General features: G+C 70.8%; 235 protein-coding genes, 1 tRNA gene and 2 pseudogenes. 166 read left to right on the forward strand and 72 right to left on the reverse strand.

Features of this window, described 5'->3' with window-relative positions; genetic code table 11:
• On the forward strand, positions 1 to 100 hold a 100-nt coding region (locus tag ACFZBT_RS04425; protein WP_391098879.1), incomplete at its 5' end, for a hypothetical protein.
• A gap of 69 nt (positions 101 to 169) precedes the next feature.
• Here ACFZBT_RS04425 and ACFZBT_RS04430 read toward each other — a convergent pair.
• The 3 genes from ACFZBT_RS04430 to ACFZBT_RS04440 form a co-directional block, all read right to left on the reverse strand.
• Positions 170 to 1,528: a tyrosine-type recombinase/integrase gene (locus tag ACFZBT_RS04430; RefSeq protein ID WP_391098130.1), complete on the reverse strand. Its 1,359-nt coding sequence runs from the start codon at positions 1,526 to 1,528 to the stop codon at positions 170 to 172.
• 14 nt (positions 1,529 to 1,542) lie between these two features.
• On the reverse strand, positions 1,543 to 1,986 hold the full coding sequence (locus ACFZBT_RS04435; RefSeq protein ID WP_391098131.1) for a hypothetical protein: 444 nt from the start codon (positions 1,984 to 1,986) through the stop codon (positions 1,543 to 1,545).
• A gap of 156 nt (positions 1,987 to 2,142) precedes the next feature.
• Entirely contained in the window at positions 2,143 to 2,577 is a 435-nt protein-coding gene (locus tag ACFZBT_RS04440; protein WP_391098133.1) for a hypothetical protein, read from the reverse strand.
• Positions 2,578 to 2,874: 297 nt separating this feature from the next.
• Between ACFZBT_RS04440 and ACFZBT_RS04445 the strand changes: the two genes are divergently transcribed.
• The 28 genes from ACFZBT_RS04445 (at position 2,875) to ACFZBT_RS04580 (ending at position 18,776) form a co-directional block, all read left to right on the forward strand.
• Positions 2,875 to 3,102 (forward strand): helix-turn-helix domain-containing protein, encoded by a 228-nt coding sequence (locus ACFZBT_RS04445; protein WP_391098882.1) that lies wholly within the window; start codon positions 2,875 to 2,877, stop codon positions 3,100 to 3,102.
• 12 nt (positions 3,103 to 3,114) lie between these two features.
• Positions 3,115 to 3,399 carry a helix-turn-helix domain-containing protein gene (locus ACFZBT_RS04450; RefSeq protein ID WP_391098135.1) on the forward strand — a complete coding sequence of 95 codons (285 nt, stop codon included), beginning with the start codon at positions 3,115 to 3,117 and terminating at the stop codon, positions 3,397 to 3,399.
• Between the two features lie 82 nt (positions 3,400 to 3,481).
• Positions 3,482 to 3,904 carry a hypothetical protein gene (locus ACFZBT_RS04455; protein WP_391098137.1) on the forward strand — a complete coding sequence of 141 codons (423 nt, stop codon included), beginning with the start codon at positions 3,482 to 3,484 and terminating at the stop codon, positions 3,902 to 3,904.
• Positions 3,901 to 4,200, forward strand: coding sequence for a hypothetical protein (locus ACFZBT_RS04460; protein ID WP_391098139.1), 300 nt, complete (start codon positions 3,901 to 3,903; stop codon positions 4,198 to 4,200). The genes ACFZBT_RS04455 and ACFZBT_RS04460 overlap by 4 nt, the downstream gene beginning before the upstream one ends.
• Positions 4,197 to 4,442: a hypothetical protein gene (locus tag ACFZBT_RS04465; protein WP_391098142.1), complete on the forward strand. Its 246-nt coding sequence runs from the start codon at positions 4,197 to 4,199 to the stop codon at positions 4,440 to 4,442. The genes ACFZBT_RS04460 and ACFZBT_RS04465 overlap by 4 nt, the downstream gene beginning before the upstream one ends.
• A complete protein-coding gene (locus ACFZBT_RS04470; protein WP_391098144.1) occupies positions 4,439 to 5,338 on the forward strand; it encodes a hypothetical protein in 900 nt (299 codons plus the stop codon). The genes ACFZBT_RS04465 and ACFZBT_RS04470 overlap by 4 nt, the downstream gene beginning before the upstream one ends.
• Positions 5,335 to 5,526 carry a hypothetical protein gene (locus ACFZBT_RS04475; RefSeq protein ID WP_391098146.1) on the forward strand — a complete coding sequence of 64 codons (192 nt, stop codon included), beginning with the start codon at positions 5,335 to 5,337 and terminating at the stop codon, positions 5,524 to 5,526. The genes ACFZBT_RS04470 and ACFZBT_RS04475 overlap by 4 nt, the downstream gene beginning before the upstream one ends.
• Positions 5,523 to 5,765 carry a phiSA1p31-related protein gene (locus ACFZBT_RS04480; RefSeq protein ID WP_391098149.1) on the forward strand — a complete coding sequence of 81 codons (243 nt, stop codon included), beginning with the start codon at positions 5,523 to 5,525 and terminating at the stop codon, positions 5,763 to 5,765. The genes ACFZBT_RS04475 and ACFZBT_RS04480 overlap by 4 nt, the downstream gene beginning before the upstream one ends.
• A 97-nt stretch (positions 5,766 to 5,862) precedes the next feature.
• A complete protein-coding gene (locus tag ACFZBT_RS04485; protein ID WP_391098151.1) occupies positions 5,863 to 6,219 on the forward strand; it encodes a hypothetical protein in 357 nt (118 codons plus the stop codon).
• A complete protein-coding gene (locus tag ACFZBT_RS04490) occupies positions 6,219 to 6,524 on the forward strand; it encodes a hypothetical protein (protein WP_391098153.1) in 306 nt (101 codons plus the stop codon). The genes ACFZBT_RS04485 and ACFZBT_RS04490 overlap by 1 nt, the downstream gene beginning before the upstream one ends.
• Positions 6,525 to 6,642: 118 nt before the next feature.
• Positions 6,643 to 6,987, forward strand: coding sequence for a hypothetical protein (locus ACFZBT_RS04495; RefSeq protein ID WP_391098155.1), 345 nt, complete (start codon positions 6,643 to 6,645; stop codon positions 6,985 to 6,987).
• A complete protein-coding gene (locus tag ACFZBT_RS04500) occupies positions 6,984 to 7,829 on the forward strand; it encodes a hypothetical protein (RefSeq protein WP_391098157.1) in 846 nt (281 codons plus the stop codon). Before ACFZBT_RS04495 ends, ACFZBT_RS04500 begins: the two co-directional genes overlap by 4 nt.
• A gap of 2 nt (positions 7,830 to 7,831) precedes the next feature.
• The gene (locus ACFZBT_RS04505) at positions 7,832 to 8,767 is read left to right on the forward strand and encodes a hypothetical protein (RefSeq protein WP_391098160.1); all 936 of its coding nucleotides are present in this window, start codon (positions 7,832 to 7,834) and stop codon (positions 8,765 to 8,767) included.
• Between the two features lie 65 nt (positions 8,768 to 8,832).
• The gene (locus ACFZBT_RS04510) at positions 8,833 to 9,204 is read left to right on the forward strand and encodes a hypothetical protein (RefSeq protein WP_391098163.1); all 372 of its coding nucleotides are present in this window, start codon (positions 8,833 to 8,835) and stop codon (positions 9,202 to 9,204) included.
• On the forward strand, positions 9,204 to 9,473 hold the full coding sequence (locus ACFZBT_RS04515) for a hypothetical protein (protein WP_391098165.1): 270 nt from the start codon (positions 9,204 to 9,206) through the stop codon (positions 9,471 to 9,473). Before ACFZBT_RS04510 ends, ACFZBT_RS04515 begins: the two co-directional genes overlap by 1 nt.
• Positions 9,473 to 9,697, forward strand: coding sequence for a hypothetical protein (locus ACFZBT_RS04520; protein ID WP_391098167.1), 225 nt, complete (start codon positions 9,473 to 9,475; stop codon positions 9,695 to 9,697). The genes ACFZBT_RS04515 and ACFZBT_RS04520 overlap by 1 nt, the downstream gene beginning before the upstream one ends.
• On the forward strand, positions 9,694 to 10,518 hold the full coding sequence (locus ACFZBT_RS04525) for a hypothetical protein (RefSeq protein WP_391098169.1): 825 nt from the start codon (positions 9,694 to 9,696) through the stop codon (positions 10,516 to 10,518). Before ACFZBT_RS04520 ends, ACFZBT_RS04525 begins: the two co-directional genes overlap by 4 nt.
• Complete coding sequence (locus ACFZBT_RS04530) at positions 10,515 to 10,874, forward strand: hypothetical protein (protein WP_391098171.1); 360 nt, start codon at positions 10,515 to 10,517, stop codon at positions 10,872 to 10,874. The genes ACFZBT_RS04525 and ACFZBT_RS04530 overlap by 4 nt, the downstream gene beginning before the upstream one ends.
• Positions 10,875 to 10,971: 97 nt before the next feature.
• Entirely contained in the window at positions 10,972 to 12,144 is a 1,173-nt protein-coding gene (locus tag ACFZBT_RS04535) for a hypothetical protein (protein WP_391098173.1), read from the forward strand.
• 54 nt (positions 12,145 to 12,198) lie between these two features.
• The gene (locus ACFZBT_RS04540; protein WP_391098175.1) at positions 12,199 to 13,272 is read left to right on the forward strand and encodes a hypothetical protein; all 1,074 of its coding nucleotides are present in this window, start codon (positions 12,199 to 12,201) and stop codon (positions 13,270 to 13,272) included.
• Positions 13,269 to 13,850, forward strand: a complete 582-nt coding sequence (locus tag ACFZBT_RS04545) for an ATP-binding protein (protein WP_391098178.1) — start codon at positions 13,269 to 13,271, stop codon at positions 13,848 to 13,850. The genes ACFZBT_RS04540 and ACFZBT_RS04545 overlap by 4 nt, the downstream gene beginning before the upstream one ends.
• Positions 13,847 to 15,208 (forward strand): replicative DNA helicase, encoded by a 1,362-nt coding sequence (gene dnaB, locus ACFZBT_RS04550; RefSeq protein WP_391098181.1) that lies wholly within the window; start codon positions 13,847 to 13,849, stop codon positions 15,206 to 15,208. Before ACFZBT_RS04545 ends, dnaB begins: the two co-directional genes overlap by 4 nt.
• Before the next feature lie 207 nt (positions 15,209 to 15,415).
• A complete protein-coding gene (locus ACFZBT_RS04555; protein WP_391098184.1) occupies positions 15,416 to 15,940 on the forward strand; it encodes a hypothetical protein in 525 nt (174 codons plus the stop codon).
• Between the two features lie 122 nt (positions 15,941 to 16,062).
• Positions 16,063 to 17,055 carry a hypothetical protein gene (locus ACFZBT_RS04560; protein ID WP_391098187.1) on the forward strand — a complete coding sequence of 331 codons (993 nt, stop codon included), beginning with the start codon at positions 16,063 to 16,065 and terminating at the stop codon, positions 17,053 to 17,055.
• Positions 17,052 to 17,258, forward strand: coding sequence for a hypothetical protein (locus ACFZBT_RS04565; RefSeq protein WP_391098190.1), 207 nt, complete (start codon positions 17,052 to 17,054; stop codon positions 17,256 to 17,258). Before ACFZBT_RS04560 ends, ACFZBT_RS04565 begins: the two co-directional genes overlap by 4 nt.
• Entirely contained in the window at positions 17,255 to 17,497 is a 243-nt protein-coding gene (locus ACFZBT_RS04570; RefSeq protein ID WP_391098193.1) for a LuxR C-terminal-related transcriptional regulator, read from the forward strand. The genes ACFZBT_RS04565 and ACFZBT_RS04570 overlap by 4 nt, the downstream gene beginning before the upstream one ends.
• Entirely contained in the window at positions 17,494 to 18,114 is a 621-nt protein-coding gene (locus tag ACFZBT_RS04575) for a hypothetical protein (protein WP_391098196.1), read from the forward strand. The genes ACFZBT_RS04570 and ACFZBT_RS04575 overlap by 4 nt, the downstream gene beginning before the upstream one ends.
• A 53-nt stretch (positions 18,115 to 18,167) precedes the next feature.
• Complete coding sequence (locus tag ACFZBT_RS04580; RefSeq protein ID WP_391098198.1) at positions 18,168 to 18,776, forward strand: hypothetical protein; 609 nt, start codon at positions 18,168 to 18,170, stop codon at positions 18,774 to 18,776.
• Between the two features lie 147 nt (positions 18,777 to 18,923).
• Here ACFZBT_RS04580 and ACFZBT_RS04585 read toward each other — a convergent pair whose 3' ends face one another.
• The 3 genes from ACFZBT_RS04585 to ACFZBT_RS04595 form a co-directional block, all read right to left on the reverse strand.
• A complete protein-coding gene (locus ACFZBT_RS04585) occupies positions 18,924 to 19,157 on the reverse strand; it encodes a hypothetical protein (RefSeq protein ID WP_391098200.1) in 234 nt (77 codons plus the stop codon).
• 461 nt (positions 19,158 to 19,618) lie between these two features.
• A complete protein-coding gene (locus ACFZBT_RS04590) occupies positions 19,619 to 21,157 on the reverse strand; it encodes an RNA-guided endonuclease TnpB family protein (protein ID WP_391098203.1) in 1,539 nt (512 codons plus the stop codon).
• Between the two features lie 55 nt (positions 21,158 to 21,212).
• Positions 21,213 to 21,623 carry a DUF6907 domain-containing protein gene (locus tag ACFZBT_RS04595; RefSeq protein ID WP_391098206.1) on the reverse strand — a complete coding sequence of 137 codons (411 nt, stop codon included), beginning with the start codon at positions 21,621 to 21,623 and terminating at the stop codon, positions 21,213 to 21,215.
• A 210-nt stretch (positions 21,624 to 21,833) separates the two neighbouring features.
• Between ACFZBT_RS04595 and ACFZBT_RS04600 the strand changes: the two genes are divergently transcribed.
• From ACFZBT_RS04600 to ACFZBT_RS04800, 41 genes are all read left to right on the forward strand, one after another.
• Complete coding sequence (locus ACFZBT_RS04600) at positions 21,834 to 22,253, forward strand: TIGR03668 family PPOX class F420-dependent oxidoreductase (RefSeq protein WP_391098209.1); 420 nt, start codon at positions 21,834 to 21,836, stop codon at positions 22,251 to 22,253.
• A 57-nt stretch (positions 22,254 to 22,310) separates the two neighbouring features.
• Positions 22,311 to 23,087: a GntR family transcriptional regulator gene (locus ACFZBT_RS04605; RefSeq protein ID WP_391098211.1), complete on the forward strand. Its 777-nt coding sequence runs from the start codon at positions 22,311 to 22,313 to the stop codon at positions 23,085 to 23,087.
• Between the two features lie 179 nt (positions 23,088 to 23,266).
• On the forward strand, positions 23,267 to 23,518 hold the full coding sequence (locus ACFZBT_RS04610) for a helix-turn-helix domain-containing protein (RefSeq protein ID WP_391098214.1): 252 nt from the start codon (positions 23,267 to 23,269) through the stop codon (positions 23,516 to 23,518).
• Positions 23,518 to 23,778, forward strand: a complete 261-nt coding sequence (locus ACFZBT_RS04615; protein ID WP_391098216.1) for a hypothetical protein — start codon at positions 23,518 to 23,520, stop codon at positions 23,776 to 23,778. Before ACFZBT_RS04610 ends, ACFZBT_RS04615 begins: the two co-directional genes overlap by 1 nt.
• A complete protein-coding gene (locus tag ACFZBT_RS04620) occupies positions 23,775 to 24,011 on the forward strand; it encodes a hypothetical protein (RefSeq protein ID WP_391098218.1) in 237 nt (78 codons plus the stop codon). Before ACFZBT_RS04615 ends, ACFZBT_RS04620 begins: the two co-directional genes overlap by 4 nt.
• Entirely contained in the window at positions 24,008 to 24,193 is a 186-nt protein-coding gene (locus ACFZBT_RS04625) for a hypothetical protein (protein ID WP_391098221.1), read from the forward strand. Before ACFZBT_RS04620 ends, ACFZBT_RS04625 begins: the two co-directional genes overlap by 4 nt.
• On the forward strand, positions 24,190 to 24,357 hold the full coding sequence (locus ACFZBT_RS04630) for a hypothetical protein (RefSeq protein WP_391098223.1): 168 nt from the start codon (positions 24,190 to 24,192) through the stop codon (positions 24,355 to 24,357). Before ACFZBT_RS04625 ends, ACFZBT_RS04630 begins: the two co-directional genes overlap by 4 nt.
• Before the next feature lie 172 nt (positions 24,358 to 24,529).
• On the forward strand, positions 24,530 to 24,850 hold the full coding sequence (locus ACFZBT_RS04635; RefSeq protein ID WP_391098226.1) for a hypothetical protein: 321 nt from the start codon (positions 24,530 to 24,532) through the stop codon (positions 24,848 to 24,850).
• A gap of 44 nt (positions 24,851 to 24,894) precedes the next feature.
• Positions 24,895 to 25,131 (forward strand): hypothetical protein, encoded by a 237-nt coding sequence (locus ACFZBT_RS04640; RefSeq protein WP_391098229.1) that lies wholly within the window; start codon positions 24,895 to 24,897, stop codon positions 25,129 to 25,131.
• Entirely contained in the window at positions 25,131 to 25,280 is a 150-nt protein-coding gene (locus ACFZBT_RS04645) for a pRL2-8 (RefSeq protein ID WP_391098231.1), read from the forward strand. The genes ACFZBT_RS04640 and ACFZBT_RS04645 overlap by 1 nt, the downstream gene beginning before the upstream one ends.
• Before the next feature lie 150 nt (positions 25,281 to 25,430).
• A complete protein-coding gene (locus tag ACFZBT_RS04650; protein WP_391098233.1) occupies positions 25,431 to 25,628 on the forward strand; it encodes a hypothetical protein in 198 nt (65 codons plus the stop codon).
• 11 nt (positions 25,629 to 25,639) lie between these two features.
• Positions 25,640 to 25,831, forward strand: a complete 192-nt coding sequence (locus tag ACFZBT_RS04655) for a hypothetical protein (protein ID WP_391098236.1) — start codon at positions 25,640 to 25,642, stop codon at positions 25,829 to 25,831.
• A 113-nt stretch (positions 25,832 to 25,944) separates the two neighbouring features.
• Entirely contained in the window at positions 25,945 to 27,285 is a 1,341-nt protein-coding gene (locus ACFZBT_RS04660; protein WP_391098239.1) for a hypothetical protein, read from the forward strand.
• Positions 27,286 to 27,308: 23 nt separating this feature from the next.
• Positions 27,309 to 27,782, forward strand: coding sequence for a hypothetical protein (locus ACFZBT_RS04665; RefSeq protein WP_391098241.1), 474 nt, complete (start codon positions 27,309 to 27,311; stop codon positions 27,780 to 27,782).
• A 61-nt stretch (positions 27,783 to 27,843) separates the two neighbouring features.
• Positions 27,844 to 30,099, forward strand: a complete 2,256-nt coding sequence (locus ACFZBT_RS04670; RefSeq protein WP_391098243.1) for a hypothetical protein — start codon at positions 27,844 to 27,846, stop codon at positions 30,097 to 30,099.
• Positions 30,100 to 30,322: 223 nt separating this feature from the next.
• A complete protein-coding gene (locus tag ACFZBT_RS04675; protein WP_391098245.1) occupies positions 30,323 to 30,709 on the forward strand; it encodes a hypothetical protein in 387 nt (128 codons plus the stop codon).
• 91 nt (positions 30,710 to 30,800) lie between these two features.
• Positions 30,801 to 30,974 carry a hypothetical protein gene (locus ACFZBT_RS04680; protein ID WP_391098248.1) on the forward strand — a complete coding sequence of 58 codons (174 nt, stop codon included), beginning with the start codon at positions 30,801 to 30,803 and terminating at the stop codon, positions 30,972 to 30,974.
• The gene (locus tag ACFZBT_RS04685; protein ID WP_391098251.1) at positions 30,971 to 31,471 is read left to right on the forward strand and encodes a hypothetical protein; all 501 of its coding nucleotides are present in this window, start codon (positions 30,971 to 30,973) and stop codon (positions 31,469 to 31,471) included. Before ACFZBT_RS04680 ends, ACFZBT_RS04685 begins: the two co-directional genes overlap by 4 nt.
• A gap of 9 nt (positions 31,472 to 31,480) precedes the next feature.
• Positions 31,481 to 31,687 (forward strand): hypothetical protein, encoded by a 207-nt coding sequence (locus ACFZBT_RS04690; protein ID WP_391098253.1) that lies wholly within the window; start codon positions 31,481 to 31,483, stop codon positions 31,685 to 31,687.
• Positions 31,688 to 31,692: 5 nt separating this feature from the next.
• Entirely contained in the window at positions 31,693 to 31,908 is a 216-nt protein-coding gene (locus ACFZBT_RS04695; RefSeq protein WP_391098255.1) for a hypothetical protein, read from the forward strand.
• On the forward strand, positions 31,905 to 32,153 hold the full coding sequence (locus tag ACFZBT_RS04700) for a hypothetical protein (protein WP_391098257.1): 249 nt from the start codon (positions 31,905 to 31,907) through the stop codon (positions 32,151 to 32,153). Before ACFZBT_RS04695 ends, ACFZBT_RS04700 begins: the two co-directional genes overlap by 4 nt.
• A 41-nt stretch (positions 32,154 to 32,194) precedes the next feature.
• A complete protein-coding gene (locus tag ACFZBT_RS04705; protein WP_391098260.1) occupies positions 32,195 to 32,845 on the forward strand; it encodes a hypothetical protein in 651 nt (216 codons plus the stop codon).
• A 101-nt stretch (positions 32,846 to 32,946) separates the two neighbouring features.
• The gene (locus tag ACFZBT_RS04710; RefSeq protein WP_391098262.1) at positions 32,947 to 33,174 is read left to right on the forward strand and encodes a DNA-binding protein; all 228 of its coding nucleotides are present in this window, start codon (positions 32,947 to 32,949) and stop codon (positions 33,172 to 33,174) included.
• 16 nt (positions 33,175 to 33,190) lie between these two features.
• On the forward strand, positions 33,191 to 33,430 hold the full coding sequence (locus ACFZBT_RS04715; RefSeq protein WP_391098265.1) for a hypothetical protein: 240 nt from the start codon (positions 33,191 to 33,193) through the stop codon (positions 33,428 to 33,430).
• 92 nt (positions 33,431 to 33,522) lie between these two features.
• Positions 33,523 to 33,909, forward strand: coding sequence for a hypothetical protein (locus ACFZBT_RS04720; RefSeq protein WP_391098268.1), 387 nt, complete (start codon positions 33,523 to 33,525; stop codon positions 33,907 to 33,909).
• A 9-nt stretch (positions 33,910 to 33,918) separates the two neighbouring features.
• Positions 33,919 to 35,034, forward strand: coding sequence for a hypothetical protein (locus ACFZBT_RS04725; protein ID WP_391098270.1), 1,116 nt, complete (start codon positions 33,919 to 33,921; stop codon positions 35,032 to 35,034).
• On the forward strand, positions 35,031 to 35,807 hold the full coding sequence (locus ACFZBT_RS04730; RefSeq protein ID WP_391098273.1) for a hypothetical protein: 777 nt from the start codon (positions 35,031 to 35,033) through the stop codon (positions 35,805 to 35,807). Before ACFZBT_RS04725 ends, ACFZBT_RS04730 begins: the two co-directional genes overlap by 4 nt.
• Positions 35,807 to 37,351, forward strand: coding sequence for a hypothetical protein (locus tag ACFZBT_RS04735; protein ID WP_391098275.1), 1,545 nt, complete (start codon positions 35,807 to 35,809; stop codon positions 37,349 to 37,351). Before ACFZBT_RS04730 ends, ACFZBT_RS04735 begins: the two co-directional genes overlap by 1 nt.
• Before the next feature lie 9 nt (positions 37,352 to 37,360).
• Complete coding sequence (locus ACFZBT_RS04740) at positions 37,361 to 37,906, forward strand: class I SAM-dependent methyltransferase (RefSeq protein WP_391098278.1); 546 nt, start codon at positions 37,361 to 37,363, stop codon at positions 37,904 to 37,906.
• Positions 37,903 to 38,196, forward strand: coding sequence for an HNH endonuclease signature motif containing protein (locus ACFZBT_RS04745; protein WP_391098281.1), 294 nt, complete (start codon positions 37,903 to 37,905; stop codon positions 38,194 to 38,196). The genes ACFZBT_RS04740 and ACFZBT_RS04745 overlap by 4 nt, the downstream gene beginning before the upstream one ends.
• Before the next feature lie 4 nt (positions 38,197 to 38,200).
• Positions 38,201 to 38,401 carry a hypothetical protein gene (locus ACFZBT_RS04750; RefSeq protein WP_391098283.1) on the forward strand — a complete coding sequence of 67 codons (201 nt, stop codon included), beginning with the start codon at positions 38,201 to 38,203 and terminating at the stop codon, positions 38,399 to 38,401.
• Between the two features lie 290 nt (positions 38,402 to 38,691).
• Positions 38,692 to 38,856: a hypothetical protein gene (locus tag ACFZBT_RS04755; protein ID WP_391098285.1), complete on the forward strand. Its 165-nt coding sequence runs from the start codon at positions 38,692 to 38,694 to the stop codon at positions 38,854 to 38,856.
• 193 nt (positions 38,857 to 39,049) lie between these two features.
• Positions 39,050 to 39,487, forward strand: a complete 438-nt coding sequence (locus ACFZBT_RS04760; RefSeq protein WP_391098287.1) for a hypothetical protein — start codon at positions 39,050 to 39,052, stop codon at positions 39,485 to 39,487.
• Entirely contained in the window at positions 39,480 to 41,207 is a 1,728-nt protein-coding gene (locus ACFZBT_RS04765) for a terminase (RefSeq protein WP_391098289.1), read from the forward strand. The genes ACFZBT_RS04760 and ACFZBT_RS04765 overlap by 8 nt, the downstream gene beginning before the upstream one ends.
• Positions 41,204 to 42,634 carry a phage portal protein gene (locus ACFZBT_RS04770; RefSeq protein WP_391098291.1) on the forward strand — a complete coding sequence of 477 codons (1,431 nt, stop codon included), beginning with the start codon at positions 41,204 to 41,206 and terminating at the stop codon, positions 42,632 to 42,634. Before ACFZBT_RS04765 ends, ACFZBT_RS04770 begins: the two co-directional genes overlap by 4 nt.
• Positions 42,612 to 43,385: a hypothetical protein gene (locus tag ACFZBT_RS04775; RefSeq protein ID WP_391098293.1), complete on the forward strand. Its 774-nt coding sequence runs from the start codon at positions 42,612 to 42,614 to the stop codon at positions 43,383 to 43,385. Before ACFZBT_RS04770 ends, ACFZBT_RS04775 begins: the two co-directional genes overlap by 23 nt.
• A 58-nt stretch (positions 43,386 to 43,443) precedes the next feature.
• Positions 43,444 to 44,040, forward strand: coding sequence for a hypothetical protein (locus ACFZBT_RS04780; protein WP_391098295.1), 597 nt, complete (start codon positions 43,444 to 43,446; stop codon positions 44,038 to 44,040).
• Positions 44,041 to 44,055: 15 nt separating this feature from the next.
• Positions 44,056 to 45,018 (forward strand): phage major capsid protein, encoded by a 963-nt coding sequence (locus tag ACFZBT_RS04785; protein ID WP_391098299.1) that lies wholly within the window; start codon positions 44,056 to 44,058, stop codon positions 45,016 to 45,018.
• Between the two features lie 50 nt (positions 45,019 to 45,068).
• A complete protein-coding gene (locus tag ACFZBT_RS04790) occupies positions 45,069 to 46,043 on the forward strand; it encodes a glycosyltransferase (protein ID WP_391098302.1) in 975 nt (324 codons plus the stop codon).
• A gap of 9 nt (positions 46,044 to 46,052) precedes the next feature.
• Complete coding sequence (locus ACFZBT_RS04795) at positions 46,053 to 46,469, forward strand: hypothetical protein (protein WP_391098305.1); 417 nt, start codon at positions 46,053 to 46,055, stop codon at positions 46,467 to 46,469.
• Positions 46,470 to 46,832 carry a hypothetical protein gene (locus tag ACFZBT_RS04800; RefSeq protein ID WP_391098307.1) on the forward strand — a complete coding sequence of 121 codons (363 nt, stop codon included), beginning with the start codon at positions 46,470 to 46,472 and terminating at the stop codon, positions 46,830 to 46,832. It abuts the gene before it with no gap.
• On the opposite strand, the gene ACFZBT_RS04805 is transcribed toward ACFZBT_RS04800, so the two are convergent.
• The gene (locus ACFZBT_RS04805) at positions 46,829 to 47,152 is read right to left on the reverse strand and encodes a DUF4429 domain-containing protein (protein ID WP_391098309.1); all 324 of its coding nucleotides are present in this window, start codon (positions 47,150 to 47,152) and stop codon (positions 46,829 to 46,831) included. The genes ACFZBT_RS04800 and ACFZBT_RS04805 overlap by 4 nt on opposite strands.
• A gap of 33 nt (positions 47,153 to 47,185) precedes the next feature.
• Between ACFZBT_RS04805 and ACFZBT_RS04810 the strand changes: the two genes are divergently transcribed.
• The 18 genes from ACFZBT_RS04810 (at position 47,186) to ACFZBT_RS04895 (ending at position 61,608) form a co-directional block, all read left to right on the forward strand.
• The gene (locus ACFZBT_RS04810) at positions 47,186 to 47,512 is read left to right on the forward strand and encodes an HK97 gp10 family phage protein (protein WP_391098311.1); all 327 of its coding nucleotides are present in this window, start codon (positions 47,186 to 47,188) and stop codon (positions 47,510 to 47,512) included.
• Positions 47,512 to 47,913 (forward strand): hypothetical protein, encoded by a 402-nt coding sequence (locus tag ACFZBT_RS04815; RefSeq protein WP_391098313.1) that lies wholly within the window; start codon positions 47,512 to 47,514, stop codon positions 47,911 to 47,913. The genes ACFZBT_RS04810 and ACFZBT_RS04815 overlap by 1 nt, the downstream gene beginning before the upstream one ends.
• 74 nt (positions 47,914 to 47,987) lie before the next feature.
• On the forward strand, positions 47,988 to 48,575 hold the full coding sequence (locus ACFZBT_RS04820) for a phage tail protein (protein WP_391098315.1): 588 nt from the start codon (positions 47,988 to 47,990) through the stop codon (positions 48,573 to 48,575).
• A 91-nt stretch (positions 48,576 to 48,666) separates the two neighbouring features.
• Positions 48,667 to 49,017 carry a hypothetical protein gene (locus ACFZBT_RS04825; protein ID WP_391098318.1) on the forward strand — a complete coding sequence of 117 codons (351 nt, stop codon included), beginning with the start codon at positions 48,667 to 48,669 and terminating at the stop codon, positions 49,015 to 49,017.
• 8 nt (positions 49,018 to 49,025) lie between these two features.
• Positions 49,026 to 49,421, forward strand: coding sequence for a hypothetical protein (locus ACFZBT_RS04830; protein ID WP_391098321.1), 396 nt, complete (start codon positions 49,026 to 49,028; stop codon positions 49,419 to 49,421).
• 18 nt (positions 49,422 to 49,439) lie between these two features.
• Positions 49,440 to 53,942 carry a hypothetical protein gene (locus ACFZBT_RS04835; protein ID WP_391098324.1) on the forward strand — a complete coding sequence of 1,501 codons (4,503 nt, stop codon included), beginning with the start codon at positions 49,440 to 49,442 and terminating at the stop codon, positions 53,940 to 53,942.
• 10 nt (positions 53,943 to 53,952) lie between these two features.
• Positions 53,953 to 56,181: a hypothetical protein gene (locus ACFZBT_RS04840; RefSeq protein ID WP_391098326.1), complete on the forward strand. Its 2,229-nt coding sequence runs from the start codon at positions 53,953 to 53,955 to the stop codon at positions 56,179 to 56,181.
• Between the two features lie 13 nt (positions 56,182 to 56,194).
• Positions 56,195 to 57,277 (forward strand): DUF5047 domain-containing protein, encoded by a 1,083-nt coding sequence (locus ACFZBT_RS04845; protein ID WP_391098328.1) that lies wholly within the window; start codon positions 56,195 to 56,197, stop codon positions 57,275 to 57,277.
• Positions 57,274 to 57,546 (forward strand): hypothetical protein, encoded by a 273-nt coding sequence (locus ACFZBT_RS04850; protein ID WP_391098331.1) that lies wholly within the window; start codon positions 57,274 to 57,276, stop codon positions 57,544 to 57,546. Before ACFZBT_RS04845 ends, ACFZBT_RS04850 begins: the two co-directional genes overlap by 4 nt.
• An 11-nt stretch (positions 57,547 to 57,557) precedes the next feature.
• Positions 57,558 to 58,148: a hypothetical protein gene (locus ACFZBT_RS04855; protein ID WP_391098334.1), complete on the forward strand. Its 591-nt coding sequence runs from the start codon at positions 57,558 to 57,560 to the stop codon at positions 58,146 to 58,148.
• Between the two features lie 22 nt (positions 58,149 to 58,170).
• A complete protein-coding gene (locus ACFZBT_RS04860) occupies positions 58,171 to 59,010 on the forward strand; it encodes an N-acetylmuramoyl-L-alanine amidase (RefSeq protein ID WP_391098337.1) in 840 nt (279 codons plus the stop codon).
• A 2-nt stretch (positions 59,011 to 59,012) separates the two neighbouring features.
• Positions 59,013 to 59,375, forward strand: a complete 363-nt coding sequence (locus tag ACFZBT_RS04865; RefSeq protein ID WP_391098339.1) for a hypothetical protein — start codon at positions 59,013 to 59,015, stop codon at positions 59,373 to 59,375.
• A gap of 36 nt (positions 59,376 to 59,411) precedes the next feature.
• Positions 59,412 to 59,732, forward strand: a complete 321-nt coding sequence (locus ACFZBT_RS04870) for a hypothetical protein (RefSeq protein WP_366628121.1) — start codon at positions 59,412 to 59,414, stop codon at positions 59,730 to 59,732.
• A complete protein-coding gene (locus ACFZBT_RS04875) occupies positions 59,695 to 59,916 on the forward strand; it encodes a hypothetical protein (RefSeq protein ID WP_391098342.1) in 222 nt (73 codons plus the stop codon). The genes ACFZBT_RS04870 and ACFZBT_RS04875 overlap by 38 nt, the downstream gene beginning before the upstream one ends.
• Positions 59,913 to 60,242, forward strand: a complete 330-nt coding sequence (locus ACFZBT_RS04880) for a hypothetical protein (RefSeq protein ID WP_391098344.1) — start codon at positions 59,913 to 59,915, stop codon at positions 60,240 to 60,242. Before ACFZBT_RS04875 ends, ACFZBT_RS04880 begins: the two co-directional genes overlap by 4 nt.
• Positions 60,243 to 60,245: 3 nt before the next feature.
• Positions 60,246 to 60,404, forward strand: a complete 159-nt coding sequence (locus ACFZBT_RS04885) for a hypothetical protein (protein ID WP_391098347.1) — start codon at positions 60,246 to 60,248, stop codon at positions 60,402 to 60,404.
• A 212-nt stretch (positions 60,405 to 60,616) separates the two neighbouring features.
• Positions 60,617 to 61,276: a recombinase family protein gene (locus ACFZBT_RS04890; RefSeq protein WP_391098350.1), complete on the forward strand. Its 660-nt coding sequence runs from the start codon at positions 60,617 to 60,619 to the stop codon at positions 61,274 to 61,276.
• A complete protein-coding gene (locus ACFZBT_RS04895) occupies positions 61,273 to 61,608 on the forward strand; it encodes a hypothetical protein (protein ID WP_391098352.1) in 336 nt (111 codons plus the stop codon). The genes ACFZBT_RS04890 and ACFZBT_RS04895 overlap by 4 nt, the downstream gene beginning before the upstream one ends.
• A gap of 62 nt (positions 61,609 to 61,670) precedes the next feature.
• Here ACFZBT_RS04895 and ACFZBT_RS04900 read toward each other — a convergent pair whose 3' ends face one another.
• Positions 61,671 to 62,009: a DUF6233 domain-containing protein gene (locus ACFZBT_RS04900; protein WP_391098354.1), complete on the reverse strand. Its 339-nt coding sequence runs from the start codon at positions 62,007 to 62,009 to the stop codon at positions 61,671 to 61,673.
• 24 nt (positions 62,010 to 62,033) lie between these two features.
• Between ACFZBT_RS04900 and ACFZBT_RS04905 the strand changes: the two genes are divergently transcribed.
• The 3 genes from ACFZBT_RS04905 to ACFZBT_RS04915 all read left to right on the forward strand — a co-directional run bounded on the left by ACFZBT_RS04905 (position 62,034) and on the right by ACFZBT_RS04915 (position 62,720).
• Complete coding sequence (locus ACFZBT_RS04905; RefSeq protein WP_391098357.1) at positions 62,034 to 62,243, forward strand: hypothetical protein; 210 nt, start codon at positions 62,034 to 62,036, stop codon at positions 62,241 to 62,243.
• Between the two features lie 21 nt (positions 62,244 to 62,264).
• A complete protein-coding gene (locus ACFZBT_RS04910) occupies positions 62,265 to 62,435 on the forward strand; it encodes a hypothetical protein (RefSeq protein WP_391098359.1) in 171 nt (56 codons plus the stop codon).
• 93 nt (positions 62,436 to 62,528) lie between these two features.
• Positions 62,529 to 62,720 (forward strand): hypothetical protein, encoded by a 192-nt coding sequence (locus ACFZBT_RS04915; protein WP_391098362.1) that lies wholly within the window; start codon positions 62,529 to 62,531, stop codon positions 62,718 to 62,720.
• Here the strand turns inward: ACFZBT_RS04915 and ACFZBT_RS04920 are convergent.
• The 4 genes from ACFZBT_RS04920 to ACFZBT_RS04935 form a co-directional block, all read right to left on the reverse strand.
• Entirely contained in the window at positions 62,717 to 62,914 is a 198-nt protein-coding gene (locus ACFZBT_RS04920; RefSeq protein ID WP_391098364.1) for a hypothetical protein, read from the reverse strand. The two genes, ACFZBT_RS04915 and ACFZBT_RS04920, sit on opposite strands and share 4 nt — an antisense overlap.
• A 33-nt stretch (positions 62,915 to 62,947) precedes the next feature.
• Positions 62,948 to 63,118 (reverse strand): hypothetical protein, encoded by a 171-nt coding sequence (locus ACFZBT_RS04925; protein ID WP_391098367.1) that lies wholly within the window; start codon positions 63,116 to 63,118, stop codon positions 62,948 to 62,950.
• Between the two features lie 34 nt (positions 63,119 to 63,152).
• Positions 63,153 to 63,398, reverse strand: a complete 246-nt coding sequence (locus ACFZBT_RS04930) for a GntR family transcriptional regulator (protein WP_391098370.1) — start codon at positions 63,396 to 63,398, stop codon at positions 63,153 to 63,155.
• Between the two features lie 368 nt (positions 63,399 to 63,766).
• Entirely contained in the window at positions 63,767 to 64,033 is a 267-nt protein-coding gene (locus tag ACFZBT_RS04935; RefSeq protein ID WP_391098373.1) for a helix-turn-helix domain-containing protein, read from the reverse strand.
• A 245-nt stretch (positions 64,034 to 64,278) separates the two neighbouring features.
• On the opposite strand from ACFZBT_RS04935, the gene ACFZBT_RS04940 reads away from it, so the two are divergent.
• Positions 64,279 to 64,518 (forward strand): hypothetical protein, encoded by a 240-nt coding sequence (locus tag ACFZBT_RS04940; RefSeq protein ID WP_391098375.1) that lies wholly within the window; start codon positions 64,279 to 64,281, stop codon positions 64,516 to 64,518.
• A gap of 184 nt (positions 64,519 to 64,702) precedes the next feature.
• Positions 64,703 to 64,816 (forward strand): annotated as a pseudogene (locus tag ACFZBT_RS04945) (hypothetical protein); the annotation flags it as partial.
• A gap of 44 nt (positions 64,817 to 64,860) precedes the next feature.
• Here the strand turns inward: ACFZBT_RS04945 and ACFZBT_RS04950 are convergent.
• A complete protein-coding gene (locus tag ACFZBT_RS04950) occupies positions 64,861 to 67,518 on the reverse strand; it encodes a cellulose binding domain-containing protein (protein ID WP_391098377.1) in 2,658 nt (885 codons plus the stop codon).
• A 211-nt stretch (positions 67,519 to 67,729) separates the two neighbouring features.
• Positions 67,730 to 70,648, reverse strand: a complete 2,919-nt coding sequence (locus tag ACFZBT_RS04955) for a glycoside hydrolase family 48 protein (RefSeq protein WP_391098379.1) — start codon at positions 70,646 to 70,648, stop codon at positions 67,730 to 67,732.
• A 415-nt stretch (positions 70,649 to 71,063) separates the two neighbouring features.
• On the opposite strand from ACFZBT_RS04955, the gene ACFZBT_RS04960 reads away from it, so the two are divergent.
• Together ACFZBT_RS04960 and ACFZBT_RS04965 are read left to right on the forward strand one after the other, a co-directional pair.
• Entirely contained in the window at positions 71,064 to 72,785 is a 1,722-nt protein-coding gene (locus ACFZBT_RS04960) for a glycoside hydrolase family 6 protein (RefSeq protein WP_391098381.1), read from the forward strand.
• Between the two features lie 149 nt (positions 72,786 to 72,934).
• Positions 72,935 to 73,846, forward strand: a complete 912-nt coding sequence (locus ACFZBT_RS04965) for a methyltransferase (protein WP_391098384.1) — start codon at positions 72,935 to 72,937, stop codon at positions 73,844 to 73,846.
• 89 nt (positions 73,847 to 73,935) lie between these two features.
• Here ACFZBT_RS04965 and ACFZBT_RS04970 read toward each other — a convergent pair whose 3' ends face one another.
• From ACFZBT_RS04970 to ACFZBT_RS04980, 3 genes are all read right to left on the reverse strand, one after another.
• Positions 73,936 to 74,727, reverse strand: a complete 792-nt coding sequence (locus ACFZBT_RS04970) for an aldo/keto reductase (protein WP_391098885.1) — start codon at positions 74,725 to 74,727, stop codon at positions 73,936 to 73,938.
• A 160-nt stretch (positions 74,728 to 74,887) separates the two neighbouring features.
• Entirely contained in the window at positions 74,888 to 76,714 is a 1,827-nt protein-coding gene (locus ACFZBT_RS04975; protein ID WP_391098386.1) for an AMP-binding protein, read from the reverse strand.
• A 244-nt stretch (positions 76,715 to 76,958) separates the two neighbouring features.
• On the reverse strand, positions 76,959 to 77,837 hold the full coding sequence (locus ACFZBT_RS04980; RefSeq protein WP_391098388.1) for a LysR substrate-binding domain-containing protein: 879 nt from the start codon (positions 77,835 to 77,837) through the stop codon (positions 76,959 to 76,961).
• Between the two features lie 199 nt (positions 77,838 to 78,036).
• Between ACFZBT_RS04980 and ACFZBT_RS04985 the strand changes: the two genes are divergently transcribed.
• The gene (locus ACFZBT_RS04985) at positions 78,037 to 79,050 is read left to right on the forward strand and encodes a bile acid:sodium symporter (protein ID WP_391098888.1); all 1,014 of its coding nucleotides are present in this window, start codon (positions 78,037 to 78,039) and stop codon (positions 79,048 to 79,050) included.
• On the opposite strand, the gene ACFZBT_RS04990 is transcribed toward ACFZBT_RS04985, so the two are convergent.
• From ACFZBT_RS04990 to ACFZBT_RS05000, 3 genes are all read right to left on the reverse strand, one after another.
• Positions 78,986 to 80,224: a DUF4185 domain-containing protein gene (locus ACFZBT_RS04990; RefSeq protein WP_391098390.1), complete on the reverse strand. Its 1,239-nt coding sequence runs from the start codon at positions 80,222 to 80,224 to the stop codon at positions 78,986 to 78,988. The genes ACFZBT_RS04985 and ACFZBT_RS04990 overlap by 65 nt on opposite strands.
• Before the next feature lie 11 nt (positions 80,225 to 80,235).
• Positions 80,236 to 82,107 carry an exo-alpha-sialidase gene (locus ACFZBT_RS04995; RefSeq protein WP_391098392.1) on the reverse strand — a complete coding sequence of 624 codons (1,872 nt, stop codon included), beginning with the start codon at positions 82,105 to 82,107 and terminating at the stop codon, positions 80,236 to 80,238.
• 154 nt (positions 82,108 to 82,261) lie between these two features.
• Positions 82,262 to 83,179 (reverse strand): zinc-binding dehydrogenase, encoded by a 918-nt coding sequence (locus tag ACFZBT_RS05000; protein ID WP_391098394.1) that lies wholly within the window; start codon positions 83,177 to 83,179, stop codon positions 82,262 to 82,264.
• Positions 83,180 to 83,283: 104 nt separating this feature from the next.
• Here ACFZBT_RS05000 and ACFZBT_RS05005 point away from each other — a divergent pair, with 104 nt between their 5' ends.
• The gene (locus ACFZBT_RS05005) at positions 83,284 to 83,721 is read left to right on the forward strand and encodes a MarR family transcriptional regulator (RefSeq protein WP_391098397.1); all 438 of its coding nucleotides are present in this window, start codon (positions 83,284 to 83,286) and stop codon (positions 83,719 to 83,721) included.
• A 93-nt stretch (positions 83,722 to 83,814) separates the two neighbouring features.
• Here the strand turns inward: ACFZBT_RS05005 and fdhD are convergent, their stop codons facing one another.
• The 5 genes from fdhD to ACFZBT_RS05030 are packed head-to-tail and all read right to left on the reverse strand — an operon-like array spanning position 83,815 to position 90,245.
• Complete coding sequence (gene fdhD / locus ACFZBT_RS05010; RefSeq protein WP_391098399.1) at positions 83,815 to 84,663, reverse strand: formate dehydrogenase accessory sulfurtransferase FdhD; 849 nt, start codon at positions 84,661 to 84,663, stop codon at positions 83,815 to 83,817.
• A 7-nt stretch (positions 84,664 to 84,670) separates the two neighbouring features.
• On the reverse strand, positions 84,671 to 85,531 hold the full coding sequence (locus tag ACFZBT_RS05015; RefSeq protein ID WP_391098402.1) for a 2Fe-2S iron-sulfur cluster-binding protein: 861 nt from the start codon (positions 85,529 to 85,531) through the stop codon (positions 84,671 to 84,673).
• Positions 85,528 to 87,351: an NADH-ubiquinone oxidoreductase-F iron-sulfur binding region domain-containing protein gene (locus ACFZBT_RS05020; protein ID WP_391098404.1), complete on the reverse strand. Its 1,824-nt coding sequence runs from the start codon at positions 87,349 to 87,351 to the stop codon at positions 85,528 to 85,530. The genes ACFZBT_RS05015 and ACFZBT_RS05020 overlap by 4 nt, the downstream gene beginning before the upstream one ends.
• Before the next feature lie 6 nt (positions 87,352 to 87,357).
• Positions 87,358 to 89,277: a molybdopterin-dependent oxidoreductase gene (locus ACFZBT_RS05025; protein ID WP_391098407.1), complete on the reverse strand. Its 1,920-nt coding sequence runs from the start codon at positions 89,275 to 89,277 to the stop codon at positions 87,358 to 87,360.
• Entirely contained in the window at positions 89,274 to 90,245 is a 972-nt protein-coding gene (locus ACFZBT_RS05030; protein ID WP_391098410.1) for a 2-dehydropantoate 2-reductase, read from the reverse strand. Before ACFZBT_RS05030 ends, ACFZBT_RS05025 begins: the two co-directional genes overlap by 4 nt.
• A 227-nt stretch (positions 90,246 to 90,472) precedes the next feature.
• On the opposite strand from ACFZBT_RS05030, the gene ACFZBT_RS05035 reads away from it, so the two are divergent.
• The 4 genes from ACFZBT_RS05035 to ACFZBT_RS05050 all read left to right on the forward strand — a co-directional run bounded on the left by ACFZBT_RS05035 (position 90,473) and on the right by ACFZBT_RS05050 (position 93,885).
• A complete protein-coding gene (locus tag ACFZBT_RS05035) occupies positions 90,473 to 91,810 on the forward strand; it encodes an MFS transporter (RefSeq protein ID WP_391098413.1) in 1,338 nt (445 codons plus the stop codon).
• Complete coding sequence (locus ACFZBT_RS05040; protein ID WP_215117504.1) at positions 91,776 to 91,913, forward strand: hypothetical protein; 138 nt, start codon at positions 91,776 to 91,778, stop codon at positions 91,911 to 91,913. Before ACFZBT_RS05035 ends, ACFZBT_RS05040 begins: the two co-directional genes overlap by 35 nt.
• Before the next feature lie 176 nt (positions 91,914 to 92,089).
• Complete coding sequence (locus tag ACFZBT_RS05045) at positions 92,090 to 93,028, forward strand: beta-ketoacyl-ACP synthase 3 (protein ID WP_391098415.1); 939 nt, start codon at positions 92,090 to 92,092, stop codon at positions 93,026 to 93,028.
• A gap of 179 nt (positions 93,029 to 93,207) precedes the next feature.
• Entirely contained in the window at positions 93,208 to 93,885 is a 678-nt protein-coding gene (locus tag ACFZBT_RS05050; RefSeq protein WP_391098417.1) for an FCD domain-containing protein, read from the forward strand.
• Between the two features lie 5 nt (positions 93,886 to 93,890).
• Here ACFZBT_RS05050 and ACFZBT_RS05055 read toward each other — a convergent pair whose 3' ends face one another.
• Positions 93,891 to 94,298 (reverse strand): hotdog fold thioesterase, encoded by a 408-nt coding sequence (locus ACFZBT_RS05055; RefSeq protein ID WP_391098420.1) that lies wholly within the window; start codon positions 94,296 to 94,298, stop codon positions 93,891 to 93,893.
• A 254-nt stretch (positions 94,299 to 94,552) separates the two neighbouring features.
• Here ACFZBT_RS05055 and ACFZBT_RS05060 point away from each other — a divergent pair, with 254 nt between their 5' ends.
• From ACFZBT_RS05060 to ACFZBT_RS05130, 15 genes are all read left to right on the forward strand, one after another.
• Positions 94,553 to 95,734, forward strand: a complete 1,182-nt coding sequence (locus ACFZBT_RS05060) for an ROK family protein (protein WP_391098423.1) — start codon at positions 94,553 to 94,555, stop codon at positions 95,732 to 95,734.
• A 110-nt stretch (positions 95,735 to 95,844) separates the two neighbouring features.
• On the forward strand, positions 95,845 to 97,362 hold the full coding sequence (locus ACFZBT_RS05065; protein WP_391098426.1) for an ATP-binding cassette domain-containing protein: 1,518 nt from the start codon (positions 95,845 to 95,847) through the stop codon (positions 97,360 to 97,362).
• Positions 97,359 to 98,375, forward strand: a complete 1,017-nt coding sequence (locus tag ACFZBT_RS05070) for an ABC transporter permease (protein WP_391098428.1) — start codon at positions 97,359 to 97,361, stop codon at positions 98,373 to 98,375. Before ACFZBT_RS05065 ends, ACFZBT_RS05070 begins: the two co-directional genes overlap by 4 nt.
• A gap of 14 nt (positions 98,376 to 98,389) precedes the next feature.
• Positions 98,390 to 99,436 carry a substrate-binding domain-containing protein gene (locus ACFZBT_RS05075; RefSeq protein ID WP_391098430.1) on the forward strand — a complete coding sequence of 349 codons (1,047 nt, stop codon included), beginning with the start codon at positions 98,390 to 98,392 and terminating at the stop codon, positions 99,434 to 99,436.
• A 61-nt stretch (positions 99,437 to 99,497) separates the two neighbouring features.
• Positions 99,498 to 100,712 carry a Gfo/Idh/MocA family oxidoreductase gene (locus ACFZBT_RS05080; protein WP_391098432.1) on the forward strand — a complete coding sequence of 405 codons (1,215 nt, stop codon included), beginning with the start codon at positions 99,498 to 99,500 and terminating at the stop codon, positions 100,710 to 100,712.
• 15 nt (positions 100,713 to 100,727) lie between these two features.
• Positions 100,728 to 101,726: a TIM barrel protein gene (locus ACFZBT_RS05085; protein ID WP_391098435.1), complete on the forward strand. Its 999-nt coding sequence runs from the start codon at positions 100,728 to 100,730 to the stop codon at positions 101,724 to 101,726.
• 101 nt (positions 101,727 to 101,827) lie between these two features.
• A complete protein-coding gene (locus tag ACFZBT_RS05090) occupies positions 101,828 to 105,550 on the forward strand; it encodes a ThuA domain-containing protein (RefSeq protein WP_391098437.1) in 3,723 nt (1,240 codons plus the stop codon).
• A gap of 84 nt (positions 105,551 to 105,634) precedes the next feature.
• On the forward strand, positions 105,635 to 106,828 hold the full coding sequence (locus tag ACFZBT_RS05095; RefSeq protein ID WP_391098439.1) for an inositol-3-phosphate synthase: 1,194 nt from the start codon (positions 105,635 to 105,637) through the stop codon (positions 106,826 to 106,828).
• Positions 106,825 to 107,865, forward strand: a complete 1,041-nt coding sequence (locus ACFZBT_RS05100) for an SCO3242 family prenyltransferase (RefSeq protein ID WP_391098441.1) — start codon at positions 106,825 to 106,827, stop codon at positions 107,863 to 107,865. The genes ACFZBT_RS05095 and ACFZBT_RS05100 overlap by 4 nt, the downstream gene beginning before the upstream one ends.
• Positions 107,862 to 108,830 carry a TIM barrel protein gene (locus ACFZBT_RS05105; protein ID WP_391098443.1) on the forward strand — a complete coding sequence of 323 codons (969 nt, stop codon included), beginning with the start codon at positions 107,862 to 107,864 and terminating at the stop codon, positions 108,828 to 108,830. Before ACFZBT_RS05100 ends, ACFZBT_RS05105 begins: the two co-directional genes overlap by 4 nt.
• Entirely contained in the window at positions 108,827 to 109,561 is a 735-nt protein-coding gene (locus ACFZBT_RS05110; protein ID WP_391098445.1) for an EboA domain-containing protein, read from the forward strand. Before ACFZBT_RS05105 ends, ACFZBT_RS05110 begins: the two co-directional genes overlap by 4 nt.
• Entirely contained in the window at positions 109,561 to 110,481 is a 921-nt protein-coding gene (locus ACFZBT_RS05115; RefSeq protein ID WP_391098448.1) for a TatD family hydrolase, read from the forward strand. The genes ACFZBT_RS05110 and ACFZBT_RS05115 overlap by 1 nt, the downstream gene beginning before the upstream one ends.
• Positions 110,482 to 110,484: 3 nt before the next feature.
• On the forward strand, positions 110,485 to 111,654 hold the full coding sequence (gene eboE / locus ACFZBT_RS05120; protein WP_391098451.1) for a metabolite traffic protein EboE: 1,170 nt from the start codon (positions 110,485 to 110,487) through the stop codon (positions 111,652 to 111,654).
• Positions 111,651 to 113,063, forward strand: a complete 1,413-nt coding sequence (locus ACFZBT_RS05125) for an alkaline phosphatase family protein (protein ID WP_391098453.1) — start codon at positions 111,651 to 111,653, stop codon at positions 113,061 to 113,063. The genes eboE and ACFZBT_RS05125 overlap by 4 nt, the downstream gene beginning before the upstream one ends.
• A gap of 92 nt (positions 113,064 to 113,155) precedes the next feature.
• Positions 113,156 to 114,199: a TIM barrel protein gene (locus ACFZBT_RS05130; protein WP_391098455.1), complete on the forward strand. Its 1,044-nt coding sequence runs from the start codon at positions 113,156 to 113,158 to the stop codon at positions 114,197 to 114,199.
• 85 nt (positions 114,200 to 114,284) lie between these two features.
• On the opposite strand, the gene ACFZBT_RS05135 is transcribed toward ACFZBT_RS05130, so the two are convergent.
• The 4 genes from ACFZBT_RS05135 to ACFZBT_RS05150 form a co-directional block, all read right to left on the reverse strand.
• Positions 114,285 to 115,673 (reverse strand): MFS transporter, encoded by a 1,389-nt coding sequence (locus ACFZBT_RS05135; RefSeq protein ID WP_391098458.1) that lies wholly within the window; start codon positions 115,671 to 115,673, stop codon positions 114,285 to 114,287.
• A gap of 119 nt (positions 115,674 to 115,792) precedes the next feature.
• Complete coding sequence (locus ACFZBT_RS05140) at positions 115,793 to 117,937, reverse strand: acetate--CoA ligase family protein (RefSeq protein ID WP_391098461.1); 2,145 nt, start codon at positions 117,935 to 117,937, stop codon at positions 115,793 to 115,795.
• Between the two features lie 4 nt (positions 117,938 to 117,941).
• Positions 117,942 to 119,183 carry a formyl-CoA transferase gene (frc, locus tag ACFZBT_RS05145; protein WP_391098463.1) on the reverse strand — a complete coding sequence of 414 codons (1,242 nt, stop codon included), beginning with the start codon at positions 119,181 to 119,183 and terminating at the stop codon, positions 117,942 to 117,944.
• Between the two features lie 9 nt (positions 119,184 to 119,192).
• Positions 119,193 to 120,875 carry a thiamine pyrophosphate-binding protein gene (locus tag ACFZBT_RS05150; protein ID WP_391098466.1) on the reverse strand — a complete coding sequence of 561 codons (1,683 nt, stop codon included), beginning with the start codon at positions 120,873 to 120,875 and terminating at the stop codon, positions 119,193 to 119,195.
• A 143-nt stretch (positions 120,876 to 121,018) separates the two neighbouring features.
• Here ACFZBT_RS05150 and sucC point away from each other — a divergent pair, with 143 nt between their 5' ends.
• From sucC to ACFZBT_RS05165, 3 genes are read left to right on the forward strand one after another with little or no spacing between them, the layout of a single operon-like run.
• Complete coding sequence (gene sucC / locus ACFZBT_RS05155) at positions 121,019 to 122,149, forward strand: ADP-forming succinate--CoA ligase subunit beta (protein WP_391098469.1); 1,131 nt, start codon at positions 121,019 to 121,021, stop codon at positions 122,147 to 122,149.
• 14 nt (positions 122,150 to 122,163) lie between these two features.
• On the forward strand, positions 122,164 to 123,108 hold the full coding sequence (gene sucD / locus ACFZBT_RS05160; RefSeq protein ID WP_391098471.1) for a succinate--CoA ligase subunit alpha: 945 nt from the start codon (positions 122,164 to 122,166) through the stop codon (positions 123,106 to 123,108).
• Between the two features lie 43 nt (positions 123,109 to 123,151).
• Positions 123,152 to 124,693: an aldehyde dehydrogenase family protein gene (locus tag ACFZBT_RS05165; protein ID WP_391098473.1), complete on the forward strand. Its 1,542-nt coding sequence runs from the start codon at positions 123,152 to 123,154 to the stop codon at positions 124,691 to 124,693.
• A 128-nt stretch (positions 124,694 to 124,821) separates the two neighbouring features.
• Here ACFZBT_RS05165 and ACFZBT_RS05170 read toward each other — a convergent pair whose 3' ends face one another.
• A complete protein-coding gene (locus tag ACFZBT_RS05170; RefSeq protein ID WP_391098476.1) occupies positions 124,822 to 126,162 on the reverse strand; it encodes a DUF2254 family protein in 1,341 nt (446 codons plus the stop codon).
• Between the two features lie 142 nt (positions 126,163 to 126,304).
• On the opposite strand from ACFZBT_RS05170, the gene ACFZBT_RS05175 reads away from it, so the two are divergent.
• A tRNA-Leu gene (locus tag ACFZBT_RS05175) sits at positions 126,305 to 126,389 on the forward strand.
• Positions 126,390 to 126,482: 93 nt separating this feature from the next.
• Here the strand turns inward: ACFZBT_RS05175 and ACFZBT_RS05180 are convergent.
• The gene (locus tag ACFZBT_RS05180; RefSeq protein ID WP_391098479.1) at positions 126,483 to 128,261 is read right to left on the reverse strand and encodes a helix-turn-helix domain-containing protein; all 1,779 of its coding nucleotides are present in this window, start codon (positions 128,259 to 128,261) and stop codon (positions 126,483 to 126,485) included.
• A 117-nt stretch (positions 128,262 to 128,378) separates the two neighbouring features.
• Between ACFZBT_RS05180 and ACFZBT_RS05185 the strand changes: the two genes are divergently transcribed.
• The 7 genes from ACFZBT_RS05185 (at position 128,379) to fusA (ending at position 137,532) form a co-directional block, all read left to right on the forward strand.
• Positions 128,379 to 130,169 carry an FAD-dependent monooxygenase gene (locus ACFZBT_RS05185; RefSeq protein ID WP_391098482.1) on the forward strand — a complete coding sequence of 597 codons (1,791 nt, stop codon included), beginning with the start codon at positions 128,379 to 128,381 and terminating at the stop codon, positions 130,167 to 130,169.
• Positions 130,170 to 130,252: 83 nt separating this feature from the next.
• Entirely contained in the window at positions 130,253 to 131,122 is an 870-nt protein-coding gene (locus ACFZBT_RS05190; RefSeq protein WP_391098484.1) for a dioxygenase, read from the forward strand.
• Positions 131,119 to 132,192, forward strand: a complete 1,074-nt coding sequence (locus tag ACFZBT_RS05195) for an iron-containing alcohol dehydrogenase (protein ID WP_391098486.1) — start codon at positions 131,119 to 131,121, stop codon at positions 132,190 to 132,192. The genes ACFZBT_RS05190 and ACFZBT_RS05195 overlap by 4 nt, the downstream gene beginning before the upstream one ends.
• A gap of 53 nt (positions 132,193 to 132,245) precedes the next feature.
• A complete protein-coding gene (locus tag ACFZBT_RS05200; protein ID WP_391098488.1) occupies positions 132,246 to 133,145 on the forward strand; it encodes a GNAT family N-acetyltransferase in 900 nt (299 codons plus the stop codon).
• A gap of 80 nt (positions 133,146 to 133,225) precedes the next feature.
• Entirely contained in the window at positions 133,226 to 134,068 is an 843-nt protein-coding gene (locus tag ACFZBT_RS05205) for an NAD(P)H-binding protein (RefSeq protein ID WP_391098491.1), read from the forward strand.
• Between the two features lie 168 nt (positions 134,069 to 134,236).
• Complete coding sequence (locus ACFZBT_RS05210) at positions 134,237 to 135,148, forward strand: YceI family protein (protein ID WP_391098494.1); 912 nt, start codon at positions 134,237 to 134,239, stop codon at positions 135,146 to 135,148.
• Positions 135,149 to 135,492: 344 nt separating this feature from the next.
• Complete coding sequence (gene fusA, locus ACFZBT_RS05215) at positions 135,493 to 137,532, forward strand: elongation factor G (protein ID WP_391098497.1); 2,040 nt, start codon at positions 135,493 to 135,495, stop codon at positions 137,530 to 137,532.
• A 67-nt stretch (positions 137,533 to 137,599) separates the two neighbouring features.
• Here fusA and ACFZBT_RS05220 read toward each other — a convergent pair whose 3' ends face one another.
• Positions 137,600 to 138,223: an HD domain-containing protein gene (locus ACFZBT_RS05220; RefSeq protein WP_391098500.1), complete on the reverse strand. Its 624-nt coding sequence runs from the start codon at positions 138,221 to 138,223 to the stop codon at positions 137,600 to 137,602.
• A 171-nt stretch (positions 138,224 to 138,394) separates the two neighbouring features.
• Here ACFZBT_RS05220 and ACFZBT_RS05225 point away from each other — a divergent pair, with 171 nt between their 5' ends.
• Positions 138,395 to 138,937 carry a hypothetical protein gene (locus ACFZBT_RS05225; RefSeq protein ID WP_391098502.1) on the forward strand — a complete coding sequence of 181 codons (543 nt, stop codon included), beginning with the start codon at positions 138,395 to 138,397 and terminating at the stop codon, positions 138,935 to 138,937.
• A 13-nt stretch (positions 138,938 to 138,950) separates the two neighbouring features.
• On the opposite strand, the gene ACFZBT_RS05230 is transcribed toward ACFZBT_RS05225, so the two are convergent.
• On the reverse strand, positions 138,951 to 139,910 hold the full coding sequence (locus ACFZBT_RS05230) for an ATP-binding protein (protein ID WP_391098504.1): 960 nt from the start codon (positions 139,908 to 139,910) through the stop codon (positions 138,951 to 138,953).
• Positions 139,911 to 140,017: 107 nt separating this feature from the next.
• On the opposite strand from ACFZBT_RS05230, the gene ACFZBT_RS05235 reads away from it, so the two are divergent.
• Positions 140,018 to 141,532, forward strand: coding sequence for an ABC transporter substrate-binding protein (locus ACFZBT_RS05235; RefSeq protein WP_391098506.1), 1,515 nt, complete (start codon positions 140,018 to 140,020; stop codon positions 141,530 to 141,532).
• 6 nt (positions 141,533 to 141,538) lie between these two features.
• Here ACFZBT_RS05235 and ACFZBT_RS05240 read toward each other — a convergent pair whose 3' ends face one another.
• Positions 141,539 to 141,940: a Rid family hydrolase gene (locus ACFZBT_RS05240; protein WP_391098509.1), complete on the reverse strand. Its 402-nt coding sequence runs from the start codon at positions 141,938 to 141,940 to the stop codon at positions 141,539 to 141,541.
• A 124-nt stretch (positions 141,941 to 142,064) separates the two neighbouring features.
• Between ACFZBT_RS05240 and ACFZBT_RS05245 the strand changes: the two genes are divergently transcribed.
• Positions 142,065 to 142,448: a winged helix-turn-helix transcriptional regulator gene (locus ACFZBT_RS05245; RefSeq protein ID WP_391098512.1), complete on the forward strand. Its 384-nt coding sequence runs from the start codon at positions 142,065 to 142,067 to the stop codon at positions 142,446 to 142,448.
• A gap of 24 nt (positions 142,449 to 142,472) precedes the next feature.
• On the opposite strand, the gene ACFZBT_RS05250 is transcribed toward ACFZBT_RS05245, so the two are convergent.
• Entirely contained in the window at positions 142,473 to 143,234 is a 762-nt protein-coding gene (locus tag ACFZBT_RS05250) for a CDP-alcohol phosphatidyltransferase family protein (RefSeq protein ID WP_391098515.1), read from the reverse strand.
• A 108-nt stretch (positions 143,235 to 143,342) separates the two neighbouring features.
• Here ACFZBT_RS05250 and ACFZBT_RS05255 point away from each other — a divergent pair, with 108 nt between their 5' ends.
• The 5 genes and pseudogenes from ACFZBT_RS05255 to ACFZBT_RS05275 all read left to right on the forward strand — a co-directional run.
• Positions 143,343 to 144,323, forward strand: coding sequence for a zinc-binding alcohol dehydrogenase (locus ACFZBT_RS05255; RefSeq protein ID WP_391098517.1), 981 nt, complete (start codon positions 143,343 to 143,345; stop codon positions 144,321 to 144,323).
• 194 nt (positions 144,324 to 144,517) lie between these two features.
• The gene (locus ACFZBT_RS05260) at positions 144,518 to 144,916 is read left to right on the forward strand and encodes a 6-carboxytetrahydropterin synthase (RefSeq protein WP_184588322.1); all 399 of its coding nucleotides are present in this window, start codon (positions 144,518 to 144,520) and stop codon (positions 144,914 to 144,916) included.
• Positions 144,913 to 146,112 carry a glycosyltransferase gene (locus ACFZBT_RS05265; protein WP_391098519.1) on the forward strand — a complete coding sequence of 400 codons (1,200 nt, stop codon included), beginning with the start codon at positions 144,913 to 144,915 and terminating at the stop codon, positions 146,110 to 146,112. Before ACFZBT_RS05260 ends, ACFZBT_RS05265 begins: the two co-directional genes overlap by 4 nt.
• Positions 146,109 to 147,188 (forward strand): methyltransferase domain-containing protein, encoded by a 1,080-nt coding sequence (locus ACFZBT_RS05270; protein WP_391098521.1) that lies wholly within the window; start codon positions 146,109 to 146,111, stop codon positions 147,186 to 147,188. The genes ACFZBT_RS05265 and ACFZBT_RS05270 overlap by 4 nt, the downstream gene beginning before the upstream one ends.
• Positions 147,189 to 147,220: 32 nt before the next feature.
• Positions 147,221 to 148,228, forward strand: a pseudogene (locus tag ACFZBT_RS05275) (lysylphosphatidylglycerol synthase transmembrane domain-containing protein); the annotation flags it as partial.
• A gap of 77 nt (positions 148,229 to 148,305) precedes the next feature.
• Here the strand turns inward: ACFZBT_RS05275 and ACFZBT_RS05280 are convergent.
• Positions 148,306 to 149,052: a creatininase family protein gene (locus tag ACFZBT_RS05280; protein WP_391098523.1), complete on the reverse strand. Its 747-nt coding sequence runs from the start codon at positions 149,050 to 149,052 to the stop codon at positions 148,306 to 148,308.
• Between the two features lie 41 nt (positions 149,053 to 149,093).
• Here ACFZBT_RS05280 and ribA point away from each other — a divergent pair, with 41 nt between their 5' ends.
• The 3 genes from ribA to ACFZBT_RS05295 all read left to right on the forward strand — a co-directional run bounded on the left by ribA (position 149,094) and on the right by ACFZBT_RS05295 (position 152,120).
• Positions 149,094 to 149,753 carry a GTP cyclohydrolase II gene (ribA, locus tag ACFZBT_RS05285; RefSeq protein ID WP_391098525.1) on the forward strand — a complete coding sequence of 220 codons (660 nt, stop codon included), beginning with the start codon at positions 149,094 to 149,096 and terminating at the stop codon, positions 149,751 to 149,753.
• A 158-nt stretch (positions 149,754 to 149,911) separates the two neighbouring features.
• Positions 149,912 to 150,973, forward strand: a complete 1,062-nt coding sequence (locus ACFZBT_RS05290; RefSeq protein ID WP_391098527.1) for a saccharopine dehydrogenase — start codon at positions 149,912 to 149,914, stop codon at positions 150,971 to 150,973.
• A complete protein-coding gene (locus ACFZBT_RS05295; RefSeq protein ID WP_391098529.1) occupies positions 150,963 to 152,120 on the forward strand; it encodes a saccharopine dehydrogenase C-terminal domain-containing protein in 1,158 nt (385 codons plus the stop codon). Before ACFZBT_RS05290 ends, ACFZBT_RS05295 begins: the two co-directional genes overlap by 11 nt.
• Before the next feature lie 5 nt (positions 152,121 to 152,125).
• Here the strand turns inward: ACFZBT_RS05295 and ACFZBT_RS05300 are convergent, their stop codons facing one another.
• Entirely contained in the window at positions 152,126 to 153,355 is a 1,230-nt protein-coding gene (locus ACFZBT_RS05300; protein WP_391098532.1) for a serine hydrolase, read from the reverse strand.
• Between the two features lie 320 nt (positions 153,356 to 153,675).
• Here ACFZBT_RS05300 and ACFZBT_RS05305 point away from each other — a divergent pair, with 320 nt between their 5' ends.
• The 5 genes from ACFZBT_RS05305 to ACFZBT_RS05325 all read left to right on the forward strand — a co-directional run bounded on the left by ACFZBT_RS05305 (position 153,676) and on the right by ACFZBT_RS05325 (position 156,723).
• Positions 153,676 to 153,966, forward strand: coding sequence for a hypothetical protein (locus ACFZBT_RS05305; protein WP_391098534.1), 291 nt, complete (start codon positions 153,676 to 153,678; stop codon positions 153,964 to 153,966).
• Positions 153,967 to 154,255: 289 nt separating this feature from the next.
• On the forward strand, positions 154,256 to 155,215 hold the full coding sequence (locus tag ACFZBT_RS05310) for a hypothetical protein (protein ID WP_391098536.1): 960 nt from the start codon (positions 154,256 to 154,258) through the stop codon (positions 155,213 to 155,215).
• A 309-nt stretch (positions 155,216 to 155,524) separates the two neighbouring features.
• The gene (locus ACFZBT_RS05315; protein ID WP_391098539.1) at positions 155,525 to 155,818 is read left to right on the forward strand and encodes a metalloregulator ArsR/SmtB family transcription factor; all 294 of its coding nucleotides are present in this window, start codon (positions 155,525 to 155,527) and stop codon (positions 155,816 to 155,818) included.
• Positions 155,815 to 156,204, forward strand: coding sequence for a VOC family protein (locus ACFZBT_RS05320; RefSeq protein WP_391098542.1), 390 nt, complete (start codon positions 155,815 to 155,817; stop codon positions 156,202 to 156,204). Before ACFZBT_RS05315 ends, ACFZBT_RS05320 begins: the two co-directional genes overlap by 4 nt.
• A gap of 108 nt (positions 156,205 to 156,312) precedes the next feature.
• Entirely contained in the window at positions 156,313 to 156,723 is a 411-nt protein-coding gene (locus ACFZBT_RS05325) for a VOC family protein (RefSeq protein WP_391098544.1), read from the forward strand.
• Positions 156,724 to 156,817: 94 nt separating this feature from the next.
• Here ACFZBT_RS05325 and ACFZBT_RS05330 read toward each other — a convergent pair whose 3' ends face one another.
• Both ACFZBT_RS05330 and ACFZBT_RS05335 read right to left on the reverse strand, forming a co-directional pair.
• Entirely contained in the window at positions 156,818 to 158,176 is a 1,359-nt protein-coding gene (locus ACFZBT_RS05330; RefSeq protein WP_391098547.1) for an MFS transporter, read from the reverse strand.
• A gap of 174 nt (positions 158,177 to 158,350) precedes the next feature.
• Complete coding sequence (locus ACFZBT_RS05335; protein ID WP_391098550.1) at positions 158,351 to 159,022, reverse strand: TetR family transcriptional regulator; 672 nt, start codon at positions 159,020 to 159,022, stop codon at positions 158,351 to 158,353.
• 143 nt (positions 159,023 to 159,165) lie between these two features.
• Between ACFZBT_RS05335 and ACFZBT_RS05340 the strand changes: the two genes are divergently transcribed.
• The gene (locus tag ACFZBT_RS05340) at positions 159,166 to 160,053 is read left to right on the forward strand and encodes a shikimate dehydrogenase (protein ID WP_391098552.1); all 888 of its coding nucleotides are present in this window, start codon (positions 159,166 to 159,168) and stop codon (positions 160,051 to 160,053) included.
• Positions 160,054 to 160,142: 89 nt separating this feature from the next.
• Positions 160,143 to 161,939, forward strand: coding sequence for a TIM barrel protein (locus ACFZBT_RS05345; RefSeq protein ID WP_391098554.1), 1,797 nt, complete (start codon positions 160,143 to 160,145; stop codon positions 161,937 to 161,939).
• On the opposite strand, the gene ACFZBT_RS05350 is transcribed toward ACFZBT_RS05345, so the two are convergent.
• The 8 genes from ACFZBT_RS05350 to tkt all read right to left on the reverse strand — a co-directional run bounded on the left by ACFZBT_RS05350 (position 161,926) and on the right by tkt (position 172,493).
• Complete coding sequence (locus tag ACFZBT_RS05350; protein WP_391098556.1) at positions 161,926 to 163,392, reverse strand: membrane-associated oxidoreductase; 1,467 nt, start codon at positions 163,390 to 163,392, stop codon at positions 161,926 to 161,928. The genes ACFZBT_RS05345 and ACFZBT_RS05350 overlap by 14 nt on opposite strands.
• Before the next feature lie 69 nt (positions 163,393 to 163,461).
• The gene (locus tag ACFZBT_RS05355) at positions 163,462 to 164,049 is read right to left on the reverse strand and encodes a histidine phosphatase family protein (protein ID WP_391098558.1); all 588 of its coding nucleotides are present in this window, start codon (positions 164,047 to 164,049) and stop codon (positions 163,462 to 163,464) included.
• Positions 164,050 to 164,053: 4 nt separating this feature from the next.
• A complete protein-coding gene (gene gnd, locus ACFZBT_RS05360) occupies positions 164,054 to 164,938 on the reverse strand; it encodes a phosphogluconate dehydrogenase (NAD(+)-dependent, decarboxylating) (protein ID WP_391098560.1) in 885 nt (294 codons plus the stop codon).
• A 1-nt stretch (position 164,939) separates the two neighbouring features.
• Positions 164,940 to 166,604, reverse strand: a complete 1,665-nt coding sequence (gene pgi / locus ACFZBT_RS05365) for a glucose-6-phosphate isomerase (RefSeq protein WP_391098562.1) — start codon at positions 166,602 to 166,604, stop codon at positions 164,940 to 164,942.
• Entirely contained in the window at positions 166,597 to 167,532 is a 936-nt protein-coding gene (gene opcA / locus ACFZBT_RS05370; protein WP_391098564.1) for a glucose-6-phosphate dehydrogenase assembly protein OpcA, read from the reverse strand. Before opcA ends, pgi begins: the two co-directional genes overlap by 8 nt.
• On the reverse strand, positions 167,529 to 169,247 hold the full coding sequence (gene zwf, locus ACFZBT_RS05375; RefSeq protein ID WP_391098567.1) for a glucose-6-phosphate dehydrogenase: 1,719 nt from the start codon (positions 169,245 to 169,247) through the stop codon (positions 167,529 to 167,531). Before zwf ends, opcA begins: the two co-directional genes overlap by 4 nt.
• Positions 169,244 to 170,389, reverse strand: a complete 1,146-nt coding sequence (gene tal / locus ACFZBT_RS05380) for a transaldolase (RefSeq protein ID WP_391098569.1) — start codon at positions 170,387 to 170,389, stop codon at positions 169,244 to 169,246. Before tal ends, zwf begins: the two co-directional genes overlap by 4 nt.
• 19 nt (positions 170,390 to 170,408) lie before the next feature.
• On the reverse strand, positions 170,409 to 172,493 hold the full coding sequence (gene tkt / locus ACFZBT_RS05385) for a transketolase (protein ID WP_391098572.1): 2,085 nt from the start codon (positions 172,491 to 172,493) through the stop codon (positions 170,409 to 170,411).
• A gap of 166 nt (positions 172,494 to 172,659) precedes the next feature.
• On the opposite strand from tkt, the gene ACFZBT_RS05390 reads away from it, so the two are divergent.
• On the forward strand, positions 172,660 to 173,556 hold the full coding sequence (locus ACFZBT_RS05390) for a helix-turn-helix domain-containing protein (RefSeq protein ID WP_391098891.1): 897 nt from the start codon (positions 172,660 to 172,662) through the stop codon (positions 173,554 to 173,556).
• A gap of 51 nt (positions 173,557 to 173,607) precedes the next feature.
• Here ACFZBT_RS05390 and ACFZBT_RS05395 read toward each other — a convergent pair whose 3' ends face one another.
• From ACFZBT_RS05395 to ACFZBT_RS05415, 5 genes are all read right to left on the reverse strand, one after another.
• Positions 173,608 to 175,002 (reverse strand): carbohydrate-binding protein, encoded by a 1,395-nt coding sequence (locus tag ACFZBT_RS05395; RefSeq protein WP_391098575.1) that lies wholly within the window; start codon positions 175,000 to 175,002, stop codon positions 173,608 to 173,610.
• A 218-nt stretch (positions 175,003 to 175,220) separates the two neighbouring features.
• Positions 175,221 to 176,012: an IclR family transcriptional regulator C-terminal domain-containing protein gene (locus tag ACFZBT_RS05400; RefSeq protein ID WP_391098577.1), complete on the reverse strand. Its 792-nt coding sequence runs from the start codon at positions 176,010 to 176,012 to the stop codon at positions 175,221 to 175,223.
• The gene (locus ACFZBT_RS05405) at positions 176,009 to 177,379 is read right to left on the reverse strand and encodes an alpha/beta fold hydrolase (RefSeq protein ID WP_391098579.1); all 1,371 of its coding nucleotides are present in this window, start codon (positions 177,377 to 177,379) and stop codon (positions 176,009 to 176,011) included. Before ACFZBT_RS05405 ends, ACFZBT_RS05400 begins: the two co-directional genes overlap by 4 nt.
• Positions 177,376 to 178,722, reverse strand: coding sequence for an MFS transporter (locus ACFZBT_RS05410; protein WP_391098582.1), 1,347 nt, complete (start codon positions 178,720 to 178,722; stop codon positions 177,376 to 177,378). The genes ACFZBT_RS05405 and ACFZBT_RS05410 overlap by 4 nt, the downstream gene beginning before the upstream one ends.
• An 80-nt stretch (positions 178,723 to 178,802) precedes the next feature.
• Positions 178,803 to 179,228, reverse strand: coding sequence for a MarR family transcriptional regulator (locus ACFZBT_RS05415; RefSeq protein ID WP_391098585.1), 426 nt, complete (start codon positions 179,226 to 179,228; stop codon positions 178,803 to 178,805).
• A gap of 219 nt (positions 179,229 to 179,447) precedes the next feature.
• Here ACFZBT_RS05415 and ACFZBT_RS05420 point away from each other — a divergent pair, with 219 nt between their 5' ends.
• Genes ACFZBT_RS05420 through ACFZBT_RS05435 form a run of 4 tightly spaced genes read left to right on the forward strand, consistent with a single transcriptional unit; the run spans position 179,448 to position 183,238 of the window.
• Positions 179,448 to 180,365, forward strand: a complete 918-nt coding sequence (locus ACFZBT_RS05420; protein ID WP_391098587.1) for an SDR family oxidoreductase — start codon at positions 179,448 to 179,450, stop codon at positions 180,363 to 180,365.
• Between the two features lie 11 nt (positions 180,366 to 180,376).
• The gene (locus ACFZBT_RS05425) at positions 180,377 to 181,252 is read left to right on the forward strand and encodes an amidohydrolase family protein (RefSeq protein ID WP_391098894.1); all 876 of its coding nucleotides are present in this window, start codon (positions 180,377 to 180,379) and stop codon (positions 181,250 to 181,252) included.
• Positions 181,253 to 181,262: 10 nt separating this feature from the next.
• The gene (locus ACFZBT_RS05430; RefSeq protein WP_391098590.1) at positions 181,263 to 182,768 is read left to right on the forward strand and encodes a long-chain-fatty-acid--CoA ligase; all 1,506 of its coding nucleotides are present in this window, start codon (positions 181,263 to 181,265) and stop codon (positions 182,766 to 182,768) included.
• 14 nt (positions 182,769 to 182,782) lie between these two features.
• Positions 182,783 to 183,238, forward strand: a complete 456-nt coding sequence (locus ACFZBT_RS05435; RefSeq protein WP_391098593.1) for a MaoC/PaaZ C-terminal domain-containing protein — start codon at positions 182,783 to 182,785, stop codon at positions 183,236 to 183,238.
• On the opposite strand, the gene ACFZBT_RS05440 is transcribed toward ACFZBT_RS05435, so the two are convergent.
• The 9 genes from ACFZBT_RS05440 to ACFZBT_RS05480 all read right to left on the reverse strand — a co-directional run bounded on the left by ACFZBT_RS05440 (position 183,229) and on the right by ACFZBT_RS05480 (position 196,186).
• Positions 183,229 to 184,056, reverse strand: coding sequence for a PaaX family transcriptional regulator C-terminal domain-containing protein (locus tag ACFZBT_RS05440; RefSeq protein ID WP_391098595.1), 828 nt, complete (start codon positions 184,054 to 184,056; stop codon positions 183,229 to 183,231). The genes ACFZBT_RS05435 and ACFZBT_RS05440 overlap by 10 nt on opposite strands.
• Positions 184,057 to 184,370: 314 nt before the next feature.
• Positions 184,371 to 186,053 (reverse strand): PHP domain-containing protein, encoded by a 1,683-nt coding sequence (locus tag ACFZBT_RS05445; RefSeq protein WP_391098598.1) that lies wholly within the window; start codon positions 186,051 to 186,053, stop codon positions 184,371 to 184,373.
• A gap of 22 nt (positions 186,054 to 186,075) precedes the next feature.
• Positions 186,076 to 187,902 (reverse strand): LamG-like jellyroll fold domain-containing protein, encoded by a 1,827-nt coding sequence (locus tag ACFZBT_RS05450; RefSeq protein ID WP_391098601.1) that lies wholly within the window; start codon positions 187,900 to 187,902, stop codon positions 186,076 to 186,078.
• Between the two features lie 31 nt (positions 187,903 to 187,933).
• A complete protein-coding gene (locus tag ACFZBT_RS05455) occupies positions 187,934 to 190,909 on the reverse strand; it encodes a glycoside hydrolase family 2 TIM barrel-domain containing protein (protein ID WP_391098604.1) in 2,976 nt (991 codons plus the stop codon).
• Complete coding sequence (locus ACFZBT_RS05460) at positions 190,906 to 191,784, reverse strand: alkaline phosphatase family protein (protein ID WP_391098897.1); 879 nt, start codon at positions 191,782 to 191,784, stop codon at positions 190,906 to 190,908. The genes ACFZBT_RS05455 and ACFZBT_RS05460 overlap by 4 nt, the downstream gene beginning before the upstream one ends.
• Positions 191,785 to 191,953: 169 nt before the next feature.
• A complete protein-coding gene (locus ACFZBT_RS05465) occupies positions 191,954 to 192,802 on the reverse strand; it encodes an ABC transporter permease subunit (protein ID WP_391098607.1) in 849 nt (282 codons plus the stop codon).
• A complete protein-coding gene (locus tag ACFZBT_RS05470) occupies positions 192,799 to 193,683 on the reverse strand; it encodes an ABC transporter permease subunit (RefSeq protein ID WP_391098900.1) in 885 nt (294 codons plus the stop codon). The genes ACFZBT_RS05465 and ACFZBT_RS05470 overlap by 4 nt, the downstream gene beginning before the upstream one ends.
• Positions 193,684 to 193,809: 126 nt before the next feature.
• Positions 193,810 to 195,087 carry an extracellular solute-binding protein gene (locus tag ACFZBT_RS05475; protein WP_391098610.1) on the reverse strand — a complete coding sequence of 426 codons (1,278 nt, stop codon included), beginning with the start codon at positions 195,085 to 195,087 and terminating at the stop codon, positions 193,810 to 193,812.
• A gap of 46 nt (positions 195,088 to 195,133) precedes the next feature.
• Positions 195,134 to 196,186: a PfkB family carbohydrate kinase gene (locus ACFZBT_RS05480; RefSeq protein ID WP_391098612.1), complete on the reverse strand. Its 1,053-nt coding sequence runs from the start codon at positions 196,184 to 196,186 to the stop codon at positions 195,134 to 195,136.
• A gap of 147 nt (positions 196,187 to 196,333) precedes the next feature.
• Here ACFZBT_RS05480 and ACFZBT_RS05485 point away from each other — a divergent pair, with 147 nt between their 5' ends.
• The 5 genes from ACFZBT_RS05485 (at position 196,334) to ACFZBT_RS05505 (ending at position 203,799) form a co-directional block, all read left to right on the forward strand.
• Complete coding sequence (locus tag ACFZBT_RS05485) at positions 196,334 to 197,098, forward strand: DeoR family transcriptional regulator (protein ID WP_391098903.1); 765 nt, start codon at positions 196,334 to 196,336, stop codon at positions 197,096 to 197,098.
• Positions 197,095 to 198,432, forward strand: a complete 1,338-nt coding sequence (locus ACFZBT_RS05490) for a 6-phospho-beta-glucosidase (RefSeq protein ID WP_391098614.1) — start codon at positions 197,095 to 197,097, stop codon at positions 198,430 to 198,432. Before ACFZBT_RS05485 ends, ACFZBT_RS05490 begins: the two co-directional genes overlap by 4 nt.
• A 55-nt stretch (positions 198,433 to 198,487) precedes the next feature.
• Positions 198,488 to 201,529 (forward strand): glycoside hydrolase family 38 C-terminal domain-containing protein, encoded by a 3,042-nt coding sequence (locus tag ACFZBT_RS05495; protein WP_391098617.1) that lies wholly within the window; start codon positions 198,488 to 198,490, stop codon positions 201,527 to 201,529.
• A 3-nt stretch (positions 201,530 to 201,532) separates the two neighbouring features.
• A complete protein-coding gene (locus tag ACFZBT_RS05500; RefSeq protein WP_391098620.1) occupies positions 201,533 to 202,783 on the forward strand; it encodes an alpha-L-fucosidase in 1,251 nt (416 codons plus the stop codon).
• A gap of 140 nt (positions 202,784 to 202,923) precedes the next feature.
• Positions 202,924 to 203,799 carry a sulfotransferase gene (locus ACFZBT_RS05505; RefSeq protein ID WP_391098622.1) on the forward strand — a complete coding sequence of 292 codons (876 nt, stop codon included), beginning with the start codon at positions 202,924 to 202,926 and terminating at the stop codon, positions 203,797 to 203,799.
• 6 nt (positions 203,800 to 203,805) lie between these two features.
• On the opposite strand, the gene ACFZBT_RS05510 is transcribed toward ACFZBT_RS05505, so the two are convergent.
• Positions 203,806 to 204,933, reverse strand: a complete 1,128-nt coding sequence (locus tag ACFZBT_RS05510; protein WP_391098625.1) for an ATP-grasp domain-containing protein — start codon at positions 204,931 to 204,933, stop codon at positions 203,806 to 203,808.
• Positions 204,934 to 205,190: 257 nt separating this feature from the next.
• On the opposite strand from ACFZBT_RS05510, the gene ACFZBT_RS05515 reads away from it, so the two are divergent.
• Both ACFZBT_RS05515 and ACFZBT_RS05520 read left to right on the forward strand, forming a co-directional pair.
• A complete protein-coding gene (locus ACFZBT_RS05515) occupies positions 205,191 to 206,051 on the forward strand; it encodes a metallophosphoesterase (RefSeq protein WP_391098906.1) in 861 nt (286 codons plus the stop codon).
• Positions 206,048 to 206,707 (forward strand): 4'-phosphopantetheinyl transferase superfamily protein, encoded by a 660-nt coding sequence (locus tag ACFZBT_RS05520; RefSeq protein ID WP_391098627.1) that lies wholly within the window; start codon positions 206,048 to 206,050, stop codon positions 206,705 to 206,707. Before ACFZBT_RS05515 ends, ACFZBT_RS05520 begins: the two co-directional genes overlap by 4 nt.
• A 109-nt stretch (positions 206,708 to 206,816) precedes the next feature.
• On the opposite strand, the gene ACFZBT_RS05525 is transcribed toward ACFZBT_RS05520, so the two are convergent.
• The 3 genes from ACFZBT_RS05525 to ACFZBT_RS05535 all read right to left on the reverse strand — a co-directional run bounded on the left by ACFZBT_RS05525 (position 206,817) and on the right by ACFZBT_RS05535 (position 208,418).
• Positions 206,817 to 207,038 (reverse strand): hypothetical protein, encoded by a 222-nt coding sequence (locus ACFZBT_RS05525; protein WP_391098629.1) that lies wholly within the window; start codon positions 207,036 to 207,038, stop codon positions 206,817 to 206,819.
• Between the two features lie 157 nt (positions 207,039 to 207,195).
• Positions 207,196 to 207,726, reverse strand: a complete 531-nt coding sequence (locus ACFZBT_RS05530; protein WP_391098909.1) for a toxin-antitoxin system, toxin component — start codon at positions 207,724 to 207,726, stop codon at positions 207,196 to 207,198.
• Between the two features lie 32 nt (positions 207,727 to 207,758).
• Positions 207,759 to 208,418 carry a helix-turn-helix domain-containing protein gene (locus ACFZBT_RS05535; RefSeq protein WP_391098631.1) on the reverse strand — a complete coding sequence of 220 codons (660 nt, stop codon included), beginning with the start codon at positions 208,416 to 208,418 and terminating at the stop codon, positions 207,759 to 207,761.
• 238 nt (positions 208,419 to 208,656) lie between these two features.
• Between ACFZBT_RS05535 and ACFZBT_RS05540 the strand changes: the two genes are divergently transcribed.
• From ACFZBT_RS05540 to ACFZBT_RS05570, 7 genes are all read left to right on the forward strand, one after another.
• On the forward strand, positions 208,657 to 209,316 hold the full coding sequence (locus tag ACFZBT_RS05540; RefSeq protein WP_391098633.1) for a hypothetical protein: 660 nt from the start codon (positions 208,657 to 208,659) through the stop codon (positions 209,314 to 209,316).
• 70 nt (positions 209,317 to 209,386) lie between these two features.
• The gene (locus ACFZBT_RS05545; protein ID WP_391098635.1) at positions 209,387 to 210,541 is read left to right on the forward strand and encodes an FAD-dependent oxidoreductase; all 1,155 of its coding nucleotides are present in this window, start codon (positions 209,387 to 209,389) and stop codon (positions 210,539 to 210,541) included.
• On the forward strand, positions 210,538 to 210,852 hold the full coding sequence (locus ACFZBT_RS05550) for a 2Fe-2S iron-sulfur cluster-binding protein (RefSeq protein WP_391098637.1): 315 nt from the start codon (positions 210,538 to 210,540) through the stop codon (positions 210,850 to 210,852). Before ACFZBT_RS05545 ends, ACFZBT_RS05550 begins: the two co-directional genes overlap by 4 nt.
• Positions 210,827 to 212,206 (forward strand): FAD-dependent oxidoreductase, encoded by a 1,380-nt coding sequence (locus tag ACFZBT_RS05555; RefSeq protein WP_391098639.1) that lies wholly within the window; start codon positions 210,827 to 210,829, stop codon positions 212,204 to 212,206. Before ACFZBT_RS05550 ends, ACFZBT_RS05555 begins: the two co-directional genes overlap by 26 nt.
• Entirely contained in the window at positions 212,203 to 213,093 is an 891-nt protein-coding gene (locus ACFZBT_RS05560) for a dihydrodipicolinate synthase family protein (RefSeq protein WP_391098641.1), read from the forward strand. Before ACFZBT_RS05555 ends, ACFZBT_RS05560 begins: the two co-directional genes overlap by 4 nt.
• Before the next feature lie 5 nt (positions 213,094 to 213,098).
• Positions 213,099 to 214,100 (forward strand): proline racemase family protein, encoded by a 1,002-nt coding sequence (locus tag ACFZBT_RS05565; protein ID WP_391098643.1) that lies wholly within the window; start codon positions 213,099 to 213,101, stop codon positions 214,098 to 214,100.
• A gap of 43 nt (positions 214,101 to 214,143) precedes the next feature.
• Positions 214,144 to 214,815 (forward strand): FCD domain-containing protein, encoded by a 672-nt coding sequence (locus ACFZBT_RS05570; RefSeq protein WP_391098645.1) that lies wholly within the window; start codon positions 214,144 to 214,146, stop codon positions 214,813 to 214,815.
• A 9-nt stretch (positions 214,816 to 214,824) separates the two neighbouring features.
• Here ACFZBT_RS05570 and ACFZBT_RS05575 read toward each other — a convergent pair whose 3' ends face one another.
• The 4 genes from ACFZBT_RS05575 to ACFZBT_RS05590 all read right to left on the reverse strand — a co-directional run bounded on the left by ACFZBT_RS05575 (position 214,825) and on the right by ACFZBT_RS05590 (position 218,472).
• Positions 214,825 to 215,760: a 2Fe-2S iron-sulfur cluster-binding protein gene (locus tag ACFZBT_RS05575; RefSeq protein ID WP_391098647.1), complete on the reverse strand. Its 936-nt coding sequence runs from the start codon at positions 215,758 to 215,760 to the stop codon at positions 214,825 to 214,827.
• The gene (locus ACFZBT_RS05580) at positions 215,757 to 215,948 is read right to left on the reverse strand and encodes a hypothetical protein (RefSeq protein ID WP_391098649.1); all 192 of its coding nucleotides are present in this window, start codon (positions 215,946 to 215,948) and stop codon (positions 215,757 to 215,759) included. Before ACFZBT_RS05580 ends, ACFZBT_RS05575 begins: the two co-directional genes overlap by 4 nt.
• Complete coding sequence (locus ACFZBT_RS05585; protein ID WP_391098651.1) at positions 215,945 to 217,015, reverse strand: Rieske 2Fe-2S domain-containing protein; 1,071 nt, start codon at positions 217,013 to 217,015, stop codon at positions 215,945 to 215,947. Before ACFZBT_RS05585 ends, ACFZBT_RS05580 begins: the two co-directional genes overlap by 4 nt.
• Before the next feature lie 173 nt (positions 217,016 to 217,188).
• The gene (locus ACFZBT_RS05590; RefSeq protein WP_391098654.1) at positions 217,189 to 218,472 is read right to left on the reverse strand and encodes an MFS transporter; all 1,284 of its coding nucleotides are present in this window, start codon (positions 218,470 to 218,472) and stop codon (positions 217,189 to 217,191) included.
• Positions 218,473 to 218,641: 169 nt separating this feature from the next.
• Here ACFZBT_RS05590 and ACFZBT_RS05595 point away from each other — a divergent pair, with 169 nt between their 5' ends.
• On the forward strand, positions 218,642 to 220,693 hold the full coding sequence (locus tag ACFZBT_RS05595; RefSeq protein ID WP_391098657.1) for a phosphocholine-specific phospholipase C: 2,052 nt from the start codon (positions 218,642 to 218,644) through the stop codon (positions 220,691 to 220,693).
• Here ACFZBT_RS05595 and ACFZBT_RS05600 read toward each other — a convergent pair.
• On the reverse strand, positions 220,683 to 221,630 hold the full coding sequence (locus ACFZBT_RS05600; protein WP_391098660.1) for a hypothetical protein: 948 nt from the start codon (positions 221,628 to 221,630) through the stop codon (positions 220,683 to 220,685). The genes ACFZBT_RS05595 and ACFZBT_RS05600 overlap by 11 nt on opposite strands.
• Positions 221,627 to 222,427, reverse strand: a complete 801-nt coding sequence (locus ACFZBT_RS05605; RefSeq protein ID WP_391098662.1) for a phosphatase PAP2 family protein — start codon at positions 222,425 to 222,427, stop codon at positions 221,627 to 221,629. The genes ACFZBT_RS05600 and ACFZBT_RS05605 overlap by 4 nt, the downstream gene beginning before the upstream one ends.
• A 165-nt stretch (positions 222,428 to 222,592) precedes the next feature.
• On the opposite strand from ACFZBT_RS05605, the gene ACFZBT_RS05610 reads away from it, so the two are divergent.
• Entirely contained in the window at positions 222,593 to 223,204 is a 612-nt protein-coding gene (locus ACFZBT_RS05610; protein ID WP_391098665.1) for a TetR/AcrR family transcriptional regulator C-terminal ligand-binding domain-containing protein, read from the forward strand.
• Positions 223,205 to 223,360 lie beyond the last annotated feature (156 nt).

The raw sequence follows: 223,360 nt of genomic DNA on the forward strand, positions 1-223,360 counted from the left end.
GGCCTGGCAGAACACGGCGTACAACCAGCCCCCGCACCCGAGCTTCTTCCTCGGGAACGGGATGGCGACCGCTCCTCGTCCGACGGTCTACACGCCGTGAGCTGGGAATACATCACTCTCTGACGTTCCCGATCGGTGACCTCCCGGGGCGCTTGGGAGGTCACCGAAATCACGATCCGTCCCCGCTGGGGAGAATCTGGGGAGATCCATTTCCAGGGGGAGCCTCAGGCGCCTCATCAACCTCGGCAAGCTCCCCGGTCATGAACCGGCCGATCGCCGCCCGGCCGCGACGTCCGGACTTCGGCATGAAATGCACGTAAGTCCTCAACGTGAACGCCGGGTCGCTATGCCCCAGCCACGCAGCCAACTGGGTAATCGTCTCACCCTCGGCCAGGACCACGCTTGCGAACGTGTGGCGCAGCACATGGAAGCCGAACTCGCGCGGCATGTCCCACTTTTCCTTGCGCCACGAGTCCCTGCCCTTCTTGGGCTCGACCATCGTCACGATAGGCGGGGGGATCAGGCCGGCGTCGCGCAGGGCGGGCTTCCAGTGCCGGTCGTTGAACGTGTCGCGCGTGACCGCGCCCCCGTTGACGCCGCCGGTGAACTGAGTGGTCACCAGGAGACGTACCGTGCGCCGCGGCCGGGCCTCCCACGCGAGACTCGGCCGGTCCGGGTCCACCCACGGCAGGGTCACCTCGACGGTGGGGAAGCGGTTGGCGTGCTCCTTGACAGCCTCCGCGAGCTCAGGCGCACAGGGGGCGACTCGCTCCTTGTTGCCTTTCGGCGGGGCGAAGGCGAACCGGCCATTCACCTTGATGATCTGGCGGACGACGTTGATGTCCTCGCCGTCGATGTCGTCCGGGGAGAAGCCGAACGTCTCGCCCTGCCGCAGGCCGGCCCCGACGGCGAGGTCCGCCAGGATCCGGTAGCGCTCAGGCAGGGCGAGCCTTACCGACCGGACCGCCTGCTGCTCCCACGCCAGGGCCTTCGACTTGGGCAGTCGCGGCGCCCTCAGGTCGTCGTCGCGCAGCGGGTTCACCGGAATGCGCTTGGCCTTGTGGGCCGCCTGCATGATGGTCGAGAAGTGCGCCCACGTGACGATCAGGGTGCCGACGTCGATGCGTTGCTCCGCCCACGTCTGCCAGGCCCGGATCTCCTCGAAGCCGATTCGGTTCAATGACAGTCGGCCGACATAGGGCAGGATGTGGTTCGAGATCTTCGACCAGACCGACGCCTTGGTGGTGGGCGGGTAGCGCGTCGTCGGCCACCAGTGGGTCATGACGTAGTCGTCGAGCGTGATGGAGCCGTCGCGGGGGTCGTACCAGTCGCCTCGGCCGCTGTCCGTCTGAGCGTCGGCGAGCCACTTCTTCGCGGCGGCCAGTTGCTTGTCCGGGAAGGACCGGGACCGCACGCCGGGGATGCCGGTGACCTTGTACCGCTTACCTTGACCGTAGCGCTCTGTCTGGACGTTGCGCTTGCCGTCAGGACCCTTCTTGTACCAGCGGTCTTCGATGTATCCGGGCAACGTGGCCCCCGTTCTTACACCTGACTCATGGGCTCCGGGCTGTTGTCGATGATCTCACCGGCGTACAGCTGGAACCAACGACCGCCGGCGAGTTGCTCCTTGGTGGCCGGATTCATCGCGGCGGCGAACTGCTCGGTGGTCAGGCCCTGGTTGATGTAGACGCTGACGACGCCTCGGTCCTCCGCTACGGCGGGCTCGCCGAGGGGCCAGTCCTTCAAAACGTAGCGGACGCGGAGTGGGCAGTCGGGGGTTGCGTGGGAAACGATCTCGTCCCCCCATAGCTGGAACCAGCGGGCGGACGACATGAGTTGATCGATCTCTATGTTGAGCTGCCGCACCACAGCGGCGAGGGCTTCGTTCTTGTCGAGGCGGACCCGTATCCGGCCCCTGTCCTCGTCGATCTTTGCCAGTCTTCCCGGCGGCAGATCATCCACTGCTTCGTAGGCGACGTCCAGCATGAAACCTCCCCAGCCAACTGTGCACTCCGAGCCAGAACGGCCGAAAGTGCACGGTTGGTGAAGCCTACGTCTACAGGGAGTGGTCAACAAGCCGTCGTAGAAATATCTACATAGGGACAATCTCGATCGATCTGCGGCACTGGCTCAAGCGTCTAGCTATTCGCCGGCCTCGCGCCGGGCCCGCTCCTCAGCCTCGATCATGTAGCGCCAACGGCGGACGTCCTCCGGTGACTTCCCGGCGAGGTGGGCCACGATGATGCGCACGTCGGCGTCGTAGCCGGCCAATTCTGTTGCCTCGTACTGCAGCCACTGGCGGGCCACGGCCTCTTGCACGTGCCGTAGCGGGCGGCCGATGCCGTTGGCGATGGCGCGCATCTGCTCGATGGAGGGCGGGTTGACCGGAGGAGTTCTGACCAGCTTCTGCAGTGCCTGCTTGGCGAGCTTGGTGCCGCTCTCTGGGTCGATGGCCCGGTTGGCCATGTCCTGGTAGGAGAGGCCCCTAGCGTGGTTGGCTTCCTGGATGAGCTGGGAGAGCGCGCCCATGTGTGCCTCGGCCGCACCAGCTTGGGGGGCGGTGGCCGCAGCGTCCATGTGGTTTTCCTCTTCCTCTCGCGTCACCTTCGCACCGACTGTCTCTATGAGTAGGAGCGTGCGCCGGAAAAATAGCAGGTCAGTCCCTACAACCTTCCGGCATTGGGGACGGATCGTCTACGGGAGCATGCTATCTAGCCACGAACTTTACCGATACTCGTCGGTAGGCCGTCCCGAATCTGTTGACGAACCGTCCCCGCTCTGGTTAAGTCAAGGGAAGTGAAAGGCACCTCCGCAACGGGGAGATCCATGAGCGTGCGCTACACCCTGAGAGACCTGGACACCTTCAGAAAGATAATGAAAAGCCCAGGTCGGGGAGTCCCATACACCGTCCGCTCCCTCGCGGAAGCGAGTGGCGTATCCCGCTCTCAGGTGGGCCACCTCGTCAGCGGCAAACGCCGCTCCCTCGATGTCAACGAAGCTCACGCAGTCGCGGAGGCCCTCGGTGTCGCCGTGCTGGTGCTTTTCATGCCCCCGTCGTCCCCAGAACAGGGACACCCTGACATCGGAACCACCCCTACATAGGAAGGAGCGGACGTGCCCAGGCCCGCCAAGGTCCCCACGCCCCCGCCCGCCGGCTACCTCTGGACCCCCGACGCGGCCCGCCGTATCGGCCGCAGCGTCAAGACCCTCTGGAACTACGCCCACCTCGGCAAGGGACCCAAGCCGGTCCGCATCGGCCGCAAGCTCGCCTACAAGATCACCGAGCTGGACGAGTTCCTGCAGACCGAGATCGACGGCGAGCCCAACGAGGCCCGCGTCCACGAGTCCCGCCCGCCGGAGCCGCGCATGTCGCGCAAGCCGGCCCGCGCCGCCGCCTGAGCGGCAAAGAGGCCGCCCCGCGCCTACGGGACGACCTCGCAGTCCCCATCCAGAGCACGCAACGAAAGGGACCGCCGTGTCCATGATCTCATCTCAGCCCATCGATGGCGACAAGCTGACCCTGGTCGAGCTCGCCGAGATCTCCTACACCGAGTACGCCAACTCCGCCGAGGAGGAGGCCGGTGAGCGGTTCGAGCAGGAGCGCGAGGACTTCCTCGTCATGGCCCGCGCCACCGCCCGGAGCCGCTTCAACGCCGCCGCCGACCAGCTCCAGTGGACGTACACCCCGCACAACGAGCTGCCGGAGGACGTCGAGGAGGCCACCGCGCCGCTCGCCACCGGCCGCCCGGAGTTCTTCCGCGTCCGGTTCAACCACGCCACCGAGGCCACCTCGTTCGAGCTGGTACAGCCGTGCAGCGCCTGCGGCGAGGCCCGCATCACCGAGGTCACCGGCCTGGTCCAGCTCGGCGAGCTCCTCGCGGACGCCAAGGGCGGTGCGGCATGAGCGAACTGACGCTGATGGTGCAGGTCGACGGCGAGATCCGGCCGCTGGCCAACTGCACGTGGATCACGTGGGCGCCGTGCGGCTGCCCCTGCGGAGCACTCACCGCCGCGTTCGGCGACGAGGCGTTCGCCACTGAAGAGCAGGCGTGGCGGGAGCACTACCCGCTGAAGCGCGAGCGCGACAAGTACCAGCGGCAGGGCTACCGCCTGGAGCTCATGAGCTGGGACCGCTACCGCGCCGAGGTCGACCTCGCCGCCCGCTGCCCGCACGTGAAGGTCAAGGGGGCGGCCCGATGAGCGCCCGTATCCCCACCCCTGACGCTGTCCGCCTGTTCTCCGCCCGCAACGCCCCCGCGCACGTGATGCAGGCGGCTGCGGATGCGGACCGTGCGGAGGAGTGGCTGCAGATCCCGTGCTCGCTGTCCCGGCCGGCGCAGTTGGCGACCCGCGAGCGGGTGCTGGCCGACTGGCACCGCGCGGACAAGACCCTCGCCGCGTCCCCGCTGCGGCCCGAGCAGGCCACGGAGGTCCTCTCGTGAGCGACTACGTCGACACGGACCCGTTCTGGGTCGAGAACCGCGCCAAGTTCCTCGCGGAGAAGAGCACGGCCGCTGACCCGTCCGCGTGCGGCACCTGCCGCAGCAACGCCGGAGAGGGCAAGCCAGTCGAGCACGACGAGTGCGCTCAGCGCGCCACGCTCCTCCACGCCCCGGACCACCCGTACTACGAGATCCTCGCCGGGTTCTCGCTGGAGGAGAACGCGAAGCTCCCGGCCCGCTTCCACGTCCCCGTCTTCGACGACTGCGGCGTGCCGAACTCGTGGCTGTGCGCGGTGTGCCAGGACGAGGGAACCGTCACCGGCTGGCCGTGCGCCACCGCCACGAAGTACGGCACGCAGGTCTTCTCTCCGCTGCACGTGGCGGAGACCGCCCAGGAGAAGCAGACCGCTCGGATCGCCGAGCTGGAGGCCGAGATTCAGCGCCTCCGCGAGCAGCAAGCCAAAGACGACGACAAATACGTCCAGGCAACCGCCGAGCGCGACCGCTTCCGCCTCGCATGGAAGTCGGCCCGTGAGAGGGCGCAGGCCTACGGCGAGGGCATCCTCCGCGTCGTCAAGGACCGCGAGTCGTACCAGCAGTGGCTGAAGCAGGCGGAGGCCCGCGTCGCCGAGCTGGAGGCGGAGCGGCACACCACGAACGAGGCCCTCACCGACGCCGCCGAGACACTGCGGGCGAACCGCGACCGCATCGCCGAGCTGGGGAAGCAGGTCGCCACCTCCCGCAATGACGCGCTGAGCGAGGCCGCCGACTGGTTCGACCGGCGGGCCGCCGCCGAGCCCGACCAGGGCTACCGGGCCCGCGTCATGCGCGGCGCCGCCAACGACATCCGACGCCTCGTCGCCCCCACCGCCGACCGCGCCGAGGAGGCGTCGTGAGCGAGCGCCAGTACCCGATCCGGCCGCAACCGGACGACGACCCCCGCTTCACCCTCGGCCTCGCCTTCGACGTCAAGAAGGTGCTCGAGCAGCACGGCTACCCGGAGATCACCAACGGCCTCGACTTCATCGACCTCCAGCAGGCCCTCTACCAGTTCCTCTACACCGGCCCCAAGGAGACGTCGTGACCACGATCCTCGACGGCACGGTCGTAGACCTGGACCGCGTGCAGATCGCTCTGGACGGCACGCGCTGGCTGTGGACCTGCGACATCTCCGACGCTGGCGACCCGCTCATGCAGCGCCTCGACAGCCGCATCACGACCGTGCTGGCGCTGCCGACCGTGCTGAGCGCCCACGGGCCCGTGCTCGCCGAGAACGGGCGACCCACCCCGGCCATGTACCGGCAAGTCCTGGAGGCGGCGTGATCTACCTCGCCCCGTTCATCCTCGTCGCCCCCATCTTCCTGATCCTCGCCGGCGAGAAGGTCTCCGCCCGCATCCGAGCCCGCAAGGAGAACCACCAGTGAGCACCCTGACCGCGCCCGCGGACACCGACATCGCCGCCATCCTTGACCTGGCCGCCGACCACATCGACAAGGTCGGCTACTGCAAGAAGTACCTGTACAACGTCCGCCAGGCCGAGTCCGGCATGCCGCTGGACACGTGCGAGGTCGACGTGATCGGCGCCCTCAATGTCGCCGTGCACGGCACCCCGCGGCACGTCGGCGGCGACCCGCTCACCTGGGCCGCCGAGCAGGCCCTCGCCGCCCGCGTCGACGCCCCCTCGGTGGCCACCTGGTGCGACTACCCGGGCAACGGCAAGCAGGCCGCCCTGACGCTGCTGCGGGACGCCGCGGCCAGGCTCCGAGAGGCCGCCTGATGGGCAGGCGGCGGGCCGGAGAAGACAACGTCCGGCTACGGGCCCGGCTGCAGGTACTCGGCGACGACCTCGCCTGGTACCGGACCCGGCTCAGGGACGTCACCGCCCGCTGCCGGGCCGCCCGAGCCCAGGCCGAGATCGCCGACGGGCAGCGCGTCCTCGCCGAACAGCTCATCCAACGCCAAGTCCAGCAGCTGATGGCCCGCGACTCGGAGATCGAGGAACTACGCCGCCAGCTGAAGGCCGCCAGCGAGGACACCGTCGAGACGCCACTCCCGGCCGGCGACCGGCTCACCGCCGCCTGAACCACAACCGAAGACCGCCGCGTCGAGCGACCCCCCAGCGCTCCGCGGCAGCCGAGGCCCCGCCCTCCCTCCCCCTGGCGGGCGGGGCCCGGCACCACCCATCCCATTTGGAGACCACATGAGCACCAGCAGCTCCACCATTCCCGCCGAAACCGCCCGCCACGTGCTGTGGACGTTCGGTCACCGCGGCGGCTACCAGCCCGGCAACTACCACCAGAAGCTCCTCGACCTGCTCGCCTATGCCCCGCCGGTCGAGTTGGCGAAGTTGGCCCAGATCTACCCGGCCGAGGCGGAGGCCGTCCGCATGGCCAAGTACGACGAGACCGGCATCGACAAGCTCAAGCGCGCCGCCGGGCTGGTCTGCATCCGGTGCGGCGACCAGGACGGTCCGTTCGTCGGGGCGCCCCGCCAGCCGCTGTGCGAGCCGTGCGCCCGCCCCGTGCCGCTGGACGGCGTCGCATGACCGACCCCCGCCACGCTTACGACACCGACCACGGGCGCTACTACCGCGACCCGGCCGGCGGCCCCGACCTCGTCTCCGTGACGAACGTGCTCTCCGCGGGCGTCGCCAAGTTCGCGCTCGTCCCGTGGGCCGTCAAACTCACCGCCGAGTACTGCGTCGACAACCGCATCGACGTCGCCCGTCGCGCCCCGCACGACCGCGAGCAGCTCCTCAAGGACATCAAGGCCGTCCACCGGGACGCCCGCGACCGGGCCGCTGACCTCGGCACCCGCATCCACAAGCGCGCCGAGAAGATGGCCCTCCGCGCCCCGTTCGAGCCCGACCCCGAGGTCGACCCCTACGCCCGCCAGCTCACCCTGTTCTGGGAGCGGTGGGGCGTCGACCTCGAGCAGGACATCGTCGCCGCCGAGATCACCTTCGCTCACCGGCGCCTCGGCTACGCCGGAACCGGCGACCTGATGGCCCTGCTGCGCACCGGCCGGCGCCGCATTCGGGGCCAGCGCACCAAGCAGCTGTGGCTGATCGACTACAAGACGTCCGCCACCCGGCCCGCCTCCTCGGTCTACCCCGAGAACGCCATGCAGCTGGCCGCGCTGCGCTTCGCCGAATGCGTGTGGCTCCCGGACGACACCGACGGCCCGGTCCCGCCCATACAGCGCACCGGCGTCCTCAACCTCCGCCAGCGCTCCCACGCGCTGGTGCCCATGCCCGGCAACCGGCGCACCCACCGCGCCTTCCGCGGCGCGCTGGAGACCACCAAATGGCTGCACGCCGCCCCCACCACCTACCCCGCGCTCCTGCCGCCCGCCGCGGACGCGCAGACGACCCGAAAGGCAGCCTGACGATGGGCTCCCGCCTCCTCAACATCCAGCGCCGCGCCGCCGAGCACGGCCGACTCCGCACCGGCTACACCAACGGCACCCGCCCCATGCGCTCCGCGACGTGGGTCGTCACCTCCCACTCCGAGGAGCACGTCCAGAAGGCCGCCGAGCTGTGGGGTGGCGAGGTCGAGCGGTGGACGCCGCTCAATTCGACGATCGAGCAGTGGCGCGTCATCACCAAGGCCTCCTCGATCGAAGCCCTGATCACGCCCGGCGACCCGCTCAACCAGTACAACGAGCTGTGGACCGGCGGCGGATGTAAGCGCCGCTGCGACGGCGAGATGGAACTCCTGTCCCGCCAGCCCTGCATCTGCGCCCGCCAGTTCGGTGAGGACTGGCACCAGCAGAAGAAGGGCACCGTCTGCTCCGCCACCTCCCGCCTGAACGTCATGCTCCCGGACCTGTCCGGCATGGGCATGTGGCGGGCCGAGACCCACTCGTTCTACGCCGCGTCCGAGTGGGGCGGCATGGTCGACATGGTTCTCGCGGGCACCGACGGCAAGGGCTTCGTCCCGGTGACGCTGCGGATCGAGCCCCGCCAGGTCGTCCGTGAGGGCAAGACGAAGAAGTTCCCGGTCGTCGTGGTTGAGCTGCGCGGCGTGACCCCGCGGCAGGCGCTCACCGGGCCGATGACCGCCGCGACCGCGCTGGACCCGGCCGGCGGCCAGGCCGTCGCCGCGATCGAGGCGCCCCGCCCGGACTATCTCGCCGAGGCCGAGGGCGCCCTCACCTCCGACGACGTGCGGGACGTGTGGCGCCGCGCCAGCGCCAATGGCCACGTCGACCCGAAGGGCCGCGACGACCTGTCCAAGCAGCTCATGGCGATCGCCGAGCGCATGGATGCCGAAGCCAGCAGCACCAACGACGACGAGCCCATCGAGGGCGAGCTCGTCGACTGACCCAACCCGCCGGGGCGCTGGCCGCGCCCGAATCGCGGCCAGCCCCGCTACCCCAAGGACACCAGATGACGAAGCGTTTGTCTGTCGCCGAGCGGCTCGCGTCCACCGAGAAGGACGCCCTCCTCGACGACATCGCCCGCCACTCCGAATGGGACCGGTTCCTCGTCGAGCAGGCCGTCCTCCACTTCGGGGAGCGATACATCACCTTCAGCTGCAACCAGATCCGCGAGCAGCTGCCCGACCTCGGCCCCGGCCTCCTTGGCGCCGTCATCAACTCCCTGCGCACCACCGGGATCATCGCCCACACCGGGCAGATGGTGCCGTCCACGCAGGAGAACACCCACGGGCACCGCATAGCGGTCTGGACCTTGACCGGCAAGGGCCGGCTGATCGCCGCCCGCCGCCACGCCGCCCGCACCCGGAAGGCGGTGGCGTGATGCCGATCAAGACCCACACCTGCATCACCGTCGCCTGCGACGTCTGCAAGTACAAGTTCGACGAGGACGAGTACACCGCTCACTTCGCCGACCTCGACGAAGCCCGCAAGGCGCTGTCCGGCACCGGCTGGACCATCACCGCCGACCGCAAGATCTTCTGCGCCTCCGACGACATCGACCACCAGGCCGCCCTCGACGCCCTCATGCCGCCCGAGCCCGTCACCCAGATCCCCGGGCAGCTCGGCTTCGACGGAACGGAGGCGCCGTGATGGACCCGGACCGCCTCATCGCCGCCGCCCCCGCCCTGCTCTTCGGCGCCGTCCTGGTCATCTCCGGCGTCTGGGCCATCCGTCACGCCGTCCGCGGCGGCGAGAACCGCAGCCGCAGCCGTGTCCCCACCGCCCCCGACAACCTGCCGCCCACCGACATCGACGCCCTCATCACCTGCCGCCGCATCAACGCACTGCCCACCGCCCGGAAGGAGAAGCCGTGACCACCGCCGTCCGCGAAGCCCCCCACCACAACAACACCGTGTGCGTGCAGTGGTACTCCTGCAAACTCCCGGAGTGCCGAGAGCGCTTCTACGCCCGGCGGCGGGCCATCCGCGCCGGTCTCGCCCAGCCCGCCCGCACCCTCGTCGACGCCACGCCCGTCCGACAGCACATCCTCGACCTGCAGGAAGCGGGACTCAGCCTCACCTTCATCGCCCGCCGAGCAGGAGTCGCCCACACCACCATCGGCAACTTCCTCCGCCCGCGCCCTTCCGCCAGGCGGGGCCTCCAGCGGAAGACCACACCCGAAACAGCCGCGAAGATCCTCGCCGTGCGGCCGATCACGACGATCGGCACGCTGCGCCGCATCCAGGCCCTCGTCGCCATGGGGTGGCCCGCCCGCCAGGTCGCCGCACGCGCAGGAGTCTCCAACCGGTGGGTGGTCGACCTCCGGCCCGACACGCTCATCCTGGCCAGCTACGCCGAGAAGATCGCCACGACATACGGCGAACTCCGCAGCCTCACACCGGAGAAGCACGGCGTCCAAGCCGGCCACGCCCGACGCTCCCGAAGCCGCGCCGCAGCCAACCGATGGCCCACCCCGAAGTACTGGGACCAGCACGCCGACGACATCGACGACCCCCACTTCCAGCCCCTGTACGGCGTGACGAAGCGGGAGATCGTCGCCCAGGACGCCAACGAACTCATGCGGTTCAGCGGCCTCGACAAGGCCGCCGCAGCCGAACGCCTCGGCGTCAGCAAGAGCTACATCGAGCACGCCTTCCGCGACCACCCCCAGTACGCGGTCGAGGTGGCGGCGTGAGCGTCGAGATCCGCATCAACTGCGACGGTCAGCCCGGCGGCGAGGGCAGCAAGTGCCTCGCACAGGCGCTCGCCATCTACCGCTGGCACAACACCGCGACGAAGGTCCGTCAGTTCCACAGCAAGCGCGGCTGGCACCGCACTCGGGACGGCCGCGACATCTGCCCCAAGTGCTGGGCCGACGGCGCCCACAAAGGCGGCGTAAGCCCCGAATGGTGCGCCACCTGCGAGGAGCGCAAGCCCTGCGGGTGTGACGGCTGGACGCCGCTCCCGGGCGAGGACCTCGGCGAAGAAGGCGAATGGGGCGGCCCCGACTGGAGCTCCCTGCCGGCAGCAGAACCCGAGCTCGCCGCGTGACCGCGGTCCGCCGGCCGCGCGCCGGACCCTGACCCGCCAGCACCGACAAGACCGGCCAGCCGCCCGACATCCCAGCCCCACCGGAAGGAGCGCGAACGTGTTGAACAACCAGGTCATCGTCACCGACGCCAGCCTCCGCGCCTACGCGCGCCGGAACGACCGGGGCGTCGTCGACGCGGCTGGTCTCACCAGCGGCGAATGGGAAGAGTTGCGAGGTCGCAACGCGAACTCGACCAAGGTCCAGCTGGTCCAGTGCGCCAAGTGCTGGGAACTGTACGTCGACGTCCAGTGGCTGAAGACGTACAACCTCGCTGGCACCCGCGTCGTCAGCCACCAGTCGGGCGAGTCCCGCCCGGACCACGACTACGAACCCGTGGAGACGCCGGAGCACCTGGCCTGGAACGAGCGGGCGTTCATCATCGGCGAGGCGGAGGGCTACAACCCGCGCAAGGAAGCGTGGGCGCCGAACATGAAGACCCGCGCTGACGTCCTGCTGACGGGCACCCTCACGATCGCCTACGAACACCAGCACTCCCCGTTCAGCGCCAGCGGCCGCTACAGCGCTCCCGAACGCACGCGCCTCGCAGCAGCAGTCGGACGCACGGCCATGTGGCACGCCACTACAGACAAGGTTCGCGGCCAGGTCCCCATCCTGCGCACCGACGGCGGCCTGCCGCCGAAGGTCATCCTCAACCCCAACTACCGGCACGAGTTCCGAGGCGGTATCTACCGCATCGAGATCTACACGTGCACCGTGCGCGAGGGCCACGAGTGCCCGAACGGCAAGTTCAGCGGCTGCGGCAAGCCCCACGCCCGCGGCCAGGTCACGGCCGGCCAGCTCGACGACGTCCTCCGTGGAGCCCCGATCGGCGCCTACATGCCGGTCGTCGACGCCAAGGTGCTGCGAGCCCCCCGGTTCTTCTGGACCGACATGGCGTCCTACGGCCAGTACCTCGCGTACATAGCCAGCCCGGCCGTCACGGAGACCAGCACACCCGCCGATACGAAGTGGACCCGAAAGGGCCGCCGAGGCGGGCACTCCCGGGCCAAGGAAGTGCAGCTCGAAGCGATGCGCGCCGAGGCCACCGATCTGTCCATTCCGCGGCAGCGCGGCAGCTCTGCACCCGGGCTGACGGCACCAGCCCTCCCGCCGCCGGCGCCCGGCATCTGCGACACCGGCCGACCGAGGTGCGGCAAGCCGGCCCGCTTCTACCCCGCCGGCTGGCGCTGCGACAACCACCGCCCCAGCAGCTACTGGCGCACCCGGTAACGGCCGCCGCACACGCCCACAACCCTCAAGCACTCTCCAAAAGGACACCCACTCATGGCACGTGGCCACGGCCGGATCCTCACCAGCATCTGGGAGGACGCCGACTTCCTGAAGCTCGACGAGAAGGAGCAGCGCTTCTACCTGTTCCTGATCTCGCAGCCCAACCTGAACCACGCCGGGCTGCTGCCGCTCACCCTCCGACGCTGGTCCCGCAAGGCGAAGGGCCTCACCTCGGCCGACGTCGAGAAGCGCCTGCAGTCCCTCGACGAGGCCCAGTTCATCGTCATGGACGACGACACCGAGGAGCTCCTCATCCGCTCCTTCGTCCGCAACGACGGCGTGTGGCGCATGCCGAAGGTGATGGGCGCCATGGTGTCCGGCGCGCTGGAGATCTCCTCGCGCCGGCTGCAGGTGGCTCTGCTCACCGAGATGGACCGGATCCCGCTCGACGAGCTCAGCGACGAGCCGACCAAGATGCGCGGCGGCGAGGGACCCTCCATCCGCACTCAGGTCGCGGGACACATCGAGGCCCTCCGCAAGGCCTTCGGAAGCCCTACCCCTGACCCTTCCCGAGGGGGTTCCGGAACCCCCTCCGCAACCCCTTCGGGAACCCCCTCCGATACCCCTGCCGAAGGGGGTGACGAGGGGGGTTCGAAACCCTCTACGCGCGGACGCGCGCGCACATCACGCGCGCATTCCCCTGCCCCTACCCCTGCCCCTGCCCCTGCCCCTTCCCCTACCCCTGACCGGGTGGGGGTTGAGGTGGGGGATGAGACCTCAGGTAGTAGCGGGCTGGCCGCCACGCCGCCTGACGGCGACGCCCCCATCGACATCGACGGCTTCGAGCTGAACGACACGATGCGCGCCTGGGCGCTCCGCACTTTCGGCGCCGGCCTCGACCTCGACTACGAGACCGCTCAGTTCATCGACCACTTCCGCGCCCAAGCCGTCCGCCGCCCCAACTGGCCCACGGAGTGGCAGAAGTGGATTCGCCGCTCAGCCAAGTACGCATCCGAGCGCGCCAACCGGCCGCCACTGCGATCCGTCAACGGCACCGGCTCTCGCGCCGAGACGCACACCGCAGACGACTACACCAACTCATCAGTAGAGGACCTGTTCGCATCATGAGCATCACCGACCACGACGTCTGGCGAGCCGAGGCCCAAGCCGAAGCCGTCGCCTTCCGCCTCGAAGCGTTCCTCACCCGACGACCGGAGGCCTTCGCCGACCCGGGTGACCTCCGGGCCGACATCCGCTCCTGGATGGACCGCTACCTCGGCGGCCACCACGGATCGCTCATCCTCACCGGCGAGATCGGCACCACCAAGACGTGGCACCTGTGGAAGCTCAACGAGACCCTCATCCGCCGCGCATGGCGGGGCCAGTTCCGCATCGCCACCACCTACGAGATCAAGCTCGCCACCGACCGGCCGATCGACCACGAGCGGCTCGCGTCCTGGCGCGAGGCGGACCTGTTCGCGATCGACGACCTTGGCGCTCGAGCGGTCAACGACTGGACCGCGGACGCCATCAGCGAGCTGATCGACGCCCGCTGGCAGAACCGCCGCCCGACGCTCATCGCGACGAACCTGACGATCCCCGAGATCCGCAACGTCCTCGGCGACCGGGCCGCATCCCGCATCGGCGACGGAGCCACCGTCGCCCAATTCACTGGCGCTGACCGCAGGAAGGGCAAGAGCAAGTGACCCACGACGAATACGAGCCCGAGCCCCGCCGCGAGTCTGTGCCGCCCCAGGACGCGCCCGCGGAGATGTGCGTCCTCGGTGCGATGCTGCTGTCGCGAGACGCGATCGCCGACGTCACCGAGATCATCAAGAACCCTGCCGACTTCTACCGGCCGGCCCACCAGACGATCTTCACCGCGATCATGGCGCGCTACCTCGACGGCGCCCCCGTCGACCCGATCGTCCTCGCCGACGACCTGGCCAAAAGCGGCGACGTCAGCCGCGTCGGCGGCGCCACCTACCTGCACCACCTCGTCCAGCAGGTGCCCACCGCCGCCAACGGTGCCTTCTACGCGGAGATCGTCCGCGAGAAGGCCGTGCTGCGGAACCTGCAGTCCGCATGCACCCGGACCCTGCACGAGATCGCCGACGGCACCGGCGAGACGGGTGAACTCCTCGACGACCTGCGCGCCGAAGTCGACGGCATCGTCGACGACACCAGCCACGGCGACCAGGACACCCTCATCGGCGCCGACGGCGAGGACTTCCTTGAGGAACTGGAGAACCTGCAGAAGCACGGGCCGGCCCGCGGAGTGAAGACCGGGTTCACCGACTTCGACTCGCTGACCAACGGGCTCCAGCCCGGGCAACTGATCGTGATCGCGGCACGCCCCGCCATCGGCAAGTCCACGCTCGGCACGGACATCGTCCGCCACGCGACGATCGTCGAAGGCCTGCCCGCGGTGTTCTTCAGCCTGGAGATGTCCCGCACCGAGCTGAAGATGAAGATCGCCTCAGCCCAGGCGCGGGTCCCCCTGCACCACCTGCAGAGCCAGAACGGCATGACCGACGATGACTGGGCCCGCCTCGCCAAGGTCTGGCCGATGATCGACGGCGCGCCGCTCGACATCGTCGACGACCCCGGCCTGACGCTTACGAAGATCCGCTCCCACTGCCGGCGCATCGCCCGCAAGCGGGACCTGCGCCTCGTCGTCGTCGACTACCTGCAGCTCATGGAAGGCGAACTGGCCGGCCGCAGCGAGAACCGGCAGCAGGAAGTCGCGAAGATCAGCCGGAGTCTGAAGAAGCTCGCTGCGGAACTCAACGTCCCCGTGATCGCCATGTCGCAGCTGAACCGCGGCGCCGAACAGCGCACCGACAAGAAGCCGCTCCTGTCCGACCTCCGCGAGTCCGGCGCGATTGAGCAGGACGCCAACATGGTGATCCTCCTGCACCGCGAGGACGCCTACGACCGCGAGTCACCCCGGGCCGGTGAGGCCGACCTCATCGTCGCGAAGAACCGCGGCGGCCCCACGGCCACGATCACCACGGCCTTCCAAGGGCACTACTCCCGTTTTGTCGACATGGCCCAGAGCTGATCGCCATGACCGACTCCTGCCCACACTGCTGCCGCCGCGACGTTCCGCCGCGCGCCGAGCGCTCCGACGGCACTCAGATACGCAGCGCCTACCGCTGTCCCGACTGCGGACACGCCTGGATCACCAGCCGGCTCCGCACCGCTTACCCCGCCGCCTGATGCCCGCCGCGCGTTGACGCCCGCCTGACCACCCACACATGGAGACACCGTGAGCACCGACCGCCTGACCGACCAGCAGCTCGACGACATCGAAGCCCGCCACGCAGCCGCCACCGCCGGGCCGTGGGGCGTCTACCAGTTCGGCGGTGACAGCCTCATCGAGGTCGCCGCCGACCTGAAGGACACCGGCACCGGCTACACAGCCCGCCGTACCGTCGCGCGCTTCGACGAGGAGCCCCTCGACAACGACCCGACGCACCGGGAGTGGACGGCGGAGGAGGACTGGGCGCAGGTCCAGGCCGACGCCGAGTTCATCGCCCACGCCCCGGAGGACGTCCGCGCTCTCGTCGCCGAAGTCCGCCGCCTCCAGGCGCAGCGCCGGTTCCTGATGCGGGCGCTCGCCAAGCGGGATGCCGCGTCCGGGAATGCCGACCGGGCGGTCCGGGAGTTCCTCGCCCCGGGCCCGGCCGAGGACCCGGACGACGACGAGACGGACGAGCTGGACGACGAGATTCCGAACCCGCCCTACGACCCGCCGGTCGGGACGACGTGGCGGGAGTGGCACGGCGGATAAGTCTCGCCAGCCCGCCCCGTGACCACGCAGCAGCCCGGGGGCGTCGTTACCGCGCCCCGGGCCTGGCACCCACCGTATCGCCGGCCGTCTCGCCCGCGGCCGGCCCCACCCCTGGAGGACCAGTGACCGACCAGACCGCCCGACTCCTGCGCGACGCTGAGAACTACCTGTCCGCCCTGCACGGCTCCGTCGCCCGCCACGACAACCTCGCCGCGAACCTCGGCTGCGCGGGCTGCGAACTCCGCGACCGGATCGCCGCAGAGCGGGCCGCCACTCCTGCCGTCCAGGCGCCCGCCACCGACCGGGCCGCGCTCCGCGAGATCGCCGCGCAGGCCATCCGGGACGCTGCGTGCAGCGGCGCAGACTGCCCCCTCGCCGAAGACGAGTGCGCAGAGCAGCGCATCCAGCCCGCCGCCTGGGAACGAGGCGTGCTCTCCGAGGTGTACGGCCGCCCCGAGCAGTTCGCCGACGCGGTGTTGGCCGTGCTGCCCGCGCCCACCGACCGGGCCGCCGTGCTCGACCGCATCCGTGAGGTCGTCCGCCGTCTCGCCGCGCACGCCGTCGGCTTTCAGGACGTCCTCGACGAATCGGACCGTGGCCCGTGGGGCAAGACGGTCGCCGCCGACATCGCCGAGCTGCGCCGCATGCTCGACGCGGACGCCCTGCTGTCGCCGTTCTACGAGCACCCGGACTGCGGCTTCCGCTGGCACGGCCGCGACGGCATGGACGTCCCCGTGCGCGACGGCCAGCCCGTGTGCCCGCGCTGCGAACTGGCCAAGGCTGAGAAGAAGCTGGCGGCGCTCCAGCGTCGCCGCGATGAGGTCGGCGCCGAGTGCAAGCGGCGCGGCAAGCGGGTGCTGGAGCAGTCCGAGCAGATCCTCGCGCTGGAACGGCAACTCGACGAGGTGCGCAAGCAGCTCGGCGCGGAGATCCTCCGGACGGGACAGGCGGAGGCCGAGCTGCGCCGCATGGCCGATGAGGCGCAGCCCGCTGCTGGAGCATCCTCCGCCCCCGCGGTTAAGCCGTGCCCGCCCGGCTGCATCGCCTGCGCCACTGACGAATCCCATGACCCGCAGCCCGCCGCCGGGGCTCAGCAGGACGGGGCCCGGTCGTGACCGACCCCCTGCACACCGCCCTCGCCGCCGCCCTCGCCCCGTACGGCATCACCGACCCGGCCGCCATCACCGCCGCCGCAGACGCCGCCGTGGCCGTCCTCGGCCGCGACCGGTGCACCTGCCGGGCCGCCATCCACAACGAGCACCACCACACCGCTGTCGACGGCTGCCCCTGGTGCGCCCGGCGAGGGAGGCGGCCGTGAGATCCCTGACCGCCCGGCAGCGGCAGGTGCTGCTCCTCGCCGCCAACGGCAACACGAACGTCGCGATCGGCAACTGGCTCGGCGTCAGCCCGCACTCGGTCGCCGAGATCCTCACCGCGGCCTACCGCCGGCTCGGCGCCTCCGACCGAGCCCAGGCTGTGGCGATCGCGTTGGCGGTGGGGGAGCTCGGCGTGCACCAGATCCACATCCCCAACGAGCCACGAGAGGCAGCCGCATGACGACCCGACCGAACGCGAACACCCCCGAGGCGCCCCAGGAAGCCACAGAACGCCGCCAGAGCGCCCCTGGGGAGCCGGGTGGGCAGCGAGAGACCCTGAGGGGTCAGAACGGGCCCCAGAAGGGCGCACAGAGCCTCGACGGCGAGCGGCAGCCCCGCAGCCCCATCGACCGGGCCCGCCAACAAGCCGCCGAACACGAGACACAGCTCCCTGCCGGCGACCTCCAGCAGCGCATCACCGCCGCCATCCGCGACACCCCCGCCCGCTACCCCGACGACATCGTCGCCGCCGTCTGGCAGGCCGTCGAAAAGCCCCTCGACGCCCTGCGCGCCGAACTCGACCAAGCCCGCACCGAACTCAACTGGCGGGCCGCCGCCGAATCCGCCGACGCAGCGGCCGGCTCCTACGCAGGCCGCGCCGAGCAGGCCGAGGCCGCCCTCGCCCGCGTCCGCGATCTCGCCGCCGAACTGTCCGTCGCCGGGCGCACCGAAACCGAACGCGCCATCGGCCGCCGGTTCCTCAACGCACTCCAGGGATCCGAGGACGACGGCGGGCCGACCGTTGCCGAGGCGGCTGGCAACGACCGCCGCTGGCCGCTCGAAAAGCACGGCGAATAGCCCACCGCACCCAGCCCCGCCGATAGCCCGCACCGCCGCACCAAGGAGCCGCGATGTACCCCGACGACGCACCCGAGCAGCCCTGCGCCATCTGCGACAAGCCGTCCCGCACCCGTGTCCACGCCGGCTGCCGGGAACGGATCGACGCCAACCTGCGTGAACTCCCGCAGCTGTACCGGCAGCTCGGCGACGCCCTCATGCCCGGTCGGTCCGGCGGCGACGGACGGTCCGCCACCCGCACCGCACCCCTCCCGTGCAGCCTCGACACACTCGACCTGGTCGCCCGCGGCGGCATCGAAGGCGTCGTCGGCGGCTGGGCGCGCGATCTGTGCGAACGGGAGAACTGGACCATTCCGCACTACGGGACCATCGTCGCCGTCGTCGACTGGGCCTGCGGCATCCTCGGCCTCAACCTCGCCATGATCTGCGACGAACACCCCGCGGTCCGGGAACTCGCCGACGAGCTCCGCTCCATCGTCGGCCAGGCCCGCCGCATCATCACCGGTGAGAAGCCGCCCATCCGCATCCCCGTCGCTTGCGGCTGCGGCAACACCCTCCGCGTCAGCCTCGACATGGACGGCATACGGTGCGGCCACTGCCAGACCCAGTACGACCACGCGTCGATGCTCAACCTCACCCCGGCACGCAGGGCGGCAGCGTGACCGACATCGCCATCCTGCTGTGCATCCTCGCCGCCCCAGTCGGCTACGTGATCGGCGTCGCCATCGCCGACTTCCTCTGGTGGCTCACCCACTGAACGCCAAAGGGCCCACTCCCCAGACCGGGGGAGTGGGCCCTTCTTTGCGTGCTCAGGCGGCTTCTTCGAGTGCCGCCTTTCGCGGGTTCTTGATCACGTACCGCACCCACGACTGGGTCAACCCCAGCCGCGACGCCAGCACCTCCACCGGAACACCCCGCCGATGCGCCGCCCGCAACACCTCATTCCGGCGCAGCTTCCAGCCCTTCACCGCGGTCTTGCTCGCCACCCCACGCTCCAGAACCGCGGCCAGCGTGAGGAGTAACCGGCCCAACGTGTCGTCCAACTTGCGTCGCACTCCAGCCCCCTGTCAGTGCACCGACAATCGACCACAACAACGGTCGACGGCGCACGAAGGCGGCACAAGGGCGCTAACGCGGCGCACACGCAGAACGCCCCCAGCCGAGGTGGCGGGGGCGTTCTGCAGCGTCTATCCGATTCAGTCAAACCACGTCACGACGTCCACGATCGCTCCTCGACGCTTGGACCGGACGGTGAGCCGGGCGGTAGCCATGAGGGGACCCGATCACTCCCCGTGTGCTCAGACAATGCATCTACTGGTTTGGACGGGTTCGGAACGATCACTCCCTGAGTGCTCGGGTTGGACCGGTGTACGGCTGGATGTCCACGCCGTAGCCCCGATCACTCCCCGCGCGCCTGAAGTCAGACCGCGATAGCCACCTGAACCACCGCCGCTTCGGCGATCACTCCCCGTGCGCTCGGGTCAAGCCCTCCCGGTCTGCACTGTTAGAACAGTGAGGTCTGGATCCCGGTCACTGTTGCACGGTTTGAGGTGGGGAGCGTCAGCGGATCACTCCGCTGAGGTGGCACTGGCCCAGGGCCGGTGTCTTCCCGCTTCGACGCCTTTCGCCTCCCGCCCCGAGGGGCGGGAGGTCTTACAAGGGCTCCACGGGCGTTTTTGTCGTCGGTCTCCCGTCTATCGCAGGCGACCGGTGAATCAGTCACCACTGCGTGCCGCGCGATGTTCCGGGCTGCATTGAGATCCCGGTCCATTGTTGACTCGCAGTTGGTGCAGTGAAACGTCCTGTCCGATAGCGTCAGGCTTGGGTTTTGCCATCCGCAGTTCGAGCAGGTCTTACTCGATGGGAACCAGCGGTCAACGACCGCCAGCTTTGACCCGTACCAGGCAGTTTTGTAGGCGAGCTGTCGGCGCAACTCACCGGGTGCAGCATCGAGGATCGCCCGGTTCAGGCCGGCCTTCTGCCGCACCCGGCGCCCCGGCGCTTCGATCGTGCCCTTCGCCGACCGGGTCATTCCTGCAACGTTCAGGTCCTCTACGGCAACGACCTCGAACCTCGTCGCAAGCCGCTTCGTCAACTGATGCAGCGCCCCGGCCCGGCGCTGCGTCACCTTATGATGCAGTCGGGCCACACGACGCCGCGCCTTCTCTCGACGTCCTGAACCCTTCTGCTTGCGGGAAAGGGCACGCTGAGCCTTGGACAGCCTGTGCTCCGCTGCCTTCACGTGCCGAGGGTTCGCGACGAACCGCGATGCTTCTTCATCCTCGGACAGAGGCTGCGACAAGGCGGCAAGGTACTTAACGCCTAGGTCGACTCCCACCGTCCCGCGTGCGGCCTGCCGTTTGGTCGGCTTCTCCCGCACATCCAAGACGGTCTTGCAGAGGACTGACGCATACCATCGATGGCCGGCCCGGGAGACAGTCACCGACTGGATCACTGCCCGCTTCCGCTCCACAGCCCGAGCCAACTCCCGGCCCGACCCGTGCAACCGCACCTCACCGATGGTCGGAAATCGAAGCCTCCGATAGCCGACCAGGCGAATACCCGGCCGCTTCACGTCATGGTGAAGGCGGAAGGAATCCCTTGCGCGGCCCTTCTTCTTGAACCGCGGATAGCCAACCCGGCGGCCCGCCCGTTTTCCGGACAGGGAGTCGAGCCAGTTCTGCCACGCCCGGTCTGCGTCAATAAACGCGGACTGAAAGCAGTAGGTGTTCACCTCGTGCCACCACGGACACAGGCCGTCGGTGTTAGTGCGCGAGTCGCCTTTCGCCTGATTCAGAGCCTTCTGAATCGACGGCTTGGAGGGGATCGGCGAGCGTACCTTCTTGCGCGCCTCAGTCTCCAGAACATCCTGATCAACTAGGGCGGCGACCTGCGTCCGCCACGCCTCATGCGCGGCTACCTTCGCCGCGATTGCATGATTGAAAGCCCACCGTGCCGCACCCGCATGCCGAGCCAGCGTCTCCAGTTGTGCCTTGGTCGGATCCAAGGCGAACCGGTATGCGCGCAGGATCTCGGTCTGCACAGCAACTCCCTTCTGGTGGCGGCACGGTGGACTCTACGGCGTGGCACTGACAACGCTAGGTAGCGATGGTGCGCGCGAGCGCACGCAGCTTCTCCAGGTTGGCGATGGCCTTGTCGCAGAACTCTTCAACGTGCGCCGGGTCCATGTAGCGGCCGTCTGCGGTGAAGCCGTCCTCGGCGAAGACGAAGGGGCGGCGCTTGTCCTCGTCGCTGCTGTAGGGGTCGAGGCCGAGGCGGAAGTAGACCAGCAGCTCGGCGCCGTCACGGTGGGGCATGTTCAGGTCGATGAAGTCGCCGGAGTGCCACACGTCCTCAACGGCGACCTGGCGGTCGGTGGCGTGGTCGATCGTGCACCAGTCGGGGCACGGGATCCATGCGTGCTGAGCGTTGTCCGGGCGTCCGATGAGTGCCGGGACCAGTCGGTGGCCGGCGGGGGCGACGGGAGGCGCGGGGGTTGCTACGCTCATGGGCAGAGCTCCAATCTCGACGGATTGAGTTGCTGGTCAGCGGTTGGCGCCGCTGATGTCTTCGACGGCCGGGGTGTTGACGCACCCCGGCCGTTGCCGTTCCCGAACCCGGAATGACTTGGCTAGCCAAGTTCGGCCCCCTGAAAGTAGCGCCACTGTCGCGGAGCGTGCAAGTAGTGCGACGAAACGGATGCTGGGTACCGTCGCGGCATGGGGTTCACAGATGCGGAACTACGGAGTCGATTCACCCAGGCCAAGGTGCTGCGGCTCGGCACCGCGGACGCCGAGGGGAAGCCGCACCTCGTGCCAGCCACGTTCGCTGTAGTCGGTGACGCTGTGGCGATTGCCGTCGATCACAAGCCGAAGCGGCACTCCAATCTCAAGAGGCTGCGCAACATCGAGGAGAACCCTGCCGTCACGCTCCTCGTGGATCACTTCGACGCGGACTGGGATCGCCTGTGGTGGGTCCGTGCGGACGGCGAGGCGTGTGTGATCGACAACGAACTTGCAGGCGAACTTGTAGACGCATTGGTAGACAAGTACGAGCAGTATCGCGAGCAGCGCCCAGCTGGCCCCGTGATCAAGATTCTCGTAAGCCGCTGGTCAGGCTGGTCGGCCGACCGAGGGTAGACGAAATCTCGTGACATCCGGCTACGCTCACTTGTGTAGCCATCCGACAGGAGAGTGATGTCACCGAACCCGGCCCGAGAGCACCCCTATGAGAGGGTCGCCAACGAACTGCGCGCGGAGATCCTCAGGGGAGACCTCGCGCCAGGCGCGAAGCTGCCATCCGAGAACGACCTGAAGGAACGCTTCAAGGTCAGCCGGGACACTGCCCGCAAGGGGATCGCCCAGCTGCGAATGGAAGGCCTGATCACCTCACACCAGGGCAAGGGGGCCTTCGTTCGCGAACGGCCGCGCGTGAGCCTCCGCCAGACCGGCAGCATCTACCGCGCCCGGCGGGCCACGGGGGAGGCCAACTACAACGCCGAGGCGAAAGCTCAGGGCCAGGTGCCCAAGCAGGTCATCCGCGAGGTCGTCGAGACGGGTGCGCCGGAGAAGGTCGCGGACCGGTTCGGCATTGAGGCCGGCGCTCCCGTGGTCGTCCGCCGCCTCCTGTTCCTCGTAGACGGCCAGCCGATGCAGCTATGTGACAGCTACTACGAACGTTCCCTCGCCGAGGGCACTCCGCTCGCAGAGCCAAAGCTCATCAAGGGCGGGGCCAACGGGTTCATTGAGAACCCCGATGGGCCGATCGGCCGTCGCATCGTCCAGTTCATCGAGGACCTCGACATCCGTATGCCGTACCCGCATGAGATCGAGCAGCTCGACATCCCGGCCGGCGTCCCTGTCGCCAAGGTCATGCGCACCGCTTACGACTCCGCAGGGAATGCCCTTGAGGTCCTCGACTCCATCGTGCCGTGCGATCGCCACACCTTCCGGTACGTGATCGATGTGCCGTAGCTCCTGCCCGTCGCCCTGACGCCCCCAGCCGCCCGGCGGCTGGGGGCTTTTTCATGTCAGCATCCACTTGTCGCGGCACTTGCATAGCCAAGCTGCACTCGCTACGGTTGCATCAGTCGAACTTGCATAGCCAAGTTCGGAGTCCTGGACCTGACCTGCCCTAATGCCCGGAGGCCTCTGTGCCCAAGCCCAACGACGAACTCGCTGGAGAGCTCGCCCAGTTGCAGGGCGCGCTCAAGCCGGCAGAGGTCGCCGAGTACCTCGACGTACACCCCGCGACCGTCTACCGCCTGATCGCCAACGGCCAGCTGCGCACCATCCGAGTCGGAAGCGGCACCAAGCGCCGTACCGGCCTCAAGGTCCCGCAGTCCGCCGTCGTCGAGTATCTGCGTGGTTCCAAGGTCGCCCCGACCGCCACGGAGGTGGCCTGATGACCAGCACCACCGATTCCCCGACCCCGACGAGCACCCACCTGTCGTCCCTCGCTGCGGCGATGCATGCGGCGACGGACCGTGAGTCCTTGGCCCGCGTGTTCGCCGAGTTGGCGGACGAGGCGATCGCCCTGTGCGATGAAGCGCCGACTCGTGAGGCGTGGCGGTTCTGGCTGGACCTGCACGAGTCCTGCTACTCCGATGCGCAGCGTCTGCAGCAGCCGGCGCAGCAGCCGAAGAAGCGGCGGTGGTTCCGGTGACGAGCGTTCCCGAGCACCCGGCCGCCCCGCTGCCGCCGGTCGCCGTCGAGGCTCTGCGCTCCCTGGAGCTGCGTGTGGCCGCCACCCGCTACCGGGACGCCGCCGAGCACTGCCAGGCCGCTGCTGCCGCCTCGGACTTCGACGGCTGTCTGGCGGCTCAGGACACGATGCGGATGTGCCGGTGCCAGCTGGAGGCCGCCGGCCGCCTGGACCTCATCGAGGTGTCGGCGTGACCAGCATCGAGTTGGACGAGGCGGACCGCGGCAGTGTTGCCCGGGTGCGTGAGCGGATGTCCCGGGACCAGCAGGTCGACACCGGTACCGCGTCCCGCACCGAGCTGCTGCGCATGCTCGGCGACGCCTGGGGTGCGGTCGACATCCTGCTCCGTGTCATCGACGGCGGTGAGTCCCGGTGAGCGCCCGCGAGATCCTCGCCGACTTCCCGGCATCGCACCCACGTGGTTCGTGGCCGGCGGAGCAGAAGGCCGCCGAGCTGACCGCCTCCGGTACCCCGGCGACCGTCCGCATGGACCTGCAGTCCGACCGGTTCATCGTCGTCCCGGCTGGTGAGCAGCGGTGACTGACGCCGAGCGCGAGGCTTTGCGGCGCAAGGTCGCCGAGGCGAACCGCCAGAGCAAGTCCCGGCCCAAGTAGGGCCCCTGATCCGCCGCGGGTGGCGGTGTCCGCCCCCGTCCCGCCGCCCGCGGCTTCCACCCAGACCATCCCGGCATGACCAACCGAGGAGATCAGCCATGCACTCGTCCACCCAGACCACCGAGTCCGCCGCCTGGCCCGAGGGCGTCATCGCCCGCTACCTCACCGTCGCAGGGTCGTCCCTGGCCCGCGAGGACCTCGCCGTCGACGTCGAGACCCAGACCACCCTCGACTACGGCGACCCGTACTCCACCCGTAGCACCTGCCGCGTCTGCGCTGACGGGCACGAATGGGACTACGGCCTGTACCGCAACTACCGCGACCAGTCCGCTCGGGCGCGCGCCTCCCAGGACGAGGCCCGGGCCTGGGCCCAGGCCCACGCCGAGAGCTGCCGCGCCCTGCCCCGCCCCACCGCCTGACCCCACCCCTTCCCGCCCCACCTGACCAGTGAGGATCCACCGCCATGTCTCCGTTCCTGTTCTCCGCCGACCTCGCCTCCACCGACCTGGGCCAGCACGTCCGGGCAACCACGACGGTCGCCGACGCGATGGCCGAGCTGTTCGGCGACGACTTCTCCCGCGCCCTGTGGCGGGAGACCGCCTACGCGGTGCCGCTGGCCGAGCGGTCGACGTGCCCGATTCACCTGGACTGGGTGACCGGCTGCGCCGAGCTGCACCTCGACTACCCGGCCGCCGCCTGATGGCCGACCGCTGCGCCCAGTGCGAGGAGCACGCCCGGCTGCACTCCGGCAACTGGCTCGGCATCGGCCGGGACAACGAGCCGTGCCCGCCGTGCGAGGACCACGCGATGAACGGCTGTCCGGACCGCCGCAAGATCCGCTGGTGGTGACTGCCGGCCACCACCGCACCCCTGATCCGCCGGGCGGGGTCCATCCCCCTGCCCCGCCCGGCACCCAGCCCCGGCCCCAGCGCGATGCCGCCGGATCGAATCCGGCCCGGGGCGCGCACCACCCACATCAACCGACCTGAAGGGATCTTCATGCGCAGCACGAGCAACAAGCCCGGCTGGACGGACAAGCAGCTCGCCCAGCGGGCCACAGCGATCGGCGTGGTCGCGGTGGGCGAGCCCATCCCGGAGAGCACCGCCGACCGCCTCCTGCACAAGGAGTTCACCCCGGACGAGATGCGTCGGGCCCTGGCCTACATCGAGTCCGGCCAGTCGGTCCACGGCCGCTGAGGAGGCATCGGATGTCTGACCCGCTGAGGGACTACAACGCCCGCCTGGGCGCCGCGCTCGCCCCCGCCTTGCAGGGTGCGGCTGACCGGGCGATGGCCCGAAGGATCCTGTCCGCCGCGAAGACCGGCGGCAAGGAGGCCGCGAAGAGGGTCGCCCAGGAGATGACGCCGGAGCAGGCCGAGCGCGTCCTCCGTCACCTGTAGCCGGTCGGCTGCCCGCCGGGCCCGTCTCGCACGGGCCCGGTCGAGGGGAACCGCTCAGCGTTCCGCCCGCCCACACCGCCCGTTCACCCCCACTGAGTCCTGGAAGGACAGCCATGAGCAGCGAATACCGTTCCTGGAGGGAGCGTGACGCAGACGCCGCACTGACCAAGGCCCAGGCCGACAAGACCCGGGCCGAGACCGAGGCCGTCAAGCAGGCTGCCGTCGCCGGCGAGGCGAAGACCCATACGGTCCTGCTCGCCGAGAAGGTGCAGCAGGCCAAGCTGAACAAGCAGCTCGCGGATGTCGCCGAAAAGGCCAAGGACGACAAGAAGGCCCGCGAGGCGAAGCGGCGTGAGCAGCGCGACGAGGACGGCGCCACCTTCAAGGTCCTCGTCAACGTGGTCATGGCGCTCGGCCTGCTCGCCGCCCTGCCCGCCCAGATTTCCTACTTCCTCGGGCTGCACCGCAAGGACGACAAGGATCCGGGCCTGGCGTGGACGCTCGCGCCGATCCCGTTCTTCCTGGAGCTCCTCGCCTGGGTCGGCGTCATGGGCACCAGGTGGGCGCACCGCAAGGGTCTGCCCCGGTGGCCGTTCTGGATCCTGACCGCGACGCTCGCCTCGCTGGCCGGCTGGATCAACTATGCGCACGGTGTCACCGAGTACGGCCCGGTCGCCGGCTACGCCCTCGCGGCCACGTCGATGATCGGCCCTCTGCTGGCGGAGGTCCGCCAGTTGCTGGAGTCGAAGGCGGCCGAGGACGGGCGCGATCTGAAGCAGCGCGCCAAGGACCGGCGTTCGGCCCGGGAGAAGGCGAAGGCCGACCGCGAGCGCGAGCAGGTCGAGCGCGCCGAGGACGGGCGCCGCAAGAAGCTGTTCCCTGCCGAATTCGAAGAGTACGAGCGGATCATGGCCGCGTACCCGACCGGCGGCATCAGCAGGGCCGCGGCATGGGAGCGGGCGTGGGACACGATGCACGCTCTGCCGCTCGCGGTGACGGCCGGAAGCATGGCCGCCCGCGAGGTGGCCCGGGAGGCCGTTGAGAGCCTCCTCGCGAATGCCGGGCGGAGCCCTGAGAGTGTCGCCGTCGACCTGTTCCTCGCGCACACCTTCAACCCGAACCGCGGCGATGACGGACCGTCCGGGGCGCCCGCAGAAGGGGGCACTGGAGGGCCTGCGGGGGGAGGGTCACGGGCCCGCCGCACGGAGGCCCCGGAGGCGCCTACAGCCCTTGGGCGTAAAGGGAAGCAGGGGTCTGGGCGCACCTCCAGTAAGACCCCCGAGAAGCCCCTCGATCCGGCTCACATCGAGAAGGTCCGCAAGCTCGCCGACGCCCTCGGAGACGTCGACCGGCTCTCCGCCCGAAAGGTCCGCGAAGTGATCGGCGGCGGCAGCAACGAGTACGCCGTCCGGCTCCGCAACCACGTGAAGAACAACTCCGAGTCCACCAACTGAACTGCACCCGTCAGGAGTCCACCATGAACGTCACCCTTCGCCGCATCGCCGTCTCCACCACCGCGACCGTCGCCCTCCTCGGAGGCGCTGCTGCCACCGCGTCCGCCGCCGCCCCGGAGCACGAGGCGACCGTCATCGCCATGGCCAAGGCGGAGACCCCGCCGGGCGGCACCGACGGCATCACCAACGGCCTCACCCCCGACAACTCCGGCATGGGCGCCCAGCTCCAGAACCCCGTCACCGGGCAGGTGCCCGCCGGAACCCAGCAGATCCAGACCAAGGCGGGCGGTGGAGCCATCGGCGCCGGAGTCGTCGCGATCCTCGTCCTCGGGATCGTCGTGTTCGTCCGCGTGAAGCACCGTGACATCAAGCCCGGTGACGCCGTCCTGGTCGGCCTGTTCGGCATCGCCCTGTCCGGCACCGTCATCGGCGCCATGGGCGACCAGATCACCAACTCCGCCATCAGCTCCCTCGGCAACGTCCTCGGCGGCCTGTAAGCCACACACCCGCGGGGCCCGCACCCGGGCCCCGCCCCCACCTCAGGAAGGAAGCAGGCCAGTGGCCACCGAGATCGAGCCCCAGCACACCGAGCAGCAGCCCATCGAGGAGGCCGCCGAGCCGACCCGCGGCCAGCGCATCAAGGCCGCCTTCGCCGAGCAGCGTGGCCACGCCGGCGCGCGTACTCGCGACTGGCTCGCCGGCGGCGACCTCGACCCGGTCACCGTCATCCAGATGGCGACCGAGAAGAAGCAGCGTAAGCACGACGACGCAATCGCCCAGCAAGAACGCCTCGTCGGTGAACTCGTAGGCAAGCTGCACGTGGCCAAGGCCCACGTCGACGCAGAGGACAACCCTCGGCGACACCCGGAGATCGCCTCCCTCGGCGGTCGAGCAGCTCAGGCAGGGGCGAAGCTCGAAAGCCTGCGTGCCACGCCTGTACTGCCGCCCACCGACCGGGAGATCGCCGCCGTCCGCACCGGCAAGAAGGCCGGACGCGCCGCGATCCTCGCAGGCGGCGGGCTAGGCGGGCTGTCCGTTCTCGGCACGGCGATCGAGCAGACCGCCACCGGCCAGCCCATGCTCCTCGCCGTGGTCGCCACCGGCGCGTGCTACGGCTGGTACCTGGTCACCCGCCCCTTCGTCGCCCGCTCCAACGGGCAGGCCGGTGAGGTCCCTTTCGTGCCGACCCCGGCCCTGCCTGCCACGTTCCTGGCGGAGCCGATGCAGGCCGGGGGAGCGACACCGGTCGTCGGTGGGAACGTCGTCATGTCCGTCGAGCAGCTCGACGAAAGCGCCAAGCCGTACCCGCTGCGGAACGCGTCCACGCCTGACCAGCTCGCCCAGTGTGTACTGCTCGCGGCCCGCGCCGAGAACGTGCCGATCGTCGAAGTGTCGGATGTGCAGCGGCAGCCGTGGGGCTGGCAGTGCACCGTCCGCGTCAGCGACGGCACCCCCGAGGCGATCATCGAGAAGAGCGGCGACCTCGAAACCAAGTTCGACCTGCCCACCAACGGCGTCCGGCCGCAGCCCATCCGGGCCCGTCGAGCCTGCGCCATCCTCCGCCTCGTCGACGGTGACCCGTTCGCCACCGCCCCCGGCATGCCGTACCGGGCCCCCAAGTCCCTGTCGATCACCGACCGGTTCCGGGTCGGCACTTCCGTGGGCGGCGACCCGCTCGAAGTGTCCCTCGCCGGCGTGATGGGCTTGTGGGTCGCGGCGTCTGGCGGCGGCAAGACCGGCATCTTGCAGGCGCTCGCCGAGGGCACCACCGCCTGCCGGGACAACATCACCATCGACCTCGACCCCTTCGGTGACGGCCTCGAAGACCTCGGGGACGCCGTGAGGATCACCGCCCGCACCAACGAGCAGATCGAAGCCGTCCTGCTGTTCTTCCTGGTCATGGCGAAAGCGCGGGCTCGGCTGCGGGCGAAGCTCGGCATGGGCAAGAAGTGGAAGGCCAGCCCCGAGCATCCCGCCGTCACGATCTTCTTCGACGAGTTCCCGAAGGCCACGGAGCTGGCGAAGAAGCTGGCGTTCGACCTGCTGCTCGTCGGACGGAAGGAGCTCATCGAGGTCGAGATCGCCTCCCAGGGCGGGCAGAAGGGCTACCTCGGCGAGAACTTCGCGCAGATGGTCGCCCTCAAGGCGGTCGGGCCGTGCAAGGTCGGCGACACCCGGGCCGTGTTCGGCGACGGGGCCGTCAAGGAGGGCTACCTGCCGCACAAGCTGTCCCCCGCCACCGACACCGACCCCAAGGACGCAGGCCACATCTTCATCCAGGGCGTGCCCGGCATGGCCGACGAGCCGATCGAGTACGCCATCCACGAGACACCCTCGGCAGTGCTGCGCCAGCTCGCCGAGGAGCGTCTGGCGGCAGGGCTGCTCGAGCCGGACCAGACCAGCCTCGACGCGATGAAGGGCGTGGACCTGCCCGAGTATGTCGAGCCGGTCTGGGACAACGAGGGCAACCTCAAGAAGCCAGCCCCCGTCGATCTGCTGTCGTGGGACCAGCTGCTGAAGCTGTGCGGCGCCGAGCCGGCCGCCGGAGCGGAGCTGACGGACGGGCCCGAGCGTGCCGCCATCGAGGACTCGGTCGCCGTCATGGAGAAGCACGGCGTCGACCGGATGAAGACCGAGGCGCTCCTCCTGGCGCTGCGCGACTACGACCCGGATGCCTACGGCGAGATGGACGTCGAGGCGTTCAAGGCCCTGATGGCCAAGGCGGGCGCCGGAGGGCCGATCACGCTGGGCCAGATCGGCGAGGAGAAGAATCCGCGCGGCTTCAAGCGTGATCGTCTCCGTCACCTGCTGTGACCGATACGCGAAGTATGTACCCCTGATCAGGTCCTGCTCAGCCCTGCTCAGGCCATAAACCCGCAGGTCACAGCTGCTCAGCCTGCTGCTCAGGGCCTGCTCAACGTCTGCTCTGAGCAGCGCCTGAGCAGGCCACTGAGCAGCCCTGACCTGCACCTTTCCCCGCTGAGCAGCACTGAGCAGGCAGAACAAACCACCACAAACCAGAAACGGAGCCTGACCCATGCCCAAGGAGTGGCAGCCCCACCAGGAACGCAAGTTCGTCCGCGAACTCAAGATCGGCCAGAGCTACTACGTGATCCGCGACCTCGAAACCCGCGGCGCCCGCTTCGAGGACGCCCAGCGCTACGAGGAGCACGTCTTCACCGAGCGGTCCCGCCTCACCGGCACACCGCGGACCGACGGCGGCATGACCGCCACCGAACTCTGCCGCAACTGGGGCCCGGTGTACGACACGCCGCCGCGCAACATGCGGCGCAGCGGCGAGCCCGGCCCGCAGGTCGGCTCCCCCCTTGGCCTCGACTACCGAGCCCACCTCGACGAGGCCGAACTCCGCGGCCTCGACAAGCGACTCCGCGACGCCAGCGACCCCCGCACCCGCCGCATCTAGCTGAGCCGGGGCGCCCCTCGAATGCCTGGAAGCGACCAGGGGCGCCCCGTTCCGCCCCGCCCGATCAAGACCAGACGAGGAGATCACCATCATGACCGATGAGCAGTGGGAAGCCCAGAACGGCACCCTCTCCCCGGACGAAGCCCACGCCTGCGGCCTCTGCTGGTGCTGCACCGGCAACCGCGTCCTCTACACCGCGTTCGGAGGCGTGCAGCGCAAGGTCGACTGCCACGAATGCGGCGGCAGCGGCAAGGCCCAGACGTGACCACCGCCATCGCCACCCGGGTCGTCGACACGACCCTCGACCTCGACGCGCGACTCGCCCTGATCGACGCCGCGATGACCGTCCGCCTCGACGAGGCCGCCGTCGCCTTCGAAGTCCGCACCGCCCACCTGCCAGCCGCCGAGCCGCTCCCTGAGATCACCGCCCCGCTGCCTCTCCCGCTCACCCCGGCGCGCAACCCCTACAGCACCCCGCTCGCCGCCCTGCTCCACCGGGCCCGCGCTCGGCTGGAGACCGACGGCTGGTGCCGCGACGCCCTCCGCGACGAAGGCAGCGCCCGCTGCCCCATCGGTGCCATTCGTCTCGAAGCCACCAGTCGCGACCAAGCCCACGACGCCTGCGTGTTCCTGCTCGGCGTCATCCAGCGCGACCTTGCCGACGCCACCATCCCGTCCTGGAACGCCGCACAAACCAGCCCCACCCCGGTACTGAACCGCCTCGACCAGGCCGCCCAACTCGCCCACGACCGCAACCTCTAGGAGACCCTCATGAGCTTCCGCCGCGAAACCCGCAACGACGATAAGCGCCGCACCCACTCCCTCCTCGACGCCGTCGACCGCGCCTTCGACAACGACGCCGGAACCGCCGCCCTCGAGGACGACCGCTCCTTCGAATCGATCCTGCTCTTCGGCGTCGCCGGAGACCCCGCCCAGCAGTACCCGCCCGCCGGCCACAACTACCCGAAAAGGGGCTGAGTGCCATGCCTAAGGCCTTCGAGACCGCCGTCAACCTTCGCGTCGAATACGACAAGAAGCTCCGCGCCGGCGACGAGACGAACAGCTTCCTCCTCGACCAAGTCCTGCCCGCAGTCGAAGCAGCGGAGCGTGACGGCTGCAACAAGGAGGACATCCACGACGAAGCCGACCGCCGATACGGCCAATGGCTCATCGACGGCGCTGGACGGAAGGCCCGATGACGGCCCCCATCTGGTGGCCGCAGATCCTGGCCGCGACGTCCCTGCGCCGTGTCGCGGCCGGCGACCTCCTCGCCCACGCCACCCCCACCGTCGCCGGAGGCACGCTGCGGCTGCACTTCGACCGGGCCGATGTTGCCGCGGCGTGGGAGGCGAGTGGGGCGCAGGCCGCGCTCGTCGGGGCGCTGGAGTACTGCGGGCAGCCAATGCCGGTGGAGGTCGCCCCGGATCAACCGACCTTTACCTAGAGCAAGATCCAGTGTCAGTGCCGTGCCACAGAATGGCGCCCATGACCCAGTTATCCGTCAAATGCGGATGCGGCCGGACCATGAACCCCGATGGCCGCTCCGGCCGGAACGCCTTCCGATGCGGCTGCGGAGCCCGCATCCAAGTCAGCGAGCACCAAGCGAATGTGCGGCGCTGCACGTTCGGTGAGTGCCGCACTCTCGCCACCACCAAGGAGCCGCTGCGGCTCTGCCAGGACCACGAGACCGAAGCGGCAAAGCTCCTAGGGCATCTCGCTGGAACGCTCACGGTCGAACACTTCTTGGAGCGCAGTGGTCGTACATGGTGGAGGTACTTCGGTAGCTCCCTCACACCCGAGAGGGAAGGGGAGCACCTGTCGGTCGTGTACTTCGCTCGCCGACGCGGTGAGCGACTGATCAAAATCGGCACCAGCATCAACCTTCCAAAACGCATGAGCCAGCTCGGCATGGTCGCGCTTGCCGCTGAGCCGGGAGCGCGGCCGGAAGAGTCTCAACTGCACAGGAGGTTCGCGCCGTTCCATTCGCATCTGGAGTTCTTCGAACCAGCGCCTGAGCTTCTCTCCTATGTGCGGGAGGTGCGCAGGCTGCATGGCCCACCAGAGAACTTCTGCCGCCGAGTGCGGCGAGCGAGGAAGCGCAGCGGGGGCGACTCACCGGAAACGCTCGTCACTTGACAGATCAGCCACACCGAAGCGATCATCTGCTCAGATAGCCTTCGTGCGCTTTGAGGCCCGCCACACTGGTGGGCCTCTCGCCATTTCCGGGGGAGGTGCCCATGCTCCCCGGCTACGTCTCCGCCGCGGACGCCGCCTACTACGCGGGTGTGCCCGTCGGCACGATCTGGCGCTGGGCCTCCGAGGGTCGCATCAGCAAGACCGGCAAGGGCAAGGCCGCGGGCTACCGCGTGTTCGACCTACCGAAGGGTCGCCGCGACGAATACACGCGCGAGCTGATCGAGCCCGGCAAGCCGCCACCCCTGCCGGCCGGAGCGAAAGCCGCCTGATCGTCAAGGAGCCGCCGTGAGTACGACTGCCGACAGCACGCGTCATCTGAGCACCGTTTGGCGCGGCGAGAAGGCGTGGGAATGGAAGGCCCTGTACGTCGGCCACGCCCAGCCGCGCGGATACCGCACCTACTGGCGACACAAGTACTTCTGGCAGCTTCACCTGACGCCGATCCACCTCCACCGCGACGGGCAGAAGTGGGAAGTCGGCGTCTGCTTCGGTAAGCGCACCTTCTACCTCAAGACGCACCGCTAGCACGCCGCCTGATCCTCCCGACGTTCGTGCCGGTTCCGCGGACGGCGGGGCCCCATCCTGCGCCGCGCGGCGCCCACCCTGAAGGAGGCCGCGTGGCCGACAACTTGACCGGCACCGCCGAGAATCTGACGCTCGACTGGGTTCTCGGTGTCGGCACCCCGACCCGGCCCACCACTCCGCTGCAGGTGGCCTTGGTGACCGCGAACGGCAGCGACACGGCGGCGGGCACGGAGGTGACCGGCGGTTCCTACGCCCGGCAGGACCTGGCTGTCGCCGCGGCCGTCTCCGGGGCCACCAGCAACAGCGCCGACCTCGTATGGACGGGCATGCCGGCCGCCACCGTCGTCGGCGTCGAGGTCTGGGACTCGGCGGGCACACCGGTGCGGCTCTGGTACGGCCCGCTCAACGACCCCCGCACCGTCGCCGCCGGCGATGAACTCCGGCTCGTCGCCGGATCCCTGGGCCTGTCGATGGCATAGGAGGCCCGCGTGCCGAGCCTCTCCACCCTCCAGGACAACTTCAACGACAACGTGATCGGGCCGAACTGGGGCGACTCCTACGGCGGGGCCAACGAGGCCGGCGGCCAGGCCCGCGTGCCTTGCGCACCTGAGACCTACGCCGGATATCAGACGGGCCGCGCCTGGACGTTCGCCGGGGCGACCGTCTACCTGAAGCTCGCCACCGTCCCGGCCGCCAGTACCGGCACGAACGTCACCGCCAACTTTCTGATCATCTGCGCCACCCCCGGCACGAGCGTCGGCTTCGAGTACAACGCGGTCACCGGTGTGCTGCGGCTGATGTCGAACGTCGACTACTGGGACGCCGCAGCAGTCGAACTCGCCTACAGTCCGACCGATCATCTGTGGCTGCGGCTGCGCGAGGACGGCACCAACGTCTACTGGGACACGTCCCCCGACGGGACGACCTGGACCAACCGGCGCACCCTCGCCACCCCGGCGTGGATCCCCGCCAGCGTCGACGACACGGCGGTCGACCTGTGGGCCTACCGCGACGCGGGGACCACCGACTACGCGGCCTACGACAACGTCAACACCATGAGCGACGGGGCCGTCCACGACGCGGCGGCCGTGCTCTCGGCGGAGACGAGCCTCGCCGGCACCGCCCAGTTCGCCGCGCACGCCACCAGCAGCATGACCGCCGAGGGCAGCCTCGCCGCGTCGCCCGTCCTGTCCGCGCACGCGGCAGCGTCGCTCACCGCCGAGGCGACGCTCACCGCAGACGCCGCGTCCAGCGAAATCCCGGAGGTGGCTGGCTTGGCCGCAGGCATCTTCGACCTCCGCATCGAGCAGGGCGCCACCTACGTACAGAACTTCCGCGTCGCCGACGTTCCCGGCTTCACATGGGACGGCTGGACCGCACGGGCCCAGATCCGGTCGGCTGCGGCCTCCGACAACGGCGAGCTGCTCCTCGACCTCACCGACTACTTGACGATCATCGGGGACACGGTGCGGCTCGCGCTCCCCGCCGCGGTCACCGAAACCCTCACCCGCAACGGGCTGTGGGACCTGGAGATGGTCAGCGGATCCACCGTCGTGCGGCTCCTGCAGGGCAGGGTGGTCATGTCGCTGGAGGTGACCGCGTGAGGATCGAGGTCACCGGCGAGGCCTTCGACGACGCCATCGAAGTCACCACCGGTCAGCAGGCCCGCACCGTCGAAGTGTCGGCAGGGCTCGTGTCCTCCGTGAATGGGCAGACCGGCGACGTGGCCGGCCTGGCGACAACCGCGGAGGTGTCCACGATCGCCGCGGCGGTCGCGGGACCGGTCGCAGACGAGGCCGCGGCGGACGCGGTCACTGCGCATGTCGAAGCCGTCGACCCGCATGGTGACAGGGCGGCAGCGGCTACGGACGCCACGGCGAAGGTCACGACACACACCAACGCCACGGATCCGCACGGCGACCGCACCTACGCCGACGAGACTTTCCTCCCCAAGGCGGGCGGGACCCTCACCGGCCCGGTCAACGGGCCCGGGACGTTCGCGGTCGACTCCAGCGGCAACGTCACCGCGGAGAGCGTCATCCTCCCGGCCGCGGCGACCACGGTCAGCAAGAGCCTCGTCATCACCGCCCCCGCCGGGGCGGTCTCCTACATGGTGTGGCGGGCGCCGAAAGCCTGCACCGTCGTGGCGGTGCGCGGGTATCGGGTCGGCGGCACCGGGGCGACGATCAACGCGCAGAGGGGCGCCAGCGACCTCCTCGCCACAGACCTGTCCCTGTCCACGGCCGCCACGTGGCTGTCCGGCCCGTCCGTGCAGAACGCCAGCTTCGCCGCCGGAGACAGCCTCACAGTGGCGATCCGCTCCGTCACCGGCAGCCCCACAGCGGTCACCATCCAGGTCGACCTGCAGGGGGTGTGATGGCGGTCCTCACCGTCGACGAGGGCGTCATGCTGTACCAGCCGGCGCCTGCCGTGCTCACGACGCAGACGCTCACCGGCCCCGACCGACTCCAGGTCTCAGACGCTTCCGGCGTGCTGGCCACGCTCACGGTCGGCGCCCGCACCGTGGCGATGCGTGGTCCGCAGCGCACGTTCACCGAGAACAAGCGCCCGTTCGTCGACCAGTTCACCCGCACATCCAGCTCCGGATTCGGCACCAGCCCGGGCGGCGGCAACTGGAGCCAGTCCGGCACCGCCACCCTCTACACCGTCAACGGCAGCGTCGGGCAGATCTCCTGCGACGTCGCCAACTCCAGTCGGCACGCGACGATCGTCGACACGCTGACCGACGTCGACGTCACCGCGAAGGTCACCGTCACCACCGTCCCGGCCGGTGCTACCAGCTCGATCGCCCTCTCCTTCGGCTACACCGACACCAACAACCACAACCGGGCCAGGCTCCTCGTCACCACCGCCGGGGTCGTGCAGCTCGCCCTCGAATCCGAGGTCGGCGGGAGCGTCACCACACACGGCGCCGCAACACAGGTCGGCACCGGCTTCACCGCAGGACAGTGGTGGCGCATCCGCGCCCAGCGCACAGGAACAACCATTCGCTGCCGGGCCTGGCGAGACGGCACCATCGAGCCCTCCACATGGCTGCACACCGCGACCACCACCGCCAACCCGGCGGGGCGTGTCGGCTTCCGGGCGCTCGCCTCCAGCGGCTCCACCGGCCTGCCGAGACTGTTCCACGTCGACGACCTGCAGGTCGTCTCCGGCAGCTGGGACAGCGTCCCGGCCGTCACCCACACCACGTGGGTCCGCGTCCTCGCCGAGCCCTTCACTGGCACCTGGACGCCGGCCCTGGCCAACCAGATCCGCGCCTGGGCCACGGACACCACACCAGACGTGCTCGCCTACGCGATGATGTACGTCACCGGCGCCCCGCCCGTCACCAGCCCCGCACTGGCCGGAGCCCAAGTCGCCGGACAGTGCGCCTACGGGCCGCTCGACAGCGCAGGCGTCCCGATCGAGGGCGCAGACTTCCACGACTACATGGGCCGCGACTGGACGTTCCCCAACGGCGAGACACAGGCCGCGGGCGCCGGGGAAACCGGGTGCATGGACTGCTCCGGCTTCGTCCGCATGATCTACGGCTACCACATGGGCATCCCCATGGTCCGGGTCGAGGACATCGACGGCACCGTCCTGCCGCGCATGACGAAAGACATCGGGCCCTCCGGGCCGGGCGTCATCGTCGCCCAGGCCGCCGGTGCTGCGCCGTCGCTCGCCGCGATCCAGATCGGGGACGTGCCCCACTTCGACGCCGACAGCAGCGACCCCATCGCCGGGCAACTCGACCACAACGGCATCTACCTCGGCGTCGACACCGGCGGCCACCCGCGGTTCGTCAACTCGCGCAAGACGCCCAACGGGCCCACCTTCGGCGACCTCGGCGGTGCCTCCACTCTCGACGGCGCAGGCACCTACGCCACCAGCCTCCGCCTCATCCGACGCTTCTAGGAGACCGCCATGCCCACCAGCATCGCCGAGGGCAAGGACTGGTCCCTCCGCCTCTTCGAGCAGCACAAGCCCGACACCGTCTGCGACGTCGGCCCCGGCGAAGGCACCTACGCCAAGCTGTTCCGGCCCGCACACGAAGGCATCTGGTGGACCGCCATCGAGATCCACAAGCCGTACATCCGGCGCTACGGGCTGAAGAACACGGCCAAGCGCAAGGACATGTACGACGAGATCCACAACCTCGACGCTCGCGTCGCACCCGAGCATCTCTTCCACCGGGACCTCGTCATTTTCGGCGACGTCCTGGAACACATGGCCCGAGGCGACGCCGTCGACCTCCTGCGCAAGGCGGAGTCGGCCGGCGCGTGGAACATCCTCGTCAGCCTGCCCATCGTCGAAGCCCCGCAAGGCGAAGTCGACGGAAACCCGCACGAGGAGCACCTCCACCACTGGGACGCCGCCGACATGGACTCCGTCCTTGCCGAACTCGGCGTGAACGTCCAGTCGATGCGGGGGGAGACGCTCGGCGTGTGGTGGTGGAGTCGGCGCGCATGAGCGGCGGCTGGCAGGGCTCGGACCGTAAGGCCCGGCTGCCGTCCGGCTGGGCGAAGATCCGGGCCCGCATCCTCGAACGCGACCCGATCTGCACGCTGTGCGGCGTGCGGCCCTCGACGCACTGCGACCACATCGTGGCTAAGGCCGACGACCACGGCGAGCAAGGGCTCCAAGGCGTCTGCGGCCCATGCCACGACCGCAAGTCCAGCGCCGAAGGGAACGAAGCCCAGCGCAACAACCCCCGGCCCGGAAGAACACGACCCCCCGAACAACACCCCGGGCTGAGGTGAACCCGTGCCCCGCTACCTCATCGTCCACCCCCGGGACCAGCGCAGGGACGACCTCATCATCGACGACCCCGACCTGACCCTCCGCTTCGACGCCGGCTGGGCGGTACTCGAGGACGCCAATGGTGTCTGCCTCGCCATACCCAGCGGGCAAGGAGCCCACATCGAACGGGTAAACGTACAGGAGTCCGCGCCGCAAGAGGAGTGATCCACTGTGGCAAGCAAGGGGCGAGGCAACGCATCCACACTGCGCAGGTACTGGAGCACAGGACCAGGCGCAGCCAAGATCCGATGGGGCACACCCGGCGACTGGACCAGGTGCACACGCCAACTGCACAAGTACATGGGATCCAGGGCCAAGGGCTACTGCCAGCTCCTACACATCCGCAACACGGGAGTAGGAACAGGCAGCAGGGCCAACGTCGGCAGGCGCAGGCGGTAGGCAGCCGGCCATGGGGCAGCACGGCGCAGGCCACGGCGCGGGGGAGAGTGGTCAGGGTGCTGCACGTCGTGCCCTTGGGCGACGCGGTGGAGCACACGGCCGACGACGACTGCGTGTGTGGACCGACAGCGAAGCCGATCACACGCGATGACGGCTCGATCGGATGGCTCATGATCCATCACAGCCTGGATGGTAGGGAGCTGACCGAAGACGATCAATGACCCATGATCCAAAGAGAAACGGGCATAGGGGGCATACCCCCTCCCCCGTGATCTTTCCGGATCGGGGCCGTATAGCACCTGACATCCCGCCCGGGTTTCCTAGGGCGGCCGGTCGCCCTGGTGGCGCGCCGTTTGACGATCATGGCCGCGCCCTGGAGGCGGGGCCGCCCCCACCGAGACCCTGGAGGTCGACATGGGCGCACGTGGACCTATCGCCAAGCGCTCCGAGGAGCGCATGGGGCACCGCTCCAAGGACGAGAAGGACTCGATCACCAAGGCCCCGTCGGGCCCCCCATCTGATCTGCCGGACCTGCCGGACCCGGACCCGCTGTGGCATCCGATCGCCGCCGACTGGTACCTCTCTCTACAGGACTCGGGGCAGGCGCAGTTCTACCAGCCGTCGGACTGGGCGATGGCCCGCTACGCCGCTGAACTGATGTCGCGCGGCCTCAACTCGGACCGGCCGCCGAACGGCCAGTACGTCTCGGCGCTCGACAGTGTGATGGCGCGTCTCCTCACCACGGAGGGGGATCGACGCCGGGCTCGGATTGAGCTGGAGCGGAAGCCGGCCGGTCCGCAGTTGGCGTCGGTGAAGCCGCTGGACGCGTACCGTGACCTCGCTGGTGGCTGACGAGGCTGTCCCTGAGGTCGTCGAGCCGTTCACGATCGGACCGACGTGGAAGCGCGGCCCAGACGGGCGGTTCATCCTGCCCGAGTACACGCTGGGCTGGCACTGTCTGGCGTGGACCGCGACCTACCTGCAGCACTATGTCGGGGCTCCCTGGCGGTACACCGCCGAGCAGGCCCGGCTGACGCTGTGGTGGTACGCGATGGATCCGGCGACGAACCGGTTTTTGTGGCGGGACGGTGTGATCCAGCGCCTGAAGGGTTGGGGTAAGGATCCGCTGATCGCGACGTGGTCGGCGTTCGAGTTCGTCGGCCCGTGCCGGTTCGGCGGGGTCGCCGAGGAGGGCAACGAGTGGGGCGTGCCGGCCGGGCAGCCGTTGGGTGTGCAGCATCCGGCGGCGTGGGTGCAGATCGCGGCGGTGTCCCAGGACCAGACGAGGAACACGATGACGCTGTTCCCGTCGATCCTGTCGAAGCGGGCGCTGGAGGAGTACCGCATCGACCTCGGCAAGGAGATCATCTACGCCGACAAGGGCCGGGCTCGCATCGAGGCGGTGACGTCGTCGCCGCGCGCCCTGGAGGGCGGCCGGCCGACGTTCGTGTCGTTGGGGGAGACGCACCACTGGGTCGAGTCGAACCAGGGCCACGAGATGGCCGCGGTCATCGAGCGCAACGCGACCAAGTCGGCTGACGGCCAGGCGCGGACGCTGGCGAACACGAACGCCTACGAGCCGGGTGAGGACAGTGTCGCGGAGCGCACCCGGGAGGCGTTCGAGTCGGCGGCGTCGGGCCGTGCGGTCGACACGGGCCTGTTCTACGACTCGCTGGAGGCTCCGGCTGAGGCCAAGCTGACCGAGGCGTGGATCGCCCCGACCCTGCGGGCAGTCCGTGGGGACTCGGTGTGGCTGGACGTGGACCGGCTGAAGGCGTCGATCCTCGACGTCCGTAACCCGCCGAGCAGGTCGAGGCGCTTCTGGTTCAACCAGATCGTGGCCGCGGAGGACGCGTTCCTCGCCCCGTATGAGTGGGACGCCTGCCGCCGCGAAGATGCGGGGCTTCGACCGAACGACGAGATCGTCCTCTTCTTCGACGGCTCCAAGTCGGATGACGCCACGGGCCTGGCGGCCTGTCGCATGTCGGACGGCTTCGTTACGGCGCTGGGCGTGTGGCAGCGGCCGGCGAACTGGCCGTCGGATGTGCCGTGGCGGGTGCCGCGCGAGGAGGTCGACGGGACGGTGGACCAGGTGTTCGCGGACTACCGGCCGATCGCGTTCTTCGCCGACCCGGGCGCCGGCCACGACGACGCAGACGGCGAGCGCTACTGGGACGGCTACATCGACGCCTGGGCGCAGCGGTACGGCAAGAAGCTGAAGCTGAAGGCGGTGACGGGTGGCGCGAACCGGCATGCGGTGCTGTGGGACATGCGTGACCGGCGCCGTCAGCAGGCGTTCACGGAGGCCGTCGACCGCTTCTACCGGGACGTGCTGGAGCGGCAACTCGCTCATGACGGGCACCGGATGCTGCGGCAGCACGTGGCTAACGCGCGGCGGCGCACGAACGCCTGGGGCTACACGATCGGCAAGGAGCACCGTGAGTCCGCTCGAAAGATCGACCTCGCGGTGTGTGCGATCGGGGCGCGGATGCTGCGCCGGATGATGCTGAACTCGACGGCGTGGGCGAAGCGTGGTACGCCCGGTAAGGGACGGGTGGTGGTACTCCGATGACTGCGACCATCCCCGAGCTGCCGCTTCTGTCGCTGTCGGGCGACGAGGCGCAGCTGCTGACGGCGCTGCGCACGGATCTGCTGTCGCAGCGGTTCAAGCTGGAGCTGCTCGACGCCTACTTCAACGGCGAGCAGCTCGTCCGCGACCTCGGGATCTCGATTCCTCCGCAGCTCAAGGGCCTTCACACAGTGATCGGCTGGCCGCGCATCGGGGTCGAGTCGCTGGAGCAGCGCCTCGACCTTGAGGCGTTCCGCTGGGCGGACGGCACGGATCCGTCCGATCTGGAGGAGATCGCCGAGTCGAACGACCTGTACGACGAGGCGAGTCTGGCGCACCTGGATGCGCTGACCTACGGCCGCGAGTACGTGTCGGTCGGCTCGGGTGAGGCGGGCGACCCGCCGCTGATCACGTTCGAGTCGCCGCTGGACATGACGATGTTCTGGGACGCCCGGCTGCGGCTGGCGACGGCCGCGCTGCGGGAGTCCGTCGAGGATGGGGTGCGGATCGCGACCCTGTATCTGCCGGATCAGACGGTGTACGCGGCTGAGGTCGACGGCGGCTGGGAGGTCTTTGACCGGGACGAGCACCGGCTGGGCATGGTGCCGGTGCTGCGGATGGCGAACCGGCAGCGCACTGCGGACCGCATAGGAAAGTCCGAGATTACGCCCGAGGTCATGTCGATCACGGATGCGGCCTGCCGGCGGCTGATGGGTATCGAGGTGGGGGCCGAGTTCTTCCAGGCGCCGCAGCGGTACATCCTGGGGGTGTCGGAGAGCGCCTTCCAGGACGCTGAGGGCAACGCCAAGTCGGCCTGGGAGACGTACATCGGCCGTGTGCTGGCGCTGGAGCGGGACGAGAACGGGGAAGTGCCCATGGTCGGGCAGTTCGCCGCCCACGATCCGTCCGGGCAGACGAAAATCATCGACCTCTACGCCCGCATCATGGCGTCGCAGCTGTCTGTGGCCCCGCACGTGCTCGGCTACACCAGCGACAACCCGGCGAGCGCGGACGCGATCCGCTTTGCCGACAACGGGCAGATCAAGAAGGCGGAGCGGCGCATCCGGCGCTTCTCGGCGACGCACCGGGACGCGATGCGGCTGGCGCTGTGGTTCCGCGACGGGGAGCCGCCGGATAAGTCACGCCGTATCGAGTGTGTCTGGCGTAACCCTGCAACACCGACGGTGGCGGCCCAGGCCGACGCCGCGGTGAAGCTCGTCCAGGCGGGCATCCTGCCGGCTGACGGTGACGTCGTGCTGGAGATGGCGGGCCTGAGTGAGGACCAGCGTCGCCGTGTCGCAGCCGAGCGTCGCCGCAGTGCCAACACGGCCGCCAGTCGTCAGCTCATGGACCGGCTCGCCGCCATGAGCGAGGAGGACGAGCCGCCCGCCGCAGCAGAGGTGTCCGGTGGCGACGACGGTCTCGGATAGCGGCGACGAGGCGAACCGCTACCGGGCAGCGCAGATCGGCCTGACACGATTGCTGGTGCGGGACGTGCGCGGTGTGCGGCGGTTGATTCTGCCGTCCCGGCTGCGTGAGAGCGTCCCGGACTGGCTGACCGCGGTGAACACCATCGTCGCCCAGTACGCCCGAACCTCGGCCGCTCTGGCGGCGGACTTCTACGAGGCGCAGCGAGAAGCGGCCGGAGTGCCCGGCTCGTTCACCGTCCCCGTCGCTGATCCGCCGCCGCCGGATCAGACAGAGGCGTCGCTGCGCTGGGCGACGAAGGATCTGTGGCCGCGGGACCCGGAGGAAGCTACCCCGGCGCAGATGCAGCCGATGGACGTCCGCCTTGCGCAGTCCGGGAAGAAGGCCGAGCAGGTTGTTCAGAAGCTGGTGGCCGATACGGGGCGCGGCACTGTCCGGGAGGCGGTGCGGCAGGACCGGCAGGCCACCGCCTGGGCGCGCTCGGCGGCTCGCGGGGCGTGTGCCTTCTGCAAGATGCTCGCCTCGCGCGGCGCGGTGTACGAGAAGGACACATCGGATTTCCGGGCGCACGACGGCTGTCACTGCGGCGTGGTCCCGGTGTTCAAGGGGCAGCGGTTCGAGCTGTCCCCGCATGCCCGTGAGTGGGAGCGCATCTACCGCGAGTTCGCGCAGGGCCACTCCGGCGATCAGCTGCGCTTGTTCAGGCGGGCGCTCGCCGAGCACGACAGCAACCCGCTGCCGGGCTCGAACTGACCAACCCCGTGGCCGTCCTGGTGGCGGCCTTTCTCAGCCCCTGGAGGGCCAACTAGCCATGCCCGAGAACGAGGAGACGACCGAGCAGGTCGAGGCGGAGCCGCAGCAGTCCGAGGCCGCCCCGGAGGCGGAGCAGGACCCGGCGGACCCGTGGGCGGATCCCGCCAAGGCCCGCAAGGAGATCGAGAAGCTCCGCAAGGAGTCCGCGAGCTGGCGCACGAAGTACCAGGAGACCAAGCCTCTGGCGCAGAAGGCGCAGGAGCTGGAGGACGCGCAGAAGACGGAGCAGGAGCGGCTCACCGAGCAGCTCGCCGCCGTCGAGCAGCGCATGCAGTCCTTCCGGCAGCGGGCTGTCCGCTCCGAGGTGAAGGCCCTGGCGGCGGCCGAGTTCGCCGACCCGGAGGACGCGCACGCGTTCCTCGACCTCCATTCCTACGTGGACGACGACGGCGACGTCGACACGGCGGCGATCCAGCAGGACCTGAAGGACCTGCTGAAGCGCAAGCCGCACCTCGCCAGGCCGGCCGACACCTCGCCGCGGGCGCCGAAGGCGGACCGCACGCAGGGCTCTTCGGGCAACGGCAACCGAACCCCCAACGATCCGGCGGCTGTGTTCGCCGACTTCATGAGCCAGGGCCTCGCACGGGGCCGCTGAGAAAGGTAGCCCCCGATGGCAGCCACGAATCCGATCAAGCTGTCCACCGTCGACCCGATCTTCCTTCCGGAGACGCTGGTCGGCCCGATCTTCGAGAAGTCCGTCGAGGGCTCTGCGGTTATGAGCCTGGCCCGGAGGGTGCCGCTGTCGATGACGGCGAACACCGCGGTGCCGGTGCCGCTCGACGTGCCGACCGCCGACTGGGTGTCTGAGGGTGGCCGCAAGCCGCTGAGCTCGGGCGGTGTCGAGGTCAAGCAGATGAGCGGCAAGAAGATCGCCGTCCTCATCCCGGTGTCGATGGAGGTCGCCCAGTCCAACGCGGCTGGCCTGTGGACGCAGCTGCAGCGCGACCTGCCGACGGCGTTCGCGCGGGCCTTCGACATGGCCACGATCCACGGGAAGAACATGAAGGGTGGCACTGGTCCGTTCGCCGACTACTTCGCCATGACCTCGAAGGCGGTGTCCCTGGGCACGACGGCGCAGAACCAGGGCGGCATCTGGGGCGACTTCGTCTCCGGCATGGAGGAGATCATCGACGACGACTGGGACTACACCGGTACCGTCGCCGACAACCGCCTGAAGCCGAAGCTCCTCGCCGCCACGTCAACCACGGGCGAGCCGCTGTTCGTGGCGACCCGCCAGCCCGGTGCCGGCACCGGTGCCGCTCTGCAGGGTGAGCTGATCGGCGAGCCGATCGCCTACTCCCGCAGCGTCTCGGGCAAGCTGCGCCGCCAGTCCACCTCGGCGGATTCCGGGCTGCGCGCGATCGGCGGTGACTTCTCACAGGCCGCATACGGCGTGGGCATGGACATCTCCGTCAAGCTGTCCCGTGAGGCGACGTACATCGACGAGGACGGCGGCGTGCACAGCGCCTTCCAGGAGAACCTGGTGCTCCTCCTTGCGGAGGCCTACTACGGCTTCGTCTTGGGCGACGCGGAGGCGTTCGTCAAGTTCACCGGCACGCCGAGCGGTTCCTGATGGGGGCGGTCCTGGCTTCCGCGCCGGGCGGGACCGCGCCGCTCAGCATCGTGGCCCGCGTTCATGCGATGCCGCCGGAGCACAACGCGGGCGCCGAGCACATGCTCGTCTCCATGCTGCGGCCTCTGGTGGAACGTGGGCACGACGTATCCGTCTGGCTGTCCCGGTACGGCAAGACCAGCAAGGTCTACGAGTACCGGGGCATCCGCGTGGTGCCGCTGGAGGCCCGCCTCGACTTCCCGACGGCGGTCCGCAAGGCGCACGTGCTCATCTCGCATCTGGAGTGCGTGCCGCATACGGCAGCGCTGGCGCGCGGCTACAGCAAGCCGGTGGTGGCGATCTGCCATAACACGCACCGGCCCACGTTCCGGGATGCCGCTGCGGGCGGTACCGCGCTGGCGGTCTACAACTCGCAGTGGATGGAGCGGGAGGCGGAGTTGTTCTTCGCCGAGTACCCGCAGGCGGTCCGGCCGGCCGCTAGCCTGATCGTGCGCCCGCCGGTGTTCGCCGACGAGTACGCGACGAAGCCGGGCAAGGCCATCACGCTGATCAACTGCAATCCGGAGAAGGGCGGCAGGGTCCTGGAGGCCCTGGCGCACCGCATGCCGGACCAGCAGTTCCTCGCGGTGAAGGGCGCCTACGGGGAGCAGATCCTGCCGGACCTGCCGAACGTCGAGATCGTCGAGCACGTGCGCGGCGAGGACATGCGGACCCGGGTGTACGGCCGCACGAAGGTGCTGCTGATGCCGTCGTCCTACGAGTCCTGGGGCCGGGCCGGCATCGAGGCGCTCGCCTCCGGAATCCCTGTCGTCGCTCACCCCACCCCCGGGCTGTGCGAGTCGCTCGGCGAGGCCGGGGTGTTCGTCGACCGCAACGACGTGGCCGGCTACGAGGCGGTGCTGCGGAAGCTGCTCGCGCCTGCGGAGTACCGGCTGGCATCGAAGCGGGCCAAGGTCCGGTCTGCCGAGCTGGATCCGACCGCTGAACTGGCCGCCTGGTGTGACGCCGTGGAGGCCCTGGCCTAGGAGGTCGGCATGGCGTTCGTGGCACCCACAGCGGAGGAGCTCGGCCTGTACCTCGGGCTCCCTGAGATCGACGGCGCCCGGGCTGATCTGCTCATCCAGGATGCGGTCGCCTTGTGCGAGACGGTGGTGAAGCCGCTCCCCGAACAGGCCACCGCCGTGGTTCTGTCGGCCGCCGGCCGCGCCTACGTCAATCCGCAGCAGGTGTCCTACGAGACGATCGGCCCCATGTCGGTGCAGCGCCCGTCCGGTTCGGGCGGCCTGTATCTGACGCGGGCCGACAAAGCCGCACTGAAGAGCGCGGCCGGACGAGGCGGCGCCTTCACCGTGGACCCGACACCAGCCACAGCGGACCCATCGCCGACGTATCCGGTGGACGAGGACTTCGGGCCGCCCCTGGAGTACGAGCCCGGCTGGGGGTGGGTGTAGATGCCTGCCCCGTATCCGTTCGGGGAGACGGTGCGGATCCTGCGTACCGGCCCCTCGCCCGGGCGGGACCCGCGCGGGCAGCCGCTGCCGGGCCCGGACGAGTCGTTCGACGTGCCGGGCTGCGTGGTCGCTCCGCGGGAGTCGGCGCCCACGGTGGGCGGTTCGGAGCAGCAGGGTCGGGACACGGTCGTCGTCGGCTGGACCGTATACGCACCCGCCGGGACACAGATCCGCACCACCGACAAGGCCCGCATCCGGGGCGTGATCTGCGAGATCACGGGCGAGCCCGGCGACTGGGGCCGCAACCCCTTCACCGGGCTCCCTGGGCCCGTGCAGTTCGCGGCGGACCGGGTGACGGGCTAGCCGCGGGCCTGCTCGACAGCAGCGATCAGCTTCTCGGCGGCATCGTTGCTCTTGCGCGGGATGGACAGGCTGTAGGGGTCCTCATACGGCGGCCTGCCGCCACCGAACGACCCGGTGGGCTTCTCCGGGGCGGGCTGGCTGTCCGGCATGAGGAACTGCACGTAGCCGTGGAACAGCCGGTTGCCGGGCTTGAAGCGGCTGCCGGTCACGTCTGCGGCTCTGATCCGCACTGGCGCCGGCTTCGGTCCGATCGGCGTCTTCGTGATGGTGACCCATTCGCCGTCGAAGCTGATGCGGCCGAGCACGCCTTTGACGTCCATACGCCCCCCCCTTGAGTGTGAGGAGTTGAGGGTATGGCAGCGCGGTTCAAGATGAAGCGGAAAGGCGTGGGCCAGCTGCTCAAGTCGGAGATGATCCGGGCCGACCTTGTGCGCCGAGCCGAGGACATCCGAGCCTCCGCGGTCGCCCTCTCGCCGGTCGGCAGCTCAGGCGACCCGCACCCGGGCCAGTACAAGGGAGCCTGGGAAGTGATCAGTACACGCCGGGGCGGCCGTCGCCGTGACCGGGCCGTCGCCTACGTGCGGAACCCGACGTACTACGCACGGTGGGTGGAGTACGGCACCGAGCGCGTGCCAGCCCACCATGTCCTGCTGCGGGCCGCTGCCGCGGGTGGCGACTGATGGCCGCCGTCGGCTCGGTCGACGTCGAGCTGGAAGTCATCGTGTGGCTGCGCGCCCGCCTCGACCCCGACGTCTTCGTCCGCGACGAGACGGACAACAACCTCCTGGGCGAGCTGCCCACGGTGCAGGTGCAGCGGATTCCGTCGGGCGGCGATGACGGGATCCGGCTCGACCGGGCCTTCATCGACATTGATGTATACGCCGCGACGCGCGCCGAGGCGATCGCCTTGTCGGCGACGATCCGCGGCCTGCTGCTTGATGAACTGCGCGGCTCTTCGACAGAGGCGGCCGTGTTCAGCCGGGTGGGCACGATCAGCGCCCCTGGCGTCCGCCCCTATGAGAACACCGCCCTGCGACGTGTCGGGGCGGTCTACGAGATCTACAGTCACCCGGTCTCCTGACCGGCTGGGCCCGCGCCGGACCCTGTAATCCGACCCCGCCTGCCGCGGGGTCTTCGCATGTCTGGAGACCCTTCATGGTTTCGATCACCCGCGCGGCGGACCTTCTGGAAGTCGGTGCGAATGGCGGCGGCTGGGTCGCCCCTCTCGGTAGCACCTCGCCCGGAGACCCGGCGATTCAGCCGGTGTCGCCGTGGCTGCCGCTCGGCGCCATCTCTGACGACGGCCTGGTGCAGGGCTTCGAGGAGGACACCCAATCCTTCACCCCGTGGGGCTACACCGCCCCGATCCGCACCACAATCACCAGCTCGCTGCGCACGTTCGGGCTGACGGTGTGGGAGACCGGCCGCACCACCGTGCAGTCACTGCAGTACCGCATCGACAGCGCGGACCTGGCCCCGACGTCCGGGCTGACGACGTTCGCGGAGACCGCTTCTCCGGTGCCGGACCGCAGGGCGTTCTGGTTCGTCGTCCTCGACGGCGACAACTTCCAGCGCGGCTTCTACGTGCCGGAGGGCGAGATCACCGAGCGGTCGGACGTCACCCACAAGCAGGACGAGATCGCCGGCTTCGAGTGGACGATCACCGCCTACCCGGACACCGCCGGCAACACCGTCTACCACTTCGACCGCGTCCCGGAGACCGAGGCGTACACCGGGTCCTGAGCCGGTGGACGGGCCGCCACCCTGGCGCGGGCCCGGCCCGTCCACCTTCCCCCTTTCCTGCCCGCGCCCTGCACAGAAGGAGGCCCGCGCCATGCCCGCCACCAAGGACCAGATCGAAGCCGCCCGCGCCCAGGAAGCCGAGGCCAACGAGCAGGAGTACGTCACCGTGCCCCTCGCCGGGCACGACGGCGTCACCAAGGACGTCCGCTGCGTGCCCGCCGGACGCTGGCGCGCCTCGACGATCCGCGCCCTCAACTCCGGCGAGATCGACACCTTCATGGAGATCAACCTCCACCCGGACGACTTCGAGATCTTCGAGGAGCTCGACCCGACCATGGACGGCTTCGGCAAGTTCGTCGCCGACGCCAGCCGGATCAGCGGTGAGTCCCTGGGGAAATCCAGTGGACCTTCGCGGTCCTCACGCAGCACGCGGAAGCGGTAGAAGCCGACTTGCTCGAGCGGGGCATCGATGTCCTCGACGTTCACCGGGGGCGCATGTCGTGGCGGCGGCTCCGGATCCTGATCCAGCACCTGCCGCCCGAATCGGCGACCTGGACTGCGTTGCGCAACGCCACGGACCCGGAAGAACTTGCCGGGCAGGCCGAGGGCGGCGAGCCGGAGAAGGCCCGCTGGTCCCAGCTGGAACAGCTCGTCGCGGTCGTCGCGGACCGGGTGGCACGCCTGGAGTGGGTGCTGCTCTGCGTGAACATCGAGAAGAAGAGCAAGCGCCCGGACCCGCCTGAGCCGATTCGCCGCCCCGGCGCCTCGCCGCGCAAGGCGAAGCCGAAGCTCAACGAGAACAGCGCCAACCGGCTATTCCAGCTCATTCAGGGAGGCGCCGAGTAGCGCCACGGAGGAGGTGCCGTGGCCGCCATCAGCGTGGGCTCCGTCGAAGTCGACGTCGTCCCCAACACACGGGGCATCCGAGCTCAGCTACAGCGCAGCCTCATACCCGCCGCCGACCAGGTCGGGGACGAGGTCGGCCGCATCATCGGCCGGCACATCTCCACTCAGGTCGCGCAGGCCATCCGCAACGGCGTCACCGCTGGCGGGCGTACTGCGCAAGCGCCTGCGGCACGCCAGGGTCAGGCGACGGGCAGCACGTTCGCCCGGTCGCTGCGCACCACCCTCGAAGCGGCCCTGCGTAACCTGCCCGAGGTCCGACTGCACGCCAACAGCACGGACGCCCAGCGGGAGATCTACAACATCCGCCGGCAGCTGCAGACGCTGCAGGATTCGCGGATCGGCATCGACATCAGCTCCGCCGACGCGGTCGCCGCGATCAACCACCTGCAGCAGCGTCTCCAGAGGCTGTCGGCGTCGGATGCCGACGTGGCAATCCGTGTCGACGCCGCGAGCGCGGCCACGACGCTCGCGGCGATCCAGGCTCAGGTGAACCGCCTGGACGGGCAGACCGCCAATGTCGACGTCGACACCCACTCGGCAGCGGCGAACCTGCGAATGCTGACTCAGGCGGCCATCATGTTCGGCCCGGCCATGATCCCGGCCCTGCCGGTGGTGGCCGCCGGACTGGGCGCGATCGCCGCTGCGGCAACTGCCGCCGCCGTCGGAGTCGGCTCCATCGCCCTGGTGGCTGTGCCTGCCTTCCTCCAGATGGGCAAGGTCATGCAGGCGCAGAAGGCCGCTCAGGACGCCGCCACGAACGCGACAATGCGGGGCGGCCAAGCCGCATCTCAGGGCGCTCAGCGGGCGCTGCAGATGGCGTCAGCCCAGCAGTCCCTGGCGTCCGCGCACCGCAACGCCGCCCGGCAGATCCGACAGGCCGAGGAAGGCGTCGCAGACGCGGTGCGCTCCGCGTCGGAGGCCAACAGGCGGGCCAAGCAGCAGCTCGCGGACGCCGTTCAGCAGGCTGCGGAACGGCAGCGGCAGGCCGCCGAGCAGGTGGCCCGGGCAGAGGAATCCCTGGCGGACGCCCAGCGTGACGCGCGGCAGGCGCAGCAGGACCTGAACCAGGCCCGCCGTGACGCAGCGCAGGAGCTCGCCGACCTGGAGACTCGCCTCACCAACGCGCAACTGTCCGAGCGCGACGCGGTCTTGTCGGTGCAAGAAGCCCGGGACCGGCTGCGCGCCGTACAGGCATCCGGGTCGAAGGCATCCTTGCTGGAGCAGCAGCGGGCGCAACTCGCCTACGACCAGGCCGTGCAGCGCCTCAAGGAGCAGCAGGCCGAGACGAAGAGCCTGACCTCGCAGAAGAAGGCCGCCGACAAGGCGGGCGTCGAGGGCTCCAAGACCGTGCAGGACGCGCAGGAGCGCCTCCGGCAGGCCGACGAGGCGGTGGCTGAACAGCAGCGGGAGCTGACCCGGTCCCGTCAGGACGCGGCCCGCCAGCAGGTCGAGGCGCAGCAGGCCGTCGCAGAGGCGCAGCGCAACGTCGCCCGCACCCAGGAGGACGGCGCCCGCTCGGTGGCCCGAGCCCAGCAGCAGTTGGCGGACGCCCAGCAGTCGGCTGCGGACTCGATCGCCTCTGCTCAGCGCCAGATTGCCTCCGCGTCGCTTCAGGCGGCCGGGGGCGTCGATCAGGCTGCCATCGCGCAGGCCAAGTACCAGCAGGAGCTGGCGAAGCTCACCCCGGCAGCGCGTGAGACGTTCAACGCGTTCCTCGGTCTGCGTACCGCGTTCGGCGCGTGGTCGAAGTCCCTACAGCCCGCAGTGATGCCGATCTTCACGCGGGCGCTGAACGGGCTGAAGAACTCCCTCCCCGGCCTGACCCCGTTCGTCCTGGAGGCCGCCGACGCCATCAAGAGGCTCCAGGCCCGGGCCTCGGCCGGGTTCAAGTCGCCCTGGTGGAAGACGTTCAAGCAGGACCTTCAGGGATCCATCAAGCCCGCCATCGAGGGCCTGGGGGTCAGCTTCGGCCGCGTGTTCAAGGGCATGGCCGGCATCCTCCAGGCCTTCTTCCCGCACATGGACTCCATCTCGGAGCGCATGCAGAGGATCACCGGCCGGTTCGCCGCATGGGGCACCAGCCTGAAGGGCTCGCCCGCGTTCGAGCGGTTCCTGGCCTACAGCTCGGAGCACGGCCCGCTCCTCGCCGAAACGCTCGGGAAGATCGCCACCGCGTTCTTCGACATCGGGAAGGCCCTCGAACCGGTCGCCGGGCCACTGCTGCAGCTGATAGGCAAGTTGGCGGAGGGCCTCAGCTCGATCGCCACTCATGCGCCCGAGCTCGTCATCGGCTTGTGGGGCCTGTTCGTGGTGACCCGCCTGTGGGCGGGCGCCATGCTGCTCGTGAACGGCGCCATGGCGGCCTTCAACCTGATCTCCATGGCAGGCCCGTGGGGCTGGATCGCCCTCGCGATCGGCGCCGTCGTCATCGCCGTCATCTACCTCTACCGGCGATTCGCCTGGTTCCGGACCGCCGTACAGGCCGTCTGGTCGGCGATCAAGACGGGCGCTCTGTGGCTGTGGAACAACGCACTCAAGCCCGCGTTCTCCGCGATCTGGGGCGGCCTGCAGACCGTCGGCCGCTGGGCGATGTGGCTGTGGAACAACGCCATCAAACCGGCTTTCAACGGCATCGTCTTCATCGGGAAGATCCTGCTCACCGCCCTGGTGACGATCGTCTTCCTGCCGCTGTATGCGGCGTTCAAGCTGATCGCCTGGGTCGCGATGTGGCTGTGGAAGAACGCGATCAAGCCTGCGTTCGAGGGCATCGCCTGGCTGGCCAAATGGCTCTGGACCAACGTCTTCCGGCCCACGTTCCAGTGGATCGGCGACAAGGCCAAGTGGCTGTGGAACAACGCCATCAAACCGGCCTGGAACGGCATCCAGACCGGCGCCAAGTGGATGTGGGAGAAGGTCCTCCGGCCGGTCTTCCGCTTCATCTGGCAGGGCATGCAGGAGGTCGGCCGCTGGGGCAAGTGGCTGTGGCAGAACGCCATCAAGCCCGCCTGGAACGGCATCGTGACGGCAGGGAAGTGGGCGTGGGAGAAGGGCATCAAGCCCGTCTTCGACCGCTTCAAGGGCATCGTCAAGAGCCTGAGGAGCGCGTTCGACACTGCGGTCAGCGGCATCCGAACGGCCTGGGACAAGATCAAGTCCATTTCGAGGAAGCCCGTCCAGTTCGTCGTCGACACCGTCTACAACAAGGGCATCGTCGCCGTCTGGAACAAGGTCGCCTCAGCGTTCGGGGCGCCCAAGCTGTCGACCTACAAGTTCGCCAGCGGCGGCGTCATGCCCGGCTACACGCCGGGCCGCGATGTCCACAAGTTCCTGTCCCCGACCGGTGGCCAGCTGGAGCTCAGCGGCGGCGAGGCCATCATGCGGCCAGAGTTCACCCGCGCGGTCGGCTCCGGCTTCGTCGGCTACTTCAACCGCATCGCCAAGTCCCAGGGCGCCCAGGGCGTCAAGGCTGCCTTGGCGCCCGTACTGGGCGGCAACCCGGCGATGCCCACGGACCGCTCGCTCCGCTACGCCAATGGCGGCATGGTGCAACGGTTCGCGGACGGCGGCATCTTCGGCTGGATCAAGAAGACCGCGAGCGCTGCGGTCGGCGCCGGCTCCGACGCCTGGAACCTCGTCAAGAAGGGTGCGTCCTGGCTCAGCGACACCCTCGAATCGTCCGCCCGTGCAGGTGTGAAGAACGTAGTGAACCCGCTGCTGAACTCCTTCCCCGGCATGGACACCGGGTTCGGCAAGATGATCCGGCGCATCCCTACGCGCATCATCGACGCCCTGTTCGGCTACAGCAAGGAGGCCGACAAGCGGGGCGGTGGCGGCATCGGCGGCCCCCGCATCCAGGCAGCACTGCGCTGGGCGAAAACCCAGAACGGCAAGCCCTACCAGTGGGCCGGAAACGGCAACCCCTCCTGGGACTGCTCCGGTTTCATGTCGGCGATCGAGTCCGTCATCCGCGGGCAGAAGCCGCACCGCCGCTGGTCGACGCACGCCTTCAAGGGCGGCACGCCGCCCGGCTGGGTCAAGAACGGCCAGTCCGCGTTCCGAGTCGGCATCACGCATGCCGGCGTCGGCCACACCGCGGGCACGCTGGGCAAGACCAAGGTCGAGTCCCGGGGCGGTGACGGCGTGGTCGTGGGCCCCAGGGCGCGCGGCTACAACGACCGCCTGTTCACGTCGTGGTACGGCTTCAAGCCCGGCAGCTACGACAGCGGCGGCTACCTCCAGCCCGGCATGAACCTCGCCTACAACGGCACCGGGCGGCCGGAGCCGGTCTTCACCACGGCACAGGCCAACGCGCTCACCTCGCTGGCGGCACGGTCGGGTCAGCAGCAGCTCGGCGACCTGCAGGTTGCGGTGTTCGTCGGCAACGAGCAGATCACCGACATCGCGCGGGCCGAGGTCCGCACCGCGCAGGGCGAGCTCATCCAGGTACTCAACGCGAGCTGAGGAGGACCTCTTGGCGATCCCCGGGAACCTCCTCAGCTCGACGACGGAGACCATCGACCCGAACACGTCGGGGTGGACGAGCAAGCTCAACTGCACGATCTTGATGGGCACGGGCGGGCGGACGGGCGGGCTGGGCTGCCTGCTGGTGCGCTCGGTCGCTGCGGGGGAGATGCAGGCCCGCACTGTCTCCTCCTATCCGGTCACCGCGGGGACGACCTACTACGCGTTCGCGGACGCCGCGGGCGCGAGCGCGGAGCGGATCGGCATCCGATGGATGGCCGGGGCGACGGAGCTGTCCATCACCTGGTCGCTCACGACGATGACCGCGGCGGCGACCTGGCACCGCGTGTCCGTGGCGGGCCCGGCTCCAGCGGGGGCAACGCAGGCGCAGGTTCTGCTGTCCAGCACGGAAGCGGCGGGGGCCGTCTCCCACTTCTGGGAGAACATCTACCTCGGGGCGCCCGTCCGGACCCTCGGCAACCTGCTGCCCTTCAACACGGAGTCCAGCGAGGTCGACGCATCCGGATGGGCGCCGGTCGTCAACGCCAGCATCTCCCGCCAGGTGCCGGTGATGGGCTGGGCAGTCACCAACTACGTCGCTGGCGGGCAGACGCTGGCGATGACCGCGGTCGCTGCGGGCAACGCCAGCATCCTGTCCGTGGACCGGCCGGCGGTCACCCCGGGCCAGGAGTACCTGGCCTATGCCTACATGCAGCCGCCCACCGTCGCGTCCACCGCGTGGATCGAGCTCAGGTACTACGACGTCAACGACAACCAGATCCAGGCCACCCGCAGCACGCTCGCTCCGCCGACCCCGGCGACGGGCATGTACCGGCAGCGGGTCTCCGCCGTAGCGCCCGCCAACGCGGCGACGTGCTCGCTCGCCGCGGGCCTCGACGGCGCGTCGGCCGGGCAGGTGCTGCGACTGGAGACCATCGTCATCACCGCTGCGCCTGAGTTGCAGGCCGGAACGGTCGTGCCCTATGCGGACGGGAGTTTCGAGCAGGGTGTTGCCGGGTGGACGGTGGCCAACGGTGTGGCCACGATCGCCCGCACCAGCCCGTGGGGCAGCAGCTTCTTCGAGGGCGCCTACTCCCTGGCCATCACCTCCAGCACCGCCAGCGTCTCGACGATCCGCTCCGCCAAGTTCCCGATCACCGAGGACACGAACTGGCGGGCCCAGATCCTCGCGTTCCCGGACGCCGGCACGTGGTCGACGGTGGGCGTGCGGCTCCGCTGGTACGACGAGGACGACAACGACCTCGGCGCCAGCACGGGCGTCAACTACGTTGTGCCGGGCAGCAGCTGGTACGCCATGCCGTCCGATGCGGAGGCGCCTGCCGGGGCGACCCAGGCGGCGATCGAGCTGGTCGTCACCGCGACCGCAGCGGCCAGCGTCCTGCATGTCGACCTCGTCGCCCTGTGGGAGGTACTGCCGCAGACCGCGGTTCAGGCGCACTCCGACGACGGGTACATCACGCTCACCCTGCGCGAACTGCCCGTCGACTACTACCTGTCGGTGTACCGCACGGCCGCGGACGGTTCCCGCAAGCTGGTGCGCGGCACGAGCGGGCTGATCGACATGCAGCCCATCACCTCGGACCTGCTCATCGTCGAAGACCACGAAGCTCCCTTCGGCCTCGCGGTCGCCTACAGCATCGTGATCCGCAACGCGGACGGCACCACCGCATCCACCCGCAGCTCGGGGGCGGTCACTCTCGAGCTGGCCGACATCAACGAGGCCTGGCTGAAGGATCCCGGCAACCCGCAGCGCAACCTGCGGGTGATGGTGAACAAGGCCCCCGACTGGCAGCGGCCCATCGAGCAGTCCGTGCAGCGGGTGCGCGGGCGCCGCAACCCGGTCGTCCTGTCGGGGGTGCGCGGCGGACTCGAGGGCGACCTCGTCATCTGGACGCGCAGCGGAGAGGAGCGGACGGCCCTGCATCTGCTGCTCGACTCCGGCAACACGCTGCTGTGGCAGGCGGCGGCAGGCATGGGCGTGGCCGACATGTACGTGGCCGTCGCCCAAATCGACGAGAGCCGGGTCAGTCCGCTGGCTCAGGAGTCGTGGCGGGCTTGGACGCTACCGCTGACCGAGCAGGACATGCCGGTCACGACTGGCGTCAACGGGTCGGGTGGCCGCACCTGTCAGGACGTGGTCACCGAGTTCGCGACCTGCCAGGACTTGCTCGACGTGTACGGCACTTCCGAGGATCTGCTGCTCGACCGCCGGGGGTGATGCCGTGTACCCGGTGTCGAAACGCTTCCTGGCCCGGCTCGCCGAGTCGCACACCCCGGTCACCAAGGTGGAGCTGTGGCTGACGACCGGCGAGGTCATCGACCTGCCCCACACTGGCGGGTCGGTGACCGTGGACCGCAGCCAGGCGATCCGCCGAACCTGCACGGTCACCTGCCCCGACCCGTCTCTGATCCCGCGCACACCCACCGACCAACTCGCCACCTACGGGGCGCGACTCCGGGTCTCCCGTGGCGTCGAATACGGCGACGGCAGCCAGGAGCTGGTGCCGCTCGGCCTGTTCCGTCTGGACGATGCGGACGGCGACGTCTCCGAAGGGCCGGTGACGCTCCAGGGAAAAGGCCTTGAGACGGTCGTCCAGGACGACAAGTTCACCACCCGCTACAGGGCGTCCGGGACGGTCGTAACCGCCGTCACGAGCCTGATCCGCCGCAGCATCCTCGACGCCGACGTCGTCAGCGAGATCGACGACATCGTGATCGGCCCACGCGACTTCGACGTCGAGGGCGACCCGTGGGCCGGCTGCCAGGAGATCGCCGCCGCCGCGGGCGCCGAGGTCTACGCCAACGCGGACGGCGTGTTCGTCATCCGCGTGCTTCCGGACCTCGCCACCGTCGACCCCGTGTGGGCTGTCGAGGCGACCGAGGGCGGCGTCTACATCTCCGGCAACCGGGCCATGTCCAGCCAGGGAGTCCACAACGGATGGCTCGCCCGCGGCGAGAGCACCTCGGACAGCGTTGCGCCTGTCTCCTACCTGGCCACCGACAGTGACCCCAACTCGCCCACGTACTGGGGCGGGCCCTACGGCCGCCGGCCCGGCTTCCACTCGTCCAGCACACTCACCACGCTCGCCGCCTGCCAGAACGCGGCCCGGCTCAAGCTGGCGGCGGCCCGGGCGCCGAACGCGTCCGGTGACATCTCCTCGCTGCCGAACCCGGCTCTCGAACCCGGCGACATCCTGCGCGTCATGCACGAGGACGGCTCCCGCGAACTCCACCAGGTCGCCAGCTTCTCCGTGCCGCTCGACCTCGGCGGCGACTTCCCGATCTCGACCATCAGCGCTAAGGAGGACGCGTGAAATCCGGGCACTCCATCAACCGGGATCTCGGCGCCGCCCTGAAGCGGTCCGCGCGCCGCACCGGCGAGAACGCGCCGTCAGTCCGCGGGGCCCGGCTCATGCTCGCCACCGTCACCGACGTACTCACCGGCGGCCTCGTCGAAGTCGACGGCGACATGAGCGTGCGCCGCCTCGCCTCCTACACCACCCCCGCCGACGGCGACCTGGTCTGCCTCGCCGACTTCGGCAACGGCAACTGGCTCGTCCTCGGCAAGCTCGCAACGACCTGAGAGGGGGCCCCGTGACCGCGCCCGACCAGTACGGCCAGGACGTTCAGATCTGGCAGATGACGGACCCACCGTCCATCCCCGGCGCCGCCCAGGCACTCGCCGACGGCATCATCCCCCGAACCGTGATGCGGTTCTCCTCCGCCTCCGAACGCGGCGCCACCCTCGACAGCCCCATCGAGGGGATGACGACCTGGCTGGAGGACTCCAACAGCTTCGAGATCTGGAACGGCTCCGCATGGATCACACCCGAGCCGGACCTGGTCAGCGGCACCACTGGGCTCAGCGCGGCGGCCGGATTCACCGTCAACGACTTCTTCGGGTACAGGCAGGGCCGGGTCACGTCCATCGACCTGTACCTGACCCGCACCGGCGGCACCATCGATGCCTCGGGCGGCAACATCACCGACACCGTATGCGCGACCGTCCCCACGAGCTGGCGCCCCACGCACAGCACGATCAACGGCTGCTGGGACAACGGAGCCGCGCACGGCGGCTACGTGATCGGTGTCGACGGCATCGTCACCCTCCGCACCGCCAGCAACGACATCGGCAGCGGCACCAACCTCAGGCTCCACATCACCTTCCTCCGCACCACCTTCTGACCCGCACAGAAAGGGGGACGGCATGACGCTCGTCTCCAGATCTCAGTGGGGTGCCCGCGCCTACCGCCTGCCCAACGGCGCCACCCTGTACAGCGGCACCCGGCGCCGCGGCGTGAAGCTCCACTACCTCGGCACCGCCTACACGGACCGCCCGCACGACAAGTGCGACGACTACGTCCGCCAGATCCAGGCCCAGCACATGGACGGCAACGGCTGGTCCGACATCGGCTACTCGTTCGTCGTCTGCACCCACGGCTCCGTCTACGAGGGCCGCGGCCTGCGACGCCGCAACTCGGCGAACGGCAACACCACCCTCAACGACCAGGACTACGCCGTGCTGCTCATGGTCGGCTCCTCCGGCCTCACCAAGCCGACCGAGACCCAGCTCGACGGGGCGCGCGACGCCATCGACTACTGCCGCAAGGAAGGCCCGGCCGGCACGTGGCTCGGCGGCCACCGTGACGGCTACGCCACCAGCTGTCCCGGCGACCCCATCTACGTCTGGGTCAAGGCCGGCGCACCCCGACCCACCGCAGTACAGGAGGACCCCATGGCGGGCATGACCAAGCAGGACATCTACGACGCCGTCTGGAAGACCGACCAGGTCGCCGCCCCGGACACCGCACCGGACCGCAAGACCAACGTCAACTGGCAGCCGCAGTCCTACATCAAGGACATCGGCAACCGGGTCCGCGCCATGGACGCCCGCCTCACGGCCCAGTCCGCCGCCATCGCCAAGCTGGCGCAGCTCGTCGGCTCCGACGTCGACACCGCCCAGGTCGTCGCCGCTGTGGAGAAGGCCATCGCCGACGCCGTGGTCAAGGTCAGCGTCGACGTCACCACCGAGAACCAGGAGTCCTGACCATGAAGCTGTTCGGCAGAGAGCCGGTCGTCGTACTGAACACCCTGTCGGCGGTGCTCGGCCTCGTCGTCTCCCTCGGCGTGACGAGCCTGACCGCAGAGCAGGCCGGCGTCGTCGTCGCGCTGGTCTCCGCGATCCTCGGCGGTATCGCCGCCGCGATGACCCGGCCGATCGCCCCGCAGGCGTTCACCGCGATCGTCGCCGCTGGCGCCACCGCCGTGGCCGCGTTCGGCTACGAGGTCAGCCAGGGCACCGTCGGCGCCATCAACACCTTCGTGCTGGCCCTGCTCACCCTGCTGGCCCGCGTGCAGGTCTCGCCGGCGAATCCCTCCGCTCCCGCCACCGCCGAGCCGCCGCGCGTCTGACCAGGTGAGACCGTTACCACTACAGGGGAGGGCGCAGTGAGCGAGGTCTTCGGCGTCAACCCGGGCGACGCCGGAGCTGTCACGCTCCTCGTCGTCGTTGTCCTGCTCGTCCTCACCGGGCGCCTCATCCCCAGACGCACCCACGAGGACGCCATCGCCGACCGGGACAACTGGCGGCAGGCGTTCCTCGAGAGCGAGGCGGCCCGCAAGGTCGAGCACGAGCAGGTCGAAGAACTACTCGAACTGGCGAAACTCGGCGGGCACATCCTCACCGCACTGCCCCGCCCGGGGCAGGCGGACGAGGAGGAGGTGACAGCCGATGCTCGGATGGATCCGGCGCCTCGTACACGGCGATGACACCAGCGAGCAGACCCCTTCCGAGGCCGCCCTGGAACGCGCGCGCGACGCCCGGCAGGAAACCGAGGAACGCTGGTCCGCCGTCCGGGACGCCGTCGCCCCCATCCGGCAGGCCCGCATCGAGAACCACTGGGCGGAGAAGGTGGAGGCCGCCTTCGGGGCCCGCAGAGGAGAAGCACGATGACAGACCTGGGGGTCGACGCCTGGATGAACACGGTCATGTCGGCGCTCGGCTTCATCGCCTGCGCGGTCTTCGTGACCCTGTATCACCTGCGGGCACCGTGGTGGCGTAGCTCGGTGGGCCGTAACCAGATGGCGTTCGTGGCGGCCATCGGCCTGCTGTTGCTGTACACGGTGCTGGTCACCGTGCTGCAGGGCAGCGACTGTGCGCTGATCGTGCTGCGCAGCATCCGCACGGTCGCGGTGGCTGCGGTCGTCGTGCTGGTGGTGCAGCGGACCCGGCTGCTGCTGAAAGTTCAGCGGGAAAGCCGCAACCGAACTGGAGTGTGACCTATGCCTGATCCGATCCCGCTCCGGCCGCGCCGGGACGACACGGCCGCCGACATGCGGTCGCTCGTGCAGCTGGGGGAGGCCGAACCCCAGCCGATCCCCGCGCCGGCCACCAACCCGTTCCTGGCACCGGACTGGCCGCCGGACGACGAACCCGCGTGACGACAACGCCCCGCCCTCCTGCTTCGGCAGGGGAGCGGGGCGCTTCGTCGTGTCCGGGCCGTGGGTGGCTGTTCATCAATCGGTCGGCTACTGATCCTGAACGATCTCCCGTGCGGACGCGTCGACATGACGGTCCGTCTGTTCATTTGCCCGTTCATCTGGAATGCTGTTCAGGAATCGTGCACTGTCTACTTCCTGAACCTGGAGGGGTATTGGATCTCATTGGGTACGGCCGCGTTAGCACCGATGAACAGAACACACTGCGCCAGCGCCTGGACCTCGAAGCCGCTGGCTGCATCCGCATCTTCGAAGAGAAGATCAGCGGCAAGATCAGCCACGAGAAGCGACCCGAGCTCGTGAAGGCGTTGGACTTCATGCGCCCCGGGGACATGCTGTGCGTGCAAGAGGTGGACCGCCTTGGCCGCAACCTCCTCGACGGACTCCTCCTCATGGGGCACCTTGGCGAGCAGGGATACCCCCTTCGCGTCCTCAAAGGCATCGGCGCCGGCGACCACTACCCGGAGGACCACCCCAAGCATGACCCACAGGCCGACATGATGCTCAAGCTCGCCATGCTGCTCGCCGAGGAGCGCCGCAAGGACATCAGTCGCAAGACGAAGAACGGGCTTGAAGCCGCCAGAAAGTCCGGCAAACAGTTCGGCCGCCGACCGGTGATGACCGAGCCTCTCGTGATTCAGGCTGTCGCCTTGCGTGCCCAGGGCTTCACGATCCGGCAGATCCAACCGCACCTTCGGATCACCGAAGGCAAGAGCAAGGGCAAGAACCCCAGCGTCGGTGCCATCTCGCAGGCGCTCCAGGAGTACGACAGGAGCAACGCAGCCAGCGACGCGATCACGGAGAAGGCCTCGTGACTCTGGAGATCCGCACCACCGGCGACCCGAACTGCTTCGACTTGTACGACGACGTCACCGACGAGCGGATCGGTGAGATCGTCAACCCGCCCGACGACTGGTCCGATGCCCCAGCGGACAGCCCTCCATACTGGACGGCCGAGATCTGGAGCCAGATGGGCACGGGTAAGACATGGACGGGCGAGTCCGAGAGTTTCGACGAGATCAAGCAGCATGCGCTGGAGATGTATGAGGAGTTCGCGGCAGAGCGACGCGAGTTGAGCAAAGGATCCCGCACCTGGACGACGGGCAGTGTCCCCATGGGCGGCAAGCCCGGATGGCGCCGCCGCTGACCGGGCCCCGTGCCACACTGGCCGCAGCGCCCGCCGAGCATCCCCCGTCTTGGCGGGCGCTTTCACGTCTGCCGCAGGCCGGGCTCCGGATTGCACACCCCGCACATCTCCACGTGGAGGCTCTCGTCCTCCAGCGCCAGGAGGGCCTCGTCGCGGCTGAGGAATCCGTGGTCGCCCTTCCAGATGCCGCAGCCGCCCCGGTGCAGCACGGTCCGGCGGTCGCGCGCCGGCTCCAGCTTCCACCGGGCTTCGTCGCGCGCCCGCTGGGCCTGCCGCCGTCCTCGCTCCAGCTCCGCCTCAAGCGTGCGGATCTTCGCCCGGGTGGTGCGCAGCTGGTAGTCCAGCCACTCCTCCAGCGCGGTCAGCTTCGCGAGGCGCTCCTCGGGCGGCATGTCGTTCATGTGTTCGAGTCTAGGGTGGCCGGTGTGAGCAGCAACCAGAGCCCCGGCCGCTACCACCTCGCCCTCACCTCCGATGGCCGCCCGGTGATGCACGGCTGGTGGGGGAGTGAGCCCGTGGCCCGCGGCAAGTTCACGCGCTGGATCGGCGAGCACGGCATCCTGCCCGGTGCCCAGGTCACCCTCGTCGACGAGGCGACTGGCGCGACGTTGACGACCTGGCCGGACGAGGCGTGATCTCCTGGCATGCTGTCCGCCATGGCCCACCGCCCCTACCCGGTCCCCGAGCGTGCCCTGCGGCAGATCATGCGCCGCCACCGGAACGAACTGCCGCCACACCTGCTGCCCGACGCCCGCACGCCGCAGGGGCGCGTCGGCGCCTACGTGCTGTCGACGCGGCGGCCCAGCGTTGTCAGTGGCGGCGCGTAGGCTGATCGCATCATCCCGACGAACAAGCCGGGTTTGCTCTGGCCCCGCCGCGGCGTGATGCACCGAGGCGGGGCTTGCTGCTAAGGAGAGGCCATGATCCGGCGCCTGCTTCGCCGTCTGCTCCCGCGCCCCGCCACGGGCGGGGAGATGCTCGCCTACCGTCCGCGCCTGGACGAGCAGTGGGTGATGCTCAGCCCCGGCCGCAGGATCGACGACCCGGACGAGGCGGAAGCGCTGGGGCTGACGGCCGACGCCCGCCGTATGCGGCGCCAGCAGGGCCGCTAACCCTCCGCGTGCCGCACGGCCTTCTTGAGCGCCATCTCCACCTCGACCCGCGACATCCCGGCCGCCTCGGCGTGCTGCGTGATGGCGTCCTGGACGGCGTTGGCGGTGGCGACGGTGAGCCGCCCGGCCTGCAGCTCCTCCCAGGCGGCGCGCTCCAGGGCTATCAGGGTGTCGGGGAACTCGATGTCGCTCACGAGCGGATCCTACGGCGGGCGGTCACCAGGCCTTCACGCAGCCTCGACGACGTCCCCGCGCTCCACCCGCCGCAGCTCCGCACACAGCCGGCCGTACTCCTCCCGCTGCTCCGCCGTCAGCGGCACCGCAGGATGCGACCACAGCGCGCGGATAGCCGCGTTCAGCTCGGCCGCAGACCGCGACGGCGGGGGAGGAGTGGGCATGCCGATCAGGGTAGCTGCGGGGTCTGACAGCGGGCTACGACTTCGGCGGCTGCGGCAGTTCCGTGACGAACGTGCCGATCCCGGGCTGCATCTCTGCCAGGCCGGCTTTCCGTAGCTCCGTCAACACGCGCTTGGCGGTCACCTGGCTGATCCCGAACTCGTCGCAGATCCCCATCGCCGAGGGCAGCCGGGTCTCGGGTGGGTAGGTGCCGTCGAGGATGCGCTCGGACATCACGGCGTACACCTGCCGCCACCTCGGAATCTCCGGCTCCCACTTCATGATCGGGACGCTAGGCGGGCCTACCCGGACACGCGAGATCAGACGACCCATACGACCTATACCGCCTATCCCGCAGCGGTACCCTGCAAATGCAGGACCCCCGCGGCCGCGGTCACGGCCCGGGGGCATGGCCGACGAGCACAAGGCGGTGCGTCGACGTGGACGAGGGTAGAGAGCATTCCCCCGCGGCGGGAAGCGGGCCGCCCATAGCTGCCGCATCCCGCCTCAGCCCCGTGCAAGAGGCCTGGGGCGACTACGTCCGCCACGAGCGGCACTGTGATACCTGTCGCGGCCGGGACGGCCGGTGCGCGGAGTCGACACAACTGTGGCAGGCCTGGCGGGAACTGGACGGCGAGGTACGGCGGAAGCTACGAGCCGTCGAGTAGCTCGCCGCCGGGAGGAAGCAGCTCGGCCGGCTCCACCTCGAGCGCCCGGGCGAGGAGCAGGAGGTCCGCGTACCGCGGGTCGGTGACGGCCCGCTCGTATCGCTGGACGGTGCGCCGCTCGACTCCCATCCGGTCGGCGAGCTGGTCTTGTGAGAGGCCGAGGTCGCGCCGGCGGGCGGCGATGCGGTCGCCGAGGGCGAGCTGCTCAGAGCGGACCCAGTCGGGGCGGGGGTTGCGGCGGGCTGGCACTCGACAAACCGTTGAGGCAAGTCGATCATGTGTCAGTGCCTAAACTGTCGCGTTCAGGCAACCCCTTCCTTACGAGCCCTGCGATCTGGCATATGCCGCAGGGTTCGCTGTAGTGTGCACGAATAGAACATGTGTTCACCTGAGTGAGTGAACGTCCTGTGAGCTGGGTGTTCCGTCGGCCTCGACGGGAACCAGGGCCATGCGCCCCCCACGCACCCCCGCACCAGCCCGACCTAGGAGACGCGATGGAGCGCCAGCAGATCCTCGACCTCTACCAATGGGACGACGGTGTCTGCTTCCGGCACCCCGAACAAGGAACCGTCCCCACCGTCTGCCTCAAGACGCTGCGCCCCCTCGGCGCCGGTCAGCACGAGGTACGCGCCTGCGGGGACTGCCTCATCGGAATGGAAGACATAAGGCGTGAGGCCGCCCGACGCTCGGGGAGCGAGTACCAGCCGGGCCACGTCGGCGAGTGCGACGTGTAGGGCATTTACCCAGCTCCAGGCACCTTCGGGGAGCGGATTCTGGGGAGGATCTGGGGAGGATGGCCCGTTGGGGAGTGCCTGGGGAGCGGTAGGACTTCAACTCAAAGGCACTCACGGGAACTCAAGGGCAATGAAAGGCAGCAGGTCAGGGTGGTGCAGCCGGGTTCGGTGGACGCTTCACCCTGACCGCACGGCCCTGGCCTGGCAGAACACGGCGTACAACCAGCCCCCGCACCCGAGCTTCTTCCTCGGGAACGGGATGGCGACCGCTCCTCGTCCGACGGTCTACACGCCATAGCAAGAGGGCGCGTGCCGTTACGGCACGCGCCCTCGATCGCCAGCTCAGGCGACCGTACAGGTCTGGTCACCCAGCTTGAACGACGCCGGTCTCGAGTTGGCCGTCCCCGATGAACTGCCCGTGAACCCGAAGCCCACGGACGCACCGGCCGCCACGTTCGCGTTCCAGCCGACGTTCTTCGCCGACACGGCCGAACCCGCTTGCGAGACCTCGGCGTTCCAGGCCTGGGACACCTTCTGCCCGTCCGCGAACGACCAGCCCAGTGACCAGCCGCTCCAGGCACTCGTACCCGTGTTGGTGAGCTGGACGTCCGCCTGGAAGCCGCCTGACCACTGGTTGGTGACCTTGTACGTCACCTTGCAGGCGCCCGTCGGTGTCGGGTCGGGGCCCGGCCCCGGGTCCGTGGAGCCGCCGTCGGAGCTGTCGCCGTAGATGACGCCACGGCCGTTCGTCGAGACGTAGACACGGCCGTAGATCCTCGGGTCGCCGGTGATGGCGGCGCCGGTCCAGCCCCACTGGTGGGCGTCGTCGTTGACGCGTGTCCAGCTCGCGCCCTTGTCCGTGGAGCGGAAGACGCCGCGTACGCCGCCGATCTTCGCGCTCGTGTAGAGGGTCTGGTAGGAGGCGCCGGGGGCCGCCTTGCCGAAACCGATCGTGTCGGCCTGCTGGACGTTCGAGAGCTTCGTGAAGCTCGCACCGCCGTCCGTGGAGTGCCACAGGCCGTACGCCCCGTCGCTCGCGCCGCCCGCCAGCCACACATCGCCCTTCCCGCCCGGCAGGGCCTTGAAGCGGACGCTGTCACCGCCCGGCAGGCCGGTCGCGGGGGACTCCTTGAAGGTCGCCCCGCCGTCCGTACTGACGTAGAACTTCCCGGACTTGAAGCCGTAGAAGGTCTTGGGGTCGACCCGGTCCGACTCGACGACCGCCCCGGAGGGGATCCCGCCGGAGGCCTGCCAGGACGTGCCGAAGCCCGTCGCGTAGTGCACACCGGCGCCCTGTGGGCTCCACACGAACCGGCTGCCGTCGGCCGCCGCCGCGACCGTGCCGCCGCCGCTGACTCCCGAAGGGTCGGTGCCCGCGAACCAGTTGGCGCCGTTGTCCGTCGAGAACGCGATGTGCGGCCCCGAGTCGAGGTTGCCGACCCGGACGACCGTGTTCGGGTTCGACTCGGCGAAGTCCAGGCTCGTGGTCGTCGTGAAGTTCGGCTGTGTGAACATCATCGACGGGACCTTCGTCAGGTCCGTGTGGCGGAAGCCGCCGACATCGCCGAGCGCGCTGAGCAGCGGAGCCCCGGACGGGGGAGAGGCGAGGTCGTTGACCGCCGTCTCCTCCAGGCCCCGCACCATCGGCTTGACGGTGAACTTCCCGCCGCTGTCCCAGTTCGTGAGGTTCTCGGTGCCGTAGATCGTCGCTCCCGTCCCGTACATCATGCGGGCGGAGTCGAACGGGTCGATCTCCATCGACTCCGTCATCCAGCCCAGCTTCGGGGTCTGTTCCGGAGGGGTCGGGTTCGCGCCCCATGTCAGCCACGGCGACGACGAGACGTCCATGGTGTATCGGTTCTCACGAGTCGGGTACGACGTGTAGTCCCACGCCTTGGTCCAGGTCGCCCCGCTGTCCGTGGAACGGAAGATCTGCGTGTCCGGCCACCAGGCGCTGTACGCCGTGGCCATGACCGTGCCGGGCTTCTGCCGGTCCACCGTCAGCCCGCTGAAGCCGTAGAACGTGTCGGCCTCCGCCACCGGGCTGATGTTCGTCCAGGTCCCCGTCCCGGTCGCGTACCGCCACAGCCGGCCCTTGCCGCCGTCGTACGGGCCGCCCTTGTCGCTGTAGGCGACATAGAGATAGCCGTTCTTCGCGTCCAGGACGCCCTTGTGGGCCAGCTGGCCCGTCGGCTGTCCGGCCAGCCGCTGCCAGGTCGCGCCCGCGTCCGTCGAGCGGTACACCGCGTTCTCCGCGTCGGCGACCCCGACGTAGAGCGTCCTCGTGGCGCTGCCCGAGGCACCCGTCGACTCGTCGAAGGTGACCCAGACGACGCCCTGGTTGTCGGACGCGTAGCCCGACGGGTCGCTCGGGTCCTGCACGTAGTTCCCGACGTTCGGGAAGTTCGCCACCTGCGACCACGTCACGCCCGAGTCGGTCGACCGCCACAGCCCCTTGCCGCTGGGCGCGCCCAGATACAGCACGCTGTTCCGGTTCGGGTCGACCGCCAGCCGCTCGCCCATGCCCCGCCCCGGCATGTTGCCGCCCAGCTTGAACGGCAGATTCGCCTTCTGCCAGCTCGCGCCCCGGTCGGCGGACCGCATGACCGCGCCGTTCTTCGGGTCCCAGTCGTTGGTGTACGTCCCGACCGCCGCGTACACCCGGTCCGGATCGACGGAGTCGGACGCGATGCTGACGACACCCGTGTGCCCCCAGTCGTCCCACCCGACCGAGTCCAGCAACGGCGTCCAGCTCTTCGACGTCTCCTGCCAGCGGTACGCGCCACCGATGTCGGTCCGGGCGTAGGCGAGGTTCTTCTCGGAGCGGTTGAAGACGATCCCGGGGACGAATCCGCCCCCGTCGATCCGGGCGTTCTTCCAGGTGTAGGTATCGGCGGCGAGCTTCGTCGTGGGCGGATCGGCCGCCAGGGCGGAGGGGGCGCCCGACAGCAGCCCGGCCGCCAGCGCGAGTACGGCGGTGAGGATACGGGTTCTTCGCACGGTGGGGGTCCTTCCGTGAGGGGGACGTGCGAGGGCCGGGCGGCTCCCGTGCGGGTGGAGCCGCCCGACCGTGGTGGCCCCGCGTCAGGTGCAGGGCCACGTACGCAGAGCTTCGGACGCACCTCTTGCTTGGGGGCGCGGGGAACTGCGCGACCAGCCACAACGGACCCGCAGTCGACAACGGCCCCACCCGCGGAGCGCCCGGCGGGGGCTATTCGAGAAGCTCCGCGTACGAGCCCATGGCAAGCGCGATATCCGCCTGAGCCCAGAACCGGTGGTACGTGAACGACGGAACCGCACCGCCCGCCAGATAACTCTCGATCTTCGACCAGGCCGGATCGTCCTCGTAGAAGGACCGGATCGAGTCGAACGTCGACGACGAGTTGATCGCGTCACCGTTCGGCATCGTGCCCGTCCAGCCACTGGGGATGTACACCGGATCGTCGAACCGGTTGTAGTCGGCCCGGTTCTCCGGGACGGCGATCCCGAGCGCGTCCTGGTGGTTGTCCCACATCCCGTCCAGCAGCTTCTTCGCGGCCGAGGCGGCCTCCGTGTCACCGGAACGGTCGGCGTAGTACGTCAGCGTCTTGGCGTACGAGGCCGCCACACCGACGTCGTTCGTGTAGTCGGCGACGGTGACCCGCAGTCCGCTGTTGGAACCCGGGCTGGAGGCGTTCCACGTGTCGGGCTGGCCCGACCACTGGAGCGTCGACGGGATCCGGAAGGTGCCGTCCGGGTTGAACGTGGTCTTGGACAGCGCCCAGTCGACCCACTTGTCCAGGACCGTCTTGGCCTGCGCGTTGCCCGTCTGCTGGTACAGCTCGGCGACGCGCTCCATGGACCACGCCTGGAAGCCGAACCACTGGTTGGACGGCGGGTCGTGGTACACGGGCTTCTCGTCGTAGTACATGCCGTAGAACGTCGACTTCCCGGCGGGCGGGGTCGCGTACCGGCCCGCCCAGCTGTTGGTCGCGCCGCCGGCGATGGCACCCTCGCTCGACTGCAGCCAGCGGTAGAACTCCAACTGCCGTTCCATGGACTTGGCCCAGTCGGCAGCGCCCGTCGCCGACTTGGGCTTCAGCGGCGCGTAGTTGCCGAGCGCGTAGGCCGCGAGGGGGTTCTGGTAGCCGCCGTGGGCGTGGCTGGAGCCGATGCGCCAGGCCCAGCCGGCCGAGGTGTCGGTGGCGCCGCCCCAGGCGTAGTACCAGGACATCAGGTAGTGCGAGGCGTCCTTGCCCGTGCCCGCCGGGCAGGCCGAGGGCCCGACACAGTTGCCGATCTTCTTGAAGTACTTGTCGAACATGGAGTAGCGCAGGTAGTCGCCCATCTTGGCGGCCTTGCCGACCGTCGCGGAGACGTCCCCGCCCTTGCCCTGCTCCTTCGCCCACAGGTCCGCCCAGTAGGCGGCCTGCACGGCCCGGGCGTCGGCGTCCGGCGCGTTGGTGAACTTCCACTGCTTGGCATAGGAGGCGTCACCGGTGAACAGGTCCAGGTAGCCGTTCTTGCCGCCGTACTTGAAGGCGTCACAGGTCGGCTGCGGCACCGTCTCCCACACCGACTCCTGCGAGCCGCGCTGGAAGGTGTTGATGTACGACGGGCCGGTGTCCGACGGGCCCGCCTCGCACTTGCCGGGCGAGTTGCCGTAGCCGTAGACGTTGTCGACGTCCTGCAGCCAGTGCATGCCGTAGACGTCGTCCGTGCCGTACGCGCTCTTCAGCTCGGCCGCGATCGGGTCCGAGCCGGCCGCGGCGGACGGGTCGAGCTTGGCCGGGTACTCGTTCGGGGTGTCCAGCTCGGGCGCGTAGGTGGCTGGCTTGGACGCGTTGTAGAAGGAGTTGGTCGGCTGGTCCGCGCGGGTGGGGATCATGTACTTCTCCATGAGGTCCCACGCGCCGTTGAACTTGGACCAGTCGCCGGTCACCTTGCCGTACATGGCCTGGAGCCACAGGAGGTAGCTGTACGCCTCCGAGGTGGTCTCGTGGCCGTGGTCCGGCGCCTCGACGATCAGCGTCTCCACCGAGTGGTAGGGGATGCCCTCGGGGGAGAAGTAGCCGTTCGCCGGGTTGGTGATCTTCCCGTACAGCTCCAGGAAGCGCGCGTCGTAGACCTTCGCCGCCGCCAGCTGGGTCACGGTGACCGAGGCCTTGGCGTGGCCCGTGGCCGTCGACTCGAAGACCGCCGAGCCGGTGCCGGAGCCCGCCGCCGTGACGGTCACCTTCTGTGCCGTGTTCCAGTTCTGCGGGGTGAAGGTGAGCGCCGCGCCGCCCGTGACCGACAGCCCCGAGTTGCCGCTCGCGCGGGACGAGGCCACCGTCACGTTGGACGCCGGCTGCTTGGACAGCTTCACCTCGTACGTGCCCGACTTGCCCGACTGGACACCCAGTTGGAGCGGTGAGGCCACGACGGTGGGGCCGGAGGAGACCGTGATGCCGACCGGGGTGGAGTTCGCGGAGGCTCCCATGCTGTCGTACGCCTTCGCCACCAGGGAGTGACTGCCCACGGTCAAGTCGGAAACGGAGAGCGAGTAGGGTGCGCTCGTGTCCGTGCCCAGCAGCGTGGTGTCGTCGTAGAACTCCACCTTGCTGATCGTGGCGTTGTCCGCCGCGGCCGCCGTGGCCGCCAGCGGGACCGTCTGGCCCTGGGTGTAGACGGCGCCGGCGGAGGGGCTGGTCAGCACGGCGAGCGGTGGCTGGTGCGCGCCGGTGCAGGCCGTGCCGTTGACGGAGAAGGACGTCGGTGCGGCATTGGAGCCGCTGTAGGTGAACTGGGCGCCGGTGGAGACGGCGGCGCCCGCGGCGACCCGCGCGTTGTGGGGGGCGTTCTTGACGGTGACGTTCTGACCGGACTGTGACCAGGTGCCGTTCCAGCCGTTCCCCAGCTTCTGGTTGCCGGAGTAGGCGTAGGTCAGCGTCCAGCCGTCGATGGCGTCCGTGCCGCGGTTGGTGAGGGTCAGATCCGCGGTGAAGCCGGAGCCCCAGTCGTTCGTCTTGTAATCGACACTGCACTGAAGTGCGGCCGCCTGCGCGGGAGTCGACCCTGAGGAGAGCATCGTCAACGGAAGCGCGAGAGCTGCGACGGCGGCGATCCACACGCGCCGCACCGCTCCCCGTCTCCGGGGTGGGGGATGCATGGTGCTGGTTCCTCCTTGCGGCTCGGAGAAGTCAAGGCTTGAACCAGTGGGAGCGCTCCCATCGTGAGGATGGGTGTGGTATCGGTCAAGGGCCTTGAAGAGTCGAAAAGATTCGACGCCGCATGTTGAGTGAAAGTCAGCGACTCCTCTGTTCTTTGCAGACACTTGGCGCTACCTTCCTTGACACCAGTGGGAGCGATTCCATCAGTCGACGCGTCCGTCACGGCGTGCCCGGCCTGCAAGGAGTCGCTCATGCGACACCTCTCGCGTTCAGTACTTTGAGCCGCCCCAGCGCGGTCGTCCCCTGCTGCGCGAGCGCCATGCCGGGTTCCACGGTTCCTCAGTCCCTCATGTCCTTGTCGGAGCGCGCCCTGAACGGCTGACACCCCCACCAGCGAAAGGGAAACCCGCACTCATGAGCCGTACGAGAACAGCGTTACTGGCCGCCATGGCCCTGGTCGCCGGCGCGGCCGGCACGGCGTTCGCCGTCGACCCGGACGGCGCAGGCATCGCCGCCGTCCCCTGCACCGTCGACTACAAGATCCAGAACCAGTGGAGCACCGGCTTCACCGCCGCCGTGACCGTCACGAACAACAGCGCCGCCAAGTCGTCGTGGTCGCTGAAGTGGTCCTACGCCGGCAACCAGCAGGTCACCAGCGGCTGGAACGCGAAGCTGAGCCAGAGCGGCGCGGCCGTCACCGCGGCCAACGAGAGCTACAACGCCCAGCTCGCGACCGGCGCTTCGGTCAGCTTCGGCTTCCAGGGCAGTTACAGCGGCAGCAACGCGATCCCGGCCACCTTCACCCTCGACGGCGTCACCTGCAACGTCGACGACGGCGGCAACCCGGATCCGACCGACCCGCCGGGCCCCGGCGGCCCGTCCAACCGGGTCGACAACCCCTATGCCGGCGCCAAGGTGTACGTGAACCCGGAGTGGTCGGCGAAGGCCGCCGCCGAGCCGGGCGGCAGCCGCGTCTCCAATCAGCCCACGGGTGTCTGGCTGGACCGTATCGCGGCCATCAACGGCGCGGGCGGCAAGATGGGCCTGCGCGCCCACCTCGACGAGGCGCTGCGCCAGAAGGGCTCCGGCGAGCTCGTCGTCCAGCTCGTCATCTACAACCTGCCCGGCCGTGACTGTGCCGCCCTCGCCTCCAACGGCGAGCTCGGACCGACGGAGATCGACCGGTACAAGACGCAGTACATCGACCCGATCAAGGCGATCCTCGCCGACTCGAAGTACGCCTCGCTGCGGATCGTCACCACCGTCGAGATCGACTCGCTGCCGAACCTCGTCACCAACACCGGCAGCCGTCCCACGGCCACCCCGCAGTGCGACGTGATGAAGGCCAACGGCAACTACGTCAAGGGCGTCGGCTACGCGCTGAACAAGCTCGGCGACGTGCCGAACGTCTACAACTACGTCGATGCCGGGCACCACGGCTGGATCGGCTGGGACGACAACTTCGGTGCCTCCGCGACCCTGTTCAAGGAGGCGGCGTCCGCCGAGGGCGCGACCGTGAACGACGTCCACGGCTTCATCACCAACACGGCGAACTACAGCGCCCTGAAGGAGAACAACTTCACCGTCAACGACAACGTGGCCGGCAAGTCCGTCCGCGAGTCGAAGTGGGTCGACTGGAACCGCTACGTCGACGAGCAGTCCTTCGCCCAGGGCTTCCGCAACCAGCTGGTGTCGGCGGGCTTCCCGTCCTCCATCGGCATGCTGATCGACACCTCCCGCAACGGCTGGGGCGGCTCGGCCCGGCCCAGTGGCCCGGGTGCGCAGACCTCCGTCGACACCTACGTCGACGGCGGCCGCTACGACCGCCGCATCCACGTCGGCAACTGGTGCAACCAGTCCGGAGCCGGCCTCGGTGAGCGGCCCCAGGCCAGTCCGGCCTCGGGGATCGACGCCTACGTGTGGATGAAGCCGCCGGGCGAGTCCGACGGGGCGAGCAAGGAGATCGCCAACGACGAGGGCAAGGGCTTCGACCGGATGTGCGACCCGACCTACACGGGCAACCCGCGCAACGGCAACAACCTGTCCGGTTCCCTGCCGGACGCGCCGCTGTCCGGGCACTGGTTCTCCGCCCAGTTCCGGCAGCTGATGCAGAACGCCTACCCGCCGCTGTCCTGACCGGCTGACACCCCGTCCCCACGGGTCCGCCGGGGCTTCGGCCCCGGCGGATCGGTGTGCCCGCATTTTTTGCGGGAGCGGCAACAGTGGTGGCCTTCTCCCGGTGCGTCGGCGCAGTCTGGCCGCATCCGAGGGAGAGGCTGACCACCATGGCGCACGACCACGACCACGACCATGACCACGATCACGACCGTCAGGGCCCCGGCGGTCACGACCACACGCACCTCGACTGGGCCGCGATGGCTCCGAGGCTGGAGTCACAGGCGGAGCTGTTCGCTTCCCTGTACGAGCGGGCCATGGGCTGGCTGGCGCACGAGGTGACCGAGCCGGGCCTGATCGTCGACGCGGGCAGCGGGCCGGGCGTCGTGTCGTGTCTGTTCGCCGAGACGTTCCCGGGCGCGCGGATCGTCGCGGTGGACGGCTCCGAGCCGCTGCTGGAACGGGCCCGGGCACGGGCCGAGCGGCTGGGAGTCGCCGACCGCTTCGGCACGATCGCCGGTGAACTCCCCGATGTGCTGGAGGAGTTGGACTACCCGGCCGACCTGCTCTGGGCGAGCCGCAGTCTGCACCATCTCGGTCACCAGCGGGCCGCGCTGGCCGCGTTCGCGGCGCGGCTGGCGCCCGGCGGCACGCTGGCGCTCATGGAGGGCGGCCTGCCGCCGCGGTACCTGCCGCGCGACATCGGTATCGGCCGCCCCGGGCTCCAGGCGCGGCTCGACGCGCTGGAGGCGGAGTGGTTCACGCGGATGCGGACGGAGCTGCCGGGTTACGTCGCGGAGACGGAGGACTGGCCGGCCCTGCTGGCATCGGCGGGACTGAAGCCCGCCAGGACGCACACCTTCCTGCTGGACCTGCCCGCTCCCGCCTCGGACCGGGCCCGTGAGTATGTCGTCGGGTCCCTGTCGCATCTGCGGGAGCGGATCCCGGAAGGCTTCGACGCGGACGATCTCGCCACCCTCGACCGGCTTCTCGATCCGGACGACGCGGCGAGTCTGTACCGGCGGGCGGATGTGTTCGTGCTGGAGGCGCACACGGTGCACACGGCGGTTCGGGCGGTCTGAGCAGGCGCACCACCGCCCCGAGGAGCACGACTGCCCGCAGCCGGGTGACAGGCTGCGGGCAGTCTTACGGGCGTAGGGCCGGTGAGCGCTCAGGCGCCGTCGAACGTCGCCGGGTCCGGGCCGATGCGGCGGTCCTCGTTGAGGGCGCTGATGGCCGCCAGGTCCTCGGTGTCCAGCTCGAAGTCGAAGACCTCGATGTTCTCCTTGATCCGCGACGGCGTCACGGACTTCGGGATCACCACGTTGCCCAGCTGGAGGTGCCAGCGGAGCACGACCTGGGCCGGCGTGCGGTTGTGCTTCCGGGCGATGGCCACGACCGCCGGAACCTCCAGCAGGCCCTTGCCCTGGCCGAGCGGCGACCAGGCCTCCGTGGCGATGCCCTGCTGCGCGTGGTACTCACGGGAGGCGCTCTGCTGCAGATGGGGGTGCAGCTCGATCTGGTTCACCGCCGGGACGACCGACGTCTCGCCGATCAGCCGCTCCAGGTGCTCGGGCAGGAAGTTGGAGACGCCGATGGCCCGGATCCGGCCATCGGCGTGCAGCTTCTCGAACGCCTTGTACGTGTCGACGTAGGTGTCCCGGGCCGGCAGCGGCCAGTGGATCAGGTACAGGTCGACGAAGTCCAGGCCGAGCTTCTCCAGCGACGTGTCGAAGGCGCGCAGCGTGGAGTCGTATCCCTGGTCGGCGTTCCAGAGCTTGGTGGTGACGAAGAGCTCCTCGCGGGGGAGCCCGGCGGCGGCGATGGCCTTGCCGGTGCCCTCCTCGTTGCCGTAGATCGCCGCCGTGTCGATGCTGCGGTACCCGGCCTCCAGCGCGGTCGAGACGGCCGACTCGGCCTCGTCGTCCGGCACCTGCCAGACGCCGAACCCCAGCTGGGGCATCTCGATGCCGTTGTTCAGGGTGATCTGGGGGACCTTGCTCACGAGCTCTCGATCCTTAGGTATGTGGTCAGTTGTACTCCCATCGTCAACGATCACGAGCCGTGATGCATTCCTGACGGGAGAATTCAGACGGGTGGCACACCATCCGTCAACAGGCGGTTCATGCCCGGTAGAGGGCCTCGACCTCGTTCTCGTACGCCTTTTCGATCGCCTTGCGCTTCAGCTTCAGGGACGGGGTCAGCAGCCCGTGCTCCTCGGTGAAGGGCTGGGCCAGGATGCGGAAGGTGCGGATCGACTCGGCCTGCGAGACCAGGGTGTTGGCCGCGACAACCGCGCGCCGCACCTCCGTCTCCAGGTCCGCGTCACGGACCAGCTCCGCCGCGGACAGCTGCGGCTTGCCCCGCATCGCCAGCCAGTGCTCCACGGCCTCCTGGTCGAGGGTGACGAGGGCCGCGATGTACGGGCGGTCGTTGCCGACGACGATGCACTGGTTGACCAGCGGATGGTCACGGACGCGTTCCTCCAGCACACCGGGCGAAACACTCTTGCCACCCGATGTGACCAGGATCTCCTTCTTGCGGCCGGTGATGGTGAGGTAGCCGTCCTCGTCGAGCGAGCCGAGGTCGCCGGTGGCCAGCCAGCCGTCGTGCAGGGTCTCGTCCGTGGCCTTGGGGTTGTTGAGGTAGCCCTGGAAGACGTTCTGGCCGTGCAGCCAGATCTCGCCGTCGTCCGCGAGGTGCACGGTCATGCCCGGGATGGGCTGGCCGACCGTGCCGAAGCGGGTGCGGCCGGGCGGGTTGGCGGTCGCGGCGGCCGTGGACTCGGTCAGGCCGTAGCCCTCGTAGATGTGGACGCCCGCCCCGGCCCAGAACAGACCGAGCCGGCGGTCCATCGCCGAGCCGCCCGACATGGCGTGCCGGATCCGGCCGCCCATCGCGGCGCGGATCTTGGAGTAGACGAGCTTGTCGAACAGCTGGTGCTGCATGCGCAGCCCCGCCGAGGGGCCGGGACCGATGCCCCAGGCCTTGGCCTCGACGGCGTCCGCGTACTTGATGGCGATGTCCACGGCCTTCTCGAACGGCCCGGAACGGCCCTCCTTCTCGGCCTTGCGGCGGGACGCGTTGAACACCTTCTCGAAGATGTACGGCACGGCCAGGAAGAACGTCGGCTTGAACGCGGCCAGATCGGGCAGCAGGGCCGCCGCGTTCAGCTGGGGCTGATGGCCGAATTTCACCCCGCCGCGGATCGCCGCGACCTGGACCATCCGCCCGAAGACGTGTGCGAGCGGCAGGAAGAGCAGAGTGGCGGCCTCGTCGCCCCGCTTGGAGTGGAACACCGGCTCCCAGCGCTCGATGACGGTGTCCGCCTCGTACGCGAAGTTGCCGTGCGTGATGACACAGCCCTTGGGGCGTCCGGTCGTGCCCGAGGTGTAGATGATCGTGGCGATCGAGTCGGGCGTGACGGCCTGCCGGTGGCGGTGCACCACCTCGTCGTCGAGGTGCGCGCCGGCGTCGTACAGCTCCTGCACGGCACCGGAGTCGAGCTGCCACAGGCGGCGCAGCTGCGGCAGCCGGTCGATGACGGTGGCGATCGTCATCGCGTGGTCCTCGTGCTCCACGATCGCGGCGGTCACCTCGGCGTCGTACAGCATCCAGAAGCACTGCTCGGCCGAGGACGTCGGGTAGACCGGCACCACCTGGGCGCCGATCGTCCACAGCGCGTAGTCGAAGAGCGTCCACTCGTAGCGCGTACGGGACATGATCGCGACCCGGTCGCCGAACCGGATGCCGCTCGCCAGCAGACCCTTGGCCAGGGCGAGCACCTCGTCGCGGAACTCGGCGGCGGTGACATCCCGCCACTGCCCGGCGTCGTCCTTGCGGCCCAGGGCGATGTGCAGCGGGTCTTCCTGGGCGTGCTCGAAGACCACGTCGGCCAGACCGCCCACCGGAGGTGCCAACGCCAACGGAGGGTTGGTGAACTCGCGCAAACCCCGCTCCCCGCTCCTCAGCGCTTCTGTTGAGTGACGCTCCGCACAGCGCCGTGAAAGCTACCCCACCCGGCCAGGGCTGCGGGAGGGGCGCGAGGCCGGGCGACGCTCTGGTTCGCGCTGGTCAACGCGGGAAAATGTGCTCAGAAAGGGAAGGGCCGGACAGATTGCTGACGGTTGAGTAAGTTTCGGTGCCGTAATCTCCACCGAATCTGTACGACGCTGCCACGGCCCGGCACGCGCCTCACAGGCCCTTCGGCGCGCTGCGGTGCAGCCGGTCCCCGCCCGCCAGGAGCGCCGCCGCCAGGGCGTCCGCCGCGCCCTGCGCGGAGGGGCGGCGCCGGCCGTGGACCACCACGAAGTCCACCTGCCCCAGTTCCGGCAGGCCCGCCCGGTCCGGGACCCGGACCAGACCCGGCGGGATGAGGCCGCGCGAGTGGGCCATCACGCCGAGTCCCGCCCGGGCCGCCGCGACGAGGCCGTTGAGACTGCCGCTCGTGCACACCACACGCCACTCGCGGCCCTGCCGCTCCAGCGCCTCCAGGGCGAGGGCGCGGGTGATGCCCGGCGGCGGGTAGACGATCAGCGGCACCGGACGGTCCGGGTCGAGCCGGAGACGGTCCGCGCCGATCCACACCAGCCTGTCGTGCCGGACCAGCTCGCCGCGCGGGTCCTCGGGGCGCCGCTTGGCGAGGACGAGGTCCAGCTTCCCGGCCGCCAGCTGCTCGTGCAGCGTGCCCGAGAGCTCGACCGTCAGCTCCAGGTCGACCTCCGGGTGCTCGTGCCGGAAGCCTTCGAGGATCTCGGGCAGCCGGGTCAGCACGAAATCCTCGGAGGCGCCGAAGCGCAGCCGTCCGCGCAGCCGGGTGCCCGTGAAGAACGCCGCCGCCTGCTCGTGCACCTCCAGGATCCGGCGCGCGAAACCGAGCATGGCCTCGCCGTCCTCCGTCAGCTCCACCGAGTGCGTGTCCCGGGTGAACAGCGTCCGCCCGGTGGCGTCCTCCAGCCGCCGCACATGCTGGCTGACCGTCGACTGCCGCAGCCCGAGCCGACGCGCGGCCTGCGTGAAGCTCAGCGTCTGCGCCACCGACAGGAAGGTGCGCAGATGGGAGGGGTCGTACATGACCCCCAGGCTAGCGCGCTCATCGCAGAACGCGATGACAGTGAGAGCGGTATACGGGATTCCCGATCGCCGGGCCGGGGAGCAGGATGGGAGGGGGCCTCCCCGGCCCCGCACCGCCCGTACGCACCGAGCAACCAGTACCGAGCAACCAGTACCGAGCAAGTGGAGCACCGTGAAACGCCTGCGCCGGCCGCGCCGGATGCCGATCGACCCGTTCATCCTTCTCCTGCTGGCGACCGTGGGAGTCGCCGCGCTGTTCCCGGCCCGCGGGTCGGTCGCCGAGGTGGCGTCCGGGGCCTCCACGGCGGCGATCGCCTTCCTGTTCTTCCTCTACGGTGCCCGGCTCTCCACCCGTGAGGCGCTGGACGGCCTGCGGCACTGGCGGCTCCACCTCACGGTCCTGGCCGCCACCTTCGTCGTCTTCCCGCTACTCGGTCTCGCGGCCCGCGGTCTGGTGCCGGTGATCCTCACGGACCCGCTCTACCAGGGCCTGCTCTTCCTCACGCTCGTCCCGTCGACCGTCCAGTCGTCGATCGCCTTCACCTCGATGGCCCGCGGCAACGTGCCCGCCGCGATCTGCGCGGGCTCCTTCTCCTCCCTCATCGGCATCATCGCCACCCCGCTGCTCGCGGCCTCGCTGCTCGGCGGCAGCGGCGGCGGGTTCTCCGCCGACTCCATGCTGAAGATCGTGCTGCAACTGCTCGTGCCGTTCCTGGCCGGACAGCTGCTGCGGCGCTGGATCGGTGGCTTCGTCACCCGCCACAAGAAGATCCTCGGCCTCGTGGACCGCGGCTCGATCCTGCTCGTCGTCTACACCGCGTTCAGCCAGGGCATGGTGCAGGGCATCTGGCACCAGGTCAGTCCCGCCCGGCTGGGCGCGCTGCTCGGCGTCGAGGCCGTGATCCTCGCCGTGATGCTGCTGCTGACCTGGTACGGCGGCAAGGGGCTGGGCTTCAGCAGGGAGGACCGGATCACCCTGCAGTTCGCCGGCTCGAAGAAGTCCCTGGCATCCGGACTGCCCATGGCGAGCGTCCTGTTCGGCGCGCACGCCTCGCTGGCCGTGCTGCCGCTGATGCTCTTCCACCAGATGCAGCTGATGGTGTGCGCGGTGATCGCCAAGCGCCGCGCGCAAGACCCCCGCGCCCAGGTCACTCAGCCGGAGCCAGCCGCAGCGACACGAACCGCGGTCGGTACAGGGACACGTTCCGGCTGAGCTGTGCGGCGGCGCCGGTCGTCTCCAGCCAGTTGACGTCGTAGCTCAGGACGAGCCGCCCGTCGCCGCTCAGCACCGGATGGACCTGCGGGTTGTAGGCCGCCACCTGGCCCTGCGGCAGCGACGGGCTGAACTCCTTCGCCGGTCCGTGCCACGGCCCGGCCGGGGAGCACGCCCAGTAGGAGGCCACGGTGGTCAGGCCCTTGGTGCCCGTGGCCATCGTGAACAGCACGTAGGTGCCACCGTCCCGGACGACCGAGAACGCGCTGCCGACGCCCTTGCGCTGCCCGTCCCCGAGCACCGGCCGCGGGCGGGCAGCGGCCGTCCACGCCGAGCCGTTCCAGTACCGCCAGGCCGCCGGATCTCCGAGCCCGCCCTCCCGGACGCGTGCCACGTAGGCGTGCGAGGCCGGGCGGGAGGCGGCCTGGCCGTCGTCGCCGCCGAAGACGTACGTCCAGCCGTCCTCCTCGACGAGTGTCGTGCCGAACAGCACCCGCCGGGACGCGTCGGGGACGAGCTGCTGGTCGAGCACCTTGACGATCGACTCCAGGCGCAGAGCGGGCAGCGACAGCGTGGCGACCTCGGTCGCGGTGGGCACGCCGTAGATCCACGGAGCCTGCCCCGCCGTGCGCACCCACAGCAGCACCCGCACGACCTGCTCGGAGGAGCCGGGGGAGCGGGGTTCGACGCGGGCGGCGACGGGCCAGCGCCACTGGTTCGGCGCCGGGTCAGCGAAGAGTGGGGCGGGCAGGGTGGTTTCGAGCCTGCCGTCGCGCATCAGCACGGCCGAGTTGCGCACCAGCGGCTCGGCCGTGTCCCGCCAGGCATACGACTCGCCGGCCGGGTTGGGCGGGCCGTACACCCGGCCCAGGAAGGTGTCCGAGAACAGCCACAGCACCCGGCCGTCCGGCAGTCGCAGCGAGTGGGTGCCGTCGCCGCCGGTCCAGTCGTCACTGCGGCTCGCGTCGTCGCCGTAGCGGGCGAACTCGGCGGTGAGGCCGTCGTCCGCCCGCCAGGAGTCCACCGTCCGGGCCCGGCAGGCACCGTCGTCGTCCGGGCTCTCGTCCTCCGGCAGGGCGAGGAGCAGGGCGGCACCGAGCATCAGGACCAGCAGCAGGCCGATCCCGGTTCCGGTGCGCTGTCGTGCTCGTGCTGCTCTTGAGTCGTCGGGCACGTTCCGTGACGTTAGTTGCTGCCGCTCACCTGGTCCATGGGCAGCCACAGCACGGTGCCCCTGGCGGCCGCCTTCGCGGCGCCGGACGCCAACTCCTCGTCGGACAGGGCCCGGTTCCAGACACGGACGTCGTCGATCGCCCCGCTGAGGAACGCCCTGCTGTCCATGCGCTGGCCGATGTGCACACCGAACGGAGAGTTGCGGCTGACCGAGCCCGGCGCGTCGGCGGTGGTGAGGGGCGCCCCGTCGAGGAAGAGCGTCAGTTGTCCTCCGCCCCGGCGCAGGGCCAGATGGTGCCAGCGTCCGTCGTTGTGGGCTCCGTCGGTCCACACCGAGGCCGATCTGACGGTCGTCGCACCCGACCGGGTGGTGATGAGCCCCCGGACCCGGTTGCTCGCCGGTTCCCCGCGCAGCCAGATCTGCGGCTGCGTGCTGCCGATGCCGCCCATCCACAGGAAGGGCTGTTCGCCGGTCGTGGCCGTGTAGCGGAAGAACAGCGAGGCCGTGAAGTCCCCTTCGCCGAGCGGGAGCCGGGACCGGTACGGCAGCCGTACGGCGTCGTCGGTGCCGTCGAAGGACAGTGCGCCGCCGCGCACACCGGTGGTCCGGCCCGCACCGCCGAGCACGGCCGCGGGCGTCGCGGCCGAAGCGGCGTCGCGGGTGGTCGGGTCGGGGCCCCGGCGAGGCTTCAGCCAGTCCTCGGTGAAGCGGGCGAAGCGGATCTCGTCGCGGGCGTCGACCGCGCCGCCCTCGTACAGCAGGCCCACCGTCGTGCCGTCGATGGCCGCCATGTCGGAGTAGCCGGACCAGTCGGTGGTGACGACCGTGCCCCGGTCCACGCTGTCCCAGGTGCGCCCGCCGTCGTAGGAGGAGCGGACCATCATGGTGCGGCGGCGGTCGGGATCGGCCGGAGCGGACAGCAGGAGCCGGTCGCCGAGGCGTACGGTCGCACCCTGGACCTGCGGGGTGTAGAGGTCCGGGAGGTCGCGGAAGGGCGTGGTGAAGCTGTCGCCGCCGTCCCGGCTCAGGGTCTGGGAGCGGTGGCCCAGGTCGGTGCCGTCCTGTTCCCGGCCGCTGACGAGGACGGCGCCGTCGGTGCGTTCGGTGAGCGTCACCTCGGACGGCTTCTGCCGGAACGTGCCGTCCTGAGCTATCGGCCAGGAGTCCGTGGCGCCGATCCGCCAGTGGTCGCCGCCGTCGTCGCTGACGATGAGCGCGGCGTGGTTCGCGGTGACCCTGCCACCGTCCCAGGTCTCGGTGTTGACGCCGAACACCAGCCGCCCGGCGTGCTTGCCTCGGGTGAGCTGGATGCCGTGCACGGGTCCGGTAGCGTACCAGGAGTTCCAGTGCGCGGGCAGGATCTGGTCGCTCAGGTCGCGCGGCTTCGACCAGGTCCTGCCGTCGTCGTCGCTGTACTGCAGATGGGGGGTGCGGTCGCAGGGGACGGTGCAGTTCCCGGCGTCGGTCCGGCCGGTGTTGTACGTCTCGGCCAGCAGGATCCGGCCGGTCCCGCGGTCCACGAGGGGCGCCGGGTTGCCGTGCGTGTCGCCGGCGCCCTCGGTGACGACCTGGAGCGGACCCCAGGTGCGGCCGCCGTCGGTGGAGCGCTTGAGGACGATGTCGATGTCGGCCGAGTCACCGCAGTTGAGGACGCGGCCCTCGGCGAAGGCGAGCAGTGTGCCGGCCGTGGTCCGCACGATCGCCGGGATACGGAAGCAGGCGTAGCCGGGGTCCTGGGAGGCCTTGAAGAGGACCTGCTGTTCGAACTCCGGTAAGGCCGTGGCCGGCCGGGCCTGGGCGGGGAGGGCCGGCGCGAGCAGCGCGGCGGCGGCGAGAGCGGCTGTCAGGGTGGATCTCAGACGTGCGCGAAGACTTGACGGCATGGTGCGACCTGCCCTTCATGCGTCTGTCGGCTGGACCACCGAGCCATGGGAACGGACATCCGGGCGGCTGATGCGGACAACCGGACATCCCACGTCCCATGTGTGGGGCCACAGACGGTACTTGGACTCACAGACCCCCCACAAGAAGCGTGCGTCAGGGGATCAGGACGACCTTGCCGAGGTTGGCCCGTGCCTCGATCTCCCCGTGCGCCTTCGCCGCGTCCGCGAGGGCGAACTCCCCGTGGACGGCGGGCTGGATCTCTCCCGCCGTGAACAGCCGCCACAGCTCCTCGCGCCACCGCTCGTACAACTCCGGCTTCCCGCGCGCGATACGGGCCATCTGGAACCCGATCACCGACTTGGCGCCCACCAGCAGGTCGTACGCCCGGACGGTGCCGCCGCCCGAGCTGTACGCCACCAGCCGTCCCTCCGGGGCGAGCGCGGCCAGGGCCCGGGGGAGCAGCTCGCCGCCGACCGCGTCCAGGGCGTAGTCGGCGGGCGTGCCCCAGCTGTCGTCGCCGTAGCTGACGACGTGGTCCGCGCCCAGGCCCCGGACGAAGGCGGCCTTCGCCGGGTCGGAGACGGCCCCCACGACCCGGCCCGCGCCCCGCGTCCTGGCCAGTTGCACGGCCAGGTGCCCGACCCCGCTCGCCGCCGCGGTGACGAGGGCCGCCTCGCCGGGCCCGGGCCGGGCCGCCGCCAGGGCGCCGATGGCGACCATGCCGCTGCGGACCAGGGCGACCGCGTCGACGGCGCGGGCACCGGCCGGGACGGGGGAGGCCATGGCCTCGTGCAGGAGGGCGAACTCGGCGTAGCCGTGGCCGAAGCAGAGCCCCGTCACCCGGTCGCCGGTGCCGAAGCGGGTGACGCCCTCGCCGACGGCCGTGACCTCCCCGGCGATCTCACCGCCGAGCGGGACCGGCTCGGCCGCCTCGGTGACCTTGCGTACGACCGGGAGCGTGACGCCGATCGCCTCCGCGCGCACGAGCAGTTCTCCGGGGCCGGGCTCGGGGACCGGAGCCTCCTCCACGAACAGGGGGCCGCCTCGGGATTCGTAGCGGACGCGGCGCATCGCACCTCCGGAAGTCGTTGGGCTCCCCCATGAATTCATTGGGGAACCCAACGGTATAGGAGGATCATAGGAAGAACCAACGATTTCTTGGTTAGGCTGCGGCCATGTCGGAAGCCCCTCTGCCCGCGATCCGCTCCCTGCCCAGCTGGCTGCTCGGCCGCGCCGCCGCCCGCGGCCGGACCCTGGTGGCCGAGGCGCTGGCCGAGGAGGACATGAGGATGTGGCACCACGTGGTGCTGTCGGCCGTCCGTGACCTCGGCCCGGTCGCTCAGGCCGACCTCGGCCGCGGGATCGGACTCGACCCCAAGGACCTGGTCGGCATCCTCGACGACCTCCAGTCGGCGGACCTGGTGCTGCGCGAGCCGGACCCCAGGGACCGCCGCAAGAACGCGGTGTCCCTCACCCCGCGGGGAGCCCGGCTGCTGGGACGCTGTGAGAAGGCGGCCCGCGCCGCCAACGACGAACTGCTCGCGCCGCTGTCGGCGGCCGAACGTGAGCAGTTCACCGACATGCTCCGACGGATATCCGGCACGGCGGGCTGAAGCGGCCGGACCGGGTCCGAGACGGGGCCCCTGCGGCGCAGGGGGCGCTCCCCGCCGGTCGGGGCCCCGCCGCCGTGCCGCGGAGGAACCTGTTCAGCCCCGGGCGGCCGCCGCCCGCAGAGCGATCCGGTCCTCACCCGCGTACACGTTCATGGAGCCGCCCCGCAGGAAGCCCACCAGCGTCAGGCCGGTCTCGGCGGCCAGGTCCACCGCCAGCGACGACGGCGCCGACACCGCCGCCAGCACCGGCATCCCGGCCATGACGGCCTTCTGCGCCAGCTCGAAGGAGGCCCGGCCCGAGACGAGCAGGATCGTCCGCGACAGCGGCAGCTCCCCGTTCTGCAGGGCGCGGCCGACCAGCTTGTCGACCGCGTTGTGCCGGCCCACGTCCTCGCGGACGTCCAGCAGCTCCCCCTCCTCGGAGAAGAGGGCCGCCGCGTGCAGGCCACCGGTCCGGTCGAAGACCCGCTGGGCCGCGCGCAGCCGGTCGGGCAGGGCCGCGAGCAGCTCCGGCGTGACCCGCACCGGGGGAGTGTCGGCGATGGGCCAGCGGGCCGTCGTTCGCACCGCGTCCAGCGAGGCCTTGCCGCACAGCCCGCAGGAGGAGGTGGTGTAGACGTTGCGTTCGAGCGTGATGTCGGGGATCACCACGCCCGGAGCGGTCGCCACGTCGACCACGTTGTACGTGTTCGAGCCCTCGGCCGTCGCCCCGGCGCAGTAGACGATGTTCTGGAGATCGTCCTGCCCGCCCAGCACCCCCTCGCTCACCAGGAAGCCCGCGGCCAGTGCGAAGTCGTCGCCCGGGGTGCGCATGGTGATCGCCAGGGGCTTGCCGTTGAGCCGGATCTCCAGGGGTTCCTCCGCGACGAGCGTGTCCGGGCGGGTGGAGACCGCCCCGTCCCGGATGCGGAGCACCTTGCGTCGTTCCGTGACTCGTCCCATGTCCTGATCAGTCCCGGTTCTGTACGTGCTGGTAGCCGAAGCGGCCCTTGATGCAGAGATTGCCGTGGGTCACCGGGTTGTCGTGCGGCGAGGTGACCTTCACGATCTCATTGTCCTGCACATGGAGCGTCAGGTTGCAGCCCACTCCGCAGTACGCGCACACCGTGGTCGTCTCCGTCTGGCGCGACTCATCCCACGTACCCGCCGCGCGCATGTCGAACTCGGACTTGAAGGACAGCGCGCCCGTCGGGCACACCTCGATGCAGTTCCCGCAGTAGACGCACGCCGAGTCGGTCAGCGGCGCGTCGTGCTCCACGGCGATCCGGGCGTCGAAGCCGCGCCCGGCGACCGAGATCGCGAAGGTGTTCTGCCACTGGTCGCCGCAGGCGTCCACGCACTTGTAGCAGAGGATGCACTTGCCGTAGTCGCGCACATACAGGTCGTTGTCGACCTTCGGTTCCTCGTTGAGCCGGGCCGCGTCGGGGCCGAAGCGGTCGGGCTTCGCCTCGTACTCCTTGAGCCACCCGGCGACCTCCGGGGTCGTCGACACGTCCACGGAGGACGCGAGCAGCTCCAGGACGATCTTCCGGCTGTGCCGGGCCCGTTCGGTGTCCGTGCGCACCTCCATGCCGGGCTCGGCCTTGCGGGAGCAGGCCGGGACGAGGGTCCTGGCCCCCTCGACCTCGACGACGCAGACGCGGCAGGCGTTCTTCGGCCGGAGCGTGTCGCCCTCGCACAAGGTCGGCACGTCCTTCCCGGCGGCCCGGCAGGCGTCGAGGATCGTCGAGCCCTCGGGCGCCCGCACCGGCTCCCCGTCGAGCGTGAACTCCAGCAGCCGGCGCGGGATCCCCAGCGGTGTGACGGTCATTCGTACGCCCCCAGACGGTCGATGGCGGATTCCACGGCGTTCCACGCGGTCTGCCCCAGACCGCAGATCGAGGCGTCCCGCATCGCGCGGCCGACCTCCCGCAGCAGGGCGATGTCCCCGGCGGCGTCGGCGCCGGTGCGCTCCACGATCCGGTGCAGCGCCTCCTCCTGCCGCACGGTCCCCACCCGGCACGGCACGCACTGCCCGCACGACTCGTCCCGGAAGAACTCCGCGATGCGCAGCAGCAGCCGGGGCAGGGGCACGGTGTCGTCGAAGGCCATCACGACCCCCGAGCCGAGTGTCGTGCCCGCCTCCCGCGTTCCCTCGAAGGTGAGCGGGATGCCGAGTTCGTCGGCCCGGACGAAACCGCCCGCCGCCCCGCCGAGCAGCACCGCCCGCAGCCCCTCCCGCACCCCGGCGAGCACGAGCAGATCACCCAGCGTCGCGCCGAACGGCAGCTCGTAGACACCGGGCCGCTCCACGCTCCCCGATACGCAGAACAGCTTCGGACCTGTGGACCTCTCCGTGCCGATCGCGGCGTACGCCGGGGCGCCCATCGTGAGGACCGGCAGGACGTTGACCAGCGTCTCGACGTTGTTCTCCACGGTCGGCTTGCCGAACAGGCCCTTCTCCACGGGGAACGGCGGCTTCGAGCGGGGCTCGCCCCGGTAGCCCTCGATGGAGTTGAACAGAGCCGTCTCCTCACCGCAGATGTAGGCGCCCGCGCCGCGCCGGATCTCGAGGTCGAAGGCGTAGCCCTGGCCGAGGATGTCGTCGCCGAGCAGTCCACGCGCGCGTGCCTGCGCGATCGCGTGCTCCAGTCGGTGCAGGGCGCGCGGGTACTCGCCGCGCAGGTACACGAAGCCCCGGTGGGCGCCGGTCGCGTACGCGGCGATCGTCATCGCCTCGACCAGCGCGTACGGGTCGCCCTCCATGAGCACGCGGTCCTTGAAGGTGCCCGGCTCGGACTCGTCGGCGTTGCAGACGAGGTAGTGCGGATGATCCGGCTGGGACGCCGTGGCCTGCCACTTGCGGCCGGTCGGGAAGGCGGCACCCCCGCGCCCGACCAGGCCCGAGTCGGTGACCTCGCGGATCACCCCGGCCGGGCCCAGCTCGAAGGCCCGGCGCAGGGCGGTGTAGCCGCCGTGGGCGCGGTAGTCGTCGAGGGACGCCGGGTCGACCACGCCGACGCGGTGCAGGAGCATCAGGCCGTCCTGCCCGGCCTGCGGCACCGCCAGAGCGGCGGGCGGCTCCTCCGGCGCCGAGTCGGGCGCACTCGCGGCGAGCACGGCCCGCTCGACGGTCGCCGGCGCCGACACCGCCGTACGCACGGGGTCCCCGGCCCTGATCGCGAGCGCGGCCGGGGCCCGTTCGCACAGCCCCAGACACGGGCCGCGCTCGACCGACACACCGCTGCCGAGGCTCAGCCGCTCCTCGATCCCGGCGCACAGCTCCGGCGCCCCGGCCGCCGCGCACGCCAGGTCCGTGCACACATGGAGCACGGTCGTCGGACGGGGCTTGACCGAGAACATGGCGTAGAAGGTGGCGACTCCGTACGCCTCCGCCGGGGGCACCGTCAGCCGCCGGCACAGGTAGTCGAGGGCGCCGTCGCTGATCCAGCCGATCCGGTCGTTGAGGGCGTGCAGCCCCGGCAACAGCAGGTCGCGGCGGTCCCGGGCCACACGTCCGCCCCGGGCCCACCTCAAGTCGGCGTCGGAACGGTCGGCGCCTTCCCAGGAGGACTCGGGCGGCCCGAGCAGGTCGTCGACGGCCGCCCGTTCCTCGTCCGTCGGTTTGCTGTCACCGAAGTGCAGGTCCACAGTGCGTCACCCCACGATGGTCGCGATGGGCAGCTTCTCGATCCGGATCGCCGACGCCTTGAACTCCGCCGTCCCCGCGATCGGGCAGTTCGCCTCGATCGTCAGCGCGTTGGTGTCCACCTCGTCGGGGAAGTGCATGGTCATGAAGGCGAGCCCGGGCCGCAGCGCAGTGTCCACCCACACCGGCGCGGTCACCGACCCGCGCCGCGAGGTGACCTGCACTCGCTCACCCACCACGACCCCGTAGCGCTCGGCGTCCTCCGGGCACAGCTCGATGAACTCGCCGCGCCGCAGGGGCGAGGCGTAACCACCGCTCTGCACACCGGTGTTGTACGAGTCCAGCCGCCGCCCGGTGGTCAGCCGGATCGGAAACCGCTCGTCGGTGAGGTCCACGGGCGGGTCGTGCTGCACGATCCCGAAGGGCGCGAGCCGACCGCGTGCCGAGGGGTCGGACTCCCACAACCGGCCGTGCAGATAAGTGGGTTCGATCCGGTCCGCACTGGGGCACGGCCACTGGATGCCCTGGTGCTCCTCCAGGCGCTCATAGGTCATGCCGTAGTGGTCGGGCGAGATCGACCTCAGCTCGTTCCACACGGTCTCGGCGTCGGCGTACTTCCAGTCGTGGCCGAGGCGGGCCGCGAGGTCGCAGAGGATGTCGATGTCCTCGCGCGCCTCGCCGGGCGGGGTGACGGCCTTGCGGACGCGCTGCACCCGCCGCTCGCTGTTGGTGGTCGTGCCCTCGGTCTCCGCCCAGCCGGCGGTGGCGGGCAGGACGACGTCCGCGAGTTCGGCCGTCTTCGTGAGGAAGATGTCCTGCACGACGAGGAAGTCCAGCTGACCGAGCCGCCGTACGGCCTGCTCGCTGTCGGCCTCCGACTGGGCCGGGTTCTCGCCGATGCAGTAGACGGCCTTGAGCTCGCCGTCCTCCATCGCCTCGAACATCTCCGTGAGGTTCAGGCCGTAGTGCGGCTGGATGACGGTGTCCCAGGCCGACTCGAACTTCAGCCGGGTGTCCGGGTCGAGGATGTCCTGGAAGCCGGGCAGCCGGTTGGGGATCGCGCCCATGTCGCCGCCGCCCTGGACGTTGTTCTGCCCGCGCAGGGGCTGCAGGCCCGAGCCGTAGCGGCCGACATGGCCGGTGAGCAGGGACAGGTTGATCAGGGCACGGACGTTGTCGGTGCCGTTGTGGTGCTCGGTGATGCCGAGGGTCCAGCACAGCTGGGCGCGCTCGGCACGGGCGTAGGCGTGCGCCAGCTCGCGGATGGCGGCGGCCGGTACGCCCGTCACCTTCTCGGCGAGCGACAGCGTCCACGGCTCGACCAGCGCCCGGTACTCCTCGAAGCCGGTGGTCGCCCGCTCGATGAACGCCTCGTTGGCGAGCCCCGCGTGGATGATCTCGCGGCCGATCGCGTGCGCCATGGGGATGTCGGTGCCGACGTTGAGGCCGAGCCAGCTCTCCGCCCATTCGGCGGTCGAGGTCCGGCGCGGATCGACCGCGTACATCCGGGCCCCGTTCCTGATCCCCTTCAGCACGTGCTGGAAGAAGATCGGGTGCGCGAAGCGGGCGTTGGAGCCCCACATCACGATCAGGTCCGTGTGCTCGATCTCCTCGTACGACGAGGTCCCGCCGCCGGAGCCGAACGCCGCCGACAGACCGGCCACGCTCGGGGCGTGACAGGTGCGGTTGCAGGAGTCGACGTTGTTGGTGCCCATGACGACCCGGGCGAACTTCTGCGCCACGTAGTTCATCTCGTTGGTGGCGCGGGCACAGCTGAACATCCCGAAGGCGCCGCGATTGCGGGCGAGACCCCGGGCGGCCCGGTCGAGGGCCTCGTCCCAGCTCGCCTGCCGGAAGGGTTCGTCGCGGGAGTCCCGGACGAGCGGGTGCGTCAGCCGGGTGTAGGTCCTGGGTTGGCGTTTCCTCATGCGGCGCTCCTCAGCGCGAGCAGGTCCGAGATGGCGTGCACGGTGCGCAGGGTGGGCACCTCCACGCCGGTGATCTCCGCCAGCTCGACGACCGCCGCGAGGAGTACGTCGAGTTCGAGCGGCTTGCCGCGCTCCAGGTCCTGGAGCGTGGAGGTGCGGTGGTCGCCGACCCGCTCGGCGCCCGCGAGCCGGCGCTCGATGGAGACGCCGACCTCGCAGCCGAGGGCCTCGGCGACCGCGAGCGTCTCGGTCATCATGATCTCGATGACCTTGCGGGTGCCGCCGTGCAGGCACATCTGCCGCATGGTCGCGCGGGCCAGCGCGCTGATCGGGTTGAAGGAGATGTTGCCGAGCAGCTTGACCCAGATGTCGTCCCGCAGACCGGACTCCACCGGGCACTTCAGCCCGCCCGCGTGCATCGCCTCGCTGAAGGAGAGACAGCGTGCCGAGAGGCTGCGGTCGGGCTCGCCGATCGAGAACCGCGTGCCCTCCACATGCCGTACGACGCCCGGCCCTTCGAGTTCGGTCGCCGCGTAGACGACGCATCCGACGGCCCGTTCGGGCGCGAGCACCGCACTGACCGCGCCGTCCGGGTCCACGCTCTCGACGCGGTGGCCGTCGTACGGGCCGCCGTGCCGGTGGAAGTACCACCAGGGGATGCCGTTCTGGGCCGCGACGACCGCCGTCGTCCCGTGCAGCAAGGGCGCGATCAGCGGCCCGCACGCCGCGTACGCGTTGGCCTTCAGGCCCAGGAAGACGTAGTCGACCGGGCCCACTTCGGCGGGGTCGTCGGTCGCGTGGGGGTGCGCGGTGAAATCGCCGCGCGGGCTGCGCACCCGGACTCCGTGCTGCCTCATGGCCGCCAGGTGCGGTCCACGGGCGATGAGATGCACCTCGGCACCCGCGCGGTGGAGCGCGGCGCCGACGTAGGCGCCGATGGCACCGGCGCCGAGAACTGCGACTTTCACGGGAACACTCCGTTCGGTTTGAGGGATACCGCGGAGGTGTGACCGCCGTACGACCGCTTGCGAACGCGCCGTGCGGCTTGTGTCGACGAAATATTGTCTACAGTATGGAGGTTGGGGCGGCAAGGGTCCGCGCGGCGACCGTTCGGCGCATGCTGAATACCGCTCACCGCATACGGTCGACGCGCCGCCTTCTCAACTCCCCCGCGACTGCCTACCGTCCGGGATTCATGAGTCCCCCAGTCGCGCCCCCGGGCTGGAGCCGCTGGCTCGTCCCGCCCGCCGCTCTCTCCGTACATCTCTCCATCGGCCAGGCCTACGCCTGGAGCGTGTTCAAACCGCCCCTCGAGTCCGCGCTCGGCCTCAGCGGCACACAGAGCGCGCTGCCTTTTCAGCTCGGCATCGTCATGCTGGGCCTGTCCGCCGCGTTCGGCGGCACACTCGTGGAACGCAACGGCCCCCGCTGGGCGATGACCGTCGCCCTGGTCTGCTTCTCCTCCGGCTTCCTGCTCTCCGCGCTGGGCGCGTCCCTGGAGCAGTACTGGCTGATCGTGTTCGGCTACGGCTTCGTCGGCGGCATCGGCCTCGGCATCGGCTACATCTCGCCCGTATCCACACTGATCAAGTGGTTCCCGGACCGGCCAGGCATGGCCACCGGCATCGCCATCATGGGCTTCGGCGGCGGCGCGCTGATCGCCTCGCCGTGGTCGGCGCAGATGCTGGAGTCGTTCGGCGGCGACAGCTCCGGCATCGCGCTGGCGTTCCTGGTGCACGGCCTGTCGTACGCCGTCTTCATGCTGCTGGGTGTGCTCCTGGTCCGGGTTCCGAGCCGGGCCCCAGGGGCGCGGGGAACTGCGCGACAAGCCCCCACCGGCCCGCAGGTATCCGCGAAACAGGCCATCCGCACCCCCCAGTTCTGGTTCCTGTGGCTCGTGCTCTGCATGAACGTCACCGCCGGCATCGGCATCCTGGAGAAGGCCGCCCCGATGATCACGGACTTCTTCGCAGGCACCTCCACGCCGGTGTCCGTGACGGCCGCCGCCGGCTTCGTCGCCCTGCTGTCGGCGGCGAACATGGCGGGCCGCATCGGCTGGTCGTCGACGTCCGACCTGATCGGCCGGAAGAACATCTACCGCGTCTACCTGGGCGTCGGCGCGCTGATGTACGCGCTCATCGCCCTGTTCGGCGACACCTCCAAGCCGCTGTTCATCCTGTGCGCGCTGGTCATCCTCTCCTTCTACGGCGGCGGCTTCGCGACGATCCCGGCGTACCTGAAGGACCTGTTCGGCACGTACCAGGTCGGCGCCATCCACGGGCGTCTGCTCACCGCCTGGTCCCTGGCCGGTGTGCTCGGGCCGCTCATCGTTAACTGGATCGCCGACCGGCAGGAGGAGGCGGGCCGGCACGGCGCGTCCCTGTACGGGCTGTCCTTCGTCATCATGATCGGCCTGCTCGTCGTCGGCTTCGTCGCCAACGAACTCGTCCGGCCCGTCCACGCCCGCCATCACGTCCCGCAGCCGCAGGAGGCCGATCGTGTCCAGCAGCAGTCAGAGTCCGCCCAGCCCTGACCGGCGGTGGCTGATCGCCTTCGCCTGGGTGTGGGTGGGCGTACCGCTCGCCTACGGGCTGTACGAGCTCGTCCGGAAGGCGACACAGCTGTTCACCGGGTGAGGCCCGTGGCGGGGGCCGGGTCCTGGCGCTCGACAGGTGTCCGGGCGTCCGGGGTCCTGACCGAAGCTGACAAGCCTGGCGCCGGTTTCCTGTTGCCTTGGCTGCCGTCGTACCCGTGAGTCACTGATCAGACTGGTGGGTCCCGCTACCCAAGGCAACGAGGGGGACCCACCCAGATGAACGGCTCGCGCATCGCCGCCGTCGGCCACTACCAGCCTGCCAAGGTGCTCACCAACGAGGACCTGGCGGGCCTGGTCGACACCAGTGACGAGTGGATCAGGAGCCGGGTGGGCATCCGCACCCGCCACATCGCCGGGCCCGACGAGCCGGTCGACGAACTGGCCGCCCACGCCGCCGCCAAGGCCCTCGCCGCGGCCGGCCTCGCCCCCGCCGACATCGACCTGGTGCTGGTCGCCACCTCCACCGCAGTCGACCGCTCGCCCAACATGGCGGCCCGGGTCGCGGCCCGCCTCGGGATGCCGCACCCGGCCACCATGGACCTCAACGTCGTGTGCGCCGGGTTCACCCACGCCCTGGCCACCGCCGACCACGCCGTCCGCGCGGGGGGCGCGAGCCGTGCGCTGGTCATCGGGGCCGACAAGATGTCCGAGGTGACCGACTGGAGCGACCGCACCACCTGCGTGCTCGTCGGGGACGGGGCCGGGGCCGCGGTCGTCGAGGCCGCCGAGGAGTCCGGCATCGGGCCGGTGCTGTGGGGCTCGGTGCCCGAGATGGGACACGCGGTGCGGATCGAGGGCACTCCGCCCCGTTTCGCCCAGGAAGGGCAGAGCGTCTACCGCTGGGCCACCACGCAGCTGCCGCCCATCGCGCGCCGGGCGTGCGAGCGGGCCGGTCTTGAGCCGGCGGACCTCGCCGGGGTCGTCCTGCACCAGGCGAACCTGCGCATCATCGAACCCCTCGCCGTGAAGATCGGCGCCGTGAACGCGGTCGTCGCGCGCGATGTCACCGAGTCCGGCAACACCTCCGCCGCGAGCATCCCGCTCGCCTTCTCCAAGCTCGTCGAACAGGGCGCGGTCTCCACCGGCGACCCGGTCCTGCTGTTCGGCTTCGGCGGCAACCTGTCGTACGCGGGACAGGTCGTGCGCTGCCCCTGAGTCCCGCTCCGGGCTGCCGTGGTGCCACCGTGATGCCGCCCGGGTGTGACGCGGCCAACTGCCCGAATCCCTGGTCTTTGTGCGCCGTAGACTGTAGACGAAAGACAATCGATACTGACTCTGCGGCGACACCGGTGGCCGTCGCGCTGTGCACGGCCCTGCCGAGGAGGGGGACCGCGATGCTGTCGACAAGCCTGCCCCAGGGGGCGGTACCCAAGCTGGAACGCCCGGGGCCGCTGCGTGACCGCGTCTACGAGGCACTCCTCGAACTCATCACCACCCGGGCCCTCCAGCCCGGCCAGCACCTCGTCGAGAGCGAACTCGCCGGGCATCTGGGGGTCTCCCGGCAGCCGGTGCGCGAGGCGCTGCAGCGGCTCAACACCGAGGGGTGGGTCGATCTGCGGCCCGCCCAGGGCGCGTTCGTGCACGAGCCGACGGAGGAGGAGGCCGACCAGCTCCTCACGGTCCGTACGCTCCTGGAGGCCGAGGCGGCCCGCCTGGCGGCGGCCAACGCGAACAGCGCGGGCCTCACCGCCCTGGAATCCCTCTGCGCGGAGGGCGAGAAAGCGGTCGAGGCCGATGACGTGGACGGCGCCGTCGCCATGAACGCCCGCTTCCACGCCAAGATCATGGAACTCGCCGGAAACGCCGTCCTCGCCGAACTCGCCGCCCAGGTCGACCGGCGGGTGCGCTGGTACTACACGCCGGTGGCCCGTCAGCGCGGCCACCAGTCCTGGATCGAACACCGCGAACTGATCGCCGCGATCTCCGACCGCGACGAACAGCGGGCGACGCAGCTGATGCGCGAACACACGGAGCACACGCGGCGGTCGTATCACGCCCGGGCGCGTTCGTAGCGACCTCAGCCGGCTGTCAGCACCGCCTGGGTCTGTGTCGTCTGGCCCACCAGGGTGCCGTCCTCGTCGTACAGGTCCGTCCGGACGGCGATGAGCGAGCGTCCCACGTGTACGGGCCGGGCCTCGGCGCGGACGTGGCCCGACCGCACGGCGCGGAAGAAGTTCGTCTTCGACTCGACCGTCGAGGTGCTCGCGCCCGGCGGCAGGTTGAGGAACGCGCAGACCGCGCCGGCCGTGTCGGCGAGTGTCATCAGGGCTCCGCCGTGCAGGGCACCGCCCACCGTGCACAGCTCAGGGGCCCAGCCGAGCACGGCCCTGACCTGGGCAGGGGTGGCTTCCTCCAGGGTGATGCCCAACGCGTCGGCGAAGGGCACGGCCTTCAACAGCGCTTCGGGGGCGGGGGTGTCGGTCATGCGGGACCTCCTGGTGCCGAGGACGCGTGCTGGTGCCAGCCTGACCTGGGGCGCGTTCGCGGTCGATTACCTGCCGGGTCATACCCACCCCGCTCGCCTTTGTCCTCTGAGTGGAAAAAGTCGTGGGTAATTCCTGCGCGACTTCTTCCCACCTCCGGCAGCCGCTGCTACTTTCCCTTCGAAAGCAAGCCACTGATGTGGCGGAAAACCGGCGCGCACAGGCCGATCGAGGCGGGGAGGGGCTCGTGAGACGTATGACCGCACGACCCGGAAACGCCCACCAGGCCCGACTGCTCACGCTGTTGCGCGACGGCGGACCCAACTCCCGTGCACAGCTGGGCGACCAGGTCGACCTCTCGCGGTCCAAGCTCGCCGTGGAGGTGGACCGGCTGCTGGAGACGGGTCTTGTCGTGGCCGACGGACTCGCCGCCTCGCGCGGTGGCCGCCGCTCCCACAACATCCGGCTCAACCCGGGTCTGCGCTTCCTCGGCGTCGACATCGGCGCGACCTCGGTCGACGTCGCCGTCACCAACGCCGAACTGGAGACCCTCGGCCACATCAACCAGCCCATGGACGTGCGCGAAGGCCCGGTCGTGGTCTTCGAGCAGGTCCTGGCCATGGCCGCGAAACTGAGGGCCTCCGGGCTCGCGGAGGGGTTCGACGGCGCCGGTATCGGCGTCCCGGGCCCGGTCCGCTTCCCCGAGGGCATCCCGGTGGCACCGCCGATCATGCCAGGCTGGGACGGCTTCCCCGTGCGGGAGGCGCTCAGCCAGGAACTCGGCTGCCCGGTCATGGTCGACAACGACGTGAACCTCATGGCGATGGGGGAGCAGCACGCGGGCGTCGCCCGTACCGTCGCCGACTTCCTCTGTGTCAAGATCGGCACCGGCATCGGCTGCGGCATCGTCGTCGGCGGTGAGGTCTACCGCGGCACGACGGGCAGCGCCGGCGACATCGGGCACATCCAGGCCGTGCCCGACGGCCGCCCCTGCGCCTGCGGCAACCGGGGCTGCCTGGAGGCCCACTTCAGCGGGGCGGCGCTCGCCCGCGACGCCACGGAGGCCGCCCAGCAGGGACTCTCGGCCGAACTGGCGTCGCGGCTGGAGGCGAACGGCGGTCTCACGGCCGTCGACGTCGCCGCCGCGGCCGCCGCGGGCGACGCCACCGCACTCGACCTGATCCGCGAGGGCGGCAATCACACCGGCCAGGTCATCGCCGGCCTGGTCAGCTTCTTCAACCCGGGCCTGGTGGTGATCGGCGGCGGGGTGACCGGCCTCGGCCACACCCTGCTCGCCGCGATCCGCACCCAGGTCTACCGCCAGTCGCTGCCGCTGGCGACCGGCAATCTGCCCATCGTCCTGGGCGAGTTGGGACCCGCCGCCGGTGTCATCGGCGCGGCCCGGCTCATCAGCGATCACCTGTTCTCACCTGCGTAAGCGCACGTCAGCTCGTCAGCACGTCGCACCACGCTTCCGTACCGAGCCCTGCACAGTGCCCCGCTCCGCCCTGCCCTGAAACCGGCCCGCACGCCCGCCAAGGGGACCTCATGGCACCAGAACCACCGCTGCTCAGCATGTCCGGCATCACCAAGTCGTTCCCCGGAGTCCGGGCCCTCGACGGCGTCGACCTCGACGTCCAGGCCGGTGAGGTGCACTGCCTGCTCGGCCAGAACGGCGCGGGCAAGTCGACCCTCATCAAGGTCCTGGCCGGTGCCCACCAACCCGACACCGGCACCATCCGCTGGCGCGGCGAGGAGGTCACGCTCCGCTCGCCGATCGCCGCCATGCGCCTCGGCATCGCCACCATCTACCAGGAACTCGACCTGGTGGAGCATCTGTCGGTCGCCGAGAACGTCCACCTCGGTCATGAGCCGACCGCCGCCGGGTTCGTCGTACGCGGGAAGACGGCGCGCGAGTCGACCGCTCGGCTCCTCAAGCGACTCGGGCACCCGGAGGTCGATCCGGCCCGTCTGGTCGGCCAGTTGTCGGCCGCGCAGCAGCAGATCGTGTCCATGGCCCGGGCGCTCTCCCACGACGTGCGGCTCATCGTGATGGACGAGCCCTCCGCCGCCCTCGACCCGGACGAGGTCGACAACCTCTTCCGTATCGTCGGCGATCTCACCGCCGCCGGAGTCGCCGTCGTCTACATCTCGCACCGTCTGGAGGAGATCCGGCGCATCGGCGACCGGGTCACCGTGCTGAAGGACGGGCGGGCCGTCGCGAACGGGCTCCCGGCGAAGTCGACACCGACCCGCGAGGTCGTCGCGCTGATGACGGGCCGCAACGTCGAGTACGTCTTTCCCGACCGGCCGGTCTCCCCGCCGACTGGTGAATCGGTACTCCAGGTGCAAGGGCTGGCCCGCCAAGGGGAGTTCGAGCCCTTCGACCTGGAGGTGCGGCCCGGCGAGATCGTCGGCCTCGCCGGCCTCGTCGGCTCGGGCCGCTCCGAGATACTGGAGACCGTCTACGGGGCCCGCAAACCGACGTCCGGTCAGGTCCTGGTCGACGGGCGGCCCTTGAAGCCGGGCAGCGTACGGGCCGCAGTCCGCGCCGGACTCGGGCTCGCCCCCGAGGAACGCAAGGCCCAGGCCCTGCTGATGCTGGAGTCCGTCACCCGCAATGTGTCGGTCTCCTCCATGTCCCGCTTCTCGCGCGGCGGCTGGATCGACCGGGGTGCCGAACTCGGTGCCGCCCGGGCCGCGACCCGCGAGCTGTCGCTCAGGCCGGACAACCCGTCCGTGCCCGTACGCACCCTGTCCGGCGGCAACCAGCAGAAGGCCGTCCTGGCCCGCTGGCTGCTGCGCGGCTGCAAGGTGCTCCTGCTCGACGAACCCACCCGCGGCGTCGACGTCGGCGCCCGCGCCGAACTGTACGCCGTGGTCCGCCGGCTGGCCGACGAAGGCCTCGCCGTGCTGCTGGTCTCCAGCGAGGTGCCCGAGGTGCTCGGCCTCGCCGATCGCGTCCTGGTGCTGCGCGAGGGCCGTGTCGTCCACACGGCACCCGCGCGCGAACTCGACGAACACCGCGTACTCGACCTGGTCATGGAAGGAAGCCCGGCATCATGACGCAGCCCGTCTCCCCACCGCGGGACAGCACCGACAAGGTGCCCGAGGCTCAGCCCCCGGCCTGGCGCGGTCTGCTGTTCCGCGCCGACGTCCGCACCCTCTCCCTGCTCGGCGTGCTCGCCGCGCTGATCCTCATCGGCGGCATCACCAAGCCCGACGAGTTCCTCGACACCCGCAACCTGCAACTCGTCCTCACCCAGGCCTCCGTGATCGGCGTCGTCACCGTCGGCATGACCTTCGTCATCGTCTCCGGCGGCATCGACCTGTCGGTCGGCGCGATCGTCGCCCTCGCCTCGGTGTGGGCGACGACGGTTGCCACCCAGGAGTACGGCTTCGCCGGCATCCTCTTCACCGCGATGATCGTCGGGGTCGGGTGCGGCCTGGTCAACGGGGTGCTCATCGCCTACGGCGCGATGGTGCCGTTCATCGCCACCCTCGCCATGCTGGCCTCCGCCCGCGGCCTCGCCCTGCAGATCACCGACGGCAAGACCCAGATCGTCACCGTGCCCTCCGTCCTCGACCTGGGCGAGCGTGACGCCTACATCCTCGGCATCCCGCCCCTGGTCCTGGTGTTCGCCCTCGTGACGGTCATCGGCTGGCTGGTGCTCAACCGCACCACCTTCGGCCGCCGCACCGTCGCCGTCGGCGGCAACCCGGAGGCCGCCCGGCTCGCCGGCATCGACGTACGCCGCCAGCGGCTCTACCTCTATCTGCTCTCCGGCCTGTGCTGCGGCATCGCCGCCTTCCTGCTGATCGTCCTGTCCGGCTCCGGCCAGAACACCAACGGCAACCTCTACGAACTCGACGCCATCGCCGCCGCGATCATCGGCGGCACCCTGCTCACCGGCGGCCGCGGCACCATCACCGGCTCCGTGCTGGGCGTCCTGATCTTCACCACGATCACCAACATCTTCGCCCTGAACAACCTGCAGAGCGACGTCCAGCAGATCGCCAAGGGCGCGATCATCGTCGCCGCCGTGCTGGTCCAGCGCCGTACCGCGAGCACGACCTGAGGAAAGGGTTCACCATGCCACAGCTTCCCACTCGCAGAGGACTGCTCTTCGGCTCCGCCGCCGTCGGGGCCGGTGCCCTCCTTGCCGGATGCACCAGCAACGAACCGTCCGGCGCAAAGGACGAGCCGGCCGGGAACGACCAGCCCGCCGCCGACGACAAGCCGGGCAAGAAGGTCACCATCGGCTTCGCCGGACCACAGGCCGACCACGGCTGGCTCAACGCCATCAACGACAACGCCAAGGAGCGCGCCGAGAAGTACTCGGACGTCAAGCTGGAGATCACCGAGGGGTCCAACGACACCGCCCAGCAGATCGGCCAGATCGAGACCCTCATCAACAAGAAGGTCGACGTCCTGGTGGTGCTGCCCGCCGACGGCAAGGCCCTCACCCAGGTCGGACTGAAGGCGATGCGCGCGGGCATCCCGGTCGTCAACCTCGACCGGATCTTCAACACCCCGCAGGCCTACCGCTGCTGGATCGGCGGCGACAACTACGGCATGGGCCTCAACGCCGGGCACTACATAGGCGAGAAGCTCAAGGGCAAGTCGGGTGCCCGCGTCATCGAACTGGCCGGCCTGGACAACCTGGAGCTGACCAAGCAGCGCACCAAGGGCTTCGACGACGCCCTGAAGAACTACCCCAACATCAAGAAGGTCGCCCGCCAGGCCGCCGACTTCACCGTCGAGTCCGGGCAGGCCAAGATGGCCCAGCTGCTCCAGGCACAGTCGAAGTTCGACGCCCTGTGGAACCACGACGACGACCAGGGTGTGGGCGCGCTGCGCGCCATCGAACAGGCCGGGCGTGACGGCTTCCTGATGGTCGGCGGGGCCGGCGCGCTCTCCGCCTTCCAGGCCATCAAGCAGGACGACGGTGTGCTCAAGGCGACGGTGCTCTACCCGCCGACCATGGCCGCCTCCGCGATCGACCTCGCCCGCGCCCTCGGCCAGGGCAAGGGCATCGGCGGCATGGCCGAGTTCGAGATCCCCGCGTCGATCACGCTCTACTCGGCCGTCGTCGACAAGACCAACGTCGACCAGTACATGCCCACCGGCTTCCAGTGACCGGTTCCGCCCCCGCACCCCCCACGTGCGCGACCCCGACCAGGACGAGGAGGACTCCCACATGGGACAGCCGCAGCAGCAGTCAGAAGGGACCGAGGAGGCGGGCAAGCCACCCCTGCGCGTGGGGATGGTGGGCTACGCCTTCATGGGCGCCGCCCACTCCCAGGGCTGGCGCACCGCGGGCCGCGTCTTCGACCTGCCGCTGAACCCGGTGCGGGCCGCGATCTGCGGCCGGGACGCCGCAGCCGCGCGGGCAGCGGCGGACCGGCACGGCTGGGCGTCCGTCGAGACCGACTGGCGTGCCCTCGTCGAACGGGACGACATCGACCTGGTCGACATCTGCACCCCCGGCGACAGCCACGCCGAGATCGCCCTCGCCGCCCTGGCCGCGGGCAAGCACGTCCTGTGCGAGAAGCCCCTCGCCAACACCGTCGAGGAAGCCGCCTCGATGGAACGCGCGGCCGAGGAGGCACAGGCACGCGGCCAGATCGCGATGGTCGGCTTCAACTACCGCCGGGTGCCGGCCACCGCCCTGGCCCGCCGGATGGTCGACGAGGGCCGCCTCGGCAGGCTGCGGCACGTGCGGGTGTCGTACCTCCAGGACTGGCTCGTCGACCCGGACTTCCCGCTGACCTGGCGGCTGCGCAGGGAGCAGGCCGGCTCGGGCTCGCTCGGCGACCTGGGCGCGCACATCGTCGACCTCGCGCAGTATCTGACGGGGGAGCGGCTGGCGGGCGTCTCCGCGCTGACCGAGACCTTCGTACGGGAGCGGCCGCTGCCCACCGGCGCCACGAGGGGCCTGGCCGCGGTCTCCTCGGCCGGCACCGGCCAGGTCACCGTGGACGACGCCGCCCTGTTCACCGCCCGCTTTCCCTCCGGCGCCCTGGCCTCCTTCGAGGCCACCCGCTACGCCACCGGCCGCAAGAACGCCCTGCGCATCGAGCTCAACGGGGAGCGCGGATCGCTCGCCTTCGACCTGGAGCGGCTCAACGAGCTGTCGTTCCACGACGGCACCGAGCCGGGCGCGGAAGCCGGTTTCCGCCGCATCCTCGTCACCGAACCCGACCACCCCTACCTGGACGCCTGGTGGCCGCCGGGCCACGGCCTCGGCTACGAGCACACCTTCGTCCACCAGGCCCGCGACCTGGTCCACGCCGTCGCCGAGGGCCGCCGTCCCGAGCCCTCCTTCGCCGACGGACTGCAGGTGCAGCGCGTGCTCGCGGCGGTCGAGGAGAGCGCCGAGAAGAACTCCGTCTACACCCCGATAGCGGTCTGAGGAGGCTGACGCGCGATGCCGCGTACGTTCACGCTGTTCACCGGCCAGTGGGCCGACCTGCCGCTTGAGGAGGTCTGCCGGCTCGCCCGCGACTTCGGCTACGACGGCCTGGAACTCGCCTGCTGGGGCGACCACTTCGAAGTCGACAAGGCGCTCTCCGACCCCGGGTACCTCGACGGGCGCCGGGCTCTGCTCGACAAGTACGGCCTCAAGTGCTGGGCCATCTCCAACCACCTCGTCGGCCAGGCCGTCTGCGACGCCATCATCGACGAACGCCACCAGGCCATCGTGCCGGACGCCGTGTGGGGCGAGGGAGACCCGGAAGGCGTACGGCAGCGAGCCGCCGAACGGATGAAGGACACCGCGCGCGCCGCGGCCGCCTTCGGCGTCGACACCGTCATCGGCTTCACCGGCTCCGCCATCTGGCACCTGGTCGCCATGTTCCCGCCCGCCCCCGACGCGATGATCGAACGCGGCTACCAGGACTTCGCCGATCGCTGGAACCCGATCCTGGACGTCTACGACGCCGAGGGCGTGCGGTTCGCGCACGAGGTGCACCCCAGCGAGATCGCCTACGACTACTGGACGACGGCCCGCGCCCTGGAGGCGGTCGGCCGGCGCCCCGCCTTCGGCCTCAACTTCGACCCTTCGCACTTCGTGTGGCAGGACCTCGACCCGGTCGGGTTCCTCTGGGACTTCCGCGACCGGATCTACCACGTCGACTGCAAGGAGGCCCGCAAGCGCCTCGACGGTCGCAACGGCCGGCTCGGCTCCCACCTGCCCTGGGGCGACCCGCGGCGCGGCTGGGACTTCGTCTCCGCCGGGCACGGCGACGTCCCGTGGGAGGACGTCTTCCGGATGCTGCGCTCCATCGACTACCAGGGCCCGGTCTCGGTCGAGTGGGAGGACGCCGGCATGGACCGGCTCCAGGGGGCGCCCGAGGCGCTGACCCGCTTGAAGGCCTTCGACTTCGACCCGCCCAGCGCGTCCTTCGACGCCGCCTTCAACAGCTGAACCAGGTCACCGAATCTCCGGGGTGACGGCGCACCCCGGCGCCCGCACCGCACGTCTACGCACCCATCCCGTACGGCCCACCCCGTTCCCGGAGGGACTTCGTGCACAGAACCAGACTCAGAGGCACCCGCAACGCCAGACAGCCCAGGCTCCGCACCACCGTCGCCCTGTTCACCGGCCTGCTCCTGGCCGTGGGCACCCCGGCCACCGTCGCCGGAGCCCACCCCGGCCACCCGGAACACGACGATCCGGCAGCCGCCGAGGGCCAGTTCCAGCAGGTGCCGCTCGCCAAGGGCGAGCCCGAGACGGGCGAGCCGATGTCGCTCGCCGTGCTCCCGGACCGCAGCGTGCTGCACACCTCGCGCGACGGCACGCTGCGCCTCACCGACCAGGGCGGCGTCACCAAGATCGCCGGCAAGCTCGACGTCTACAGCCACGACGAGGAGGGCCTCCAGGGCGTCGGCATCGACCCGGACTTCAAGAACAACCGGGCGATCTACCTCTACTACGCCCCGCCCCTCGACACCCCCGCGGGCGACGCCCCGGAGACCGGCACCGCCGACGACTTCAAGAAGTTCGACGGCGTCAACCGCCTCTCCCGCTTCACCCTCAACGCCAACGGCACGCTGAACAAAGCCAGCGAGAAGAAGGTCATCGACGTCGCGGCCTCCCGCGGCATCTGCTGCCACGTCGGCGGCGACATCGACTTCGACGCGGACGGCAACCTCTACCTGTCGACCGGCGACGACACCAACCCCTTCGCCTCCGACGGCTACACGCCGATCGACGACCGCGAGGGCCGCAACCCCGCCTTCGACGCCCGCCGCAGCTCCGCCAACACCAACGACCTGCGCGGCAAGATCCTGCGGATCAAGGTCGCCGAGGACGGCTCGTACACCGTCCCGGCGGGGAACCTCTTCGCCCCGGGCACGGACAAGACCCGCCCCGAGATCTACGCGATGGGCTTCCGCAACCCCTTCCGGATGAGCGTCGACGACAAGACCGGCATCGTCTACGTCGGCGACTACGGCCCCGACGCGGGCGCCGCGGACCCCAAGCGGGGCCCGGGGGGACAGGTCGAGTTCGCCAAGGTCACCAAGGCCGCCAACTTCGGCTGGCCGTTCTGCACGGGCAACAACGACGCGTACGTCGACTACGACTTCGCCACCAAGGAGTCCGGCGAGAAGTTCGACTGCGCCGCCCCGAAGAACACCTCGCCGTACAACACGGGCCTCACCGACCTGCCGCCCGCGCAGGCCGCCTGGATCCCGTACGACGGCGGCTCGCTGCCCGAGTTCGGCAGCGGCTCCGAGTCCCCGATGGCCGGCCCGGTCTACCGCTACGACCCCGGGCTCGACTCGAAGGTGAAGTTCCCCGAGGCCTACGACGGTGACTTCTTCGCGGGTGAGTTCGGCCGCCGCTGGATCAAGCGGATCGAGCAGAACGCCGACGGAGCCGTCGCGAAGATCAACGACTTCCCGTGGACCGGCACCCAGATCATGGACATGGAGTTCGGCCCCGACGGCGCGCTCTACGTCCTCGACTACGGCGTCTCCTGGTTCCAGGGCGACGAGCACTCCGCGCTGTACCGGATCGAGAACGCCGAGGACGGCTTCTCGCCGATCGCCGAGGTCAGTGCCGACAGGACGTCCGGAGCGGCCGGCCTGAAAGTCAAGTTCACCGGCTCGGCCAAGGACGCGGACTCCCCGGACCTGACCTACAGCTGGGACTTCGGCGACGGCACCAAGGGCGAGGGTCTCAACCCCACCCACAAGTACAAGAAGATCGGCACCTACACCGCGACCTTCACCGCCAAGGACGCCGAGGGCCACACCGGCACCGCCAGCACCCGGATCGTGGTCGGCAACACCGAGCCCAAGGTGCGGATCGACATCCCGGGCAACGGCGCCCTGGCCGAGTTCGGCAAACCCGTCCCCTTCAAGGTGACCGTCACCGACCCCGAGGAGACCGTCGACTGCTCCAAGGTCAAGGTCGCCTACAGCCTCGGCCACGACTCCCACGCCCACGAACTGACCAGCGAGATGGGCTGCGAGGGCACCCTGAAGCCGCCCCCCGGTGACGGCGGCCACGACCCCAACGCCAACATCTACGGCGTCGTCGGCGCCAGTTACACCGACGGCGGGGCGAACGGGCAGGAGACGCTGACCGGCACCGCCCGCGCCGTGCTCCAGCCGCTGCACCGCCAGGGCGAGCACTTCTCCAAGCAGCAGGGCGTCACGGTCATCGACAAGACCGGCGCCAACGGCGGCAAGACCGTCGGCAACATCGACGACGGCGACTGGATCTCCTTCACCCCCTACCGGTTCGACGGGCAGAAGAAGATGACCGTGCGGGCCTCCTCCGGCGGCGCGGGTGGCTTCATCGAACTGCGCACCGGCTCGCCCGACGGCAAGCTGCACGGCTCGGCGTACATCCCGCCGACCGGCGGCTGGGAGACCTTCCAGAACGTCGACGTACCGCTGCGGTCCCTGCCCAAGAAGACCACGGACATCTACCTGGTCTTCAAGGGCGGCGCGGGCGCGCTCTACGACATCGACGACTTCGAGTTCTCCACACAGCCCTTCAAGGGAGGCAAGAAGGTCCTGGTCTTCTCCAAGACCGCCGGCTTCCGCCACGACTCCATCCCGGCCGGCATCACGGCCCTGAAGGAACTCGGCGGCCCCGCCGGCATCACGGTCGACGCGACCGAGGAGGCCAAGCAGTTCACCACCACCAACCTCGCCAAGTACGACGCGGTCGCCTTCCTGTCCACCACGGGTGACGTCCTCAACGCCGAGCAGCAGAAGGCGTTCGAGAACTATGTGGCGGGCGGCGGTGGCTACATGGGCATCCACGCGGCCGCCGACACCGAGTACGACTGGGCGTTCTACGGCGGCCTCGTCGGCGCCTACTTCGACTCGCACCCGGCCAACCAGAAGGCCACCGTCCGTGTCGAGGACCACGACCACCCGTCGACCGCCCACCTGGGCGACGCCTGGGAGCGCACCGACGAGTGGTACAACTACCGCACCAACCCGCGCGGGCAGGCCAAGGTCCTCGCCACCCTGGACGAGACCACCTACCAGGGCGGGAACATGAAGGGCGACCACCCGATCGCCTGGTGCCAGAGCTACGGCGGCGGCCGCTCCTTCTACACCGGCGGCGGCCACACCAAGGAGTCCTACGCCGAGGAAGCCTTCCGCGCCCACCTGCTCGGCGGCCTGCAGTACGCCACCGGCCAGGTCAAGGCGGACTGCAAGCCGAGCAAGGACCACCGGAAGATCTTCAACGGCCAGACCCTGGACGGCTGGAAGCAGGCCGGACCCGGAAAGTTCGCCGTCAAGGACGGCGTGATGGAGTCCGAGGGCGGCATGGGCCTGCTCTGGTACCAGGCCAAGGAGCTGAAGTCGTACTCCCTCAAGCTCGACTGGAAGATGCGGGGCGACGACAACTCCGGCATCTTCGTGGGCTTCCCGGCCTCCGACGACCCCTGGTCCGCGGTGAACAAGGGCTACGAGATCCAGATCGACGCCACGGACGCGCCCGAACGCACCACGGGCTCCGTCTACTCGTTCAAGTCGGCGAACATCAAGGCCCGTGACCAGGTTCTACGGCCGCCCGGCCAGTGGAACTCCTACGAGATCAAGGTCCAGGGCGAACGCCTCCAGGTGTTCCTCAACGGAGTCAAGATCAACGACTTCACCAACAAGGACCCCCAGCGGAGCCTGACCGACGGCTACATCGGACTCCAGAACCATGGCGCCGACGACCAGGTCTCCTTCCGCAACATCCAGTTGAAGGAACTGCCCGTCAAGGGCGACTGAACGGCGGCGGGCGGGGGACGCCGGACCCCCGCCCGCCGTCTTTGTCCCACCCCCGGGTTTCGCGCACCGACCAGGAGGCTGCCCATGTCCGCGTCCGCGTCCCTCTCCCGACCGAGTACGGGGGTGTGGCTGATCGGAGCCCGAGGCTCCGTCGCCACCACCGTCGTCACGGGGTGCGCCGCCATCACCGCGGGACTGCACCCGCCCACCGGCATGGTGACCGAGACCCCGGCGTTCACCGACAGCGCCCTCCCCGCACTCTCCGGCCTCGTCTTCGGCGGCCACGACACCCTCGACTGCCCCCTCCCCAAACGCGCCGAGAACCTGACCGCCGGCGGTGTCCTCCCACCGGGCGTCGCCACGGCGGTGGCAGCCGACCTCGCCGCCGCCGACCGGGAGATCAGGCCCGGTGGCCCCACCCCGGGGGACACCAGGAGCGAGGCCGAGCTGATCGCGGCCTTCGCCGACGACATACGCGACTTCGCGCACCGCCACGCCCTGGAGCGGGTCGTGGTGGTGAACGTCGCCTCCACCGAACCCGCGTCCCAGGGCCGTCCCGACTCCCCGCTCCCCGCCAGCACCCTGTACGCGCTGGCGGCCCTGCGCGCGGGCTGCCCGTACGTCAACTTCACCCCCTCCGAGGGCATTCAGCACCCCATCGCCGCCCGCGAGGCCGAGCGGAGCGGCCTGCCGTACGCCGGCCGGGACGGCAAGACCGGACAGACCCTGCTGCGCGCCGTGCTGGGCCCGATGTTCGCGCAACGGGCACTGAGGGTCCGGGCCTGGTCCGGCACGAACCTGCTGGGCGGCGGCGACGGCGCCGCCCTCGCCGACCCGGCCGCCGCCGCGGCGAAGAACGCCGGCAAGGAACGCGTCCTCGCCGATACCCTCGGCACCGTCCCCGAGGGCGAGGTCCACATCGACGACGTCCCGGCTCTCGGCGACTGGAAGACCGCCTGGGACCACATCGCCTTCGACGGCTTCCTCGGCACCCGCATGATCCTCCAGACCATCTGGCAGGGCTGCGACTCGGCGCTCGCCGCACCCCTGGTGCTGGACCTGGCCCGCCTCACGGCTCGTGCCCACGAGGCAGGGCTCTCCGGTCCGCTCGACGCCCTCGGCTTCTACTTCAAGGACCCCGTCGGGGACGGACCGTCCGGCCTCACCGAGCAGTACGAGGAACTGCTCCGGTTCGGGCGGAGGCTGGGGCGGGCCCTTGGAGAGAGCCAGGGCACGGCGCCGCCGGAGCGCTTGGACGACGCGGGGGATGCGCTGTGACGCCGCGAGAAAGCTCCTGCCGGGGCTCAGCGGGCTCGTCCACAGCCGCTCCTCGAGGCGGCACCGGTGACACGGCCCCCCACGCATGCACCGGCCGGTCACAGCGCCCACGCGCCTGGGCCGAACTCCTGCGTCTGCCCGCCCTGTTCAGCGTCCCGGGCGACGCCCTGGCCGGCACGTCCGCGACCGGCGCGGCACCCAACGCCCGCACCCTGCTCGCCATCGGCTCCTCCCTCTGTCTCTACGAGGCCGGCATGGCCCTCAACGACTGGGCGGACCGCGACATCGACGCCGTCGAACGCCCGCACCGCCCCCTTCCCTCCGGCCGCATCCGCCCGGCCGCCGCGCTCACGGCGGCCTGCGCCCTCACCGGCGCCGGACTGGCCCTGGCCTCCTGCGCCGGCCGCCCCGCCCTGGCCGTCGCCGGTCCCCTCGCGGCGACCGTCTGGGCGTACGACCTCGGCCTGAAGCACACCCCCGCGGGCCCTGTGGCCATGGCCACGGCTCGTGGACTCGACCTGCTGTTGGGAGCCGCCGCAACGACCGGCCGCACTCGACGGGCGCTCCCCTCAGCGGCCCTCCTCGGCACCCACACCCTGGCCGTCACGACGGTCTCCCGTCAGGAAGCCCAGGGCGGCTCGCCACTGGCCCCCCTGGCGGCGCTCGCGACGACCGCCCTGCTGACCCGTGTGGTGGTGACGCACCGCCCCGCAGAGCACGGGGGGACAGCAACTCTTGACCACCTCGGGCCACGAGCGATTCGCCCTCGGGGACCTGCGCTCGGCCGGAAACCCGCGGCACACCTCACCACCGCTCTCGCGGCCGCCTACGTCGCGGCCACCGCCCGCCCCTACTTCCATGCCACGCTCAACCCCTCACCTCCGCTCACCCAACGAGCCGTCGGCGCCGGCGTCCGCGCCACGATCCCCCTCCAGGCCACCCTGGCCGCCCGCTCCAAGGGCACGGCCACGGCCCTCCTCATCGCGGCCCTGGCCCCGCTGGGAGCGAGGTTCGCGAAGAAGGTGAGTGTGACGTGACTCCAAGGACCTCTCCTCTTGTTCCGCTCCACCCCCTCCGCTTCGGCTACGGCACCAACGGTCTCGCCGACCTCCGGCTCGACGACGCGCTCTCCCTCCTCGCCGACCTCGGCTACGACGGCGTCGGTCTGACCCTCGACCACATGCACCTCGACCCGCTCGCCCCCGACCTCGCCACCCGCACCCGACGCGTAGCGCGGCGGCTGGACGCGCTCGGGCTGGGCGTCACGGTGGAGACGGGCGCCCGCTATGTGCTCGACCCGCGCCGCAAGCACGGCCCCTCCCTGCTGGACCCGGACCCCGGTGACCGGGCGCGCCGGGCCGACCTCCTCGTCACTGCCGTGCGGGTCGCGGCCGACCTCGGCGCCCACGCGGTCCACTGCTTCAGCGGCGTCCTCCCGGACGGCACCGACACGGACACCGCGTGGAAGCGCCTCGCCGAGACCCTCACACTCGTCCTGGACGCCGCCGCCTCCGCCGGCATCCCGCTCGCCGTCGAACCCGAACCGGGCCACCTGCTCGCCACCCTGGCCGACTTCCACCACCTCCGCCGCACGCTCGGCGATCCCGAGCCTCTCGGTCTCACGCTCGACCTCGGCCACTGCCAGTGCCTCGAACCCCTCTCTCCCGCCGACTGCGTGCGCGCCGCCGCCCCCTGGCTGCGCCACGTCCAGATCGAGGACATGCGGCGCGGCGTCCACGAGCACCTCCCCTTCGGAGACGGCGAGATCGACTTCCCGCCGGTCCTGGCGGCCCTCGCCGCCACCGGCTACCAGGGCCTGACCGTCGTCGAACTGCCCCGCCACTCCCACGCCGGACCGCACTTCGCCGCACACTCCCTCCCGTTCCTCCGCCACGCCGAGCAGGTCGCGGCCACCGCGTCGCCGCACCCGGCTCCGGCCTTCCAGCAGGCCGCGCCACCCCACGGCGCTCCCTCCGCCACCCCTGAAGGGAGCAGCAGATGACCCACCCCCGCGCCACGCCCGAGGCGAGAACCGAGAGCCCCACCCACACCGGCCAACCCGGTCCCGGCACCGCCCACACCCCCTCGCCCGCAGACCTCCGAGACCACCTCACAACCCACCTCGACCCGGCGGCCCGGTCCTGGCTCGACCACGCCCTCGACGAGGCCGCCGCCCACCCCGGAATCCACGGCCCGATCTCCCCATGGGAGCTGCGTCTCGCCGAGGCCGGCCGCCGCTGCGGTGCCGCGCACGCCGACGTAGCCCGGGTGCTCATCCTCCACGCTGCCCGCGCCGGCACCGACGCCCTGACCAGGGTGTACTTCCAGGGCACCGCCGACGAACGCCGCGCCGTCCTGCACGCCCTGCCCCACCTCGTGTCCGGCCCTGGCGCCCTGCCCCTCGTCGAGGACGCCCTGCGCACCAACGACACCCGGCTCCTCACCGCCGCCGTCGGCCCGTACGCCGCCCGGCACCTGGCCCCCCACGACTGGCGCCACGCCGTGCTGAAGTGCCTGTTCACCGGCGTCCCCGTCGAGCACGTGGCCGACCTGCCCCGGCGCGCCCACGGCGACGACGAACTCGCCCGCATGCTGGGCGACTACGCCACCGAGCGCACCGCCGCCGGCCGCACCGTCCCCGAGGACCTGTACCGCGTCCTGGACCTGACCGAGTCCGCCACCCCGGCCCACCGGACGGACGGCACGGACCACCCCCACGGCAAGGAGTCCTGATGCGCATCTTCGACCCCCACATCCACATGACCTCCCGGACCACCGACGACTACGAGGCCATGCACGCCGCCGGCGTCCGCGCCGTCGTCGAGCCCTCCTTCTGGCTCGGCCAGCCCCGCACCTCGCCCGCCTCCTTCCGCGACTACTTCGATGCCCTCCTCGGCTGGGAACCCTTCCGCGCAGCCCAGCACGGCATCGCGCACCACTGCACGATCGCCCTCAACCCCAAAGAGGCGAACGACCCGCGCTGTGTGCCCGTCCTGGACGAACTGCCCCGGTATCTCGTCAAGGACAACGTCGTGGCCGTCGGCGAGATCGGCTATGACTCGATGACCCCCGCCGAGGACACCGCCCTCGCCACGCAGCTCCAGCTCGCCGCCGACCACGGCCTGCCCGCCCTGGTGCACACTCCGCACCGCGACAAGCTCGCCGGTCTGCGCCGCACTCTCGACGCCGTCCGGGAGTCCGCACTGCCCCCGGAACGCGTCCTGGTCGACCACCTCAACGAGACCACCGTCAAGGAGGCCAAGGACAGCGGCTGCTGGCTGGGGTTCTCCGTCTATCCGGACACCAAGATGGACGAGGAACGGATGATCGCGATCCTGCGCGCCTACGGCACCGAGCAGGTCCTGGTGAACTCCGCCGCCGACTGGGGGAGGAGCGACCCCCTCAAGACCCGCAAGGTCGGCGACCTGATGCTGGCCGAGGGCTTCGACGAGGACGACATCGACCGGGTGCTGTGGCGCAACCCCGTCGCCTTCTACGGGCTGAGCGGCCGCCTGAACCTCGACGTCACCGGCACGGGGGCCACGCACGAGGGCAACTCCATCCTCCGCGGCGCCCCCAAGGACCCGCATGAACCGGATCCCGGCCCGGGAGGCGGCGACGAGCCGGCCCGCGTCCCCGTCGCGGAGGCGTGAACCATGCGCTTCCGCCACCCCGACGGGTCCACCGTCCACCTCGCCTACTGCACCAACGTCCACCCCGCCGAAACCCTCGACGGGGTCCTCGCCCAGCTCCGCGACCACTGCGAGCCCGTCCGCCGCAGGCTGGGCCGCGACCGGCTCGGGATCGGGCTGTGGCTCGCCAGGGACGCGGCCCACGCCCTGGTCAGCGACCCGGCCGCGGTGCGCGGCCTGCGCACCGAGCTCGACCGCCGCGGCCTCGAAGTCGTCACCCTCAACGGCTTCCCCTACGAGGGCTTCGGAGCCGAGGAGGTCAAGTACCGCGTCTACAAGCCGGACTGGGCCGACCCGGAGCGCCTCGACCACACCAGTGCCCTGGCCCGGGTCCTCGCAGGGCTCCTCCCCGACGACGTGGCCGAGGGCACCATTTCCACCCTGCCCCTGGCCTGGCGCACCGCGTATGACGACGAGCGCGCGGAGACCGCCCGCACCGCCCTGCGCACCCTCGCCGAACGCCTCGACGCCATCGAGGAACTGACCGGCCGCTCCATCCGCGTCGGCCTGGAACCAGAACCCGGCTGCGTCGTCGAGACCACCCGCGACGCCGTCGCCCCGCTCACCGCGATCGGACACGACCGCATCGGCATCTGCGTCGACACCTGCCATCTCGCCACCTCCTTCGAAGATCCGGACACCGCCCTGGACGCCCTCACCGAGGCCCGTGTCCCCGTCGTCAAATCCCAGCTCTCGGCCGCCCTGCACGCCGAACACCCTCATCTGCCCGAGGTCCGCGAGGCCCTCGAAGCGTTCGCCGAACCCCGCTTCCTGCACCAGACCCGTACCGCCACCGCCGCCGGCCTGCGCGCCACCGACGACCTCGACGAGGCCCTTGCGGGCCACGCCCTGCCCGACGGCGCACCCTGGCGCGCCCACTTCCACGTCCCCCTGCACGCGGCCCCCGCCGCGCCCCTCACCTCCACACTCCCGGTCCTGAAGTCCGCACTGACCCGGCTCGTCGGCGGCCCGGCCCCGCTCACCCGCCACCTGGAGGTCGAGACCTACACCTGGCAGGCCCTTCCCCCCGAGCTGCGCCCCCGGGGCCGCACCCAGCTAGCCGAGGGCATCGCCGCCGAACTCACCCTCGCCCGCGACCTGCTGACGGACCTCGGCCTGAAGGAGCTGCCGTGAGCACCCATGAGCACCCGGCCCCGGCCGCTCCGGGCCGCCCCACACCCCTCCTCGTCCTCGACGTCGTCGGCCTCACCCCCCGCCTCCTCGACCACATGCCCCGTCTCAAGGCGCTCGGGCAGTCCGGCTCCCGCGCCCCGCTGGGCACCGTCCTGCCCGCCGTCACCTGCGCCGCCCAGTCCACGTTCCTCACCGGCACCATGCCCTCGGAGCACGGCATCGTCGGCAACGGCTGGTACTTCCGCGAACTCGGCGACGTCCTCCTGTGGCGCCAGCACAACGGGCTCGTGGCCGGCGACAAGCTCTGGGACGCCGCCCGCCGCGCCCACCCCGGCTACACCGTCGCGAACATCTGCTGGTGGTACGCCATGGGCGCCGACACCGACTTCACCGTCACCCCCCGTCCGGTCTACTACGCCGACGGCCGCAAGGAGCCCGACTGCTACACCCGGCCGGCCGCGCTGCACGACGAACTCACCGAGAAGTTCGGCACGTTCCCCCTCTTCCACTTCTGGGGCCCCGGAGCCGACCTCGTCTCCAGCCGGTGGATCATCGACGCGACCCGCCACATCAACCGCACCCGGCACCCCGATCTGACGCTCTGCTACCTCCCTCACCTCGACTACGACCTGCAGCGCTTCGGTCCCGACGACCCACGCTCCCTGAAGGCGGCCGCCGACCTGGACGCCGCACTGGCCCCGCTGCTGGACGACGCCCGCGCCGAGGGCCGCACGGTCGTCGCGCTGTCCGAGTACGGCATCACCCCCGTGAGCCGGCCCGTCGACATCAACCGCGCTCTGCGCCGCGCCGGCCTGCTGGAGGTGCACACGCAGGACGGCATGGAGTACCTCGACCCGATGGCGTCACGTGCCTTCGCGGTCGCCGACCACCAGCTCGCCCACGTCTATGTGCGCCGCCCCGAGGACATCGACGCCACCCGGGCGGCCCTCGACGGACTGCCAGGTCTCGGCCAACTCCTCGACGACGAGGGCAAGAAGGCCCATCACCTCGACCATCCGCGCGCCGGCGAACTCGTCGCCGTCGCGGAACCCGACGCCTGGTTCACGTACTACTACTGGCTCGACGACGCCCGCGCGCCCGACTTCGCGCGACTCGTCGAGATCCACCGCAAACCCGGCTATGACCCGGTCGAACTCTTCATGGATCCCCTCGACCCCTACGTCAAGGTCAAGGCGGCCACCGCACTGGCACGCAAGAAGCTCGGCATGCGCTACCGCATGGCGGTCGTGCCCCTGGACCCCTCACCTATTCGCGGCAGCCACGGCCGCCTTCCGGCGAGCGACGACGACGGTCCGCTCCTCATCTGCTCCACCCCCCGTGCTGTCGGTGACCGCGTCGCGGCCACCGATGTGAAGTCACTGCTGCTCGAACTCGCCGGTCTCAGCTGAGGACAGAGCCTCAGTCCCTGTCTCAGTCCCGACTGGTCACAAGTGAAGCACTCACCACTGACAACGCCCCGCGATCACGAGGAGTTCCACGCATGAGCCGCTTCTCCCAGCCCGATCCCGAGCTCACCCACCGCCTCAGCAGACGCGGCATGCTCGGCGTCGCCGCCGGTACCACCGCCGCCGCCCTGCTCGGCGCCGCCGCCCCCGCGAGTGCCGCCACCGGCACCGCGTCGGCCGCCAAGGGCCACGGCCGTGGCCGTCCCGTGCTGCCGCCCGGCCGCCTCGGTATCCAGCTCTACAGCCTGCGCGACAAGGTCTCCACCCTCGGCTTCGGCCCCGTCTTCGCCGAACTCGAGAGATACGGCTACGACGAAGTCGAGTTCGCCGGCTACACCCAGGGCTCCGCGGGCCCCATCACGCTTGCCCAGCTCAAGCGGCTGGCCCGGAACCACGGCCTGAACCCGATCGGCAGCCACGTCGGCTACTACTCCAACGACCCGAACGCCTACACCTTCGCCCAGAACCTCACCAAGGTCCTCGACGACGCCCAGGCCCTCGGCCTCAAGCACATCGGCACGGCCGCGGGCCCCTTCCGCTACGGCTCCACTGTCGACGCCTGGAAGCGTGCCGCCGAGGACTTCAACACCTACGGCGCGGCGGCGAAGGCCCGGGGCATGAAGTTCTACCAGCACAACCACTCCGAGGAGTTCTCCTTCGCGACGGACAACCCCAAGGTCCGCCTCTACGACATCCTGCTCAAGGAGACCGACCCGGACCTCGTCTACCTGGAGATGGACATCTACTGGGCGTACGTCGGTCAGTTCCGCTTCTCCAAGCGGCCCGACGGCAAGCCCGCGCCGTTCGAACCGCTGAACTACGTCCTCAAGCAGCCCGACCGCTACCCGCTGTTCCATGTGAAGGACGGGGAGAGCGACCCGTCGAACCCGTACGGCTACAACATGACCGACGTGGGCGACGGCGACATCGACTACAAGCGCTTCATCTCCGCCGTCACCCGGCTGCGCGGCCACCGCATGGCCCACCACTGGCAGGCAGAGCACGACAACCCCGCCGAGTCCTTCACCTTCGCGCGCCGCTCCAGCGCGCACCTGCACTCCCTGAGGGAGAAGTGCTGAGGGCAGGACCGGCATGAGGAGGCCCCTCCCGCACCCGGGAGGGGTCTCCTCACACGTGGGTCGGTCGCCCACGGGCGGGGGACCGTCAGGCGGTGTCCTCGCCGAGCGGTCGCGGGTTGGGGGAGATGCGACGCGTTTCCTTGTCGCGTCCCGGCGGATTGAGGAACAGCGCCACGCAGCCGGCGAAGAGCGAGATCGAGCCGGCCAGGATGAAGGCACCGGAGTGCCCCCAGGCACCGACGACCACGGCACCCATGCCCGCGCCCAGACCGGAGACGAGCTTGGCGCTGTAGACCATGCCGTAGTTGGACGCGTTGTTGTTCTCACCGAAGTAGTCGGCGGTGAGGGCCGCGAACATCGGGAAGATGGCGCCGCCGCCGAAGCCGGAGATCGCGGAGAAGATCAGGAACAGTGGCAGGTTCTTGCTGTCCGCCGACCAGAGGATGCCGAACTGGGCGAGGCCCAGGATGACGCACACGGCGAGCAGGCACCGCTTGCGGCCGTAGAGGTCGGAGAGCCAGCCGATGACGCCTCGGCCGGTTCCGTTGACGACAGCCTTCAGGGACATCGCCGTGGCCACGATCCCGCCCGCGAATCCGGCCTCCTCGCCGATGTCCACCTGGAAGGCGATACCGAAGATGTTCACGCCGGACGTGCACGCCAGACAGAACCACATCAGGGCCACCCGGCCGGTCTTCCACGCCTCCCTGGGGGTGTACTGGCGGACCGCCGGCGGGTTCATCCGCAGCGAGCGGGCCGCGCGCGGGTCGGCGGGCGGGTTGAGCGGGTCGATCGCGGCCGGCCACCAGTTCTTCGGCGGGTCCTTGAAGAAGTAGCCGGAGAACGCGACGATTCCGGCCAGGAACAGGCCCACCGAGACCAGCACCCAGCGGAAGTTCGTCAGATCCATGTAGCCGTTGAAGAGGAAGACGAAGGGCACCGAGCCGTAGGCGAAACCGCCGTTGACGAAGCCGGTCTTGCCGCCCTTGCGCTCCGGGTACCACTTGCCGACCATGTTGACGCAGGTGGCGTACACCATGCCCGCGCCCATGCCGCTGAACATGCTGAAGCCGATGTAGGCGAAGACGACGTGCGGCGCGAACGCCAGCGACAGATAGCCCAGCAGGGTGCCCGCCGCCCCGCACATCATCGCCCAGCGGGCCGGCAGCCTGCCGCTCTCACGCAGCTTGCCCGCGGGGAAGGCAACCGCGGCCTGGAAGAAGACCCAGACGGTCATCATCCAGAAGATGTGCATGCTGTTCCAGCTGTGCGCCGTGTGCAGGGTGTCCTCGGCGGAGGCGAACGCGTACTCGGCGGAGGAGATGCCCATCATGCCGATCCACGGCAGGATCACCATCCACTTGCGTTTGCGCCCCATGATGTCGATGTCGGATTCGCCGACGCGATAGACGCGTCCGTTCTTGTCGGTCACCTCGCGATAGGCGGCGACCCGTGGAACGTCGGTGGTTGTCACGTGGATTGCACCCCTTGCGTCGAAAGATCTGGCCAGCGCCCCCTGTCCCATGCCTTTCGTGCGCGTACGGGTCCCGGGCCGGCCGACGCGCACCGTCGGCCGGCCCCCGCTCCCTCACCTCATGTACCGCCCCCCAGCACCCCCGCCTCCCGCGCCCAGCGGTACTTGGCGCCGAGCACGGCCACCGGCTTCTCGGTCGTGTACGGGTACGCCACGACCCCGTGCTCGAAGAGGTACTGGCAGGCCTCCTCGACCTCCACATCGCCCGCGAGCGACGCCACCACCGGCTTTTCGATCCCGCGCTCCCGGAACTCGGCCACCACGCGCGCGGTGAGCTCCGCGAAGACCATCGGAGGGGTGACGATGGTGTGCCAGTAGCCGAGGACGAGCGCGTGGATGCGCGGGTCCTCCATCCCCAGCCGGATCGTCGCCTCGTACGTCGACGGCGGCTCGCCCCCGGTGATGTCCACCGGGTTGCCGGCGGCCCCGAAGGGCGGGATGAACTTCCGGAACGCCTCGTCCAGATCGGGCGGGATCTCCATCAGCGACAGGCCGTTGTCCGTCACCGCGTCCGAGAGCAGCACGCCGCTGCCCCCGGCTCCCGTGATGATCACGACGTTGTCGCCCTGGGGGGCGGGAAGCACCGGCAACGCACGCGCGTACTCCAGCATCTCGTTCAGCCCGGGGGCCCGGATGACCCCGGCCTGCCGCAGGATGTCGTCGTACACGGCGTCGTCGCCCGCCAGGGCACCCGTGTGCGACCCGGCCGCCTTCGCGCCCGCCGCCGTACGCCCCGCCTTCAGCACGACCACCGGCTTCTTCGGCACGGTCGCCCGCGCGGCCTCCACGAAGGCACGCCCGTCCTTGAGGTCCTCCAGGTGCATCGCGATGCACTGGGTGTTGGGGTCCTCCCCGAACCAGGTCAGCAGGTCGTCCTCGTCCAGGTCCGACTTGTTGCCGAGCCCCACGATCGCCGACACACCCGTCTTGGTGGTGCGGGCGAAGCCCAGGATCGCCATCCCGATGCCGCCCGACTGCGAGGTCAGCGCGACTCCGCCCTTGACGTCGTACGGCGTGCAGAACGTGGCGCAGAGGTCCTGCCAGGTGGAGTAGTAGCCGTAGATGTTCGGGCCCAGCAGCCGTACGCCGTGCCGCTCGGCGATCTCCACGATCTCCGCCTGGAGTTCGTGCTCACCGGTCTCCGCGAAGCCGGAGGGGATCAGCACGGCGTTCGGGATCTTCTTGCGTCCCACCTCCTCCAGGGCCGAGGCCACGAACTTGGCGGGGATCGCGAAGACCGCCACATCGACCTCACCGGGGACGTCCGTGACACTCTTGTACGCCTTGCGGCCCAGAATGTCATCGGCCTTGGGATTCACCGGGTGGATGTCCCCGGCGAAGCCCCCGTCGACGAGGTTGCGCATCACGGAGTTGCCGATCTTGCCCTGCTCGTTGGAGGCGCCGATCACGGCGACCGAGCCCGGCTGCATCAGCCGGCGCATGGACGTGAGGATCTCGTCCCTGGAGTACCGCCGGCGGGGCGGGGGCTGCGACTCGGCGAGGATCACCCGGATGTCGGCCGCGACGGCCCCCTCCGCGGTCGCGATCACCGGATTGAGGTCCACCTCGGCGATCTCCGGGAAGTCCGCGACGAGTTCGGACACCCGCCGGATCTGCTCGGCCACGGCCCACCGGTCCACACCCGCCTGGCCGCGCACCCCGCGCAGGATCTCCGCCGAGCGGATCGAGTCCAGCATCGACAGCGCCTCGTCGGCGTCCACCGGGGCGAGCCGGAAGGTGACGTCCTTCAGGACCTCGACGAGCACCCCGCCGAGCCCGAACGCGACCACCTTCCCGAACGTCGGGTCCGTGACCGCGCCGACGATGACCTCCTGCCCCTTCGGCAGCAGCTCCTGCACCTGCACACCGTCGATGCGGGCAACGGCGTCGTAGGCGCGCGCGTTGTGGATGATGGTGTGGAACGCGGCCCGTACGTCCGCGGCGCCCTCGACGCCGACGACGACCCCGCCCGCGTCGGTCTTGTGCAGGATGTCCGGCGAGACGATCTTCATCACGACGGGCCCGCCGAAGCGCGCCGCGAACGCCACGGCCTCCTCGACGTCGGTCGCCAGCTCCTCGCCCGGTACGGCGATCCCGTACGCGTCGGCGATCACCTTGCCCTCGGGCGCGGTCAGCGCGGTCCGCCCCTCGGCCCGCACGGAGTCGAGGAGGCCGCGCACCCGCAGAAGGCGGTCTTCTGCCATCACGTCAGATCACTCCGTTCGACTTGAGCAGACGCACTTCCTCGTCACCGAGACCGAGTTCGCCGACGTAGACCTCTTCGTTGTGCTCGCCGAGCAGCGGTGAACCGGTCACCTCGACGGGGGAGTCGGACAGCTTGAGCGGGCTGCCGACCGTCACGAACTCGCCCCGCTGCGGATGCGGAACGGTGACGACCATCTCGTTGGCGACCAGCGACCGGTCCTCGATGATCTCCCGGGTGGACAGGATCGGCCCGCACGGGATGTTGTGCGCGTTGAGCCGCTCCAGCACCTCCCACTTGGGCAGCGTCGAGGACCACTCCTCGATCAGCTGGAACATCTTGTTCAGCTTGGGCAGCCGCGCCTCGGGCGTCGCCCACTCCGGGTCGTCGGCCAGCTCGGGCCGGCCGATGAGCTCGCTGATCGGCTGCCAGCCGACGGGCTGCACGATGACGTACACGTAGTCGTTCGGGCCGCCCGGCGCGCACTTGACCGCCCAGCCGGGCTGGCCGCCACCGGACGCGTTTCCGGACCTGGGAACCTCGTCGCCGAAGTCGTCGTTGGGATATTCACGGAGCGGGCCATGTGCCAGCCGCTGCTGATCCCTCAGCTTCACCCGGCAGAGGTTGAGGACGGCATGCTGCATGGCCACGTTGACCCGCTGACCGCGCCCGGTGTTCTCCCGCTGGAACAGCGCCGCGAGAATCCCCGCCACGGCGTGCACACCCGTCCCCGAGTCCCCGATCTGGGCCCCCGTCGCCAGCGGCGGCCCGTCCTCTAAACCGGTGGTCGACATCGACCCGCCCATGGCCTGAGCGACGACCTCGTACGCCTTGAAGTTGGTGTACGGGCCCTCACCGAACCCCTTGATGGAGGCATAGACGATCCGTGGATTGATCTCCTGGATGCGGTCCCAGGTGAAGCCCATCCGGTCGACCGCGCCAGGTCCGAAGTTCTCGACCATGACGTCGGAGCGCCGGATCAACTCGGTGAGGATCTCCTTGCCGCGTTCGGTCTTGGTGTTGAGGGTGATGCTCCGCTTGTTGCAGTTGAGCATCGTGAAGTACAGGGAGTCGACGTCCGGCAGGTCACGCAGCTGCTTGCGCGTGATGTCACCGGTCGGCGCCTCCAGCTTGACGACGTCCGCGCCGAGCCAGGCGAGCAGCTGGGTCGCGGAGGGCCCGGACTGGACGTGGGTCATGTCCAGGACGCGGATGCCTTCGAGGGCCTTGGTGGACGGAGCAGTCATCGGGGCACCTCACTTGTACATGGTCTGGTTCATGGTTCCGGGGGCGTACGCGTCGGGGTCGACCCAGACGTTGATCAGCGACGGCTTGCCGGACTCACGGGCGCGCCGCAGAGCCGGGCCGATGTCGGCGGGGTCGCGGACCTCCTCGCCGTAACCGCCCAGCATCTGGGCGAACTTGTCGTAGTGGACATCGCCGAGGGTGTTGCCGATCCGCTCGCGGTCCTTGCCGTACTTGGCGGCTTGGCCGTAGCGGATCTGGTTCATGGAGGAGTTGTTGCCGACGATGCCGACGAACGGGAGGTCGTAGCGGACGAGCGTCTCGAAGTCCCAGCCGGTGAGGGAGAACGCGCCGTCGCCGAAGAGCGCGACGACCTCCTTGTCGGGCCGTGCCCGCTTGGCCGCGAGCACGAAGGGGACGCCGACGCCGAGCGTGCCCAGGGGACCGGGGTCCATCCAGTGCCCGGGTGACTTGGGCTGTACGACCTGCCCGGAGAAGGTGACGATGTCGCCGCCGTCGCCGATGTAGATCGAGTCCTCGGTGAGGAAGTCGTTGATCTCGCTGACCAGGCGGTACGGGTGGATGGGCGAGGCGTCCGACCTCAGGCTCGGCAGCCGCTTCTCCAGAGCGGTCTGCTCGGCCGCCCGCAGCTCGTCCAGCCACTCCTTGCGCCTGGACGCACCACCGTTGACGCGTCCGGAGGCCGCCTCGGTCACCGCCTTCAGCACCAGCCCGGCGTCGCCCACGATGCCGAGGTCGATGTCCCGGTTCTTGCCGACCGTGCGGTAGTCGAGGTCGATCTGCACGACGGTCGCCTCCGGCGACAGCCGCTTGCCGTAGCCCATGCGGAAGTCGAAGGGCGTCCCGACGATGACGATGACGTCGGCGTTGGAGAAGGCGTACCGGCGCGAGAGCTGGAAGTGGTGCGGGTCGCCGGGTGGGAGAGTGCCGCGTCCGGCGCCGTTCATGTACGCCGGGACGTTCAGCGTGCGCACCAGCTCGATGGCCGGTTCAATGCCCCGGGTCGTCCACACCTGGCTGCCGAGGAGGATGGCCGGCTTCTCGGCGTGCACCAGCAGGTCGGCGAGCTTCTCGATCGCCTCGGGGTCGCCGGCCGAGCGGGTCGAGGCGCGGTAGGCGCCGGACTGCGGCACGCGGGCCTTGGCCGCGGGCACCTTGGCGTCCAGAACGTCACGCGGGATCTCCAGGAAGGAGGGACCGGGCGCGCCGTGGAAGCACTCGCGGAACGCCATGGACACCATGTCGGCGGCGCGCGCCGTGTCCGGCACGGTCGCCGCGAACTTGGTGATGGGGTTCATCATGTCGACGTGCGGCAGGTCCTGGAGGGACCCCATCTTGTGCTGGGTGAGAGCCCCCTGACCGCCGATCAGCAGCATGGGGGACTCCGCGCGGAAGGCGTTGGCGACACCGGTGACGGCGTCGGTCGTCCCCGGGCCCGCGGTGACCACCGCGCAGCCGGGCTTGCCGGTGATGCGCGCGTAGCCGTCGGCGGCGTGGGCGGCGACCTGTTCGTGGCGTACGTCGACGACCTCGATGCCCTCGTCGACGCAGCCGTCGTAGATGTCGATGATGTGGCCGCCGCACAGCGTGTAGATGCGGTCGACCCCCTCGGCCTTCAGCGCCTTGGCTACGAGATGACCACCGGAAATCACGTCCTGGGTGTCGTCGGGCATGGCGAAGTCCTGTCCCTTCGTAGGGGGTTGGAACGGCTCGCGGTACATTGCATACAGTCGACGAATACTGTATGAAGCTTGTTATCCCGCATCCGATGGGTGGTGTCCAGGGGGCGTGCGGCACTTTTAGACAGGAGCCGAAAGTGGACCTGTACGAACACCAGGCAAGGGAACTCTTCGAGGAACACGGCATCTTGGTGCCGCGGGCCGAGGTCACCGGCTCGCCCGCGGAGGCACGTGACATCGCACGCCGGCTCGGCGGTCGTGTCGTGGTCAAGGCCCAGGTGAAGACCGGTGGCCGTGGCAAGGCGGGCGGGGTGAGACTTGCCGCCGATCCCGCCGCCGCCGAGCTCACCGCCCGTCAGATCCTGGGCATGGACATCAAGAGCCACACCGTCGGCAAGGTGATGCTGGCTCAACCCGTCGACTTTGAGGCCGAGTTCTACGTCTCCTATGTACTCGACCGCGCGGCGGGCCGCTTCCTCGCCATCGCCTCCGCCGAGGGAGGCATGGACATCGAGGAGGTCGCCGCAACCCGCCCCGCGGCCGTGGCCCGCATCCCCGTCGACCCGGCCGAGGGCGTCACCTCGGCGAAGGCCGGCGAGATCGCCGAGGCGGCCGGGCTGCCACCGCAGACCGTCGACGTCCTCATACGTCTCTGGGACGTCCTGGTCCGCGAGGACGCCCTGCTCGTCGAGGTGAATCCGCTCGTCCGCACCCGGAAGGGGCAGATCCTCGCCCTCGACGGCAAGGTCACCCTCGACGACAACGCCCGGTTCCGGCAGGTGCGATGGGGGGCAGACGGCAGAGCGCACGACGACGACCTCGAGGCCGCCGCAGCCGCCAAGGGCCTCAACTACGTCAAGCTCGACGGCGAGGTCGGCATCATCGGCAACGGCGCCGGACTCGTCATGTCGACCCTGGACGTGGTCGCGGGCTGCGGCGCACGCCCCGCCAACTTCCTCGACATCGGCGGCGGAGCGAGCGCCCAGGTCATGGCCGACGGACTGTCGCTGATCCTCTCCGACCCGGATGTGAAGTCCGTCTTCGTCAATGTCTTCGGCGGGATCACCGCCTGCGACGCGGTCGCCGACGGCATCGTCCGGGCCCTGAACACCGTCCGCCTCACCAAACCGCTCGTCGTGCGCCTCGACGGCAACAACGCGGCCAGAGGCCGGGCCGTCCTCGACGAGCACGCACATCCGCTGGTCCAACAGGTCACCACCATGGACGGCGCCGCCCGCCGCGCCGCCGAACTCGCCACCGCGGCCTGAGGAGAGGGAACGCCATGGCCATCTACCTCACCAAGGAGAGCAAGGTCCTCGTCCAGGGCATGACCGGCGGCGAGGGCATGAAGCACACCCGGCGCATGCTCGCGGCCGGCACGAACGTCGTCGGCGGTGTCAATCCGCGCAAGGCGGGCCGCACGGTCGACTTCGACGTCCCCCAGTGCCTTAAGGGCCTGGGAGGTGCCCCCAGTGCCGTGCCGGTCTTCGGTTCGGTCGCCGACGGCATGCGTGCGACCGGAGCGGACGTCACCGTCGTCTTCGTGCCGCCCGCCTTCGCCGAGGCGGCCGTCGTCGAAGCCGCCGACGCGGGCATCGGCCTCGCGGTCGTCATCACCGAGGGCATCCCCGTCCACGACTCCGTCGCCTTCACCGCGTACGCCAAGGAGCAGGGCACCCGTGTCGTCGGACCCAACTGCCCGGGCATCATCACCCCCGGCCAGTCCAACGCGGGCATCATCCCGGCCGACATCACCAAGCCGGGCCGTATCGGCCTGGTCTCCAAGTCGGGCACGCTGACGTACCAGCTCATGTACGAACTGCGCGACATCGGCTTCTCCACGTGCGTCGGTATCGGCGGCGACCCGGTCGTCGGCACCACGCACATCGACTGCCTCGCCGCCTTCCAGGACGACCCCGACACCGAACTGATCGTCCTCATCGGCGAGATCGGAGGCGACGCGGAGGAACGCGCGGCGGCGTACATCCGCGAGCACGTCACCAAGCCGGTCGTCGGCTACATCGCCGGGTTCACCGCACCCGAGGGCAAGACCATGGGCCACGCGGGCGCGATCGTGTCCGGCTCGTCCGGCACCGCACAGGCGAAGAAGGAGGCGCTGGAGGCGGTCGGTGTGAGGGTGGGAAGCACCCCGACCGAGACCGCGAAGCTCGTCCTCGCACGCCTGGAAGATCACGAACAGCACCCCACAGCTCACAACAGCAGCTGACATGAGCCCGCCCCCGACTGTGCACCGAGAGCGGAGCAACCCCATGGCACCCACCCTCACCCTCAAACCCGGCACATCCTGGCCCGATGCGTGGCGGCGCTGCCTCGCCGCCGCGCCCGAGGCCTTCCGCGACGACCGGATCCTCAACCTCTGGAACTGCGGCTGGCAGGCCGACGGCAGGGTCCTGCCCGCCGCCAGCCCGGTCGACGGCAGCCCCATCGCCGGTCCGCCGCGCCTGGACGGGGCCACCGCCCGTCAGGCCGTGCGCGCCGCCCTCGACCAGCACCGCGCCTGGCGTCACGTCCCCCTGCCGGAGCGCGGGGCCCGCGTCGCCGCCACGCTCGACGCCCTCGCCGAACACCGCCGGCTGCTCGCGCTCCTGCTCGTCTGGGAGATCGGCAAGCCCTGGCGGCTCGCCCTGGCGGACGTCGACCGGGCCATCGACGGGGTCCGCTGGTACGTCGACGGCATCGAACCGATGCTCGCCGGACGGGCCCCGCTCGACGGCCCGGTTTCCAACATCGCCAGCTGGAACTACCCGATGAGCGTGCTCGTTCACGCATTACTGGTACAGGCATTGGCAGGCAACGCGGTCATCGCCAAGACCCCGACCGACGGCGGCGCCGCCTGTCTGACCCTGGCCAGCGCTCTCGCCGCGCGCGAGGGGATTCCCGTGACCCTCGTCAGCGGCAGCGGAGGCGAGCTGTCCCAGGCGCTGGTGCGGGCGCCCGAGATCGGCTGCGTCTCCTTCGTCGGCGGCCGCGACACCGGCGCCGCGGTGGCCACGGCCGTCGCCGACCTCGGCAAACGACACGTACTCGAACAGGAAGGACTCAACACCTGGGGCATCTGGAACTACTCCGACTGGGACGCGCTCACCGCGCTGGTCCCCAAGCTCTTCGACTACGGCAAGCAGCGCTGCACGGCGTACCCGCGTTTCGTCGTCCAGCGGCACCTGTTCGACGCGTTCCTGGCGGCCTACCTCCCGGCGGTCCGCGAGGTCAGTGTCGGCCACCCGCTCGCCGTCGAGAAGCCCGACGACCCGTATGCCGAGCTGGACTTCGGGCCGGTGATCAACGCCGCCAAGGCGAAGGAGCTCCAGGACCAGGTCGCCGAGGCGATCGAGCGAGGCGCCGTGCCCCTGCACCGCGGCAGCCCGGCCGACGCCCGCTTCCTGCCCGGCCAGGACACCTCGGCCTACGTCCAGCCGGTCACGCTCCTCAACCCGCCCGCGTCCTCTCCGCTGCACCACGCGGAGCCGTTCGGCCCGGTCGACACCATCGTCCTGGTCGACACGGAGGCGGAGCTGCTCGCGGCGATGAACGCCTCGAACGGCGCGCTCGTGGCCACGCTGTCCACGGACGACCGGGCGACCTACGAGCGGCTCGCCCCGCACATCCGCGCCTTCAAGGTCGGCCACGGCCGGCCCCGTTCCCGCGGTGACCGCGACGAGCTCTTCGGCGGGCTCGGCGCGTCCTGGCGCGGCGCGTTCGTCGGCGGCGAGTTGCTGGTGCGCGCGGTGACGCGGGGACCGGCGGGGGAGCGGCTGCCGGGCAACTTCCCGGAGTACCAGCTGTTGCCGTGAGAAGGAGCCGCTGTCCACGACGCCGGTTCGCCATGCGGTCCCACCCCGTGGGCGCCGGCGTCGCACATCGCCGCGGCCTCGGCTCAGCGGACCCCTGAGCCGAGGCCGCGGCCGATCGTCCGCCGCCGTCAGCCGATCCCCTGCCGGTCCGGACGCAAGGCGAACGCGCGGTCCGCGGGGGACGCTTCGGCCTGGTCGACCGCCTGGCGGAGCAGTTCGCGGTGGCGCAGCAGCGGCTCACGCCGCTCCGCCGGCACGAGCAGCAGCAGGTCGTCCAGTCCTGCCAGCATGCGCCGGGAGACCTGCGGGCTCCCGATGGCGCACCCCCGCACCTCGGTGAACCCCAGGTCCACCAACTCGGTCCACCCCGGCACGGGCTGCACCAGCCGCACCGCACCGGCCCGGTCCCGGTGCAGGGCGGCGTCCAGTGGGCGTCGGCTCAGCGACGCCAGGAACTGGATGACGCGGTCCAGTGCCTGTACGGCGGTGGTCGGATCGTTGATCGCGGGCGACAGGGCGCGCAGCGCGATGTCGGACAACTGGCGCAGTCCGAAACCGAGGTCCTGGTGGTAGGTCCGCTCCACCCCGACCGAGGCCGTGTAGCGCAGCGCCCCGCGCGGCGGGGCCGGACCGCCGTGGACGGCCAGCACGGGTGTACCGGGCACCACGAAGTCACCGATCCGCGGGATCAGCCGCAGCACCACCCCGTGCTTGCGCGCCACCCGCACCAACCGCGCGATGTGCACGTCACGCAGCACACCCGCCCGGCCCTCGTGCGGAACCCACGCGGTCGCGGGACCGAGCGGGGCGGGGTCGTGCCCCTCGTGAGCGCCCGGCGGCACGGGCATGGAGGCCGCCACCCGGAAGGACTCCGTGGCGATCCGCGCGATGACATGGCTGATCCGCATCAGCCGCAGGGTGGTGTTCACGTACAGCACGAAGAGGAACAGGCTCAGCGCGACCATGCAGAGGGTGAGCACCGACTGCACCAGCGGCACCGATGTCACGGCGCGGGGATCGTCGGCGGTGTCGAAGGAGGTCAGGACCAGCAGGGTGAGTACGAAGGTCGCCAAGAACACCGCGAAGGTCGCCTTGGTGATCCGGCTCCGCACGAAGAGCCGCACCACGCGGGGGGTGAACTGCCCGCTCGCCATCTGCACGGCCACCAGCGAGATGCTGAAGACCACACCGATGAAGGTCATCATCGCCGAGCCGACCGCGGTCACGACGGCCTTCGCGTCGTCCGCGAACCGCAGCAGCTCGTCCAGGGTCTCGTAGTCGCCGTCCTCGCGGAGCGCGTCGACGATGACCGTGTCGAGCACCTGCGCCCCCACCCAGACGACGAAGACGCTCGCCATGGCCAGGGTGGGAGCGAACCAGAACGTGTCCCGCAGATGCTCCCTGAGCGGCGACAGCGCACGAGGGCGGCGACCCGGAGCGGGGCTCTGCGTAACCATCCAGTCACTCATGGTGTGACCCTAGGGGTATCGGGCCGCGAGGTCCCGGACCCCCGCCAGACGGACGGAAACGCAGGTGAAAGGCACTCCGAAACCTTGGTATTGTTGTCCATGTCGCCGCGGGGAACACCCCTGGCAAGGCGGCGAACACCTGGTCCGGGTGGCGGAATGGCAGACGCGCTAGCTTGAGGTGCTAGTGCCCTTTATCGGGCGTGGGGGTTCAAGTCCCCCCTCGGACACAGACCAGCTCGGGCGGGTCGAGGTTCTCCTCGACCCGCCCGAGCTGTTGTGCGTGGGCCCCCGGCGCCGAAGCCTCGGAAGGGGGCGATCGCTCAGTCCCGATATCCCCGCAACTTGCGGTACAGCGTCGCCCGGCCGATCCCCAGCGCGGCCGCCGCCCGCGCCTTGTTGCCGCCGTGGCGGCGCAGTGCCTCCAGGATCGCGTCGCGCTCGGCGTGTTCCATCGGGCTGAGGGGCCGCGCGGCCGGTCCTTCGCGCACCGGGTCCGGGAGTTCGGCCCGGCGGACCGGCCCGGACATCCGCCGCTGCTCCGCCAGGGCGCGGACGACATGGGCCAGCTCGGTGACGTTGCCGGGCCAGGGATACAGCTCGAGTGCGCGCAAGGCGTCCAGGGTCCAGGTGAGCGGGGGCTGTCCGGGCACCGGCCGTGGCGCCAGGACCGACAGCAGCTCCCGGATGTCCTCGGGGCGTTCCCGCAGCGGTGGCAGGGTCACCGAGCGGGCGGACAGCTTGTCCAGGAGGCGCTGGAGGCAGGGGCCGGCCTGGGTGCCGGGTGTGTAGGTGACCAGTACGCGGGTGTCAGGGCGGGTGTCGAGCAAAGAGTTGAGCGCCGCCACGCCCGGCTGTGCGAGGCGCTCGGCGTGCCGCAGCAGGAGAGGGCGGTCGGCCGGCCACGTGGCCAGGGTCTCGTCGAGCCCGGTGTCCCGCGCCGCGTCGGCGACCCGGACGGCGCCTTCGCCGAGCAGGCCGGGCGGACCAAGCGGGCCGGGTGGGCCGGGCAGCCCCAGCAGTTCCCGGGCCAGCGCGGACTTGCCGGTTCCGCGCTCGCCGGTCAGCAGCAGCGGCTCCGGGGAACGCGCCAGTTCGACCGCACGCGCGACCGCGTGCCGCCAGGGGAGCGAGGAACCGGTGAGAGTGACGGGAGAGCGGGGCGAGGCCGACGTCGACGGCGGGGAATCGCCGAGCTGTTCCAGGGTGGCGACGATCCCTAGGACCGTACCGTCGTCGAGATGCACGGGCGTGACCCGGGCGGTGCATCCGGTGTCCTCGGTCACGGCCGCCGCGTCCACGGCGTCCCCACGCCGCGCGCTCACCGCCGTTCGCTCCAGTGCCGCGAGCGCCCCGGGTGTCAGCAGTCGCCGCGCGGCATCGGTGACCAGCCGGTTGCGGCCGTCCAGGGCGACCACGGCCGGGTCCGCCCCGCACGCCGTGCCGGCCGCTGCCCGCAGATACGCGTCCAGCAGCACCCGCTCGGCCCGGCCCGCCCGCGTGCGCAGTTCCGTCTCGACCGCGACCGCGGCGGCCTCGGCGAGTGCCGCCTGCGGATGGGGCGAGCGGGTCGGGGACAGTCGTGCCGCCACGGTCACCGTGCCGAGTACCTGGGCACCTTCCGGGTCGAGCACCGGGACGGACACCGCGGACACGTCCTGCCACCGGTCGAGGAAGTGCTCCGGCCCGTGCATCTCGGCCCGGCGCCGGGTGCGCAGCGCGAGAGCCGCGCTGTTGTCGCCGACTTCCGGCTCCGACAGCACGGGGCAGGTGTCGAGCCCCGGCAGGTTCCCCGCCGTCCACAGCACACGCAGCCGCTCGTCGGTCAGCACGAGGAGGGACCGGCCGGCGCCGAGGGCCGGGACGATGCGGTCGAGCACCGGTCGGGCCGCCCCGAGCAGCGCCGACTCCACCGGCCGCGGCGGACGGACCGCCGGTTCCTCCAAATCGTGCGGCACCCCGAAGAACCGCGCCCGACGCCACGCCGCCGCGACCTCCTCCGGCACCCCGTCGGGCAACGGGCGCCCCGTCAGAAAGCGTTCACGGGCGACGTACAGCGAGGGGAGGGCGGTGGCGGCGGAGGTGTGCTCTGTGGTGGTCACGACATGTCCACCGTATCGGGTTCCGTTGAACGGACAACAACTGCCGTGTCCGGAACGTCCGGCCCACACGATGTCTCGTAATGAGACACCCGCCTCCCGCCGATCCCCTCCATGATCATGAATGGCCGAAGTCCGATTCCCCCCCCGCAGGAGCGCCCCGTGTCCACCGTCGTCGAGACCGACGTCCTGATCGTGGGCAGCGGCCCGGCCGGTGCCTCGGCCGCGCTCGCCCTGAGCACCTACGGCGTGCCCAACCTCGTGGTGACCCGCTACGCGAGCCTCGCCGACACACCCCGCGCGCACATCACCAACCAGCGCACCATGGAGGTGCTGCGCGACCTCGGCGTGGAGCAGGAGGTCGTCGCGCGGGCGACCCCTCAGCACCTGATGGGGAACACGACCTTCTGCACCAGCCTGGCGGGCGAGGAACTGGGCCGGGTGCGCTCCTGGGGCAACGACCCGCTCGTCCAGGCGGAACACGAACTCGCCGGCCCCACCCGCATGTGCGACATGCCGCAGCACCTCATGGAGCCGGTGCTCGTGGACGCGGCCGTCGCCCGTGGTACCCGGCTGCGTTTCGAGACCGAGTACCTGTCCCACACCCAGGACGCGGACGGCGTCACGGCCACCGTCCGCGACCGGCTGCGCGGGGACACGTACGAGATCCGCGCCAAGTACCTGATCGGAGCCGACGGTGGCCGGTCGAAGGTCGCCGCGGACGCCGGGCTGCCGATGGGCGGCCAGATGGGCGTGGCCGGCAGCGTCAACATCGTCTTCGAGGCGGACCTGACGAAGTACACCGCCCACCGTCCTTCCACTCTGTACTGGGTCCTCGCCCCCGGCGCGACGGTCGGCGGTATCGGAGCCGGTCTGGTGCGCTGCGTCCGGCCCTGGAACGAGTGGCTGATCGTGTGGGGGTACGACGTCAGCGCGGGCGCCCCCGATCTGACCACCGCGTACGCGGAATCCGTCGTCCGAAAGCTCCTCGGCGACGACGACATCCCCGTGACCATCAAGTCGTCCTCCGCCTGGACCGTCAACGAGATGTACGCGGAGAGGTACGCGAGCGGCCGTGTCTTCTGTGCCGGAGACGCCGTGCACCGCCACCCGCCGTCCAACGGCCTCGGCTCCAACACCTCCATCCAGGATGCCTACAACCTGGCCTGGAAGCTCAAGCTCGTCCTCGACGGCACCGCCGCACCGGCCCTGCTGGACTCCTACACCGCCGAGCGCGCCCCGGTCGGGCGGCAGATCGTCACCCGCGCCAACCAGTCCATCCGCGAGACCGCCCCGGTCTTCGAGGCCCTCGACGGGCTCTCCCCACAGACCCCCGAACAGCTGTGGGCCAACATCGCCGCCCGCAAGGACGCGACCGAGGCGGCGGAGAAGCAGCGTGCCGCGCTGCGCGAGGCGATCGCCTTCAAGGTGTACGAGTTCAACGCGCACGGCGTCGACCTCAACCAGCGCTATCCCGCCGAGGACTCCTGCGCGATCGTCCCGGACGGCACGCCCGACCCCGGCTTCGCCCGCGACCCCGAGCTGCACCACCAGCCGTCCTCCCGCCCCGGCGCCCGGATCCCGCACGCCTGGATCACCTCCGGCACCCGCACGCTGTCCACCCTCGACACGGTCGGCCGGGGCCGCTTCACGCTGCTGACCGGCATCGGGGGAGAGGACTGGGTGCGCGCGGCCGAGGCCCAGGACATCGAGATCGCCACCGTGGTGATCGGCCCCGGGCAGCAGTACGAGGACCCGTACGGCGACTGGGCGCGGCTGCGTGAGATCACGGACACCGGCGCCCTCCTCGTACGCCCGGACGGCTTTGTCGCCTTCCGGCACGCGTCCGCCGCTCCGGACGCCGGAGAGCTGCTCGCGGACGCGCTGCGGCGGATCCTCGGTCACGCCTGAACGCGCAATCATGGAGGAAGCGGACACCTCATGGGGTAGCGGATGCCTCATGAGGAAGCGGACGTCGACGAAGAGGAGCCGACATGACCACCGACGCGACGGGGACCGGCGTCACCGAGCAGGCCCTCTCCAGTCTCCGCGCGACCGCCGACCCGCGGCTGCGCGAGCTGCTCACCGGACTCGTCCGCCATCTGCACGACTTCGCGCGGGAGACCCGGCTCACGCAGGAGGAGTGGGAGCGGGCGATCTCCTTTCTGACCGCGACCGGGCAGGCCTGCACCGACACCCGGCAGGAGTTCATCCTGCTGTCGGACGTGCTCGGCCTGTCCATGCTCGTGGAGACGGTCAACGCCGACCGTGCGCCCGGCGCCACCGAGTCGACCGTGCTGGGTCCCTTCCATATGACCGAGTCGCCGGTCCGTGAACTCGGCGCCGACATCGACCTGGTGGGCGGCGGCGAGACATGCGTGGTCAGCGGCCGGGTGCTGGCGCGGGACGGCACGCCGCTGCCCGGCGCCGTCGTCGACGTCTGGCAGGCCGACGACAAGGGCTACTACGACGTCCAGCAGCCCGGCGTCCAGCCCGCGGGCAACGGGCGCGGGCTGTTCACCGCCGACGCCGAGGGCCGCTTCTGGTTCCGCACCTGTGTTCCCGCCGCGTACCCCATCCCCACCGACGGTCCGGTCGGCGGTCTGCTGCACGCGACCGGTCGGCACCCCTACCGTCCCGCGCACATCCACTTCATCGCCACGGCCGAGGGACACACGCCCGTCACCACTCACATCTTCGTGGCGGGCGGGGAGTACCTGGACACCGACGCGGTGTTCGCCGTGAAGCGGAGCCTGGTCAAGGACTTCGCGGAGACCGACGACCCCTCCCTGGCCGCGGAGTTCGGCGTGGCGAACCCGTTCCGGCTCGCCCGCTTCGATCTCGTCCTGGAGCCCGCCGTATGACGTTCCAGAGCGAGTTCTCGTACGAGACGCGACCCGTGCGGGTCGTCTTCCGGCCCGGCGCTGCCGTCACCGCGACCCCGGACGAGGCCGCGCGCCTGGGCCTGCGGCGCCTGCTCGTGGTGTGCGGCAGCAGGGGCGAGCCGGTCGCCCGGGCGGTGGCGGACGCGCTCGGCGACACCTGCGCGGGAGTGCACGCCGAGGCCCGGATGCACGTACCCGCCGAGGACGCCGATCGGGCCGTCGCGGTGGCGCGAGCGGCGGGGGCGGACGGGTGCGTCGCGGTCGGCGGAGGCTCCGCGATCGGGCTCGGCAAGGCCATCGCCCTGCGCACCGGGCTGCCGTTGATCGCCGTACCGTCGACCTATTCGGGCTCCGAGATGACGCCGGTCTGGGGCCTGACCGAGCAGGGCGCCAAACGCACCGGCCGCGACCCGGTCGTCCAGCCCCGCAGCGTCGTCTACGACCCCCGCCTCACCCTCTCCCTCCCCGTGCCGCTGACCGTGACCAGCGGCGTCAACGCGCTCGCCCACGCAGTCGAGGCGCTGTACGCCCCGGACGCCTCGCCGTTGGTCTCGGTCATGGCCGAGGAGGGCGTACGGGCGATGGCCGGGGCACTGCCGCACCTGGCCGCCGACCCGCGGGACCTGGACGCACGCAGCCGGGCGCTCTACGCGGCGTGGCTGTGCGGCGCGTGCCTCGGCGCGACGACGATGGGGCTGCACCACAAGATGTGCCATGTGCTGGGCGGCTCCTTCGGGCTGCCGCACGCCGAGACGCACACCGTGGTGCTGCCGTACGCCCTGGCCCACAACGCCCCCGCCGCCCCGCAGGCGTTGACGGTCCTGGAGCGGGCCCTGGGCACCGACGACGTTCCGCGCGCCCTGTGGGAGCTGGCCGGACGCCTCGGCGCGCCCCGCTCCCTCGCCGAACTCGGCCTCACGGAAGCCGACCTGGCACCGGCGGCGGCCCGGGTCGCGGGCGAGCCGTACGCCAACCCGCGCCCGGTGACTGGGGACGGGGCCCTGGCCGTGCTGCGGGCGGCGTACGGGGGAGGACCGCCGACCGCCTAGAGCCGGTGGGAAACCGGGTGCGGGCTGTCGGTCCCGTGGTGTGTGATCGGGACATGGCGATTGTCTTGGGCGAGCCGGGAGTCGGCGGGCTGAGCGAGGCCGTTTGCGTGCTGCGGGACTGGCAGTACGAGGGGGCGCCGGCGCAGCTGCATCCGGGCGACCTGGGCTGGTTCTGGCGGTCGGGTGCGCAAGCGACCGCCGCGGCGGTCAGGACGTGGAGTCGTGACGGACGGATTCTCGCCGTCGGTCTGTTGGACGGCCCCGGGCTGCTGAGGCTGACGATCGAGCCCGCCGCCCATCGGGACGAGGAACTGGCACGGCAGCTGGTCGCGGATGTGACCGATCCGGAACGCGGTGTACTGTCCGCTGGGAAGGTGAACGTCGAGGCCCCGATGGGCGCACTGGTCCAGGACCTGTTGTCCGAGCACAGCTGGAACACCGACGAGCCGTGGACCCCGCTGCGCCGCGACCTCACGGAGCCGGTGAAGGACCCGGGCGTACGGATCGAGGTGGCCGGGCCGGAGCGAGCACATGTCCGGGCGGCCGTGCAGCGGGCGTCGTTCGACGGGTCGAGGTTCACGCACGGGCACTGGCACGCGATGGCGGCCGGACTGCCGTACGCCGATGCCCGGTGTCTCGTCGCCCACGACGACCGGGGCGACGCGGTGGCGGCGGTCACGGTGTGGTCCGCCGGCCCGGGGAGGCCGGGGCTGGTCGAACCGATGGGCGTGCACAAGGAACATCGCGGTCAGGGCTATGGCAAGGCGATCACCGTCGCCGCTGCGGCCGCCCTCCAGGAACTGGGCTCTTCGAGCGCGCTCGTCTGCACCCCGAGTTCCAACGTCGGCGCCGTCGCCACGTACAAGGCAGCCGGCTTCCGTCAACGCCCCGAGGTCCGGGACCTGTACCGTCCCGCCCAGGCCCTGGCCGGAAGTGACCGGGAGCCGCCATGACGGCCGACTGAGGCCAAGTCCGCCCCCGCAGCCGGACTTCGCGGACAGAAGGTGACCGCAAGGGTTCCTACGGTCGGGGCATGACGCAGACGCAGAAGATCCTTGTCACCGGTGCCACCGGAACCGTCGGCCGCCAGGTGGTCGCCGAACTGCTCGCCCGCGGCCACGCGGTCCGTGCTCTCACGCGGGACGCCGCGAAGGCCGTCTTCCCGGACGGCGTCGAGGTCGTCGAGGGCGACCTGACGGACCCGGGCAGCCTGGTACCCGCCCTGGAGGGGATCACCGGACTCCACCTGATCACCTTCGGCGGAGCCGCCTTCACCCCGTTGGAGACCGGCCCCAGCATCCTGGAACTGGCCCGCTCGGCCGGTGTCCGCCGGATCACCGTGCTGCACGGCGGCGGTCCCACCCCGCTGGAGGACGCCGTGCGCGGCGACGACGGAGTGAGCTGGACCGTCCTCATGCCCGTCGAGTTCATGGCCAACGCCCTGGAGTGGGCGGACGGCATCCAGTCGGCGGGCGAGGTACGGGAGCCGTTCGTCGCACGGCTGAGTGCCATGGTCCACGAGGGCGACATCGGCGCCGTTGCCGCGGTCGCGCTCACGGAGGAGGGCCACGCGGGCCAGGAGTACGTGATCACCGGCCCCGAAGTGCTCACCGTCGGCGACAAGGTGAAGGCCGTCGCCGCCGCGGCCGGCCGGGAGATCGCCCTGGTCGAGCTGACCGAGGAGCAGGCCGTCGCCCAGTGGCGGGCGGCGTACCTCCCCGAGGACGTGATCGGCTTCCTTCTCGAGGCGTACGGGAACACCCCGGAGGTGGGCCGTACGGTGTCCGGCACCGTCGAGAAGGTCACCGGCCGCCCGGCCCGCACCTTCGCCCAGTGGGCCGGTGAACACGCCGACGCCTTCCGGAAACGGGACTGACTGTCTCGTCGTGACTGTCTCGTCCCGACTGTCTCGTATTGAGACACCCGTCCCAGAGCTCGCTGCGGCACGATCGAAAAGGGGGGTGTGACCGCAACAGGGTGCGGCCGTCGGCGTGCGCTGAACCGCCGTGCGTACGGCCGTGCCACCTGATGAAAGGTGAACATCATGGCCCTCGCACTGCTCCGGCGCCGGCGGCTCAAGGGCGCCTCCGCCGCGGCGGCGGGCCTCGCGCTCCCCCTTCCGTCCGGCGCGGGTGCCGTGGCCCGTGAGGTCGTGGACCCGATGGGCTCGCCCCTGGCGGCGGCGGACGTCACCGTCACCGCCCTGGACACCCACCGGGTGGCCGCCCGCGGGACGACCGACCCGTACGGCTACTTCCTCGCCGCGCTGCCGCCCGGCCGGTACAGCCTGATGGTCGCGGCGGAGGGCCTGCGGCCGCACCGCGAGACGATCGAGGTCGGCACGGGCACGACGCCCACCGAGCGCGTCTGGCTGCAGCCGGCGGAGGCGCTCCAGCTGCCGTCGCCCGGAACGTGGCTCTTCGACCCGCCGCACACGGCGATCCGGTTCATCGCCAAGCACGTCGGCATGGCGAATGTCCACGGCCGATTCGAACGCTTCGACGGCGGTATCCAGATCTCCCAGGACATGACCGACTCCCGGGTGTCCGTCCGTATCGACGCCTCCAGCATCACCACCGGCAACACCACCCGCGACAACCATCTGCGGTCCGCCGACTTCCTCGACGTCGAACGCTTCCCGTACATCGACTTCAACAGCACCCGCTTCGCCTATCGCGGCGGCAGCAAGTGGTCACTGCTCGGCTCCCTCACGATGCATGGCGTGAGCCGCTCCGTCTCGCTCGACACGACGTATCTCGGCACGGTGAACGGCGGCTACGGGCAGGAGCTGCGGTGCGCGGCCCTGGCGACGGCGGAACTGCACCGCGAGGACTACACCCTGAACTGGCGCACGATGCTGGCCCGGGGCATCGCGGTGGTCGGGCCGACGGTCCAACTGGAGCTGGACGTACAGGCGATGTACCGGACCCACGACACCCCGACCCCGCCGGAATAATCCCTGGCCCGATTCCACCCGCCCTCCCTACACTCACGGAGTACCCGGCGCCGCCCACGACGTGAGCGGCGTGCGCCGTCGTGACGAAACGAAGGGAGACCGCCATGCGTGACCACACCGCTGTCGCCGTCTCCCTGCCGCGCTACGAGGTGATCCTCGTGTCCTCGTCGCTCCGGTGCCCGCTGCGCGGCCGGCGCCGGATGACCGGGACGAACGCCTGAGAAGCGCTTCCCTCGGCCTGCTGACTCAGCGTCAGCAGGCCGGGACAAGCGTGTGTCACCACACCTGCCTTCGCCCGGAGATCGCGCTGCCCCCTTCCTGATCGCCTCGAAAGGCCATGGGCCGTGCGCACCCACCACAACCCGCTCGCCGTCGTCCGCAACCTCGGCATCCTCGCCCACGTCGACGCCGGCAAGACCACCGTCACCGAACGGATCCTGTTCGCCACCGGAACCACGCACAAGCGCGGCGAGGTCCACGACGGCACGACCGTCACGGACTTCGACCCGCAGGAGCGCGACCGGGGCATCACCATCTTCGCCGCGGCGGTGAGCTGCGCCTGGGACGGTCACCGGATCAACCTGATCGACACCCCGGGGCACGTCGACTTCGCCGACGAGGTGGAGCGCGCGCTGCGGGTGCTCGACGGTGCGGTGGCCGTGTTCGACGCGGTGGCCGGGGTGGAGCCGCAGAGCGAGTCGGTGTGGCGGCAGGCAGACCGGCACGGCGTACCGAGGATCGCGTTCGTCAACAAGATGGACCGTGCCGGAGCCGACCTCGACGCGGCCGTGGCATCGATCCGGGAGCGGCTGCACCCGGCGCCGCTGGTCGTGCAGCTGCCGGTCGGCGCGGAGGACGCCTTCACCGGCGTCGTCGACCTCGTACGCCTGCGCGCGCTGCTGTGGACCGACGGTGACGCCTGTGAGGAGGTGCCGGTCCCGGACGACCTCCGGGACGAAGCCCTGGCACGTCGCCGGGCGTTGGAGGAAGCCGTGGCGGAGCTCCATCCGGGCGCTCTGGAGGAGTTCTGCGACACGGGCACGCTCGGCGAGCGGACCCTCTCCTCGGCGCTGCGTGACCTGACGCGGGACGGCGACGGCGTGGTCGTGCTGTGCGGCTCCGCCTACCGCGACCGCGGTGTCGAGCCGCTGCTGGACGCGGTCGTGGCGTATCTGCCGTCGCCGCTGGACGTGCCGCCGATCCGGGGCACACACGGCGATGAACAGCGGGAACGGCCCGCCGACCCCGCGGCACCGCCGGCGGCCCTCGCCTTCAAGGTGCACGCCACCCCGACAGGCCGGCTGACCTACCTGCGGATCTACTCGGGAACGATCGAGAAGGGAGACACCCTGTGGGACGCGAGCGCGCGGCGCACCGAGCGGATCGGCCGGATCCTGCGCGTCCAGGCCGACCGGCACGCACCGCTGGACCGGGCGGTCGCGGGCGACATCGTCGCCGTCGTCGGGCTGAGGTCCGCCCGCGCCGGCTCGACCCTGTGCGCGCCGGACGCCCCGATCGTCCTGGAGCCTCCGGGCGTGCCCGAGCCGGTGGTCTCGGTCGCGGTGGAGTCCCGCCGTGCCGGTGAGACCGACCGGCTGGCGTCGGGGCTCGCACGGCTGACCGAGGAGGATCCCTCGCTGGTCGTGCGGACCGACCCGGAGACGGGGCAGACGGTGCTGTCAGGCATGGGTGAACTGCACCTGGAGGTGGCGGTGGAGAAGCTCCGGCGTGAGCTGGGGCTGGACGTCAACATCGGCCGCCCCCGGGTCAGTTACCGTGAGACGGTCGCCCGGGGCGTGTCCGGACTGGTGTTCCGGCACGTCAAGCAGGACGGCGGAGCGGGACAGTTCGCCCATGTCGTCCTCGACGTGGAGCCGTGCGACGACGGCTTCGCCTTCCGCTCGGCCGTCGTCGGCGGGCGCGTGCCGCAGGAGTACGTCCGGGCGGTCGAGGCCGGCTGCCGCGACGCCCTCACCGAAGGACCGCTCGGCGGTCACCCGGTGACCGGGCTGCGCGTCACGCTCACCGACGGGGCGACCCATGTGAAGGACTCCTCGGACACGGCGTTCCGCACGGCCGGCCGACTCGGCCTCCGCGAGGCCCTGCGCGCCTGCGCGATGGTCCTGCTGGAGCCGGTCGTCGAGGTCACGGTCACCGTGCCCGAGGACGCGGTCGGCGGCGTCCTCGGCGACCTCGCCGCCCGGCGCGGCCGGGTGAGCGGCTCGGTCACCCGGGCGAGCGCGGCGGTCGTCACCGCCACGGTGCCGCTGGCCGAACTGTTCGGCTACGCGACCCGGTTGCGCAGCCGCACCCAGGGGCGTGGCACGTTCACGGCCCGGCCGACCGGTTATGCGCCGGCGCCGGTCGCGACCCCGGTGCGGTGACGCCCGGTCAGGCCCGTCCTCTTCCTGCGCCGGAAGGGGACGGACCGATTCGGCGCGGGGTCCGCCCCTACGCCTGAACGGCGGCCGTCGCGGCGCTTCCCCCCGCTCCGGCGCCCGGTACCGGTCCGGTGAGGTCCGGGTCGCCGAACTCCGCGCGCAGTGCCTGGAAAGCGGTCACCTTGTCCTCACCGAAGCGGCGGACGTGGGCGCCGTATTCGTCGGGGGAGAGGAACACCGACGGCCTGGACTTGGTGTGGAACTTGTCCGCGTACATCACCAGCCTCTCCTCCTCCGTCACCGCCAGGTAGTCGGCGGGAGGGAGGGGCAGGCCCTGGCTCTCGATGTCGTGCCGCGTGAGTCCCACTCCGGTGTGGTGGGAGCAGAAGCGGCGGAGGGTCTCGGGGAAGCCCTCCGCTTCGAGGATCTCGTGGCCGAGCAGGCCGTGCCGGATGTAGTTCTCGTGGTCCAGGCGACCGTCGTTCCCGTAGAGGCGGTAGACGCCGATGTCATGGAGGAGGCAGCCGGCGCGGACCAGTTCGGCGTCGAGGTGGGCGAGGTGGGGCGCGGAGAGCAGCTGCTCGGCGATTCCCCAGACGATCTCGCAGTGCGTGTGGACGAGCGTGAACGCCTCGGCGGTGGGCGCGTGCTTCTCGTGCAGCGCTCGGATCTCTGCGGGGCCCGGGATGCTCACCGGAGGAGCGTAACAACCGCCGATCCCGCCCGGTCGGCCAGTTCCCGATCCCGCGTGTTTCACGTGATCGGGTGATGCCGCGGAGCAGCGGGCACGGGCCGGCCGTGCGGACCGTTCGAGCTGGTGACGGGGACCTCTCGTCCATCGACACCACGGCAGCTGGAGCACATCATGGGACTGCACTTCCACCGCAACCCCGACGGCACGACGACCGGACGCAACGAGGCGAACGGCTTCACCGTGACGCATGCCGAAGAGGAAGAGGTCAAACGGCAGTTGTACGAGGACGCCGGGTGGGAGTACACGCCTCCACCCCCTCCGGTTCCGCCCGGGTTCCATCGGTTCTCCTTGGTGCACGACGAGTTCCGGGCCACCGGGTTCGGGGACGAGCGGTACGCGGGGCTGAGGGCGCGTCCGCCGGAGGGGTGTGTCCCGGTCGACTGGGGGTGCTTCGCCCTGGAGTGCGAGCGGCCGGGAAAGACGCTCATGGACGCGGTAGCCGCTACCGTCACGGAGGTTCGCCGGGAGCATGGGCTGGTGATGAACAGCCTGGGTGTGGAGAAGCCCCAGGAATGGTTCGACGCGGACAACAAGAACGGATACGCGGCGACGATCGTCGCGCACTTGGTGCTGATGGCCGCCGACCGCGCCCGACTGCTCGGGTACGGGCGAAAGGACGTGGTCCGGCTACTCGATGCCACGGGGATCGAGTAGCCGGTGGGATGGGTCAGCGCAGTGCGGCCGGCCCGGGTACGAAGTCCGGATCCACCTGCGCCGCCAGGTCCTCTCCCGTGCGCGCGTCCGCCCACGTCCGGACGTTGCGCAGGTGGAACTCCACGGCGTGCCGGTACAGCCGGTTCCAGTCGCGCGGGTGGGAGTCGACTGCCTCACGGAGGAGGGAGAGGGCGTGGATGTTGTGCGGCTCCAGCGATGCCAGGGGGTCCGGGCCCGACTCCGCGCGGCCCTGTTCCGCCGCGCGGACCCACGGTGAGTGCACCAGGTGCGTCAGGAGGTTGTCCCCTACCTCCTCCTTCAGGAAGAGAAGGTCCTCCTCGCAGGTCACCTTGTTGCCGACGACCGCTACGCGGATGCCGAACTCGCGGGCGTGGTCGCGGTACTGGCGGTAGACCGAGACACCTTTGCGGGTGGGCTCCGCCACCAGGAAGGTGAGGTCGAAGCGGGCGAACAGGCCGGAGGCGAAGGCGTCCGCGCCCGCCGTCATGTCGACCACGACGTATTCGCCGGGGCCGTCGAGCAGGTGGCCGAGGTACAGCTCGACCGCGCCGAGCTTGGAGTGGTAGCAGGCCACGCCCAGGTCGGACTCGTCGAACTCGCCCGTGACCATCAGAGGCACGCCGCCCGCGCGGCCGACGTGCCGGGTGTGCAGTTCGTCGTCGCCGAGCGGGCGGAGGAGGCGGGAGCCGCGTCCGGGCGGGGTCGTCTTGATCATCGCCTCGGCGGAGGTGATGCGGGGGTTCGTACCGCGCAGGCAGTCCTTGATCGAGGGCAGGTGGCCGCCCAGGGGAGGGGCGGACTTCTCCAGCCCGCCGAGTGCCTCGGCCAAGTGCTGGTTGATGTCGCCGTCGATGGCGAGGACCGGGGCGCCGGAGCGCGCGAGGTGGCGGGAGAAGAGTGCCGACAGCGTGGTCTTGCCGCTGCCGCCCTTGCCGACGAAGGCGATCCTCACGGCCGCTCCACCTTGTTGAAAATGGATGTCATGTGGCTAGGTTTAGGGAGTGATCGTCACCGCTGTCAAATCCCTTGGGCCGTTCGGGATCGCGTGATGCATATGCTGTGCAAGTGCGTGTTCAGAGCATCAAGAGTCCCCGCCGGTTCCTCACCGCCCTCGCCCTCGTCCCCTGCCTGGCCGGTTGCTTCGCCTCCCCGGGAGGCGAGTCCTCGTCGAACGGCGGGCAGTCGGGCTCCCGGCTGCGAGTCGCCCTCGCCTTCCCGCCCGCCGAGAACTTCTCGCCGTACGGAGCCGACGCCACGCTCCTCAGCCGCCTAGGCGTCACCGAGGGCCTGACCGCCCTTGACGCCAACGGCGCCGCGGCCCCCGCGCTCGCCGAGTCCTGGCGCCGCGAGAACGACCGCACCTGGCGGTTCACCCTGCGCGAGGCCACCTTCCAGGACGGCGCGGACGTCACCCCGTCCGCCGTGGCCGCGGCACTCACCCGCGCCACGAAGGCGAAGCCCGCGCCCGCCGCCCTCGCCGGCGTCTCACTCGACGCCAAGGCCGACGGCGACCGCGGCCTGCGTGTCACCACGGCCGCCGCCGACCCCGTCCTGCCCATGCGGCTGTCCAGCCCGAGCCTCGCGATCCTCTCCCCGAAGGCGTACGGCGAGAAGGCCAACCCCGACCCGGTCGGAACCGCCACCGGGCCCTTCGAGATCACCAAGGTCAACGGCGGCGGCTCCGCCACCCTCGACCGGTTCGACGACTACTGGGGCGGCCGCGCCCAGGCCTCCGGCATCGACGCCCGCTTCGTCAAGGACGGCACCGCACGCGCCAACGCGGTCCGCACCGGCGACGTCGACGTCGCCGAGGCGATACCCGTCGCCCAGGCCGCCACGCTCGACAAGGCGACCCTGAGGGAAGCCGGCACCACCCGCACCACCAGCCTGCAGCTCAACACCAGGACCGGCCCCTTCAAGGACCCGAAGCTGCGCGCCGCCGCGCGCGAGGCGGTCGACTCCTCCACCATCGTCAAGGGCGTCTTCGAGGGGTACGCCGACCCGGGCGCGGGCATCTACGGGCCCGCCGTCACCTGGGCCGAGAGCAAGCGGGTGAAGCCGGCCGGGCGCGCGGAGGCCACCGAGCCCGACGGCCGGCAGATCACCCTCGCCACCTACGACAACCGGCCCGAACTGCCCGAGACCGCCCAGGTGGTGCAACAGCAGCTGGAGAAGGCCGGCTTCAAGGTGAAGCTGGAGGTGCGCGAGTACTCACGGCTGGAGAGCGACGCCCTCGCCGGGAGGTTCGACGCCTTCATCGGCGCCCGCAACAGCCTCCTCGACACCGGCGACCCCGTCGGCGTCCTCGGCAGCGACTACACCTGCGACGGCAGTTACAACCTGGCCCTGCTCTGCGACAAGAACGTCGACCGGGCCGTCACCCGGGCCGACGGGACCGACGGCACCAGCGAGCGACAGGACGCCGCCATGGCCGCCGAGGCCGCGATCCTCGGTACGGACGCCGTCGTGCCGCTGGCCCACCAGCAGATCATCGCCGGCGTGTCCACCAAGGTCCAGGGCGTCGTCCTCGACCCGTACGAGCGGACCCTGGTGGGTGTGGGAACGCGTCGCTGAGCTCTCTCACGCGGGCAGCTTCACGTCGACCACACAGCTGATCTCGACCAACTGCCCGGGAAAGGTCAGCTCGGTGACGCCGAGGGCCGTGGCGACCGGGCGGTGGGTGCCGAAGTACGCCCGGTTGGCCTTCGCCACCACGTCGGCGTGGCGCACCAGGTCCACCGCGTACAGCGTCTGGGAGACGACCTGGTTGCGCGTGGCGCCGTAGTGGGCCAGGACTTTGTCGATGTTGACGTGGGTCAGCCGGAGCTGGGTGGCCACGTCGTCCTCGGGGCGGAAGCCGCCCGCCTCGTCGAACGCGAGCTGCCCGGAGACGTGGATCAGGTCGCCGGACCTGATGGCCTGCGCATAGCCGAAGTGGGTCTCGGCCGGGATGGCGTGGTCGTAGACATCGGGAGTCGTCACAGTTGCTGTCCTTCCGTTCCTTCCGCCGAGCACGCGCTCTCGTGCTCTCTTGCGGTTACTCGGGAACTGTAGGAGAGTGACCGCCGACCTGGAAGAACGCACTTTTCGGTGACTGGGGAACCAGATGGTGACCAAGCAGGAGTTGAGCGGTCTGCCCGCGGACGCGGATCTGCGGCGGGCGGACTCGCTGGCGCGCGAGATCTTCTCGGACGTCGCCAACAAGTGGGCGCTGCTGATCATCGAAGCTCTCGGTGAACGCACCCTGCGCTTCAGCGAGTTGCGCGACGAGGTCGAGGGCGTCAGCCACAAGATGCTCACCCAGAACCTGCGGATGCTGGAGCGCAACGGCCTGGTCGACCGGAAGGTGCACCCCACCGTGCCGCCGAAGGTCGAGTACACGCTCACCGAGCCGGGCCGGGCCCTGCGCGCCACCGTCGACCTTCTCTGCGGCTGGACCCACCGGTACCTCGGTCACATCGAGACGGCGCGGGGGCGGTTCGACGCCTGACCGGCCCGAGGCCGGCCCGGGGCGTCAGCTCGCGACCAGTTCCCGCACCTGCCGCCGCGCCGCGGTCTCCGCGACCCGCGAGGTCCGGTACAGCCACAGCACATCACGCCCGAACGACCACACCAGCAGGCCCAGGGCCAGGGCGGCGACCCCGAAGTTGCCCGCGTACGGCAGCAGATCGGCGCCCGCCACGAGCAGCAGCACGCCCTGGAGCGCGGCCACCGTCTTGCGGGCGGTGCTCGGCGGGAGGGCGGCGGTCAGCCAGGGCCAGACCCGCGCGGCGGCGACGAAGACGTAGCGCATACCGCCGATGAGCAGCACCCACGGGCCCAGCTCCATCGACACGTACACGCTCAGCACCAGGATCAGGAACGCGTCGACCTCCATGTCGAAGCGCGCGCCCAGCGCCGTCGAGGTACCGGTACGGCGGGCCACCTTGCCGTCGACGCCGTCCAGGATCAGGGCGATGGCCGTCAGACCGACGAACAGCGACACGGGCGGCGAGCTCTGGAAGGAGTCCGCGACCAGGGCGGTGACCCCGCCGACGAGGGTGGCACGGCCGAGGGTGACCCGGTTGGCCGCGCCGAAGGAGCGCAGCCGGGAGCGGTGCAGGGCCCGGGAGAGCACCGCCCAGGTGGCGAGGGCGAACGCGAGGCCGGTCAGCCAGCCCGCCGGGCCCATCCCGATCGCCGTACCGATCAGGGCGAGCAGAAGGACCTGCACTCCCGCCCCCAGGGCGGTCTCCTGCTGTACGAGCCTCGCGTCGTAAGTGTTGTTCAGGGCCACCGAACACCCTCCGGCCGTGTGACAGAGTCGATCAACGCCGCTACCTTGTGCGCGGCCTGTGCACCCCTCGGTACGCAAGCAGCTTCCCGATCGTTCAGGAGGACTTCGATGAAGCACACCGCACGGGCGTTCTGGATCGACTCGCCTGGGCGAGGCGAGATCCGGGACGTCACCCTGCCGGAGCCCGGCGCGGACGAGGTGCTGGTCCGCGCGCTGTACTCCGGAGTGAGCCGCGGCACGGAGACGCTCGTCTTCCGCGGCGGCGTGCCGGTCAGTCAGCACACGGCCATGCGGGCACCGTTCCAGGACGGCGACTTCCCGGGCCCCGTGAAGTACGGCTACCTCAGCGTCGGGGTGGTGGAGGAAGGGCCCGAGGACCTCGCCGGCCGTACGGTGTTCTGTCTCTATCCCCACCAGAGCCGCTACGTGGTCCCGGCCCATGCCGTCACGCCCGTACCGGACACCGTGCCGGCCGGACGGGCCGTGCTCGCCGGGACCGTGGAGACCGCCGTCAACGCCCTGTGGGACGCCGCGCCCCTGGTCGGCGACCGGATCGCCGTGGTCGGCGGCGGCATGGTCGGCTGCTCGGTGGCAGCCCTGCTCGCCCGCTTCCCCGGCGTCCGCGTCCAGCTGGTCGACGCGGACCCGTCCCGTGCCGCCATCGCCAAGGCGCTGGGCGTCGGCTTCGCCGCCCCCGCGGACGCCCTGGGCGAGTGCGACCTGGTCGTCCACGCCAGCGCCACCGAGCAGGGACTCGCCAGGTCCCTGGAACTCCTCACCGCCGAGGGGACCGTGCTCGAACTGAGCTGGTACGGCGACCGGCGGATCAGCCTGCCGCTCGGCGAGGCCTTCCACTCCCGGCGGCTCGTCATCCGCTCGAGCCAGGTGGGCACCGTCTCCCCGGCCCGCCCGAACCGCAGCTACGCCGACCGGCTCGCGGTCGCCCTCGACCTGCTCGCCGACCCGGCGCTCGACGCCCTCGTCACCGGAGAATCCGACTTCGAGGAGCTGCCGGACGTGCTGCCGAGGCTCGCCTCGGGCGAGATTCCCGCGCTGTGCCACCGCGTCCGCTACGACCGAGGCGAGTGACCCGTACGACGAGAGCGATAGGCGCATCGGCTGACGATTCGTTCCATCCGGTACGACATCGGTACGACAAGAGCGCCTGACCTGAGAAAAGAGGTAGCGGAGGCTGAACAGGGGAAGGCAAGGAGCCGTATTACCCGGCATCCCCGGCAGCCGACAGCGGGGGAGCAGACGCGCCGCACCTGGAGGGTCGTCCGTTGTTCAGCATCACCGTCCGCGATCACATCATGATCGCCCACAGCTTCCGTGGCGACGTCTTCGGACCGGCGCAGCGCCTGCACGGGGCCACGTTCCTTGTGGACGCCACGTTCCGGCGCGAACAGCTGGACGAGGACAACATCGTCGTCGACATCGGGCTGGCCACCCAGGAACTCGGAGCCGTTGTCAGCGAGCTGAACTACCGCAACCTCGACAACGAACCCGACTTCGCGGGGGTCAACACCTCCACGGAGTTCCTCGCCAAGGTCATCGCCGACCGGCTCGCCGAGCGCATCCACAAGGGGGCGCTCGGCGAGGGCGCCAAGGGCATCGCGGGCCTGTCCGTCACCCTGCACGAGTCGCACATCGCCTGGGCGAGTTACGAGCGTGCGCTGTGACCGACACGACCATCGAGCGGCCCGGCCAGACCGGACCGGCACGCCTGAACTACGTTCCGGTGCAGCACGCCACCCTGAAGAACGCCGAGATCATCCCCATGTCCCTGCGCACCGTGCACTTCGTGCTCCCGGGCGGCATCGACGACCCGGCGGCCCCCAGCGGCGGCAACGCCTACGACCGGCGCGTCTGCCTGGACCTGCCCGGCTTCGGCTGGCAGGTGACCAAGCACGCCGTCGCCGGTGACTGGCCCCGGCCGGGGGCCGAGGCCCGTACGGAACTGGCCCGCGCCCTGAGCGCACTGCCGGACGGCGCCGTCGTCCTGCTCGACGGCCTGGTGGCCTGCGGGGTCCCCGAGATCGTCGTGCCGGAGGCGGAACGGCTGCGCATGGCCGTCCTCGTCCATCTCCCGCTCGGCGACGAGACCGGCCTCGACCCGGTCGTGGCCGCCGAACTGGACGCCAAGGAGCGGGCGGTGCTGCGGGCCGTGCCTGCGGTCATCGCCACCAGCGACTGGGCGGTCCGCCGCCTGGTCTCCCACCACGGCCTTCCCCCGGAGCGTGTCCATGTCGCCGCCCCGGGCGCCGACATCGCGCCCCTCGCGCCCGGCACCGACGGTGTCTCGCGTCTGCTGTGCGTCGCCGCCGTGACCCCGCGCAAGGGCCAGCACCGGCTGGTGGAGGCACTGGCCACGGTGACCGACCTGCGGTGGAGCTGCGTCTTCGTCGGCAGCCTCACCCAGGAGCCCGAGTACGTCGCCCATCTGCGGTCCCTCATCGCCGAGCACGGCCTCCAGGACCGGCTGGAGCTGGCGGGCCCGAAGGCCGGCGCCGCACTCGACGCCAGTTACGCCACCGCCGACCTGATGGTCCTCACCTCGTACGCCGAGACCTACGGCATGGCTGTCACCGAGGCACTGGCCCGGGGCATCCCGGTCATGGCCACGGACGTCGGCGGGCTCCCCGAGGCGGTCGGCCGCGCCCCCGACGGCGGCGTGCCCGGCATCCTCGTCCCGCCGGAGAACCCCGCCGCCATCGCCGCCGAACTGCGCGGCTGGTTCGGCGAGGCGGACGTACGGCGTCGCCTCAAGGCCGCCGCCCGCAGCCGCCGCGCCTCCCTCGCCGGCTGGGCCACGACCGCACAGAGCCTGGCGGCGGTACTGCGCCGGCTTCCGAACGAACCCCGGAGGGCCGCATGACGAACCAGGCGACGACCCAGCAGAGCGGGGCGATTCCGACGCAGCCCGGGCCCAGAGAGGCCGCCGAGTCGAAGGAGGTCACCGTGGTGGCGGACGCCAAGGCCCCGAAGCCGGGTGACGCGGTGATCGCGTGGGCGGGTGACGCCGTCGTGGCGGGCGCCGCCGGCGCCGTCATCCCGGGCGCGGGACCCAGCGGCACCCCCGGCTCGCGGCCCACCGTGAAGCTGCGCGAGGCCGACCCCGACGATCCGCCCCGCTACGCGCCCGAGTGGCTGGAGCTGCGGGAGCCGGCCGACGCCGCCGCCCGGTCGCACGACCTCCTCGACCCGCTGCGTATCCGGCTCGCCAACCTGCCGGGCAAGTCGGGCGTCGCCATCCACGACCTGGGCTGCGGCACCGGGTCGATGGGCCGCTGGCTCGCCCCCCGTCTGGACGGTGCCCAGCACTGGGTCCTGCACGACCGCGACCCCTATCTGCTGCACTTCGCCGCAGTCGCCTCCCCGCGCTCGGCCGCCGACGGCAGCCGGGTCTCGGTCGAGACCCGGCGCGGTGACGTCGCCCGCCTCACGCCGGACGCTCTGAAGGGCGCGAACCTGGTGACGGCGTCCGCGCTGCTGGACGTCCTCACCCGTGACGAGATCGACGCCCTCGCCGCCGCCTGCGCCGGAGCCGGCTGCCCCGCCCTGCTGACCCTGTCCGTCGCCGGGCGGGTCGAACTGACCCCGGCCCACCCGCTGGACGCGGAGATCGCCCAGGCGTTCAACGAACACCAGCGCCGCGACGGCCTGCTCGGCCCCGACGCGGTCACGGCGGCGGCCGAGGCGTTCTCCGAGCACGGCGCGACCGTACGGCTGCACCCGAGCCCCTGGCGGCTCGGCCCCGAGCAGGCCGCGCTCACCGAACAGTGGCTGCGCGGCTGGGTCGGCGCCGCCGTCGAGCAACGCCCCGACCTGCGCGACCGCGCCGACGCCTACCTGGCCGAACGCCTGGCCGCCTGCGCCGCCGGCGAGTTGCGCGTCACCGTCCACCACACCGACCTCCTGGCCCTGTGCCGTCCGGTGGGCGGAGCGTCATGAGCCCCCAGGCGACGGGGACACGTCCTCGACCGATGACCGTCGAGGGCGACCGGCTGCTCCGGAGCGGCGACAGCGGGAGCCTGCTCGGGGAACCCGATGCTCCGGCACCGGAGGCTTCCCGCCCCGCCGGTTCCCCGTCGCCCGGCCCGATCCGCGCCGCCCTGGCCCGGCTCGGCTCCCGCAAGGCCCGTACGCATCTCGGCACCCTCGCCGGAGTCGCCATCCTCGCCGTGCTGTCGTGGCGGCTCGGCACCGGTGTCCTCCTGGACGGGCTGAGCCGGATCGACGGGACGTCGTTGCTGCTGGCGCTCGGGATCGGGCTCGTCACCACGGTGTTCAGCGCGTGGCGATGGGCGCTGGTGGCCCGGGGGCTCCGGATCCGGCTGCCCTTCGGACCGGCCGTCGCCGACTACTACCGCGCGCTGTTCCTCAACGCGGCGCTGCCCGGCGGCGTCCTCGGCGATGTGCACCGGGCGGTCCGGCACGGGCAGAGCGAAGGCGACCTGGGCCGGGGCGTGAAGGCGGTCGTCCTCGAACGCGCCGCCGGGCAGATCGCCCTGTTCGCCGTCGGGGCCGTGGTGCTGCTGACCATGCCGTCCCCGGTGCTGTCCGAGGCCCGGCACATCGCCCCGCTCGCGGCCCTGGCCGCGGTGGGCGCCCTCGCCGTCGTCCTCGCCCTGCGCATGAACCGGGCGGCGCCCTCACGCCGCGGACGGAAGCTGCGCGGGGTCCTCACCGAGGCACGCGAAGGGCTGCTGTCCCGCCGCAACGGGCCCGGAGTCATTGTCTCCTCCGTGGTCGTTCTGGCAGGTTACGTGGCCATGTTCGTACTCGCCGCCCGCGTCGCCGGGGCCGCCGCCTCCGTGGCCGTCCTGCTGCCGCTCGCGGTCCTCGCGCTGCTGGCGATGGGGCTGCCGCTGAACGTCGGCGGCTGGGGGCCGAGGGAGGGCGTCACCGCGTGGGCGTTCGGGGCCGCGGGTCTCGGCGCCGGCCGGGGACTCGCCGTCGCGGTCGTCTACGGGGTGCTCAGCCTCGTGGCGAGCCTGCCCGGCCTGATCGTGCTCGTCGCCCGCTGGTACACAGGCCTGCGTGCCCGGTCCCGGGCCGCCGCGAACGACTACCCGTCAGCAGCCCCGTCGTCCGCGGAGGTCAGCAACGAGAAATACGCCCCGAAGGAATCCGCGAGGCTCGCCAGGAGTTCCTTCCCCTTTTCCGCCGAACCCAGCGAAGCCCGTCCGATGACACCGGAATCGGTGTAGCCGGACATGCCGAGGGTGAGTAGATGGCGCCGGTCGTCAGCGACGAAATCGGAGGTCTCATATCCGGGTCGGAGCATTTCGGGATGAGCGTGCAGAAGGATGGAGGTTTCAATTTCCCCCGCGTGCATGTCGGTGAGCAGCGAGGTGACCACACCCGCCCGCTCCCGCGCCTCCTCCCAGTCCTCCGGGGCCGGGAAGAGAGCCATCCGCTCACCGCGGGCGGAGGATTCCTGGACCACGTTGCCCAGTACGTAGTTTCCGCCGTGCCCGTTGACCACCACCAGGGCCTCGACGCCGGACCGGCGGAGCGAATCCGCAATGTCCCGTACCACCGCATGAAGGGTCACCGAGGAGATGCTGACGGTCCCCGGCCAGGCCGCGTGCTCGTGCGAGCACGAGATCGTCACCGGAGGAAGGAGGTGCACCGGGTACGCGCCGGCTATCTCCCGCGCGACGGCACAGGCGACGAGCGTGTCGGTCGCCAGCGGAAGAAACGCACCGTGCTGCTCGAAGCTCCCCACGGGAAGCACCGCGACCTGCCGTGAGACACCGGCGCCCCGCGTCCGTACGTCTTCCGTGGTGTCCGCCGGCACCAGATCACTCATAACGTCACGGCCTTTCGTCTCTGCTTAGGAACTCGAGAATCATGACAGACAACATTGGCGTACTCGGCAAGAAGGCAGCGCAGCGGACCGGCGTGGAACGCGTCGTGAATGCCCCCTTGCCCACCGTGTACGGGAAATTCCAGGCGATCGGCTACATGGACCACGACCGCGGCGACGAACAGGTCGCGCTGGTCTACGGCGAGATCGGCACGAACGACGTCCTCATCCGGCTGCACTCGGAGTGCCTGACGGGTGACGCCTTCGGTTCCCAGCACTGCGAGTGCGGCGACCAGCTCGACGCCGCCCTGCGCGCGGTCGTCTCCGAGGGCGCGGGCGTCGTGGTCTACCTCAGAGGGCATGAAGGCCGTGGCATCGGCCTGCTCGGCAAGCTGCGTGCGATGGCCCTGCAGGCGGAGGGCCTGGACACCGTCGAGGCCAACCTCGCCCTGGGCCTGCCGGTCGACGCCCGCGACTACGGGGTGGCCGCCCGCATCCTGGAGGACCTGGGCGTGAGGTCCGTCCGCCTGATGTCCAACAACCCGCGCAAGCGCGACGCGCTGGTGAGCCACGGCATCAAGGTCGCCGAGCAGGTGCCGCTGCTGATCCCGCCGTGCGAGAACAACATCACCTATCTGCGGACGAAGCGGGAACGCCTCGACCACCACCTGCCCCATCTGGACGCGGTGGTCAGCTCCTCCTGAGGCACCGGGTGCCCGCACGGGCGGGCTCCGGTTCTCCTCGGCGTGACCTGGGCGCATTCGTGCGCGACCCGAAGGCGGGCCGCGTACGCTTCGTGGACGTCAGCCCCTTGAGCGTCGGCCCTCAGCGGCCGACGCCTCACGCCGGAGGACCACCTGGTATGACCGAGCTCCATCTGTGGCTGCGCCACGAGGCCCGAACGACCGAGCGACGCACACCGATCGTGCCCGACGACGCCCGGCGGCTCGTCGGGAACGGAGTGGAACTGACCGTCGAGGAGTCCCCCCAGCGGGTCTTCCCGATCGAGGAGTACGAGGCGGCCGGCTGCCGTGTCGTGCCCGCGGGCTCCTGGGTGACGGCGCCGCCCGACGCCGTCGTGCTCGGCCTGAAGGAACTGCCGGCGGAACCAGCCGAACTGACGCACCGGCACATCTTCTTCGGCCACGCCTACAAGGGCCAGCCCGGAGCGGCCGACCTGCTGGGCCGGTTCACGGCCGGGGGCGGGTCGCTGTTCGACCTGGAGTACCTGGTCGACGACACCGGGCGGCGCCTCGCCGCCTTCGGTTTCTGGGCCGGCTATCTGGGCGCCGCCCTCGCGGTGCTCCGGCACCGGGGCCGGCTGCGGGCACCGCTGACGCCCACCACCAAGGCGGAACTGGACGAGACGCTGAAGCCCGCCGCCGCCGACGCCGAGTTCACCGGCCTGGTCATCGGCGCCCTGGGACGCAGCGGCCGCGGTGCCCGCGTGGCGTTCGCCGCCGCCGGAGTCGACCCGACCTGCTGGGACCTCGCCGAGACCCGCGACCTGGACCGCCGCGCCCTGCTGGAGCACGACGTGATGGTGAACGCGGTGCTCGCCACCACCCCCGTCCCGCCCTTCCTCCGCGATCAGGACCTCGACACCCAGGACCGTCGGCTGCGCACCCTGTGCGACGTGACCTGCGACGTCGGCTCCCCGCTCAACGTCCTCCCGGTGTACGACGACACCACCGACTGGGACGAGCCCGTCCGCCGGCTGCGCGACGCACCCCCGCTCGACCTGATCGCCATCGACAACCTCCCCTCCCTGCTGCCGCTGGAGTCCAGCGCCGACTTCTCGGCGGCCCTGTACCCGCAGCTGCTCGACTTCGGCGTCGGCGGGCCCTGGGGACGCTGCCTGGACCGCTTCCGCCAGGCCCGCCGTGAACACGGACTCGACAAGGGGGAGTTCGATGAGCGCTGACCCGGTACCCGCGAGCGGCACCGTCCACTGGATCGGCGCCGGCCTCTCCACCGGCAGCGGACTGGCCGCGCTGTGCGACACAGCCGAGCACGTACGGCTCTGGCACCGCACCGAGAGCCGCGCGGCCGACGCCCTCGGCCGGCTGGACCTCACCGGACGGGCCGAGCCCCGCGCGTACTCGCCGGAAGCGCTCGCCGCCGAACTCGCCCCCGGCGATGTCGTCGTCTCCATGCTGCCCGCGCCGGACCACGCCCCACTGCTCGCCGAGTGCGTACGGCGGGGAGCGCACTTCGCCTGCTCCAGCTATGTGTCCCCAGCGGTGCTGGACCAGGTGCCCGCCGCCGAGAAGGCCGGCCTCGTCGTCCTCACCGAGTCCGGGCTCGACCCGGGCATCGACCACCTGTTCGCGCACGCCCTCGTCGCCAGGGCCCGGGACGCCGTCGGCGACGGGACCCCTGCCTCGTACAGCCTCACCTCGTACTGCGGCGGTGTCCCCGCCGTCCCGAACGACTTCACGTACCGCTTCAGCTGGGCACCCGCGGGAGTCCTCAACGCCCTGCGCTCCCCGGCCCGTTACATCGAGGGCGGTGCCGAGACCGTCGCCGACCGCCCGTGGGAGGCCACCCGGCGGCATGTCGTCGAGGGGGAGGCGTTCGAGGTCTATCCCAACCGCGACAGCGTCCCGTTCGTCGCGCAGTACGACCTGCCGGACGCCTGGACACCGCGGACGTTCGTACGCGGCACCCTGCGTCTGGAGGGCTGGCTGCGGGCCTGGGACGGTGTCTTCGAGGAGCTGAAGAGGGGCGACGACACCCGGATCGCCGCCCTGGCCCAGGAGCTGGCCGCCGCCCATCCCACGACGGACGAGGATCGTGACCGGGTCGTTCTCGCCGTGTCACTGGAGGTACGGGCCGAGACGGGGCGGAGCTGGTCCGGTGGCTACCTCCTGGACCTGGTGGGTGACGCGAGGGAGAGCGCGATGGCCCGCTGTGTCTCGCGCGCCCTCGCCCTGGGTGTCCGCCACATCCTGGACGGCTCCCTGCCGCCGGGCCTGAACCGCGCCGCCGAGACCGCGGCCCGGTCCGAACAGTGGCTGCGTGAACTCGCCCAGGAAGGAGTCGAGTTCACGCTGCGCGTCGACGGGTGACGGGCTCAGTCCGACAGGGCCTCGTGGACCAGCCTCTTCAGGTCCCGGAACACCGTGTGCGAGGATCGGGGCCGCACCTGCGTCATGAACTGCACCGAGAGGTCGCGGCCCGGGTCCACCCAGAACGTCGTCGTCGCCACCCCGCTCCAGCCGTACGCGCCGAGTCCGGACGGCACGAGCGTGCGGGACGGGTCGATGACCACGGAGCAGTTCAGGCCGAAGCCGACCCCGTCGTTCCCCGGCTCGTCATGGGCGGGACGGCTGCCGAAGGCGCGCAGGTCGGCGCCGTCGGGCAGATGGTTGCGGGTCATCAGGTCCACGGTCCCGGGGGCGAGGAGCCGCACGCCGTCCAGTTCGCCGCGGCGGCGCAGCAGCTCCATGAAGCGGTGGTAGTCGTGAGCGGAGGCCACGATGCCGCCGCTGCCCGAGAGGAACCGCGGCCGGCCGCGCAGCGGCAGCCCCGGGATCGGCTCGATGCCGCCGCCCTCCGTCTCGCCGTACATCTCCGACAGCCGGGGCGCCTGCTCGTCCGTGACGTGGAAACCCGCGTCCGTCATGCCGAGCGGGCCGAAGATCCGCTCGGCGCAGAACACGTCGAGCGGCTGCCCCGACACGACCTCGATGATCCGGCCCAGGACATTGCTGGCCACCGAGTAGTTCCACTCGGTGCCCGGCTCGAACTGCAGCGGCAGACTCGCGTACACCTCGATGGTCTCGGCCAGGTCCGCGCCCGGCGGCACCGACGACTCGAGGCCGGCCGCGCGGTACAGGGCGTCGACGGGGTGGGTGTGGTAGAAGCCGAAGGTCAGACCCGAGGTGTGGGTCATCAGATGCCGGACGAGTATGGGACCGTCGGCCGGGCGGGTCCGTACGTCGGCCCCGGAGCCGCTGACGTACACCCGCGGCTCGGCGAAGGCCGGCAGATGGTCGGCCACCGGGTCGTCCAGCGACAGCCGGCCCTCCTCCACCAGCAGCAGCGCGGCGACCGCGGCGACCGGCTTCGTCATGGAGTAGACCCGCCACAGCGTGTCGGGCTCGACCGGGAGCCCGGCCGCGATGTCGCGCAGCCCGTGCGTCGTGAGGTGCGCGACGCGTCCGGTACGGGCGACGGACACGAGGAAGCCCGGCAGCCGCCCCTCGTCGACCAGTCGGGCGAAGTGCCGGTCCATGCGGTCCAGCACCCGGGGGTCCAGCCCCGCCTCACCCGGATCGGCCTCTTGCCGCAGCTGTGCCATCGCTCTTCCTCCGTCGCGCTCGTCGAGGTGAGATCCGGCATACCCCGCACGGGCCGCCTCCGATCCCCTCGTGCCGCAGGAACCTTCATGATCGCGGAGGGACAGGTGAACGACCGGACTCACCAGGCCGACCGGAGTGTTCCGGGCGCCGCGCGGCCGGGATGGAACCGTGGCTCGCTGATGCCGTGACGCCTCATCAGCCGCCCGCCCACCGGCTAGGGTTGATCCACTGCAACGACCGGGATGGGGGAGTGCGGCCGCATGTCGGACCCGATCTCGCTGGGCGCCATCGGCGCGGTCTCGGAGCCGTCGGATCGGGCATGGCGAACGAGGCGGGCAAGTGGGCCTGGGAGTCGGCCGGCGGACTGGTCCGCCGGATCACCGGACGCGAGGTGCCCGCACCCACCATCCGTGACCAGGTCGACGACGTGGCCCGTCTGGTGCACGAGCGGGTCAGTGAAGACCCCCGGCTGGCCCGCGCGTGGGCCGACTTCGCGCGCGGCGTACGCGGCGTCCCGCGGCTCGCCGCGGCAGGCCACCGCCCCTCCCTGCCCACCGCCCCTCCCTGCCCACCGCCCCCCGCTCCTTCACCAACCGTGAGCGGGCTCTGAAGCTCCTCGACAAGGAGGCGACGCGCCCCTTCGAGGGGCGCCCCGGGCTCGCCCTGCTGCACGGCCCCGAAGGCATCGGCACCAGCACCCTCGCCGTTCACTGGGGCTGACGGCGCTCCGCCCGTTTTCCCGACGGCCAGCTCCACACCGATCTGGGCACCTCGCACCGGAGGCCGCCGCCGCGGCCCTGCTGCGCCAACTCGGCCTGTCCGAGGCGGAGATACCCCCGTCGCCGGAGGACCGCACCGCCCTTTTCCGCGACTGCCTGACGGACCGTCGGCTGCTCCTCGTGCTCGATCACGCCCGGTCCGCCGCCCAGGTCAGGCCACTGCTCGTGGCGGCGCCCGACGTGGTCACGATCGTCGTCGCCCGGCAGCCGCTCATCGACCTCGGCGCCCTGCGGCTCCCCGTGGGGTCGCTGGCCCGGCGGGACGCCGAGCGGCTCCTCACCAGGCTGGTGGGCAAACCGGCCGTCACCGCCGCCCGCGCCGCACTGCCCGCCGTGCTCGACCGCTGCGCCGGTTCGCCCTACGCCCTGTGCGCCGCCGCACCCCGGCTGGCCGCCGCCCCGGCCGTGCCCACGGAGGTTCCCGCCGTGCCCGAGCCCGACCCCGTGCCGGCCGCCGCGGAGGACTCCTACCGCAGGCTGACCCCCGGCGCCGCCCGCCTCTACCGCCTCGCCGGACTTCACGACTGGCCCCGCCTGGACGCCGCCGCGGCCGCCCGGGCCGCCGACGTCGACGAGACCGAGGCCGCACGCCACCTGGAGGAGCTCGCCGGGGCGCTGCTCGTCGAACAGACCGGCACCGGCCGCTTCCGCTACCGGCCGGCGGTCCGCGCCCATGCCGAGCGCACGGCCGCCGCCGTCGACGGCATCGCGATGTGCTCCTCCTCCGTCACCCGGGTCGTCGGGCACTACCGCGACCTCGCGGTCGGCGCGGCGCGGGCGGCACTGCCACAGAGCTGGCGGGTGCCCCGCGCCCCCTCGCCGGTGTCGTACCCGGCCCCGGGCGCGGCCGTCGCCGCCCTGACCGCGGAGGCACGCAACCTCGTGGCGGCGGTCCGCGCCGCCGAGGACGTCCAGGACCCGGACACTCTCGTCCTGCTGGGGCGGGCGCTGTGGCCGCTCCAGCTCAAAGCGGGACACCACGACATCCTGCTGCCCGCGTTGCTGACCTGCGCGCGGACGGCCGACGCCCACGTACCCGGCACCCGTGCGGCCGGCGCAGCTCGGCGACGCCGCCGCTGAACGCGGACGACTCCGGGCAGGTCGCGAGCAACTGCACCCTGAGGTCGTCGTGGAACAGCGGCAGGACGTCGAGGAGCCGGGTCGCGGCAGTGACGTTGTGGACGACGAGGAGGACCGTGCGGGCCTGCCCCCGTGTGGTCCACCGCGCCGCGTCGCCCCCGACCGGCACCCGTATCCACCCGGCACCCGGCACGTGCTCGTCCACCTCTCGCGATCGCTCCGCCCATGACAGTGCACACGATATGCAACGCCCCCCGAGCGCCGTCCCCCCGCTTGATAGGCAAGCGTCCACTTGCCTATCGTGGGGTCATGGCGGAGGATGTTTTCAAGGCACTGGCCGACCCCACCCGCCGGCGCATCCTCGACGAGCTGGCGGAACGGGACGGCCAGAGCCTGTTCGAGATCTGCACGCGGCTGGTGACAAAGCACGGACTGGGGCTGTCCCGGCAGGCGATCAGCCAGCATCTCGCCGTGCTGGAAGCGGCGGGTCTTGTCGTGTCACGGCGCGAGGGCCGCTACAAATTCCATGATCTGAACACCCAACCCCTTGAGCGCATCGTGGCCCGGTGGCTCAAGTCCGACACCCCGGAGAGCAGCCCATGAGGATCCACATCACCAGTGTCTTCGTCGACGACCAGGAGAAGGCCCGGAGCTTCTACACCGACGTGCTGGGCTTCGTGAAGAAGCACGACGTCCCGGTGGGGACGGACCGCTGGCTGACCGTCGTCTCACCGGAGGACCCCGACGGCACCGAGCTGCTCCTCGAACCCTCCGGCCACCCGGCCGTGCAGCCGTACAAGACGGCGCTGGTCGAGGACGGCATCCCGGCCGCATCCTTCGCCGTGGACGACGTACAGGTGGAGTACGAGCGGCTGCGCGGGCTCGGGGTGCGTTTCACCCAGGAGCCGCTGGAGATGGGCCCGCTCACCACCGCGGTGCTGGACGACACCTGCGGCAACCTCATCCAGATCGTGCACACCAAGGCCTAAGCCCCGGGGCGCAGGTCCGATGGCCGATGTCATGGGGCGGCCGGCTTCCTAGGCTGCGAGGCGGGTACGCGGCCGCCGCGGACCAGGACGCCATGAGAAGAGGACGCCATGCCCGTGAACGGCCGCAGTCACATCCGTATCGCCCGACCTTCCCGGGACCTCGCCGCGGCCGAGCGGTTCTGGCGGGAGGGGCTCGGGCTGGACGTGGTGTGGCGGGCCGAGGGCGGGGGCGAACCGGGGGAGCATGATCTGCTGATGCTCGGCTGGCCCGACGCCGACTGGCACCTGGAGCTGGTGCACGAGGCCGCGCGTCCGGTCGCGCCGCGCCCCACCGAGGAGGACCTGCTGGTGATCTACGCGGACGGCCCCGTCCCGGACGACCTCGTCGCACGCCTGGAGGCGCACGGCGGCAAGCGGGTGGAATCCCCCAACCCCTACTGGAACGAGTGGGGTATCACCGTCGAGGACCCCGACGGCTACCGCTTGGTCCTGTGCCGCCGAGCCTGGTCCAACACCTGAAGACCGACCCCGAGGCGCGCGGGGCTGTATCGACTTGCGGCTCCGCCGCGCGTGCGCGACCAGCCCCCACGCACCCGCACCAGGCATCAAAGGGTCAGGCCGCCACCTTCTCCGGCTGACCGGTTCCCTGAGCCGCACGCTCACCGAGCCCCTCCGTGGGAACCCGGTTCGTCTCACGCGCGGACAGCGCCGCGATCACGGGCGGCACGCACAGCGCCGCCGTGAACAGCGCCACCGCCGACCAGTCGTCGCCGTCCGGCCCGGCGATCTGCGCGGCGAACGTCACCGCGAAACCGGCCGCGGCGAAACCGATCTGCGTGCCGATGGCCACGCCGGACAGCCGGACCCGGGTCGTGAACATCTCGCCGTAGAAGGCGGGCCACACACCGTTCGCGGCGCTGTAGACGACGCCGAAGCAGAGGATGCCCGTCAGGAACGTCAGCGGGTAGGAGCCCGTGGAGATCGCCCACAGGTACAGGAACATCGTCACCGCGCTGCCGGCCGCGCCGATCAGGAACACCGGGCGGCGGCCGATCCGGTCGGACAGCGTGGCCCACAGCGGGATCGCGGCGAGCGCGACGACATTGGCCAGGGCACCCACCCACAGCATGGCGGTACGTGACATGCCCACCGCGTCGCTGGTGGCGTACGCCAGCGCCCACACCGTGAAGATCGTGCTGACCGAGGCGATGAGCGCGCCCCCGATCACCCGCAGCACATCCGTCCAGTGCTCGCGCATCAGTACCACCAGCGGCAGCTTGACCACGCCCTCCTCGGCGGCCTGCTGCGCGAAGGCCGGGGTCTCGTCCAGCTTGCGCCGGATGACGTAGCCGACGACGGCGACACCGACGCTCAGCCAGAACGGCACCCGCCAGCCCCACGACAGCAACTGCTCCTCAGGCATCGCGGCGACCGGGAGGAAGACCAGCGTGGCCAGCAGCTGGCCGCCCTGGGTGCCGCTGAGGGTGAAGCTGGTGAAGAAGCCGCGCCGGCCCGGTGGCGCGTGTTCCAGCGTCATGGAGTTGGCGCTGGCCTGCTCGCCCGCAGCCGAGATGCCCTGGAGAACCCGGCACAGCACCAGCAGGACCGGGGCGAGGGTGCCGACCTGGTCCCGGGTCGGCAGACAGCCGATCAGGAACGTCGACAGGCCCATCAGCATCAGCGTGAAGACCATGATCTTCTTGCGGCCGAGCTTGTCGCCGAAGTGGCCGAGGACCAGCGCGCCGACCGGCCGGGCGGCGTACGCGACGCCGAACGTGGCCAGCGACAGCAGGGTCGCGGTCGCCGGATCCGACTCGTCGAAGAACACGGCGGGGAAGATCAGCGCGGCGGCGCTGCCGTAGATGAAGAAGTCGTAGTACTCCAGCGCGCTGCCGATCCAGGCGGCAGTCGCGGCTTTCCTGGGCTGACCGGGCGGGGCTGCGGCCCCTTGGGGCGTGGCGGGGACGGACACGTGCGGCTCCTTAGCGGGCTCCACCTTAGGCGGAGCGGGACGAACGGCGAGCAGGGGGAGACGTGCCGGATCGCGGCTAATTAACCCACTGGGTAGTTAGTAGGGGATGGCCAGTGATGCTGCGCCCGTGTGCCGCCGGTGTCAAGAGGTCGCGCGCGGGAGTCAGGGGTCCGCTCAGTCCGCCGTGCGTTCCGCGGTCAGATACGCGATCACCATGTCGCCCAGCATGGTGCGGTAGTGCGCGCGCTGCGCCGGATCCAGCAGGTCGCGGCCGAACAGCGCGCCGAAAGTGTGCCGGTTGGAGACCCGGAAGAAGCAGTACGAGGAGATCATCGCGTGCAGATCGACGGCGTCGACGTCCGCCGTGAACAGGCCCGACTCCTGGCCGGACGCCAGGATCCGGCGGATCACGTCCAGGGCGGGGGAGCCGATCTTGCCGAGCTTCTCGGAGGCGGCGATGTGCTGCGCCTCGTGGATGTTCTCGATGCTGACCAGGCGGATGAAGTCAGGGTGCCGCTCATGGTGGTCGAAGGTCACCTCGGCCAGGCGCCGGATCGCCGCCACCGGGTCCAGGTGCTCGACGTCGAGCTGCTGCTCGGCCTCCCGGATCACCCCGTACGCCCGCTCCAGCACGGAGGTGAACAGCTGCTCCTTGCCGCCGAAGTAGTAGTAGATCATCCGCTTCGTGGTGCGGGTGCGGGCGGCGATCTCGTCCACCCGGGCCCCGTCGTAGCCGGCCCGGGCGAACTCCTGCGTGGCGACGTCGAGGATCTCGGCCTGGGTGCGGGCGGCGTCGCGGACGCGCTCGCGCTCGCCGGGGCGTGCCGGTTCTTCGACGCTGGTCATCAGGTTCCTTCGGGCGGAGGGGCCGGTGCCGGTGATTGTAGAAGCAGGGGAGCGGCCGCCCGTGGGGTCTTCCCGCGCTCGCGCTCGGCTGATATAGCTAACGTACTAGTTCGTACATTAGTGAGTCGCTCAGGAGGCGTCGCGTGCCCAAGGAGTCGTATCTCGTCGGACTGATCGGTTCCGGCATCGGCCCGTCGCTCAGTCCGGCGTTGCACGAGCGGGAGGGCGACCGCCAGGGCCTGCGCCTGCTGTACCGGCTCATCGACATCGATTCCCTCGGGATGCCGCCCGAGGCGGTGGGCGATCTGGTGCGGGCCGCCCGCGACCTGGGCTTCGACGGGCTCAACATCACGCACCCCTGCAAGCAGCTCGTCATCGAGCACCTGGACGCGCTCTCCCCGCAGGCCGAGGCGCTGGGCGCGGTCAACACCGTCGTGTTCGAGGACGGCCGCGCCGTCGGCCACAACACGGACGTCACCGGTTTCGCCGCGTCCTTCGCGCGCGGACTGCCCGACGCACCGCTGGAGCGGGTCGTGCAGCTGGGCGCCGGAGGCGCGGGCGCGGCCGTCGCGCACGCCACGCTCACCCTCGGTGCCGAGCGGGTCATCGTCGTGGACGCGCTGCCCGAGCGGGCCGCGGCCCTCGCCGACTCCCTGAACCGCGCCTTCGGCCAGGGCCGCGCCGCCGCCGCGCCCCCGGAACGACAGGCCGAGCTGCTCGCGCACGCCGACGGCATCGTCCATGCCACGCCCACCGGCATGGCGGCCCACCCCGGCCTGCCCCTGCCCGCCGGCCTGCTCCACCCCGGACTGTGGGTCGCCGAGGTGGTCTACCGCCCGCTGGAGACCGAACTGCTGCGCACCGCCCGCGCGGTCGGCTGCGCTGTTCTGGACGGGGGCGGTATGGCCGCGTTCCAGGCCGCGGATGCCTTTCGGCTGTTCACCGGGTGCGAGCCGGACAGTGTGCGGATGCTCGCGGACATCGCGGAGTTGGCCGGTGACGTCGAGAGCTCGGTGGGCGGGGCCGCTTGACGGCTGCGGGTCGGCCTCGGTTGCTCGCGCAGTTCCCCGCGCCCCTCTACGGAGCGCTGTATCGCGGCATGTCGAAGGAGCAAGTATCCATGCGTACGTCCATCGCCACCGTCTCCCTCAGCGGATCCCTCACCGGGAAACTCGACGCCGCGGCCCGGGCCGGCTTCGACGGGGTGGAGATCTTCGAGAACGATCTGCTGGCCAGCCCCCTCACCCCCGAGGACATCCGCGCCCGCTGCGCCGATCTCGGACTGACCGTCGACCTCTTCCAGCCGATGCGGGACATCGAGGCCGTTCCCGAGGCCGAGTTCGCCCGGAACCTGCGGCGGGCCCGGCACAAGTTCGAGCTGATGCGCAGGCTCGGCGCCGACACCGTCCTCGTCTGCTCCAGCGTCTCCCCGCAGGCGGTGGACGACGACGCCCTCGCCGCCGAGCAGCTCAGCCGGCTCGCCGACCTCGCGCGGGAGTCCGGTGTCAGGGTGGCCTACGAGGCGCTCGCCTGGGGACGGCACGTCAGTACGTACGACCACGCCTGGCGCATCGTCGAGGCGGCCGGGCACCCGGCGCTCGGCACCTGCCTGGACAGCTTCCACATCCTGTCCCGTGGCTCGGACCCCAAGGGCATCGCGGACATCCCCGGCGAGAAGATCTTCTTCCTCCAGCTCGCCGACGCCCCGCTGCTCGCCATGGACGTCCTCCAGTGGAGCCGCCACTACCGCTGCTTCCCCGGCCAGGGCGGCTTCGACGTGGCGGGCCTCGTGCGGCACGTCCTGAGCACCGGCTACGACGGCCCGCTCTCCCTGGAGGTCTTCAACGACGTCTTCCGGCAGGCCGACGCCGGCCCGACCGCCGTGGACGCCCGGCGTTCCCTGCTGGTCCTCCAGGAGACGGTCGGCCGGGCACCCCTGCCCGACCCCGTCGTCCCCACCGGCGTCGCCTTCGCCGAGCTGGTCACGCCCGACGCCGAGCCCCTCACCGCCCTGCTCGGCTCCCTCGGCTTCACCCGCACCGCCCGGCACCGCGGCAAGCCCGTCGCCCTGTGGGAGCAGGGCGAGGCCCGGATCCTCGTCAACACCGGGCCTGCCGTCCGCCGCGACGGCACCCAGCTCGCCGCGATCGGGCTGGAGTCGCCCGACCCGGCCGCCGCGGCCCGGCGTGCCGAGGCGCTGCTGGCACCTGTCCTGCCCCGCCGCCGCGCACCCGAGGACGCCCCGCTGGACGCGGTCGCAGCCCCCGACGGCACGGAGCTCTTCTTCTGCGCCACCGGCCGCCCGGGCCTGCCCGACTGGCGGGCCGACTTCGAGGACACCGGCCCGGCCCCCGCCCCCACGGGCATCCGCCGTATCGACCATCTCGCCCTGACCCAGCCCTGGCACCACTTCGACGAGGCGGCCCTCTTCCATCGCGGGGTGCTCGGCCTGCAGGCCCAGGAGAGCGTGGACGTCGCCGACCCCTACGGACTGCTGCGCAGCCGCGCCGTCACCAACGCCGACGGCAGCGTCCGGATCGCCCTCTCGGTCGGCGCCGCGCCCACGGACGACACCGTCCAGGCCCAGCACATCGCCCTCGCCACCGACGACGTTGCCGCCGCGGCCCGCCGCTTCCGCGAAGCCGGCGGCCGGCTGCTGCCCGTCCCGGCGAACTACTACGACGACCTCGCCGCCCGCTTCGAGTTCGCCGACGGGGAGCTGGAGACCTACCGGGACCTCGGCATCCTCTACGACCGGGACGCGCACGGCGTCTTCCGCCACTGCTACACCCGGACCATCGGCCGCGTCTTCTTCGAACTGGTCCAGCGCGACGGCGGCTACCGGGGCTACGGCGCCGCCAACGCCCCGGTACGGCTGGCGGCGCAGCACACGGTGCGGGCCCTCACTGGCGGCTGACGGTCCGGGTGATGCCCGTGACGACCGTCGTGGCGAGGATCCAGCCGGTGAGGACCAGGGCGTAGGACAGCCACTGGTAGCCGCCCGCGGGGGCGAACGCCCCCTCCTGCCCGAAGGAGATCACCGGCAGGAGCAGATCCAGTGTGTAGAACACCGGGTTGAACTGCGGGGCCTCGTCCGTCTTCAGCGGCCGGGGGTGGTGCAGCGCGTAGGCGAGGGAGCCGATCACGAGCAGCGACACCAGCCAGCCCGCGGCCCGCAGGGGGCGGAAGCCGTAGCCGACGGTGGCGTCCTGGACATAGCCCCAGAGCCGGCCGTACCAGGGGAGGGTGCCGCGGTGGCGGCGCTGCTTGGCGAGCTGGACCTGGCGGGCGGCGTGGTCGTCGCCGATGCGCCGGTAGGCGGCCGTCAACTGCTCGTAGGCGTGCGGGACATAGCCCTCGCCGTCCCGCTCCAGCATCGCCAGCCGTCGCTCGGCGGGCGCGTGCGGGGTGAGGGAGGTGTAGACGAGGCTGTCGAGCAGGACCTCCTCCGGGACCACGTCCGGCTCCAGCCACAGGACGTCCAGCTGGGCGCGGCGCAGATTGAGCGTGCCCTCCATGGGCGGGCTCTTGCGCAGCCAGACCTCCCCGATGGTGCAGCTGCTGGCCCGCAGCGCGGCGTCGCCCGGGTTCGACAGGCGCGCGTGCGACAGGTCGAGACGGCCCCCGATCCGGGCGCCGCGCAGGCCGATCCAGCCGGATGTCCCCACGCCGCGCAGCAGGACGTCGCCCTCCACCGCGGCCAGCTCCGCGTCGAGGACGACCTCACCCGTGCTGCCCCGCAGCCGGGCGTCGCTCAGGTCGACGGATCCGGCGACCGACGCACCCGTCAGCCGTACCCCGCCCCGCGTCCGCAGGCCCGGAGCCGACAGGCCGTCCCCGATGGTCACATGGTTGAGCTGGAGCGCGGGCTGACCGGCGGACCGTTCATCGATGCCGGCCCGGTTGAGGAACAGCGCGCCCGCGATCTGTGCGCCGCCGAGCCGCACGGGCCCGTCGAACAGACAGTCCGACATGCGCAGGACGCCGTCCACCCGCAGCGTGGCGGCATCCAGGCCGGGCAGGACGGAGTCGCGCAGGTTCAGCTGGCGCACGCGCGCCGCGTACAGCACGGGGGCTTTCTCGAAGTGGCAGTGACTCAGGCGCACGGCGTGGTCGATCTCGCTGTACTTGAGGTCGAGCACCCCGGTGATCCGCGCACCACCCAGTCTGAGGGCGGCGGTCTCCCCGTCCTCCTGGGGAGCGCTCAGCAGCAGGGCCCGCAACACGGCCGCGCGCACGGTCCGTTCGGGGCCCCACTCCGCACCCCGCTCCGGGTCCTCGTCCGCCGACTCCCGGAAGTTCACGTCCCGCCCGCGCGAGAAGGCGCGCCACACCCGCTCCTCGGCGGATGTCATATTGTCGATCTCCATCAGCCGGGACTCTGACGCGCCGGCCGGGGGCTGTCAACCCACCCTCAACTCACCCCCGGCCGACGTCCGTTACGCCCGCGCGTTCCACTCCGCGATCACGGGCCGGCCGTGCTCGGTCGACAGCCGGCTGACCGTGCCGGTCTCCAGCCGGAACAGCCGTCCCTCCGCCGCCGACAGGCCAAGGCGGCGGGCCGTCAGGGCGCGGAGGAAGTGGCCGTGGGCCACCAGCATCACATCGCCCTCGGGCAGCGCCCCCGCCACCCGGGACAGCACCCGGTCGGCGCGCTCGCCGACCTCCTCGGGGGACTCGCCCGGCTTGCCGTCGCCGCCGGCCGGGCCTCCGTCGGTCCACAGGTCCCAGTCCGGGCGGGTGCGGTGTATCTCGTCGGTCGTGACGCCCTCGTAGGCGCCGTAGTACCACTCGTGCAGGTCCGGGTCCCGCACGGCCCCCGTCAGGCCCGCGAGTTCGGCGGTGCGCACCGCGCGGGTGAGGGGGCTCGTGAGGACCAGCGAGAAGGGGCGGCCCGCCAGCAGCGGAACCAGCGACTTGGCCTGTTCCTCGCCGCGCGGGGTGAGGGGCAGGTCGGTGAAGCTGGTGTGCTGTCCGCTCCGGCTCCACTCCGTCTCGCCGTGCCGGACCATCAGCAGATCGCCCACGGTGCTACGCCTTCTTCGCGGACTCGACGGCGTGGCCGCCGAACTGGTTGCGCAGCGCCGCGATCATCTTCATCTGCGGCGAGTCGTCCTGACGGGAGGCGAACCGGGAGAACAGGGACGCGGTGATCGCGGGCAGCGGCACGGAGTTGTCGATCGCGGCCTCCACGGTCCAGCGCCCCTCGCCGGAGTCCTGGGCGAATCCCCGGAGGTTCTCCAGGTGCTCGTCCTCGTCGAGCGCGTTGACCGCGAGGTCGAGCAGCCAGGAGCGGATGACGGTGCCGTCCTGCCAGGAGCGGAACACCTCGCGGACGTTGTCCACCGAGTCCACGGCCTCCAGCAGCTCCCAGCCCTCGGCGTAGGCCTGCATCATCGCGTACTCGATGCCGTTGTGGACCATCTTCGCGAAGTGCCCGGCCCCCACCTTGCCCGCGTGGACGTAGCCGTACGGACCCTCCGGCTTGAGCGCCTCGAAGATCGGCTGCAAGCGGTCGACGTACTCCTTCTCGCCGCCGACCATCAGGGCGTAGCCGTTCTTCAGGCCCCACACGCCGCCCGAGACGCCCGCGTCGACGAAGCCGATGCCGTGCTTGCTCAGCTCCTCGGCGTGCTTCTCGTCGTCCGTCCAGCGGGAGTTGCCGCCGTCGACGACCGTGTCGTACGGCTTGAGGAGGCCCCCGAGCTGGTCGATGACGTGCTGGGTGGGGCCGCCGGCCGGGACCATGACCCAGACGGTGCGCGGCGCGTCCAGCGCGTTGACGAGGTCGGCCAGGCCGGCCACGTCGGACTTCTCGGGGTCGGTGTCGTAGCCGATGACGGTGTGGCCGGCGTTGCGCAGGCGTTCGCGCATGTTGCCGCCCATCTTGCCGAGACCCACAAGACCGATCTGCATGTCAGTTCACTTCCCGAAGATTGCGGTAGGCGGCCACCAGCGCGGCCGTGGACGGGTCGAGACCGGGGACATCCGCGCCCTCGGTCAGGGCGGGCTCGACGCGCTTGGCGAGGACCTTGCCCAGCTCCACTCCCCACTGGTCGAAGGAGTCGATGTTCCAGACCGCGCCCTGCACGAACACCTTGTGCTCGTAGAGGGCGACCAGCTGGCCGAGGACCGACGGGGTCAGTTCGGTGGCCAGGATCGTCGTGGTCGGGTGGTTGCCCCGGAAGGTGCGGTGCGGCACCTGCTCCTCGGGCACGCCCTCCGCCCGCACCTCCTCGGCGGTCTTGCCGAAGGCGAGCGCCTGCCCCTGCGCGAACAGGTTGGCCATCAGCAGGTCGTGCTGCGCCTTGAGCTCCTCACTCAGCTCGGCGACGGGCCGTGCGAAGCCGATCAGGTCGGCGGGGATGAGCTTGGTGCCCTGGTGGATGAGCTGGTAGTAGGCGTGCTGCCCGTTGGTGCCGGGCGTTCCCCACACCACCGGCCCCGTCTGCCACTGGACGGGCCGGCCCTCGCGGTCCACCGACTTGCCGTTGGACTCCATGTCGAGCTGCTGGAGGTAGGCGGTGAACTTCGACAGATAGTGGCTGTAGGGCAGCACCGCGTGCGACTGGGCGTCGTGGAAGTTGCCGTACCAGATGCCCAGCAGGCCCAGCAGCAGCGGGGCGTTGGCCTCGGCGGGGGCGTTGCGGAAGTGCTCGTCGACGATGCGGAAGCCGTCGAGCATCTCCCGGAAGCGGTCCGGGCCGATGGCGATCATCAGGGACAGGCCGATCGCGGAGTCGTACGAGTAACGCCCGCCGACCCAGTCCCAGAACTCGAACATGTTGTCGACGTCGATACCGAACCCGGCGACCTTCTCCGCGTTCGTCGACAGGGCCACGAAGTGCTTGGCCACCGCCTTCTCGTCGCCGCCCAGGCCCTGAAGCAGCCAGGAGCGCGCCGAGGTCGCGTTCGTGATCGTCTCGATCGTGGTGAAGGTCTTGGACGCGACGATGAAGAGCGTCTCCGCCGGGTCCAGGTCGCGCACGGCCTCGTGCAGGTCGGAGCCGTCCACGTTCGACACGAAGCGGAACGTCAGATCCCGGTCGGTGAACGGCCGCAGCGCCTCGTACGCCATCGCGGGGCCGAGGTCGGAACCGCCGATGCCGATGTTGACGACGTTGCGGATACGGCGGCCGGTGTGGCCGGTCCACTCCCCGGAGCGGACGCGGTCGGCGAAGCCGGCCATCCTGTCGAGCACCGCGTGCACACCGGGCACGACGTCCTCGCCGTCGACCTCGACCACCGCGTCCCGCGGCGCCCGCAGCGCGGTGTGCAGGACGGCCCGGTCCTCGGTGACGTTGATCCGCTCGCCGCGGAACATGGCGTCGCGCAGCCCGAACACGTCGGTGGCGGCGGCCAGCTCCTGGAGAAGGGCCAGCGTCTCGTCGGTGACCAGGTGCTTGGAGTAGTCGATGCGCAGATCGCCCACGCGTACGACGTAGCGCTCGGCGCGCCCCGGGTCGGCTGCGAACAGCTCACGCAGGTCCGGCTGCGGCAGGGCGTCCTTGCGGTGGTCCTCCAGGGCGGTCCACTCGGGGCGCCGGGTGAGCTCGGGGGAGCCGGAGGGGGAGTCAGACATGAGCGGGGGTCTCCTCGGTGGCCTCGCCGTTCAGGGCGATGGCGTACATCTCGTCGGCGTCGAGGCGCCTGAGCTCCTCGGCGATGAGTTCGGAGGTGGCACGGACCTTCAGTGCCAGGGTGCGGGAGGGCTGGCCCGGCAGGGTCAGCGTGGCCAGCGGGCCCTCGGGGCGGTCGATGACGATCTCGCCGTTCCCGGTGCCCAGCCTTACGGCCGTCACGACCGGCCCGGCGGTGACCACGCGGTCGACCGAGACGTGCAGCCGCGCCTCCAGCCAGCGGGCCAGCAGCTCGGCGGCCGGGTTCTCGGCCTCGGCCTCCACGGCCGCCGAGGTGATCCGAGCCCGGGCCTGGTCCAGCGCCGCCGCCAGCATCGAACGCCAGGGCGTCAGCCGGGTCCAGGCCAGGTCGGTGTCCCCCGGGGCGTAGGAGCGGACCCTGGTCCGGAGCGTCTCCAGGGGGTTCTCCACCGCGTACAGGTCGGTGATCCGCCGCTGGGCCAGCGCACCGAGCGGGTCCTTGGACGGCACCTCGGGGGCGTCCACCGGCCACCACACCACCACCGGCGCGTCCGGCAGCAGCAGCGGCAGGACGACAGAGTCGGCGTGGTCGGAGACCTCGCCGTAGGTCCGCAGGATCACCGTCTCGCCGGTGCCCGCGTCGGCGCCCACCCGGACCTCGGCGTCCAGCCGTGAGGACTGGCGGTCGCGCGGGGTGCGGGCGTGCCGCTTGATGACGACCAGGGTGCGCGAGGGGTGCTCGTGCGACGCCTCCTCGGCCGCCTTGATCGCGTCGTAGGCGTTCTCCTCGTCCGTGACGATCACCATCGTCAGGACCATGCCCACGGCGGGGGTGCCGATGGCCCGGCGCCCCTGCACCAGCGCCTTGTTGATCTTGCTTGCCGTGGTGTCGGTCAGGTCGATCTTCATGGCCTGCGCCAGCTCCGTCCGTCTCGTGCGAGCATCTCGTCGGCTTCCGCGGGTCCCCAGCTGCCCGACGTGTACTGCGCGGGCCTGCCGTGCGTGGCCCAGTACCGCTCGATCGGGTCGAGGATCTTCCAGGACTCTTCCACTTCCTGGTGACGGGGGAACAGGTTGGCGTCGCCCAGGAGGACGTCAAGGATCAGCCGTTCGTACGCCTCCGGGCTCGATTCGGTGAACGACTCGCCGTAGGCGAAGTCCATCGTCACGTCCCGGATCTCCATCGACGTACCCGGCACCTTGGAGCCGAACCGGACCGTCATGCCCTCGTCCGGCTGGACGCGGATGACGATCGCGTTGGCGCCCAGCTCCTCGGTCGCGGTGGAGTCGAAGGGGGAGTGCGGGGCCCGCTGGAAGACGACCGCGATCTCCGTCACCCGGCGGCCCAGCCGCTTCCCGGTGCGCAGGTAGAACGGGACGCCCGCCCAGCGGCGGTTGTCCACCTGGAGCCTGATCGCGGCGTAGGTGTCGGTCTTCGACGAGGCGTCGATGCCGTCCTCGTCCAGATAGCCGCCGACCTTCGCGCCGCCCTGCCAGGCCGCCGCGTACTGCCCGCGCACGGTGTTCTTCCCCAGGTCCTCCGGCAGCTGCACGGCCCGGAGCACCTTCAGCTTCTCGGTGAGCAGCGACGCCGCGTCGAAGGCGGCCGGCTCCTCCATCGCGGTGAGCGCCATCAGCTGGAGCAGATGGTTCTGGATGACGTCGCGGGCGGCGCCGATGCCGTCGTAGTACCCGGCCCGGCCGCCGATGCCGATGTCCTCGGCCATGGTGATCTGCACATGGTCGACGTACGACCGGTTCCAGATCGGTTCGAACATCTGGTTGGCGAAGCGCAGCGCCAGGATGTTCTGGACGGTCTCCTTGCCGAGGTAGTGGTCGATCCGGAAGACCTGCTCCGGGTCGAACACGTCGTGCACGATCGTGTTCAGCTCCTCGGCCGACTCCAGGTCGTGCCCGAACGGCTTCTCGATGACCGCGCGGCGCCAGGAGCCCTCGGGCGCGTTCGCCAGCCCGTGCTTCTTGAGCTGCTGGGCGACCTTCGGGAAGAACTTCGGCGGCACCGAGAGGTAGAAGGCGTAGTTGCCGCTCGTGCCCCGGGAGGCGTCCAGCTCCTCGACGGCGGACCGCAGCTGCTTGAACGCCGTGTCGTCGTCGAAGTCGCCCGGGATGAACCGCATGCCCTCGGAGAGCTGCTGCCAGACCTCCTCGCGGAACGGGGTCCTGGCGTGCTCGCGGACCGCGTCGTGCACCACCTGCGCGAAGTCCTGGTCCTCCCAGTCCCGGCGGGCGAAGCCCACCAGCGAGAAGCCCGGCGGCAGCAGGCCGCGGTTGGCCAGGTCGTACACGGCCGGCATCAGCTTCTTGCGGGACAGGTCACCGGTCACGCCGAAGATGACGAGCCCGGACGGGCCCGCGATCCTGGGCAGCCGGCGGTCGCGCGCGTCGCGCAGAGGGTTGACGTAGTCGGCCTCGGTGTACTCCCTGGGCGGGACGGCGGCGGCCTCGGCCGTGCCGTCCACCCCCGTCTGCGCCGTGCCGTCCACCCCGGTCTGCTCGACCCCGGCCGCCTCCTGGGCCGCCACGGCCTCCTTCTCCTCCTTGGTCCCCTTGGTCTCCTGTTCGGCCGTCTGGGGGATGGCCGTCCGGGGGATGTCCTCGCTCATTCCGCGTCAACTCCCTTGCTGTTCAAGGACTTGGTGACCGCGTCCAGCAGGTCCTGCCAGGCCACCTCGAACTTGGCCACGCCCTCGTTCTCCAGTTGCCGCACCACCTCGTCGTACCCGATGCCGAGCCGCTCGACGGCCGCCAGGTCGGCGCGCGCCTGGGCGTAACCGCCGGTGACCGTGTCGCCCTGGACGTCGCCGTGGTCGGCGACGGCGTTCAGCGTGGCCTCCGGCATGGTGTTGACCGTGCCGGCGGCGACCAGTTCGTCCACGTACAGGGTGTCCTTGTACGCGGGGTCCTTCACACCGGTGGAGGCCCAAAGGGGGCGCTGCCGGTTCGCGTGGGCCCCGCCCAGCGCCTGCCAGCGCGCCCCGGCGAAGACCTCTTCGTACGCCTCGTAGGCGAGCCGCGCGTTGGCCAGGCCCGCCCGGCCCTTCAGGGCGAGGGCCTCGTCCGTGCCCAGCAGCGTCAGCCGCTTGTCGATCTCGGAGTCGACGCGGGAAACGAAGAAGGACGCCACCGAATGGATGGCCGACAGGTCGAGACCGGCCGCCTGTGCCTTCTCCAGACCGGCGACATAGGCGTCCATGACCTCGCGGTAGCGCTCCAGCGAGAAGATCAGCGTCACGTTCACGCTGATGCCCGCGCCGATCACCTCGGTGATCGCCGGCAGGCCGGCCTTCGTCGCCGGGATCTTGATCATCACGTTGGGGCGGTCCACCAGCCAGGCCAGCTGCCGGGCCTCGGCGACCGTCGCCGCCGTGTCGTGGGCCAGACGCGGGTCGACCTCGATGGAGACCCGGCCGTCCCGGCCGCCGGTGGCGTCGTACACCGGTCGCAGGATGTCGGCGGCGGCGCGGACGTCGGCGGTGGTCATCATCCGGACGGCCTCGTCGACGGTGACGCCCCGCACCGCCAGATCGGCGAGCTGTGCCTCGTAGCCCTCGCCGGAGCCGATGGCGGCCTGGAAGATGGACGGGTTGGTGGTGACGCCGACGACGTTCCTCGTGGCGACGAGCTCGGCCAGGTTGCCGGACTCGATCCGCCGGCGCGACAGGTCGTCGAGCCAGATCGACACGCCCTCGTCGGACAGGCGCTTGAGTGCTCCCGCGCTCGCGGTCGCTTCGGTCACAGTGATCATCTTCTTTCGGGCGTTCGGATCAGCCACGCGCGGCGGCGAGGGACTCGCGGGCCGCGGCGGCGACGTTCTCGGAGGTGAAGCCGAACTCGGCGAACAGGGTCTTGGCGTCGGCGGAGGCGCCGAAGTGCTCCAGGGAGACGATGCGTCCCGCGTCCCCCACGAACCGGTGCCAGGTCAGGCCGATACCGGCCTCGACCGCGACCCGGGCCTTCACGGACGGCGGCAGCACCCGCTCGCGGTACTCGCGCGGCTGCTCCTCGAACCACTCCACCGACGGCATCGACACCACCCGGGTGCCGACCCCCTCGGCCTCCAGGGCCTCACGGGCGGCGACGGCGAGCTGCACCTCCGAACCGGTGGCGATCAGGATCACCTCCGGGGTCTCCCGCGACGCTTCCGCGAGGACGTAGCCGCCGCGGGCCGCGTCAGGGTTCGGCTCGTACGTGGGCACGCCCTGGCGGGTGAGCGCGAGGCCGTGCGGGGCCGGGTCGGTGGTGTGCCGCCGGAGGATCTCGGCCCAGACGGTCGCCGTCTCGTTGGCGTCGGCCGGGCGTACGACGTTCAGTCCCGGGATGGCCCGCAGCGCGGCCAGGTGCTCGACCGGCTGGTGGGTCGGGCCGTCCTCGCCCAGGCCGACCGAGTCGTGCGTCCACACGTACGTCACCGGCAGCTGCATCAGGGCCGACATCCGCACCGCGTTGCGCATGTAGTCGGAGAAGACCAGGAAGGTGCCGCCGTAGATCCGGGTGTTGCCGTGCAGGGCGATGCCGTTCATCTCCGCGGCCATGGAGAACTCGCGGATGCCGAAGTGGATCGTCCGGCCGTACGGGTCGGCCTCCGGCAGCGGGTTGCCCTTCGGGAGGAACGACGACGTCTTGTCGATGGTGGTGTTGTTCGAGCCGGCCAGGTCGGCCGAGCCGCCCCACAGCTCGGGGACGACCGCGCCGAGCGCCTGGAGGACCTTGCCGGACGCGGCCCGGGTGGCGACCGCCTTGCCCGGTTCGAACACCGGCAGGGCGTCCTCCCAGCCCTCGGGCAGCTCGCCCTTGCTGACGCGGTCGAAGGTGACGGCGCGCTCCGGGTTGTCACCGCGCCAGGCGGCGATCCGCTTGTCCCAGGCGGTGCGCGCCTCGGCGCCCCGGTCCAGGGCCCCGCGGGTGTGGGCCAGCACCTCGTCGGCGACCTCGAAGGTCTGCTCCGGGTCGAAGCCGAGGAGGCGCTTGGTGGCGGCCACCTCGTCCTCGCCGAGCGCCGAGCCGTGGGAGGCCTCGGTGTTGCGCGCGTTGGGGGCGGGCCAGGCGATGATCGTGCGCATCGCGATGATCGAGGGGCGCCCGGTCTCCGCCTGAGCCGCCCTCAGGGCCGCGTGCAGCGCCCGTACGTCGACGTCGCCGTCCTCCTGCGGCTCGATCCGCTGCACATGCCAGCCGTAGGCCTCGTACCGCTTCAGCACGTCCTCGGAGAAGGCGGTCGCGGTGTCGCCCTCGATGGAGATGTGGTTGTCGTCGTAGAGGAAGACCAGGTTGCCGAGCTTCTGGTGTCCGGCGAGGGAGGAGGCCTCGGCGGAGACACCCTCCTGGAGGTCGCCGTCCGAGACGATCGCCCAGACGGTGTGGTCGAACGGGGACTCGCCCTCGGGCGCCTCCGGGTCGAACAGGCCGCGCTCGAAACGGGCGGCCATCGCCATGCCGACCGCGTTCGCGACGCCCTGGCCCAGCGGGCCGGTCGTGGTCTCCACGCCCGCGGTGTGCCCGTACTCGGGGTGGCCCGGCGTCTTCGAGCCGTGCGTGCGGAACGCCTTCAGGTCGTCCAGCCCCAGCTCGTAGCCCGCGAGGTACAGCTGCGTGTACAGGGTCAGCGAGGTGTGGCCGGGGGAGAGGACGAAGCGGTCACGGCCGGCCCACTCCGGGTCGGCGGGGTCGTGCCGCATCACCTTCTGAAAGATCGTGTAGGCGGCCGGAGCCAGGCTCATCGCGGTACCGGGATGGCCGTTGCCGACCCGCTGGACGGCGTCCGCCGCCAGAACACGGGCGGTGTCGACGGCACGCCGGTCGAGTTCGGTCCATTCGAAGCTGTCCGCGCTGTCCGCTGTCTGCGTGCTCATCTTCAAGAAGTCCTCGATAGGAGCGAAGTGGCTGGTCTGATGTGTTCAAAACTAAAAGTCTGACTTTTTCGACGGAAGGTCGCCGTGTGCCAGGGTGTGGTGAAAGTGGGACACCCGGCGGCGGTGCGGGGCGCGAACGGGGCGGCGCGAGGCGGACATGGCGGATATGGCGGACATGGCGGAGAGAACCATCCGAGGCGGCGACGGGATCAGAACGTTCCCCTTTCCGGTCGAGTTGAGCGTCGGCGGTGTCGGCATGCAGGTCGGCCCCATGGGCACCGGCCGCACCTGGCACGCCGACGCGCCCCTGGAGCGCGTGCACCGCATCGACTTCCATGTCGTGATGCTGTTCGCCGAGGGTCCGGTCCGGCACATGGTCGACTTCACCGAGCACGAGGCCGGGGCCGGGGACCTGCTGTGGATCCGCCCGGGGCAGGTCCACCGCTTCTCGCGAACGAGCGAGTACCGCGGAACGGTGCTGACCATGCAGCCGGGATTCCTGCCCCGCGCGACCGTCGAGGCCACCGGCCTGTACCGCTACGATCTGCCGCCGCTGCTGCGACCCGGCCCGGCCGAACTCGCCGGGCTGCGCGCCGCGCTCGAACACCTGCGGCGCGAGTACGAGGACACGGCCACGCTGCCGCTCAGTCTGCACACCGCCGTGCTGCGCCACTCGCTGACGGCGTTTCTGCTGCGGCTCGCCCATCTCGCGGCGAGTTCGGCGGAGTCGGTGCGCCGGCGGTCGGACTCCACCTTCACGCTCTTCCGGGACGCCGTGGAGCGGGACTTCGCCACCAACCACAGTGTCAGCGCCTACGCCGATGCCCTCGGCTACTCCCGCCGCACCCTGGTCCGCGCGGTCCGCGCCGCCACCGGCGACACCCCCAAGGCCTTCATCGACAAGCGCGTCGTGCTGGAGGCCAAGCGGCTCCTCGCCCACACCGACCTGCCGATCGGCAGGGTCGGCGCGGCGGTCGGCTTCCCCGACGCGGCGAACTTCTCCAAGTTCTTCCACCAGCACACGGACCAGACCCCGGCCGCGTTCCGGGCGGACCTGCGCTGAGGGCAGCGGAAAGGGGCTCCACGCGCGCGTGGAGCCCCTTTCCGGGCGCTGTCAACGGCCGAAGGTGAACCAGTTGACGTTGACGAAGTCCTGCGGCTGACCGCTGGTGAAGGTCAGATACACGTCGTGCGTGCCCGTAACGGAGCTGATGTTCGCCGGAATCGTCCGCCAGGACTGCCAGCCCCCGGTGCTGCCGACGGCGAAACTCCCGACAGGCGCGCTGCTCCGGCTGTCCAGTCGCACCTCGACCAGCCCGCTGACGCCGCCCGCCGCACCGCTCGCGACCCGGGCGCTGAACTGCCGGGCCGCCGAGGAGCCGAAGTTCACGCCCTTGAAGTGCAGCCAGTCGCCGTTGGCCAGTGAGCCGATGTTCTGGCCGCCGCCGGAGTCGGTCGTATTCTCGGTGCTCACCCCGGACTGGCCGTCGTAGGACTCGGCCTGGATGGCGGAGTAGGCGTCGCGGTTGCCTGTCGGCGGGGGCGTGGTGCCGCCGCCGGACGAGAGCACCTGGACGTAGTCGACGACCATCGCGTGGCCCGGCTGCGTCCCGGCGTCCGGGCCGCCGCCGAAGGCGTCCGGGAAGCCGCCGCCCATCGCCACGTTCAGGATGACGAAGAAGCCGTGGTCGGTGGCGTTCCGCCAGGTCGTCGCGTCGACCTGGTTGGCGCGCACGGTGTGGAAGTTGACGCCGTCGAGGTAGAAGCGGATCTCCTCGACGCTCGTCGAGCGGTCCCACTCCATCCGGTAGGTGTGGAAGCCGGCCTGACAGGTGGTGCCCTGGCAGGTGGTCGAACTGCCGATGCCGCTGGTCTCGTTGCAGGGGCCGCCCGGCGAGGTGCCGCAGTGCATGGTCGCGAACACCGTGTTCATGCCCTGGGTGTTCTCCATGATGTCCAGCTCGCCCACGGCCGGCCAGTTCCAGTAGTCGCCGCGGTAGGGGGCGCCCAGCATCCAGAAGGCGGGCCAGTAGCCCTTCGCCGCGGCCCCGGTGACGTTCGGAACCTGGATGCGCGACTCGACGCGGAGTGTGCCGCCGGCCGGGGGCTGGAAGTCGGTGCGGTTGGTCTCGACGCGGCCGGAGGTCCAGTTCCCGGCGGCATCCCGGCGGGGCGTGATGCGGAGGTTGCCGTTGCCGTCGAGCGAGACGTTGTCCGCGCTGCTCGTCATCGTCTCGATCTCGCCGGTGCCCCAGTTGGCGGGGCCGCCCGGGTAGCCCTTGCCGGTGGCGTACTGCCAGTTGGACGTGTTGACGCCACTGCCCGCGGCGCCGTTGAAGTCGTCCACGAACATCTGCGTCCAGCCCGACGGGGGCGGCGGGGCGGAGGCGTTCGCGGCGGGGGTGGCGGCCGTGGTGGCGGCTGCCGCCAGACCGAGCGTGCTGACGACGGCGATGAACGCCCGCCGGAAGGGGCTGCGTCTGTGGGAAGTGCGGGAGGGGTCGCTCATGGGGGGATGCCTCTCGAGTGGAGGGGTGAGAGCGCTCTCAAAGTGCCGCCAATGTGCTCCACGTCACGCAGGTCGTCAAGAGGTAAAGCCGGGAAATCTAGGGGCCGTTCGATGAGTGCACAGCTTGAACGGACCGAGCGCCAGGAGTGTCAGCGGCAGCCCATGCGCCACTTGAGCGGGGAGGATCTGAAGCAAGGGACTGATCCCCGGCGACCGCTTCACGGGGAAGCCGATGCCGACAAACCGTTGAGTCCGCCCCGGGCCCGCTCCGGCTGCCACCCCAGGGCCCGTGAGATCCCCCGCGCCGCCACCCGCACCGCCGGGCCCAGCACCGGCACCTGGGCGTCGGCCTGCGGCACCACGATGGACACGGCGGCGGTCACCGTGCCGTCCGCCGCCCGTACCGGGGCGGCCACCGACAGGGCGTCGTCCGTGATCTGACGGTCGCTCACCGCAACGCCGGTGCGGCGCACTTCGGCCAGTTCCCGCCGCAGCCGCACCGGTTCGGTGATCGTGTACGGCGTGAAGGAAGCGAGTTCGCCCGCGCAGTACTCCCGCTGGAACTCCGGGTCGCCGTGGGCCAGCAGGGCGAGCCCGACGCCGGTGGCATGCAGCGGCCAGCGGGCGCCGACGCGTATGTGCACGCCGACCGCGGACCGGCCCGAGAGCCACTCGATGTAGACGACGTCGGACCCGTCCCGCACGGCCAGTTGCACGTTCTCGTGCGTGGCCTCGTACAGGTCCTCCAGATACGGCAGCGCGATCTGCCGCAGGGCGAGGCCGCGCGGCGCCAGCGCGGCCAGCTCCCACAGCCGGAGCCCGACGTGGTAGACGCCGGACTCGTCCCGCTCCAGAGCGCCCCACTCGGTGAGCGCGCCCACCAGCCGGTGGGCGGTGGTCAGGGTCAGCCCGGCCCGCCGGCTGATGTCCGTCAGGCACAGCGCCGGATGCTCGTGGTCGAAGGCCGCGAGCACGGACAGCAGCCGGTCGGGCGCGGTGGGGCCGGTCATGGCCGGTGGTCTCCCGGGTGGGCGAGGTCGTGGGGGCGGGGGTAGGCGGCCGGACGGTAGGGGACGTAGCGGGCCGCGGTCGTCGGGTCCTCCTGCCCCGCACGGGAGTTGAGCGTGCCGGGCGACACGTCCCAGCGGCCCGTGTCCAGGCGGTCTTCCAGGGTGTCCAGGGCGGCCAGCGTCTCGCCGGTGGTGAAGGTGCAGTGGCCGGGGCCGTCGACGTACGCCTGGCGCAGCAGCCCCGCGGAGCCCCCGGCCGTCGCCGCCCGCCGGTAGGCGCTCTCGGCCTGGACCGGGATCAGCGCGTCACCCGTCGTGTGGATGTTCAGCTGGGGGTCGGTGAGCCGGCCGGACAGCACGCTGGTCTTCCGCAGCCACCCCACGGCCGAGGGGTCGGCGGAGATCCGGGGTGCCCGGCCGAGGGCCGAGAGGTCGCCGCGCAAGGACAGTCCCGCCTCCTTGTAGAGCTCGGTCACCTCTTTGTACAGCGGGGACCGGGCGAGCAGGGAGGTGTAGTCGACGCCGGTGTTCCAGGACGGGTTGCCGCCCGCCCGGCTCTCCGCCTCCTGCCGCCAGCTGAAGGCGGGCCTCTGCAGCAGCCCCTTGACGGCGGTGAACTGGTTGGACTGCTGCGTGTCCCAGTCGGTGGGGCCCGGCTTCTGCTGCGAGGCGTCGTTGTAGCCGGGGATGTTGTGCAGGGCGGCGGCGAGGGCGATGCGCGCCCGGCCCTCCGGGGTCTGCTGGGCGGCGTCGACCTTCGTGGTGAGCGACTTCGCGGCGGCGACCGCCTCCGCCTGGTCCGCGAACCCCGCCAGCCGGATTCCGGAGCCCGGGGCGAGCAGCGTGCGCAGCGCGAACACCGGGTCCAGGGTGCTGTTCCAGTTGGCGACGCCGCCCTGCACCAGCCCGCACATCGACAGCGAGCCGTCGAAGCGGTCGGCGTGCCGCTCGGCGAGCGTGGTGGTGACGAAGCCGCCGTAGGAGCTGCCCCAGGCCAGCGTCCGCCGGGCCTGCCCGAACTTCTCGGTGAACAGGTCCAGCGTGGCGAGTTGGTCGGGCACCGCCTCGGAGATGGCCCAGCCGTTCGTCGCGTACGAGGAGCCGATCAGGGCGTAGCCCTCGGCCAGCAGCTTGTCGCGCACGGGCGGACGTGGCGCGTTCTGCGCCGGGTTGGGGGCTCCGGCCGGGGTGTAGCCGTGGCTGAACAGCAGCACCGTGCCGTTCCAGGACGCGGGCATGTCCATCACGTACGCGGCGCCGGAGGGGAGCGTGCCCTCCAGATGACTGTCGGCGGCGTCGGCGGCCTGCGCGGGCAGGGCCGTCGCCAGAGACAGGCAGGTGGTCAGCAGAGCGAGGCGGATCCTCAACGCGGGGTCCCTTCCAGGGTGGGGGTGGCGGCGGGGGAGTCCAGGGCGTCCGTGTGTGTCTCGCGCAGCCGCCACACGGTGACGGCGGTGATCGCGGCGCCGGCGCACAGCAGCAGTGAGACGGGCGTGCTGCCGCCCCCGTACGAGGCGAGGAGGCTGCCGGCGATCAGCGGGGAGAAACCTGCGCCGACCAGGGTGGCCGCCTGGTAGCCGAGGGAGGCGCCGGTGTAGCGGACGCGGGTGCCGAACATCTCGGTGAGCAGCGCCCCGAGCGGCCCGTACATCGTGGACTGGGCGACCCCGTGACCGAGGGCGAGGGCGAGGATGAGCAGGCCGGGGGAGCCCGAGTCGACCAGGGCCAGCACGGGGAAGGCGAGCGCGGCCGAGGCGATGGCGCCGGCGAGCACCACGGGCCGGCGGCCGACCCGGTCCGACAGCGCGGACGCGGCGGGCAGCACGGCGAGGGCCACACAGGAGGCGACGGTCACCGCGGTCAGCACCTGCGGCCGGGTGTACCCCTGGTCGACGGCGTAGGAGATCATGAAACTCGTCAGCAGGGACTGGGTGGTGAACGCGCCGATGCCGACGCACGCGGCGAGCAGCACCGGCTTCGGGCGGCGCAGCACCTCCACGATCGGCGGCTTGTCCACCGGCTCCCGCCTGGCCTGTGCGAACAGCGGGCTCTCGGCGACCTTGAGGCGCACGAACAGACCGACGGCCAGCAGCACGATGCTCAGCAGGAACGGCACCCGCCAGCCCCAGGAGCGGAAGTCGTCGTCGGGCAGGCCGGCGACGAGGGTGACCACACCGGCCGACAGCACGGAACCGAGCGGGGCGCCGAGCTGGGTGAAGCTGGACCACAGACCGCGCCGGGATCCCTGCGTCTTCTCGGCGTGCTCGACGACCATCAGCATCGCGCCGCCCCACTCACCGCCGATCGCGATGCCCTGCACGACGCGCAGCGCGACGAGCAGGACCGGGGCCCAGACGCCGATCGCGTCGTAGGTGGGCAGCAGGCCGATGAGGAAGCTGCCCAGGCCCATCAGGACCATGGTCAGCAGCATCATCGACTTGCGCCCGATCCGGTCGCCGAAGTGGCCGAAGACGATGCCGCCGAGCGGGCGGGCGAGATAGCCCGCGGCGAACGTCCCGAATGCCGCGATGGTGCCCACGGCCGGGTCGGCCTGGGGGAAGAACAGGTCGCCGAAGACCAGCGCGGCGACCGTGCCGTAGACGAGGAAGTCGTAGAACTCGACGGTCGTGCCGAGCAGGCCGGAGATGGCCACGCGGCGCAACTGCCGTGAATCCGGGGCGAGTTGAGCGGCTGAGGGGGATGGCTGCACGGGGAGCTCCCTGGGGACGGGTCTCGGATAGCCCGTGAAGTTATGCATCTATCGTGCAGCAGTCAATCATTTGCACAACATCAGTTCAGGCCGTCCTCCGCGATCCGCAGCAGTAGCGCGTGCAGCGCCTCCCGCTCGGCCTCCTCCAGCGGGCCCAGCAGTTCGTTGGTCACCCGCAGCCCGGCCTCGTCGGTGTCGCGCAGGAACGCGCGGCCGTTCTCGGTCAGCGCGACGATCCGGCTGCGGCGGTCGTCGGGGGAGGGGCGGCGCTCGGCGAAGCCCAGCTTCTCCAGGTCGTCGACCAGGCCGACGATCGCGCTCGGGTCGTAGCCGAGCCGGGTACTCAGCTCGCGCTGGAGGGCGCCGTCGGAAGTGGCGAGGAAGCGCAGCACCGCGTAGTGGCGCAGGCGCACGCCCGACTCCTGGAGGCAGGCGTTGAAGAGCTGCCCCGAGCGCAGGCCCAGGCGGTACAGCAGGTAGCCCGTGTCGGCATGCAGCCCGCGCATCCACGGCTCGTGCGCGTCGATGGGCTTCGGGGTGACGTTCTGGCGTGTGATGACGGGCTCCCTGTGTTCGGTGCGTCCTGGGATTCCAGCATCTCGCACCCGTGGGTCACCAACAACTATTGACGTCAACAATTATTGCTCTTAGCTTCGATCTCGAAGGCGCACCACCCGCGTCAGGAAGCCGCACCACCCCGCATCAGCTCGTGAAGGGACCCACCCGTGCCCAGCATCGATCTCTCCGGAAAGGTCGCCGTCGTCACCGGCAGCGGCCGGGGCCTCGGCCTCGCCTACGCCCATGCCCTGGCCGCCCACGGCGCGTCCGTGGTGGTCAACGACGTCGACGAGGCCGTGGCCGAGGCGGCCGTGAAGTCCATCGCGGAAGCGGGCGGCAAGGCCGTGGCGGAGGTGGTCCCGGTCGGGACGGCCGAGGCGGCGGACCGGCTGGTCGCCCGCGCGGTCGAGGAGTTCGGCCGACTGGACATCCTCGTCACCAACGCGGGCATCCTGCGCGACAAGGTGTTGTGGAAGATGACCGACGAGGACTTCGACGCGGTGATCACCACCCACCTCAAGGGCACCTTCACCTGCGCCCGCGCCGCCGCCGTCCGGATGCGCGAGCAGGGCGAGGGCGGCTCGCTGATCCTGGTCGGCTCCCCGGCCGGGCAGCGCGGCAACTTCGGCCAGACGAACTACGCCGCCGCCAAGGCCGGCATCGCCGCCATGGCCCGCACCTGGTCCATGGAGCTGGGCCGCGCGAACATCACCGTCAACGCGATCGTGCCGGTCGCCGCGACCGCCATGACCGAGACGATCCCGGCCTTCGCCCCGTACATCGAGGCCATGCGCGGCGGCGAGCCGCTGCCGGACTTCCTGCGCAAGGGCGAGGGCTTCGGCACCCCGGAGGACTGCGCGGCCCTGGTCCCCTTCCTCGCCTCCGAGGCCGCCCGGGGCGTCACCGGCCAGGCCATCGGCATCGGCGGCGACAAGGTGGCACTCTGGTCGCATCCGCAGGAGATCAGGGCGGCGTACGCCGACGGCGGCTGGACCCCCGGCGCCCTGGCCGACGCCTGGCCCACCTCGGTCGGTGCCGAACCGCAGTCGGTCGGCATCCCGGCGCCGAAGTTCCCGGAGGCGTGATGGACCGCTCCATGAACCCGGACGACCTCGTCGCGATCGACGTCCACACCCACGCGGAGGTGTCCTCCAAGGGCCACTCCTCCCTGGACGACGACCTGCACGACGCGTCCTCCGCCTACTTCAAGGTCGAAGGCAAGCGGAAGCCGACTCTGGAGGAGACCGCCGCCTACTACCGCGAGCGGAGGATGGCCGCCGTGATCTTCACGGTCGACGCCGAGTCCGCCACCGGCACCCCGCCCGTCCCCAACGAGGAGGTCGCCGAGGCTGCCGCCGCCAACGCCGACGTCCTCATCCCCTTCGCCTCCATCGACCCCTTCCGGGGGAAGGCGGGCGTCAAGCAGGCCCGCCGCCTGGTCGAGGAGTACGGGGTGAAGGGCTTCAAGTTCCACCCCAGCATCCAGGGCTTCTTCCCCAACGACCGCTCGGTGGCCTACGACCTGTTCGAGGTCATCGAGGAGACCGGCACCATCGCCCTGTTCCACACCGGCCAGACCGGCATAGGCGCCGGAGTCCCCGGGGGAGGCGGCATCCGCCTCAAGTACTCCAACCCCCTCCACGTGGACGACGTCGCCGCCGACTTCCCGCATCTGAAGATCATCCTGGCGCACCCGTCGTTCCCCTGGCAGGACGAGGCCCTGGCCGTCGCCACGCACAAGCCGGGCGTGCACATCGACCTGTCCGGCTGGTCGCCGAAGTACTTCCCGCCGCAGCTCGTGCAGTACGCGAACACGCTGCTGAAGGACAAGGTCCTCTTCGGCTCCGACTTCCCCGTCCTCACCCCCGACCGCTGGCTCGCCGACTTCGACAAGCTGACGATCAAGGAAGAGGTCCGGCCGAAGATCCTCAAGGAGAACGCCGCCCGCCTGCTCGGGCTGACGAAACCGTAAGGGGTGTCACATGCGCAACGAGGGACTGGGGTCATGGCCCGCACGCCGGGCCCGCAAGACCCCGCACCGCACCGCCCTGATCCACGGCGACACCACCCGCACCTACGCCGCCCTGTACGAGCGCACCACCCGCCTCGCCCACGCCCTGCGCGAGCGGGGCATCCGGCGCGGCGACCGGATCGCCTACCTCGGCCCGAACCACCCCTCCTACCTGGAGACCCTGTTCGCGGCCGGCACCCTCGGCGCGGTCTTCGTCCCCCTCAACACCCGCCTGGCCGGACCCGAGATCGCCTACCAGCTCGCCGACTCAGGCGCCAAGGCCCTCGTCTACGGCCCGTCACACGCCGGACTGATCGCGGGACTCCCGGGCAGCACGGATGTGCGTACGTACGCCGAGGTGGGCGCCGAGTACGAGGAGGCGCTGGCGTCGGCCTCCGAGGAGCCCATCGACACACCGGTCACTCCGGACGACACCTGCATCATCATGTACACCTCGGGCACGACCGGCCGCCCCAAGGGCGCCATGCTCACCCATGGCAATCTCACCTGGAACGCGGTCAACGTCCTCATCGACCATGACCTGGTCGCCGACGAACGCGCCCTGGTCTCCGCCCCGCTGTTCCACACCGCCGGCCTGAACATGCTGACCCTGCCGGTCCTGCTGAAGGGCGGCGCCTGCGTCCTGGTCGAGGCCTTCGACCCGAACGCCACCTTCGACCTGATCGAGCGGCACCGGATCACCTTCATGTTCGGCGTGCCGACGATGTTCGACCAGGTGGCCAGGCACCCGCGCTGGCCGGGGGCCGACCTGTCCTCACTGCGGCTCCTGACCTGCGGCGGCTCCCCGGTCCCCACCCCGCTGATCGCGGCCTACCAGGAGCGCGGCCTCACCTTCTGCCAGGGCTACGGCATGACCGAGGCCGCACCCGGCACGCTGTTCCTCGACGCCGAGCACGCCGTCAGCAAGGCGGGTTCGGCGGGCGTGCCGCACTTCTTCAGCGACGTACGCGTCGTACGGCCCGACCTCGCGCCCGTCGACGTCGGGGAGGTCGGGGAGGTCGTGGTGCGCGGACCGCACGTCATGCCCGGCTACTGGGGGCTGCCCGAGGAGACGGCCGCGTCCTTCGTGGACGGCTGGTTCCGCAGCGGCGACGCGGCCCAGGTCGACGAGGACGGTTACGTGCACATCGTCGACCGCATCAAGGACATGATCATCTCCGGTGGGGAGAACATCTACCCGGCCGAGATCGAGGACCGGCTCCTCGCCCACCCGGACATCGTCGAGTGCGCCGTCATCGGCGTGGCGGACGACAAGTGGGGCGAGGTGCCGCGCGCGGTCGTCGTCCCCCGCGCGGGGGCCGCGCTCGACCCCGACGAGGTGCTCGCCTCGCTCGCCGGGCACCTCGCCAAGTACAAGATCCCGAAGTCGGTCGTCGTCGCGGACGAACTCCCGCGCACCGCCTCCGGAAAGCTCCTGAAGTCCCGTGTGCGCAAGCGCTACGGCACCAACTCCTAGCGAAGGAAAGCCGCATGAGCATCACCGTCAACGGCCTCGACGAACTGAAGAAGCTCGCGGGCAGCGACCTCGGCACCAGCGAGTGGATCGACGTCACCCAGGAGCGGATCGACACCTTCGCCGACGCCACCGGGGACCACCAGTGGATCCACGTGGACCCCGAGAAGGCCAAGGAGGGCCCCTTCGGCGCCCCCATCGCACACGGCTACCTCACGCTCTCCCTCTTCATCCCGCTGTTCACCGAACTCCTGGACGTCCAGGGAGTGACGACGAAGGTCAACTACGGCCTCAACAAGGTGCGTTTCCCCTCCCCCGTGAAGGTGGGTTCCCGCATCCGGCTGACGGCGAAGCTCGCCGAGGTGGAGGAGGTGCCCGGCGGCGTCCAGATCACCGTCGAGGGCGCCATCGAGATCGAGGGCGGATCCAAGCCGGCGGCGGTGCTTCAGAGCCTGTCGCGGTTCTACGCCTGAGGCCGCGCCGGCACCAGGTCGAGCAGACGTTCCGAGGCGTCACGCGCGAGCGGTGAGAGCCGGTCGTGCACCGCCCGGAACGTCTTCTCGGCCCGGTCCGCCGGCCAGTCGTCCGGGAGGTGCTTGACGGGCAGGCGCGGGTCGCGCCGGACGATGCGCAGCCACTCGGTCTGGAGCCGCAGCCGCAGCACGAGGGCCTCGTCGGCGTCCGGCAGGTCGTCCTCCCACGGCTGCCAGCGCCGTACGAACACCTCGTACTGCCCGGCCAGGTCGGACAGCTCCCAGGTCTCCTCGATCATCTGGCCGATGTCCATGCCGGTGTCCGCGTGGGCCCGGAAGACCTTCACATGGGCGGACAGGCCCAGCTCGGCCACCAGGGCCGACACGTCGACCTCGCCCGGGGCGATCCACAGGCCGTTGAACAGCGGTCCGAAGCCGCTCCAGGTCAGCTGGGAGCGCAGGTCGTGGCGCTGACGCTGCCAGGACTCGGGCAGGGAGAAGCCGAGCAGGGTCCAGGTGCCGTCCCAGTGCCGGTTGACGGCGCCGGTCTGCCAGATGCGCCGCTCGCCGTCGCGCAGCACGGCCTCCGAGCGCTCGGTCAGCCCGAAGTACATCCGGCGGCCCTCGCGCTGGCGGCGCAGCAGGTCACGGCCCACCATGCGGGTCAGCGTCGAGCGGGTCGCCTGCTCACCGATGCCGGCGCGGGCGAACACGTCGATGACGCTGCCCGAGTACACGCACACGTCACGCCCGAGCACCTGGTCGCCCAGGAACGTCAGCATGAGGGACTGGGGCCGCAGCGACTCTTCACCGGTCACGCGGCCCACCGTACCTCCGCCGGATCACTCCGTGACCTGCTGGTACGTGTGGAAGGCCGTTGTCACGGCCGGGCCGCCGAACAGGCGCGTCACTCTGCCGGTGACCGGACGGCCGTCCGGCGCGGGGCAGGCCGACCTGGCGGAGCGGCAGGATCTCCGGGAGGAGACTGCCCGAGGCGTCGTGGTTCCGGTCCTCGATCCGCAGGCCCAGCGGGCCGTGCAGGTCTCCGCCCACCGCGGGGCGCCGGCGGCCGAGGCCGTGCCGACGCCCGGTGACAAGGCACGATGCGGCGCGCAGGTGACGTCTCGTCGGGTCAGGAGCCCGCCACGTCGACGAACACGGGGTTGGAATAGAACCACGTGTCCGCCCACGGGTCACCGTCCCCGGGCGCGTGCGGGACCGGTCCGTGCGGGTCGACCGAGGCGCCGAGGTAGCCGGTGCCGTTGCGGTTGCCGTCACTGCCGCGCAGCCGGACGTAGAAGGACTCGTCCCCGGCGGTGAGCGGGATGCGCAGCGTGTACGTCCCCTTGCGGCCGCTGACGTCCCTGGTGTGTACGACCTTGGTGTCCGGCGACTTCCAGGTGTCCCGGTCGGTGGCGGGACCCCGCACCGCGCCCCGGATCACGTCGACGTGCCGGAGCTCGGGCAGGATGCCCTGCGCGTTGGGGCGGGAGGCGGTCGTGACGGTGACGTACAGGCTGATCCTCTCGCCCTCGCGGACGCGCAGCCGACCGCCCAGGGTGACGCCGCGACCGGCCTCACGGTCCCGCTTGACCCGGACGTCGAGCCCGTCGAGCAGATGCCCGTGGTCCAGCCAGACCCGGCCCGCGCGCAGGCCCGCCATGACCGCGCCGTAGCCGTAGCGCGTCACGCCCACGTGGGTCCGGCTGAACTGGCCGGGCCAGAAGTCGCTGCCGGGCTGCGGGGTGTCGGTGTTCACCGGGTCGGGCAGCTTGCCGGTGCTGTCGAAGGTCTGCCCGGCCGGCCAGTCGCCGTTCTTCCAGGTGTCGAAGACGATCCGGTGGGCGTCGGAGTTGGTGGTGATCGAGAACAGCCGCCCCTCGGCGAGCATCGAGTCCCACAGGCCGCCGACGGTCGCGGTCGCCCAGTCGAAGCCGCCGTACGTCAGAAACGCGTCGGCCGGGTAGCCGGGCCAGGACTGCGCGGACGGCTTGTTCTCGTACTCGCCGCGGATCGAGGCGGCACCCCGCCAGCCGGGGATGGCGGCGCCCTGGGCACCGGGCGCGCCCTCCATGCCGATCATGATCTCGGGGGCCGCGTCCCGCCAGGCGCGCATCTCGTGCGGGGAGTCGATGCCCAGGCGCAGGGGGTGGTTGGCGAGGACCAGGACGTCGTCGACGTAGCCAGAACGGCGCTGCTGGGAAAGCCACTTGAGTGCCTTGACGGCGTGCGCCTCGTTGCGGGCGGTGTCCGCGTCGGCGGGACCGCCCTTGTCGTAGCCGAGCAGCTTGCCGTCGTAGGCGCGCTCGAAGCGGGTGAGCAGGTCCACCTCGTGCCGGCCGGGCGTGGTGAACACCGTGCAGTGCTCGGCGGCCGGGATGTACCACTCCAGGCCCTGGAAGATGAGCTGCCGCGGGTTCTCGGCACGCGCCTTCAGGATCTCCTTGTGCTCCAGCGCGGCCCCGTAGTCGGCGTGCCCGAAGTTGGAGTGCTCGGTGAACACCATCCAGTCCAGGCCGTACCTCGCGCCCGCGGCGGCCAGTTGGGAGAACGTGTACTTGGCGTCGTGGCTGTAGACGGAGTGGACGTGGTGGTCGCCGACGAGGTAGGCGAGGCGGGGGTCCTCGCCGCCCAGCCGTCTGCTGTCACCGGCGGCCAGGGCGGGCGTCCGGGCGGTCGCCGCCGAGCCCAGGGCGAACGCGGCGCCGAACAGGCCCGCGCGGCGCAGGAGCCCGCGGCGGGAGACACCTTGCGGATCGAGGGCGGCGGGGGAGACGGACGGATCGGCCCAGTCGGGCAGCTGTTGCTCGGACATGATCGACAAGCCCTTCGGGATCTCAGTGGTTCATGAAGGAGGTGACGGGCAGCGCCCGGGCGACGATCCGGACGTCGCCGAGCCGGCCGTGGAAGATCTGGTCGATCTTGCCGCCGTACTCGTAGCCGCCCAGCAGCCACGGCAGCCCCACGGAGGTGATGCCGACGGAGGCCGCCTTGGGGTTGCGGAGCACCGGGCAGCCCTCGACGTACAGCGTGGTGTGCCTGCCGTCGTTGACGACCGCGAGGTGCCACCAGGTCTCCAGCGGCGTCTCCTGACCCCAGTTGGTGGCGATGCCCTGCTGGTTGAGCGGGCGCATCGCCCACTGCGGCTCACGGTCGTTGGACAGCGACAGTGTGGCCAGCGGCTCGTCCGGGTCGTCGGCGGTCTTGCCGGCGGCGCCGCCCGTACCCGTGCGCGAGACCAGACCCGACCAGGCGTTGTGGTCCGGGTCCCAGTCGGCGGGCAGACGATAGAACGCCTCGACGGTGTAGCCGTCCTCGAAAGTCGCCGAGTTGAGCGGGGCGCCGTCGACCGTACGCAGATAGGCGCCCTTCAGCGGCGACTTGAAGCCCTGGAACTCCAGGCTGCCGTGGCCCGGCTGGTCGGGGTGGTGGTCAGCCGACCAGCCCAGGGCGCCGTCGCCCACCGTCACGAGCGAGAGGTCGTTGCCCCGCCCCGACAGGTCGCGGACCGTGCCGTTCACCGGCTTTTCGAAGCGCCAGTACGCCATCGTGCCCGGCACCAGCAGCTTCGCGGCGGGCCTGGCCGGCCGCGCGGGCACCGGGGCGAAGCCGGAGAAGCGCTTGCTGAAGTCGATCTCGACGGAGAACCGGTCGGCGTCGCCGCTCAGCTCCATCTCCTGCCGCTCCAGCTCGTTGAGCCCCTTCCCGGCCCGGCCCAGGATCCACGGGGAGACCGTCTCCACGTCGATGACGTTCCGGTCCAGGTCGAAGCGGTAAAGGCGGATCATCGCCGCGCCGCCGAAGTAGCGGTTCTGGTAGTTCGTCAGATGCAGATGGACGTCGTGCCCGGCCGCGTTCTTCCGCGTGGCGCGGGCGGCGGGCCAGTAGTGCCCGTTGAGAGTGAGGAAGATCTGGTCGTGCTCCGCGACGAGCTGGTCCCAGAGCTGCTGCCCGTACTCCGACAGGGAGTCGTCCTCGACGACCAGTTCGTGCGTCGTGAGGATCACCGGCGTCTTCGGGTGCTTCGCCAGAACCTCCTTCGCCCACGCGTAACCCTGCGGCGACAGCCGCCAGTCCAGCGCCAGCACCAGCCACTCCCGGCCGGCCGCCGTGAACCGGTGGAAGGTGTTGTAGCCGTCCGGGGAGGCGTCGCCGAACGTCGGCTTCCCCTTGAACCGCCGCGGACCGAAGGCGTCCAGGTACGGCGTCGCACCCCGCTGGTCGGTCGTCGAGGACTTCACGTCGTGGTTGCCCGCCAGGACGCTGTAGCCGACGCCCCGCCGGTCCAGCAGCCCGAACGCCTCGCCGATCGCCGCGAACTCCTCCTTCGCGCCGTTCTGCGTGAGGTCCCCGAGATGCGACAGGAAGACGAGGTTCTCCTCCTTGCCGTGCTCCAGCAGATAGCGCAGCGACGCCTCGACCGGTGCCTTGTCGATGCTCGGCCCGTCGAAGAGGTACTGGGTGTCAGGCATCACGGCGAGCGTGAAGCGGCGGCTGCGGGGATCGGGGCGCCAACTCGTCGGCGCGGCCTCGGCCGTGACCACGGGAAGCGCGGTCACGGCAGCGGCGGTCGCGCCGAGGAGGGCGGTGGCTCGGAGGAAACCGCGTCTGGCGGCACCGGCCTGGGGCGCTTCGCCCGCGGCCTGATCACGCGATGTGCACACGTGTGCTCCATGAAGGTGACAGAGGGGAGTGTCAGAGAACGCGCAGCGTCCAGCTCCAGCGATGGACGCCGGCCGCGACGAGATAGGAAGCGAAGGTGTCGGGCCCGCACGACGCCGTGCCAAGACCGCGGTGCGCCGCGTCGATGTGCACCACGCACCCGGCACGCGGCACCAGTTCGTCGTGGTGCGCGGCCGAGGCGAGGTCGGCCGCGCGATGGCGGGTCACGGACACCTGGCAGGGCCGGTCCAGCCGCACCGCCAGCCCGGTGGCGTCCGGCGCGGACAGCGTGAACCGCCGTACGCCGTGCCGCCCGCCGCTCTCCTGCGGCCGCAGATACGGCGTGAACAGCTCGTCCACGGGCAGATCGTGATGGCCGACGGGCGCGCCCGCGCCCCGGTCCGGATACGACTCCCAGGGGCCCTGCCCGAACCACTCCAGCAGGTTCAGCCCGGGAGCCGTCTCGAAGACCGACCCGACCCGGGCCACGTCGTCCAGCGCCTCGGGCAGCTCGGCGCACTCCTCCACCAGCAGCCCGCCCTCCACGGCCGTGAACACCTGCTCGTGGCGGACGGTCCCGCCCGGGCACAGGTGGTCGGTGACGACGGCCACCCGTCCCGGGTCACGCCGGACGGCGACGACCTTCCGGGTGGGTGCGTCCAGCCCCCAGTTGCGCCAGCGGCCCGCCATGCCGCCCAGTTCGTCGTTGTCGGTGGGCGCCCGCCACAGGGACAGCGTGGGCGCCGCCGCCAGCAGCGGATGGACCAGCAGCCCGTCCTCGTCGACCTCGACCGGGCGGTTCGGGACCGGGGTGTGCCGCACCGGTTCCGCCGCACGCAGCCGCACCTGCGGCAGGCACACGACCGTGCCGCGCGGCGCCCAGGGCTCGTCCCCGGCCGTCGTGACCCGCAGCGTCAGCCATGCCTCGCCGCCGTCCTCCGGAAGCTCGAACGGCAGCGGCACGGCGGCCGTCTCGCCCGGCCGCAGATCGGGCAGCTCGGCGGGTGCGGTGAGGGTGCCGCCGTCGGCGAGGGACAGCTCCCACTCACCGGACAGCCAGCCCAGGCCGCGGAAGTGCTGGTGGTTGCCGAGGACGACGCCCTCGTGCCGGAAGCACTCGATCCGCACCGGCGCGGCGATCTCCCGGTGCTCGAACATCACGGGCTTGGGGGTGCGGTCGGGGAAGACCACCCCGTCGGCGATGAAGGCGCCGTCGTGGTCGCTCTCCCCGAAGTCGCCGCCGTACGCCCAGCGATGCCCGGGCGCGGCGACACCGTTGTCGTAGAGCCCGGCGCCCCCACGCCCGGCCGGTCTGCCGTCGTTCACACGCTGGAGGATGCCGTGGTCCCAGAACTCCCAGATGAACCCGCCCTGAAGACCCGGGGTGGCCTCGATGGCCTCCCAATGGTCGGCCAGCGTGCCGTTGCTGTTGCCCATGGCGTGCGAGTACTCGCACTGGATGAGCGGCTTGGTCTGGGTGCCGGACATGGCGTGCGCCAGGCACTCCTGGAGCGGCGCGTACATCGGGCAGGCGATGTCGGAGGCCAGGTCCGGATCGGCCCAGCCCAGCTTGGCGGCGCCCTCGTACTGCACCGGCCGTCGGGCCGGGTCGTGCCGGCGTATCCAGCCCGCCGCCGCGTCGTGGTTGGCGCCGTAGTCGGACTCGTTGCCCAGCGACCAGATGATGACGGACGGGTGGTTCTTGTCCCGCAGCACCATCCGGGCGACCCGGTCGACGAAGGCGGCCAGATAGCGCGGGTCGTCGGCGATCTCGTGCGCGTGGTCGTGGGACTCGATGTCGGCCTCGTCGACGACGTAGAAGCCGAGCTCGTCGGCCAGGTCGTACAGGGATGGGTCGTTGGGGTAGTGCGCGGTGCGGATCGCGTTGAAGCCGAACCGCTTCAGCAGGACGAGATCGGCGCGCATGTCGTCGTACGACACCGTCCGGCCGGTCAGCGGATGGAAGTCGTGCCGGTTGACGCCCCGGATGAACACGCGCTCGCCGTTGACCAGCAGGTCCCGGCCGGAGATCTCGACGTCGCGGAAGCCGATGCGGTGGTACGAGGTGTCGGCGACCGTGCCGTCGGCGCGGTGCAGCCGTACGGTCAGCCCGTACAGCTCGGGCGTCTCGGCGGTCCAGGTGCGCACATCCGGTACGGCGGCGCGCAGCCGGGCCTCGCCGAGGAAGTCGGAGATCCGCTCGTCCTCGGCGTTGGCCCGGTCGAACTCCGTGTCCTGCGTGAGCAGGTGCCCGTCCAGCTCCCCGCTGACGTACCAGCCCTCGGGCAGCGCCCCGCCCGAGTCCCGCACCCGGCAGTCCACCCGCAGGTCGCCGTCCCGCCGGGCGCGCACGGCCACGTCCGCGAGATGCAGCGGATCCCGCGCGTACAGGAGCACCGAGCGGGTGATCCCGCCGTGCCACCAGTGGTCCTGGTCCTCGATGTGCGAGGCGTCCGACCACTTCACGACCGTCAGCCGCAGGGTGGCCCTCCCCCAGCCTTCGGCCGGGGGAACCCCCATCTCGCTTCGCTCGCCGGGGCGCAGCACCGGCGTCAGATCGAACTCGGCGGCCAGATGCGAGTCCTTGGAGATCCCGACGGGCCGCCCGTCCACGTGCACCAGCAGCACGCTCTCGGCGGCCCCCACCTGGAGCACGATCCGCCGCCCCGTCCACTCGGCCGGCACGTCCACCGCCCGCTCGTACACGCCCGTCGGATTGGCCGCGGGCACCTCGGGCGGGAACTCGGCGAACGGCATGCGGATGTTCAGGTACCGGGGAAGGTCGTCCGTGCCCTGCATGGTCCACACGCCGGGTACGTACGCCGACGACCAGACCTCCCCGAGCGGGGCGTCCGGCGCGGGCAGCAGCTGGAAGCGCCAGTCGCCGTCCAGGGAGACGGCCCCGGCACGCCGGTCGACGGCGTTCATCGGCAGACGCCCCCAGGAGGTGACCTCGGGTGCCTCCCAGGGGCGCAGGGCGAGCAGCGGATCGAGAGATGCGTCGGTCATGACCATTCCGGAGTCGGTGCGGTGGGGCGGGGCAGGACGCGGCCCGGCAGGCCCCAGGCGGGGTCGACGGGGATGCCGAGACGGTCCAGGACGGTGGGGGCGATGTCGACGAGGCGGGGCGAGTCGAGCCGGGTGCCTCCGGGCCCGGCGGGCCCGCCCGGTTCGGCGAGGATGACGAAGACCTCCCGCTCGGCACGCGAGTCGCCGCCGTGGCCGCCGGAGTCGAGGTGGCCGTGGTCCGTGGTGATCAGCACGGACCAGCGCTCCTCGGCGCGAGCCGGGTCCGAGCGCCGGGCGTCGATCGCCTCCAGCAGCCGTCCCAGGTGCGCGTCCTGGGCGAGGAGGGCGTGATCGTAGGCGGGGGAGAGGGGGCCCGTCGCGTGACCGGCCTCGTCGGTGGCGCCGAAGTACACGAACAGGACGTCCGGGTCGGACTTGGTGAGCCAGCGTATGACGGTGCGGGCGACGCGGCGGTCCGCGGTTCCGTACCCCCAGAATTCGCCGTTGTGGCGCACCCGTCGGCCGATGGCCCGGCCGAGCGTGCCGCGGCGGACCAGGGCCGGCCAGGACACCGCGGCCGCCGTGCGCAGGCCGGGCCGGACGGCGGCGGCGCGGGTCAGGAAGTCGGGGTAGCGGGAGTAGTCCGCGCCCTTGAAGTCGTTGCCGGTGACCCCGTGGCGGTCGGGCCACACCCCCGTGAGGATGCTGGACCAGCCGGGGCCGGAGTCGGTGTAGGCCGTGCCGGACGAGGGCTCGTCGTCGGCCCGGCCGTAGGGCAGCAGGCTCGTGCCGTGGGCACCCGTGGCCATCAGGTCGTGCAGCACGGGGGCGCCGGCCGGCGAGCGGGTCAGTCGGTCGTAGCGCAGGCCGTCCATGCCGACGACGAGGACCTTGGCGTTGACTTCCGTCACTGGGTGCCTCTCTGGTGTCCTGAGAGCTCGGTACAGACTGCCGGTTCTCGGCCGCGCGACCGCGGTGGCTGATCGCGCCCACGCGACGGAGCCGCACATCGATACAGCCCCGCCCCCTTCGGGGACGCGGCCCTCAGGACCCCTGTACCGCTCCCTCGGTCGCTCCCGATATGAACCCGCGGGCGAAGACGGTGAACACCACGACCAGGGGGAGCGACGCCATGAGCACACCGGCCATGACCATGCTGTAGTCGGTGGTGTGGCCGACGTGGAGCTGGGCGAGGACCACCTGGAGGGTGAGGTGGCCGGGGTCGGTGAGTACGACGAGCGGCCAGATGTAGTCGTTCCAGGCACCGACGAAGGCGTAGATGGCGAGGAAGGACAACGCGGGCTTGATCATCGGCAGCACGATGTTCCAGTACTGCCGGAAGAACCCCGCCCCGTCGATCCGCGCGGCGTCGAGGAGTTCGTCCGGCACACCGTTCTCTATGTACTGGCGCAGCCAGAAGATGCCGAAGGCGTTGGCGAGGGCGGGCAGGGTCAGTGCCTTGAGCGTGCCGACCCAGCCGATGTCGGACATCAGGATGAACTGCGGGAGGACGGCCAGCTGGAGCGGCAGCATCATGAAACCCACCAGCATGGCGAACAGCACCTTGCGTCCGGGGAAGTCGAACTTGGCGAAGGCGAACGCCGCCAGGGAGTCGACGAACAGGACCAGGACGGTGGTCACGGAGGCGACGAGGATCGTGTTCAGCATCGACCCGAAGAAGTCGATGGTGTCGAGCACGTGCCGGATGTTCTCCAGCAGATGGGAACCGAAGGTCAGCTTCGGCGGGCTCTTGTAGATGTCCTCGGTGGTGTTCGTCGCCATGACGATCGTCCACACGAACGGGAAGACGGAGATCAGCACGGCAAGGGCGAGGACGATGTGCGCGGTCAGGCCCTTGGGTCGCCGTGACCGCCTCTTGACCACAGCGGTCATGACTTCCTCCCACGCTGGACGACGCGCCAGTTGATGACGACCAGCACCATGATCAGTACGAAGAAGGCCCACACGATGGCCGCGCCGTAGCCGTAGTCGTTGTTGACGAAGGCCGACTGGTAGAAGTACAGCAGCGTGGTCAGGCCGGCCTGGCCGGGACCGCCGAGGTTCGGGTTGGCGGCGTTGCTGCCGAACAGGACCTGGGGTTCGCTGAAGCTCTGCAGGCCGTTGATGGTCGAGATGATGACGGTGAACAGGATGATGGGCCGCATGATCGGCATGGTGATCTGGAAGAACGTGCGGATGGGCCCGGCGCCGTCCAGCCTGGCCGCCTCGTAGATCTGCGTGGGGATGGCCTGGAGGCCGGCCAGGTAGATGATCATGTTGTAGCCGGTCCACATCCAGGTCATCAGCAGCGCGATGACCAGCTTGATCAGCCACGGATTGCTCAGCCACGGCACGGGTGAGATGCCGACCGTGCCCAGAATGGCGTTGACCAGGCCGAAGTTGTTGCTGAACACCGCGCCGAAGAAGATCGACACGGCGACGATCGAGGTGACGTTCGGTATGTACAGGGCGATGCGGTAGAAGCCCTTGAAGCGCCGCACCGAGTGCAGCAGCGTCGCGAGCACCAGGGCGCCGAACAGGGTGGGGACGGTGGACAGGACCCAGATCACCAGGGTGTTGCGGATCGACATCCAGAAGACCGGGTCGTCCCAGAGGAAACGGAACTGCTGCAGGCCCACGAACTGGATGGTGCCCATGCCGTCCCAGCGCTGGAAGGCGAGGTACAGCGAGTAGAAGACCGGGACGAACGAGAAGATGCCGAAGATCAGGAAGAAGGGCGAGATCGCCAGGTACTGCCGCCAGTAGGACAGCACCCCGCGACGTCTCGGCCGTACGGCGCCCGCCGGCGGGGTGCGCCGGGGGCGGAACCGGGCCGGGCCCGGCCCGCCGTGGCGCCGGGGCACCGCGGCGGGTCCGGTGACCGGAGGTGAGGCCATCGCTCAGCTCACCCCCTGGCGGCGGGCGATCTGCTTGGCCTGGCTGACGGCGTCCTGCCAGGCGTCGTCGGGCTTCTTGCCCTTGGCCTCGATGCTGGACAGCTCCGTCATGAAGGGAGCCATGACGGCGGCGTCCGCGGGTGCCTCGTAGCTGTCCGGTATGGCCTTGGCGGCCGGGCCGAACACCTCGATGACCTTCTGCCCGCCGAAGAAGGGGTCGCCGCCCGTCATGGCCGGCATGGAGTACGCCGCCGGCGCGGCGGGGAAGATCGCGGCGTCGGCGAAGCCGCGGGCGTCGTTCTCCGGGCTGAGGATCCAGCTGATGATCTTGAACGCCTCTTCGGGGTTCCGGCACTGCTTGGGCAGGGCCAGGTAGGAGCCGCCCTGGTTGGCCGGCCCGCCGGGCATCGCGCAGACCCGCCACTTGCCCTTGGTCTTCGGGGCCGCCTGCTCGATGTCCAGCGCGTGCCAGGCGGCGCCGAGTTCGGTGCTCAGGCTCTTGCCGACGGCGGCGTTCCAGGTGTTGTCGTTGATCTTGGCGTCGAGGCCGAGGGTGTAGGGGCGGACCGCGGTTGTCCACGCCTCGCGGATGTGGTCCTGGTCGCCGATGAAGCGGTTGTCCCTGTCGATGAACCGCTCGGTGCCCTGCCCGACCACCATGTTGAACACCGAGCCGATGTTGTTGACCAGGTAGGTGCCGGGCACCTTCTCCTTCAGCTCGGTGCCGAGCGCGAAGTAGTCGTCCCAGGTACCCGCCCGGGCCGCGACCTTGTCGGGGTCGGTGGGCAGCCCGGCCTTGTCGAACATGTCCACCCGGTAGAACAGCGCGGTGGGGCCGATGTCGATCGGGAAGCCGATCTGCTTGCCGTCCTCGGTCCGGGCGAGCTTGGTCTTCCAGTCCAGGTACTGGGACGAGAGGTCCTTGAAGCCCAGGTCGTTCAGGTCGAGGAAGCGGTTCGCGTTGGGCAGGAAGGACGCCATGTCCTCGCCCTTGACGCCGGTGATGTCGGGGACGGAGGTGCCCGCGGCGAGGGTGGTGGTGAGCTTCGACTTGAAGTCGCCGCCGATGGAGGCGACGGTCAGCTTCACCTCCTTGGCGAAGTGCGCCTTCGCCTCGGCGACCACCTTGTCGCTGAGCGCGCCGCCCCAGTACCACAAGGTGAGGTTCTTGCCGTTCTTGCTGCCGGCCGAGTCCGAGCCGTTGCCGCATGCCACGGTCAGACCGGAGGCGGCCGCGGTGAACGCGGCGGCCTGGAGGAAGCGTCTGCGGGAAAGGTCCACGGGTCACTCCTGTTGTTGCTGTTCGACGTGGAGAGGGGTGCGGGGATCAGTGCCGCCGTTCGGAGGCGCGTGGGCCGACGGACGTGTGAGGGGCCGGCGGGGTGAGGGGGGCGTACGCGACCGCCGGCCCGGGGTCCACCGGGAGCCGGTCGGCCAGGAAGCCGTACGACCGCTTCAGTTCGGGATCGGTCAGGGAGTGCCACCAGCGGTGCACGCCGTACCAGCCGGGGGCGGCCAGCGCCCCGCCGTGGTGCCCGACGGACAGCCCGGCCGCGAGGACCGCGAACCGCAGCCGCTCCGCCAGCGGCCAGCCGCCGAGCGAGGCGGTGACGAACGCGGCGCCGAAGACGTCCCCGGCGCCCGTCGCGTCGAGCACGTCGACGTCGAGGGCGGGCACGTCCGCGTACTCGCCGGTGATCTGGTCGACGGCCAGTGCGCCGTCCCCGCCCCGGGTGACCACGGCGACCGGCACCAGCTCGGACAGTGTGCCGAGCGCGGCCACCGCGCTGTCGGTGCGGGTGTAGGCCATGGCCTCCGTCTCGTTCGGGAGGAAGGCGTGGCACAGGGCCAGCTGCTCCAGGAGGGCCGCCGGCCACTCCTGCGTGGGGTCCCAGCCGACGTCGGCGTAGACCTGCGTGCCGTTCGCGGCGGCCTTGGCGAGCCACTCGCGCGGCTCGGCCTCCAGGTGCACCAGGGCGGTCCGCGCGGCGGGCGGGTCGCCCATCAGCGCGTCCTGCGAGTACGGCGGCTCCTGGCCATGGGTGAGCAGGGCACGGTCGTGGCCGAAGGCGACGGAGACGGTGACCGGGGTCGGCCAGCCGTCCGCCGTCCGGGAGAGCGAGAGGTCGACGCCCTCCTGGTCGCACAGGACGTCCCGGCAGTGCTCGCCGTAGAAGTCGTCGCCGAAGACGGTGGCGAGGGAGGTGCTGAGGCCGAAGCGGGAGGCCGCCACCGCGAGGTTCGCGATACCGCCCGGGCCGCAGCCCATGCCCTCGGTCCAGATCTCCTCGCCGGGCGTCGGCGGCTTGCCGAGCCCCGTGAGGACGAGGTCGTAGAAGAGCAGCCCGGTCAGCAGCACATCGGGCCGGTCATCGTCCACGGATGTGTCCTCTCGCTCGAGTTCGACGGAGATCGTCAAAACTCTTCATTTCCGTGACCGGAATCGTGCGCTGCTCGAAGAGATTGGTCAATACCCGAGCAGAACTGAGCATGGAAATGATTGAAGATGACGAGTAGTGTTCCGGCCGTGCTGGCAGAACGACGACACCAACTCATCCTGCGGGCCCTTCGCTCCGGAGGCCCCGCGGCTGTGACCGACCTCTCCGAGCGGCTGGGTGTGAGCCCCGCCACTATCAGGCGTGACCTGGTCAAACTGGAAGAAGACGGTCTTCTCACCCGCGTCCACGGAGGTGCCGTCGTCGAGGAGGGCGACCAGCCCTTCGCCGAGGTCGCCGAGGTGCGCGTGTCCGAGAAGGACGCCATAGCCGAGCGCGCCGCCGCGCTCATCGAGGACGGCCAGTCGGTCCTGCTGGACATCGGGACGACCGCCTACCGACTGGCCCGGCAGCTCCACGGCCGCCGGCTCACCGTGATCACCAGCAACCTGGTGGTCTACGAGGAACTCGCCGACGACGAGGGCATCGAGCTGGTCCTGCTCGGCGGCATGGTCCGCCGCGAGTACCGCTCCCTGGTCGGCTTCCTCACCGAGGACAACCTGCGCCAGCTGCACGCCGACTGGCTCTTCCTCGGCACCAGCGGTGTACGGCCCGGCGGGCAGGTCATGGACACGACGGTCGTGGAGGTGCCGGTCAAGCGCGCCATGATCAAGGCCAGTGAGAAGGTCGCCCTGCTCGCCGACACGGCGAAGTTCCCCGGACACGGGATGGCGAAGGTCTGCGGTCCCGAGGACCTGGACGTGGTGGTGACGAACGCGCCGGTCGACACGGCGACGCTGGCCTCCTTGCAGGAGGCGGGCGTCGAGGTCGTCGTGGCGGGAAGGGTGCAAGAGTGAAGCTGACGATTCTGGGCGGCGGAGGATTCCGTGTGCCGCTGGTGTACGGGGCACTCCTCCAGGACCACGCCGAGGGCCGGGTGACGCACGTCGTCCTGCACGATCTGGACGCCGGACGGCTGTCGGCGGTGACCCGGGTCCTCGCCGAGCAGGCGGCCGGTGTCGCCGACGCGCCCGAGGTGAGCGCCACCACCGACCTGGACGAGGCCCTGCGCGGCGCCGACTTCGTGTTCTCCGCGATCCGCGTCGGCGGTCTGGAGGGCCGCGCGAACGACGAACGGGTGGCCCTGGCCGAGGGCGTCCTCGGCCAGGAGACGGTCGGCGCGGGCGGCATCGCCTACGGCCTGCGCACGGTCCCGGTCGCCGTCGACATCGCGCGGCGGGTGGCCCGGCTGGCGCCCGAGGCCTGGGTCATCAACTTCACCAACCCGGCCGGCCTGGTCACCGAGGCCATGTCCCGCCACCTCGGCGACCGGGTCATCGGCATCTGCGACTCCCCGGTGGGCCTCGGCCGCCGCATCGCCCGCGTGCTCGGCGCGAACCCCAGGGAAGCCTGGATCGACTACGTCGGTCTCAACCACCTCGGCTGGGTGCGCGGCCTGCACGTCGCCGGCCGCGACGAACTGCCGCGGCTGCTCGGCGACCCCGACCTGCTCGGCTCCTTCGAGGAGGGCAAGCTCTTCGGCGTCGACTGGCTGCGCTCCCTCGGCGCGATCCCCAACGAGTACCTGCACTACTACTACTTCAACCGAGAGGCCGTACGGGCCTACCAGCAGGCCGAGAAGACCCGCGGCGCCTTCCTGCACGACCAGCAGGCCCGCTTCTACGCCGAGATGAGCAACCCGGACGCCCCCGCGCTGAAGGTCTGGGACGACACCCGCGCGGAACGCGAGGCCACCTACATGGCCGAGAACCGCGAGACGGCGGGCGCCGGCGAACGCGACGAGGACGATCTGTCCGGCGGCTACGAGAAGGTGGCCCTCGCCCTGATGCGGGCCATCGCCCGGGACGAGCGCACGACCCTGATCCTCAACGTCCGCAACCAGCGCACCCTGTCGGTCCTGGACACCGACGCCGTCATCGAGGTGCCCTGCCTCGTCGACGCCAACGGCGCCCACCCCGTCACCGTCGCCCCGCTGCCCGACCACGCCACCGGACTGGTCTGCGCGGTCAAGGCCGTCGAGCGCGAGGTGCTGTCCGCCGCCGACTCCGGCTCCCGGGCGACGGCCGTGAAGGCCTTCGCGCTGCACCCGCTCGTCGACTCCGTCAATGTGGCCCGCCGGCTGGTCGAGGGCTACGCCGAGGTCCACCCGGGGCTCGCGTACCTTAGGTGAGAGCCGTTAGGTAAGCGCTTTCCCTCCCGCTCTTCCCGCTTCCTGGAGACACTTCATGCACGACGAAAGCCGCCGCATCGAGGAGCGCGTGCAGCGCCTCCACGACCAGCGCATCAAGACCGCGGTCTACGCGGCCACCGTCCCCTTCGAGGTGGCGGCCTGGCAGGCACCGGGGGAGCCGGTCCCGTTCGAGGAGGCCGCCGCCGCCACGTACGAGCCGTTCGCGATGGGCACCCCGTGGGGCCCGCCCTGGGGCACCACCTGGTTCCGGATGCGCGGCCAGGTGCCCGCCGAGTGGGCCGGCAAGCGCGTCGAGGCCGTCATCGACCTCGGCTTCGTGGGCGACTGGCCCGGCAACCAGGCCGAGGCCCTCGTGCACCTCGCGGACGGCACCCCGCTGAAGGCCGTCAACCCGCTCAACCAGTACGTGGCGATCGCCAACCCGGCGACGGGCGGAGAGACGGTCGACTACCTGGTCGAGGCCGCCTCCAACCCCGACATCCTCGCGGACAACTTCTCGAAGATCACCCCGCTCGGCGACAAGCTGACCGCGGGCGACCAGCCGCTCTACACCTTCCGCGGTGCCGACATCGCGGTCCTCGACGAGGAGGTCTGGCACCTCGACCTCGACGTCCAGGTGCTGCGCGAGCTGATGCTGGAGCTGGGCGAGCACGACCCGCGCCGGCACGAGATCGCGCACGCCCTCGACCGGGCGATGGACCTGCTCGACCTGGACGACGTCTCCGGCTCCGCACCCGCCGTCCGCGAGGCGCTGAAGCCGGCCCTGGCCCGGCCCGCGCACGCCAGCGCCCACACGATCTCCGGCGTCGGCCACGCCCACATCGACTCCGCCTGGCTCTGGCCGATCCGCGAGACCAAGCGCAAGACGTCCCGCACGTTCTCCAACGTCACGTCCCTGGCCGACGAGTACGACGACTTCATCTTCGCCTGCTCCCAGGCCCAGCAGTACGAATGGGTGCGCGACAACTACCCCAAGGTGTGGGCCCGCATCCAGGAGTCCGTCAAGAAGGGCCAGTGGGCGCCGGTCGGCGGCATGTGGGTCGAGTCCGACGGCAACCTGCCCGGCGGCGAGGCCGTCGCCCGCCAGTTCATCCACGGCAAGCGGTTCTTCATCGAGCACTTCGGCATCGAGACCAAGGGCGTCTGGCTGCCGGACTCCTTCGGCTACAACGCGGCCTACCCGCAGATCGCCAAGCTCGCCGGGAACGAGTGGTTCCTCACCCAGAAGATCTCCTGGAACCAGACCAACAGGTTCCCCCACCACACCTTCTGGTGGGAGGGCATCGACGGCACCCGCATCTTCACCCACTTCCCGCCGGTCGACACCTACAACGCCCGCTTCAGCGGCGAGGAGATGTCCCGCGCGGTCCGCAACTACTCGGAGAAGGGCGGCGCCTCCCGCTCCCTGGCGCCCTTCGGCTGGGGCGACGGCGGTGGCGGCCCCACCCGCGAGATCATGGAACGCGCCCGCCGGCTGGCGGACCTGGAGGGCTCGGCGAAGGTCGTCGTCGAGCACCCCGACGAGTTCTTCGCCAAGGCGCGCGAGGAGTACCCGGACGCGCCCGTGTGGGTCGGCGAGCTCTACCTGGAGCTGCACCGCGCCACCTACACCTCCCAGGCCCGCACCAAGCAGGGCAACCGCCGCTCCGAACACCTCCTGCGCGAGGCCGAACTGTGGGCGACCACGGCCGCGCTGCACGCGCCGGGCTACGCCTACCCGTACGAGAAGCTGGACCGGCTGTGGAAGACGGTGCTGCTGCACCAGTTCCACGACATCCTGCCCGGCTCCTCCATCGCCTGGGTGCACCGCGAGGCCGAGGCCGAGTACGCCCGCGTCGCGCGGGAACTGCACGCGCTCACGGCCGAGGCGGTGGCCGCGCTCGGCGCCGGCGGGACCCGTGTCTTCAACACCAGCCCCTACGCCCGCGCCGAGGTGGTCCGCACCGGCGACGGCGCGCCGCTCTACGTCGAGGTGCCCGCGAACGGCTCCGCGCCCCTCGCCGACGCCCGGCCCCCGCAGCCCGTGACGGTCAGCGGCAGGGTGCTCGACAACGGGATGGTCCGTGTGGAGATCGCCGAGGACGGCACCCTGTCCTCCGTGCGCGACCTGCGCGCCGACCGTGAAGTCCTGGCCGACGCGGGCAACCTGCTGCGTCTGCACACCGACCTGCCCAACTACTGGGACGCCTGGGACATCGACAAGCACTACAAGAACCGCTACACCGATCTCCTCGACGCCTCGTCCGTCACGGTCGTCGAGCAGGACCCGCTGATCGGCGCGGTCCGTGTCGAGCGGGCCTTCGGCAAGGGCTCCACGATCACCCAGACGATCACCGTCCGCGCCGGCAGCCCCCGGATCGACATCGAGACGGACATCGACTGGCACGAGACCGAGAAGATCCTCAAGGCGGCCTTCCCGGTCGACATCCGCGCCCCGCACTCCTCCGCCGAGATCCAGTTCGGCCACATCCAGCGCCCCACCCACACCAACACCAGCTGGGAGTCGGCCCGCTTCGAGGTCTCCGGCCACCGCTGGGTGCACCTCGCCGAGCCCGGCTACGGCGTCGCCGTCATCAACGACTCGACGTACGGCCACGATGTCTCCCGCACGGTCCGCGAGGACGGAGGCACCACGACCACCGTCCGCCTCAGCCTGGTCCGCGCCCCGCGCATCCCGGACCCCGAGGCCGACCAGGGCCGCCACCGCTTCACCTACGCGCTGCTGCCCGGCGCGAGCATCGAGGACGCCGTCGCCGAGGGCTACGCCCTCAACCTCCCGCTCCGGGTCGCCGAAGCGGGCGGCGCGCCCGCACCGGTCGTCTCCGTCGAGGGCGAGGGCGTGACCGTGGAAGCGGTCAAGCTCGCCGACGACACCTCGGGCGATGTCGTCGTACGGCTCTACGAGTCGCGCGGCGGCCGTGCCCAGGGCGTTCTGCGCACCGGCTTCCCGCTCGCCGGCGCACAGATCACCGACCTGCTGGAACGGCCGACCGAGGACGCTGACCTCACCGACGGCGGCGTCTCCGTCACCCTGCGGCCCTTCCAGATCCTCACACTGCGTCTGCGCAGGGGCTGACCCATGGCCATACAACCCTGGTTCAGCGACGCCAAGCTCGGGATCTTCATCCACTGGGGCATCTACGCCGTCGACGGCGTGCAGGAGTCCTGGTCGTTCTACGACGACATCGTCCCCTACGACCGGTACATGTCCCAGTTCGACCGCTTCACGGCCTCCCGCTACGACCCGCGCGACTGGGCCGGGCTCTTCGCGCGGGCCGGCGCCCGGTACGCCGTGCTGACCAGCCGCCACCACGACGGCGTCGCCCTGTGGGACAGCGCCCACGGCGACCTGAACGTGGGCCGTGATCTGATCGGCGGCTACGCGGACGCCCTGCGCGAGCAGGGCCTCAAGGTCGGCCTCTACTACTCGCACTCGGACTGGAGCCACCCCGACTACGCCTCCACCCGCAAGCCCGGCCGCCCGCCGGAGCTGGAGGACAACCGCTATTCGGAGGTGGCGGCGGAGGACGAGGACCTGGCGGCCTGGGAACGCTTCCTGGCCTACCGGGACGGCCAGCTGCGGGAGCTGGTGTCACGCTACAAGCCCGACCTGCTGTGGTTCGACGGCGAGTGGGACCGCAGCGAGGAGCAGTGGCGCATCCCCGAACTGGCCGCCCTCATCCGCGCCGAGGTCCCGGACGTCGTCTTCAACGCCCGCATGCTGAGCGAGGGCGACTACGCCACCCCGGAACAGGGCGCACCCGTCATCCCGCCGGAGGGACCCTGGGAGCTCTGCCTCACGATCAACGACTCCTGGGGCCACCAGCACCACGACCACAACCACAAGTCGGTCGACCAGCTGATCCGCTACTTCACCGAGACCATCGGCGGCGGAGGCAATCTGCTCCTCAGCGTGGGCCCGCGCGAGGACGGCACCATCCCGGCCGAGCAGGCGGAGCGGCTGGAAGGACTCGGCGCCTGGATCGCCAAGCACGCGGAAGCGGTGTACGGCACCGTCCGGGGACTCCCGCCGGGCCACCACTACGGCCCGAGCACCCTCTCGAAGGACCGGCGCACCCTCTACCTGACCCTGTTCGACGCCCCACGCGCCGAGATCAACGTCCGCGGTCTGCTCAGCGAGGTGCGCCGGGTGTTGGTCCTGGGCAGCGGCACGGAACTGCCCCATCGCGTCACCGGTGGCCTGCACGAGACACCGGGCATCCTCTGGATCGAACCCCCCGCCGCGGCGGACCTCGACCCGTACGCCACGGTGCTGGCCGTCGAACTGGAAGGGGAACTGGAGCTGTACCGCGGCGCGGGCCGGTTCTGACGAAAGTTTAAGAAAGCGGTGAAAGGCCTGCTCACGGGCGGTATGTGGACGCCCGTGAGCAGGCCGGTTCGTCTGTGCGACACCTGCGGTTCGCCCGGCCCCCCTGGGATCGGAACGCACAGCGAAAGAAAGGTGTCAGCGTGCGAGACCCGCGTATGTCCGTCATCGGCAAGGGCCTGAAGCGTCGCGGAAGGCTGGTGATGGAGGCGGTCAGTCCCCCGCGCCGGAACCTCGACGCCATCCCCGGCCCTCGCCCGGACACCGACACCGACACGTACACCGCCCCGGCCGCTCCCCGGCTGGTGGACTCGCCCGTCTTCGTGCTGTCGTCGGTGCGCTCCGGCTCGACCCTGCTGCGCGTCCTGCTCAACAGCCACAGCCGCATCCGAGCCCCGCACGAGATGCACCTGCGCACGGTGCACGTCAGCCTCTCCCGCGACTTCACCGCGGACGCCATGCGGGCGCTCCAGCTCGACAAGGACGAGCTGGAACACGCGCTGTGGGACCGGGTGCTGCACCTCGAACTCACCCGCAGCGGCAAGGACCTCATCGTCGACAAGACCCCGCCCAACACCCTCATCTGGCCCCGCCTGCGCCGATGTTGGCCGAACGCCCGCTACATCCTGCTGCTCCGCCACCCCGGCGCGGTCGTCGCCTCCCTCACCAGCCGCCGCACCGACCCCGACCACGATGCCGTCCGCGCCGAGGTCCTGGAATACAGCGAGAAGCTGGAGGAGGCCCGCCGGAACCTCGGCCCGCACGTGATCACGTACGAGGAGCTCACCGCCGAACCGGAGAAGGTCACCCGCGGCATCTGCGACCACCTCGGCGTGCCCTGGGAGCCCGGCATGCTCGACTACGGCAGCAAGGACCACGGCACCTTCCGCCCCCAGCTCGGCGACTGGTCCAGCACCATCAAGTCCGGCCGCATCCAGACGGCCCGCACCGCCGACCCGGATGTGGAACTGCCCCCACGCCTGAAGGAACTGGCCCAGGCGTGGGGGTACGGCGTCTAGCGGGAGCTAGAGGGGCAGCGCCCCGACCGCGGCCTGCGGGGCCGCCCCGAAGGAGTCGACCGGCACCGGCGGCAGCGGTTCGGCATCCTCCGCCCGCTGCTGCGGCAGCGTCACCGGACGCAGCGGGCGCGGCCCCGAGACGACCGCGTAGTCCTGGCCCAGGAACGGCGGAACCACTTCGCCCGGGTCCTCGCCGAGCGCCAGCTGGACCGCTGCCCAAGGGGCGTTGATGCCACACAGGGACAGTTGGTGCAGGCCGCCGGCCGGGCGGGTGTTGACGTCCATGAGGACCGGCCGGTCGCCGAACATCCGGAACTGGATGTTGGACAGGTAGTGCAGACCGAAGCTCTCCGCGATCCGCCGGGCCGGGTCCAGCCACTGCTCGTGCAGCGTGAAGCCCCGTCGGCGGCCGTTCTTGGTGCGGCCCACGGCCATCCGGACCCGGTTGTCCGGACCGGTCAGGCAGTCGACCGACACCTCGGGCTGCTCAAGGCGCGGCATCACCAGCCAGTCCACCGGCCCCTCCGCCTGCCGCAGCGCCTCCAGCACCAGATCGAGCGGCACGTACGGGCTGGGGAAGCCGTCCAGCTGCGACAGCGAGAAGGGTGAGCGGGTGATCACGCGGAAGCCCACGCCGCCCGCTCCGGACGCCGGCTTGAAGCACGCCTTGTGCCCGCCGGCCTCCAACTCCTCGACAGCGCCGACCAGTTCGTTTTCCGAGCGGACCCGGTACCACGGCGGCACCGGCACGCCGATCGCCTGGACCGCCTCGTAGGCGATCACCTTGTCGTGGAAGACGGCCACCGCCTCGGGCGGGGGCGCCAGCACCGCCGTGCCGGCCGCCTCGAACTCGGCACGGTGCGCCACGACCGCCGACTGGTGCAGCCGGGGGACGAACACATCGATGCCGCGCCGCGCGCACTGGGCCAGCGCGTACTCGACGTACCCGGCCGGGGACAGGCCCTCGGGTTCCAGCTCGGCGGTGTCGGCGGCGGCCAGCACGGGGGAGTCGGGGTCGCCGTGGGTGGCATGGATCTCGACGGCCCGGTCGCTGGGATTTCTCCGCAGCTGATCCATGAAGAACACGTTCTCCGCGTACGTGCGGTTGAGCCAGACGCGTACGCGAGAGACCATGCAGGCCGCCTTTCACGGTTCGCGGGCAGGGCTGAGCAGCCCGTGCCCGGGCAGGAGGAATGTGGGTACACCAAACCGCCCCTGTGAAAGGGAAGTTCTCAGCGGTGGTGTCGCGGCCGATCATACGGCTTCGGCGGGCCCTCTCGTGCAACGCGCGTGTGAAGGATTCCTCCCGTCGCGGCCGTCCGTCCGGTCTTGTCCCCGGGCGCCGGGATGTGATCTCTTGGTGGCGTTCGTGTGTGCGGAGGGGGATGAGGGTGACATCGTCGGCCGGTGGTGCCGGACAGCTGCTGGCCATCAGTGATCTGCACATCGGCTACTCCGAGAACCGCGCCCTGGTCGAGCGCATGGTGCCCGGGACGGACGACGACTGGCTGCTCGTGGCCGGCGATGTCGCGGACACCGTGGCCGACATCCGCTGGACTCTCGAGACGCTCGCGGGCCGCTTCCGCAAGGTCGTCTGGGTGCCCGGGAACCACGAGCTGTGGACCCATCCGAGCGACACCGTCACCCTGCGGGGCGTCGCCCGATACGAGTACCTGGTCGAGCTGTGCCGGGAACTCGGCGTGACGACACCCGAAGACCCCTACCCCGTCTGGGACGGCCCCGGCGGTCCGGTGGCCGTCGCCCCGCTGTTCCTGCTGTACGACTACTCGTTCCTTCCGGCCGGGTGCACGACCAAGGAGCAGGGCCTGGAGTACGCCCACGGCACGGGGATCGTGTGCTCCGACGAGTACCTGCTGCACCCCGACCCGTACCCGAGCCGGGAGGCCTGGTGCCGGGCCCGGGTCGCCGAGACCGAACGCAGACTCGCCGAGCTGCCCGGCGACCTGCCCGTGATCCCCGTCAACCACTACCCGCTGCACCGGCACCCGATGGACGTCCTGTGGCACCCCGAGTTCGCCATGTGGTGCGGTACCGAGCTGACCGCCGACTGGCACCGCAGGTTCCGCGTCGACACGATGGTCTACGGCCATCTGCACATCCCCCGCACCACCCGGCACGAGGGCGTGCGCTTCGAGGAGGTGTCGGTGGGCTACCCCCGCGAGTGGCGCAAGCGGTCCGGGGACCCGGGGCGACTGCGGCGCATCCTGCCGAGGGAGGGCGAGGAGAGGTGATCGAGGAACTGCTGCCCGCGAGCGTGGTCACCGTGGAGGCCTACGGGCAGGACGGCGCGGACACCCCGCTGTACCCCGAGGAGGCGGCGCTCATGACGCGGGCGGTCGCCAAGCGCCGGCGGGAGTTCGCCGTCGTCCGCTCCTGCGCCCGCCGTGCCATGGAGAAGCTCGGCGTGCCGCCGCAGCCGATCCTGCCCGGGGAGCGCGGCGCCCCGGGCTGGCCCGCCGGGCTGGCCGGCAGCATGACGCACTGCGACGGCTACTGTGCCGCCGCCCTGGTCCGCGCCGCCGACCTGGCCTCCCTCGGCATCGACGCGGAGGTCCACGGGCCGCTGCCCGAGGGGGTCCTGCCCTCGGTGTCCCTGCCGTCCGAGGCGGCACGACTGCGCCGGCTGGCGGCCGAGCGCCCCGACATCCACTGGGACCGGCTGCTGTTCAGCGCGAAGGAGTCCGTCTACAAGGCGTGGTTCCCCCTCACCGGGAAGTGGCTGGACTTCATGGAGGCCGACATCGAGCTCTCCGTGGACGGCGGCTTCAGCGCGGCGCTCCTCGTCCCCGGGCCGCTGGTGGACGGCCGCCGCCTCGACCGTTTCGAGGGCCGCTGGACGACGTCCCGCGGCTTGGTCGCAACGGCCGTCGCGGTACCGCACCCCTGAGGCGCCGCGCGCCTCTCAGGGGCGCGGGGAACTGCGCGAACAACCCCGAACGGCCCGCACCCGGAAAACCACCCGCACCCCCGAGCTCGACTCCGCCCCCTCACAGGCGCTACTCAGGACACCAGCTCCGCAGCAACCCGAAAAACTCCTCTTCGTTACCGGTCAGCCCGGCCCGTTCGAGCGCCGCCTCCGCCTCGGCGAGAACGGCGGGCGGCACCATCGCGGGACGACTGCCGGTCTCCAGATCGAACGCGGCCCGAACGGTGTGCAGCAGCCGCAGATAGGCCTGGACGGCGGCGCGCTCACGGTCGGTCAGTACGGCGGTCTGCATCGGTCGGCTCTCTCCGTGTCGGCGTCATCGGTCGCGCGCCGGTGCGGCGCGCACGCCCCGCACAGAAGGGGCGCACCTCCAGCTTGCCGTCCACCACTGACAATCCGGCCGCGCCGCCCCCCGGTTCGCCCGCTCGGCGGAAGAACCGGACGGCCCGTCAGCCCTGTGGCCCCCGGTACCCAAGCGACGCCTCGATCCGCCCCGCCAGATGGTCCCGCTGCACCGGCCCCCGTGACGACGAACCCGCCAGCCACGCACGGCACTTGCTGGCCAGCAGCAGACCGAAGCTCTCGGCCTCCTTCTCGTCGTCCTGGTCGAAGCGGGTGCGCGCCGCGACCTTCAGGACCGTCGCCTGGAGATCGGCGGTGTCGTCGAGCAGCCGGGCCGCTACCGCCGCCCCCTCGACGTGATGGGAGCAGTGTCCGGCGTTCATGTGCCACAGCTCGTGGCCGAGGATCACCAACTGGTGGTCCGGCGCGGTGCGTTCCTCGATCACGACGAGGTCCTGCTCGGCCATGTCGAGCCACAGCCCGCTGGCGGTCCCGATCGGGAAGGCGGCCGTACGGAAGTGGACGGGCCGGCCGCGGCGTCTGCTCATGGCGTCGCAGAGCGCGGCGTACAGCTGGTCGGGCCGTGCCGGCGCGGGGAGGGTCAGCTCCGCGACCAGCTCGCCGCACAGGCGGCGCATTTCCTTACCGATGCCCACAGTTCTCCCCACGGTCACGAATCGGGCCGCTTGACGCTCTCCAGGAGCATGTCCAGCCACTCCGCGACCTTGTCACGGTGCTGGTCGGTGGGCAGCTGCGCGGCCCGCCAGGCGATGCCGCGCACGCCGTGGTCCTGCAACAGCCGCTCCAGCGGGTCGTCGGCCGCCGCGGCCGCCTCCCGCTCGCGGTCGGCGAGCTTCTGCAGCAGCTCCTGCTCGGTGTGCTGGAGGGCGCTCACCAGCGCCTCGGGGTCCTCCGCCGTGAGGAAACCGGCGTGCACCCGGAAGAACCGCTGGAGGGCGTCGCAGTGCTCCATGGTCGGCCGGCGGTCGCCGTTGATGAGGGCGCCCGCCTGCTGCCGGGACATGCCCGCGCCGTCGGCGATCTCCTGCTGGGTGTACTTGCGGCCGGTGGGCTTGAGCCGGGTGCGGCGCAGCAGGTCCAGGCGCTGCAGGAACCGGGCCTGGACATCGGGCTCGCCCGCGGGCCTGCCGCAGAGCAGGGCCTTCACCACCGGTTCCGGAACCCCGGAGGCGACGGACAGCCGGCCGGTGCCGAAGACCTCGGCGTACGGCACGCCGAGCCGGTCGGCGAGCGCGGTGACACGGGAGACGACGGCCGATAGTACGGCCGTCGGCGTGGCGCCCGGACTTTCGACGAAGCCACCCGTCACCGACAGATCTCCTACGTCTCTCACAGGCTTCTCACAAGTGGATGCCGTGACTTTCCCCGGCGTGAACTTCCCGGAGCGTAGCCGGTGCTTCGAACTCACATCCAGGTCTCGCCACAACTGTGGCCAATTTCAGCCGTCAACAGGCACGAAATGCCACGATAGTTGACACGCCTCAGCTCCGGGCAGCAGGATCGGGGCGCCGCGTCAAGGCCGCACAGGCAAGAGGGGTGACCTCCCGATGGCATACCAGGCAGGAGGGCGGCGGCCGGCACCGCGGCCCGTCGCCGAGACTCCAGAGGCCCAGGCCTATCTGGAGGACTACGCCGGACTTCTGGAGGCCGTCTCCTCCCCCTCGCTCGTCGTCGACCACTGCTGGGACGTGGCGCTGACCAATAGCGCGTTCCGGTCACTTTTCGCCGGCGTGGGTCCGCATCCGACGGCCATGCCGGGCGACAACTTCCTCAGGTTCGTGCTGTTCCACCCCGACGCGCCCACGGTGCTCGGCGAGCACGAGTCGAGCTGGTGCCTGCCGATGCTCGCGCACTTCGCGCGCACCGTGGAGAGCCACGGCCCCGACCACGGGCTCCAGGCCGTCCGCCGCGACATCGCCCAGGACCCGATCATGGAGGCCGCCTACCGGCAGGGCCTGCCGCACTGGATCCGCTCGGTCGGAGAGGACGCCGTAGAGCACGACGGTGCCGTACGCCCGCTGCTGCACCCGGACCCGCGCCGGGGTGCCACCGAGTGCCGGGTCGTCGTCGAGACGTCCAGGACGCTCGAGGAGCTGGGCTGTACCCGGCTCACGTTCGTGCTGCGCGAGGCCCGCCGCGCCTCGGCCAGGGATCGTGGGGCACGTCGTACCGCTTCCCATCTGAGGGTCGTACCGGCGGCCGACTGAGCGCTCGCGGTCGCGCCCTGCCGGCGTTCGCCCCATTCCCAGACAGTGTGGTGTGTGACATAGTACTGGCGTGAGCGAGTCGCTGACCTGCGATGTCGTGGTGGTCGGAGCCGGAGTCGTCGGCGCCGCCTGCGCCTTGTACGCCGCCCGTGCCGGCCTCGACGTCGTCGTGGTGGACCGGGGTGCGGTGGCCGGCGGTACGACCGGCGCGGGGGAGGGGAACCTCCTCGTCTCCGACAAGGAACCCGGACCCGAGCTCGAACTCGCCCTGCTGTCCGCCCGGCTGTGGGCCGAACTGGCGCAGGAGGGGCTGGGGAGGCCCGTCGAGTACGAGGCCAAGGGCGGTGTCGTCGTCGCCGGCACCGATGCGGCTCTGGCAGGTCTCCAGGAACTCGCCGCCGGGCAGCGCGCGGCCGGGGTCGAGGCCGTTCCCGTGCCGCCCGACCGACTGCCCGACCTGGAGCCGTACCTGGCACCCGGTCTCGCGGGCGCCGTGCACTACCCGCAGGACGCCCAGGTGATGCCCGCCCTCGCGGCCGCGCACCTGCTGCGTGCCTCGAACGCCCGGCTGCTCACCGGCCGGGAGGTGACCGCGGTGCTGCGGGAGCGGGGAGGCGCGGTGCGCGGGGTGCGGACCGACCGCGACGATATCCACGCCCCGGCCGTCGTCAACGCGGCCGGCACCTGGGGCGGCGAGATCGCGGCCCGCGCGGACGTGTCCCTGCCCGTGCTGCCCCGGCGCGGCTTCGTGCTGGTCACCGAGCCGCTGCCGCCCCGCGTCCGGCACAAGGTGTACGCCGCCGACTACGTGGGCGACGTCGCGAGCGACTCGGCGGCGCTGCAGACCTCCCCGGTGGTGGAGGGCACACCCGCCGGCCCGGTCCTGATCGGCGCCAGCCGCGAACGGGTCGGCTTCGACCGGTCGTTGTCGCTCCCGGCGCTGCGCGCCCTGGCGGCGGGAGCGACGGACCTCTTCCCCTTCCTCGCCGAGGTCCGGGCCCTGCGTACCTATGTGGGCTTCCGGCCGTATCTGCCGGACCATCTGCCCGCGATCGGCCCGGACCCCCGGGCACCCGGACTGCTCCACGCCTGCGGGCACGAGGGCGCGGGCATCGGTCTCGCCACCGGCACGGGCCGTCTGATCGCCCAGTCGCTGACCGGGCAGGCGCCCGACCTGGACCTCGGCCCGTTCCGGCCCGACCGCTTCACCGAGGAGGACGGGTGAATCCGCTGGAACTGGCGGGCGCCAGGCCCGGCCCCGCCTTCACGGTCACCTTCGACGGGCGCCCCGTCGAGGCACTGCCCGGGCAGACGGTCGCCGCCGCGCTGTGGGCGGCGGGCATCACCTCCTGGCGCGCCACCCGGGGCGAGGGCCGTCCGCGCGGGGTGTTCTGCGGCATCGGCGTCTGCTTCGACTGCCTGGTGACCGTCAACGGCCGCCCCAACCGACGCGCCTGTCTGGTGCCGGTACGGCCGGGGGACGTGATCGGCACACAGGAGGGGACGGGCCATGAGGGGGTACGCCGTGCGGACTGACCTGGTCGTGATCGGGGCCGGACCGGCCGGCCTCGCCGCCTCCCTGGCGGCGGCCGCACGGGGTGCGCGGGTCACGCTCGTCGACGGGGCGACGGAGCCGGGCGGGCAGTTCTACCGGCAGCCCGCCGCCGGGCTCGGCGCCGGGCGGCCCGAGGCGCTGCACCACCGGTGGCGGACCTGGGAGCGGCTGCGCGACGGACTCGCCGCCGGCGCCGTGCGGGTGCTGACCGATCATCATGTGTGGTGCGTCGAAAAGGTGTCCGACGGCTTCGTCGTGCACGCGCTGCTCGGGCCGGAGCAGGAGGAGCCCGCCGAGGTGCGGGCCCGTGCCGTGCTGCTGGCCACCGGCGGCTACGAGCAGGTGCTGCCCTTCCCCGGCTGGACCCTGCCGGGCGTCGTCACCGCCGGCGGCGCCCAGGCCATGCTCAAGGGCGGGCTCGTGGTGCCGGGGCGCCGAGCCGTCGTGGCCGGGACCGGGCCGCTGCTGCTGCCCGTGGCGACCGGGCTCGCGGCGGCCGGTGTCGAGGTCGCCGCGCTCGTCGAGTCCGCCGGCCCGGGGCGCCTCGCCCGCCACGGCCGGGCCCTTGCGGGCAAGCTCCCCGAGGGCGCCGGATACGCCGCCCGGCTGCTGCGTCACCGCGTGCCGTTCCTCGCCCGGCACACCGTCGTCCGCGCCCACGGCGACGACCGGCTGACCGGCGTCACCATCGCCGCCCTCGACAGCGACGGACGCGTCAGGACCGGCACCGAGCGGCAGCTGCCCTGCGACACCCTCGCCGTCGGGCACGGCATGCTCCCGCACACCGACCTCGCGGAGGGCCTCGGCTGCGGCCTGGACGGGCTCACCGTGGCCGTCGACACCGAGCAGCGCACGGACACCCCCGGCGTATGGGCGGCCGGCGAGGCCACCGGCATCGGCGGCGTGGCCCTCGCCCTCGCCGAGGGCCACATCGCCGGGTGCTCCGCCGCCGCGCACCTGCACGGCACCGCAACCGGCCCGGCCCCGGCCGCCCTCAAGGCCCGTACGCGGCTCAGGAGATCCGCCGCCGCCCTCGAAGCCGCCTACGCGCCGCCCGCGCACTGGCCCGAGCAGGTCACCGACGACACCGTGGTCTGCCGCTGCGAGGAGGTCACCGCCGGTGCCGTGCGCGACGCCCTGGACCTCGGGGCGGGCGACGTGCGCACCGTGAAGCTGCTCACCCGGGCCGGGATGGGCTGGTGCCAGGGCCGGATGTGCGCCGGCGCGGTCGCCGGTCTCGCCGGATGCCCGCCCGCCCCGGCCGGAAGGCCCCTCGCCCGTCCCGTACCGCTCGGCGTCCTCGCACGGCAGCATCCCCAGGAGGGACAGTCATGACCGATCACCGCCCCTGGCGCGGCGTCCTCGTCGCCACCGCGCTCCCGCTGAACGACGACCTCTCCGTCGACTACGACCGGTACGCCGAACACTGCGCCTGGCTCGTCGAGAACGGCTGCGACGGCGTCGTGCCGAACGGCTCCCTCGGCGAGTACCAGGTGCTCACCCCCGAGGAGCGCGCCCGGGTCGTCGAGACGGCCGTCTCCGCGATCGGCGGACAGCGCGTCATGCCCGGCGTCGCCGCCTACGGGTCCGCCGAGTCCCGGCGCTGGGCCGAACAGGCGGGGGAGGCGGGCTGCCGGGCGGTGATGCTGCTGCCGCCGAACGCCTACCGCTCCGACGAGCGCTCCGTCGTCGCCCACTACGCCGAGGTCGCGAAGGCCGGGCTGCCGGTCGTGGCGTACAACAACCCGATCGACACCAAGGTCGACCTGGTGCCGGAGCTGCTCGCCCGGCTGCACGGCGAGGGGCACATCCGGGGCGTCAAGGAGTTCTCCGGCGACGTCCGCCGGGCCTACCGGATCGCCGAACTCGCCCCCGAACTGGACCTGTTGATCGGTGCGGACGACGTCCTGCTGGAGCTGGCCGTCGCGGGCGCCAAGGGCTGGGTCGCGGGCTACCCGAACGCGCTGCCCCAGGCCTCGGTCGAGCTGTACCACGCGGCCGTCGACGGCGACCTCGACACCGCGCGGGGCCTGTACCGGCAGCTGCATCCGCTGCTGCGGTGGGACTCGCGGGTGGAGTTCGTCCAGGCCATCAAGCTCTCCATGGACCTCGTCGGCCGCCACGGAGGCCCCTGCCGACCGCCGCGCGTGCCGCTGCTGCCCGAGCAGGAAGCCGCCGTCCGGGCCGCCACGGAGAAGGCCGTAGCGGCCGGATTGGCGTAGTGACCATGCGCAGCAGACTCGTCCTGCACGCCGTCGATTCGCACACCGAGGGCATGCCCACCCGAGTGATCACGGGCGGCATCGGCACCGTCCCGGGCGCCACCATGAACGAGCGGCGGCTGTGGTTCCGCGAACACCGCGACGACATCAAGCAGTTGCTGATGAACGAACCGCGCGGCCACTCCGCCATGAGCGGCGCGATCCTCCAGCCGCCGACCCGCCCCGACTGCGACTGGGGCGTCGTCTACATCGAGGTCTCCGGCTATCTGCCGATGTGCGGGCACGGCACGATCGGCGTGGCGACCGTGCTCGTCGAGACCGGCATGGTCGAGGTCACCGAGCCGGTCACCACCATCCGGCTCGACACCCCGGCGGGCCTCGTCGTCGCCGAGGTGGCGGTCGAGGACGGTGCCGCGAAGGAGGTGACGCTCCAGAACGTGCCCTCCTTCGCCGTCGCCCTCGACCGCGAGGCCACCCTCGCCGACGGGCGGAAGGTGACGTACGACCTCGCCTTCGGCGGTAACTTCTACGCCATCCTGCCGCTGGAGCGGTTCGGTCTGCCCTTCGACCGGACCCGCAAGGACGAGATCCTCGCCGCCGGGCTGTCCCTCATGGCCGCCGTCAACGGCGAGGACCCGCCCGTCCACCCGGAGGATCCGTCCATCCACGGCCTCCACCACGTCTACCTGGCCGCCCCCGGCTCGGACGCCCGCCACTCCCGGCACGCCATGGCCATCCATCCCGGCTGGTTCGACCGCTCGCCTTGCGGTACCGGCACCAGCGCCCGCATGGCCCAACTGCACGCCCGCGGCGAACTCCCGCTGCACACCGAGTTCGTGAACGAGTCCTTCATCGGCACCCGGTTCACCGGCAGACTGCTCGGCACGACCGAGGTGGCCGGCCGCCCGGCCGTACGACCCAGTTTCACCGGACGCGCCTGGATCACCGGCACCGCCCAGTACCTGCTGGACCCCGAGGACCCGTTCCCGGCGGGCTTCGTCCTGTAAGCCGCCCGCACCCGAGCCGACCCCGAGAGGAACCCCGACCGTCATGGCCCCGCGGCACACCCCCGCCCTGCCCCTGCTGGGCAGCAGGAAGCCCAGTCACCGGGAGCGGGTCGCGGACGCGCTGCGGGCCGCCCTGATCGCCGGTGAACTGCGCCCCGGCGAGGTCTACTCGGCCCCCGGCCTCGCCGCCCGCTTCGGCGTCTCCGCGACCCCCGTGCGCGAGGCCATGCTCGACCTCGCCAAGGAGGGCCTGGTCGACACCGTCCCCAACAAGGGCTTCCGGGTCACCGCCGTCTCCGAGCGGCAACTCGACGAGTACACCCACGTCCGGGCGCTGATCGAGATCCCCACGACGGCGGGCCTGGCGGTCACGGCCGACCCGGTGGCACTGGAGGCACTGCGTCCGGTCGCCCAGGAGATCGTCACCTCCGCGGCGGCCGGCGACCTCATCGCCTACGTCGAGGCCGACCTGCGCTTCCATCTCGGCCTGCTGGCCCTCGCCGGCAACGACCACCTGGTCGACGTCGTACGGGACCTCCGACGCCGCTCCCGGCTCTACGGGCTGACCGCGCTCGTCGAGCAGGGGCGGCTGGAGGCGTCGGCGGAGGAGCACCTGGAGATCCTGGACGCGCTGCTCGCCCGGGACGAAGACGCCGTACGGACGGTGATGACCCGTCACCTCGGGCATGTCCGGGGCCTGTGGGCAGCGCGCTGACCGTCCGGATCACAGGTCCAGCACGAGCCGCTTCCCACGGCAGCGGGACACACAGATGAGCATGGTCTCGCCCGTCGCGCGTTCGTCGTCGGTGAGCACCGAGTCGCGGTGGTCCGGTTGGCCCTCCAGGACGTCGGTCTCGCACGTGCCGCAGGTGCCCTCGGCGCAGGAGTACAGCACCTCGACCCCGGCGGCGCGCACGGCGTCGAGCACCGACACGTCCGGCGCGACGGTCAGGGTCCTGCCGCTCCGCGCCAGCTCCACCTCGAACGCGGTGTCGCCGCCGGTCTCCCGCTCCTTCGGCCGGAACCGCTCGACGCGCAGCACCCCGGACGGGCTCCGGGCCTCCACCGCGTCCAGCAGCGGGCCGGGGCCGCAGCAGTAGACGAGGGTGCCGTCGGGTACGTCGTCCAGCACCGAGGGCAGGTCCAGCAGCCCTGTCTCGTCCTCGGGCGCGATCGTCACCCGGTCGCCGTACCGGCCCAGTTCCTCGCCGAACGCCATGGACCGGCGGGTCCGGCCGCCGTACAGCAGCGTCCACTCGGCACCCGAGGCCTCGGCCGCCGCCAGCATCGGCAGGATCGGGGTGATGCCGATGCCGCCCGCGACGAACCGGTAGCGCGGGGCGGGCTCCAGGCCGAAGTTGTTCCGGGGCCCGCGCACCCGGACCTTGTCGCCCGGCCCCACCTGTTCGTGCACATGGGCCGATCCGCCCCGCCCGTCCGGCTCGCGCAGCACCGCGATCCGCCAGGCCGACCGGTCCGCCGGGTCGCCGCACAGCGAGTACTGCCGCTCCAGGCCGGGGCCGAGCACCACGTCGATGTGGGCGCCCGGTTCCCAGTCCGGGAGCGGCTCGCCCAGCGGGTGGCGCAGGGTGAGGGCGAGCACGCCGTCGGCGGCGGACTCCCGCCGCTCGACGACGAGTTCCGCTTCGTACACGCTCATGAGCTGTTCCCTCGCGGCTCGTGGACGGAGTGCCCCTGGGGGTGGGCGAGCATCCACTCCCACATCTCGACCGGGTCCTGCGCGGTGTGCTCTCGGCCGCAGTGGCAGGTGCCGTGCAGGACGTCGGTGCCGGGCAGCCAGTCGATGCGGTAGACCTCGCCGGTCCTGAAGGAAGAGGGTGACGTCACTGGACCTTCTCCAGGGGCTTGTCGCCCTCCTCGACCAGCCGGGCGAGGATGCGGCGGGCGGCCAGACCACCGGTGTCGATGTTGATGCTCAGCTCCTGGTAGCCGGTGCGCTCGGTGCCCAGGGTCTTCTGCAGCAGGTTGAGCGCGGTGACGTCCTGCATCACGACCGTGTGGTTGTTGCCCCGCAGGAACTCGGTGACCTCGGCGTCGTCCGTCGCCCAGTCGCGCGAGACGGCCCAGAAGTCGTACACCTTGCCGTCGCCGGAGGGCGTGATGGCGTAGGTGATCTCCGTGTGGAAGCCGTTCGGGTCGCTGCCGTCCGGCTCGGGCACCACACCGACCGGGGCGATGCGGCTGTGCAGCAGATACAGGCAGGGGGCGTGGTACTCGATGTCCTGCCAGCGGGTGATCCGGCCCTTTATGCCGGTGGACTTGGCGTAGAACGGCGGGCACTCGGCGTCGTCCATGTGCCGGCTCACCCGGACGATCCCGGCGCCCTCGTCGACCTCCGTGGTGATCGGCGTCTCGGCGACCTCGGGGGTGCCGATGTACCCGCCGTGCAGATACGTCTCGTGGGAGAGGTCGAGGAGGTTGTCGACGAGCAGCCCGTAGTCGCAGTCGATGGGCTCCATGCCGCGCACGGTGACCCAGCCGTGGGAGTCCAGGTGCCTGGCCCGGGGGATGGCCCCCGGGTCGGCGAGCGCCGGGTCGCCGATCCACACCCAGATCAGCGAGTCCTGCTCGACGACGGGGTACGAGGCGAGCCGGGCGGTGCGCGGCACCCGTTTCTGCCCCGGCACGTACACACACGTACCGGTCGTGTCGTACGTGAACCCGTGGTACCCGCACACGATCCGGTCCCCGTCGAGCCGCGTCGGCGCCTCGGAGAGCGGGTACCGGCGGTGCACACACCGGTCGTGCAGGACGACCGGAGTGCCGTCCTCCTCGGTCCGGTACAGCACGAGCGTCTCACCGAGGATCGTCCGGCCGAGCAGCTCCCGCCCGACCTCGTGACTGTAGGCGGCGACGTACCACTGGTTCCTGGCGAAGGCGGTGGTGTGAGGCATCGATGCGGCTCCCGTCTCTGGGTGGTGGTCGTATCGTCGGGGAGGGCGTCACGGGGGCACAACGCGACTTCCGTCCCACGGAAGAGCCACGGGTTCCAGAACGGCGCGGGGCCGAACGAGCCGGCGTCCGTGTCAGAGAGAGGCGGCGGGCCGGGCCCTGACGGGGAGCCCGCTCACCGCCGCAGCGGTGTGTGCGCCGTCTCCGGCAGCCGCAGATACACCAGCGACGACAGCAGGCAGAGCACGGCGACGTACCAGGGGAACAGCCCTGAATGCCCCAGCTCCTTGAACAGGGTGCCCACGTACGGAGCCGTGCCGCCGAAGAGGGCCACCGTCAGGGAGTAGGGGAAGCCGATGCCCGCCGCGCGCACCCGGGGCGGGAAGATCTCCGCGTTCACGGCCGCGCTGATCGAGGTGAAACCGGTCAGCAGCACCATGCCCGCGCACTGCACGAGCAGCAGCACGGCGAACGAGTCGCGCAGGCTGTGCAGCAACGGCACCGAGAGCAGCGCGAAGCCCAGGCCGAAGAAGAGCAGCAGGGGGCGGCGGCCGAAGCGGTCCGAGAGCAGTCCGCCGAGCGGCTGCAGCAGGGCGAAGAAGGTCAGTGAGATCGTGCCCGCGAGCAGCGCGTCCGACTTCGGGAGACCCGCGTTGAGTTCGGCGTACGTCGGGAGGTATGACGTCCATGTGTAGTAGGCGATGGTGCCGCCCGCCGTGATGCCGCAGATCAGGAGCGACTCGCGCGGATGCCGGCGCAGCGCCTCGAACAGGCCCGGGCGCGGGGCCTCCCGCTGCTCGGCGCTGCGGGTCTCCTGCGCGCCCCGCCGGATCCAGAAGCCGACCAGACTCAGCACGGCCCCGAGCACGAACGGGACCCGCCAGCCCCAGCCGTCCATCTGCCCGACGCTCAGCGTGCTCACCAGCAGCGTGGCGATGCCCGACGCGACGAGTTGCCCCACGGTCGTCGACACGTACTGGAAGCTGGAGAACAGCCCGCGCCGACCCGGGCCCGCCGACTCCACCAGGAAGGTCGTCGAGGCCGCGAACTCGCCGCCCACGGACAGGCCCTGCAGCAGCCGGGCGAGGACGAGGACCACCGGAGCCAGTACGCCCACCGAGGCGTAGGTCGGAGTGAGGCCGACCAGCAGGCTGCTGCCGCCCATCAGCAGGATGGTGACCGTCAAGGCGGCCCGCCGCCCGTGCCGGTCCGCCACCGCGCCCATCAGCAGCCCGCCGACCGGCCGCATGAAGAAGCCCACCGCGAAGACCGCGAACGTCGACAGCAGCGGCACCAGCGAGTTGTCCGCGCTCTCGGGGAAGACCTGGCCGGCGATGAAGGTCGCCAGGAACGTGTAGGCGTACCAGTCGTACCACTCCACGGCGTTGCCCACGGAGGCGGCGAGGAGCTGGCGGACGGGCCGTTTCGTCGGCGGGGAAACCGTCTGCGTCTCTGTCACGCCCCTCACCCTCCCCCGCCGATGCCCGGGCACACCTTCCGTACCGGCGACTTTCACACGAGTGTCACGCGCCCCTTCCTTGGCGTTTGGTGTCCCTGAAACACTCCTTCCGCGCAGATTCCGTCATGCTCCGGCCATCCCGCACCTCAGGATGAGAGGTCTGTCCTACATGTCCGAAGTAAACCGGCGCCGCTTTCTTCAACTCGCGGGTGCCACCACGGCCTTCAGCGCGCTGTCCGCCAGCATCCAGCGCGCCGCCGCGCTTCCGGCGAACCACCGCACCGGGTCGATCGAGGACGTCGAGCACATCGTCGTCCTGATGCAGGAGAACCGTTCCTTCGACCACTACTTCGGGACCCTGAGAGGTGTCCGCGGCTTCGGCGACCCGCGTCCGGTCACGCTCGACAACGGCGGGCCGGTCTGGCACCAGGAGAAGGACGGCAAGGAGCTCCTGCCGTTCCACCCGGACGCCGACGACCTCGGCATGCAGTTCCTGGAGGGCCTGCCGCACTCCTGGCCCGACGGCCAGCAGGCCTACCGCGGCGGCAAGTACGACCGGTGGGTGCCCGCCAAGGGGACCACGACCATGGCCTACCTGACCCGCGAGGACATCCCGTTCCACTACGCCCTCGCCGACTCCTTCACCGTCTGCGACGCGTACCACTGCTCGTTCATCGGCTCCACCGACCCGAACCGGTACTACATGTGGTCCGGCTGCACGGGTAACGACGGCACCGGCGGCGGCCCCGTCCTCGACAACGCCGAGCTCGGCTACGGCTGGACGACCTATCCCGAGCGCCTGGAGCAGGCCGGCGTCTCCTGGAAGATCTACCAGGACATCGGCGACGGCCTCGACGCCGCGGGCTCCTGGGGCTGGATCGAGGACGCCTACCGAGGCAACTACGGCGACAACTCCCTGCTGTACTTCAACAAGTACCGCGACGCCAAGCCCGGCGACCCCTGGTACGACAAGGCCCGCACCGGCACGAACGCCAAGGCGGGGGAAGGCTACTTCGACCGGCTGAAGGCGGACGTCAAGGCGGGCAAGCTGCCGCAGATCTCCTGGATCGCGGCCCCCGAGGCCTTCTCCGAGCACTCCAACTGGCCCTCGAACTACGGCGCCTGGTACATCGCCCAGGTCCTGGACGCCCTCACCTCCAACCCGGAGGTGTGGTCGAAGACCGCCCTGTTCATCACGTACGACGAGAACGACGGCTTCTTCGACCACGTGGTGCCGCCGCTGCCCCCGAGGGACGCCTCCCGGGGCCTGTCCACCGTCGACGTCTCCCTCGACCTCTTCCCGGGCGACAGCAAGAAGACGGCCGGCCCCTACGGCCTCGGCCCCCGGGTCCCGATGCTGGTCGTCTCGCCGTGGAGCAAGGGCGGCTACGTCTGCTCCGAGACCCTCGACCACACCTCGATCCTGCGGTTCATGGAACGCCGCTTCGGGGTGCGCGAGCCCAACATCTCGCCCTGGCGCCGGGCCATCTGCGGTGATCTGACGGCCGCGTTCGACTTCTCCCGCAAGGACGCGCGGCCGGTCCCGCTGCCCGGCACCGACGAGTACGAGCCGCAGGACCGCGAACGCCACCCCGACTACAAGCCCGCCCCGCCCGCCGACCCGCGCATGCCCCGGCAGGAACGCGGCTCGCGCCGCACCAGGCCGCTGAAGTACGCCCCGCACGTGGACGCCTCGGTCGACGCCGCGGCCGGGAAGCTCACCCTCGCCTTCGCCTCCGGGCCGAAGGCCGGTGCCGCCTTCCACATCACGTCCGGCAACCGCGCCGACGGCCCCTGGATGTACACCACCGAGGCCGGCAAGTCGCTCTCGGACACCTGGAACTCGGCGTACTCGGCGGGCTCGTACGACCTGACCGTGCACGGTCCGAACGGCTTCGTGCGGGTCTTCAAGGGATCGAACAAGAAGGCCGGCTGCGAGGTCACCGCACGCCACACCGGTGACGACGTGGAACTGACCTTCACCAACAAGGGCTCCGGCACGGCACGGCTGAAGCTCTCCGACCGTTACGGCGCCAAGCCCGCGACCGTCACCGTCCGCCCCGGCGCGACGGTACGGCGGACCGTCGACCTCGACCGCAGCCGCCGCTGGTACGACCTGACGGTCACCGTCGAGGGCGACGCGGCGTTCCTGCGGCGGTTCGCGGGGCACGTCGAGAACGGCCGCCCGGGTGTGAGCGACCCGGCGATCATCACCGGGTAGCCGGGAAGAGGTGCCCCGGATCGTGCGGCCGGGGCGCCAACGCCGGTTCGGCCGCGGCCGAGCCGGGTTCCAGGGCCAGGACGGCGGCCACCGGATGGTCGTCGCCCACCGTGGCCGCCGCGGGAGCGGCCCGGCTGAGCAGCACCACGCCCGAGGACGCGAGGCCCGCCCCGGCGAGCGCGAGCAGCATGCCCGCCGGGCCGCCCTGGAGGCGCTCGCCCAGCAGCGACAGCCCGATCACCGCGGCGGCCAGCGGGTTGGCCAGCGTCACCATCGCGAGCGGCGCGCCAAGACCGCCCCGGTACGCCACTTGCGACAGCAGCAGCCCGCCGGCCGCGAAGGCCGCCACGAGCAGCGCCACCCCGACCACCTGGACGCTCAGCAGCGGACCCGACCGGTCCGTCGCGGCCACCGTCACGGTCTGGGTGAGAGCCGAGGCGACTCCCGACGCGATGCCGGACGCGGTCGCGTGCCGCAGCCCGGGGCGGGCGCCCGGCCGGGACAGCACCCCGATGAGGGCGGCGGTGGCACCCGCCACCGCCAGCGCCTCGGGAACGCTCAGCACATCGTCGGGTGCCGGCCCGGACGCCGTCACCAGGATCGCGCCCAGGCCGAGCAGCGTCAGCGCGGTGCCCTTCCACTCGACCGCGCTCACCCGCCGTCCCGCGATCCGCGCCCCCATGGGTACCGCCGCGACCAGGGTGAGCGCGCCGAGCGGCTGGACCACGGTCAGCGGCCCGTACCTCAGAGCCACGACGTGCAGCAGCGCGGCCGCCGCGTTCAGTCCGACCGACGACCACCAGGCGCCGCTGCCGAGCATCCGCAGCACGCCCGAGCCCGGGGAGCGGGAGGCGAGCCGCTCCTGGGCGACGGCCGCCGCCGCGTAGGCGACGGCGGAGACGAGGGACAGGGCGACGGCGACGACGACGGCGTTCACCGGCCGGCTCCCGCGAGTGCCGGCTCGTCCCGCTGGGCCGGTACGAGGCTGCCCCGCGCCCGGGCGGCTGTGGTCGCCGTGCGGTGCGGCAGGGGGATCACCGCGAGCGCGAGGCCCAGCAGGGCCGTCGCCGCGATCGCGTCCAGCCAGTAGTGGTTCGCGGTGCCGACGATCACCAGCAGCGTCAGCAGCGGATGCAGCAGCCAGAGAGGGCGCCACCGCGAGCGGGTCGCGACCATCAGGCCGATCGCCACCATCAGGGCCCAGCCGAAGTGCAGCGACGGCATCGCCGCGAACTGGTTCGACAGGGAGTCCGTCGCGGGATTGCCGTACACCGACGGCCCGTACACCCGCGCCGTGTCGACCAGCCTGGTGGCCGCCAGCATCCGGGGCGGGGCGAGCGGGAACAGCAGGTGCAGCGCCAGCGCGGCGGCGGTGACGGCGGCCAGGACCCGGCGGGCCCAGACGTAGTGGGCCGGACGGCGCAGATAGAGCCAGACCAGGAAGGCGACGGTGGCCGGGAAGTGGACGGCCGCGTAGTAGGTGTTCGCGATGTGCACCAGGCCGTCGCCGTGCACCAGCAAGGACTGGACCGCGCCCTCGCCGGGCAGCCGGACCGCTCGCTCGAAGTCCCACACGCGGTGCGCGTTGTGGAAGGCCTCGCCGGTGTGGCCCGTGGCCAGTTGCCGGCCGAACTTGTAGACGAGGAAGAGCCCTGCGACGAGCAGGAGCTCCCGGACGAGCGGCGGTCGGGCTATGGCGTCGGACTCCGGCGCAGGCTCGGTGCGGGCATTCATCCCCCGGCCCCTTCGGTGACGGTGGTGCTGTTATCGGTACGAGTGCGTACCGATACGCCAGTGTACCGATACGGTCGCGTTCCGGTACACTGGCGTATCGATAGACGTAGAACACACCGCCGGCCGGAATTTTTCCGCTGCCGACCGAAGCCGGGAGCAGAGCCCATGACGTCGCAGGCTGCGGACGACCGACCCGAGCCGGTCGGTGCCACACGCCGCTCCAAGATCACGCCGGAGCGTGAGCAGGAGTTCTTCGACGCCGTGCTGGAGCAGCTCCGGGAGTGCGGCTACGACTCCGTCACCATGGAGGGGATCGCCGCCAGTACCCGCTGCAGCAAGTCCACGCTCTACCGGCAGTGGAAGACCAAGCCCCAGTTCGTGGCGGCGGCACTGCGCTCCCACCGGCGGACGCGCTGCATCGACACCGGCTCGCTCGCGGACGACCTGCGTGAGGCCGCCCGGGCGGCAGGGGAGTTGTCGGGCCGGGACACCCAGCTCCTCCAGGCGCTCGCCCACGCGGCCCCCCAGGACGCGGAGCTGCAGCGAGCGTTGCGCGAGGCGCTGATCGAACCGGAGATCGCCGCGCTGAAGGAGATCATCCGGCGCGGCGTCGAGAGGGGAGAGGTGCCCGCCGATCATCCGGCGCTGGAATACATCCCGGCGCAGATGTTCGGCGTCCTGCGGGTGCGGCCCGTCCTGGAGGGCGAGTGGGCCGACCCGGACTATCTGGTCCGGTTCGTGGAGGCCGCCGTGCTGCCGGCGCTGGGCCTGAGATGAGACCCGGGCCGCCGTCGCCGGGATGACCGGACGGCGGCCCGATCGCGCCGACCCGTGGGGACGGGGGCGGCGCGCACCCCCCGGCCGGGTGGGGTTCCCCTGTGAGCGGCGGGGGCGCCCCACCCGGCCGGCCGATTTCCGGGCGGGGCGGTCGTT

Source organism: Streptomyces sp. NPDC008137 (assembly GCF_042957035.1).
Lineage (GTDB): Bacteria > Actinomycetota > Actinomycetes > Streptomycetales > Streptomycetaceae > Streptomyces.

Bases quoted from the DNA above. Each gene is read 5' to 3' on its own strand.
- ACFZBT_RS04435 (WP_391098131.1), bottom strand. From the start codon at position 1,986: ATGCTGGACGTCGCCTACGAAGCAGTGGATGATCTGCCGCCGGGAAGA.
- ACFZBT_RS04440 (WP_391098133.1), bottom strand. From the start codon at position 2,577: ATGGACGCTGCGGCCACCGCCCCCCAAGCTGGTGCGGCCGAGGCACAC.
- ACFZBT_RS04445 (WP_391098882.1), top strand. From the start codon at position 2,875: ATGAAAAGCCCAGGTCGGGGAGTCCCATACACCGTCCGCTCCCTCGCG.
- ACFZBT_RS04455 (WP_391098137.1), top strand. From the start codon at position 3,482: ATGATCTCATCTCAGCCCATCGATGGCGACAAGCTGACCCTGGTCGAG.
- ACFZBT_RS04460 (WP_391098139.1), top strand. From the start codon at position 3,901: ATGAGCGAACTGACGCTGATGGTGCAGGTCGACGGCGAGATCCGGCCG.
- ACFZBT_RS04465 (WP_391098142.1), top strand. From the start codon at position 4,197: ATGAGCGCCCGTATCCCCACCCCTGACGCTGTCCGCCTGTTCTCCGCC.
- ACFZBT_RS04490 (WP_391098153.1), top strand. From the start codon at position 6,219: ATGGGCAGGCGGCGGGCCGGAGAAGACAACGTCCGGCTACGGGCCCGG.
- ACFZBT_RS04495 (WP_391098155.1), top strand. From the start codon at position 6,643: ATGAGCACCAGCAGCTCCACCATTCCCGCCGAAACCGCCCGCCACGTG.
- ACFZBT_RS04500 (WP_391098157.1), top strand. From the start codon at position 6,984: ATGACCGACCCCCGCCACGCTTACGACACCGACCACGGGCGCTACTAC.
- ACFZBT_RS04505 (WP_391098160.1), top strand. From the start codon at position 7,832: ATGGGCTCCCGCCTCCTCAACATCCAGCGCCGCGCCGCCGAGCACGGC.
- ACFZBT_RS04510 (WP_391098163.1), top strand. From the start codon at position 8,833: ATGACGAAGCGTTTGTCTGTCGCCGAGCGGCTCGCGTCCACCGAGAAG.
- ACFZBT_RS04515 (WP_391098165.1), top strand. From the start codon at position 9,204: ATGCCGATCAAGACCCACACCTGCATCACCGTCGCCTGCGACGTCTGC.
- ACFZBT_RS04520 (WP_391098167.1), top strand. From the start codon at position 9,473: ATGGACCCGGACCGCCTCATCGCCGCCGCCCCCGCCCTGCTCTTCGGC.
- ACFZBT_RS04540 (WP_391098175.1), top strand. From the start codon at position 12,199: ATGGCACGTGGCCACGGCCGGATCCTCACCAGCATCTGGGAGGACGCC.
- ACFZBT_RS04545 (WP_391098178.1), top strand. From the start codon at position 13,269: ATGAGCATCACCGACCACGACGTCTGGCGAGCCGAGGCCCAAGCCGAA.
- ACFZBT_RS04575 (WP_391098196.1), top strand. From the start codon at position 17,494: ATGACGACCCGACCGAACGCGAACACCCCCGAGGCGCCCCAGGAAGCC.
- ACFZBT_RS04580 (WP_391098198.1), top strand. From the start codon at position 18,168: ATGTACCCCGACGACGCACCCGAGCAGCCCTGCGCCATCTGCGACAAG.
- ACFZBT_RS04595 (WP_391098206.1), bottom strand. From the start codon at position 21,623: ATGAGCGTAGCAACCCCCGCGCCTCCCGTCGCCCCCGCCGGCCACCGA.
- ACFZBT_RS04600 (WP_391098209.1), top strand. From the start codon at position 21,834: ATGGGGTTCACAGATGCGGAACTACGGAGTCGATTCACCCAGGCCAAG.
- ACFZBT_RS04605 (WP_391098211.1), top strand. From the start codon at position 22,311: ATGTCACCGAACCCGGCCCGAGAGCACCCCTATGAGAGGGTCGCCAAC.
- ACFZBT_RS04615 (WP_391098216.1), top strand. From the start codon at position 23,518: ATGACCAGCACCACCGATTCCCCGACCCCGACGAGCACCCACCTGTCG.
- ACFZBT_RS04635 (WP_391098226.1), top strand. From the start codon at position 24,530: ATGCACTCGTCCACCCAGACCACCGAGTCCGCCGCCTGGCCCGAGGGC.
- ACFZBT_RS04640 (WP_391098229.1), top strand. From the start codon at position 24,895: ATGTCTCCGTTCCTGTTCTCCGCCGACCTCGCCTCCACCGACCTGGGC.
- ACFZBT_RS04645 (WP_391098231.1), top strand. From the start codon at position 25,131: ATGGCCGACCGCTGCGCCCAGTGCGAGGAGCACGCCCGGCTGCACTCC.
- ACFZBT_RS04650 (WP_391098233.1), top strand. From the start codon at position 25,431: ATGCGCAGCACGAGCAACAAGCCCGGCTGGACGGACAAGCAGCTCGCC.
- ACFZBT_RS04655 (WP_391098236.1), top strand. From the start codon at position 25,640: ATGTCTGACCCGCTGAGGGACTACAACGCCCGCCTGGGCGCCGCGCTC.
- ACFZBT_RS04660 (WP_391098239.1), top strand. From the start codon at position 25,945: ATGAGCAGCGAATACCGTTCCTGGAGGGAGCGTGACGCAGACGCCGCA.
- ACFZBT_RS04665 (WP_391098241.1), top strand. From the start codon at position 27,309: ATGAACGTCACCCTTCGCCGCATCGCCGTCTCCACCACCGCGACCGTC.
- ACFZBT_RS04675 (WP_391098245.1), top strand. From the start codon at position 30,323: ATGCCCAAGGAGTGGCAGCCCCACCAGGAACGCAAGTTCGTCCGCGAA.
- ACFZBT_RS04680 (WP_391098248.1), top strand. From the start codon at position 30,801: ATGACCGATGAGCAGTGGGAAGCCCAGAACGGCACCCTCTCCCCGGAC.
- ACFZBT_RS04690 (WP_391098253.1), top strand. From the start codon at position 31,481: ATGAGCTTCCGCCGCGAAACCCGCAACGACGATAAGCGCCGCACCCAC.
- ACFZBT_RS04695 (WP_391098255.1), top strand. From the start codon at position 31,693: ATGCCTAAGGCCTTCGAGACCGCCGTCAACCTTCGCGTCGAATACGAC.
- ACFZBT_RS04700 (WP_391098257.1), top strand. From the start codon at position 31,905: ATGACGGCCCCCATCTGGTGGCCGCAGATCCTGGCCGCGACGTCCCTG.
- ACFZBT_RS04705 (WP_391098260.1), top strand. From the start codon at position 32,195: ATGACCCAGTTATCCGTCAAATGCGGATGCGGCCGGACCATGAACCCC.
- ACFZBT_RS04710 (WP_391098262.1), top strand. From the start codon at position 32,947: ATGCTCCCCGGCTACGTCTCCGCCGCGGACGCCGCCTACTACGCGGGT.
- ACFZBT_RS04735 (WP_391098275.1), top strand. From the start codon at position 35,807: ATGGCGGTCCTCACCGTCGACGAGGGCGTCATGCTGTACCAGCCGGCG.
- ACFZBT_RS04740 (WP_391098278.1), top strand. From the start codon at position 37,361: ATGCCCACCAGCATCGCCGAGGGCAAGGACTGGTCCCTCCGCCTCTTC.
- ACFZBT_RS04745 (WP_391098281.1), top strand. From the start codon at position 37,903: ATGAGCGGCGGCTGGCAGGGCTCGGACCGTAAGGCCCGGCTGCCGTCC.
- ACFZBT_RS04760 (WP_391098287.1), top strand. From the start codon at position 39,050: ATGGGCGCACGTGGACCTATCGCCAAGCGCTCCGAGGAGCGCATGGGG.
- ACFZBT_RS04770 (WP_391098291.1), top strand. From the start codon at position 41,204: ATGACTGCGACCATCCCCGAGCTGCCGCTTCTGTCGCTGTCGGGCGAC.
- ACFZBT_RS04780 (WP_391098295.1), top strand. From the start codon at position 43,444: ATGCCCGAGAACGAGGAGACGACCGAGCAGGTCGAGGCGGAGCCGCAG.
- ACFZBT_RS04785 (WP_391098299.1), top strand. From the start codon at position 44,056: ATGGCAGCCACGAATCCGATCAAGCTGTCCACCGTCGACCCGATCTTC.
- ACFZBT_RS04795 (WP_391098305.1), top strand. From the start codon at position 46,053: ATGGCGTTCGTGGCACCCACAGCGGAGGAGCTCGGCCTGTACCTCGGG.
- ACFZBT_RS04800 (WP_391098307.1), top strand. From the start codon at position 46,470: ATGCCTGCCCCGTATCCGTTCGGGGAGACGGTGCGGATCCTGCGTACC.
- ACFZBT_RS04805 (WP_391098309.1), bottom strand. From the start codon at position 47,152: ATGGACGTCAAAGGCGTGCTCGGCCGCATCAGCTTCGACGGCGAATGG.
- ACFZBT_RS04810 (WP_391098311.1), top strand. From the start codon at position 47,186: ATGGCAGCGCGGTTCAAGATGAAGCGGAAAGGCGTGGGCCAGCTGCTC.
- ACFZBT_RS04815 (WP_391098313.1), top strand. From the start codon at position 47,512: ATGGCCGCCGTCGGCTCGGTCGACGTCGAGCTGGAAGTCATCGTGTGG.
- ACFZBT_RS04820 (WP_391098315.1), top strand. From the start codon at position 47,988: ATGGTTTCGATCACCCGCGCGGCGGACCTTCTGGAAGTCGGTGCGAAT.
- ACFZBT_RS04825 (WP_391098318.1), top strand. From the start codon at position 48,667: ATGCCCGCCACCAAGGACCAGATCGAAGCCGCCCGCGCCCAGGAAGCC.
- ACFZBT_RS04860 (WP_391098337.1), top strand. From the start codon at position 58,171: ATGACGCTCGTCTCCAGATCTCAGTGGGGTGCCCGCGCCTACCGCCTG.
- ACFZBT_RS04865 (WP_391098339.1), top strand. From the start codon at position 59,013: ATGAAGCTGTTCGGCAGAGAGCCGGTCGTCGTACTGAACACCCTGTCG.
- ACFZBT_RS04875 (WP_391098342.1), top strand. From the start codon at position 59,695: ATGCTCGGATGGATCCGGCGCCTCGTACACGGCGATGACACCAGCGAG.
- ACFZBT_RS04880 (WP_391098344.1), top strand. From the start codon at position 59,913: ATGACAGACCTGGGGGTCGACGCCTGGATGAACACGGTCATGTCGGCG.
- ACFZBT_RS04885 (WP_391098347.1), top strand. From the start codon at position 60,246: ATGCCTGATCCGATCCCGCTCCGGCCGCGCCGGGACGACACGGCCGCC.
- ACFZBT_RS04900 (WP_391098354.1), bottom strand. From the start codon at position 62,009: ATGAACGACATGCCGCCCGAGGAGCGCCTCGCGAAGCTGACCGCGCTG.
- ACFZBT_RS04910 (WP_391098359.1), top strand. From the start codon at position 62,265: ATGGCCCACCGCCCCTACCCGGTCCCCGAGCGTGCCCTGCGGCAGATC.
- ACFZBT_RS04915 (WP_391098362.1), top strand. From the start codon at position 62,529: ATGATCCGGCGCCTGCTTCGCCGTCTGCTCCCGCGCCCCGCCACGGGC.
- ACFZBT_RS04925 (WP_391098367.1), bottom strand. From the start codon at position 63,118: ATGCCCACTCCTCCCCCGCCGTCGCGGTCTGCGGCCGAGCTGAACGCG.
- ACFZBT_RS04930 (WP_391098370.1), bottom strand. From the start codon at position 63,398: ATGAAGTGGGAGCCGGAGATTCCGAGGTGGCGGCAGGTGTACGCCGTG.
- ACFZBT_RS04940 (WP_391098375.1), top strand. From the start codon at position 64,279: ATGGAGCGCCAGCAGATCCTCGACCTCTACCAATGGGACGACGGTGTC.
- ACFZBT_RS04955 (WP_391098379.1), bottom strand. From the start codon at position 70,648: ATGCATCCCCCACCCCGGAGACGGGGAGCGGTGCGGCGCGTGTGGATC.
- ACFZBT_RS04960 (WP_391098381.1), top strand. From the start codon at position 71,064: ATGAGCCGTACGAGAACAGCGTTACTGGCCGCCATGGCCCTGGTCGCC.
- ACFZBT_RS04965 (WP_391098384.1), top strand. From the start codon at position 72,935: ATGGCGCACGACCACGACCACGACCATGACCACGATCACGACCGTCAG.
- ACFZBT_RS04970 (WP_391098885.1), bottom strand. From the start codon at position 74,727: ATGCCCCAGCTGGGGTTCGGCGTCTGGCAGGTGCCGGACGACGAGGCC.
- ACFZBT_RS04980 (WP_391098388.1), bottom strand. From the start codon at position 77,837: ATGTACGACCCCTCCCATCTGCGCACCTTCCTGTCGGTGGCGCAGACG.
- ACFZBT_RS04985 (WP_391098888.1), top strand. From the start codon at position 78,037: ATGCCGATCGACCCGTTCATCCTTCTCCTGCTGGCGACCGTGGGAGTC.
- ACFZBT_RS04995 (WP_391098392.1), bottom strand. From the start codon at position 82,107: ATGCCGTCAAGTCTTCGCGCACGTCTGAGATCCACCCTGACAGCCGCT.
- ACFZBT_RS05000 (WP_391098394.1), bottom strand. From the start codon at position 83,179: ATGCGCCGCGTCCGCTACGAATCCCGAGGCGGCCCCCTGTTCGTGGAG.
- ACFZBT_RS05005 (WP_391098397.1), top strand. From the start codon at position 83,284: ATGTCGGAAGCCCCTCTGCCCGCGATCCGCTCCCTGCCCAGCTGGCTG.
- fdhD (WP_391098399.1), bottom strand. From the start codon at position 84,663: ATGGGACGAGTCACGGAACGACGCAAGGTGCTCCGCATCCGGGACGGG.
- ACFZBT_RS05015 (WP_391098402.1), bottom strand. From the start codon at position 85,531: ATGACCGTCACACCGCTGGGGATCCCGCGCCGGCTGCTGGAGTTCACG.
- ACFZBT_RS05025 (WP_391098407.1), bottom strand. From the start codon at position 89,277: ATGAGGAAACGCCAACCCAGGACCTACACCCGGCTGACGCACCCGCTC.
- ACFZBT_RS05035 (WP_391098413.1), top strand. From the start codon at position 90,473: ATGAGTCCCCCAGTCGCGCCCCCGGGCTGGAGCCGCTGGCTCGTCCCG.
- ACFZBT_RS05045 (WP_391098415.1), top strand. From the start codon at position 92,090: ATGAACGGCTCGCGCATCGCCGCCGTCGGCCACTACCAGCCTGCCAAG.
- ACFZBT_RS05050 (WP_391098417.1), top strand. From the start codon at position 93,208: ATGCTGTCGACAAGCCTGCCCCAGGGGGCGGTACCCAAGCTGGAACGC.
- ACFZBT_RS05055 (WP_391098420.1), bottom strand. From the start codon at position 94,298: ATGACCGACACCCCCGCCCCCGAAGCGCTGTTGAAGGCCGTGCCCTTC.
- ACFZBT_RS05060 (WP_391098423.1), top strand. From the start codon at position 94,553: ATGACCGCACGACCCGGAAACGCCCACCAGGCCCGACTGCTCACGCTG.
- ACFZBT_RS05065 (WP_391098426.1), top strand. From the start codon at position 95,845: ATGGCACCAGAACCACCGCTGCTCAGCATGTCCGGCATCACCAAGTCG.
- ACFZBT_RS05070 (WP_391098428.1), top strand. From the start codon at position 97,359: ATGACGCAGCCCGTCTCCCCACCGCGGGACAGCACCGACAAGGTGCCC.
- ACFZBT_RS05075 (WP_391098430.1), top strand. From the start codon at position 98,390: ATGCCACAGCTTCCCACTCGCAGAGGACTGCTCTTCGGCTCCGCCGCC.
- ACFZBT_RS05080 (WP_391098432.1), top strand. From the start codon at position 99,498: ATGGGACAGCCGCAGCAGCAGTCAGAAGGGACCGAGGAGGCGGGCAAG.
- ACFZBT_RS05085 (WP_391098435.1), top strand. From the start codon at position 100,728: ATGCCGCGTACGTTCACGCTGTTCACCGGCCAGTGGGCCGACCTGCCG.
- ACFZBT_RS05095 (WP_391098439.1), top strand. From the start codon at position 105,635: ATGTCCGCGTCCGCGTCCCTCTCCCGACCGAGTACGGGGGTGTGGCTG.
- ACFZBT_RS05110 (WP_391098445.1), top strand. From the start codon at position 108,827: ATGACCCACCCCCGCGCCACGCCCGAGGCGAGAACCGAGAGCCCCACC.
- ACFZBT_RS05115 (WP_391098448.1), top strand. From the start codon at position 109,561: ATGCGCATCTTCGACCCCCACATCCACATGACCTCCCGGACCACCGAC.
- eboE (WP_391098451.1), top strand. From the start codon at position 110,485: ATGCGCTTCCGCCACCCCGACGGGTCCACCGTCCACCTCGCCTACTGC.
- ACFZBT_RS05130 (WP_391098455.1), top strand. From the start codon at position 113,156: ATGAGCCGCTTCTCCCAGCCCGATCCCGAGCTCACCCACCGCCTCAGC.
- ACFZBT_RS05140 (WP_391098461.1), bottom strand. From the start codon at position 117,937: ATGGCAGAAGACCGCCTTCTGCGGGTGCGCGGCCTCCTCGACTCCGTG.
- frc (WP_391098463.1), bottom strand. From the start codon at position 119,183: ATGACTGCTCCGTCCACCAAGGCCCTCGAAGGCATCCGCGTCCTGGAC.
- ACFZBT_RS05150 (WP_391098466.1), bottom strand. From the start codon at position 120,875: ATGCCCGACGACACCCAGGACGTGATTTCCGGTGGTCATCTCGTAGCC.
- sucD (WP_391098471.1), top strand. From the start codon at position 122,164: ATGGCCATCTACCTCACCAAGGAGAGCAAGGTCCTCGTCCAGGGCATG.
- ACFZBT_RS05165 (WP_391098473.1), top strand. From the start codon at position 123,152: ATGGCACCCACCCTCACCCTCAAACCCGGCACATCCTGGCCCGATGCG.
- ACFZBT_RS05170 (WP_391098476.1), bottom strand. From the start codon at position 126,162: ATGAGTGACTGGATGGTTACGCAGAGCCCCGCTCCGGGTCGCCGCCCT.
- ACFZBT_RS05185 (WP_391098482.1), top strand. From the start codon at position 128,379: ATGAATGGCCGAAGTCCGATTCCCCCCCCGCAGGAGCGCCCCGTGTCC.
- ACFZBT_RS05190 (WP_391098484.1), top strand. From the start codon at position 130,253: ATGACCACCGACGCGACGGGGACCGGCGTCACCGAGCAGGCCCTCTCC.
- ACFZBT_RS05195 (WP_391098486.1), top strand. From the start codon at position 131,119: ATGACGTTCCAGAGCGAGTTCTCGTACGAGACGCGACCCGTGCGGGTC.
- ACFZBT_RS05200 (WP_391098488.1), top strand. From the start codon at position 132,246: ATGGCGATTGTCTTGGGCGAGCCGGGAGTCGGCGGGCTGAGCGAGGCC.
- ACFZBT_RS05205 (WP_391098491.1), top strand. From the start codon at position 133,226: ATGACGCAGACGCAGAAGATCCTTGTCACCGGTGCCACCGGAACCGTC.
- ACFZBT_RS05210 (WP_391098494.1), top strand. From the start codon at position 134,237: ATGGCCCTCGCACTGCTCCGGCGCCGGCGGCTCAAGGGCGCCTCCGCC.
- ACFZBT_RS05225 (WP_391098502.1), top strand. From the start codon at position 138,395: ATGGGACTGCACTTCCACCGCAACCCCGACGGCACGACGACCGGACGC.
- ACFZBT_RS05245 (WP_391098512.1), top strand. From the start codon at position 142,065: ATGGTGACCAAGCAGGAGTTGAGCGGTCTGCCCGCGGACGCGGATCTG.
- ACFZBT_RS05255 (WP_391098517.1), top strand. From the start codon at position 143,343: ATGAAGCACACCGCACGGGCGTTCTGGATCGACTCGCCTGGGCGAGGC.
- ACFZBT_RS05270 (WP_391098521.1), top strand. From the start codon at position 146,109: ATGACGAACCAGGCGACGACCCAGCAGAGCGGGGCGATTCCGACGCAG.
- ACFZBT_RS05280 (WP_391098523.1), bottom strand. From the start codon at position 149,052: ATGAGTGATCTGGTGCCGGCGGACACCACGGAAGACGTACGGACGCGG.
- ribA (WP_391098525.1), top strand. From the start codon at position 149,094: ATGACAGACAACATTGGCGTACTCGGCAAGAAGGCAGCGCAGCGGACC.
- ACFZBT_RS05290 (WP_391098527.1), top strand. From the start codon at position 149,912: ATGACCGAGCTCCATCTGTGGCTGCGCCACGAGGCCCGAACGACCGAG.
- ACFZBT_RS05295 (WP_391098529.1), top strand. From the start codon at position 150,963: ATGAGCGCTGACCCGGTACCCGCGAGCGGCACCGTCCACTGGATCGGC.
- ACFZBT_RS05300 (WP_391098532.1), bottom strand. From the start codon at position 153,355: ATGGCACAGCTGCGGCAAGAGGCCGATCCGGGTGAGGCGGGGCTGGAC.
- ACFZBT_RS05305 (WP_391098534.1), top strand. From the start codon at position 153,676: ATGGCGAACGAGGCGGGCAAGTGGGCCTGGGAGTCGGCCGGCGGACTG.
- ACFZBT_RS05315 (WP_391098539.1), top strand. From the start codon at position 155,525: ATGGCGGAGGATGTTTTCAAGGCACTGGCCGACCCCACCCGCCGGCGC.
- ACFZBT_RS05320 (WP_391098542.1), top strand. From the start codon at position 155,815: ATGAGGATCCACATCACCAGTGTCTTCGTCGACGACCAGGAGAAGGCC.
- ACFZBT_RS05325 (WP_391098544.1), top strand. From the start codon at position 156,313: ATGCCCGTGAACGGCCGCAGTCACATCCGTATCGCCCGACCTTCCCGG.
- ACFZBT_RS05335 (WP_391098550.1), bottom strand. From the start codon at position 159,022: ATGACCAGCGTCGAAGAACCGGCACGCCCCGGCGAGCGCGAGCGCGTC.
- ACFZBT_RS05345 (WP_391098554.1), top strand. From the start codon at position 160,143: ATGCGTACGTCCATCGCCACCGTCTCCCTCAGCGGATCCCTCACCGGG.
- ACFZBT_RS05350 (WP_391098556.1), bottom strand. From the start codon at position 163,392: ATGGAGATCGACAATATGACATCCGCCGAGGAGCGGGTGTGGCGCGCC.
- gnd (WP_391098560.1), bottom strand. From the start codon at position 164,938: ATGCAGATCGGTCTTGTGGGTCTCGGCAAGATGGGCGGCAACATGCGC.
- pgi (WP_391098562.1), bottom strand. From the start codon at position 166,604: ATGTCTGACTCCCCCTCCGGCTCCCCCGAGCTCACCCGGCGCCCCGAG.
- opcA (WP_391098564.1), bottom strand. From the start codon at position 167,532: ATGAAGATCGACCTGACCGACACCACGGCAAGCAAGATCAACAAGGCG.
- zwf (WP_391098567.1), bottom strand. From the start codon at position 169,247: ATGAGCGAGGACATCCCCCGGACGGCCATCCCCCAGACGGCCGAACAG.
- tal (WP_391098569.1), bottom strand. From the start codon at position 170,389: ATGATCACTGTGACCGAAGCGACCGCGAGCGCGGGAGCACTCAAGCGC.
- tkt (WP_391098572.1), bottom strand. From the start codon at position 172,493: ATGAGCACGCAGACAGCGGACAGCGCGGACAGCTTCGAATGGACCGAA.
- ACFZBT_RS05390 (WP_391098891.1), top strand. From the start codon at position 172,660: ATGGCGGACATGGCGGAGAGAACCATCCGAGGCGGCGACGGGATCAGA.
- ACFZBT_RS05395 (WP_391098575.1), bottom strand. From the start codon at position 175,002: ATGAGCGACCCCTCCCGCACTTCCCACAGACGCAGCCCCTTCCGGCGG.
- ACFZBT_RS05400 (WP_391098577.1), bottom strand. From the start codon at position 176,012: ATGACCGGCCCCACCGCGCCCGACCGGCTGCTGTCCGTGCTCGCGGCC.
- ACFZBT_RS05415 (WP_391098585.1), bottom strand. From the start codon at position 179,228: ATGCGCGGGCTGCATGCCGACACGGGCTACCTGCTGTACCGCCTGGGC.
- ACFZBT_RS05425 (WP_391098894.1), top strand. From the start codon at position 180,377: ATGAACCCGGACGACCTCGTCGCGATCGACGTCCACACCCACGCGGAG.
- ACFZBT_RS05430 (WP_391098590.1), top strand. From the start codon at position 181,263: ATGCGCAACGAGGGACTGGGGTCATGGCCCGCACGCCGGGCCCGCAAG.
- ACFZBT_RS05435 (WP_391098593.1), top strand. From the start codon at position 182,783: ATGAGCATCACCGTCAACGGCCTCGACGAACTGAAGAAGCTCGCGGGC.
- ACFZBT_RS05445 (WP_391098598.1), bottom strand. From the start codon at position 186,053: ATGTCCGAGCAACAGCTGCCCGACTGGGCCGATCCGTCCGTCTCCCCC.
- ACFZBT_RS05455 (WP_391098604.1), bottom strand. From the start codon at position 190,909: ATGACCGACGCATCTCTCGATCCGCTGCTCGCCCTGCGCCCCTGGGAG.
- ACFZBT_RS05460 (WP_391098897.1), bottom strand. From the start codon at position 191,784: ATGGACGGCCTGCGCTACGACCGACTGACCCGCTCGCCGGCCGGCGCC.
- ACFZBT_RS05465 (WP_391098607.1), bottom strand. From the start codon at position 192,802: ATGACCGCTGTGGTCAAGAGGCGGTCACGGCGACCCAAGGGCCTGACC.
- ACFZBT_RS05495 (WP_391098617.1), top strand. From the start codon at position 198,488: ATGCACGACGAAAGCCGCCGCATCGAGGAGCGCGTGCAGCGCCTCCAC.
- ACFZBT_RS05500 (WP_391098620.1), top strand. From the start codon at position 201,533: ATGGCCATACAACCCTGGTTCAGCGACGCCAAGCTCGGGATCTTCATC.
- ACFZBT_RS05510 (WP_391098625.1), bottom strand. From the start codon at position 204,933: ATGGTCTCTCGCGTACGCGTCTGGCTCAACCGCACGTACGCGGAGAAC.
- ACFZBT_RS05525 (WP_391098629.1), bottom strand. From the start codon at position 207,038: ATGCAGACCGCCGTACTGACCGACCGTGAGCGCGCCGCCGTCCAGGCC.
- ACFZBT_RS05530 (WP_391098909.1), bottom strand. From the start codon at position 207,726: ATGCGCCGCCTGTGCGGCGAGCTGGTCGCGGAGCTGACCCTCCCCGCG.
- ACFZBT_RS05540 (WP_391098633.1), top strand. From the start codon at position 208,657: ATGGCATACCAGGCAGGAGGGCGGCGGCCGGCACCGCGGCCCGTCGCC.
- ACFZBT_RS05555 (WP_391098639.1), top strand. From the start codon at position 210,827: ATGAGGGGGTACGCCGTGCGGACTGACCTGGTCGTGATCGGGGCCGGA.
- ACFZBT_RS05560 (WP_391098641.1), top strand. From the start codon at position 212,203: ATGACCGATCACCGCCCCTGGCGCGGCGTCCTCGTCGCCACCGCGCTC.
- ACFZBT_RS05565 (WP_391098643.1), top strand. From the start codon at position 213,099: ATGCGCAGCAGACTCGTCCTGCACGCCGTCGATTCGCACACCGAGGGC.
- ACFZBT_RS05570 (WP_391098645.1), top strand. From the start codon at position 214,144: ATGGCCCCGCGGCACACCCCCGCCCTGCCCCTGCTGGGCAGCAGGAAG.
- ACFZBT_RS05575 (WP_391098647.1), bottom strand. From the start codon at position 215,760: ATGAGCGTGTACGAAGCGGAACTCGTCGTCGAGCGGCGGGAGTCCGCC.
- ACFZBT_RS05585 (WP_391098651.1), bottom strand. From the start codon at position 217,015: ATGCCTCACACCACCGCCTTCGCCAGGAACCAGTGGTACGTCGCCGCC.
- ACFZBT_RS05595 (WP_391098657.1), top strand. From the start codon at position 218,642: ATGTCCGAAGTAAACCGGCGCCGCTTTCTTCAACTCGCGGGTGCCACC.
- ACFZBT_RS05605 (WP_391098662.1), bottom strand. From the start codon at position 222,427: ATGAATGCCCGCACCGAGCCTGCGCCGGAGTCCGACGCCATAGCCCGA.
- ACFZBT_RS05610 (WP_391098665.1), top strand. From the start codon at position 222,593: ATGACGTCGCAGGCTGCGGACGACCGACCCGAGCCGGTCGGTGCCACA.